Source organism: Kitasatospora setae KM-6054, assembly GCF_000269985.1.
GTDB classification, from domain to species: domain Bacteria; phylum Actinomycetota; class Actinomycetes; order Streptomycetales; family Streptomycetaceae; genus Kitasatospora; species Kitasatospora setae.
Genome location: NC_016109.1, coordinates 287,126 through 516,975, shown reverse-complemented (window position 1 = coordinate 516,975; position 229,850 = coordinate 287,126). Strand labels below are relative to the sequence as shown.

Annotated in this window: 184 protein-coding genes, 8 pseudogenes and 3 riboswitches (2 of these 195 running past the window's edge); of the genes and pseudogenes, 86 read left to right on the top strand and 106 right to left on the bottom strand. The window is 74.7% G+C overall.

Going from position 1 to position 229,850, the window contains the following annotated elements; all coding sequences use genetic code 11:
- A protein-coding gene (locus KSE_RS02155) for an MFS transporter (protein WP_014133614.1) crosses the window boundary here: on the bottom strand, positions 1-534 show its beginning. 957 nt of this gene lie to the left of the window's left edge; only the first 534 of its 1,491 coding nucleotides appear in the window; it begins with the start codon at positions 532-534; its stop codon lies off the left edge, out of view.
- Between the two features lie 102 nt (positions 535-636).
- Here KSE_RS02155 and KSE_RS02150 point away from each other — a divergent pair, with 102 nt between their 5' ends.
- Positions 637-1,527, top strand: a complete 891-nt coding sequence (locus KSE_RS02150; RefSeq protein ID WP_014133613.1) for a helix-turn-helix transcriptional regulator — start codon at positions 637-639, stop codon at positions 1,525-1,527.
- A 615-nt stretch (positions 1,528-2,142) separates the two neighbouring features.
- Here the strand turns inward: KSE_RS02150 and KSE_RS02145 are convergent.
- Together KSE_RS02145 and KSE_RS02140 are read right to left on the bottom strand one after the other, a co-directional pair.
- Positions 2,143-2,532 carry a VOC family protein gene (locus KSE_RS02145; RefSeq protein WP_014133612.1) on the bottom strand — a complete coding sequence of 130 codons (390 nt, stop codon included), beginning with the start codon at positions 2,530-2,532 and terminating at the stop codon, positions 2,143-2,145.
- A gap of 78 nt (positions 2,533-2,610) precedes the next feature.
- Positions 2,611-3,201: a TetR/AcrR family transcriptional regulator gene (locus KSE_RS02140; protein ID WP_014133611.1), complete on the bottom strand. Its 591-nt coding sequence runs from the start codon at positions 3,199-3,201 to the stop codon at positions 2,611-2,613.
- 150 nt (positions 3,202-3,351) lie between these two features.
- Here KSE_RS02140 and KSE_RS02135 point away from each other — a divergent pair, with 150 nt between their 5' ends.
- On the top strand, positions 3,352-4,833 hold the full coding sequence (locus KSE_RS02135; protein ID WP_014133610.1) for an MFS transporter: 1,482 nt from the start codon (positions 3,352-3,354) through the stop codon (positions 4,831-4,833).
- 160 nt (positions 4,834-4,993) lie between these two features.
- Here the strand turns inward: KSE_RS02135 and KSE_RS02130 are convergent, their stop codons facing one another.
- Together KSE_RS02130 and KSE_RS39590 are read right to left on the bottom strand one after the other, a co-directional pair.
- Complete coding sequence (locus KSE_RS02130; protein ID WP_014133607.1) at positions 4,994-6,184, bottom strand: IS701 family transposase; 1,191 nt, start codon at positions 6,182-6,184, stop codon at positions 4,994-4,996.
- Positions 6,185-6,258: 74 nt separating this feature from the next.
- A pseudogene (locus KSE_RS39590) lies at positions 6,259-7,088 on the bottom strand (IS5 family transposase).
- 102 nt (positions 7,089-7,190) lie between these two features.
- Here KSE_RS39590 and KSE_RS02115 point away from each other — a divergent pair.
- Entirely contained in the window at positions 7,191-8,381 is a 1,191-nt protein-coding gene (locus KSE_RS02115) for an IS701 family transposase (RefSeq protein WP_014133607.1), read from the top strand.
- A gap of 236 nt (positions 8,382-8,617) precedes the next feature.
- On the opposite strand, the gene KSE_RS02110 is transcribed toward KSE_RS02115, so the two are convergent.
- Positions 8,618-9,619, bottom strand: a complete 1,002-nt coding sequence (locus tag KSE_RS02110) for a pirin family protein (protein WP_014133606.1) — start codon at positions 9,617-9,619, stop codon at positions 8,618-8,620.
- Between the two features lie 127 nt (positions 9,620-9,746).
- Between KSE_RS02110 and KSE_RS02105 the strand changes: the two genes are divergently transcribed.
- The gene (locus tag KSE_RS02105) at positions 9,747-10,232 is read left to right on the top strand and encodes a carboxymuconolactone decarboxylase family protein (RefSeq protein ID WP_014133605.1); all 486 of its coding nucleotides are present in this window, start codon (positions 9,747-9,749) and stop codon (positions 10,230-10,232) included.
- A 170-nt stretch (positions 10,233-10,402) separates the two neighbouring features.
- Positions 10,403-11,632: a serine hydrolase domain-containing protein gene (locus KSE_RS02100; RefSeq protein WP_014133604.1), complete on the top strand. Its 1,230-nt coding sequence runs from the start codon at positions 10,403-10,405 to the stop codon at positions 11,630-11,632.
- Positions 11,633-11,732: 100 nt separating this feature from the next.
- Here the strand turns inward: KSE_RS02100 and KSE_RS02095 are convergent, their stop codons facing one another.
- Both KSE_RS02095 and KSE_RS02090 read right to left on the bottom strand, forming a co-directional pair.
- Positions 11,733-12,275, bottom strand: a complete 543-nt coding sequence (locus tag KSE_RS02095) for a GNAT family N-acetyltransferase (protein WP_014133603.1) — start codon at positions 12,273-12,275, stop codon at positions 11,733-11,735.
- A 242-nt stretch (positions 12,276-12,517) separates the two neighbouring features.
- The gene (locus tag KSE_RS02090) at positions 12,518-13,276 is read right to left on the bottom strand and encodes an alpha/beta fold hydrolase (RefSeq protein WP_014133602.1); all 759 of its coding nucleotides are present in this window, start codon (positions 13,274-13,276) and stop codon (positions 12,518-12,520) included.
- A gap of 426 nt (positions 13,277-13,702) precedes the next feature.
- Here KSE_RS02090 and KSE_RS02085 point away from each other — a divergent pair, with 426 nt between their 5' ends.
- A complete protein-coding gene (locus KSE_RS02085; protein ID WP_014133601.1) occupies positions 13,703-14,563 on the top strand; it encodes an S-methyl-5'-thioadenosine phosphorylase in 861 nt (286 codons plus the stop codon).
- A 199-nt stretch (positions 14,564-14,762) separates the two neighbouring features.
- Here KSE_RS02085 and KSE_RS02080 read toward each other — a convergent pair whose 3' ends face one another.
- The 3 genes from KSE_RS02080 to KSE_RS02070 form a co-directional block, all read right to left on the bottom strand.
- Positions 14,763-15,089 (bottom strand): hypothetical protein, encoded by a 327-nt coding sequence (locus tag KSE_RS02080; protein ID WP_014133600.1) that lies wholly within the window; start codon positions 15,087-15,089, stop codon positions 14,763-14,765.
- A gap of 336 nt (positions 15,090-15,425) precedes the next feature.
- A complete protein-coding gene (locus KSE_RS02075; protein ID WP_014133599.1) occupies positions 15,426-16,310 on the bottom strand; it encodes a GNAT family N-acetyltransferase in 885 nt (294 codons plus the stop codon).
- A gap of 337 nt (positions 16,311-16,647) precedes the next feature.
- Entirely contained in the window at positions 16,648-17,409 is a 762-nt protein-coding gene (locus KSE_RS02070) for an alpha/beta fold hydrolase (RefSeq protein ID WP_014133598.1), read from the bottom strand.
- 175 nt (positions 17,410-17,584) lie between these two features.
- Here KSE_RS02070 and KSE_RS02065 point away from each other — a divergent pair, with 175 nt between their 5' ends.
- Positions 17,585-18,376 (top strand): Fpg/Nei family DNA glycosylase, encoded by a 792-nt coding sequence (locus KSE_RS02065; RefSeq protein WP_014133597.1) that lies wholly within the window; start codon positions 17,585-17,587, stop codon positions 18,374-18,376.
- A gap of 30 nt (positions 18,377-18,406) precedes the next feature.
- Here the strand turns inward: KSE_RS02065 and KSE_RS02060 are convergent, their stop codons facing one another.
- The gene (locus KSE_RS02060; RefSeq protein WP_014133596.1) at positions 18,407-19,039 is read right to left on the bottom strand and encodes a nucleoside/nucleotide kinase family protein; all 633 of its coding nucleotides are present in this window, start codon (positions 19,037-19,039) and stop codon (positions 18,407-18,409) included.
- Between the two features lie 180 nt (positions 19,040-19,219).
- Here KSE_RS02060 and KSE_RS02055 point away from each other — a divergent pair, with 180 nt between their 5' ends.
- From KSE_RS02055 to KSE_RS38030, 5 genes are all read left to right on the top strand, one after another.
- Positions 19,220-19,732, top strand: a complete 513-nt coding sequence (locus tag KSE_RS02055) for an HD domain-containing protein (protein WP_033258945.1) — start codon at positions 19,220-19,222, stop codon at positions 19,730-19,732.
- A gap of 58 nt (positions 19,733-19,790) precedes the next feature.
- The gene (locus KSE_RS42615) at positions 19,791-19,964 is read left to right on the top strand and encodes a hypothetical protein (RefSeq protein WP_014133594.1); all 174 of its coding nucleotides are present in this window, start codon (positions 19,791-19,793) and stop codon (positions 19,962-19,964) included.
- Complete coding sequence (locus KSE_RS02050; RefSeq protein WP_051738434.1) at positions 19,961-20,269, top strand: dsRBD fold-containing protein; 309 nt, start codon at positions 19,961-19,963, stop codon at positions 20,267-20,269. Before KSE_RS42615 ends, KSE_RS02050 begins: the two co-directional genes overlap by 4 nt.
- Before the next feature lie 264 nt (positions 20,270-20,533).
- Positions 20,534-22,213 (top strand): serine/threonine-protein kinase, encoded by a 1,680-nt coding sequence (locus KSE_RS02045; RefSeq protein WP_081539799.1) that lies wholly within the window; start codon positions 20,534-20,536, stop codon positions 22,211-22,213.
- Between the two features lie 13 nt (positions 22,214-22,226).
- Positions 22,227-22,949 carry a hypothetical protein gene (locus KSE_RS38030; RefSeq protein ID WP_014133591.1) on the top strand — a complete coding sequence of 241 codons (723 nt, stop codon included), beginning with the start codon at positions 22,227-22,229 and terminating at the stop codon, positions 22,947-22,949.
- A 155-nt stretch (positions 22,950-23,104) separates the two neighbouring features.
- On the opposite strand, the gene KSE_RS02035 is transcribed toward KSE_RS38030, so the two are convergent.
- Positions 23,105-23,383, bottom strand: coding sequence for a hypothetical protein (locus tag KSE_RS02035; protein WP_014133590.1), 279 nt, complete (start codon positions 23,381-23,383; stop codon positions 23,105-23,107).
- 145 nt (positions 23,384-23,528) lie between these two features.
- Here KSE_RS02035 and KSE_RS02030 point away from each other — a divergent pair, with 145 nt between their 5' ends.
- The 4 genes from KSE_RS02030 (at position 23,529) to KSE_RS02015 (ending at position 29,466) form a co-directional block, all read left to right on the top strand.
- Complete coding sequence (locus tag KSE_RS02030; protein WP_014133589.1) at positions 23,529-25,910, top strand: FHA domain-containing protein; 2,382 nt, start codon at positions 23,529-23,531, stop codon at positions 25,908-25,910.
- A gap of 3 nt (positions 25,911-25,913) precedes the next feature.
- Positions 25,914-26,456: a hypothetical protein gene (locus KSE_RS02025; RefSeq protein WP_014133588.1), complete on the top strand. Its 543-nt coding sequence runs from the start codon at positions 25,914-25,916 to the stop codon at positions 26,454-26,456.
- Positions 26,457-26,459: 3 nt separating this feature from the next.
- Positions 26,460-27,467, top strand: coding sequence for a serine/threonine-protein kinase (locus tag KSE_RS02020; protein WP_014133587.1), 1,008 nt, complete (start codon positions 26,460-26,462; stop codon positions 27,465-27,467).
- 136 nt (positions 27,468-27,603) lie between these two features.
- A complete protein-coding gene (locus tag KSE_RS02015) occupies positions 27,604-29,466 on the top strand; it encodes a M1 family aminopeptidase (protein ID WP_014133586.1) in 1,863 nt (620 codons plus the stop codon).
- A 70-nt stretch (positions 29,467-29,536) separates the two neighbouring features.
- Here the strand turns inward: KSE_RS02015 and KSE_RS02010 are convergent, their stop codons facing one another.
- On the bottom strand, positions 29,537-30,829 hold the full coding sequence (locus KSE_RS02010) for a streptophobe family protein (RefSeq protein WP_063747454.1): 1,293 nt from the start codon (positions 30,827-30,829) through the stop codon (positions 29,537-29,539).
- A 1,223-nt stretch (positions 30,830-32,052) separates the two neighbouring features.
- On the opposite strand from KSE_RS02010, the gene KSE_RS02005 reads away from it, so the two are divergent.
- On the top strand, positions 32,053-32,844 hold the full coding sequence (locus KSE_RS02005) for a DUF6777 domain-containing protein (protein WP_148283047.1): 792 nt from the start codon (positions 32,053-32,055) through the stop codon (positions 32,842-32,844).
- Positions 32,845-33,477: 633 nt separating this feature from the next.
- Complete coding sequence (locus KSE_RS02000; RefSeq protein ID WP_014133583.1) at positions 33,478-34,578, top strand: serine hydrolase domain-containing protein; 1,101 nt, start codon at positions 33,478-33,480, stop codon at positions 34,576-34,578.
- A gap of 98 nt (positions 34,579-34,676) precedes the next feature.
- Here KSE_RS02000 and KSE_RS01995 read toward each other — a convergent pair.
- From KSE_RS01995 to KSE_RS01985, 3 genes and pseudogenes are all read right to left on the bottom strand, one after another.
- A pseudogene (locus KSE_RS01995) lies at positions 34,677-34,937 on the bottom strand (DUF2087 domain-containing protein); the annotation flags it as partial.
- A gap of 189 nt (positions 34,938-35,126) precedes the next feature.
- Positions 35,127-36,329, bottom strand: coding sequence for an NRAMP family divalent metal transporter (locus KSE_RS01990; protein ID WP_014133581.1), 1,203 nt, complete (start codon positions 36,327-36,329; stop codon positions 35,127-35,129).
- A 203-nt stretch (positions 36,330-36,532) separates the two neighbouring features.
- Positions 36,533-37,900, bottom strand: a complete 1,368-nt coding sequence (locus tag KSE_RS01985; RefSeq protein WP_014133580.1) for a magnesium transporter MgtE N-terminal domain-containing protein — start codon at positions 37,898-37,900, stop codon at positions 36,533-36,535.
- Positions 37,901-38,518: 618 nt separating this feature from the next.
- A riboswitch (M-box (ykoK) riboswitch) is annotated at positions 38,519-38,691 on the bottom strand.
- A gap of 276 nt (positions 38,692-38,967) precedes the next feature.
- On the opposite strand from KSE_RS01985, the gene KSE_RS01980 reads away from it, so the two are divergent.
- A complete protein-coding gene (locus KSE_RS01980; RefSeq protein WP_014133579.1) occupies positions 38,968-39,654 on the top strand; it encodes a hypothetical protein in 687 nt (228 codons plus the stop codon).
- 40 nt (positions 39,655-39,694) lie between these two features.
- Here KSE_RS01980 and KSE_RS01975 read toward each other — a convergent pair whose 3' ends face one another.
- Complete coding sequence (locus KSE_RS01975; protein ID WP_014133578.1) at positions 39,695-40,603, bottom strand: GNAT family N-acetyltransferase; 909 nt, start codon at positions 40,601-40,603, stop codon at positions 39,695-39,697.
- Between the two features lie 302 nt (positions 40,604-40,905).
- Here KSE_RS01975 and KSE_RS01970 point away from each other — a divergent pair, with 302 nt between their 5' ends.
- Genes KSE_RS01970 through KSE_RS01960 form a run of 3 tightly spaced genes read left to right on the top strand, consistent with a single transcriptional unit; the run spans position 40,906 to position 44,455 of the window.
- Positions 40,906-42,264: a glutamine synthetase family protein gene (locus tag KSE_RS01970; RefSeq protein WP_014133577.1), complete on the top strand. Its 1,359-nt coding sequence runs from the start codon at positions 40,906-40,908 to the stop codon at positions 42,262-42,264.
- Between the two features lie 38 nt (positions 42,265-42,302).
- Positions 42,303-43,679, top strand: a complete 1,377-nt coding sequence (locus KSE_RS01965) for an aldehyde dehydrogenase family protein (RefSeq protein ID WP_014133576.1) — start codon at positions 42,303-42,305, stop codon at positions 43,677-43,679.
- Entirely contained in the window at positions 43,676-44,455 is a 780-nt protein-coding gene (locus tag KSE_RS01960) for a 3-oxoacyl-ACP reductase (protein ID WP_014133575.1), read from the top strand. Before KSE_RS01965 ends, KSE_RS01960 begins: the two co-directional genes overlap by 4 nt.
- Before the next feature lie 81 nt (positions 44,456-44,536).
- Here the strand turns inward: KSE_RS01960 and KSE_RS01955 are convergent, their stop codons facing one another.
- Together KSE_RS01955 and KSE_RS38025 are read right to left on the bottom strand one after the other, a co-directional pair.
- On the bottom strand, positions 44,537-44,938 hold the full coding sequence (locus KSE_RS01955; protein WP_033258942.1) for a hypothetical protein: 402 nt from the start codon (positions 44,936-44,938) through the stop codon (positions 44,537-44,539).
- Positions 44,939-45,162: 224 nt separating this feature from the next.
- Positions 45,163-48,261 (bottom strand): SpoIIE family protein phosphatase, encoded by a 3,099-nt coding sequence (locus tag KSE_RS38025; RefSeq protein WP_014133573.1) that lies wholly within the window; start codon positions 48,259-48,261, stop codon positions 45,163-45,165.
- Positions 48,262-48,396: 135 nt separating this feature from the next.
- Between KSE_RS38025 and KSE_RS01945 the strand changes: the two genes are divergently transcribed.
- The 3 genes from KSE_RS01945 to KSE_RS01935 all read left to right on the top strand — a co-directional run bounded on the left by KSE_RS01945 (position 48,397) and on the right by KSE_RS01935 (position 51,788).
- Positions 48,397-49,353: a pseudouridine synthase gene (locus KSE_RS01945; protein WP_014133572.1), complete on the top strand. Its 957-nt coding sequence runs from the start codon at positions 48,397-48,399 to the stop codon at positions 49,351-49,353.
- Between the two features lie 156 nt (positions 49,354-49,509).
- Positions 49,510-50,409: an AurF N-oxygenase family protein gene (locus KSE_RS01940; RefSeq protein WP_014133571.1), complete on the top strand. Its 900-nt coding sequence runs from the start codon at positions 49,510-49,512 to the stop codon at positions 50,407-50,409.
- A 155-nt stretch (positions 50,410-50,564) separates the two neighbouring features.
- Complete coding sequence (locus tag KSE_RS01935; protein WP_014133570.1) at positions 50,565-51,788, top strand: CapA family protein; 1,224 nt, start codon at positions 50,565-50,567, stop codon at positions 51,786-51,788.
- Positions 51,789-51,810: 22 nt separating this feature from the next.
- On the opposite strand, the gene KSE_RS45570 is transcribed toward KSE_RS01935, so the two are convergent.
- Complete coding sequence (locus tag KSE_RS45570) at positions 51,811-53,028, bottom strand: LysM peptidoglycan-binding domain-containing protein (RefSeq protein WP_014133569.1); 1,218 nt, start codon at positions 53,026-53,028, stop codon at positions 51,811-51,813.
- A 3-nt stretch (positions 53,029-53,031) separates the two neighbouring features.
- A riboswitch (cyclic di-AMP (ydaO/yuaA leader) is annotated at positions 53,032-53,199 on the bottom strand.
- Between the two features lie 498 nt (positions 53,200-53,697).
- Between KSE_RS45570 and KSE_RS01925 the strand changes: the two genes are divergently transcribed.
- Positions 53,698-55,041, top strand: coding sequence for an MFS transporter (locus KSE_RS01925; protein WP_231873110.1), 1,344 nt, complete (start codon positions 53,698-53,700; stop codon positions 55,039-55,041).
- Positions 55,042-55,163: 122 nt separating this feature from the next.
- The gene (locus KSE_RS01920; RefSeq protein WP_014133567.1) at positions 55,164-56,519 is read left to right on the top strand and encodes an MFS transporter; all 1,356 of its coding nucleotides are present in this window, start codon (positions 55,164-55,166) and stop codon (positions 56,517-56,519) included.
- Positions 56,520-56,618: 99 nt separating this feature from the next.
- Here the strand turns inward: KSE_RS01920 and ppnP are convergent, their stop codons facing one another.
- The 4 genes from ppnP to KSE_RS01900 form a co-directional block, all read right to left on the bottom strand.
- Positions 56,619-56,900, bottom strand: coding sequence for a pyrimidine/purine nucleoside phosphorylase (gene ppnP / locus KSE_RS01915; protein WP_014133566.1), 282 nt, complete (start codon positions 56,898-56,900; stop codon positions 56,619-56,621).
- Between the two features lie 117 nt (positions 56,901-57,017).
- The gene (locus KSE_RS01910) at positions 57,018-57,764 is read right to left on the bottom strand and encodes a tyrosine-protein phosphatase (RefSeq protein ID WP_231873109.1); all 747 of its coding nucleotides are present in this window, start codon (positions 57,762-57,764) and stop codon (positions 57,018-57,020) included.
- A gap of 97 nt (positions 57,765-57,861) precedes the next feature.
- On the bottom strand, positions 57,862-58,368 hold the full coding sequence (locus KSE_RS01905) for a hypothetical protein (RefSeq protein ID WP_014133564.1): 507 nt from the start codon (positions 58,366-58,368) through the stop codon (positions 57,862-57,864).
- Between the two features lie 414 nt (positions 58,369-58,782).
- Positions 58,783-60,231, bottom strand: a complete 1,449-nt coding sequence (locus KSE_RS01900; RefSeq protein WP_014133563.1) for a glycine hydroxymethyltransferase — start codon at positions 60,229-60,231, stop codon at positions 58,783-58,785.
- A 32-nt stretch (positions 60,232-60,263) separates the two neighbouring features.
- A riboswitch (ZMP/ZTP riboswitch) is annotated at positions 60,264-60,371 on the bottom strand.
- Between the two features lie 128 nt (positions 60,372-60,499).
- Here KSE_RS01900 and KSE_RS01895 point away from each other — a divergent pair.
- Complete coding sequence (locus KSE_RS01895) at positions 60,500-61,015, top strand: DinB family protein (RefSeq protein ID WP_033258941.1); 516 nt, start codon at positions 60,500-60,502, stop codon at positions 61,013-61,015.
- A gap of 111 nt (positions 61,016-61,126) precedes the next feature.
- Positions 61,127-61,618: a F0F1 ATP synthase subunit B family protein gene (locus tag KSE_RS01890; RefSeq protein WP_014133561.1), complete on the top strand. Its 492-nt coding sequence runs from the start codon at positions 61,127-61,129 to the stop codon at positions 61,616-61,618.
- Positions 61,619-61,752: 134 nt separating this feature from the next.
- Here the strand turns inward: KSE_RS01890 and KSE_RS01885 are convergent, their stop codons facing one another.
- Together KSE_RS01885 and KSE_RS01880 are read right to left on the bottom strand one after the other, a co-directional pair.
- A complete protein-coding gene (locus tag KSE_RS01885; protein ID WP_014133560.1) occupies positions 61,753-63,036 on the bottom strand; it encodes a carbohydrate-binding protein in 1,284 nt (427 codons plus the stop codon).
- Positions 63,037-63,296: 260 nt separating this feature from the next.
- Complete coding sequence (locus KSE_RS01880) at positions 63,297-64,007, bottom strand: TetR/AcrR family transcriptional regulator (protein WP_106437573.1); 711 nt, start codon at positions 64,005-64,007, stop codon at positions 63,297-63,299.
- A 329-nt stretch (positions 64,008-64,336) separates the two neighbouring features.
- Between KSE_RS01880 and KSE_RS01875 the strand changes: the two genes are divergently transcribed.
- Positions 64,337-65,851, top strand: coding sequence for an MFS transporter (locus KSE_RS01875; protein WP_014133558.1), 1,515 nt, complete (start codon positions 64,337-64,339; stop codon positions 65,849-65,851).
- 93 nt (positions 65,852-65,944) lie between these two features.
- Here KSE_RS01875 and KSE_RS01870 read toward each other — a convergent pair whose 3' ends face one another.
- From KSE_RS01870 to KSE_RS39580, 3 genes are all read right to left on the bottom strand, one after another.
- Positions 65,945-67,564: a cellulose binding domain-containing protein gene (locus tag KSE_RS01870; RefSeq protein WP_014133557.1), complete on the bottom strand. Its 1,620-nt coding sequence runs from the start codon at positions 67,562-67,564 to the stop codon at positions 65,945-65,947.
- A 392-nt stretch (positions 67,565-67,956) separates the two neighbouring features.
- Positions 67,957-68,886 (bottom strand): lytic polysaccharide monooxygenase auxiliary activity family 9 protein, encoded by a 930-nt coding sequence (locus tag KSE_RS01865; protein ID WP_014133556.1) that lies wholly within the window; start codon positions 68,884-68,886, stop codon positions 67,957-67,959.
- A gap of 658 nt (positions 68,887-69,544) precedes the next feature.
- A complete protein-coding gene (locus KSE_RS39580; protein ID WP_193365911.1) occupies positions 69,545-69,685 on the bottom strand; it encodes a hypothetical protein in 141 nt (46 codons plus the stop codon).
- A 434-nt stretch (positions 69,686-70,119) separates the two neighbouring features.
- Between KSE_RS39580 and KSE_RS01860 the strand changes: the two are divergent.
- Positions 70,120-71,037: pseudogene (locus KSE_RS01860) on the top strand (hypothetical protein); the annotation flags it as partial.
- A 105-nt stretch (positions 71,038-71,142) separates the two neighbouring features.
- Here the strand turns inward: KSE_RS01860 and KSE_RS43510 are convergent.
- The 4 genes from KSE_RS43510 to KSE_RS01840 form a co-directional block, all read right to left on the bottom strand.
- The gene (locus tag KSE_RS43510) at positions 71,143-71,892 is read right to left on the bottom strand and encodes a hypothetical protein (RefSeq protein ID WP_193365910.1); all 750 of its coding nucleotides are present in this window, start codon (positions 71,890-71,892) and stop codon (positions 71,143-71,145) included.
- 121 nt (positions 71,893-72,013) lie between these two features.
- A complete protein-coding gene (locus KSE_RS01850) occupies positions 72,014-72,520 on the bottom strand; it encodes a hypothetical protein (protein WP_014133552.1) in 507 nt (168 codons plus the stop codon).
- A 404-nt stretch (positions 72,521-72,924) separates the two neighbouring features.
- Complete coding sequence (gdhA, locus tag KSE_RS01845) at positions 72,925-74,304, bottom strand: NADP-specific glutamate dehydrogenase (protein ID WP_014133551.1); 1,380 nt, start codon at positions 74,302-74,304, stop codon at positions 72,925-72,927.
- Between the two features lie 430 nt (positions 74,305-74,734).
- Positions 74,735-76,450, bottom strand: coding sequence for a glycoside hydrolase family 13 protein (locus KSE_RS01840; protein ID WP_014133550.1), 1,716 nt, complete (start codon positions 76,448-76,450; stop codon positions 74,735-74,737).
- Between the two features lie 303 nt (positions 76,451-76,753).
- On the opposite strand from KSE_RS01840, the gene KSE_RS01835 reads away from it, so the two are divergent.
- A complete protein-coding gene (locus KSE_RS01835) occupies positions 76,754-77,257 on the top strand; it encodes a PadR family transcriptional regulator (RefSeq protein ID WP_014133549.1) in 504 nt (167 codons plus the stop codon).
- A 53-nt stretch (positions 77,258-77,310) separates the two neighbouring features.
- On the opposite strand, the gene KSE_RS01830 is transcribed toward KSE_RS01835, so the two are convergent.
- From KSE_RS01830 to KSE_RS01750, 17 genes are all read right to left on the bottom strand, one after another.
- Positions 77,311-78,060 (bottom strand): TetR/AcrR family transcriptional regulator, encoded by a 750-nt coding sequence (locus tag KSE_RS01830; RefSeq protein WP_014133548.1) that lies wholly within the window; start codon positions 78,058-78,060, stop codon positions 77,311-77,313.
- A gap of 83 nt (positions 78,061-78,143) precedes the next feature.
- Positions 78,144-79,706, bottom strand: a complete 1,563-nt coding sequence (locus KSE_RS01825; RefSeq protein WP_014133547.1) for an MFS transporter — start codon at positions 79,704-79,706, stop codon at positions 78,144-78,146.
- 162 nt (positions 79,707-79,868) lie between these two features.
- Positions 79,869-80,642, bottom strand: a complete 774-nt coding sequence (locus KSE_RS01820) for an SDR family NAD(P)-dependent oxidoreductase (RefSeq protein ID WP_014133546.1) — start codon at positions 80,640-80,642, stop codon at positions 79,869-79,871.
- Positions 80,615-81,313, bottom strand: a complete 699-nt coding sequence (locus tag KSE_RS38020; protein WP_014133545.1) for a 4'-phosphopantetheinyl transferase family protein — start codon at positions 81,311-81,313, stop codon at positions 80,615-80,617. Before KSE_RS38020 ends, KSE_RS01820 begins: the two co-directional genes overlap by 28 nt.
- Positions 81,310-87,132: an SDR family oxidoreductase gene (locus KSE_RS01810; protein ID WP_014133544.1), complete on the bottom strand. Its 5,823-nt coding sequence runs from the start codon at positions 87,130-87,132 to the stop codon at positions 81,310-81,312. Before KSE_RS01810 ends, KSE_RS38020 begins: the two co-directional genes overlap by 4 nt.
- Positions 87,129-88,445 carry an acyltransferase domain-containing protein gene (locus tag KSE_RS01805; RefSeq protein WP_202523275.1) on the bottom strand — a complete coding sequence of 439 codons (1,317 nt, stop codon included), beginning with the start codon at positions 88,443-88,445 and terminating at the stop codon, positions 87,129-87,131. Before KSE_RS01805 ends, KSE_RS01810 begins: the two co-directional genes overlap by 4 nt.
- Positions 88,446-88,698: 253 nt before the next feature.
- On the bottom strand, positions 88,699-90,024 hold the full coding sequence (locus KSE_RS01800; protein WP_014133542.1) for an MFS transporter: 1,326 nt from the start codon (positions 90,022-90,024) through the stop codon (positions 88,699-88,701).
- A complete protein-coding gene (locus KSE_RS01795; RefSeq protein WP_014133541.1) occupies positions 90,015-90,548 on the bottom strand; it encodes a MarR family winged helix-turn-helix transcriptional regulator in 534 nt (177 codons plus the stop codon). The genes KSE_RS01800 and KSE_RS01795 overlap by 10 nt, the downstream gene beginning before the upstream one ends.
- 91 nt (positions 90,549-90,639) lie before the next feature.
- Entirely contained in the window at positions 90,640-91,401 is a 762-nt protein-coding gene (locus tag KSE_RS01790; RefSeq protein WP_014133540.1) for an isocitrate lyase/PEP mutase family protein, read from the bottom strand.
- A 55-nt stretch (positions 91,402-91,456) separates the two neighbouring features.
- The gene (locus tag KSE_RS01785) at positions 91,457-92,761 is read right to left on the bottom strand and encodes a GNAT family N-acetyltransferase (protein WP_014133539.1); all 1,305 of its coding nucleotides are present in this window, start codon (positions 92,759-92,761) and stop codon (positions 91,457-91,459) included.
- 62 nt (positions 92,762-92,823) lie between these two features.
- Complete coding sequence (locus KSE_RS01780; protein ID WP_014133538.1) at positions 92,824-93,258, bottom strand: hypothetical protein; 435 nt, start codon at positions 93,256-93,258, stop codon at positions 92,824-92,826.
- 51 nt (positions 93,259-93,309) lie between these two features.
- Positions 93,310-96,996 carry an SAV_2336 N-terminal domain-related protein gene (locus tag KSE_RS42605; RefSeq protein ID WP_014133537.1) on the bottom strand — a complete coding sequence of 1,229 codons (3,687 nt, stop codon included), beginning with the start codon at positions 96,994-96,996 and terminating at the stop codon, positions 93,310-93,312.
- On the bottom strand, positions 96,993-98,021 hold the full coding sequence (locus KSE_RS01770) for an AAA family ATPase (protein WP_014133536.1): 1,029 nt from the start codon (positions 98,019-98,021) through the stop codon (positions 96,993-96,995). The genes KSE_RS42605 and KSE_RS01770 overlap by 4 nt, the downstream gene beginning before the upstream one ends.
- On the bottom strand, positions 98,018-100,045 hold the full coding sequence (locus KSE_RS01765) for a VMAP-C domain-containing protein (RefSeq protein ID WP_014133535.1): 2,028 nt from the start codon (positions 100,043-100,045) through the stop codon (positions 98,018-98,020). Before KSE_RS01765 ends, KSE_RS01770 begins: the two co-directional genes overlap by 4 nt.
- Before the next feature lie 17 nt (positions 100,046-100,062).
- Positions 100,063-100,476 carry a CU044_2847 family protein gene (locus KSE_RS01760; protein WP_014133534.1) on the bottom strand — a complete coding sequence of 138 codons (414 nt, stop codon included), beginning with the start codon at positions 100,474-100,476 and terminating at the stop codon, positions 100,063-100,065.
- Positions 100,477-100,570: 94 nt separating this feature from the next.
- Complete coding sequence (locus KSE_RS01755; RefSeq protein WP_014133533.1) at positions 100,571-101,416, bottom strand: hypothetical protein; 846 nt, start codon at positions 101,414-101,416, stop codon at positions 100,571-100,573.
- A 122-nt stretch (positions 101,417-101,538) separates the two neighbouring features.
- Positions 101,539-109,992, bottom strand: coding sequence for a ricin-type beta-trefoil lectin domain protein (locus KSE_RS01750; protein ID WP_014133532.1), 8,454 nt, complete (start codon positions 109,990-109,992; stop codon positions 101,539-101,541).
- 169 nt (positions 109,993-110,161) lie between these two features.
- On the opposite strand from KSE_RS01750, the gene KSE_RS01745 reads away from it, so the two are divergent.
- Complete coding sequence (locus tag KSE_RS01745) at positions 110,162-110,476, top strand: hypothetical protein (protein ID WP_033258939.1); 315 nt, start codon at positions 110,162-110,164, stop codon at positions 110,474-110,476.
- Positions 110,477-110,569: 93 nt separating this feature from the next.
- Here the strand turns inward: KSE_RS01745 and KSE_RS01740 are convergent, their stop codons facing one another.
- The gene (locus KSE_RS01740; protein ID WP_014133530.1) at positions 110,570-112,048 is read right to left on the bottom strand and encodes an MFS transporter; all 1,479 of its coding nucleotides are present in this window, start codon (positions 112,046-112,048) and stop codon (positions 110,570-110,572) included.
- Between the two features lie 108 nt (positions 112,049-112,156).
- Between KSE_RS01740 and KSE_RS01735 the strand changes: the two genes are divergently transcribed.
- Positions 112,157-112,879 carry a TetR/AcrR family transcriptional regulator gene (locus KSE_RS01735; RefSeq protein WP_014133529.1) on the top strand — a complete coding sequence of 241 codons (723 nt, stop codon included), beginning with the start codon at positions 112,157-112,159 and terminating at the stop codon, positions 112,877-112,879.
- Between the two features lie 236 nt (positions 112,880-113,115).
- Here KSE_RS01735 and KSE_RS01730 read toward each other — a convergent pair whose 3' ends face one another.
- The 4 genes from KSE_RS01730 to KSE_RS01715 form a co-directional block, all read right to left on the bottom strand.
- Positions 113,116-113,619 (bottom strand): hypothetical protein, encoded by a 504-nt coding sequence (locus KSE_RS01730; protein ID WP_014133528.1) that lies wholly within the window; start codon positions 113,617-113,619, stop codon positions 113,116-113,118.
- 154 nt (positions 113,620-113,773) lie between these two features.
- Positions 113,774-115,171 (bottom strand): cytochrome P450, encoded by a 1,398-nt coding sequence (locus KSE_RS01725; RefSeq protein ID WP_014133527.1) that lies wholly within the window; start codon positions 115,169-115,171, stop codon positions 113,774-113,776.
- A gap of 145 nt (positions 115,172-115,316) precedes the next feature.
- Positions 115,317-115,538 (bottom strand): hypothetical protein, encoded by a 222-nt coding sequence (locus KSE_RS01720; protein WP_014133526.1) that lies wholly within the window; start codon positions 115,536-115,538, stop codon positions 115,317-115,319.
- A 288-nt stretch (positions 115,539-115,826) separates the two neighbouring features.
- A complete protein-coding gene (locus KSE_RS01715; protein WP_014133525.1) occupies positions 115,827-116,510 on the bottom strand; it encodes an MBL fold metallo-hydrolase in 684 nt (227 codons plus the stop codon).
- A 130-nt stretch (positions 116,511-116,640) separates the two neighbouring features.
- On the opposite strand from KSE_RS01715, the gene KSE_RS01710 reads away from it, so the two are divergent.
- Positions 116,641-117,498, top strand: coding sequence for a CHAD domain-containing protein (locus tag KSE_RS01710; RefSeq protein WP_014133524.1), 858 nt, complete (start codon positions 116,641-116,643; stop codon positions 117,496-117,498).
- A gap of 5 nt (positions 117,499-117,503) precedes the next feature.
- Here the strand turns inward: KSE_RS01710 and KSE_RS01705 are convergent, their stop codons facing one another.
- Entirely contained in the window at positions 117,504-118,313 is an 810-nt protein-coding gene (locus tag KSE_RS01705) for a uracil-DNA glycosylase (protein WP_014133523.1), read from the bottom strand.
- Between the two features lie 135 nt (positions 118,314-118,448).
- Here KSE_RS01705 and KSE_RS01700 point away from each other — a divergent pair, with 135 nt between their 5' ends.
- Both KSE_RS01700 and KSE_RS01695 read left to right on the top strand, forming a co-directional pair.
- Positions 118,449-119,366 (top strand): slipin family protein, encoded by a 918-nt coding sequence (locus KSE_RS01700; protein ID WP_081539291.1) that lies wholly within the window; start codon positions 118,449-118,451, stop codon positions 119,364-119,366.
- A 111-nt stretch (positions 119,367-119,477) separates the two neighbouring features.
- Complete coding sequence (locus tag KSE_RS01695) at positions 119,478-119,900, top strand: CBS domain-containing protein (protein WP_014133521.1); 423 nt, start codon at positions 119,478-119,480, stop codon at positions 119,898-119,900.
- A 32-nt stretch (positions 119,901-119,932) separates the two neighbouring features.
- On the opposite strand, the gene KSE_RS01690 is transcribed toward KSE_RS01695, so the two are convergent.
- Positions 119,933-120,448: a PaaI family thioesterase gene (locus KSE_RS01690; protein WP_014133520.1), complete on the bottom strand. Its 516-nt coding sequence runs from the start codon at positions 120,446-120,448 to the stop codon at positions 119,933-119,935.
- Positions 120,449-120,553: 105 nt separating this feature from the next.
- On the opposite strand from KSE_RS01690, the gene KSE_RS01685 reads away from it, so the two are divergent.
- Both KSE_RS01685 and KSE_RS01680 read left to right on the top strand, forming a co-directional pair.
- Positions 120,554-121,654: a PP2C family protein-serine/threonine phosphatase gene (locus KSE_RS01685; protein ID WP_014133519.1), complete on the top strand. Its 1,101-nt coding sequence runs from the start codon at positions 120,554-120,556 to the stop codon at positions 121,652-121,654.
- A gap of 135 nt (positions 121,655-121,789) precedes the next feature.
- The gene (locus KSE_RS01680; protein ID WP_014133518.1) at positions 121,790-122,788 is read left to right on the top strand and encodes a Gfo/Idh/MocA family protein; all 999 of its coding nucleotides are present in this window, start codon (positions 121,790-121,792) and stop codon (positions 122,786-122,788) included.
- Here KSE_RS01680 and KSE_RS01675 read toward each other — a convergent pair.
- A complete protein-coding gene (locus tag KSE_RS01675) occupies positions 122,773-125,691 on the bottom strand; it encodes an FAD-binding and (Fe-S)-binding domain-containing protein (RefSeq protein ID WP_014133517.1) in 2,919 nt (972 codons plus the stop codon). The two genes, KSE_RS01680 and KSE_RS01675, sit on opposite strands and share 16 nt — an antisense overlap.
- Positions 125,692-125,867: 176 nt before the next feature.
- Here KSE_RS01675 and KSE_RS01670 point away from each other — a divergent pair, with 176 nt between their 5' ends.
- Positions 125,868-126,395: a GNAT family N-acetyltransferase gene (locus tag KSE_RS01670; RefSeq protein WP_014133516.1), complete on the top strand. Its 528-nt coding sequence runs from the start codon at positions 125,868-125,870 to the stop codon at positions 126,393-126,395.
- A 211-nt stretch (positions 126,396-126,606) separates the two neighbouring features.
- Here the strand turns inward: KSE_RS01670 and KSE_RS01665 are convergent, their stop codons facing one another.
- Positions 126,607-127,317 carry a TetR/AcrR family transcriptional regulator gene (locus KSE_RS01665; RefSeq protein WP_014133515.1) on the bottom strand — a complete coding sequence of 237 codons (711 nt, stop codon included), beginning with the start codon at positions 127,315-127,317 and terminating at the stop codon, positions 126,607-126,609.
- 133 nt (positions 127,318-127,450) lie between these two features.
- On the opposite strand from KSE_RS01665, the gene KSE_RS01660 reads away from it, so the two are divergent.
- A complete protein-coding gene (locus KSE_RS01660; protein ID WP_014133514.1) occupies positions 127,451-128,152 on the top strand; it encodes an NAD(P)-dependent oxidoreductase in 702 nt (233 codons plus the stop codon).
- 169 nt (positions 128,153-128,321) lie between these two features.
- Here KSE_RS01660 and KSE_RS01655 read toward each other — a convergent pair whose 3' ends face one another.
- Entirely contained in the window at positions 128,322-128,735 is a 414-nt protein-coding gene (locus KSE_RS01655; RefSeq protein WP_033258964.1) for a hypothetical protein, read from the bottom strand.
- A gap of 113 nt (positions 128,736-128,848) precedes the next feature.
- Between KSE_RS01655 and KSE_RS01650 the strand changes: the two genes are divergently transcribed.
- Positions 128,849-129,097 carry a hypothetical protein gene (locus tag KSE_RS01650; RefSeq protein ID WP_033258938.1) on the top strand — a complete coding sequence of 83 codons (249 nt, stop codon included), beginning with the start codon at positions 128,849-128,851 and terminating at the stop codon, positions 129,095-129,097.
- 32 nt (positions 129,098-129,129) lie between these two features.
- Here KSE_RS01650 and KSE_RS43505 read toward each other — a convergent pair whose 3' ends face one another.
- The 3 genes from KSE_RS43505 to KSE_RS42600 form a co-directional block, all read right to left on the bottom strand.
- The gene (locus KSE_RS43505) at positions 129,130-129,915 is read right to left on the bottom strand and encodes a hypothetical protein (RefSeq protein WP_051055085.1); all 786 of its coding nucleotides are present in this window, start codon (positions 129,913-129,915) and stop codon (positions 129,130-129,132) included.
- A gap of 224 nt (positions 129,916-130,139) precedes the next feature.
- The gene (locus KSE_RS01640; RefSeq protein ID WP_014133510.1) at positions 130,140-131,135 is read right to left on the bottom strand and encodes a glycosyltransferase family 2 protein; all 996 of its coding nucleotides are present in this window, start codon (positions 131,133-131,135) and stop codon (positions 130,140-130,142) included.
- A gap of 233 nt (positions 131,136-131,368) precedes the next feature.
- Entirely contained in the window at positions 131,369-132,250 is an 882-nt protein-coding gene (locus KSE_RS42600) for an aggregation-promoting factor C-terminal-like domain-containing protein (protein WP_051055084.1), read from the bottom strand.
- 521 nt (positions 132,251-132,771) lie between these two features.
- Between KSE_RS42600 and KSE_RS01630 the strand changes: the two genes are divergently transcribed.
- Positions 132,772-134,055, top strand: coding sequence for a metallophosphoesterase (locus KSE_RS01630; RefSeq protein WP_014133508.1), 1,284 nt, complete (start codon positions 132,772-132,774; stop codon positions 134,053-134,055).
- A 66-nt stretch (positions 134,056-134,121) separates the two neighbouring features.
- Here KSE_RS01630 and KSE_RS01625 read toward each other — a convergent pair whose 3' ends face one another.
- Positions 134,122-134,523 carry a hypothetical protein gene (locus tag KSE_RS01625; protein WP_014133507.1) on the bottom strand — a complete coding sequence of 134 codons (402 nt, stop codon included), beginning with the start codon at positions 134,521-134,523 and terminating at the stop codon, positions 134,122-134,124.
- A gap of 67 nt (positions 134,524-134,590) precedes the next feature.
- The gene (locus KSE_RS01620; protein WP_014133506.1) at positions 134,591-135,730 is read right to left on the bottom strand and encodes a questin oxidase family protein; all 1,140 of its coding nucleotides are present in this window, start codon (positions 135,728-135,730) and stop codon (positions 134,591-134,593) included.
- Between the two features lie 310 nt (positions 135,731-136,040).
- Between KSE_RS01620 and KSE_RS01615 the strand changes: the two genes are divergently transcribed.
- Positions 136,041-137,285 (top strand): glycoside hydrolase family 6 protein, encoded by a 1,245-nt coding sequence (locus KSE_RS01615; protein WP_014133505.1) that lies wholly within the window; start codon positions 136,041-136,043, stop codon positions 137,283-137,285.
- A 168-nt stretch (positions 137,286-137,453) separates the two neighbouring features.
- On the opposite strand, the gene KSE_RS01610 is transcribed toward KSE_RS01615, so the two are convergent.
- Positions 137,454-137,921, bottom strand: a complete 468-nt coding sequence (locus KSE_RS01610; RefSeq protein ID WP_014133504.1) for a MarR family winged helix-turn-helix transcriptional regulator — start codon at positions 137,919-137,921, stop codon at positions 137,454-137,456.
- Positions 137,922-138,048: 127 nt separating this feature from the next.
- Between KSE_RS01610 and KSE_RS01605 the strand changes: the two genes are divergently transcribed.
- The 3 genes from KSE_RS01605 (at position 138,049) to KSE_RS01595 (ending at position 141,501) form a co-directional block, all read left to right on the top strand.
- A complete protein-coding gene (locus KSE_RS01605; protein ID WP_014133503.1) occupies positions 138,049-138,933 on the top strand; it encodes an alpha/beta hydrolase in 885 nt (294 codons plus the stop codon).
- Positions 138,934-138,994: 61 nt separating this feature from the next.
- Positions 138,995-139,723, top strand: coding sequence for an ATP-binding cassette domain-containing protein (locus KSE_RS01600; RefSeq protein ID WP_014133502.1), 729 nt, complete (start codon positions 138,995-138,997; stop codon positions 139,721-139,723).
- Positions 139,720-141,501 (top strand): hypothetical protein, encoded by a 1,782-nt coding sequence (locus KSE_RS01595; RefSeq protein ID WP_014133501.1) that lies wholly within the window; start codon positions 139,720-139,722, stop codon positions 141,499-141,501. Before KSE_RS01600 ends, KSE_RS01595 begins: the two co-directional genes overlap by 4 nt.
- Before the next feature lie 72 nt (positions 141,502-141,573).
- On the opposite strand, the gene KSE_RS01590 is transcribed toward KSE_RS01595, so the two are convergent.
- Positions 141,574-142,599: a hypothetical protein gene (locus tag KSE_RS01590; RefSeq protein ID WP_014133500.1), complete on the bottom strand. Its 1,026-nt coding sequence runs from the start codon at positions 142,597-142,599 to the stop codon at positions 141,574-141,576.
- A gap of 150 nt (positions 142,600-142,749) precedes the next feature.
- Here KSE_RS01590 and KSE_RS01585 point away from each other — a divergent pair.
- Positions 142,750-143,373 (top strand): annotated as a pseudogene (locus KSE_RS01585) (TetR/AcrR family transcriptional regulator); the annotation flags it as partial.
- A 60-nt stretch (positions 143,374-143,433) separates the two neighbouring features.
- Positions 143,434-143,784, top strand: coding sequence for a VOC family protein (locus KSE_RS39575; RefSeq protein WP_081539797.1), 351 nt, complete (start codon positions 143,434-143,436; stop codon positions 143,782-143,784).
- 51 nt (positions 143,785-143,835) lie between these two features.
- Here KSE_RS39575 and KSE_RS01580 read toward each other — a convergent pair whose 3' ends face one another.
- Positions 143,836-144,195 (bottom strand): 5-carboxymethyl-2-hydroxymuconate Delta-isomerase, encoded by a 360-nt coding sequence (locus KSE_RS01580; protein ID WP_014133498.1) that lies wholly within the window; start codon positions 144,193-144,195, stop codon positions 143,836-143,838.
- 152 nt (positions 144,196-144,347) lie between these two features.
- Entirely contained in the window at positions 144,348-144,506 is a 159-nt protein-coding gene (locus tag KSE_RS43285) for a hypothetical protein (RefSeq protein ID WP_014133497.1), read from the bottom strand.
- Positions 144,507-144,931: 425 nt separating this feature from the next.
- Between KSE_RS43285 and KSE_RS01575 the strand changes: the two genes are divergently transcribed.
- Entirely contained in the window at positions 144,932-146,941 is a 2,010-nt protein-coding gene (locus KSE_RS01575) for a SpoIIE family protein phosphatase (protein WP_014133496.1), read from the top strand.
- 96 nt (positions 146,942-147,037) lie between these two features.
- Here the strand turns inward: KSE_RS01575 and KSE_RS01570 are convergent, their stop codons facing one another.
- From KSE_RS01570 to KSE_RS01555, 4 genes are all read right to left on the bottom strand, one after another.
- Entirely contained in the window at positions 147,038-147,424 is a 387-nt protein-coding gene (locus KSE_RS01570) for a tetratricopeptide repeat protein (protein WP_014133495.1), read from the bottom strand.
- Between the two features lie 151 nt (positions 147,425-147,575).
- Positions 147,576-149,000 (bottom strand): hypothetical protein, encoded by a 1,425-nt coding sequence (locus KSE_RS45565; protein WP_158413046.1) that lies wholly within the window; start codon positions 148,998-149,000, stop codon positions 147,576-147,578.
- Positions 149,001-149,319: 319 nt separating this feature from the next.
- Entirely contained in the window at positions 149,320-149,817 is a 498-nt protein-coding gene (locus KSE_RS39570; protein ID WP_014133493.1) for a Zn-ribbon domain-containing OB-fold protein, read from the bottom strand.
- Between the two features lie 221 nt (positions 149,818-150,038).
- On the bottom strand, positions 150,039-150,767 hold the full coding sequence (locus tag KSE_RS01555; RefSeq protein WP_014133492.1) for a TetR family transcriptional regulator: 729 nt from the start codon (positions 150,765-150,767) through the stop codon (positions 150,039-150,041).
- A 98-nt stretch (positions 150,768-150,865) separates the two neighbouring features.
- On the opposite strand from KSE_RS01555, the gene KSE_RS01550 reads away from it, so the two are divergent.
- The 4 genes from KSE_RS01550 to efeU all read left to right on the top strand — a co-directional run bounded on the left by KSE_RS01550 (position 150,866) and on the right by efeU (position 155,907).
- Entirely contained in the window at positions 150,866-152,017 is a 1,152-nt protein-coding gene (locus KSE_RS01550; protein WP_014133491.1) for an acyl-CoA dehydrogenase family protein, read from the top strand.
- A gap of 342 nt (positions 152,018-152,359) precedes the next feature.
- Complete coding sequence (efeO, locus tag KSE_RS01545) at positions 152,360-153,517, top strand: iron uptake system protein EfeO (RefSeq protein WP_014133490.1); 1,158 nt, start codon at positions 152,360-152,362, stop codon at positions 153,515-153,517.
- Positions 153,518-153,724: 207 nt separating this feature from the next.
- The gene (efeB, locus tag KSE_RS01540; RefSeq protein WP_014133489.1) at positions 153,725-155,020 is read left to right on the top strand and encodes an iron uptake transporter deferrochelatase/peroxidase subunit; all 1,296 of its coding nucleotides are present in this window, start codon (positions 153,725-153,727) and stop codon (positions 155,018-155,020) included.
- A gap of 44 nt (positions 155,021-155,064) precedes the next feature.
- Entirely contained in the window at positions 155,065-155,907 is an 843-nt protein-coding gene (efeU, locus tag KSE_RS01535; RefSeq protein ID WP_014133488.1) for an iron uptake transporter permease EfeU, read from the top strand.
- Positions 155,908-156,061: 154 nt separating this feature from the next.
- Here efeU and KSE_RS01530 read toward each other — a convergent pair whose 3' ends face one another.
- Positions 156,062-156,646: a TetR/AcrR family transcriptional regulator gene (locus KSE_RS01530; protein ID WP_014133487.1), complete on the bottom strand. Its 585-nt coding sequence runs from the start codon at positions 156,644-156,646 to the stop codon at positions 156,062-156,064.
- Positions 156,647-156,768: 122 nt separating this feature from the next.
- Here KSE_RS01530 and KSE_RS01525 point away from each other — a divergent pair, with 122 nt between their 5' ends.
- The gene (locus KSE_RS01525) at positions 156,769-157,560 is read left to right on the top strand and encodes an SDR family NAD(P)-dependent oxidoreductase (RefSeq protein WP_014133486.1); all 792 of its coding nucleotides are present in this window, start codon (positions 156,769-156,771) and stop codon (positions 157,558-157,560) included.
- Between the two features lie 142 nt (positions 157,561-157,702).
- On the opposite strand, the gene KSE_RS01520 is transcribed toward KSE_RS01525, so the two are convergent.
- Positions 157,703-158,497: a class I SAM-dependent methyltransferase gene (locus KSE_RS01520; protein ID WP_014133485.1), complete on the bottom strand. Its 795-nt coding sequence runs from the start codon at positions 158,495-158,497 to the stop codon at positions 157,703-157,705.
- 263 nt (positions 158,498-158,760) lie between these two features.
- Here KSE_RS01520 and KSE_RS01515 point away from each other — a divergent pair, with 263 nt between their 5' ends.
- Positions 158,761-159,024 carry a hypothetical protein gene (locus KSE_RS01515; RefSeq protein ID WP_014133484.1) on the top strand — a complete coding sequence of 88 codons (264 nt, stop codon included), beginning with the start codon at positions 158,761-158,763 and terminating at the stop codon, positions 159,022-159,024.
- A 21-nt stretch (positions 159,025-159,045) separates the two neighbouring features.
- Here KSE_RS01515 and KSE_RS01510 read toward each other — a convergent pair whose 3' ends face one another.
- From KSE_RS01510 to KSE_RS01495, 4 genes are all read right to left on the bottom strand, one after another.
- Positions 159,046-160,023 carry a sigma-70 family RNA polymerase sigma factor gene (locus KSE_RS01510; protein WP_051055083.1) on the bottom strand — a complete coding sequence of 326 codons (978 nt, stop codon included), beginning with the start codon at positions 160,021-160,023 and terminating at the stop codon, positions 159,046-159,048.
- Between the two features lie 45 nt (positions 160,024-160,068).
- Positions 160,069-161,070: an ABC transporter ATP-binding protein gene (locus KSE_RS01505; protein ID WP_014133482.1), complete on the bottom strand. Its 1,002-nt coding sequence runs from the start codon at positions 161,068-161,070 to the stop codon at positions 160,069-160,071.
- A 26-nt stretch (positions 161,071-161,096) separates the two neighbouring features.
- Positions 161,097-163,862 (bottom strand): hypothetical protein, encoded by a 2,766-nt coding sequence (locus KSE_RS01500; protein ID WP_014133481.1) that lies wholly within the window; start codon positions 163,860-163,862, stop codon positions 161,097-161,099.
- An 89-nt stretch (positions 163,863-163,951) separates the two neighbouring features.
- Positions 163,952-167,266, bottom strand: coding sequence for an FtsX-like permease family protein (locus KSE_RS01495; RefSeq protein ID WP_014133480.1), 3,315 nt, complete (start codon positions 167,264-167,266; stop codon positions 163,952-163,954).
- A 127-nt stretch (positions 167,267-167,393) separates the two neighbouring features.
- Between KSE_RS01495 and KSE_RS01490 the strand changes: the two genes are divergently transcribed.
- Positions 167,394-168,317 carry an RNA polymerase subunit sigma-70 gene (locus KSE_RS01490; protein ID WP_033258951.1) on the top strand — a complete coding sequence of 308 codons (924 nt, stop codon included), beginning with the start codon at positions 167,394-167,396 and terminating at the stop codon, positions 168,315-168,317.
- Between the two features lie 65 nt (positions 168,318-168,382).
- On the opposite strand, the gene KSE_RS01485 is transcribed toward KSE_RS01490, so the two are convergent.
- Entirely contained in the window at positions 168,383-169,015 is a 633-nt protein-coding gene (locus KSE_RS01485; RefSeq protein ID WP_014133478.1) for a DJ-1/PfpI family protein, read from the bottom strand.
- Between the two features lie 182 nt (positions 169,016-169,197).
- Positions 169,198-169,578: pseudogene (locus tag KSE_RS01480) on the bottom strand (LacI family DNA-binding transcriptional regulator); the annotation flags it as partial.
- Positions 169,579-169,675: 97 nt separating this feature from the next.
- Between KSE_RS01480 and KSE_RS01475 the strand changes: the two are divergent.
- The gene (locus tag KSE_RS01475; protein ID WP_014133476.1) at positions 169,676-170,923 is read left to right on the top strand and encodes a cytochrome P450 family protein; all 1,248 of its coding nucleotides are present in this window, start codon (positions 169,676-169,678) and stop codon (positions 170,921-170,923) included.
- Positions 170,924-170,953: 30 nt separating this feature from the next.
- Here KSE_RS01475 and KSE_RS01470 read toward each other — a convergent pair whose 3' ends face one another.
- The gene (locus tag KSE_RS01470) at positions 170,954-171,397 is read right to left on the bottom strand and encodes a hypothetical protein (RefSeq protein WP_014133475.1); all 444 of its coding nucleotides are present in this window, start codon (positions 171,395-171,397) and stop codon (positions 170,954-170,956) included.
- Between the two features lie 134 nt (positions 171,398-171,531).
- Positions 171,532-171,774, bottom strand: a pseudogene (locus tag KSE_RS01465) (lysine transporter LysE); the annotation flags it as partial.
- Positions 171,775-171,996: 222 nt separating this feature from the next.
- Between KSE_RS01465 and KSE_RS01460 the strand changes: the two are divergent.
- Positions 171,997-173,757 (top strand): MFS transporter, encoded by a 1,761-nt coding sequence (locus KSE_RS01460; protein ID WP_014133473.1) that lies wholly within the window; start codon positions 171,997-171,999, stop codon positions 173,755-173,757.
- Positions 173,758-173,791: 34 nt separating this feature from the next.
- On the top strand, positions 173,792-174,238 hold the full coding sequence (locus KSE_RS01455) for a MarR family winged helix-turn-helix transcriptional regulator (RefSeq protein ID WP_014133472.1): 447 nt from the start codon (positions 173,792-173,794) through the stop codon (positions 174,236-174,238).
- Between the two features lie 39 nt (positions 174,239-174,277).
- On the opposite strand, the gene KSE_RS01450 is transcribed toward KSE_RS01455, so the two are convergent.
- A complete protein-coding gene (locus tag KSE_RS01450) occupies positions 174,278-174,880 on the bottom strand; it encodes a hypothetical protein (RefSeq protein WP_014133471.1) in 603 nt (200 codons plus the stop codon).
- A gap of 725 nt (positions 174,881-175,605) precedes the next feature.
- A pseudogene (locus tag KSE_RS01445) lies at positions 175,606-176,201 on the bottom strand (transposase).
- A 126-nt stretch (positions 176,202-176,327) separates the two neighbouring features.
- Between KSE_RS01445 and KSE_RS01440 the strand changes: the two are divergent.
- Positions 176,328-176,855, top strand: coding sequence for a GNAT family N-acetyltransferase (locus KSE_RS01440; protein WP_106437570.1), 528 nt, complete (start codon positions 176,328-176,330; stop codon positions 176,853-176,855).
- Here KSE_RS01440 and KSE_RS01435 read toward each other — a convergent pair.
- The 3 genes from KSE_RS01435 to KSE_RS01430 all read right to left on the bottom strand — a co-directional run bounded on the left by KSE_RS01435 (position 176,835) and on the right by KSE_RS01430 (position 179,748).
- Complete coding sequence (locus KSE_RS01435) at positions 176,835-177,785, bottom strand: alpha/beta fold hydrolase (protein ID WP_014133468.1); 951 nt, start codon at positions 177,783-177,785, stop codon at positions 176,835-176,837. The two genes, KSE_RS01440 and KSE_RS01435, sit on opposite strands and share 21 nt — an antisense overlap.
- Before the next feature lie 64 nt (positions 177,786-177,849).
- Positions 177,850-177,984, bottom strand: a complete 135-nt coding sequence (locus tag KSE_RS45560) for a hypothetical protein (RefSeq protein WP_014133467.1) — start codon at positions 177,982-177,984, stop codon at positions 177,850-177,852.
- Between the two features lie 123 nt (positions 177,985-178,107).
- A complete protein-coding gene (locus tag KSE_RS01430; protein ID WP_014133466.1) occupies positions 178,108-179,748 on the bottom strand; it encodes an alginate lyase family protein in 1,641 nt (546 codons plus the stop codon).
- A 432-nt stretch (positions 179,749-180,180) separates the two neighbouring features.
- Here KSE_RS01430 and KSE_RS01425 point away from each other — a divergent pair, with 432 nt between their 5' ends.
- Positions 180,181-181,608, top strand: a complete 1,428-nt coding sequence (locus KSE_RS01425) for a carbohydrate-binding protein (protein ID WP_051055082.1) — start codon at positions 180,181-180,183, stop codon at positions 181,606-181,608.
- 76 nt (positions 181,609-181,684) lie between these two features.
- The gene (locus KSE_RS45555) at positions 181,685-183,727 is read left to right on the top strand and encodes a glycosyl hydrolase family 8 (protein ID WP_014133464.1); all 2,043 of its coding nucleotides are present in this window, start codon (positions 181,685-181,687) and stop codon (positions 183,725-183,727) included.
- Between the two features lie 294 nt (positions 183,728-184,021).
- On the opposite strand, the gene KSE_RS01415 is transcribed toward KSE_RS45555, so the two are convergent.
- Positions 184,022-184,831, bottom strand: coding sequence for a TetR/AcrR family transcriptional regulator (locus tag KSE_RS01415; RefSeq protein ID WP_014133463.1), 810 nt, complete (start codon positions 184,829-184,831; stop codon positions 184,022-184,024).
- Positions 184,832-184,989: 158 nt separating this feature from the next.
- On the opposite strand from KSE_RS01415, the gene KSE_RS01410 reads away from it, so the two are divergent.
- On the top strand, positions 184,990-186,222 hold the full coding sequence (locus tag KSE_RS01410; protein ID WP_014133462.1) for an FAD-dependent oxidoreductase: 1,233 nt from the start codon (positions 184,990-184,992) through the stop codon (positions 186,220-186,222).
- A 27-nt stretch (positions 186,223-186,249) separates the two neighbouring features.
- On the opposite strand, the gene KSE_RS01405 is transcribed toward KSE_RS01410, so the two are convergent.
- The 6 genes from KSE_RS01405 to KSE_RS01380 all read right to left on the bottom strand — a co-directional run bounded on the left by KSE_RS01405 (position 186,250) and on the right by KSE_RS01380 (position 197,101).
- Entirely contained in the window at positions 186,250-187,620 is a 1,371-nt protein-coding gene (locus tag KSE_RS01405) for a serine hydrolase domain-containing protein (RefSeq protein ID WP_014133461.1), read from the bottom strand.
- Between the two features lie 93 nt (positions 187,621-187,713).
- Positions 187,714-189,150, bottom strand: coding sequence for a hypothetical protein (locus KSE_RS01400; protein ID WP_014133460.1), 1,437 nt, complete (start codon positions 189,148-189,150; stop codon positions 187,714-187,716).
- A complete protein-coding gene (locus KSE_RS01395; protein ID WP_014133459.1) occupies positions 189,143-193,078 on the bottom strand; it encodes a bifunctional glycosyltransferase/CDP-glycerol:glycerophosphate glycerophosphotransferase in 3,936 nt (1,311 codons plus the stop codon). The genes KSE_RS01400 and KSE_RS01395 overlap by 8 nt, the downstream gene beginning before the upstream one ends.
- Positions 193,079-193,091: 13 nt before the next feature.
- Positions 193,092-194,237 carry an LCP family protein gene (locus KSE_RS01390; RefSeq protein WP_014133458.1) on the bottom strand — a complete coding sequence of 382 codons (1,146 nt, stop codon included), beginning with the start codon at positions 194,235-194,237 and terminating at the stop codon, positions 193,092-193,094.
- A 190-nt stretch (positions 194,238-194,427) separates the two neighbouring features.
- A complete protein-coding gene (locus KSE_RS01385) occupies positions 194,428-195,504 on the bottom strand; it encodes a helix-turn-helix domain-containing protein (RefSeq protein WP_231873107.1) in 1,077 nt (358 codons plus the stop codon).
- A gap of 526 nt (positions 195,505-196,030) precedes the next feature.
- Entirely contained in the window at positions 196,031-197,101 is a 1,071-nt protein-coding gene (locus KSE_RS01380) for a 1-acyl-sn-glycerol-3-phosphate acyltransferase (RefSeq protein WP_014133456.1), read from the bottom strand.
- Between the two features lie 275 nt (positions 197,102-197,376).
- On the opposite strand from KSE_RS01380, the gene KSE_RS01375 reads away from it, so the two are divergent.
- From KSE_RS01375 to KSE_RS01355, 5 genes are all read left to right on the top strand, one after another.
- On the top strand, positions 197,377-198,348 hold the full coding sequence (locus tag KSE_RS01375; RefSeq protein ID WP_014133455.1) for a patatin-like phospholipase family protein: 972 nt from the start codon (positions 197,377-197,379) through the stop codon (positions 198,346-198,348).
- A 443-nt stretch (positions 198,349-198,791) separates the two neighbouring features.
- Positions 198,792-200,198: a family 2B encapsulin nanocompartment shell protein gene (locus tag KSE_RS01370; RefSeq protein ID WP_014133454.1), complete on the top strand. Its 1,407-nt coding sequence runs from the start codon at positions 198,792-198,794 to the stop codon at positions 200,196-200,198.
- A gap of 238 nt (positions 200,199-200,436) precedes the next feature.
- Positions 200,437-201,333, top strand: a complete 897-nt coding sequence (locus KSE_RS43500) for a hypothetical protein (protein WP_014133453.1) — start codon at positions 200,437-200,439, stop codon at positions 201,331-201,333.
- An 82-nt stretch (positions 201,334-201,415) separates the two neighbouring features.
- Complete coding sequence (locus KSE_RS01360; protein ID WP_014133452.1) at positions 201,416-202,180, top strand: bestrophin-like domain; 765 nt, start codon at positions 201,416-201,418, stop codon at positions 202,178-202,180.
- Positions 202,181-202,429: 249 nt separating this feature from the next.
- Positions 202,430-203,014, top strand: a complete 585-nt coding sequence (locus tag KSE_RS01355) for a CYTH domain-containing protein (RefSeq protein ID WP_051055622.1) — start codon at positions 202,430-202,432, stop codon at positions 203,012-203,014.
- A 36-nt stretch (positions 203,015-203,050) separates the two neighbouring features.
- Here KSE_RS01355 and KSE_RS01350 read toward each other — a convergent pair whose 3' ends face one another.
- Positions 203,051-203,845, bottom strand: coding sequence for a dienelactone hydrolase family protein (locus tag KSE_RS01350; protein ID WP_014133450.1), 795 nt, complete (start codon positions 203,843-203,845; stop codon positions 203,051-203,053).
- 219 nt (positions 203,846-204,064) lie between these two features.
- Between KSE_RS01350 and KSE_RS01345 the strand changes: the two genes are divergently transcribed.
- Genes KSE_RS01345 through KSE_RS01335 form a run of 3 tightly spaced genes read left to right on the top strand, consistent with a single transcriptional unit; the run spans position 204,065 to position 206,660 of the window.
- Positions 204,065-204,517 (top strand): MarR family winged helix-turn-helix transcriptional regulator, encoded by a 453-nt coding sequence (locus KSE_RS01345; protein ID WP_014133449.1) that lies wholly within the window; start codon positions 204,065-204,067, stop codon positions 204,515-204,517.
- A gap of 42 nt (positions 204,518-204,559) precedes the next feature.
- Positions 204,560-206,050, top strand: a complete 1,491-nt coding sequence (locus KSE_RS01340; protein ID WP_014133448.1) for an MFS transporter — start codon at positions 204,560-204,562, stop codon at positions 206,048-206,050.
- 58 nt (positions 206,051-206,108) lie between these two features.
- Positions 206,109-206,660 (top strand): GNAT family N-acetyltransferase, encoded by a 552-nt coding sequence (locus tag KSE_RS01335; protein WP_014133447.1) that lies wholly within the window; start codon positions 206,109-206,111, stop codon positions 206,658-206,660.
- Here the strand turns inward: KSE_RS01335 and KSE_RS01330 are convergent.
- From KSE_RS01330 to KSE_RS01325, 3 genes are all read right to left on the bottom strand, one after another.
- A complete protein-coding gene (locus KSE_RS01330; protein ID WP_014133446.1) occupies positions 206,643-207,362 on the bottom strand; it encodes a hypothetical protein in 720 nt (239 codons plus the stop codon). The genes KSE_RS01335 and KSE_RS01330 overlap by 18 nt on opposite strands.
- A gap of 49 nt (positions 207,363-207,411) precedes the next feature.
- Positions 207,412-207,813 carry a DUF4240 domain-containing protein gene (locus tag KSE_RS39560; protein ID WP_231873303.1) on the bottom strand — a complete coding sequence of 134 codons (402 nt, stop codon included), beginning with the start codon at positions 207,811-207,813 and terminating at the stop codon, positions 207,412-207,414.
- 128 nt (positions 207,814-207,941) lie between these two features.
- Positions 207,942-208,559 (bottom strand): TOPRIM nucleotidyl transferase/hydrolase domain-containing protein, encoded by a 618-nt coding sequence (locus tag KSE_RS01325; RefSeq protein ID WP_014133444.1) that lies wholly within the window; start codon positions 208,557-208,559, stop codon positions 207,942-207,944.
- A gap of 79 nt (positions 208,560-208,638) precedes the next feature.
- Here KSE_RS01325 and KSE_RS01320 point away from each other — a divergent pair, with 79 nt between their 5' ends.
- The 3 genes from KSE_RS01320 (at position 208,639) to KSE_RS01310 (ending at position 210,966) form a co-directional block, all read left to right on the top strand.
- Positions 208,639-209,076 (top strand): hypothetical protein, encoded by a 438-nt coding sequence (locus KSE_RS01320; protein ID WP_033260324.1) that lies wholly within the window; start codon positions 208,639-208,641, stop codon positions 209,074-209,076.
- Positions 209,077-209,224: 148 nt separating this feature from the next.
- Positions 209,225-209,911 (top strand): HAD family hydrolase, encoded by a 687-nt coding sequence (locus KSE_RS01315; RefSeq protein WP_014133442.1) that lies wholly within the window; start codon positions 209,225-209,227, stop codon positions 209,909-209,911.
- 98 nt (positions 209,912-210,009) lie between these two features.
- A complete protein-coding gene (locus KSE_RS01310) occupies positions 210,010-210,966 on the top strand; it encodes a GNAT family N-acetyltransferase (protein WP_014133441.1) in 957 nt (318 codons plus the stop codon).
- 259 nt (positions 210,967-211,225) lie between these two features.
- Here KSE_RS01310 and KSE_RS01305 read toward each other — a convergent pair whose 3' ends face one another.
- Positions 211,226-212,242: a 2-dehydropantoate 2-reductase gene (locus tag KSE_RS01305; RefSeq protein ID WP_014133440.1), complete on the bottom strand. Its 1,017-nt coding sequence runs from the start codon at positions 212,240-212,242 to the stop codon at positions 211,226-211,228.
- A 281-nt stretch (positions 212,243-212,523) separates the two neighbouring features.
- On the opposite strand from KSE_RS01305, the gene KSE_RS01300 reads away from it, so the two are divergent.
- Entirely contained in the window at positions 212,524-213,765 is a 1,242-nt protein-coding gene (locus KSE_RS01300; protein ID WP_014133439.1) for an IS4 family transposase, read from the top strand.
- A gap of 197 nt (positions 213,766-213,962) precedes the next feature.
- Here KSE_RS01300 and KSE_RS40755 read toward each other — a convergent pair whose 3' ends face one another.
- Together KSE_RS40755 and KSE_RS44055 are read right to left on the bottom strand one after the other, a co-directional pair.
- Positions 213,963-214,490 (bottom strand): AAA family ATPase, encoded by a 528-nt coding sequence (locus tag KSE_RS40755; RefSeq protein WP_033259829.1) that lies wholly within the window; start codon positions 214,488-214,490, stop codon positions 213,963-213,965.
- Between the two features lie 117 nt (positions 214,491-214,607).
- A pseudogene (locus KSE_RS44055) lies at positions 214,608-214,958 on the bottom strand (NUDIX domain-containing protein); the annotation flags it as partial.
- Between the two features lie 401 nt (positions 214,959-215,359).
- On the opposite strand from KSE_RS44055, the gene KSE_RS01285 reads away from it, so the two are divergent.
- The gene (locus KSE_RS01285; RefSeq protein WP_051055081.1) at positions 215,360-216,604 is read left to right on the top strand and encodes a tetratricopeptide repeat protein; all 1,245 of its coding nucleotides are present in this window, start codon (positions 215,360-215,362) and stop codon (positions 216,602-216,604) included.
- Positions 216,605-217,021: 417 nt separating this feature from the next.
- Here the strand turns inward: KSE_RS01285 and KSE_RS01280 are convergent, their stop codons facing one another.
- Positions 217,022-217,810 (bottom strand): bestrophin-like domain, encoded by a 789-nt coding sequence (locus KSE_RS01280; protein WP_014133436.1) that lies wholly within the window; start codon positions 217,808-217,810, stop codon positions 217,022-217,024.
- A gap of 245 nt (positions 217,811-218,055) precedes the next feature.
- Between KSE_RS01280 and KSE_RS01275 the strand changes: the two genes are divergently transcribed.
- Positions 218,056-219,954, top strand: a complete 1,899-nt coding sequence (locus tag KSE_RS01275) for an APC family permease (protein WP_014133435.1) — start codon at positions 218,056-218,058, stop codon at positions 219,952-219,954.
- Positions 219,951-220,103 carry a hypothetical protein gene (locus KSE_RS43495; RefSeq protein ID WP_014133434.1) on the top strand — a complete coding sequence of 51 codons (153 nt, stop codon included), beginning with the start codon at positions 219,951-219,953 and terminating at the stop codon, positions 220,101-220,103. Before KSE_RS01275 ends, KSE_RS43495 begins: the two co-directional genes overlap by 4 nt.
- Positions 220,104-220,161: 58 nt before the next feature.
- Here the strand turns inward: KSE_RS43495 and KSE_RS01270 are convergent, their stop codons facing one another.
- Positions 220,162-221,277: a PP2C family protein-serine/threonine phosphatase gene (locus KSE_RS01270; protein WP_014133433.1), complete on the bottom strand. Its 1,116-nt coding sequence runs from the start codon at positions 221,275-221,277 to the stop codon at positions 220,162-220,164.
- Between the two features lie 360 nt (positions 221,278-221,637).
- Between KSE_RS01270 and KSE_RS01265 the strand changes: the two genes are divergently transcribed.
- The 7 genes from KSE_RS01265 (at position 221,638) to KSE_RS01240 (ending at position 229,480) form a co-directional block, all read left to right on the top strand.
- Positions 221,638-223,134: an APC family permease gene (locus KSE_RS01265; RefSeq protein WP_157850090.1), complete on the top strand. Its 1,497-nt coding sequence runs from the start codon at positions 221,638-221,640 to the stop codon at positions 223,132-223,134.
- Positions 223,131-223,505, top strand: a complete 375-nt coding sequence (locus KSE_RS01260; RefSeq protein ID WP_014133431.1) for a cupin domain-containing protein — start codon at positions 223,131-223,133, stop codon at positions 223,503-223,505. Before KSE_RS01265 ends, KSE_RS01260 begins: the two co-directional genes overlap by 4 nt.
- Positions 223,506-223,591: 86 nt before the next feature.
- Positions 223,592-224,983 carry an NAD(P)/FAD-dependent oxidoreductase gene (locus KSE_RS01255; protein ID WP_014133430.1) on the top strand — a complete coding sequence of 464 codons (1,392 nt, stop codon included), beginning with the start codon at positions 223,592-223,594 and terminating at the stop codon, positions 224,981-224,983.
- A gap of 251 nt (positions 224,984-225,234) precedes the next feature.
- Entirely contained in the window at positions 225,235-225,387 is a 153-nt protein-coding gene (locus tag KSE_RS42585; protein ID WP_157850091.1) for a hypothetical protein, read from the top strand.
- 105 nt (positions 225,388-225,492) lie between these two features.
- Positions 225,493-227,388 carry a RiPP maturation radical SAM C-methyltransferase gene (locus KSE_RS01250; RefSeq protein WP_014133429.1) on the top strand — a complete coding sequence of 632 codons (1,896 nt, stop codon included), beginning with the start codon at positions 225,493-225,495 and terminating at the stop codon, positions 227,386-227,388.
- A complete protein-coding gene (locus KSE_RS01245; RefSeq protein WP_014133428.1) occupies positions 227,372-228,088 on the top strand; it encodes a DUF5825 family protein in 717 nt (238 codons plus the stop codon). The genes KSE_RS01250 and KSE_RS01245 overlap by 17 nt, the downstream gene beginning before the upstream one ends.
- Before the next feature lie 222 nt (positions 228,089-228,310).
- Positions 228,311-229,480, top strand: a complete 1,170-nt coding sequence (locus KSE_RS01240) for an MFS transporter (RefSeq protein ID WP_014133427.1) — start codon at positions 228,311-228,313, stop codon at positions 229,478-229,480.
- Positions 229,481-229,536: 56 nt separating this feature from the next.
- On the opposite strand, the gene KSE_RS01235 is transcribed toward KSE_RS01240, so the two are convergent.
- Positions 229,537-229,850: the 3' end of a DinB family protein gene (locus KSE_RS01235; RefSeq protein WP_014133426.1), read on the bottom strand. 328 nt of this gene lie beyond the right edge of the window; only the last 314 of its 642 coding nucleotides appear in the window; the start codon falls outside the window, past its right edge; it ends in the stop codon at positions 229,537-229,539.

Here is a 229,850-nt window from a genome sequence, read left to right as displayed (position 1 = left end):
CCAGTGCTCGCCGGCCGCCTGCGCCACCGCGCCCGCCAGGAGCTGGCCGGTGACGGTGGCGATGCCGCTGACGGCGGCGAACAGCGTGACGCCCAGCGCCCGCAGCCGCCCGGGCGCCGTGGACTGGATGGTGGACAGCACCTGCGGGGTGAACAGCCCGGCGGCGGCACCCAGCACGGCGCGCAGCACCACCAGGACGACGAGGTCCGGCGCGAGCGCGGCCAGTACCGAGGCCGCGCCGAACGCGCCGACCCCGGCCGCGAGCAGCCGGCGCCGCCCGAACCGGTCGCCCAGACGCCCCGCGACGACGAGCGTCGCGGCGAACGCGGTGGTGTACGCGGACAGCACGAGCTGCCCGCCCGACACGCCCACCCCGAGGTCCGCGGTGATCGCGGGTTCGAGCAGGTTGACCGACCCGAACGTCATGTTCACGGGCAGGTAGGCGAGCAGCAGGACGGCGAGGCCGCCGCCGGTGAGGGCGCGCGCCGGGCGCGGCACCACGGGACGGGTCAGGGAAACGGTCTGTGCGGTCATGGCCACGACCCTGCGCCCCGCGTCATCCTGGTACCAGGAGCCTGCCGATACGGGTACCGGCGCCACCTGGATCCACCCGCCGCGAGCCGCGACACTGGTGCGGTGACCTCCTCGACATCCGACCGCAGCGCCCTCGGCGCCTTCCTGCGCGCCCGCCGCGCCCGCCTCACCCCCGGCGACGTGGGCCTGCCCGCGGCCGGCCGCCGCCGCACACCCGGCCTGCGGCGCGAGGAGGTCGCGCAGCTCGCCGGCGTCGGGGTCACCTGGTACACCTGGCTCGAACAGGGCCGGGCCAAGAACGCGTCCGACCAGGTCCTGGACGCGGTCGCGCGCGTCCTGCGCCTGGACCCCGCCGAGCACCGGCACCTGATGGTGCTCGCGGGCCGCGGCGCGGCCACCGAACCGGGACCGCCGGTGGACCTGCGCCCCGAACAGACCGCCCTGCTGGCCAAACTGCTGCCGTACCCGGCCGCCGTGCAGACCGACTGCTACGACCTGGTCGCGGCCAACCGCACCTACCGCTACCTGTTCGCCGACCTGGACGCGTACCCGGTCGAGGAACGCAACTGCGCCTGGCTGATGTTCACCGAACCGAGCTGGCGCAACAGCCTGCTCGACGAGGACACCGTCCTGCGCGAGATCACCGCGAAGCTCCGCACCCGCCAGCCCGAACACCGCGACGACCCCCGCTGGAACGCCCTGATCACCCGGCTGCGCCAGGAGTCGCCGGACTTCGTGCGGCACTGGGAGTCGTACGAGGTCGTGGGCGACCGCACCCAGCTGCGCCGCTACCAGTCACCGCGCGTCGGCACCCTCGACGTCCAGTTCCAGAGCCTGTGGCTGGACCGGGCCCGGGACGCCCGGATCGTCGTCATGACGCCCACCGACACCGCCACCGCCCAACGCCTGGAACGCCTCGACTCCCTGGTCGGCGCCGCTCCGGCCTGGACCTCCCGCGACGACTCCGCCGACAGGGCTGCCACCGGCGCCTGACCCCACCGCCCCGAGTCCCGTCCCCCGCCCTCGGCCCGGTCGGCTCCGCGGGACACTTCGGCATCACCGATGATCATCACCTCCGGGTGCGCGGTCTTGCGCTCGTAGCCCTCGTGCACCGCGGCCCAGCCGATCAGGCCGGCGTCGACGACATCGAGGTAGCCGCCGTCGACCCAGCCCAGGCCGCCCCGCGGAAACTCCTCCCCGAGCCCTTCCGGGACCAGCTTCCCCTCGGCCCGGTCCTGGACGGATCTGCTGCACCAAGTGCCGAGCCCAGCGCGACTGGCTGCCGACCAGCTGCCGCCGGCACGTGTGGATCCACTGCCGCTACGGACACAAGCGGCTGGAACCCGAGATCACCCGCGCCGACCTCGACGCGATGACCACCGACCCGACCTGGACGCACTACCCGACCGTCCGCGAAGGCGAGATCGCACGCGGGTTCGACTGGCGCCGGCCTCCGGGGTTTCCTGTCCCGACCTGGAATCGGCAGCCTTCGAGGCGATGCTGGAGGCGGATCACCTGCTTCACCCGGTGGCCGACGAGGCAGCCGGCCACGTGTCGCAGCGGTCCCCGGGAATCGCCGGCCGGCGCTGTGGTCCTCGGTGCTCGTGGTTACGAGGGCCAGCCGCCGTACGGCACGGTGATGAGTTCCATGGCGTGGCCCGCCGGGTCCATGAAGTACACGCCGCGACCACCGTCGTTGTGGTTGACCGTGCCGGGCTGCTGCCGCCGGGGGTCGGCGTAGTGCTCCACGCCGCGCTGTTCGATCCGCGCGTACGCCGCGTCGAACTCCTCCTCGGAGACCAGGAAGGCGTAGTGCTGGGGGGTGATGCTGTCCGCGGGGACGGCGGCGAAGTCCAGCGTGACGCCGTTACCCAGGGCGACCGCGATGAACGGGCCCCACTCGGCGGTGATCTCGAGGTTCAGCAGGTCCGCGAAGAACTCAGCGGACTCCCGGTTGTCCCGGGCGTGGACGATCGTGTGGTTCAGGTCGACTGACAAGGAATGCCTCCGAAGGCATGTCCCGACACCTCCATGTCTCACCCAGCCGGTGACCGACACGCGATGCTGCCGTGGACCCTAGCCTTGATCCATTCCGTGGGTCAACAGCAGCCGGTCGACCAGTCCGTCGACGTACTCCGGGGCGAGCGGGACCATGCCGAACAGGACCCGGACGTACATCGGGGCCAGGACGTGGTCCAGCAGCTCGAGCACGTCGGGCGCGTCCTCGCCGCGTTCGCGGGCCCGGTCGAGGACGGACTGCAGTTGCCGGGTGCGCTCGGCGCGGAGCTCCTGGCCCGCCCGCACGCCCTGCTCGCCGCTGCCGGACAGGGCGATGGCCAGGTGCAGCACCGCCGGGCCGTCGGGTCCGGTGATCTCGCGGGCCACCTGGGCCGCGTAGGTGCGCAGGTCGCCGGCCAGCGTCCCGGTGTCGGGCATCGGTGACCGCGCGTTGAGGCGGGTGAGCGCCACGTCGGTGAGCAGGGCCTCCAGGCTTCCCCACCGGCGGTAGATGCTGCTGTCCGCCACGCCCGCGCGGGCCGCGACCTCGCCGACGGTGAAGTTCCCGTAGCCGCGCTCGCCGATCAGCTCGGTGACGGCCTGGTGCACCTGGGCACCGACGCGGGCGCTGCGCCCGCCGGGGCGCCGGGCTTGCTGTCGCTCGTTCACCCCGCCACCTTAACGCAGTCGTTGGTTGCTTTTGCGGCGCGGGCGCCCTAGGGTCCTCTAACGCAGCCACTGACTGCTTTAGTCAGCCGGGATGCACCGGCGCCCGCGTCGCATCCGGCCGGATGCGGGCAACGATCGAAAGGAGGACCCTTGACGGAAGCGCGTGCGAACACGAACAGGCGACCGAACCGGGCCGCGCTGCTCACGGTGACTTGCCTGGGCCAGTTCATGGTCCTGCTCGACAACACGGTCGTCGGAGCGGCGCTGCCCGACATGCAGCAACGGCTGCACACCCAGCTGACCGGTCTGCAGTGGATCGTCGACGCGTACGTCCTGCTGGTCGCCATGCTGCTGCTGTCCGGCGGCGTCTTCGTCGACCGGTTCGGCCGCAAGCGGGTGTACCTGATCGGCGTGGCGGTGTTCACCGCCGCCTCCGTACTGTGCAGCCTCGCGCCCTCGCTCGGCTGGCTGGTCGCCGGCCGAGTCCTCCAGGGTGCCGGGGCCGCAGCCCTGAGCCCTGCCTCGCTGGTCCTGCTCGTCTCCGCCCACCCCGTGCCGCAGGAGCGGATCAGAGCGATCGGGCTGTGGGCCGGCCTCAGCGGCATCGGCCTGGCCGTGGGCCCGGTGGCCGGCGGCGTGCTGACGGACACCTTCGGCTGGCCCGCGATCTTCCTGGTCAACCTGCCCGTCGGCGTGGTCCTCCTGCTGGTCGGCCTGCGCCACCTCGACGAGTCCCGCAACCCGGGTGCCCCCGCGATCGACGTTCCCGGCACGGTGCTCTCCGCGCTGGGCGTGGGGGCGCTGACCTACGGGCTGATCGAGGGCGGTGCCCGTGGCTGGCTGTCGCCGACGGTCCCGGGGAGCTTCGCCGCCGCGGCGGTCCTCCTCGCCGCCTTCGTCACCGTCGAGGCGCGCGCTTCCGCTCCGATGCTGCCGCTGCGGCTGTTCCGGCAACGGCTGTTCACCGTGTCCAACACCGCGATGGGCGTGGTGGGGTTCGCGCTCATGGGCTCGACGTTCTTCTTCTCCCAGTTCTTCGTGTCGGTCCAGGGCAGCTCGGTCCTGCACGCCGGCCTGCAGACCCTGCCCACCACCCTCGCCATGGTGCTGGTCAGCCCGTACGCGGGCCGGCTCGCCGCCCGGTACGGCTTCCGCGCCGTGGTCACCACCGGCCTTGCCCTGGCGGGCCCGGGACTGCTGGCGCTCGGCACGGTGCACGCCGACACCGGTTACGGGAACGTGTGGTGGCGGCTGGCAGTCGTCGGCATCGGCTTCGGCCTGACCCTGTCCCCGTTGACCGGAGCTGCCGTCCAATCGGTCAGCCCCCAGGAGGGCGGCCTCGCGTCGGGCATCAGCAGCACCACCCGGCAGATCGGCGCGGTACTCGGCGTGGCACTGCTCGGAGCCGTCGTCCGCACCCGGCAGTCCGGCGGCGCCTCCTTCGAGACCTGCCTCGACGACGCCTTCCTCGCCGCCGGCGCCGTCACCACGACCAGCGCCGTGCTCACCGGTCTGTGGCTGACCAGGTCCAAACCCGCGGAGCCCGGACCCGCGGCCCCGCAGCACTTCGCCGATCCCCGCCCCGACACGCTCACCGCCTCGAACGAGGCGTCAGCCGGCACCCCGACCTAGTACTGCAACAGTGCTTACCCTGACGAGGCTTCAGCTCTTGGGCTGTGGCCTCGTCTCTTGTAATGGCTGGTCCGGGCCTGTTGTTGGCGTCTGCGGCGCCATCGGGACCAGTGCAGGACGTGGCCTATGCTGCGGCGGACAGGCCGGGTGAGCTGCGTGATCAGCCGGCGGATCTCGGGGAGGGTGAGGGGTACCAGGTCTGGCGTTCGAGCGGGTCCGGCCCCTTTTCGAGCTGCTGGGCCCGCACGACGGTGAGGTAGGCGTGGGCGGCCATGGCCAGGGTGATGTGCCGGTACCAGCCCGGGTGGCGGCGGACCTGGTAGTCGTCGAGGCCGCACTGGCCTTTCGCGGTCTGGAAGCACTCCTCGATCGCCCAACGGGCGCCCGCGACGGCGATCAACTCGTTGAGTGTGGCCTCGGCCGGCGCGTAGGCGATGTAGTAGGCGACCTTCGTGGGATCGCTGATGCTGCGGCGGGCCAGGACCCAGTGCCTGCGGTCAGGACGGTGCCAGGGGCGGACCTCCACGCGAGCCCAGTCGTAGATCCGCAGGCCGTGGGCGCCCTCGCCGCAGGAGCGGCGCTTCCACCTCTGCCGGGGCAGGTCGGCGACCAGGTCGTGCAGCCGATGGTCCATGGCCTGCCAGGTGACGACGGTGTCGTGGCTGGTGGTGGCCATGACGTGGAAGACGTCGGCCTGCTCGAGTTCGTAGCGCCAGCCCTTGCTGTAGCCGTAGCCGGCATCCGCGGTCACCCAGCGGAACGGGATCTTGTCGTCGATCGCGCGGCGGACCATCGCCCGTGCGAGCTGGACCTTGGTGGCGAACTCGACCTCGTCGCCGATCCCGGCCGTTCGGCAGCGCACGCGGTCGTCGGTCCAGGACTTCGGCAGGTAGAGCGCCCGGTCGATCAACGTCCGGCCCAGCTCGCTGGAGTAGGCGAGGAAGACTCCGACCTGGCAGTTCTCGGTCCGCCCCGCGGTGCCGGAGTACTGCCGCTGGACGCCGGCTGACCGCACGCCCTTCTTCAGGAAGCCGGTGTCGTCCACGATCAGCACGCCGCAGGGATCCGCCAGGTGCTCGACGACGTACTCGCGCACGTCGTCGAGCACCCCGTCCGCGTCCCAGTCGATGCGGTTCAGCAGCCTCTGGATCCGGTCCGGCCCGCCATGGCCGGCCTCCTCCGCCACCGTCCAGCCGTTCTTGCGCTCCAACGGCGCCAGCAGGCCCCGCATGTAGGCCAGTGCCGACTCGCGCGACTCGCTCCGCGCGAACCGGTGAGCAAACCGCTCGTGCAGGTCGGCCAGCCCGTCCGACCAGCGACGAGCATCGACCTCGGATATGTCTCCACCCATGAACCGCCCAACGAGCGAACCCAACAACCGTCACGGTAAGCACCGTTGCAGTACTAGGAAGTGTCGTCAAAGGGTCAGGCCCACATGAGGAGTGAGGCGAGGGTGGCTGCGGCTTGGTAGGACACGGCGGTCTTGTCGTACCTGCTGGCGAGGCCTCGCCACTGCTTCAGGTGGTTGAAGCAGCGTTCGACGACGTTGCGGTGCTTGTAAAGCCGGCGGTTGAACGCGGTTGGGCGACCGCCACGGCTGCCGCGCCGCAGGCGGTTGGCGATCTGGTCGGCTCGCTCGGGGATGGTGTGGCCGATGCCGTGCTGTCGCAGCCAGGTTCGGATCGCCTTGGAGCTGTAGCCCTTGTCGCCCAGGACGTGGTCGGGACGGGTTCGGGGCCGTCCTGGTCCGATCCGGGGCACTCGTATCGCGTTCATGACGGCGGTGAACTGGGTGCAGTCGTTGGTGTTCCCGCCGGTCAGGACCATGGCCAGTGGTCGGCCGAGGGCGTCGACGGCCAGGTGGAGTTTGCTGGTCAGCCCGCCCCGGGAGCGGCCGAGCGCCTGGTTTCGGGTCCCCCTTTTCGCGCGCCGGCGGCGCTCTGGTGGGCCCGCACGACGGTGGAGTCGACCGACACGAGCCAGTCGATGTCGCCGGCCGCGTCCGCCTTCGCCCGCGCGGCCCGCAGCATCCGGTCGAAGGTTCCGTCCTCGGCCCAGCGCCGAAAGCGGGTGTGCAGGGTGGCCCAAGACCCGTATCGCGATGGCACATCCCGCCAGGCCACCCCGGTCCGGAACTTCCACACGATCCCGTTCAGTACCGTTCGGTCGTCCAGGCGTGGGCGACCTGTGCCGGGCCTGGGAAGCAGCGGCTCCACCAGACCCCACTCGGCATCGGAAAGTTCATGGCGACGTATCACCTCACCATGATCCATTACCCAAGATCACTTTGACGACACTGCCTAGTACTGCAACGGTGCTTACCGTGACGGTTGTTGGGTTCGCTCGTTGGGCGGTTCATGGGTGGAGACATATCCGAGGTCGATGCTCGTCGCTGGTCGGACGGGCTGGCCGACCTGCACGAGCGGTTTGCTCACCGGTTCGCGCGGAGCGAGTCGCGCGAGTCGGCACTGGCCTACATGCGGGGCCTGCTGGCGCCGTTGGAGCGCAAGAACGGCTGGACGGTGGCGGAGGAGGCCGGCCATGGCGGGCCGGACCGGATCCAGAGGCTGCTGAACCGCATCGACTGGGACGCGGACGGGGTGCTCGACGACGTGCGCGAGTACGTCGTCGAGCACCTGGCGGATCCCTGCGGCGTGCTGATCGTGGACGACACCGGCTTCCTGAAGAAGGGCGTGCGGTCAGCCGGCGTCCAGCGGCAGTACTCCGGCACCGCGGGGCGGACCGAGAACTGCCAGGTCGGAGTCTTCCTCGCCTACTCCAGCGAGCTGGGCCGGACGTTGATCGACCGGGCGCTCTACCTGCCGAAGTCCTGGACCGACGACCGCGTGCGCTGCCGAACGGCCGGGATCGGCGACGAGGTCGAGTTCGCCACCAAGGTCCAGCTCGCACGGGCGATGGTCCGCCGCGCGATCGACGACAAGATCCCGTTCCGCTGGGTGACCGCGGATGCCGGCTACGGCTACAGCAAGGGCTGGCGCTACGAACTCGAGCAGGCCGACGTCTTCCACGTCATGGCCACCACCAGCCACGACACCGTCGTCACCTGGCAGGCCATGGACCATCGGCTGCACGACCTGGTCGCCGACCTGCCCCGGCAGAGGTGGAAGCGCCGCTCCTGCGGCGAGGGCGCCCACGGCCTGCGGATCTACGACTGGGCTCGCGTGGAGGTCCGCCCCTGGCACCGTCCTGACCGCAGGCACTGGGTCCTGGCCCGCCGCAGCATCAGCGATCCCACGAAGGTCGCCTACTACATCGCCTACGCGCCGGCCGAGGCCACACTCAACGAGTTGATCGCCGTCGCGGGCGCCCGTTGGGCGATCGAGGAGTGCTTCCAGACCGCGAAAGGCCAGTGCGGCCTCGACGACTACCAGGTCCGCCGCCACCCGGGCTGGTACCGGCACATCACCCTGGCCATGGCCGCCCACGCCTACCTCACCGTCGTGCGGGCCCAGCAGCTCGAAAAGGGGCCGGACCCGCTCGAACGCCAGACCTGGTACCCCTCACCCTCCCCGAGATCCGCCGGCTGATCACGCAGCTCACCCGGCCTGTCCGCCGCAGCATAGGCCACGTCCTGCACTGGTCCCGATGGCGCCGCAGACGCCAACAACAGGCCCGGACCAGCCATTACAAGAGACGAGGCCACAGCCCAAGAGCTGAAGCCTCGTCAGGGTAAGCACTGTTGCAGTACTAGGGCCGAAGGCGGTCGCGGGCGATCTCGCCGAGGCTGCTCGCCGCGACCGCCGAGCGGTGGCGCATGTGCAGTTCAGTGGCGGTTTCCGCGCGCCTTGAGGGCGACGTTCGGTAGTTCCGGCGCGGGCAGGCGGTCGCCCGGGTAGCCCTGCACTTCGCCGAACCGGGTCCCCTTCTCCCAGTCGAGCCGGGCCTGGACGATCTCCTCGCCGGTGCGGCCGATGAAGTTCCACCACATGACGATGTCCTCGCCGAAGGGCGGTCCGCCGAGGAGGACGAGGCGGGCGGGGGCGGCGGAGGTGTTGGTGACGGTGAGGGTGGTGCGGCCGGGCGGGAGGTGGCCGAGGTCGGCGGAGTGCAGGGGGGTGTCGGCGAAGAGGACGTCGCCCTGGTCGACGAGGAGGCCGTGCTCGAAGGCGGGGTCGACGTCCAGGGTGGTGGTGGCGCCGGCGGGGAGGGTCAGTTCGGCGCCGAGCAGGGGGGTGAAGGTGGGGACGGGGGAGGTGTCGCCGGCCAGGGTGCCGAGGAAGACCCGGGCCTCGCCGCCGCCGGGCAGCGGGACGGGGGAGGGTACGTGGTGGTGGAAGTCGCGGGCGGTGTGCCGGTGGGCGTCGGGGAGGGCGACCCAGAGCTGGACGCCGTGCAGGACGGTGGTGGCGGCGGTGGAGGTCTCGGAGTGCGCGATGCCCTGCCCGGCCGTCATCAGGTTGAGCTCGCCGGGGCGGACGAAGGCGTGCACGCCGAGGCTGTCGCGGTGCTCGATCTCGCCGCTGAACAGCCAGCTGACGGTCTGCAGGCCGATGTGCGGGTGCGGGGCGACATCCATGCCGCCGGTGGTGGCGACGTCGTCCGGACCGTAGTGGTCGACGAAGCACCAGGCGCCGATCAGGGTGCGCTCGCGCTGGGGGAGGGTGCGGCGGACGGTCATCGCGCGCGGGCCGCCGAGCGGGACGTCCCGCGGGGGCAGGACCTCGGCCCCGCCGGTCCGGGCGGCCGGGGCGCCCTCTACGGTGGGGGTGTTCGCGGTGGCGGCGGGGTCGGTCGTGGGGACCGGCCCGTTCTCGGTGGTGCTCATCTGGTGCTCCCTCCCGTGCCGCCGGGGCCGGCGGACACGTCCAGCAGATCGTTACATCTTCAACTATCATGGACCGGAGCGTCCGACCAACACCAGCGCGCACCACGCGCGTGCGAGGAGAGTCCAGGTGACCGAGGTGACCGAGGTGGCGACCACGACCGGCCGGGTCTACGTCGACAAGCAGACCCCGCAGGCCTTCCGGGCCATGGTGGGCACCGCCGAGGCCGTCCGGCAGGCCGCTGCCGACGCCGGGCTCGACCGCCGCCTGGTCGAGCTGGTCAACCTGCGGGTCTCGCAGCTCAACGGCTGCGCCTACTGCCTGGACGTGCACACCAAGGCCGCGCTCAAGGAGGGCGAGAGCGTGCAGCGGCTCGGCGTGCTGGCCGCCTGGCGGGACGCCGCGGTGTTCGACGCGCGCGAGCGCGCCGCCCTCGCGCTGGCCGAGGCGACCACCCACCCCGCCGACGCCGCCGCCCAGGAGGCGGCGTACGCGCAGGCCCGGGAGGTGTTCGGCGACCCGGAGATCTCGGCGGTGATCTGGGTGGCGATCGCCATCAACGCGTTCAACCGGGTGTCGATCCTGAGCAAGCACCCGGTCCGTCCGGCCCGTTGAGCGGCCGCCGGCCGAACGTCCGGGTGGCGGCGGTCTGCTGACGTGCTGTCAGCAGACGGGCCGGTGGCCCGCCGCACGGGTGGAATCGCGCGGCGCGGGCGGGCGGCGGGGCGCGCCGGGGTCGCCCGGATGGTGACCTGTGCGGAAACGTCCGCACCCCCTCGGGAGAGATGCCCGTCATGCGCCGTCCCCGCGCCCGCCGACTCGCCGTAGCCCTGCTCGCCCTGAGCACCCTCGTCCCCGCCGCCCCGGCCGCCGCCGACTCCGGCGCCCCGTTCGCCCGCCCCGCGCTGAAGCCCGCGCACCGCCCCGTGCACCCGCCGGCGGACGAGGACTGCCCGCTCGACCCCGCCCTCGCGGCCCGGCTGGACGCGGCGATCGCCGACGTCCGGGAACGCACCGGCACGCCCGGTGTGATCGTCGGACTCTGGCTGCCGGGACGCGGCACGTACGTCCACGCCGACGGCGTCGCCGACCGCGCCACCGGACAGCCGATGACCCCCAACCTGAACCTGCGGATCGGCAGCGAGACCAAGACCTTCACCGTCACCGCGGTGCTCGAACTCGTCGACCGCGGCCTGCTCGGCCTCGACGACCCGATCGGCAAGTACCTCGACGGCGTCCCCGACGGCGCGCACATCACCATCCGCCAACTCGCCGAGATGCGCAGCGGACTGTACTCGTACACCTTCGACGACGACTTCGTGCAGGCCCTGCTCACCGACCCCGAACGGCCGTTCAGCCCGCAGGAACTGCTCTCGTACGCCTTCAAGCACGACAACGTCTTCCCGCCCGGCACCGACTACCAGTACTCGAACACCAACACCGTGCTGCTCGGCCTGCTGGTCGAGAAGCTCGGCCGGATGCCGCTGCGCGACTTCATCCACCGCAACGTCACCGGGCCCGCCCGCCTGAACCACACGCTCTTCCCGCGCGCCGCCGAACTGCCCCGCCCCTACGCGCACGGCTACACCGACCAGACCCTGGACGGCTCCACCACCGACTCCACCCACTGGAACCCCTCCTGGGGCTGGGCGGCCGGCGCGATGATCTCCGACCTGCACGACCTGCACCGCTGGGCGAAGACCCTGGCCACCGGCACCCTGCTCAGCCCCGCCACCCAGGCCGAACGCGAGAAGTTCCGGCCCGTCCCCGGCTTCGGCGACGGCGCGGGCTACGGCCTCGGCCTGTTCCGGGTCGGCGGCTGGGTCGGCCACAACGGCTCCCTGCCCGGCTACGAGAGCGTCACCCTCTACCTGCCCGAACAGGACGCCACCCTGGTCGTCCTGCTGAACACCGACATCATCCACGAGGGCAGCGAACCCTCCACCCTGTTCGCCGAGGCCGTCACCTCCCTCGCCACCCCCGGCCACGTGTACGAGCTGCCCGCCGAGAAGTGACCCGTCGGCGGGCCGGCTCCGGCCCGGGCCGGCCTGTTCGGACGACACCCCGACCGGATCCGGCACCGGGCCAGGTCCGGTCGGGGGCGATCAGGGGCGATCAGGGGCGGTTGTCGGGCAGGTCGGCCGGGCGGATCCGGTACACCTGGAGGTTCAGGTCGTAGTACTTGGTGGTCTCGCCGACCCAGCGCATCCCCAGCCGCTTCGCCACCGCGTGCGCCCGGTCGTTCTTGGGCCGGGCCACCGCGAAGACCTCCTCGATGTCCTGGGTGAACACCCAGCGCAGCAGCGCCAGGCCCGCCTCCGTCGCGTAGCCCTGCCCCCAGGCCAGCGGGGAGAGCTGCCAGGTGATCTCCAGGTCCTCGTCGTACGGCGGCAGTGGACGGATCCCCAGGCCGCCGATCACCTTCCCGTCCTCGCGGCGCTCCACCGCCCACCGCCCGCGCGGCGGCAGCAGCGCGGACTGCTCCTCCACCCAGCCGCGCAGCACCGAGCGCATCGCCTCGGCGTCGACGACCTGGTCCATCACGGGCGTCAGCCAACGGGCGACGTCCGTGGAGCCGTACACGGCCAGCGCGTCGTCGGCGTCGTCCGGTGTCCAGTCCCGGACGACGAGCCGATCAGTGGTCAGGCTGATCCCCATGGGCGGGTCCTCCCTCAGTCGATTGGCGGACGTCTCCCTCCACCGGAGTGTGCGCTCCCTACCCGCCCGAGGCGACCCGGAAGCCTGATCCGCACCACCTGTCACCGGATGATCACCCACCCGTCGCCGGCCGTGCACCGAGCACCGACCGGGCGCCGGGCGCCCGGCGCCCGGCGCCCGGCGTTTGCGGGCCGGGGCCGGCTCTGGCGTCGGCGCCGGACGTGGTCGGCGGCCGGTCGGAGTCAGCGGCGGCCGGGCAGCGGGATGTGCAGGCCCTCCGGGTTCCGGCCGTGCAGGGCGAGGGCGGTGTCGACCTCCTCGGGGAGGGGGGCCAGGCCGAGCAGGGCCAGGGAGAGAGCGGCGGCGGCGCGGTGCCAGTCGCCGGCCCGCCGCATCAGGGTGTGACCGCTGCCCAGCACCCGGTAGCCGGCCACCCGCGCGCCGTCGCCCCGGGCCCGCAGCGCGAACAGGTCGGTGTCGTCGGGTGGGGTGATCTTGTCCCGGTCGCCGTGCAGCATCAGTACCGAGCGGTCCCGCAGGTGCGCGGTCGGCTCGTCCCGGGGGCACCACGGCGCCAGCGCCACCACGCCCCGCACGCAGGGGTGGGCCGCTGCCCGCAGCGCCGCCCGGCCGCCCATCGAGTGACCGATCAGCACCGTCGGCACCGGCCCCAGCCGCTCGACCAGGTCGGACAGCGCCGCTTCCGCGTCCCGGGCCGCGTCCGCGCGGTCGCCGTTCCAGCCCCGACACCGGTAGCGCACCGTGCCCACCGCCAGTGACCGCCCGTCCGCCGCCACCGCGCCGCGTCGCACCGCCTTCGCGAACGGCAGCATCCGCAGCCCCGGCAGGTTCAGGGCCGACGGCGGCGCGGCGCCGAACTCCTTGCCACCGTGCAGCACCAACACCGCCGCGTCCGGCGCCTCCGGCAACGCCCGCCAGACCAGCGACCGATGCGCCTCCGCCACCGCGCCGCCGGAGTGCACCGCCGCCCGCCCGCTCATCACACCGTCCCTGGCCGTAGTCGTTCGCCGTCACCCGGCGCGGTCGTCCACCCCAACCGTTCGGCTCCGCGCCCGGGGCTGCCCACTGTACGCGGACCCCGTGCCGGGGCGGCCCGGCCCGGGACGCGCGGGCCGGGACCGGCTCCGGCGGGGCGCGGGCGCCGGAAGGGCGGCGCACCGCGATCGCCGGTACGGGACGCTGGAGCTGACTGCTCGTAGGGTGGGAGCGTGCCCGCGGCGCGCGGCCGGGCCCTTCCGCTCGCGCGCCGATCCCGCGCACCGCGGACCCGACCGGGCCGGACCCGACCGGACCACACCGGATCGGGCCCACCCGGACCCGCTCCGCCCGGCGCAGTCCGGCCCAGTCCGGGCCGGGCCGGGTGCCCGGGACCGCGACCGACCGAAAGACAGAGCCGAGGGAGAGCCATGGCCGACGTCCACCCGCCCCGCACCGACGGCACCCCGAACGCCGACCTCGGCGTCATCGGCGGATCCGGTCTCTACGCCCTGCTCGACGACGTCACCGAAGTGCACGTCGAGACTCCCTACGGACCGCCTTCCGACGCCCTGTTCGTCGGCGAGGTGGCCGGACGGCGGGTCGCCTTCCTACCTCGGCACGGCCGGGGCCACCGACTGCCGCCGCACCGCATCAACTACCGCGCCAACGTGTGGGCCCTGCACGCACTCGGCGTCCGCCAGGTGTTCGGACCGTGCGCCGTCGGCGGCCTGCGCCCCGAGTACGGGCCCGGGACACTGCTGGTGCCCGACCAGTTCGTCGACCGCACCTCCGGACGGGCGCAGACCTACTACGACGGCCGGATCCTGCCCGACGGGTCGCTGCCCGAGGTGGTCCACATCTCCATGGCCGACCCCTACTGCCCGGACGGCCGCGCCGCCGCCCTGGCGGCCGCCCGCGACCTCGCCTGGGAGCCCGTCGACGGCGGCACCCTGGTGGTGGTCGAGGGCCCGCGCTTCTCCACCCGGGCGGAGTCGCGCTGGTTCACCGCCAACGGCTGGTCCGTGGTCGGCATGACCGGCCACCCGGAGGCCGTCCTGGCCCGCGAACTCGGCCTCTGCTACACCTCGTTGGCCCTGGTGACCGACCTGGACGCCGGCGTCGAGACCGGCGAGGGCGTCACCCACGCCGAGGTGCTGGAGGTCTTCGCCCGCAACGTCGACCGCCTGCGCACCGTCCTGTTCAAGGCCCTGGAGTCGCTGCCCGCCGCCCGCGACTGCATCTGCTCGCACGCCCTGGACGACCTGGAGACCGGCCTGCCCGGCGTATGACCCCGCTGCTCCACCCGTCGCCCGCCCCGTCCTCCCATCCGTCGTTCCAGCCGCTCGCGCCGCCCGCCTCCTCGCCGTTCCGTCCTTCCGCGTTGCCTGCGTCGTCCACGTCCACGTTCGTGTTCGTGTCGTCCACCGTTCAGATGCCCGGCCCGGGGTCCTGCCAGCAGAGCCCCCCGGGCTCGGCCGCGGGCCGGTCCTAGCGGATCCGCCCGCGCCGGCGCAGGTGGGTCGCGACCACCGTCAGCATCACCAGTACCACCGCCCAGCCGATCACCACGGCCAGCAGCAGGACCGGTTGGTTCAACACCACCGCCAGTGCCAGCAGCCCGAACGAGACGGCCAGGCAGCACGAGATCACCGCGACCACGATCCACGGACGCGCCACCAGCGTCCGTCGTAGTCGTGCCAGCCTCGCCGGCCGCATCGTGCGCAGCTCGCGCTCCAGCTCCTGATCGCTCCCCAGCTCGCTCTCGATCTGCTGGAGGATCAGTAGCTCACGCGGGGAGAGTGCGGGTCCGTCCATCAACCACCTCCGCGCCGCAAGGCAGGCACGCCCCGGCCTTCCCCGCCGGTGCGACCCTGCTCCCAGGTAGCAACACATGTGCCCGCTGGACGCCGGTTCTAACACCAGAACGCGTGCTCGACCTCCTCGATGTCCATTGGTGCTCCTGCCAGTTGACGCCCTTCCGTCCCCGACGCGTCACCGGGGCCCGGGCCCGGTTCGCCGGGGTCGGTGCTTGAAGGGACCGCCGATCCACGATCCTCCTGGCCAGGCAGCGGGTCCGGCCGGGCGGCGGTGCGGTCCGGCCGGGCGGCGGTGCGGTCCGGCCGGTCGGCCGGCCGGTTTGAGGTTGGCCGGTCAGTCGGCGGCGGGCGGTTCGGCGATCAGGGCGGTGGCTATTCGGCGGAAGCCCACGCTCTCGTAGATCCGGGCCACCGCGTCGTCGCTGGCGGAGAGGAACACCGTCCGCACTCCGGAGGTGCGGGCGTGTTCGACCAGGTGCGTGGTGACCCGGCGGGCCAGGCCCCGGCGGCGCAGGGCCGGCAGGGTGGCCACCGCGACGATCTCGCTGACCTCGCCGACCGGTTGGTGGCAGCCGGAGGCGACGGGGGATCCGTCCGGGCCGACGGCCGCGGTGAGGACCGTGCGCCCGGCCGTTATTCGTCCGGCCATCCGGGACACCGCGGCGTCCGTCCCCGGATCCTTCAGTGCCTCGACGAGCTGTTCGGGCCCGGCCGCGCCGATCCCGGTGCCGGCCTCGGCGAAGGCCAGGTGCGGGAGCGTGACGGCGCCGGCCAGCAGGGGGTCGTCGGCGCCGAGCACCCGGACCTCGGGGTCGCCGTCCGCCGCGGCCGGGGTGGTGGCCGAGGCGGTGGTGGTCGGCGGGGCGTCGAGGTCGAGCACCAGCAGTGGGTGCTCGTGCACCTTGAGACCGGCGGCTTCGACGGCGGTGCGCAGGCCCGGCGTGGTCTCGTGCACCCACTCGAAGCTCTCGGGAGCGCCGAGTTCGCGCTGGCGGGCGCGGACGCGCTCGACGTCCTCCGCCGTGAAGGTGCCGGGGCCGTTCAGCGCGGGCCGCCCGTAGTAGTGCCAGCCCTGCCCGGTGCGGACGAAGAGGGTGAAGGGGCCGTGCTCCTCGGTCGTCGCGGAGAACCGGGGAACCGCGTCGTAGTAGGTTTCGAGCCGGGCCAGGACGGCCTCCGGCCCGGAGTCGGGAGTGTTGTTGCTGTTCGTGTCGCGCATGGTGCCGTCCAGAAGGTCGCTGCGGCCTCTCGGGAGAGGTTGATCAGGCGGCATCACATCAGAGTGGTCGATCGTGTGCACGGGCTTTTTCGAACCACGCGCACCGTCCGTTCGAAGAGGAGTGCGTGGTGGCCCGTTGATGGCGAACCGTTTCTCCTCGCTGCGGATCGGTCTGCGCGCACCGGAAAACGGTCTGGCCGGCCGGGTGCCGAGTTCTCGCGGCAGCCCGACCGGCCAGCCGGATTCACCCGGGAGAGTGAACCCAGGGCGAGCGTGGAGAGACCTGAAGAGACGCGCAGGGAAGCGCAGGGAAGCGGGAGGGCAGCGCAGGCGGCCCCTACCGCCCGGCGACCTCGGCGAGCCGGGTCAGCAGCAGCTCGGCGGTCTCCGCGGGGCGCTCCAGCGGGGGCAGGTGGCCGGCCCAGGGGAGTTCGCGGTGCTCGGCGTCCGGCAGCAGGGCGGCCAGGTCGGCCGCGATCCGCCGGAAGTCGTCCAGGTCGTGCGCGCCGGAGTACACCAGGGTGGGTGCCACGGCCGCTCGCAGGTCGACCTCGACCCGGGTCGGGGAGATCTCGGTCTCGGGCGCGAGCTGCACCTCGTACGCGTTGCGCTGCATCACCCGGACCTTCGCCCGGGTCGCCTCGTCCGCGTCCGGTCCGAGCCAGGTCCGCACCATCAGCTCGACCGCCTCGTCCAGCCGGCCGGACTCGACCAGGTCGACCTCCAGGTCGTCCAGCGCCTCCAGTTCGGCGCTCGGCCGGTGGTCGGGGCTGCCGGGGCAGAACAGGGTCAGCGAGCCGACCCGGCCGGGGTGCAGGGCGGCGAACTGCAGGGCGATCCGGCCGCCGAAGGAGGAGCCGACCAGGGCGGCCCGTTCGATGCCGAGCCCGTCCAGCAGCTCCGCCAGGTCGGTCAGGTTGTCGTACGGGCGGTCCGCGCAGGGGGTCTCCCCGAAACCGCGGAAATCGCACCGCAGTACGCGGTACCCGGCCTCGCGCAGGGCGTCCCACTGCCCGTCCCACATCCGCCGGTCGCAGACGGAGGAGTGCAGCAGGACTACCGCGGGGCCGCTTCCAGCCACCTCGTGAGTGATCGTCATTCCGCCGACCGTAGAGCACGAAAACGCTTCTGACCAGGGATTTCCGCTCCGAGCGGAGCGCGACGGCAGAGCGCGGGGGCAGTGGCGGGGCAACTGCCGGAGCAGCGCGTGACGGCGGCAACCGGGCGGGAGGGTGCTCGGAGCGGTGTCGGCGGCGGGCGGCATGATGGAGGGCGTGCCCGAAGGAGACAGCATCTACCTCGTCGCCACCCAGCTGAACCGGGCCCTCTCCGGTCACCCGCTGACGGCGTCGGACTTCCGCGTCCCGGCCCACGCCACCGCCGACCTGACGGGGCGCCGGGTGCTGGAGACGGTGCCGCGCGGCAAGCACCTGCTGACCAGGTTCGAGGGCGGCGTGACGCTCCACACCCATCTGCGGATGGACGGTCGCTGGCAGACCTTCCAGCCCGGCGAGCGCTGGCGCAGCGGCCCCGCGTTCCAGATCCGGGTGGTCCTCGGCACCGGGAACGGCACCGCCGTCGGCTACCGGCTGCCGGTGGTCCAGTTGCTGCGCACCGCCGAGGAGCACCGGGTGGTCGGCCACCTCGGCCCCGACCTGCTCGGCCCGGACTGGGACGCCGCGGAGGCGCGCCGCCGGCTGCTCGCCGACCCGCGGCGCCCGCTCGGCGCGGCCCTGCTCGACCAGCACGTCCTGGCCGGGATCGGCAACGTGTACGCCAACGAACTGCCCTTCCTGGCCGGCGTCACCCCCTGGCTGCCGGTCGGTGACCTGCCGGACCCGGACGAACTGCTGGACGGCGCCCGGCAGCTGCTGGACGCCAACCGGCTGCGGCCCGGCCACGTCACCACCGGCGACCCCCGACCCGGCCACCGGAACTGGGTGTACGGCCGGGCCCGCCGCCCCTGCCTGCGCTGCGGCACGCCGATCCGCACCGCCAAGCACGACCGGGAGCGCGCCGCGTACTGGTGCCCGCGCTGCCAGCACGGCCCGGCGCCGACCGGTTGACCGGCCCGCGCCCCTCCCCGTTCCCCGAGGTCAGTCCCGCTCGACCAAGGCCGGGTGCCGGGGGTCCTCGACCCGCACCGTCAGGTCGGCCAGCGCGCCCGGTTCGGTCTCGGCGCGGTAGCGCTCGAACGCGGGCAGCGTCCAGTGCTCGGCCTCCGGGGTGCGGCGGGCCAGTGCGGCGGCGGACTGGTCGAGGTGCACCGCCAGTTCGAACGGCAGCCAGCGGCCGAGCAGGAGCGGGCCGTCCAGCAGCAGCACGCCGCGCGGCGGGAGTTCCACGTACCGGGCCCGGGTCGCGCGGTCGGCCGTCCGGTCCCAGAAGGTGGGCAGGACGCGGCCGTCACCGCCCGGTTCGAGCGGGTCGAGGACCTCGCGGAGCAGCGCGCCCTGGTCCAGCCACAGGTCGTGGAAGGCGTCGGCGTCCTGCTTGCCGTACTCGAAGCGCACCGACGCCGGGCGCAGGAAGTCGTCCGCCGACACCCGCCGCACCGGCCGGCCCAGCAGCCGCAACGGCTCCACCAGGGCGTCAGCCAGCTCGCCGGGCCGGGTGGCGGCCGCGCCGTCGAACGCGACCCGCAGCCGCCGGTCGTCGTCGGCCAGTTCGTGGATCCGCCCCGCGAGCAACTCGACCAGCCGCTCCGGGGAGATCGGGGTCACCCGCACCGGACGATCCCTCCCTTCGGTCAACCGGACTATACGTCGCGACGCCCCGGGAGCCGCCCCGCCGGAACGGGAGGGGCACGTCGCGTGGAACACTCCGGGCGAAGCACTACGGGCAAGGTGCCACGAGCAGAGCACTACGGACGGAGCACTCCGGGCGGAGTGGAGAAGGGGAGACACCGGATGAGCAGCACGCCGTTCCTGACCCTCGACGAGGTGGACGCCCTCGCGGCCCGCGCGCACGCCGGCCAGTACGACCGGATCGGCGTCCCGTACGTGGAGCACGTGCGCGCGGTCGCCGCCGGGGTCGCGCCGTTCGGCACCGGCCTGCGGATGGCCGCGCTGCTGCACGACGTGCTGGAGGACACCCCGCTCACCGCCGGGGAACTGCTGGCCGCCGGCATCCCCGCCGCGGTGGTGGCGACCGTCCGGCGGGTGACCCGGCGGCCGGGGACCGACTACCGGACGATGCTGCTGGACGTGGCCACCGACCACGCCGCCACGCTGGTCAAGATCGCCGACAACGCGCACAACTCCCGCGCCGACCGCGCCGCGCTGCTCCCCGCCGCGGACCGGGAACGGCTGGCCGAGCGCTACCGGGCGGCCCGCGCCGTGCTGTGGCCCGCCGTCGCGGCGGCGGACGTCCGGACGGTCGTCGGGCTGGTCAACCCCGACCTGCTGGCCGAACTCGACTGAGACCGCGCGCGGGGGCACGCTGGAAGGAGAGAACGGGGGCCAGAGCGAGGAGCCCGGGATGTCCGAGATGAGCGACAGGCTCGACGAGAAGGCCCGGCGGGACGAGGACGACGTCCGCGCCGCCGACCCGGAGGAGGGCATCACCTCCTACCAGACCATGCACGCGTGGGAGGAGTCCCAGGCGGAGGGCGACCGGATCGCGGACCCCCCGCAGCAGGAGGAGTGGCGGTGAGCGGGCACGCGGCGGCCCCCGAACCGCACAGCAGCGAGTGGTCGGTCCGGCTCCGGGTGGTCGAGGTCGGCGACCTCACCCAGGCGCACGCCGTCCTCGACACCGGCCTGAACCTGATCGAGGTCGAGGCCGAGGCGCACCGCAGCCGCCAGGACCCGGCCGACCCGGCGATCGGCGACGAACTCGCCGTCGGACGCGCCCTCACCGCCCTCGGCCAGCAGCTGATCCACCACGGCTCCGCCGCCGCCGAGGCCGCCGATTCGGCCCGCCGGCGCGGCGCGCCGCCGCCCGACAGCGCCTGGTGACGAACCCGGGCCCGGCGGTGCCCCGGGCGTGCTGACGATCAGTGCCCGCTGACGACCCGGGCCCGCTGGCGACCCGCCCCGGCGGGTTTCCGGGGAACCCCGACGATCAGTGTGCGAAACAGCCGAATCGTGACCTTTCCCCGCCCCCGTACCGGAACCCGCCCGGTCGGGGGCGCGTCACTCCCGGTGGCCGCGCACCCGCGCCGGCCCGCAGGCGACGGACGGGGCGCCCCGCGCAGCACGGGGACGCCGGGGGTGGACAAGGTGACGAACGACCGACAACCGGACGGCGGACCGGCCGACCGACCCGCGCGGGACGCCCGCTGGGAACTCCCCGACTACGCGCACGGACGCGAACTGGGCGCCGGAGCGTCCGGCCGCGTCGTCCTCGCCCGCCACCTCGCCACCGGCACCCCCGTCGCCGTCAAGTACCTGCTCGGTGACCACCCCGACCAGGCCGCCTTCCGGGGCGAGGCCGAACTGCTCGCCGCCCTCGACAGCCCGCACGTCACCCGCCTCTACGAGTACGTCGAGAGCCCGCACGGCGCCGCCATCGTGATGGAGCTCGTCGAGGGCGTCTCGCTCCGCGACCTGCTGCGCGCCGAGGGCGGCACCGGTCCAGAGGCGGCCCTGGCCGTCCTCAAGGGGTCGCTGCTCGGCCTGGCCGCCGCGCACCGGGCCGGTGTCGTGCACCGCGACTACAAGCCGGGGAACGTGCTGGTCACGGCGGACGGCGAGTCGAAACTCGTCGACTTCGGCATCGCGGTCCGCGACGGCGCGGGCGGCACCGTCGCCGGCACGCCCGCCTACATGGCCCCCGAGCAGTGGGCCGGCCGCCCCGCCTCCCCGGCCACCGACGTGTACGCCGCCACCGCGACCTTCTTCGAGTGCCTCACCGGCGCCAAGCCCTACGCCGGCACCACGCTGATGGAACTCGCCGTCCAGCACACCGAAGCCGAGATCCCCGACACCCAGGCGCCCGAGGCCCTCCGCCCGCTTATCCGCGCCGGACTCGCCAAGACCCCCGAACAGCGGCCCCCGGGCGCGGAAGCCCTGGTCGGCGAACTGGAGGCGGCGGCCGGCGCCGCCTACGGAGCGGACTGGGAGGAACGCGGACGCAAGCGGCTGGCCGCCCTCGTCGCCCTGCTGCCGCTGCTGCTGCCGTCCGCCCTCGGCGAGGGCGCGCTGCCCGGCGCGACCTCGTACGCGACGACGGTGCTCGCCGCCCCCCGACCCGCCCCGCGCGTCCCGTACCGGGGCAGGTTGATCGCCACCGCCGGCGCGGTCGTCCTCGTCGCGGGCGCGCTCGCGACGGTCGCCTCCGCCGGGCAGAACGCCGCCGTGGCCGACCCGCGCCCGGCCACCGCCCCACCCGCGACCACCAGCGTCCGGCCCGCCGCCGCCCCGACGGCCGAGGCCCCGCCGAGCCCACCGCCGTCGGCCCCGCCCACCGACGACCCCGGCCCGAGCACGTCACCCGACCCGACCCCCAGCCCGAGCCCGAGTCTCAGCCCCAGCCCGACGGCGAAGCCCAGCCCCACCCCGAAGCCGAGCCCCACCCAGACGGCCACGCCCACCCCCAGCCCCACGCCGCCCCCGACGCCCAGCACCGCGCCGCCGGTCACCGTTCGAACGGGACAGCCCACCGGCAGCCTCGACGGGTACACCCTGACGGTCAGGGTCCCGGTCTCGGTGCAGCCCGCCGGGAGCAGCGGAGTGACGATGACGTTCACCTGGACCGACATCGCGGGCGCCGCCAAGTCCGACGCCCCCGTGCAGGTCCAGGCCGGCCCGCGAGGGACGGTGACCGTGACGCAGCAGCACACGTTCAGCTGCCCGGGCCGGGGCGGCTTCTACGACGTGAGCGCGAGCGTGACCACCACGCCGGCTGCCGCCGGCGGGCCGGTGACCCTCACCAAGACCCTCATGTGCCCGGTGGGCTAGGAGGAGAGACACGATGACAGAGCTGCCTCCCGACCCCGGCTTCCGACTCGGCCCCGTTCGCAGGCCCGCCCCGCCCGCTCTGCCCGACCCGACCGTCGAGCTGCGGCCCGCCGCTCCGCGGGGCGACCTGCGCACCGTCCAGCTCCGCCCGGCCGTTCCGTCGCCCGATGCCGAGCAGACCGTCCGGCTCGATCCGGTGGAGACGCTGCCCGCGCCCGCGCCCGTGCCCCCGTCCGCACCCGCTTCCGCGCCGGAGGGCGGGCTGCGGCGGTTCGGGCCCGGGGTGCCGCCCGGGGCGGCGGCGGTGTGGCGCGGGGAGGCGGTCGCGGTGGCGCCGTCGCGGCGGTGGGACCGGTGGCTGCTGGTGCCGTTGGCGCTGCTGCTCGCGCTGCTCGGCTACCTGCTCTGGGACCGGTACGGGCGTCCCGTCGGGGTGGTCGGCGTGACGGTGGGGACCTCTGCGGCCGGGCCCGGGTGCGACGGGACCGCCGTGGTCGCCGGGACGCTGGAGACCGACGGCGGCGAGGGCGAGGTGCGCTACCGGTGGGTGCGCAGCGACGGCACCGACTCGGGGCCGGTCGTCCAGCACGTGGCGGCCGGGCACCGGCGTACCGGAGTGACGCTGGAGTGGACGTTCCAGGGGCGCGGCGAGTTCGCGGCGACCGCCCGGCTGGAGGTGCTGGAACCCGTCGGGGTCCGCCCTGCCGAGGCGGTGTTCGGCTACTCCTGCCCGTGAACCGTCCGCGAACCGCCCGTGAACCGTCCGTGAGCCGGGCGGTCGGGGGACGGCGGTCGGGAGATGGGGGACGGGGACGGGGACGGGGACGGGGCGCACGAAACCCGGGTCGCGGCCGACGGGGTGTCGGCGGCGGCCCGGGCGGGCTGACCGGTTCAGACCTGTGGAGCGGTCGCACCTCCGCCCGTCTTCACGGCCTCCACCATGCGCTGGTGCACCTCGCGCGCCGCCGCCTCGTCCGCGGCGGCCACGGGACTGCCCTCGACGGTGAACCAGTCGAGCGCGCCGCTGTACTGCACGGTCAGCCGCGCCTCGCCCTCGATCCACATGGTGTGCACCGTCAGGTCCCCGGTGATGACGCTGATCTCGACGGTCTTCACACCGCCGTGGCCGGAGAGAATGCCCTGAGTGGTCCAGGTTGCCCAGGTGTTCACAAGCCCGCTCCCATCCGCCGCCCAACGGGCCGCTCGGTCCCGACCCCACAGGTACCCGATCCGTGGCGACCGCTTCCCACTGTCACCCGAAGGGCCGAAAACCGCCCCCCGGGCGGGTGCTCGCCGCGCGGTCTAGCATCGACGTATGGGAGAGCGAGAGGGTGCGCTCACCGCGCCGAAACTGATCCTGGAAACCGGTGGCGACTCGACGGTCATCACCCCGAGCCGCAGGTACGCCCTCGGACGCGACCCCACCGGCGACATCGTGCTGACCGACCCGCGGGTCTCCTGGCACCACGCGGAACTGCACGCCGGCGGCGGCCACTGGATCGTCGACGACACCGGCTCCACCAACGGCACCTACGCCGCCGACGGCCACCGGGTCGTCCACCTGGAGATCGAACCCGGCACCGTGCTCTGCCTGGGAAGCCCGGGCGACGGGCCGCGCTGCACGTTCAGCGCGCTGCCCGAGCCGACCGCCGTGCACCCGCTGCCCGGCCGCCGCCCGTCCGCGCTGACCGCGATCACCGGCTCCCACCGGCCGCCGTCCAGCGTGATGCCGCTGCCGGCCAGGGTGGTGCGGATCGGCCGCGCGACCGACAACGACCTGGTGGTCGGCGACCTGTCGGTCTCCCGGCACCACGCCGAACTGCGCGCCACGCCCGACGGCCGCTACGAGATCGCCGACCTGGGCAGCCACAACGGCACCTACCTGAACGGCCAGGCCGTCCGGCGGGCCCCGGTCGGGCCCGGCGACCTGGTCGGAATCGGCCATTCGGTGTTCTGCCTGGTCGGCGACGAGCTGCAGGAGTTCGTCGACACCGGCGACATCGACCTCGACGTGGAGGACCTCACCGTCCAGGTCGACGGCGGACGCACCCTGCTCGACCAGGTCACCTTCCCGGTCGGCCAGAAGTGCCTGCTCGCCGTCGCCGGACCGAGCGGCGCCGGCAAGTCCACCCTGCTCAACGCGCTCACCGGCCTGCGCCCCGCCGACCGCGGCACCGTCCGCTACGACGGCCGCGACCTCTACCGCGACTACGCCGAGCTGCGCCGCCGGATCGGCCTCGTCCCGCAGGACGACATCCTGCACACCCAGCTGCCCGTCCGGAAGGCCCTGTCGTACGCCGCCGAACTGCGCTTCCCCGACGACACCGCGCCCGAGGAGCGGTCCGCCCGGGTCGAGGAGGTGATCGACGAACTCGGCCTCGGCAAACGCGCCGACCAGGTCATCTCCAGCCTCTCCGGCGGCCAGCGCAAACGGGTCAGCGTCGCCCTCGAACTGCTCACCAAGCCGTCCCTGCTGTTCCTCGACGAACCCACCAGCGGACTCGACCCCGGCATGGACCGGTCCGTGATGCAGATGCTGCGCGGCCTCGCCGACGACGGGCGGACCGTCATCGTGGTCACCCACAGCGTGCTCAGCCTCGACCTGTGCGACCGGCTGCTGCTGCTCGCCCCCGGCGGGCGGATCGCCTGGTACGGGCCGCCCGGCGAGACACTGGGGCACTTCGGGTTCGCGCACTGGCCGGAGGCGTTCGAGGCGTTCGAGAACCAGGCCGACCGGGACTGGGCCGGCGAGTTCCGGGACTCCGCCCCCTACCGCACCTACGTCGCCGGCCCGGCCGGTCGGCCCGGCGACCGGCCCGGCGCGCTCGCCCCCGCCGAACGCGCGCTGCCCGCGGACGCCACCCCCGCGCCCCCGCCCGAACCCCGGCGCTGGCGCGGCCAGGTCGGCACGCTCTGCCGCCGGTACGCCAGCGCGCTCGCCGCCGACCGGACCTTCCTCGCCGTGATGATCGCGCTGCCGTTCGTGATGGGCGCGATGGCGCACGCGCTGGCCGGCAGCCGGCTGAACCAGGACACCGCGCTGAACGCGCTGCTGATCCTGTGCGTCGGCGGCGTGCTCACCGGCGCGGCCAACGCCGTCCGCGAACTGGTCAAGGAACGGACGATCTACCAGCGCGAACGCGCCGTCGGCCTGTCCAGATCGGCGTACCTGTGCTCGAAGGTCGTCGTGCTGGGCACCGTCACCGTCGTCCAGTCGGTGGTGCTGACCATGGTCGCGCTGATCGGCGTGCAGCTCAGACCGCAGGGCGGCGGCGGGGTCTTCCTGCCGCCGCTGCTGGAGATCACCCTCGCCGTGGCGCTGCTCTCGCTCACCGCGATGATGCTCGGCCTGCTGATCTCCGCGCTGGTCAAGAAGGAGGAGGTGACCATGCCGCTGCTGGTGCTGGTCGCCATCGTCCAGGTGGTGTTCTGCGGGGCGCTGCTGCAACTCGACCACGTCCCGGTGCTCAACCAGCTGTCCTGGCTGGTCCCCTCCCGCTGGGCGCTCGGCGCCATGGCCGCCACCATCGACCTGCACACGACCGTGCCCGGTGCGCTCACCGACGACCCGCTGTTCGCGCACCGGCAGGGCGTCTGGCTGCTCGACATGGGCATGCTGGTCGTGCTGGCCGTCGCCTACGGCCTGGTCGTCGCCCGGCTGCTGCGCCGGCACGAACCCGCCGTGATGCGGCGGTAGCGCATGGGCCCGCCCGACGGATTCCGGCCCACCCACGTCGTCCCTGCCGACGGCCTGCCGACCTGGACCGCGCCCGACCCGGCCGCCGCCGGGGTGCCGCTCGACCCGCTGCTGCCGGTCGCGCTCGCCGAGGCCGACGGCAACTGGGCCCGGATCGTCTGCTCCAACGGCTGGAGCGCCTGGGTCGACGGACGGCTGCTGGTCACCCTCCCGCAACGCCCCCCGAGCACCGGCGGCCCGCTCGCCACCACCGACGACCCGCGCCCGCTGCTCGCCGCCCTGGAACGCTCGCTGGCCACCTACCGGCGGCTGATCGACGACTGGGCGGCCGGCCGGATCGACCTGGAGGCGTTCCGCGACGGCACCCGCGACCTGCGGCTCGGCGCGGTCCTCGACGGCTCGGACGCCTGGCTCCTCGACCTCGACCGGGGCCGCTGGTACTACTGCGACGCCGCCCAGCTGCAGGGCTACGCGGCCGCCGGCCGCGACGGCCCCGAGGGCCGTGCCGTCCGCGCCGGTCGCGACAGCCGCGACGGCCGGAGTTGACCGGTGCCCGGTGAGCCGCCCGAGCAGCCGTCCCTGGCCGCCGCCGAACCCGGCGAGCTGGACGGGCGGACCCTGGCCGGCTACCGGCTGGAGCACGTGCTCGGGCGCGGCGGCATGGCGGTGGTCTACCGCGCCGAGGACCTGCGGCTCGGCCGCACCGTCGCGGTCAAGCTGCTGGCCCCCGAGCTGGCCCGCAACGAGACCTTCCGGCAGCGCTTCGTCCGGGAGTCGCACATCGCCGCGTCGCTCGACCACCCGAACATCGTCCCGGTGTACGACGCGGGCGAGGTCGAGGGCGTGCTGTACCTGGCCATGCGGTACGTGCGCGGCCGCGACCTGCGGGCCCTGCTCGACCGGGAGGGGCCGCTGGGCCACGCCCAGACCGTGCGGATCGCCGTCCAGGTGGCCAGCGCGCTGGACGCCGCGCACGCCCACGACCTGGTCCACCGGGACGTCAAGCCCGGCAACGTGCTGATCGCCGAGGGCACCGACCCGGACCACCCCGAACACGCCTACCTGACCGACTTCGGACTCACCAAGAAGTCGCTCTCGCTGACCGGCCTCACCACCGTCGGCCAGTTCGTCGGCACGCTCGACTACGTCGCCCCCGAGCAGATCTCCGGCAAGCCGGTGGACGGGCGGTGCGACGTCTACAGCCTCGGCTGCGTCGTGTTCGAGATGCTCACCGGCGGCCCGCCCTACCGCCGCGACGACGACCTGGCGCTGCTCTGGGCCCACCTCAACGACCCGCCGCCGGACCTCCGGGAGCAGCGCGCGGACCTGCCCGCCGGGGTCGGCGCGGCGCTGGAGCGGGCGATGGCGAAGCGGCCCGAGGCGCGGTACGGGAGCTGCCTGGAGTTCGTCGCGGCGCTGCGGGCGGCGGGTGACGCGGGTGTGGTGGGGGCAGCGGAGGGTGCGGGGGGAGTCAAGGGTGCGGGGGACGCGGGCGGGGCCCGGGCGGGGAGTCCACCGCGGCCGCCGGAGTGGGCGCGGCCGGTGTTCGAGCCCTGAGCGGGGCGCCGTTCTTGTTCCGGTCGGGTTTCCGGGCGTAACGATCAGTGGCATGCACCTTTCAAAGTCGGATGTTTGCTGGCAGTCTGCCCCTCGGCCAGGGCCCCCACAGACCCTGGCGACCGAGAGGAGCACCATGAGCGACAGACTCCGCGCCCTCGCCACCCGCGCCGCCGCCGTCCTGGGCACCACCGTGCTCGTCGCCGCCGGTGCCGCGAACGCCAGCCCGACCGCCACCGCCGCGCAGGCCGCCGCCTGCACGCCGGCCCAGGTACTGGCCAACGGCGGGTTCGAGTCCGGCAGCACGCCCTGGACCTCGTCCAGCGGCGTCATCACCAGCGGCGGCAGCCAGAGCCCGCACGGCGGCACGTCCTACGCCTGGCTGGACGGCTACGGATCGGCGCACACCGACACCCTCGCACAGACCGTCACCCTCCCGGCGGGCTGCACCAACGCCACCCTGAGCTTCTGGCTGCACGTCGACACCGCCGAGACCAGCACGACCAGCGCGTACGACAAACTGACCGCGAAGGTCGGCAGCACCGTCCTCGCCGCCTACTCCAACCTGGACGCCGCCGCCGGGTACCAGAAGAAGACGCTCGACCTGTCCGCGTACGCCGGACAGACCGTCAGCCTCTCCTTCGGCGGCGTCGAGGACTCCGGGCTGCAGACCAGCTTCGTGCTCGACGACCTCGCGCTCGACACCTCCGGCGGTACCACCACCCCGCCGCCCGGCACCGACGCCACCCGTACCCCCGCACCCGCCGGATACACCGTCAGCCTCAGCAGCGACGCGAGCGGCGCCACCTGGACCGGACACCAGAGCATCGCCTTCGGGAACCCCTCGGCAACCCCGCTGACCGAGGTGTACCTGCGGCTCTGGGACAACGCCCACGGCAGCTGCCCCAGCACGCCCGTCACCGTCGCCAACCTCACCGGCGGCACCGCCGGCCCGCTCAGCGCCGACTGCACCTCGCTCAAGGTCACCCTGCCCGCGCCGCTGACCCAGGGCCAGAGCGGCAGCCTCGGCTTCGACCTGTCCATCTCCGTCCCCTCCGGCGCCGACCGGTTCGGCCGCGACGGGGCGTTCGCCTTCGTCGGCAACGCGCTGCCCGTCCTCGCCGTGCGCGACGCCGCCGGCTGGCACCTCGACCCGTACACCAACAACGGCGAGTCCTTCTACACGCTGGCCTCCGACTACACCGTGACCCTCGACCACCCCAGCGGCCTGCTCGTCCCCGCCACCGGCACCTCCGTCGACACCCCCGGCAGCGGCGGACGGACCGTCACGACCGCCACCGCCAAGAAGGTCCGCGAGTTCGCCTGGGCCGCCGGGCCGTTCAGCAAGGTCTCCGGCACCTCCGCGGCCGGCACCGCGATCAACGTCTACTCGGTCAGCGGGATCAGCACCGGCGACGCGCAGTCCATGCTGAGCACCGCGAAGAGCGCCGTCGACGCGCACGCCGGCCGGTTCGGCGCCTACCCCTACGGCGAGCTCGACGCCGTGATCGACAACAACTTCTGGTTCGGCGGCATGGAGTACCCCGGCTTCGTCCTCGACCTGGTCTCCACCACCGCGCTCACCCACGAGATCGGCCACCAGTGGTGGTACGGCATCGTCGGCGACGACGAGTACAACAGCCCCTGGATCGACGAGGCCTTCACCGACTACGCCACCGACCTCGCCCTCGGCAAGACCGGCACCAACTGCTGGAACAGCACCTCCTGGGCGTCCTCCGCAGAGAAGATCAGCAACTCGATGGCCTACTGGGACGCCAACTCCTCCCGCTACTCGACAGTCGTCTACGGCTACGGCAAGTGCGCCCTGCACGACCTGCGCCGCACCATCGGCGACACCGCGATGACCAAGCTGCTGCACGACTACGCGGCGGCGCACTGGTACGGGATCTCCACCACCGCCGAGTTCAAGACCGCCGCGCAGGCCGCGACCACCGTCGACCTGACGTCCTTCTGGACGCAGCACCGCATCGACGGCTGACCGCTGGTGCCCTGAGGGGGCTCTGGCGGTCGGCGGACCGTCAGAGCCCCGTCCGCCGACCCGGGCCTTCTCAGCCGGGGGCGGAGCCGGAGCCGGGGCCTGGGTCCGGGTCTGGGCTTGGGCCTGGAGGTGGGGGCGAGCCTGGGCCCGGGCCGGTGCCGGGGTGGGTGGCGGCGGCGCGGCGGTTGCGGGCCAGCAGCGCGCCCAGCAGGCCGGCCAGGGCGCCCCAGCCGGCGGCGATCGGGACGGCGGTGAGCAGATCCGGCTCCAGCACCGTCCGGCCCCCGCCGCCCATGCCCAGCATCGACAGCCCGAACACCGCCGACACCCGGGTCACCACCCCGACCGACAGCACCGCCAGCGCCAGGACGACCGCCGACTGCACCGCCGACCGCCACAACGGCAGCGGCGGACGCGTCCGGAGCGCCGCCGCCGCGCCCGCCGCCAGCACCAGTAGCGCCGCCAGCGGCAGCAGCAGCCAGGCCCAGCCGTTCTGCTCCGCCAGCGCGCCCAGATCCAGCGTCACGTCCCGTCCCGAGCGCAGCACCGCCGCCAGCGGATGGGGGAAGGGCAGGCCCAGGCTGTCCGTGACGTGGCCGTGCCAGGACGCACCCAGGCCCACCCCGAACCCCAGCCAGGCCAGGTTCGGCAGACCCAGGAGGACCACCGCCAGGGTCTCGCGCGGTTCGTTCCCCGCCACCGCCGCCACCAGGCCGCCCACCAGCGCCAGCCCCACGTACACCAGCAGCAGTGACAGCACCGCGTGCACCGTCGGCCGCAGCGTGCCGTGCCAGCGCACCAGGGCGGTCGGCAGCGGAGCCCGGCGCGAGGCCGCCAGAGCCAGCAGCACCACCACCGCCAACCACAGCAGGCCGAAACCGACCGCCGGGCCCGGATCCACCCGGAACCCCACCGTGGGCGCGGCGCCGAACGCCCCGCCCAGCTCGTCGAGCAGCGGATCGCCCGTCGACACCGTGAACGAGTGCCGCGCCGCCGTGGACAGCAGGAGCACCGCCACCGTCCAGCAGCTCGCCAGCGCGAGGACCCGGGCCGACAGCAGCCGCCCGCTCACCACCGCGTGCCGCCGCAGCGGCCGCACGAACAAGTACGCCGTCACCAGCGCTCCCACCAGCGTCACGGACAGCGGCATCGCCGCTATCCCGCCCTGAGTCGTCGCCACGAAGGCGGCGTCACCGCCGAGCTGCGCCGGCGCGCCCAGCGCCATCAGCAGCGTGGCGGCCAGCACCGCGCCGAAACCGCCGCCCGGCAGTTCGTCCGCGCCCGCCAGCCACAGGCCGACCCCACCCACCAGCGCCATCGCCGCCAGCGCGCCCACCACCGTCACCAGCGCGGAGAGCAGCACGGTGACGGGCGCCGGAGCCCGGCCGAGCGCGGAACCCGGGGGCGCCGGGGACGGTGAGCGGGGGTTCGCGGGGGTGGCGGCACCAGACACACGTCTCACCGGCCCTTCGAGCACGGCCCCCCGGGCGCCGACCCGGACCGGCCGACCCCTCCAGCTTCCGACAGGCCGCAGCGGACGGCGAGTCGCCACGGGCGGGGCTGCCGGTCGCCGGTGCGCGCCGTGGGGCGGCGGGTTCGGCAGGCCGGGCGGACAATGGGGGATGCGCACGTGGACTCGGGGGAGTCCGACCGGGAGGCAGTCCCGTGACCGAGCAGCCGGCACCCAGGCAACCCGAAGAACCGGACGACGAGAACGGCAGTGCCCAGACCCCGCCGCCGCACCGCCCCACCGAAGTGGCGGGCGGAACGGCCGGCCCGCCGACAGAGGTGGTCTGGCCCGGTGCGGCCGGAGCGGCGGACACCAGTGCGCAGGGGGTACCGGAACAGCAGCCGACCGAGCTGGTGCAACGCTCCGATGACGCGGGCCCGGGCCCGGCAACGGGTACGGGCGGGATGTCAGCGGCGGAGGCGCGGCCCACGGAGGTGGTGCGGCCGCCGAGCGGAAGCGCGCCGGGGAGCACGGCCGGAAGCGTCGCGGGAGGTGCGCCCGCGGCCGCGTTCGGGGCCGGTGGCGCTGCGGCTGCCGCAGGGGGAACAGGGGCGTCATCATCGGCTCCTCCTGGAGGTGGGGACGGGGGCGGGACAGGTCCGGCGGGGCCGCCTTCCGGACCGCTGTCAGCCGGGGGAATACGGTCGTCGGACGGGGTGGGTGCGGGGGTGGGGGTGCCGCTGGGCGGCAGCGGGGTCGGTGGCGGTTCGATGGCTGGCGGCAGCGGTGGTGGAGTGCCGCCGGGTGGTGGGCGGCCCACCGCCGGGGGTGGCGCGTCCTCCTCCGACGGCGGCGGGGATGGCGGGAGGCCGTGGTGGCGGCGGGGACCGGTACTCGCCGGAGCGGTCCTCGTCGCGGGGCTGGGCATCGCGCTCGGTGTGGTCGCCACCGGTGGATCCGGTGGCGGCGGCAGCGCCCAGGCCGTCGAGATGCAACCGGTGTCCGCCTCCGGGCAGGAACCGTTCACCGACTCGGTCGCCAACGGCGGCCCGCCCGCCTCGGCCTCGCCCAGCGGCGGCACCGCGTCCGGCGCGACCCCGTCCACGGCCGGGAGCCCGAGCGCTCCCGGCGGCACCGTGGACGGCAGCCAGCCCGGTCTGTACGGCGGAACCCGCGAAGTGGCCAGCTGTGACGTACCGAAACTCTCCGGATACCTCGACGCCAACCCCGACAAGGCCCACGCCTGGGCCGGCGTCGAAGGCATCGACAGCTCGCAGATCGACGGCTACCTGCACGGGCTGACCCCCGTGGTACTGCGCCAGGACACCAGGGTCACCAACCACGGCTACCAGAACGGACAGGCCACCCCCTACCAGGCCGTCCTGCAGTCCGGGACGGCCGTGCTGATCGACAGCCAGGGCGTGCCGCGGGTGCGCTGCGCCTGCGGCAACCCGCTGACACCGCCGACCGGTACGGGCGGCACCTACACGGGCACGGCGTGGTCCTCCTTCCATCCTGACGGGGTGGTGACGGTGCAGCTCGCGGCTGCGCCGGTGACCCAGATCGTGCTGGTGGACCAGACGACGGGCGGTCAGTTCGGACGCCCCGTGGGCGGGACGGGCGGAAGCGACGGATCGGCCTCGCCGAGCGCGTCCGGTTCTGGTTCGTCCGGCAGCCACTCGGGGACGGGCGCGCCGTCCGGTGCCTCCTCCTCGGCACCGTCCTCCGGTGCTTCCTCCGGGCCGTCGTCCGGTTCGCCCGGCTCACCCGGCCACTCGGGTTCGTCCGGTTCGTCCGGCCCGTCCGGGTCGCCCAAGTCCCCCGGTGCTGGCTCAGGTTCCGGCTCGGCGCCCGGGGTTCCCTCCGGTGGGGCATCGGGACCGGCGAGTTCCGCCGGGGCCGCCGGCGTGTCCGCTGGTACCCCGTGACGGGGTTCGGTGATCGTTGCTCGCCTCCCGGGGGCGGGGTGGCCCGTGCGGTCCGTACGGACTGAACGGTCGGTGTGGATCGTGCGGCGGGTACGGCTGACCGGGACGGGCGGTCAGCGGTAGGGAGGCGGTGCGTGGCGATGCGGCTGTCGGGGGAGCCGCTCGTCAGTACCGACTCTCGGTTGCGGCGTTCTGGTGTGGTCGGTCGTCGACCGGCACGGACATCATCGGCGCCGGGTCTGACAACGGCACCTCCGGCCCCTTGGCGGTCGAAGGTGCTGGCCACGGTACCTCCGCGTGGCATCCGGGTGGCGGATTTTGGCGGCAGGATGCGCCCGTACCGCGGAAAAGCAACCGGTGGTTGATGGCAGGGTCAACCGATCGGCTGATGGGACGTCAACTGATTGGCGCGCCAACGGCATCCGATCGTCTGATGGGCGGGCTCCGAAAGCGGGGCACACTTCACTCAGCAGGAGACAGAAGGTACGGACGGTGCGGATCGGGCACCGCGGTCGAAAGGGGATCACCATGCGTGAGATGCGTGAGATGCGCGGGACGAGTGGGGCGGGCGGGTGGCGGGAGGCGCGCTCGACAGGGGCGCCGAACGGTACCGGTGCGCGTGGTCTGCGAGCGATGCTGGAGCGCTGGTTCGCGGACGGCGTGGTGCCCGGGGCAGTCGCCCTGGTCGCCAGAGAGGGGCAGATCGAGGCGGCCGCCGTGGGCGAGTTGGACCGGGAGTCGCCGGTGCGGATCGCCTCGGTCGGAAAGCCCGTCACGGCTGCCCTGGTCCTGCAGTTGGTCGATGACGGGGTGCTGGCGCTGGACGATCCGGTCGAACGCTGGCTGCCGGAGCTGGCCGACCGACGCGTGGTGCGGACGCCAGGCGCCCCGGTCACGGACACCGTTCCGGCGGTCCGACCCTTCACGGTGCGGGACGTCCTGGAGTCGCGGGCCGGCTACGGCTTCCCGGCGGACTTCACCCTGCCCGCGTTGGCCCCGCTCGTCGCGGAGTTGGGGCAGGGGCCACCGCAACCCCAGAGAGTGGCACCGCCCGACGAGTGGACGGCCACCCTGGCGGGCATCCCGATGCTCCACCAACCCGGTGAGGCATGGCTCTACAACACCTGCTCCGACCTCCAGGGCGTCCTGGCCGCCCGGGCCACCGGCCAGCCGCTCGAACACCTGCTGGCAGAGCGACTGTTCGAACCACTGGGCATGCCCGACACCGGTTTCCACGCGCCGCCCGGCAGCCTCAGCCCGCTGTACCGTCCTGGCCCGGACGGCACGCTGATGGTGGCAGACCCGCCGGACGGCCAGTGGAGCACTCCACCCCCGTTCCCGTCCGGGGCCGGTGGCTTGGTCTCCACGCTCGACGACGTGTTCACCTTCCTACGGATGCTGCGCTCCGGAGGACGCGTCAAGGACGGGCGGCGAGTGCTCTCTCCGCACGCGGTAAGGCTGATGACCACCGATCACCTGTCGGATCGCCAGCGAGCTGACAGCAAGCTCTTTCTCGCGGGGCAGGGCTGGGGCTACGGCGGCTCGGTGGACGTGGCCCGCCGCGAGCCGTGGAACGTGCCGGGCCGCTACGGCTGGGTCGGCGGCACCGGCACCGCGGCCCACGTGGTGCGGTCCACCGGGCTGGTGACGGTGCTGCTCACCCAGCGGGAGATGACGGACCCCACCCCGCCACCGCTGATGCGGGAATTCTGGCGCTACGCGGCGGGCGGGTGAGCGTCGGTCGGGCCGATCGGGTTGATCGGGCCGACCGGGGCGGTCCGGGTAGCCGGCCCGGTGCGGTCGGTCGGGGCACCGAGGTCGGCGGCGGCGGTTCTGCGGTAGCTCGACCCGTCCCGGGTCCGGGTCAGTAGCAGGGCCTCGACCAGGTAACGGCGGAGCATGGAGGTGTCGGAGTGGACGGTGAGCAGTGCCTCGTTGACCTCCTGCTCGGTGTAGGAGCGAGCGGGGTCGAAGAGTGAACCAGCGAGGTGTTCGAGCAGGGCGGTGCGGCGGGCCGGCTTGCGCGGGATCGACGTCAGGTGGCCATCGGTGAAGAACGCGGCAAGGGTGGCCGGTGGTTCGTGAGCGGACATGACAGGCAGCCTGCCAGGGCGGTTGCAGGCAGACAACCGGATTACCAGGTGGGGCGTCGGCCGGGCGGGCCGGGACGACGCCCCACGGAAGGGAGGGAACGCGTGGGAGCGTGGAAGAGGGCCGCGAGCCGGTTCCGGCGGGCGGCGGCGCGGGCACTGCCGATGCTCCGCCCCCGACGGGGCACGGGATCAGGCCAGGCCGAACCAGCCGAGAACGGTCTGCCCCAGCAGGACGGTGGACATCAGGGCCACCCCGACGACCACCGCGGTCGCGGCGATCCGGTAACGCGGGCCGTTGGCGGCGGCGCCGAGCAGGGAGCGCCGGTTGGTCAGCACCAGCAGGTAGACCAGGACGATCGGGCTGATCAGCCCTTGGAGCACCTGGGTGCCGATCAGCAGGCGGATGACGTCGACCGGGGTCAGCGCCACGATCGCGCCCAGGGCCATCTGCGCGGTGAACACGCCGAGGAACAGCGGGGCGTCCCGGAAGCGCCGGGAGACCGAGCGCTCCACCCCGGCGGCCTCGCCGATCGCGTAGCTCGCCGACAGCGGGACCACGGCTCCGGCGAGGGCCGAAGCGCCGAGCAGTCCGAAGGCGAACAGCAGTTCCGCCCCCGGCCCAGCCACCGGTTCCAGCGCCCGGGCGGCCTCGGCGGCGGACTGCAGCGGCCCCGTGCCGCCGATCGCCGAGGCGGTGGCGATGATGATGGTCAGGCTGATCACGCAGGCGAACACCGCGCCGAGTACGGCGTCCGCCCTGATCAGTTTGTAGTCCTCCGGCTTCGCACCCCGGTCCACGACGCCGGCCGCCGCGTAGAACTGCATGTACGGGCTGACGGTGGTGCCGATCAGCGCGACCGCCAGCAGTACGAAGTCGCTGGAGGGCTGGAGGTGCGGCACCGCGAGGTTCCGCCCGACCTCGCCCCAGTGCGGGTGCCCGAGGACCATGGCGATCGGATAGGAGAAGAACGCCAGCGACATCACCAGGAAGATCCGCTCGGCCCACCGGTAGGAGCCGAACAGCACCAGCGCCCACAGCAGCACGGCGGCCGGCGGCACCACCGCCCACTTCGGGACGCCCAGCAGCTCGAACGCCGCGCCGATCCCGGCGAACTCGCTGACCACCAGACCGGTGTTCGCCAACAGCAGGCAGCCGACCGCCAGCGCGGTCAGCCGAAGACTGAACTGTTCGCGGATCAGGGCCCCGAGGCCCTTGCCGGTGTGCGCGCCGAGCCGGACGGCCATCTCCTGGACCATCACCAGGGCGATGGTCACCAGCACCATGAAGAACAGCGTGCCGTAGGCGTACTGGGAGCCGGCCGAGGCGTAGGTGGCGATGCCCGCCGCGTCGTTGCCCGCGTTCGCCGCGACCAGGCCGGGGCCGGCCACCATCGCCACCGCGGCGATCCGGCGCAGCCCGCGCCGACGGCTCGGGGCGGACGCGGGGGCCGGAAGACCCTGACCACTGTGGGGAGTTGTGGAGTCAGCCCGGGAAGGAAGGGGGGCGACGGGAAGTCCGGAGGCGGGCGGGGGCACGGCGGAGGCCGTGGTGGGGCTGGCTGCGGGATCGGTCGGGCCGAGGCCGGTGCGGGCGTTCACTGGAGGAACCTCCGGAAGTGCAGGCGCCCGCGTTCGGGCAGCAGGGCGTCGATGATGTCGTCGGCGAGGATCCGGCCCAGCGGCCTGTCGTCCTCGTCCACCACCAGGAGGGAGGACTTGCGGGCGGCCACCAACCTGTCGGCGGCCTTGGCCAGCCGGGTGTCGGGAGAGAGCGTCACGGGCGGGCCGAACTGGGCCAGCCAGGCCACCAGATCGGTGACCGGCGTGCTGTCCTCGGCCACCGCCAGGTCGAACAGTGGCAGGTCGGCGACCAGTCGGCCGGCCGGGTCCAGCACCACGACGGCGTCGATCTCGGTGCGGTGCTCGGCCTGGGCGGCCAGCTCGGCCCGGACCTCGGCCACGGTCTGCTCCAACCGGACGGTGACCAACCGGGTCGTCATGGCACCACCCGCGGTTCCCTCCCGGTGCGCGAGCAGGCCGCGCAGCTCGGCTGCCTCCTCACGGGGCATCCGGTCCAGCAGGGTCTCCCGCTCGCGCGGGTGGAGGTCGCGCAGCGCGTCGGCGGCCTCGTCCGGCTCCATCTCGTCGACCAGCCGTGCGGCGTGCTCCGGCCTGGCCTCGCGCAGCAGGTTCTCCAACTCGGCGGGCTCCATCTCCTCCAGCGCGTCAGCCGCCTGCTCGGGCTCCAACCAGCCCAGCAACTGCTGCCGTTCGCTGCGGCCGAGGTCCTCCAGGATGTCGGCCAGGTCCGCCGGGCGGAGTCGGTGCAGGGCCGAGCGAGAGGCCCGCAAGCGGACTTCGGCCGGCCCTTCGGTGGCCTGCTCGCCGAACGGGGCGACCGCCTGCCAGTCCAGGACGCGCTCCGGGGTGGGCCGGACCTGCCAGCGGCGCGGCCCGAGCCTGCGCAGCAGGGTCGGCAGCGACACATCCACCCCGACCAGCACCACCCGGCCGACCAGCGGCGCGAGGTACAGGTCGGCGGCCCGGGTGACCTGCACGCCGTCCACATCGACGAGTTGGTGGTCCAGCACGTCACGGGCCAGCAGCACCTCGCCGGGCCGGCGCTGGAAGTCCCGCAGGTCGACCCTGGACGCCCGGAGCCGGACGTGTCCGGCTTCGAGCCGTCCGATCGCGTCGGCGGGCAGGAAGGCCCGGCGCCGCCCGATCCGCAGGATCAGGCCGGTCACCGGAGGGTACGGGTCCGGGCCGTACAGCCGGGCGACCACGTCGGCCAGCCGGCCGACCTCCGCGCCGGCCTGGTTGGTGACCGGTCCGCCGATCAGCCCGGCCAACGAGACGAGGGAGGAGCGCACCGCGCGGCTGGTGGTGGCCCGGTGGTCGAGGTTGACCCGGCGGTCGCGCAGCCGGGCGGTGGTCGAACCGAAGAGTGTGCTGGTGGTCATGGGGAAACACCTCCGCTGCCCCGGCAGGGCGGGGCCGACGAGCGGTTCGCAACAGTTCCTCTCCGCGCACCCGCCACCGGGGCACCCGTGGACGGTCACCCATCGGCGGGCACGCGTGGCGGGAGGCCCCGGTCCCGCACCGGCGGCGCGCCGGTCGGTACCGGCCGGTCAGCCGCGTCCCGTCGTGCCCCGTCCGCCGTGGTGGGTCGCCGCCCAGGCGCGGAAGCGGGTACGGCCGAGTGGAGGGAAGGCAGGACGGGATGGGTCCGCGAGGTGACGGCTGGTTCCGGGCAGCGGACGACCGCAGCTGCTGCCGGACAACGGCTCCGGTACCGCTCCGGTGTCGCGGGGCGGCGGTAGTCCGACGAGCCGGTCGCGGTGCGGCGGCCGACACGACGGACGACCGGCGGCACCCGGCCGTGAGGGTCGGCGGGGTCTGCGGAAACCCGGTGGAATCAGGGAAGGAGGAACTGCCTCGAACCGCGGAACAACGGCGAGGAAGAACGTGGGAGGGGCTGACTGTGCCCCGGACTACTGCTGTCCATCTCGCCTCCTCCCGGTACGGCCCGGCGAGTTCGACTCGCGGGCGCGCGGCAGGCGACCGGGCCGCGGCGGCCCGGCACACCCCAACTCGTCAGAGCTTTGGCACTCCACGGCGTGTCCCCGACGGTGGGGAAGCCACTTGGGATCACCCCTTGGGCCGGGGAGACCTGTCCTGATCCGGAGCGTCTCTCGACGGGTGGGATCAGTGGCCTGTGTCCGTGAAGACGCCTCACCGAACGAGGTGTCTTGTCGTTGCGTCCTCAGGATAGGCCCCCACCACCCCCCATCACCTCATCCTTGACCAGGGTTTGACCGCCCGATCACGTTCCGTGCCAGGAGGAACCCGGTACCGGGCGGTCCGCGGCGGAACGACACCGGACGGGGGAGACGCGGGTCCGGGGCGTGCGGCAGGGCGCGGGCCGGGGGAGGGGTTGTGGCCGAACCGCAACGCGCCGGGTGACGTGATCGTGAAGGGCGGCTGGCGATGATGACCGGCACGGGGAAGACGGGGGCGGGGAGGAAAGATGGACGGCGGGTCGGGGCGCAGCGGGTACGTGGATCTGCTGCGGGCGGGGGCGATCGTGCTGGCGATGCTGGCCTGGCTGCTCGCCCAGTGCGGCCTGTGCCTGCTGCTCGCGCCCCACGCCCAACGGGCCCTGCGGGCCGGGCGATCCAGACAGTCCGGGCAGACCAGGCGGTCCGAACGGGGGCCGGCACGGCTGGTCGAACCGCTGGGCCGGGCCAGCATGTCGCTGTACCTCTGGCACATGGTGCCGGTGCTCGCCGCCGGCGGAGTGTTCTACCTCACCGACCTGGCTCCCGAGCCGGAGGTCGGTTCGCTCACCTGGTGGGCTTGGCGCCCGGTGTGGGTGCTGGTGCTGGGAGTACTGCTCGGGGCGCTGCTGGCCCTGCTCCGCCCGGTCGACGGTCTGTTGCTGCGCCTGGCCGGGCGAATACGCCCGCAGGACCGGACAACCGGAGCGGCCCGGGTCGCCGTGCTGTGCCTGGGACTGGCCGGGGCGGGCTGGGCACTGGCCCGCTGGGCGGTCCAGGGACTGGCCCGGGACGGAGCACCCGACTGGCGGATCCTGCTCGCCTTTGTCGTCGGTACTGCCCTGGTCTGCGGTGCCGCGGGCCGTCGGGAGGCCGCTGCGGAGACCGCCGGGGAGATCGGCGCCGCCCGGGAGGGCGCGCTGGAGGAAGCGGGGTGAGCGGCAGCCGGAGAACGGCGGCCGGAAGGCCGCCGGGCGGTCACAACGGGAGGCGGAACGCGATGGAGCGGTGGGTACGGCGGTAGCCCAGGGCGCGGTTGACCGCCAGCATGCCGGTGTTGTGGTCGGCGGTGTCGGTGAGCAGACCGGTGATCCCGGGGTGCTCGGTCCGCACCCAGCGGATCGTCTCGGCCTTCATCGCCCGGGCCAGGCCGCGCCTGCGGTGGGCGGGCTGCACGGCGGTGCCGTAGTGCTGGGCGTCGCCGGTCCGGCCGGCCGGAAGCACCAGTTCGCTGAAGCCCACCAGGTCACCGCCGGCGGTCTCCACCACGGCGACGGTGTGCAGCAGTTCGCCCCGGTCGGCGACGGCCCGCGCCGCGGACAGCACCCGCTCCTCGTCCCAGGCGACCGTCCCGAACCCGGTCTCGCCCATCGGCATGTCGTCCATGGCGGTGCGCGCACGGGCGAAGGCCGACAACCACTCCTCGGGGCAGCTGCCGATCCAGGAGGCCAGTCGGTAGCCGGGCGGCAGCCCGTTGCCGGAGCCGGTGCTGCCGTCGGCGGGGGGAGCCGCTGCCGGCTTCGAGCCCGAGCCCGAGCCCAAGTCGAGGCGGGCGAAATCGAGGACGAGGGCCCGTTCGAAGCCGCGGGCCGAGAGGAAGGCGTCGCCCGCGGACCCTTCGACGGCCTGGGCCAGCAGCGAACGGCGGCCGTCCGCCCGGGCAGCGGCCGTCGCGGCCGCGAGCAGGGCCGAACCGGCGCCGCGCCGCCGCTCGGCGGGGTGCACGTCCAGGGCCAGTTCGCACAGGTGGGACTGCCCGGGTGAGGTGAACAGCCGCAGGAAGGCGCTGCCGAGCGGGGTGCCGTCGGGAGCGGCCGCCAGCCAGGCGAGACGGTGGGAGTAGGGGCCGACGGCAGGGTCGGTGAGGGCGGTCAGGCGGAAGGTCACGGGTGGTGGGCTCCGGGGTGGGTGGGACGGGTGGGCACGCGCCACCGAAGCAGCTGGAGGCGCCCAGGGCAATCGGATTTCGGGCCGCGGTCCGGCGGCGGGCGGGAGGGGAAAGCAGGGAGAAGGCGGGAAGGGAGAGTCGAGGTGAAGTCATCTCTCATGCAGGAACGATCTTCTGACGATTGGTCAGATGACACGGCTGCCCGCGCGGCCACTGGTGTGCTCGGGCCGGCGGCGGGATCATCGTCGCTGTGGCGGACCGGACCGCGTGCGGCGGGCCGGGTGGCGGAGGTGGTGGGCGGATGACCGAGGCGCGGCTCACGGTGGAACGGCTGCGGGAACTGGTGGCCGAGGGGGCCGTGGAGACGGTCGTGCTGGCCGTCACCGACATGCAGGGACGCCTGCAGGGCAAACGCCTGGACGCCGGGTACTTCCTCACCGAGGTGCTGACCGGCGGCGCCGAGGGCTGCGGCTACCTGCTCGCGGTGGACGTGGAGATGAACACCGTCGACGGCTACGCCGTCTCCTCCTGGGAGAGCGGCTACGGCGACCTGGTCTTCGCCCCCGACCTCGACACCCTGCGGATGGTGCCCTGGCACCCGGCCACCGCGATGGTCCAGTGCGACCTCGCCCAGCACGACGGCACCCCGGTCGCGGTCTCGCCCCGCCAGGTGCTGCGCCGCCAGCTGGAGCGGCTGGCCGGCTACGGCTGGCGCGCGTACGTGGGCACCGAGCTGGAGTTCATGGTGTTCCGGGACAGCTACGAGCGGGCCTGGGAGCGGCACTACCAGGACCTCACGCCCGTCAACCAGTACAACGTCGACTACTCGATCCTCGGTACCGGCCGGGTCGAGCCGCTGCTGCGCCGCCTGCGCACCGGCATGGCCGGGGCCGGGTTGACGGTGGAGTCCGCGAAGGGCGAGTGCAACCTCGGGCAGCACGAGATCGCCTTCCGCTACGCCGACGCGCTGACCACCTGCGACGACCACGCGGTCTACAAGACCGGTGCGAAGGAGATCGCCGCGCAGGAGGGCGTCAGCCTCACCTTCATGGCCAAGTACGACCAGCGCGAGGGCAACTCCTGCCACGTGCACCTGAGCCTGCGCGACGAGCTGGGCCACCCGGTGTTCCCCGGTGCGGGCGCGCACGGCTTCTCCCGGACGATGGAGCACTTCCTGGCCGGGCAGCTCGCCTGCCTCGACCAGTTCGCGCTGCTGCTCGCCCCGACCGTCAACTCGTACAAGCGCTACGTGCCGGGCAGCTTCGCGCCCACCGCGATCGCCTGGGGGCGCGACAACCGGACGTGCGCGCTGCGGGTGGTCGGGCACGGGGCCTCGCTGCGGTTCGAGAACCGGGTGCCCGGGGGTGACGTCAACCCGTACCTGGCGGTGGCCGCGCTGATCGCCGCCGGGCTGCACGGGGTGGAGCGGCAGTTGCCGCTGGAGGGCGAGTTCACCGGCAACGCGTACGCCTCCGACGCGCCCAGGGTGCCGGCGACGCTGCGCGAGGCGGTCGAGCGCTTCGACCGCAGCGAGGCCGCCACCGCGGCCTTCGGCAAGGACGTCGTCCGGCACTACGCCCACGCCGGGCGGGTCGAACTCGCCGCCTACGACGCCGCGGTGACCGACTGGGAGCGCCGCCGCGGCTTCGAGCGGCTGTGAGGCGAGCAGGACGCGGACCCGAGAACGAGGAGGAGCAGGTGTCCCAGGAGCACGACCCGTACCAGGTGGTCAACCCCGCCACCGAGGAGGTGATCGCCACCGTCGACCTGGCCGGCCCGGCCGCCGCCGACGCGGCGATCGCCCGCGCCAGGAGGGCGTTCGAGAGCTGGCGGAACGTGGCGCCCGGGGACCGGGCCCGGCTGCTGCGCCGCTTCGCCGCCGAGGTGGACGCCGAACGCGAGTCGCTGGCCGCGCTGGAGGTCGCCAACGCCGGGCACACCATCGGCAACGCCCGCTGGGAGGCCGGCAACGCCCGCGACGTCATCGAGTACTACGCGGGCGCCCCCGAGCGGCTGTTCGGCCGGCAGATCCCGGTGGCCGGCGGCCTCGACGTGACCTTCCAGGAACCGCTCGGCGTGGTCGGCGTGATCGTCCCGTGGAACTTCCCGCTGCCGATCGCCGCCTGGGCGCTCGCCCCCGCGCTGGCCGCGGGCAACACCGTCATCGTCAAACCCGCCGAGCTCACCCCGCTCACCGCGCTCCGGCTGGCCGAACTCGCCCTGCGCGCCGGCCTGCCGGAGGGCGTGCTGCAGGTGCTGCCCGGCCGCGGCCCGGTGGTCGGGCAGCGCTTCGTCACCCACCCCGACGTCCGCAAGGTGGTGTTCACCGGCTCGACCGCCGTCGGCAGGTCCGTGATGGCCGGCTGCGCCGCCCGGGTCAAGCCGGTCACGCTCGAACTCGGCGGCAAGAGCGCCAACATCGTCTTCGCCGACGCCGACCTGGAGAAGGCCGCGGCCACCGCCCCGTACGCCGTCTTCGACAACGCCGGGCAGGACTGCTGCGCCCGCTCCCGGATCCTGGTCGAGGCGAGCGCCTACGACGAGTTCATGGATCGCTTCGAACGTGCCGTCCGGGGTGTCCGGGTCGGCGACCCGGCGGACGAGAAGACCGAGATGGGGCCGCTGATCTCGGCCGCGCACCGGGCCCGGGTGGCGTCCTACGTGGACGGCGACACCGAGGTGGCGTTCCGCGGCGGCGCGCCCGAGGGGCCGGGCTTCTGGTACCCGCCGACGGTGCTCGCACCGATCGCCCCCGACCACCGGGCGTTCACCGAGGAGGTGTTCGGCCCGGTCGTCACCGTGGTCCCGTTCCGCGGCGAGAGCGACGCGGTGCGGATCGCCAACGCCACCGAGTACGGCCTGTCCGGGTCGATCTGGACCAGGGACGTGGGCCGGGCGCTGCGCGTCGCCCGGGCCGTGGAGGCGGGCAACCTGTCGGTCAACTCGCACTCCTCGGTGCGCTACTGGACGCCGTTCGGCGGCTACAAGCAGTCCGGCCTGGGCCGCGAGCTCGGGCCGGACGCCCTGCACGCCTTCACCGAGACCAAGAACGTCTTCATCGCCACGGAGGAATGAGCGACATGAGCAAGCGACTCGACGGCCGGGTGGCCGTCGTCACCGGCGCGGGCAGCGGCATCGGTCTGGCCACGGTGCGCCGCTTCGCCGCCGAGGGGGCGAAGGTGGTGTGCGCCGACATCGACGAGGAGAGCGGCGCCAAGGCCGCCAACGAGGCGGGCGGCCTGTTCGTCCGCACCGACGTGACCGACGAGGAGCAGGTCAGGGCGCTGTTCGACACCGCCGTCGCGCACTACGGCAGCCTCGACGTGGCGTTCAACAACGCGGGCATCTCCCCGCCGGACGACGACTCGATCCTGGTCACCGGCCTGGAGGCGTGGAAGCGCGTCCAGGAGGTCAACCTGACCTCGGTGTACCTGTGCTGCAAGTACGCGATCGGCCACATGCGGCGGCAGGGCAAGGGCTCGATCATCAACACCGCGTCCTTCGTGGCGGTGATGGGCGCGGCGACCTCGCAGATCTCCTACAGCGCCTCCAAGGGCGGCGTGCTGGCGATGAGCCGGGAGCTGGGCGTCGAGTTCGCCCGCGAGGGCATCCGGGTCAACGCGCTGTGCCCCGGGCCGGTCAACACCCCGCTGCTGCGCGAGCTGTTCGCCAAGGACCCGGAGCGCGCCGCCCGCCGGCTGGTGCACATCCCGCTCGGCCGGTTCGCCGAACCGGAGGAGATCGCCGCCGCGGTGGCCTTCCTGGCCAGCGACGACTCCTCCTTCATGACCGCCAACACCTTCCTGGTGGACGGCGGCATCTCCGGCGCGTACGTCACCCCGCTCTCCTGACAGACAGCGGACGGCGGGCAGCGGGCAGCGAGCGGCGCCCGGTGGGGAGCTGACCGCCGCCGCGCCGGAGGGGGAGGGGTGTCAGTGCGAGGAGAAGGCGTCGCCGCCGACCGCGAGGGCGTCGCCGCCGTTGCCCAGCGCGTTGCCGCCGACCGCCAGCGCGGAGCCGCACAGCGCCTCGGCGTCGCCGCCGATCGCGCCCGCGTCGCCGCCCTCGGCCCAGGCGCTGCCGCCCACGGCGCCGGCGCTGCCGCCGATCGCGCCCGCGTCGCCGCCGACACCGAGCGCGTCGCCGCCCTCGGCCCAGGCGTCGCCGCCGATCGCGCCCGCGTCGCCGCCCTGGGCCGCCGAGTCGCCGCCGACGGCCAGCGCGCCGTGCGGGTGGACGTGGTGGCAGTGGGCGGAGGCGGTGCCCGCGCTGCCGAGCAGGGCGAGGCCGGTGAGGAGGGTGGCGGTGGTGACCTTGGCAAGGCTGGAACGCATCGAGTTCTCCAAGCTTGGCGCCGATCGCCGGGGCGTCGAGCGCGGGTTGGTGCCGGACGCGACGATCATCGGCGTCCGCGGGCCCGCACCGCACGCTGCGGGCCGACCGGTCACCCGGCCGGGGCACACGCACCGCCGCGACGGGTGAGCGTCGTACCGCCGGATGCCGTACGGGGTGACGCGCGCGGTTGACGGGCTTGCGGGGGAAGGGAGTTGACGCCGAATCAGTGTGACGATCGGACCGGCAGTTCCATCTCGAACCAGACCACCTTGCCGTCCTTGGTCGCCCGGCTGCCCCAGCGGTGCGCCAGCTCGTTGATCAGCAGCATCCCCCGGCCGCTCTCGTCCTGCTCGCCCACCGGCCGCAGCCGCGGCTCCCGGCTGTCCGCGTCCGACACCTCCACGGTCAGCAGCGCGCCCCGGAACACCCGCAGCTGCATCGGCGACCCGGCGTGCAGGACCGCGTTGGCCAGCAGCTCCCCGGTCAGCAGCACCACCGGCTCCACCAGCGAGGCCAGCCCCCAGTCGGTCAGCGTCCGCCGGGTGAACTCCCGGGCGTGCCGCAGCAGCGCCGGGTCGCCGGTCAGCGGCAGGGTGGCCAGCCGGTCCGCGCCGACCGGCCCGGCGTGCGCCATGATCACCGCGACGTCGTCCTGCCCCATCGTCGCCCCGAGCGCCCCCAGCACCGCGTCGCAGCCGCGCTCCAGGGTCGGCTGGCGGTGCGTCACCGTCTCGCGCAGCAGCTCCAGGCCCTCGTCCAGGTCCTGCCCGCGCCGCTCGACGAGGCCGTCCGTGTACAGCACCAGCAGCCCGTCCGCGCGCAGCGGGAAGCGCACCGACTCGAACGGCACCCCGCCCACGCCCAGCGGCGCGCCCGGCGGCGGCGTCACCAGCCGGGCCTGGCCGTCCCGCTCCGACACCACCGGCGGCAGGTGGCCCGCCGAGGCCAGGATGCACTCCTCGTCCACCGGGTCGAACACCGCGCACACGCAGGTCGCGAACTGCCCCTCGCCGAGCTGCGCGGTCGCCTCGTCCAGCCGGCGCAGCACCCGGGCCGGCTCCAGGTCCAGGGTCACCAGCGTCCGCGCCACCGTCCGCAGCTGGCCCATCGTGGCCGCCGCCCGGATGCCGTGGCCCATCACGTCGCCGACGATCAGCGCCACCCGGCCGCCGGTCAGCGGCACCACGTCGAACCAGTCGCCGCCGATCTCGTCGCCCACCGTCGACGGCAGGTACCGGTGCGCGATCTCCAGCCCCGGCGTGCGGTGCACGTCCTGCGGCAGCAGGCTGCGCTGCAGGGTCAGCGCGGTGTCCCGCTCCCGCCGGTACAGCCGGGCGTTGTCGATGCAGACCGCGGCCCGCGCCGCCAGCTCCTCGCCCAGCGCCAGGTCCGCCGGGGTGAACGGCTCCGGGTTCGCCAGCCGGACGAACTCCACCCCGCCGAGCACCTGGCCGCGGGCCAGCAGCGGCACCATCAGGTACGAGTGGATCCCGGCGTCCAGCCCCGGCTGGACCCGGTCCGGGTGCGCGACGATCCGGCGCAGCTCGTACTCGTCCACGTGCGGCACCAGGATCGGCCGGCCGGTGCGCATCGCCCGGGCGTACAGCTTGGCCGAGCGCGAGGTCGAGCCGATCTGGTCCGCCGCCCCGGTCAGCAGCGAGCCGCCGGCCCGCTCGCCCACCGCGACCGCCCGCAGCGCCACCGAACCGGACTCCGGGACGGGCTCCGGGTCCTCGCCGGTCAGCACCGCCTCGCGGATGTCCACCGTCGCGAAGTCCGCGAACCGCGGGATCACCACGTCCACCAGCTCCTGCGCGGTGATCGCCAGGTCCAGCGTGGTGCCGATCCGGGTCGAGGCCTCGTTCAGCAGCGCCAGCCGCTGCTGCGCGGCCTCCGCCGCCTCCAGCGCCCGCTGCCGCTGCTCGGCCGCGTCCCGCTCCCGGGTGTACAGCAGCGCGTTGTCGATCGACACCGCCGCCCGCGCCGCCAGCTCGCTGGCCAGCGCCAGGTCCGTGCGGTCGTACGGCGCCTCGGTCCGGGAGCGGAAGAACGTCGCCGTGCCGATCGCCGCGCCCCGGGCGATCAGCGGCACCACCATCAGCGAACGCACCCCCTGCGCCCGGATCGCCCCGCCGCGCACCGGGTCGTCGGCGAACCAGCTCATCGCCGCCCCGTCGGTGCGCGGCACCAGCACCGGCTTGCCGTGCGACAGCGCCCAGGCGTGCGGCGTGCTCGGGTGCAGCCGCTGCACCGCGCCGACCGGGGCGATCGAGGCCATCCCGCTGTCCGGGACGGCGTGGAACGCCAGCCGGCGCAGCACGGCGGACCGGTCCGCCCGGTCCGGCAGCGCGGCCGGCTCGCCCCGCACCAGGCCGTCCAGCACCTCCACCGCCACGGCGTCGGCCAGCCGCGGCGCGGCCGTCTCGGCCAGTTCCCGGGCCGTGGTCGCGAGGTCCAGCGTGGTGCCGATCCGGGCGGAGGCCTCGTTCAGCAGCGCCAGCCGCTGCTGGGCGGCGTCGGCGGCGGTCTCCGCCTCGAAGCGGTCGGTGATGTCGACGACCGTGGTGCTCACCCCGAGCACGGTGCCGTCCGGCTGCTCCAGCCGGAAGCTCGACACCGACCAGGCGTGCTCGCGCTCCGGGTCGGCCGCCGTCCGGCCGTGCGTCCGGCTGTCCACCAGCGGTCGGCCGTCGGCCAGGATCCGGCGCATCGTCGCCTCGGCGGTCCGGCTGTCGATCCCCGGCAGCACCTCGGACAGCCGCCGTCCCAGGTGCCGGGCCACCGGCAGGCCGTTGATCCGGGCCAGTGCCTCGTTCAGCCGGACGAAGCGCAGCTCGGTGTCGAACACCGCCATGCCGACCGGCGACTGCGTGAAGAAGCCGTCCAGCACCGCCAGGTCCGCCGCCAGCCGGCGGACCTCGCTGACGTCCGAGGCCACCGCCAGCACCATCGGCGAGCCGCCGCGGTCGAGCACCGGGAAGGTCCGGAAGTCCAGCCGCACCAGGTGCCCGTCCCGGTGCCGGACCGGGAACACCCCCGCCCAGGCGCGGCCGCCGAGGATCCGGCCGAACAGCTCCAGCGCCGCCGGGCGCCGCTCCGGGCCGACCAGGATGTCCGCCGCGCGCCTGCCCACCGCGGCGGCGGGCGGGAAGCCGAGCAGCGCCTCCGCGTCCGGGCTCCAGTGCAGGATCCGGCCGTCCGACGCGATCAGCGCCGTGGCCACCGGGATCGCCAGCAGGCCGTCCGGTACCGGCACGCTGCCGGCGGCGAGCGGGGAGGCGGGGCGGGCACGGACGATCGTGCCCTGTTTGTCGGTGTCCATCTGGCCACCTGTCGTTCCGGGGACGGATACCGCCCTGCCATCGTCGCACGGCGGGGCGCCCGCGCCCAGACGGGTGACCTGCCGCTAGGGTGGACCGGATGGACACCCGTCGGACGAGACCCCCGGTGGCGCGCGGTGGTGCGTAGGAAACCCGCCCCGGTCAGCCCGCTGCCGCAGCGCGACGGCATCGACCCCGTACACGTCAAACTGCCGCTGGACGGCGCCTGGCCGACCGTCCGCGCCTACCTGGAGGAGCGCTACGGCGCCGCCGCCGGGGACGGGCGGATCGCCGCGATGCTCGCGGCCGGCGAGTTCGCCGCCGCCGACGGACCGGTCACCGCTGACACGCCCTACCGGCCCGGCGGCCACCTCTGGTTCCACCGCGAACCCGGGCCGCCCGAGCCCGTGGTGCCCTTCCCCGTCGAGGTGCTCCACCGCGACGAGCGGATCGTGGTCGCCGACAAGCCGCACTTCCTCGCCACCACCCCGCGCGGCAGCCACGCCACCGAGACCGCCCTCGCCCGGCTCCGCCGCGACCTCGACCTGCCCCGGCTCAGCCCCGCCCACCGGCTGGACCGGCTCACCGCCGGCGTGGTGCTGTTCGTCGCCGACCCCGCGCTGCGCGGTGCCTACCAGGGCCTGTTCGAGCGCCGCGAGGCTGTCAAGGAGTACGAGGCCGTCGCCCGGCACGAGCCGGACGCCGCGGCCCGGCTGCCCGTCGTGGTGTGCAGCCGGATCGTCAAGGACCGCGGCCGGCTCGACGCCTACGAGGTGCCCGGCGAGCCCAACGCGGAGAGCCTGGTCGAGCTGGCCGAGGAGCGCGGCGGCCTCGGCCGCTACCGGCTCGCCCCGCGCACCGGGCGCACCCACCAGCTGCGGGTGCACATGAACGGGCTGGGCCTGCCGATCCTGGGCGACCCGCTCTACCCCGAGGTGCTCGGCGAGGGCGACCCCGAGGACTACCGGCGCCCGCTGCAACTGCTGGCGCGCTCGCTGGAGTTCACCGACCCGGTGGACGGGCGGCGGCGGCGCTTCAGCAGCGGGCGGGAACTGGCCGCCTGGCGGGACCCGGCGGGCTGGACCACCGGCTGACGGCGGGGCCGAGGGGCCGGCTGCGGGGACGCGGCGGTGGCGGAGGCGGGTCGGCGGCGCGGTGCGCACAGTGTATTGACGGAAAGTCTAATAACTTCTACCTTCGCGGCAGTGCCACCACTCCACCCTCTCCGCCCCCACCGCGAAGGAGCCGGCATGTCGCCCCAGCCCGCCCGCACCGCCCCCGACCGCGAACGCACCGCCGAACGCCTGCTCGCCTCCTCCGCGAAGCTCTCGTTCAACCCCCTCACCGACGTCGACTGGGACGCCGACCCCGTTCCCGGCGCCTACTACTGCCCGCCCCGACACCTCTCCCTCTACGGCACCGACCTCTGGGAGCGGATGACCGACGAGCAGCGGATCGAACTCTCCAAGCACGAGGTCGCCTCCATCGCCAGCGTCGGCATCTGGTTCGAGGAGATCCTCATGCAGATGCTGCTGCGGCACGCCTTCGACCGGGACCCCACCAGCAACCACGTCCAGTACGCGCTCACCGAGATCGCCGACGAGTGCCGGCACTCGATCATGTTCGCCCGCATGATCGCCAAGATGGGCGTCCCCGCGTACGGCGCCGGGTTCGTCGCCCACAACCTCGGCCGGCTGTTCAAGGCGATCTCCACCCACAGCCAGACCTTCGGCGGCACCATGTACGTCGAGGAGATCCTGGACGCCTTCCAGCGCGAGGTGATGAACGACGACACCCTCCAGCCGCTCACCCGCCAGGTCTCCCGGATCCACGTCATCGAGGAGGCCCGGCACATCAGCTACGCCCGCGAGGAACTCGTCCGCAAGCGCCTCGGCCCGGTCCGCCGCCGGTACGAGCAGCTGTTCATCGGACTGATCGTCTACTACGCCACCACCGCGCTGATCCACCCCCGGCTCTACGCCGCCGTCGGCATCGCGCCGAAGACCGGCCGGGCCGTTGCCCGCGCCAACCCGCACTGGCGGACCACCAAGGTCGAGATGGCGCAGAAGGTCGTCTCGGTCCTCGACCGGGCCGGACTGGTCGGCCGGACCAACCGCTGGCTGCTGCGCGCCGCCGGCGTGGTGCGCTGAGCCGCCAGGCGGCCGCCCGGTTGCCGTACGGGCGTTCACGGGCGTTCACGGGCGTCCGGGCGGGAATCGTGACCATGTGGTGTCCGGGTGGACTTCCGGTGTTCGAACGGCGCGGATAAAGTGCGTCGTCACCGAACCATCCGGGGGGTCCGTTCATGCGTCGCGCCACGGTCGGCACCACAGCCGCCGCCACCGCAGTCCTGCTGCTCACCGCCGTCGCCGGCTGCGGCGGGCCGACGCCCGCCCAGGACCGGACCGCGGCCGGCGGCGGGGCGGCATCCGGCACGTCCGCCGCGTCCGGTACGTCGGGCGATCCCAGCGGGTCGGGCGCGCCGACCGCACCGGGCCAGGCCGAGGGCACGCCGGACGGGACCGCGAGCGGAACGGCCGGCGGAACGGCCCCGGCGGCGGGGGCGACGAAGGGCGGCGGGGCGGACGGCAGCATCACGGTGGCCTTCGCCGGGGACGTCCACTTCGAGGGACGCACCGCCTCCCGGCTCGGCGCGTCCAAGACCGAAACCGCGCTCGGCCCGATCGCCGCGACGCTGTCCGCCGCCGACCTCTCGGTGCTCAACCTGGAGACCGCGATCACCAGCCGCGGCAAGGCCGAGGCCAAGACCTACACCTTCCGCACCACCCCCAAGGCGCTCGACGCGCTCAAGGACGCCGGCGTCGACGTGGTCTCCCAGGCCAACAACCACGCCGTCGACTTCGGCCCCGACGGCCTCGCCGACACCCTCGCCGCGAAGGCCGCCTCCCCGATACCCGTGGTCGGCATCGGCAAGGACGCCGCCGAGGCGTACGCCCCGTACGTCACCACGGTGCGCGGCGTGAAGGTCGCCGTGCTGGGAGCCAGCCAGGTCAACGAGATCACCAACCAGAAGTGGCGGGCCGGCGCGCACAAGCCCGGCATCGCCTCCGCCCTCGACGAGCCCGCGCTGCTGCGCGCCGTCACCGCGGCGAAGGCCCAGGCGCCCGTGGTCCTGGTCTACCTGCACTGGGGCGACGAGGGGGTGGCCTGCCCGACCCGGGCGCAGACCTCGCTCGCCAAGAAGCTCGCCGACGCCGGAGCGACCGCCGTGGTCGGCACCCACGCCCACACCATGCTCGGCTCGGGCATGCTCGGGAAGACCTACGTCGCGTACGGCTTCGGCAACTTCCTCTGGTACGGCACCTCGAACTACGCCGCCTCCGACGAGACCGGCGTCACCACGCTCACCGTCACCGCCGACGGCCGGGTCACCGGCGAGGTCTTCACCCCCGCCCACATCGACGGCCGCGGCGTGCCCGTCCCGCAGAACGGGAACGCCGCGCGGACCGCCCAGCAGCGCCGCGACGGCCTGCGCGGCTGCACCGGGCTGGCCGCCGCCCCGAAGTGACGGCGGCCGGCCCGGGCCGGTGTCACTTCAGGTCCAGCACCTGGCCCGGGTGGATCAGGTCCGGGTTCCCGCCGACCACCTGCTGGTTCGACGCGTAGAGCTCGGACCAGCCGCCGTCCACCGCGTGGGTGCGGGCGATCGAGGCCAGGGTGTCGCCCGGGCCGACGGTGTACGGCTGCGCGGACCCGGCGGCCGGGCCTGCCGGGGTGGCGGCCGCAGCCGCGTCCGTGGGTGCGGCGGTGGAGGGGGCCGGGGTTGCGGGGGCGCTCGGCGTGGCCGTCGTTGCGGACGAGGCGGACGGGGTGGACGGGGTGGGCGAGGTCGGGGCGTCCGGGGTCGGGCTCACCGGGGCGGTGGGGAACAGGCCGCTGCCGTTTCCGCCGTTCCCGTTGTTGCCGTTTCCGTTGTTGCCCTCGGCGGGGGCGCCCGGGGTGGGCGTGGTGGTCGGGCCGGTGGGCACCAGCGGGGTGCCGGGGGAGGCCGGCGGGACGGTCGGCGTGGCCGAGGCGTCCGGGGCGGGCGTGGTCGGGGTGCCGGGAGCGGGGGTCGCCGAGTCGGTCGGGGCGGGCGGGGTGGGCGTGCTCGGCTGCGGCTGCGGGTGCGTCAACTGCAGGTAGCGCTCGTACAGGCTCTGGTGGCTGGTCCAGAACCAGGCGCCGTTCTTCTCGTACCAGTACACGTGCGCGACCGGGTCGTAGCCGGGCAGCCCGGAGAACACCGGTGCGGTGCTGCCGTCCGCCGGTGCGGTGCTGCCGTCCGGGGCCGCGTTGACCGCCGCGATGCCGCGGGCGCCGCGCAGCGAACCGGTCTCGCTCGCCGAGTCGTTGTCGTCGACGACGCCCGGCGCGCTGGCGGTGTTCAGGCCGGCGCCGTCCGCGCAGGCGGACCAGGGCGACGGGCCCTCGGTGGCCAGGATGCGCTCGGCGACGGCGATCTGCTGGCTGCGGGTGGCGCCGTCCGGCAGCGGGGCGTACTGGGTGCCGCCGTAGTCGGTCCAGCGCTGGGCGTTGATCTGCAGGCCGCCGTAGAGGCCGTTGCCCGCGTTGGAGCCCCAGTTCCCTCCGCTTTCGCACTCGGCGACCCGGTCCCAGACCGCGCTGGGCGCGGCGTGCGCGCCGCTCACGGTGAGCAGCGGCAGGGCGATGCCGAGGCCGGCCACACCGGCCGCCGCGATCGCGCGCTCGGCGGTCTTCTCCGCCTGGCTCTGCCGGCGATGACGTCCCGAACCCGTGAAGAGCATGCGAGATCCTCTCCGCACGCCTGCGAGGTGAGCTGTCGGGTTCGGACCGGGAGGGAGGCCCGGCCGCCGCACTCCGGTCGCCCGGCGCTGACGGCTTCACCCCTAGCCGTGGGGGACGGCAACAAACGTGGTTCCCCCGCCCCTGCCCAAGGGTTGTGGTGGTCGACCCGGCGACGCGGTGGACAGGGCTCGGCGTTGTCGCGCTGCGGGGCCCGGCGGTGCGGGCAGGGAGGAGCCTATTCACTCGAACGTGGCAATCACAAGCTCGTCGCGCCCGGATCACGCCTTCGTCACGCTGGTTGCCGCCTGGTGTGTGGGCGACCTGTTGACGATGTCTCGGGTGGTTGACCGAGTCGCCGGGCGGCGCCGTCGGTCGAGCCGTCCGGTCGTCCGGTCGTCCGGTCGGTTGGTCGGTCGATCGGCTGGAGAAGTGTGGCCGATCGGTGGGATTGGAACGGTCGCCTGCGGGGGAGAGAGGGGCCCCGGCGTGGGGCGGCGGATGGCTCGGGAGAGGCAAGTCGCCTGTAGGGGAGGCAAGTTGGGGCCAATACGGGCAATCTCCGTGTTGCGGATAAATGGCGCGACAGGGTGTCGACGGACTTCCTACGATCGCCCTGCTCGCTGTTCCCGCGGGCGTGTCACCGAGTCAGTGGAGGAGGTCCCGTGCGCGTGCTGGTTCCCGAAGTGCTCCGCACCGAGCGCCGGTTCGCCAGGCTGTTCGTCGGCCAGTCGTTGTCGGTCCTGGGCGACCGGGTGTCGTTCGTGGCGCTGCCCTTCGCGGTGCTGTCGATCAGCGACTCGGCCGCCGACGTCGGGCTGGTCGCGACGGCGGGCCTGCTCCCGCTGCTGGTGTTCACACTCGTCGGCGGCGTCTGGGCGGACCGCCTGCCCAGGCAGCGGATCATGCTGGCCTCCGACCTGGTGCGGTGCGCTGTCCAGGCGGCCATCGCGGTGCTGCTGCTCACCGGCACCGCCCGGGTCGGGCTGCTCGCTCTGCTGGCGGCGGTGTTCGGTGTCGCGGACGCGTTCTTCCTGCCGGCCTCCACCGGCCTGCTGCTCCTGCTCGTCCCCGCCGACCGACTGCGCGAGGCGAACGCCCTGCGCGGCTTCGTGCAGTCGGCGAGCCTGGTGGTCGGTCCGGCGCTGGCCAGCGTACTGATCGCACTGGCCGGCCCGGGCGGCGCGCTGGCGCTCGACGCGGTGAGCTTCGCGGCCAGCGCCGCCGTACTGGCCCGCCTGGGCGCGGTCGGTGCAGTGGGCGCGGGAGGAGGGGGCGTCGGCGGTGCGGTCGGCGGTGTCGCCGGGGCGGCGGCGGGCGGGCGGCAGGGGTTCCTGGCCGAGCTGCGGGTCGGCTGGCAGCACGTGCGCGGTCGGACGTGGGTGTGGTCGGGGATGCTGGCGATAGCGGTCTACCACGTGGTGGTGCTGCCCTCGGTGTTCGTCATCGGGCCGCTGTTGGCGAAGCGCGAGTGGGGCGGCGCGAGTGCGTGGGCCGTGGTGGTCGTCGCCTTCGGCGTCGGCGCGATCGTGGGTGACGTGTGCGCCTACCGCCTGAAGCCCGCCCGCCCGATGGCCGTCGCGGCGGTGGCGATGGCGGTCGCCTCCTGCCAGGCGGTGGTCATCGGCTCCGGCGCGCCGGTCTGGGTGATCGCGCTGCTGGAGGGGGTCACCGGCGTGGGCGTGTCCCTGTTCTTCGTGCTCTGGGAGACCTCGCTCCAGGTGCACATCCCGGAGCAGGTGCTCTCCCGGGTCAGCTCCTACGACCACCTGATATCCGTCGGCCTGATGCCGCTCGGGCTACTGCTGGCGGGCCCGCTCGCCGAGGGCCTCGGCGTTCGCCTCGCGCTGTTCGGGATGACCGCGATCGCCGTCCCGGTATCCCTGGCCCTGCTCCTGCTGCCGGCCATTCGCCGACTGCCCGCGAGCCCGTCGGCGGAGGCTGAGCCGGCGGCCGGGTCGGTCGCCGAGCCGGTGGGCGCTCGATCGGGGACCGCTCCGGAAGCGGCGGTGTGAGCATGCACCCACCCATCGATCCATTCATCCATGAAGTATTGGAATATGATGACCTGCGGAGGGGTCGATCCCCGCCCCGCCCGCGCGCCGTCGTACGCACGCATCAGCCAGGAGCACCACCCATGACCCTCGAAACCGGGCACCCGCCCCAGGTCTCCGTCCCGCCCGAGCCCCCCGAACCGCCTGAGTCCTCCGAGTCCTCCGCGCTCCCCGCGCGCCCGCTGTCGGCCGTACCCGCCGGCGGCCGGCCGATCACGTTCGGTCTGCGCGCCAACCTCGCCCAGTTCGGTCTGCTGGTCGCGGTGAACGCCCTGGTGGGTGGCATGCTCGGGCAGGAGCGGACGGTCCTGCCGCTGCTCGCGGACCGGGCCTTCCAGTTGTCCGCCTACACCGGCGCGCTGACGTACATCCTGGCGTTCGGCGCGACCAAGGCGGTCACCAACTTCTTCGCCGGTACGCTCTCCGACCGCCACGGCCGCAAGCCGGTGCTGATCGCGGGGTGGCTGATCGCCCTGCCGATCCCCGCCATGCTGGCCTGGGGGCCGAGTTGGGGATGGATCGTCGTGGCCAACGTGTTGCTCGGCGTCAACCAGGGGCTCACCTGGTCCACCACCGTGGTCATGAAGATCGACCTGGTCGGCCCGGCCCGCCGCGGCCTGGCCATGGGCCTCAACGAGGCGGCCGGCTACCTCGCGGTCGCGGTCACCGCGACGGCCACCGGCGCGATCGCCGCGCACTGGGGGCTGCGCCCGGCCCCCTTCCTGCTCGGCGCGGCCTACGTCGCGCTCGGCCTCGGCCTGGCCGCAGCCGCCGTCCGGGAGACCCGGGAGCACGCCCGGGCCGAGGCCGCCGCGCACCCGGTCGCGGTCGGTGGCCAGGCCGTCCTCGGCACCGCCCGGATCGCCCGCACCGTCAGCTTCGGCGACCGGGCGCTGTCCGCCGCCAGTTGGGCGGGCATGGTCAACAACCTGAACGACGCGCTGGCCTGGGGCGTCTTCCCCCTGCTCTACGCCGCCCACGGGCTCGACCTGGGGCGGATCGGCATCCTCGCCGCGCTCTACCCGGCGGTCTGGGGCGCCGGGCAGATGCTCACCGGCTGGTGGTCGGACCACGTCGGCCGCAAACACCTGATCACCGCCGGGATGTTGCTCCAGGCCGCCGCCCTCGGACTCGTCGCGGTCGGCGGCAGCTTCCCGGTGTGGGCGGCGGCCCAGGCCCTGCTCGGCGCGGGCACCGCACTGGTCTACCCGACCCTGCTCGCCGTCATCGGTGACGTCGCCCACCCGGCCTGGCGGGCCCGGGCCGTCGGCGTCTACCGGCTGTGGCGCGACGGCGGTTTCGCGGTCGGCGCGCTGGTCGCGGGCCTCCTCGCCGACGCCTACGGTTTGACCACCGCGATCTGGGCGGTCGCCGCCCTCACTGCGGCGGCCGGCCTCACCGTGGCGATACGGATGTACGAGACCCACCCCCGGAACTGACCACGCCGCCCGGACCGGCGGTGTCCTTGGAACCGCAGCCTGGTGTTTCCCCGAACCGACCGCGCCCCCGCGCGCCGAGGCGGGCGGGGGCGGGTGAGGTCAGCGGTATTCGCAGAGGTAGGCCGTGTCCACCGAGACCTGGAGCTGGAACTTGCTGTCACCCGGAACGGAGAAGCGCTCACCGGCGGAGAAGGTCTGCCACTCCTCGGCACCCGGGAGCCTGACGGTCAGTGCGCCGCTGACCACGTGCATGACCTCCGGTGCGGCGGTGCCGAACTCGTACTCGCCGGGGGCCATCACGCCGACGGTCGCCGGGCCGTCAGCCGAGGTGAAGGCGACCGACTTGACCGTGCCGTCGAAGTATTCGTTGACCTTGAGCATGCGCGTTCTCCTGCGGAAGGTGTGCGGAACGGCGGCCGGCGCTTCGCGCGCCCGGCCGCGGCGGGGGCGAGCCTATCCGCGTGGGTGGCCGGTCCGCCGTGGGCGTCCGCTGGTTGGTCATCCGTGGGCCGCGGCCCCCGACCGGGGCGGGAACGCGCCGCGCAGGGCGGCGAGTTCGGCGGCCCGGGCGCCGTGGGCGAGCAGGTGCCCGTCCAGGGTGCCGTGGTGGGAGCGGACGGAGAGCAGCGCCCGGCGCAGGTGGACGGCGGAGACCGGGAGGCCGGCGTGTCCGGGCGCGGCCGCTCCGGCGGCGGCCCGGTCGGCGCCGGTCAGGCCGAGCGCGGTGTTGGAGCGGAGGAAGTCGGCGGTGACCTCGGCCTCCGGCGCGCCCAGCAGCGACTGCAGCAGGGCGACCACCACCCCGGTGCGGTCCTTGCCGGAAGCACAGTGCACCAGCACCGCGCGGTGCTCCGGAAGCAGCAACTGCCGGACGGCCGCCGTCACGGGCCGTCCGGCCAGCTCGCCCATCAGCGGGTACAGCTCGGCCTGCTCCGCCGGCCAGCGCCGTTCGGCGAAGACCGGCACGTGCAGGTACCGGATCCCGCTGCCGCCGAGCGCGTCCGGCCGGTCGGCGACCTCCGGGGCGCTGCGCAGGTCCAGCACGGTGCGCACGCCCAGGCCGCGCAGCGTCCGGGCGCCGTCGGGCGTCAGCCGGTCCAGCGCCCCGGAGCGGTACAGCACCCCGCGCGGGAGCGCGCCGGTGCCGCCCGCGTCCCGGAAGTTGCGCACCCCGGGGACGGTCGGGGCGGCTGCCGTCGCGGCCGCTGTGGCCTCCGCCGTCGCCATCGGTTCGTCAACGATCATGGCGGCCATCCTAGGCGGCTTCCGAGGCGGCCCCCCTGGGTGGGGACGCCGCCGGGGAGGCGCCCGGTGCCGCGCCGGGGAGCGGCTCTCCGGTGGATCAGCCGGTCGAGGCGTGCAGCATCACGGTGGTGTTCGCGCGGATCGCATCGCCGTCGTCGAGCTCGGCCCCGGCCCCGCCGCCCGTGGGCAGGGGCAGGGCCAGCGGGAGCAGCACGGCGGGGGTCCGCAGCGGGTCGTCGCACAGGCCGAGTTCCATCCCGGCGTCGACATGCGAGTACCGGGGGTCGTCGAGCCTGCCGGGCCGGTCGACCGGGATGCCGTGGGCGGTCAGGTAGTCGGTCATCGCGGGGTGGGTGGTGTGCAGGACCAGCGAGAGCGAGACGCGACCGGTCGCGGGGTCCTCCCGTGCCAGGTGGTGGACGTCTTCCGCCCCGGCCGGCAGGTCGAGCCCGGTGGCGGCCAGCGTCTGCCGCAACGGGACGACGGCGCCCGCGCAGGCGCGCTCGCCGCCGACCGGCTGCCCCGCCTCCGCGGCCCAGCGCACCGCTCCCGCCCCGGCCGGCGCCAGCGCCGCCAGTACGGTCAGGCCGATGGCCCGGCGCACCAGGCGTTCCCGCCGCTCCGAGACCCCGCACGCCCCGTGTCCGCAGGCGATCGATCATGTGCGGACCGGACGCTGGGCCCTGTCCTGCCGATCTTGCCGGGCGCGCGACGCCGGATCTCCCCCAGCCCCAAGGGGGGCTGGGAGGTGCCCCCTTCGGCTGGAAGCACCGGCCCCAGACCCGAGTACATCCAGTACGAGGGCGTGCGGCCGGCACTCCCAGCCGGGCGCCCGACGCCGCGCGCTGATCCGACAAGACCGACCGGACAGGACCGGGCAGGAGCCGCCGCACGTCCTTCCAGTCGGCTCCGAGGGAACGTTGACGAGGGGTCGGCTGCGAGGTGGCCGGCCCGGCCCGCCGGGGTGGTGGCGGGCCGGGCCGGTCGGCGTCCGGACGGGGACGCGGGGAAGGGCGGATCAGTCGAGGGCGATGCCCGGGTAGAGCGGGAAGCCGGCCAACAGGTCGACCGCGCGCTTGGCGACGGCGTCGCGCACGGCGTCGTCCAGCGCGTACTGCGCCTTCGAGGAGCCGACCGGCACGGCGGCCGTCAGCACGGTGTGGATCAGCTCGGCGACCTCGTCCAGTTCGGCGGCGCCCAGCCCGCGGGTGGTCAGCGCGGGCGTGCCGAGCCGGATGCCCGAGGTGTACCAGGCGCCGTTCGGGTCCTGCGGGACGGCGTTGCGGTTGGTGACGATGCCGGAGTCCAGCAGCGCCGCCTCCGCCTGGCGGCCGGTCAGCCCGTAGGAGGTGACGTCCGCCAGCACCAGGTGGTTGTCGGTGCCGCCGGTCACCAGCTTGGCGCCGCGCTTCGCCAGGCCCTCGGCGAGCGCCCGCGCGTTGTCCACCACCTGCTGGGCGTACCCGCGGAACTCGGGGCGGCGGGCCTCCGCGAAGGCCACCGCCTTCGCCGCCATCACGTGCGACAGCGGGCCGCCGAGCACCAGCGGGCAGCCGCGGTCGACGTGCTCGGCCAGTTCCGAGTCGCACAGCACCATGCCGCCGCGCGGGCCGCGCAGCGACTTGTGCGTGGTGGTGGTGACGATCTGTGCGTGCGCCACCGGGTCGAAGTCCCCGGTCAGCACCTTGCCCGCGACCAGGCCCGCGAAGTGCGCCATGTCGACCATCAGGGTCGCGCCCACCTCGTCCGCGATCTCCCGCATCGTGCGGAAGTTCACCAGCCGCGGGTAGGCCGAGTAGCCGGCGACCAGGATCAGCGGCCTGAACTCCAGCGCGATCCGCCGGACTTCGGCGTAGTCGACCAGGCCGGTCACCGGGTCGGTCCCGTAGCTGCGCTGGTCGAACATCTTGCCCGAGATGTTCGGGCGGAAGCCGTGGGTGAGGTGGCCGCCGGTGTCCAGCGACATGCCCAGCATCCGCTGGTTGCCCAGCTCGCGGCGGAGCTCGGCCCAGTCCCGCTCGCTCAGGTCGTTGACGTTGCGCACCTCGGCGCGCCGCAGCGCCGGGCTCTCCACCCGCTGCGACAGCACCGCCCAGAACGCCACCAGGTTGGCGTCGATCCCGGAGTGCGGCTGCACGTACGCGTGCCGCGCGCCGAACAGCTCACGGGCGTGCTCGGCGGCCAGTTCCTCCACGGTGTCCACGTTGCGACAGCCCGCGTAGAAGCGGCGGCCCGGCGTGCCCTCCGCGTACTTGTCACTCAGCCAGTTGCCCATCGCCAGCAGCACCGCGGGCGAGGCGTAGTTCTCGCTGGCGATCAGCTTCAGCGAGGCGCGCTGGTCGGCCAGCTCCCCGGAGATCGCCGCGGCGACCCGGGGTTCGACGGCGCGCACCACGTCGAGGGCGCTGCGGAAGGCGGTGTCGGCGGCGGGGCTGCCGTGGGTGTGCGCGGGCAGGTGCTCGTTCATGGGCGGTCTCCTCGTGCGGTCACGACGACGATTCGGACGGCCCAGGCGCACGGCGACAGCACACGGTGCCCTCAGAGCACCCTACGGAGCCGCTCCCTGATGGTGAATTCCATCCCAGCGCGCCAGTCACGGCTCACCACGATGCTACCAACCGCCGGGACGGGCTCCGAAGAGGGCCTGCGCGGGGCGGCCGCGGAACGGGGGGAACCCGGTGGGGCGGGTGGGAAACCCCTGGTGCGCACCGACCCGGGTCGGCATGATCGGGCACATGACATGGACCCTCCCCGCCACCGTCCGTACCGGCGGCTCGCTCACCGCCCCCGAGACCGAGCTGCTCCCCGACTACCTCGCCTGGCACCGCGCCACCTTCCTGCACAAGTGCGCCGGCCTGACCGGCGAGCAGCTCGCGCTGCGCCCGCTGCCCGCGAGCTCGCTCTCGCTGCTCGGGCTGATGCGCCACCTGGCCAAGGTGGAGCGGACGTGGTTCCGGATCCGCTTCGCCGGGCAGGACGTTCCGCCGCTGCACTTCGTGGAGGGCCACAAGGACGCCGACTTCGACCTGCTGGAACCGGAACGGGCCGAGCGCGAGTACCTGGCGCTGCTGGAGGAGCAGCGGCTCGCCGACCTCGCGGCGGCCGGGGCCGGGCTGGACGAACTGCTGGCGGCGCACGGCGAGGAGCAGTCGCTGCGGATGACGTACCTGCACGTCATCACCGAGTACGCCCGCCACAACGGGCACGCCGACCTGCTGCGCGAGCACATCGACGGGGTGACCGGCAGCTAGCTGGAAGTGAGGAGGGCGGGGGTGGACGGGGATGAAGTCCCGGGCCGGGGAAGGGTGCTGGGGCCGATTCGGAGCAGACGGGTCGTCAGATGATCGGATAGCATACTGAGTATGGGACCTCTCGAACCGAACGTGCCCGAGCTGATCCTCGGACTGATCGTCTTCTTCGCCCTCTTCTGGGCCCTCGGCAAGGTGCTGCTGCCCCGCATCGAACGCACCCTGGCCGAACGCCACGACAAGACCGACGGCGGTCTCGCCCGCGCGGAGGCGGCCCGGGCCGAGGCGGAACGCATCCGCCAGGAGTTCCAGGCCGAACTCGCCGCCGCCCGGCACGAGGCCGCCGCGATCCGGCAGGCCGCCGCCGAGGAGGGCGCCGCCCTGGTCGCGACCCTGCGGGCCGAGGCCCAGCAGCAGCGTGAGCAGCTGGTGGCCGAGGCGCACGTCCAGCTGGCCGCCGACAAGGTGTTGGCCGAGGCCGAACTGCGCGAGGACGTCATCGCGTTGGCGTCCGAGCTGGCCTCCCGGGTGGTCGGCGAGCCGCTCGCCGACCTGCCCTCCACCCGTGCGATCGCGGAGGAGTTCCGCAACCGCGCCGAGGTCTGACCCCTCTGACGGGGGGAAGGCGGACGGGCCGCCCGGTCCACGAGCTCGAAGGCTCGGGGCCGGGCGGCCCGTCCGTTGCGCGCTTGCGTCAGGTCACCGGATCGGAGGGGCGCCGGGGCGCCGGGGCGGGGGCGTCAGACGCACGGGCCGTCGTCGGCCCACACGCCCCACTGGCCGGTGCTGCCGGGGACCTCGTTCGTGGTCCACCACTTGGCGTGGTAGTTGTGGCCCTTGTAGCTGACCGGGTTGCCGCCGGTGTAGACGGTGCCCGCGCCCCACGGCGGCGCGCAGGGGGTGCCGGGCGGGGTGCTGGTGCTCGTGCTGGTGGTCGGCGAGGGGGAGGGGCTGGTGGGCGGGGTCGCGCCGGCGAACTTCACCGTGAACTTCGTGAAGTCCCAGTCGCTCTGCGCCACGCTGGAGCAGGCGCCGGACAGGCCGGGGTCGACGGTGCCGGGGCACTGCCGGTCGCGGTTGACCGACCAGTAGGTGTAGCGGGCCAGCTTGTGCGCGGTGGCGAAGTCCAGCACGGTCTGGAAGTCGGCCTGCTTGAAGTACTCGGCGGCGTCGGTGCGGCCGTTCATCAGCGACACGCCCTCGTGGGCGTACGCGGTGGCCTCGTTCCAGCCGAAGGTGTTCTGCAGGATCTGGTTGAACTTCACCAGCGCGTCGGTCTGCGCCGCCGCCCCGTTGAAGCCGCCGTCGAACGGCATGATCGAGTAGTTGTTCGGCGTGAAGCCCTGGGACTTCGCCTCCAGCAGCATCTGGGTGCCGAACCAGCCGGTGCCGGCGTTGGTGCCCGCGGTGGTGATGGAGACGTAGATGCCCGGGTTGTTCTGCTGCAGGATGCGGGCCGCGCCGATCTCGTTGTGGATCGCGGCGGTGTTCTCGTACTCGGGCTCCTCGAGGTCGAAGTCGATCGCCTTGAGGTTGTACTTGGTCACGACCTTCTGGTACGCGGCGGCGGTCGCCTCCGGGGTGCCGCAGGTCTGGCCCAGCTTGGTGCCGCCGTAGCCGCCCACCGACACCGAGACGTCGCCGCCCTTGTTGCGGATGGTCTGGATGACGGCCGGCATGGTGGTGTCGGTGTCGATCGAGGACGTCCCGCCCCAGGACGGGCTGCAGGTGTTGCCCTGGGCCAGGATGAAGGCCAGTTGGAACGCCTTCTGGCCGGTGGCGTCCATCACGGCGGCGGCGTCCGGCGGGCTGTTGTCCTCCGGCATCAGGTACGGCGCGGAGGCGTACCAGTTGGAGCCGAGCCCGTCCGTGGTCGCGGCGTTCGCCGAACCGGACGCGGCGACCGCGGAGACGCCGCCGGCCAGCAGGCCGAACACGGACAGTGCGACCGCGACGGCGCGGCGCGGCCGGCGGGGCCTGGCCGGGGCGGTGGCGGGGGAGTGTGGGGGAAGTGCGCGTTCCATCGAGGACCTCTCCAGGAGGCGGCGAGGACGGCGGTCCGGACGCGCGCAGGTGGGGGTGCGCGCCCGGCCCAACGGTCGGGTGCCTAGCCGAGGTTGACGTGACTGCCCACTGGTATAGACCTGTGCCAGGGCCCCGTCAACCCTTGTCGCCACACCCCGGGCGCACCGGTTCAGCCCCTGGTCAAATGCCGGTAAAGCACAGGGCAAGGCGGAGGCAGGGGTCGGGGTGACGCTCCGTCAGGAGGATCGCGGCGGGCGGCTCAGCGGCCGGCCGGCAGGTAGGTCTCCAGGCCGCGCAGGAACACCTCGATCTTGAAGGCGTAGCGCTCGTCCCCGTCGCCCGTCACCATGGTGTCCGCCATCTCCTGCAGGTTCGGGAAGCGGTCCGTCGGGAGCGCCAGCAGGAAGGCGCGCAACTGGTCGAAGTACGCGCCGATGTCCGTCCCCCGGGCGATCCGCTCCGCGTAGACCGAGGCCTCGTACGCGTCGGTGTCGATCAGCTGGCCGAGCCCGTCCAGCGCCCAGGCCGCGACCTGGGGCGGCAGGCCGACCCGCAGCAGCAGGTCGAGCAGGAACTCGCTGATGGTCAGCTGGCTCTCGCCCAGCGGGATGCTGCCCAGCGACACCAGCGAGACGTCCCGGTGCGAGGTCAGCACCCGCTGCGCCTCGAAGCAGATCTCGGTGATCTGCTCCTTCCAGCGCGCGGGCTCCGGGCGCCGGGGCAGCCGGATCTCGGCGACCACCCGCTCCAGCACCAGCTCGAACAGCTCCTCCTTGTTGGAGACGTGCGCGTACAGCGAGGCGGGGCCGGTGCCCAGCTCCTGGGCGACCCGGCGCATCGTGACCCCGGACAGGCCCTCGGCGTCCAGCACCCGCACCGCGGTCTCCACGATCAGCGAGCGGCTGAGCGGCTGCCGCGGCTCGGCCTTGCGGGGCTTGTGCCACGGGTTCTCGGGCATCTGCGCGGACAACGGGTCACCTGCTTTCGCTGAACGTTCCATCCACGATCATCGTACTCCGGGCGAACGTCGTTCGACGGGTGGGCGAAGGGTCCGCGCTCCGGAGGGGCTCCGGAGGGGTTCCGGGTGGGCGCCGGAGTGGACCGGGGCCTGATCGTGCGCGGGTCGGGGCCGGGTCGGGGCCGGGTCGGGGCCGGGTCGGGGTCGGGGTGGGGGAGAAGTCAGGGTTAATCCGTTTGACGGGAACGGCGCTCGACTCGTAGAACAGTGTTCGTCCAGAGAAACACCGTTCATCGCGCGGCCCCCGTCCACCGCGCCTGGTAGCACTCACAGGAGCTGTCATGACCGACACGGTCGGCCCCACCACCGCGGCGCCGCCCTCCGGCGCCGCCGCCGAACCCTACCGCTGGCGGTGGGTCGCGCTGTTCGTCATCCTCGCCGCCGAGGTGATGGACCTGCTCGACTCGCTGGTCACCAACATCGCCGCGCCCGCGATCCGGGCGGACATCGGCGGCGGCGAGTCGACCATCCAGTGGCTCGGCGCGGCGTACACGCTGGCGATGGCCATCGGCCTGATCACCGGCGGCCGGCTCGGCGACATCTTCGGCCGCCGCCGGATGTTCATGATCGGCGCGGCCGGCTTCACCGTCGGCTCGCTCGCCTGCGGCCTGGCCCAGGAGCCCTGGCAGCTGATCGCCGCCCGGGTGCTGCAAGGCGTGCTCGGCGCGGTGATGCTGCCGCAGGGCCTGGGCATCATGAAGGAGATCTTCTCGCCGAAGGAGCAGGGCGCGGCGTTCGGCATGTTCGGTCCGGTGATGGGCCTGTCGACGGTCGGCGGCCCGATCCTGGCCGGCTGGCTGGTCGACGCCGACCTGGCCGGCACCGGCTGGCGGATGATCTTCCTGATCAACATCCCGCTGGGCCTGTTCGCGCTGGTCGGCGGCCGGGTCTTCCTGCCCGCCCAGGCGCAGGGCCCGACCGTCCGGCTCGACCTGGTCGGCGCGCTGCTGGCCGCCGTCGGCGCGGCCACGGTCATCTACCCGCTGGTCCAGGGCCGCGAGCACGACTGGCCGCTGTGGGCGTTCGCGCTGCTGGCGGTCGGCGTGGCGGTGTTCGGCCTGTTCGGCTGGTACGAGGCGCGCCGCAAGGCGTCCGGGGCCGACCCGCTGGTCGAGCCCAGCCTGTTCGCCAAGCGCGGCTTCAGCGGCGGCATGGTGCTCGGCCTGGTCTTCTTCACCGCGATGACCGGCTTCTGGCTGACGTTCAGCCTGTACACCCAGCTCGGCCTGCACTACAGCGCCTTCAAGTCCGGCCTGACGGGCGTCCCGTCCTCGGTCGGCATGGTGATCGCGTTCGTCGCCTCCCAGGCGCTGCAGAAGTACGGCCGCAAGGTGATGCACGTCGGCCTGCTGGTGATGCTGGCCGGCGTACTGGGCCTGATGTACACCCTGCACAGCCAGGGCCTGGCCGTCACGCCGTGGCAGATGGTGCCCGCGCTGGTGGTCAGCGGTCTGGGCATGGGCCTGGTGATGGCCCCGTTCTTCGGCATGGTGCTGGCCTCGGTGGAGCCGCACGAGACCGGTTCGGCCTCGGGCACGCTGACGTCGGTGCAGCAGCTCGGCGGGGCCCTGGGCAGCGCCATCCTGGGCACCGTCTTCTTCGAGCGGCTGAAGACGGCGGACTTCGCCGGCGCCGAGCGGGTCACCCTGTGGACCGAGGTCGGCCTGCTGGTGGTGGTCTTCGCGGCGATCTTCCTGCTGCCGATGCACGGCCGCCCCGAGCACGAAACGGGCGAGGGCGGCGCCCCCGAGGAGGAGGGCGCGCTCCGCAAGGAGGGCGAGCACCAGCCAGCCTGACCGCGGGTCGGCACCCGCGGGGGTGGCGACCCGCGGTCAGGCGGCCCGGAGCGGTGTGCTCCGGGCCGCCGGCCCGTTCGGGGCCGGGGCGGATCAGCCCTGGTAGGCCGCGAAGATCTTCGAGAACTGGTACGGCGTCTGCGGGACGTTGGTGCACTTGGGCAGCGAGCCGGTGCAGGCGTTGGCGTCCCGGGTCATCTCCCAGAAGGCCAGCTCGCCGAGGTGGTTCTGCTGGGCGAAGGCGAGCAGCTGCTGCGCGTCGGAGATGTTGAACACCTCGGAGGTGGTGTCGTTCTGGCCGAGCATCGGGGTGACGCCGACCATCGCGTACGCCTGCGCGTCGGTCAGGTTGGTCCACACCGAGCGGATCTGCGCCTGGGTGGACTGCGCGGACTGGATCGCGTAAGCGCCCATCTTGCCCGCCGGGCTCGGGGCGGCCCAGTCGCCGAAGTCCATCGCCATCACGTTGACCAGGTCGACGGCCAGCCCGGCGTTCTTCGCCGACTGCAGGATGTAGACGCCGTCCGCGGTGAGGCCGCTGGGCAGCACCGGCAGGGTCAGGCTGACCTTCAGGTCGCGGCCCTTGGCGCGCTGGGCGGCCTGGACCTGGGCGAGGGCGGCGGAGCGGCGGTCGACCGAGGCGTGGTCGGTGACGGCGGTGCCCTCGATGTCGAAGTCGACCCGGTCGAGCGCGTAGACGTCGACGACCTTCTGGTACTGGGCGGCCAGCGCGGCCACCGTGGTGCAGGACTGGGCCAGCTCGGTGCCGTTGGCGCCGCCGAAGGACGGGCGGACGTCACCGCCGGCGTCCCGGACGGCGTCCATGTCGGCCTTGTTCCAGCCGGTGGCCGGGTCGTAGGCGCCGAACCAGCTGGCGGTGCACGGCTGGCTGCCGTTGATGATGAACGCCAGCGAGAACTCCTTGATGCCGCTGGCGGCGGAGAGCGCGGGCAGGCTGGGGGTCGGGTACGCGCCCAGGTCCACGTAGGGGGCGGCGGTGCCCGCGCTGGTGCCGGTGCCCGCGGTGGCGGTGACGGCCGCCGAGTTCGCGGACTCGTTGCCCGCCGCGTCGAAGGCGCTGACCGTGAAGGTGTGGCTGCTGCCCTGCAGCAGGCCGCGCACGGTGGCCGAGGTGCCGGTCACGGTGGCGACCACGGTGGAGCCCTCGCGGACGTGGTAGCCGGCCACCGCGGTGTTGTCGGTGGAGGCCGTCCAGCCGAGGACGATGCTGCCGGGCCCGGTACCGGTCGAGCGCGGGCTGCCCGGGACGGACGGCGCCACGGTGTCGGCGGGCGCGCCGGCGCACGGCTGGTTGTTGATCGTGCAGTTGACCGGGGCGCTCTGCACCGCGCCGGTGGTCACGCCGAAGCCGACCGCCGGGGCGGCCGCGCCGGGGGCGAGCGGGGCGGCCCAGGACGGCGAGGTCACCGTGTAGTGGGTCCCGGTGGAGGTGCTGGTGGAGGTCAGCGTGCCGTTCCACAGGCTGGAGACGCTCTCGCCGGTCGGCAGGTCGAAGGAGAGCGACCAGCTGTTGACGGTGGCGTTGGTGTGGTTGGTCACGGTGTACGTGGCCTGGAAGCCGTTCGACCAGCTCTGGCTGACCGCGTAGTCGGCGGTCAGGCCGGAGACTCCGGCCGCACCGGCGGCGGTGGCGCCCAGCGGCGCCGCGATCAGGGCCGCGGCCGCGGCGAGGGAGAGGGTGACGCGCCTCATGGGCGGGTCCTCCTTGGCGGTGTGTGGGGGATGGGTGGGGGCCGTGCTCAGGTGCGTGGGGCGCACCGGCGCACTCAAGATGGTCCAGACCAATCCGGGCCGTCAAGGTGAAGTCCTGCGGTTTTGCAAGGAGTTGACGGTTCAAGTAGGCGCACTTAAGGCCCTTAAGGCGGCCGTAGGACGGCCGGTGCGACACCGCTGTGAGGGGTGGGGCCGAGGGGGCGGCCGGGGGCCGGGGGCGCGCGGACGCGGCGCGAGCGGCGGAAGGGGAGAGCGGCGGAAGGGGGGAGCGCGAGGGTGAGACGGGGGAGGGGCGACGGAGGGCGCGGCCCCCGAGCGTGGGGGATGGGGCCGCGCCACCCGCCTGACCCAGGTCAGGCGTTCGTGGGCCGTCAGGCGGAGACGGCGGTGCCGCGCATCCGGCGGGCCAGGTGCACGCCCGAGGCGGTGGCCGCCAGCAGGCCCGCGCCGGCCAGGCCGAGCAGCAGGTCGCTGTGGCTGGTCCGGTTCACCGTGGCGGTGCCGGACGCGGCCACGACGGCCTCGGCGGTGGTGAGGTCGCCGCCGTGCCCGGAGTGCGACACGGTCGAACGGGCCGCGCCCGCGTCGATCTGCGCCTGGGTCGGCGCGGACGGGGCGTTGGCGGAGAGCGGGACGGCTGCGGCTGCGGCCGCGGCGGTGGTGCCGCCGAAGTCGAGGTCCGAGCAGCCGTAGAACGCCTCCGGGCTGTCCGAGCGCTGCCACACCATGTAGACCAGCTGGCGGCCGGTGCGCTGCGGCAGGTTGACGTTGACGTGGTAGTAGCCGTTGTCCGAGCTGCGCGCGGTGTCGTAGACCGCGACCGGGCTGGCCAGGTCCAGGTCGGACCACTTCAGCGGCTTGGTGGGGTCGTAGCCGGCCTTGGTGATGTACAGCTTCATGGTGCCCTGGTGGGGCGCGGTGACCCGGAAGTCGAAGTTCTTCGCGCCGGCCGCCACCGAGGTGGCGGGCCAGTCGGTGCGCGCCCAGTCCAGGGCGCGGTACTTGTCGCGGTTGGCCGAGCAGAGGTGGCCGTCCGGGATGATCTGCTGGCTCTGGCCGTTGGCGCTGGCGATGTTGACCTCGTTCCAGTCGTACAGCGGCTGGGTGCCGCTGTCCGCGACGAGGTCCTTGCAGACCTGCGACTTGGGGGTCTCGGGGCCTTCCGCGTAACAGGCCGCGATGCGGCTGGGCGGGCCGAACATGGCGCCGTGCGCGCCGGCGGTGCCGGCGGCGAAGGTGGTGGCGACCAGGGCGCCCGCGCCCACCGCGGAGGCGGCGAGCAGACGGCGGGACCAGGACATGGTTCTCCTAGGGAAGGTTCGGGCCGGTCGTGGGGGAAAGGCGGGCACGTCTGCCTGCGGACCACGGGGAGCGACCCCGGGGCGGCGTGGTGTGGACCCGGCACACCGCGAGCCGTCCGAAGGCTACGATTGGCCTATACCAATTGACAAGTGTCGGCCAACGGCGAGCGGTTGGCCGGTGGCGACATCCAGCCACCGCCACCGCCCGTGCGGACGCACCGACCTGGTGCGACGTCAGGTTCCCGCCAACGGAAGGCCGGTGGGAAAACCCCAGGAAAACAGGCCCCGGCGACGCCCGCCCCCGACTCCCACCGGGCTCCACCCCTGGTGCGGGACACCGCGCCCGGGACGCCCGGGACCGCTGCGTCGCAGGTGGCGGGCGGGAGGATGAGGAGGAATCCAAGCCGCGGATAATGCCCCGATAAGCCGGACGACGGAAGTCCGCGGGAGTGCCGGACGCAATGCGGCCGCTCTCCCCGGGGGCGGGAACGGTGGCGTCGGGAAGGCCGGGGGCGCCGAACGGCCCGGAGAATCCTGCACGGCCGCTCCGAGTTCGCCGGGAATCCGCCGAACGCCCGGCACGCCGCAGCCCGGGCCGGGGTCGCCGGCCGGCCGGCGAGCGCCCTCGGCGAGATCGGCTTCCGCAACCGGCCGGCCGTCAGCCGAGCGAGGCGAGCAGCCGCGCGCTGTCCAGTCCGACGGACAGGTAATCGACGAAGAGGCCGTTGTTCAACGCCCACGGCGAACGCCGCTCCCGGACCGACCGCACCGCCTCGGCGCACTCCAGGCCCGACTCCACCACTCCTTTCCGCGGCCGCCAACGCGGTGGAGCGGACCGGGGGTTCCCGCCTCGGGCCGGTGGTCGGGGAGCGGGGAAATGACGGGTCGGCAGGTTTGCGGGGTGGGCGGGGCGGGGGTTCGTCAGGCGTTCATGGCGGGATCAGGTGGCGGTGGTGCCCTGTTGGGGCGGGGTCGGGAGGTTGGGCGGCGCCGTTTCGCGGCTTTACCCGCGCATTGCCGTGTCTGTTCGTTGCTCTGCCCGTTCGTTGCTGTGTCTGTTCGTTGTTGTGCCCGCCCGATGCTGTGCCCGCTCACCGACTTCGAGGGACGGAACCCGTGACCGTACTGCGCGCGCCCGAGTGGCGTCGTCGACTCTCCCTGCTGCTGGCCGCCGTCGCCCTGCCGTTCCTCGGGGGCGGGGTGCTGGCCGCGCCCCCGGTCGCCGCGGCCAGTGCCGTGGCCTGGCCCGGCGGGTCCGGCGTGGCCACGGCGGACGGGTCCAACGTGTTCGGCTCCGACCTGTCCGGCCTGTACCAGGAGGGCGGCGTGATGTGGGGCGTGCAGAACTCCGGGAAGCTGTGGCGGCTCGTCCCGAACGGCTCCGGCGGCTGGAAGCCCGACACCGCGAACGGCTGGGCCTCCGGCAAGTCGCTGCGCTTCCCCGGCGGCAGCGGCACCCCGGACGACGAGGGCGTCACGCTGACCGGGGCGGGTTCGGCCGGCGGCGTGTACGTCTCCAGCGAGCGCAACGCCTCGTCCTCCTCGACGAGCCGGCTCTCGGTGCTGCGCTACGACGTCTCCGGCACCGGCGGCACGCTGACCGCCACCCGGGAGTGGAACCTCACCGCCGACCTGCCGTCCACCGGTTCCAACGCCGGCCTGGAGGGCGTCACCTGGGTGCCCGACGCCTACCTGACCGGTGCGGGCTTCAAGGACGCGTCGACCGGCGCCGCGTACGACCCGAGCCGTTACGCGGCGCACACCGGCGGCGTGTTCTTCGTCGGCGTCGAGGGCAGCGGCACGGTCTACGGCTACGTCCTGCTGGAGGCCGGCGGCTTCACCAAGGTCGCCACCGTCAGCAGCGGCATGTCCGGCGTGATGGAGGTGACCTGGGAGCCGCAGGCCAACCGGCTGTGGGTGGTCTGCGACGACAACTGCTCCGGTCAGCTGCGCACCTTCCAGGTGAACGGCAGCGGGGCGTTCGCCCTCACCTCGATCTACAACCGCCCCTCGGGCATGCCGAACATCAACAACGAGGGCTTCACCCTGGCCGGCGCGGACGAGTGCGTCGGCGGCAGCAAGCCCGTCTACTGGGCGGACGACAGCAACACCAGCGGTCACGCGCTGCGCAAGGGCAGCATTACCTGCTGACGGACCGCGAGGTCGGTCGGGCCCCGGCTTCGGACGAGCCGGGGCCCGGCGCGTTCCGGCGGCGGTCACAGGTTCGCGGGTGGCGGCTGGCGAGCGGCGGGCCGGTCACAGGTCGGCGGGCGGCTCGATGTCCGCGGGCGGGCCGTAGCCGTGCAGCCCGAGGGTGGAGGTGGCCCGGTAGCCGTCGCCCTCGCAGACCAGCGACAGCTCGGCGAGCCGCCCCCGGTCGTCGACCCGCAGGTCGGCGGCGCAGTCCGCGATGCCGTGCTCGGCGACCTTCCGGCGGACCGCCACCCCGAGCGCGGCGGACACCTCCCCGACCGGCAGCCGGCCCGCCAGGTGGTAGGCCGACGCGCCGTCGGCGTCGCCCGGCAGCGGCACCCGCCCCCGGTACGAGGCCGGGTCGGCGGCCAGCAGCGTCCGCACCATCGGGCGGTGGTCGGCGAGCAGCACCTCCTCGCCGCGCGGGTGGCTGGTCCAGGGCTGGTCGTCGACCCGGCTGTACACCCGGCTCCGCGTGGTGGTGCTGACCTGCCCCTGAGCGTCCCCCGAGGACGCGGTCAGCCGCATCGAGCTGGTCTGGACCTCCCCTATGCTCACCCGACCCCGGCCGCGCGCGGACGTCCGCCCGTCGGCGGCCTCCACCGAGATCTCCGCCGAGAACGGCTCGGCCGGCGCGTCGACCGCGGCGCGCAGCCGCTGGATCTCGGCGGACCGGTCGGTGATGGCGGTGGCGGCGGTGGCTGAGGTGGGGGAGCCGGGCGGGGCGGCGGACCCGGGATCCGCGCAGCCGGTCAGGACGGCCGCCCACACGAGACCACAGGCCAGCGCGCCCCCGCGCGTCCGTACCGACACGACCCCTACCCCCACCGGACATCCACGAACGGAACACAGCGTTCCCACCGTCCCGCAGTCGACGGGTACAGCGCAAGCCGATTCGCGGACCGGGCCCCGGAGACGGGGCGGTTTCCGGGGGTCAGCCGAGCGCGTAGCAGAGGGCGGCGGTGAGGACGACCAGCAGCGCCGCCCCGGCGGCGGTCGCCAGCACCCGGACGGTGCGCGGTCGGCGCAGGGCCGCGGCGAGGCCCGGGGCGAAGGCGCCGAGCACGGTGGCGGCCAGCGCGGTCAGGGCGCCGCCGGCCAGCAGCAGGCCGCCTGCGACGAAGGCCAGCGCGAGCACGTGGTCGCCGACCCCGAGCCGGGCGCACTCGCCGTCCGGGGCGCACCGCACGGTGGCGACGGTGCCCGGCCGGTAGTCGAGCGGGGCGCCGTCGTAGGTCCAGGTGCCGGTGGCGACGTTCGTGCCGGCCGGGTCGCCGGTGCCCCGGCAGTGGTTGGCCAGGCTCCGGGAACGGCCGGTGGTGTGGCAGTCGGTGACCGTCATCCGCAGTTCGGGCTGGTGGTGCAGGGCCCGGACGTCGCCCAGCGCGGAGACGCCGCCGAGCGCCACCCCCACCCCGAGCGCCAGTCCGGCCAGCGCCATCAGGGCGCCCAGCAGCGCCGCGACGGCCGGCGGCAGCCGCCGCCGGGCCGGGCCGCGGGCCTCGCTACGCTTCGGCGTCGCCGCGTACTTGGTGCGGTCCGGCCCCCCGGCGCGCCGACGCTTCTCCGCGCGCCCTGTACGTCCTGCCCGCCCTGTACGTCCTGTCCGCCCCGTCTGTCCCGTGCGACCCGTTCCCCCGGACATGCCGCCCCTTCCCCGTTGCCCCCGTGCGCGTCCGCGGGTCGGGGCGCGACGGCACAACCTACCGCCCCGGCGCGGGAGGTGGCGGGGCGTCGGGCGGGCGGGCGGGCGGCGCACGGGGCGGGCGGTCGGGCGGGGTGCGACGCGCGGAGGGGCCCGGCCCGCACCCGCGCGGCCCGGGCCCCTCCGGGGCGGTCAGGGCGTCAGATCAGGCCCTGGGCGAGCATCGCGTCGGCGACCAGCTCGAAGCCGGCGATGTTCGCGCCGACCACGTAGTTGCCGGGGCTGCCGTACTTCTCCGCGGTGGTGTAGCAGGAGTCGTGGATGTGCTTCATGATCTCGCCGAGGCGGGCCTCGGTGTGCTCGAAGGTCCACGAGTCGCGGGAGGCGTTCTGCTGCATCTCCAGCGCCGAGGTGGCGACGCCGCCGGCGTTGGCGGCCTTGCCGGGGGCGAAGGCCACGCCGGCCTCCTGGAAGACCCGGACGGCCTCGGGGGTGGTGGGCATGTTGGCGCCCTCGGCGACGGCCTTGACGCCGCCGCGCACCAGCGCCAGCGCGTCCGCCTCGTGCAGCTCGTTCTGGGTGGCGCAGGGCAGCGCCACGTCGCAGGCGACGTTCCACACGCCGGTGCCGGCCACGTACTTCACGTGCGGGCCGCGCGCCTCGGCGTAGTCGGAGACGCGGCCGCGGCGGGTCTCCTTGATCTCCTTGAGCAGGGCCAGGTCGATGCCCTTCTCGTCGACCACGTAGCCGGTCGAGTCGGAGCAGGTGAGCACGGTCGCGCCGAGCTGCTGGGCCTTCTCGATCGCGTAGATCGCCACGTTGCCGGAGCCGGAGACCACCACGCGCTGCCCGGCCAGGCTCTCGCCGCGGGTGCGCAGCATCTCCTCGGTGAACATCACGCAGCCGTAGCCGGTGGCCTCGGTGCGGGCCTGCGCGCCGCCCCAGCCCAGGCCCTTGCCGGTGAGCACGCCCGACTCGTAGCGGTTGGTGATCCGCTTGTACTGGCCGAACAGGTAGCCGATCTCGCGGCCGCCGACGCCGATGTCACCGGCCGGGACGTCGGTGTACTCGCCGAGGTGGCGGTGCAGCTCGGTCATGAAGGACTGGCAGAAGCGCATGATCTCGGCGTCCGAGCGGCCCTTGGGGTCGAAGTCGGAGCCGCCCTTGCCGCCGCCGATCGGCATGCCGGTCAGGGCGTTCTTGAAGATCTGCTCGAAGCCGAGGAACTTCACGATGCCGAGGTTGACCGAGGGGTGGAAGCGCAGACCGCCCTTGTACGGGCCGAGGGCGCTGGAGAACTCCACCCGGAAACCGCGGTTGACGTGGATCCCGCCCTTGTCGTCGGACCACGGCACCCGGAAGATCAGCTGCCGCTCGGGCTCGCAGACGCGCTCGATGATCCGGGCGTCGACCAGCTCGGGCCGCTGCCGCAGCACCGGGCCGAGGGTTTCGAGGACCTCGCGGACCGCCTGGTGGAACTCGTTCTCGCCCTGGTTGCGGCGGAGGACTTCCTGGTACAGCGGCTCGATCAGACGGGCGCCGGCGTCGGTGGACGCGGCGGAGGTGGGGGTGGCCGGCATTCAGGCACAACCTTCCGTGGATTCGGATGGCGCACGAGGGCGTTCCCGTCCCGGGGACCGCCCCTGGTCCTCCTCGCCGTTGAGGACCGTCCGGGGCGCGCCTGACACGCGCCGGTGGACGGGGTGGGACCGATGGTCTGCACCATTGTCACAGGGCTGACCTGCGTCCATCGACCGATCGTCCACGATGTGGACGCCCGAATGGGGGTATTTCGGTCGACCGACAGGTAAAGCCGAGGTCATCGGCCGCCCAACTTCGGCCCAGGCCGCCCAAACTCGGAGAACGGTGGGAATTCGGTGGGACTTCCGGGCGTGTCCTGAGAGTTCCCCGGGAGCCGGACGGAGAGCGGGTCGGATGGTGCCGACCGGCCCCCGGGGAGGTGCGGGTGCGGGTGCGCGGCGACGGCGGCGGCGGAGCGGCGGCCGCCGTTCAGCGGCGCGGCAGGATCCACCAGGCGGTGGTCCCGGCCGGCAGCACCCCCGCCTGGCACGGGCCGGAGGACAGCAGCGGCTGGCCGGTGACCGGCGCCGGCGCCGGGACGGTGCCGAAGTTCGTCGCCACCAGCAGGCCGTCGCCCCGGGTGAAGGCCAGCACGTTCGGCGGCGTCTCGATCCAGCGCAGCGTGCCCTCGCCCAGCTGCGGCAGCAGCCGACGCAGGTGCAGCGCCTCCCGGTACAGGTGGTACGGCGAGGTGTGGTCGGCCAGCGCCCGCTCCGCGGTGTGCCCCGCGAACGAGGCCGGCTGCGGCAGCCAGGTCGGCGCCGACCCCTCCGGGCTGAACCCGTACGGCGCCCGGCTGCCCGCCCACGGCAGCGGGACGCGGCAGCCGTCCCGGATGCCCTTGCGGCTGCCCGTCCGGTGGAAGATCGGGTCGGTGATCACCTCGTCCGGCAGGTCGTCGACCTCCGGCAGGCCCAGCTCCTCGCCCTGGTACAGGTAGGCCGCGCCCGGCAGCGAGAGCATCAGCAGCGCCGCCGCCCGGGCCCGCTCCGGGCTGCCGAAGCGGGTCGTGGTGCGAACCTGGTCGTGGTTGTTCAACACCCAGGTCACCGTCGAACCGGTCGCCGTGATGTCCCGCACCGCCGCGTCGATCACCTGGTGGAAGTGCTCGGCGTCCCACGGCGCGTGCAGCAGGTGGAAGAAGAACGCCTGGTGCAGCTCGTCGCCGCGGACGTACTTGGCCTGCTCGGCCGGGGTCGGCACCGAAGCCTCGCCGACCAGCAGCCGCTGTCGCCCGTCCAGCGCCGTGTACTCCTCGCAGATCGCCCGCCAGGAGCGCCACACCTCGTGCACCTCCGGCTGGTTCCAGGCCAGCGGGTTCACCGAGTCGCGGGTCCGCTCGTCCGCCTCCGGGTCGGGCGAGTCGGGCAGCTCCGGGTGCTTGAACAGGCCCGCCGCGACGTCGATCCGGAAACCGTCCACGCCCCGGTCCAGCCAGAACCGGAGCACCTTCTCGAACTCGACCGGCACCTCCGGGTTGCGCCAGTTCAGGTCCGGCTGCTCCGGGGTGAACATGTGCAGGTACCACTGGCCCGGGGTGCCGTCCGGCTCGGTGATCCGGGACCACGCCGGGCCGCCGAACATCGCCCGCCAGTTGTTCGGCGGCAGCTCGCCCGCCGCGCCCCGGCCGTCCGCGAAGTGGAACCGGGCCCGGGACGCGCTGCCCGGGGCGGCGGCCAGTGCCTCCAGGAACCACGGGTGCTCGGCCGAGCAGTGGTTCGGCACGGTGTCCAGCACCAGGCGCAGGCCCAGCTTCCGGCAGTCCTCGACCAGCAGGTCGAAGTCCTCCAGGGTGCCGAACATCGGGTCGACACCCTTGTAGTCGGCCACGTCGTAGCCGTGGTCGTGCTGCGGCGACGGGTAGAACGGGTTCAGCCACACCCCGTCCACCCCCAGCCGCTTCAGGTACGGCAGCCGGGCCCGCACGCCCGGCAGGTCGCCGATGCCGTCGCCGTTGGAGTCCTGGAAACTGCGCACGTACACCTGGTAGATCACCGCGTCGCGCCACCAGAGCGCGTCCGGGGTGAGCGGGGCCGTCCGTTCCTCCGGGAGCAGGCCGTCGGCGGTGAGGACGGCGGAGGCCTCCACGGCCCCGAGGGCCTCGGCGGGGCGCGGCGGGTCGGCCGGGACGACGGGCGTGATCATGCGTCACCTTCACGGGAGCGCGCGAGGGAGGTCGCGCTGACAGGCACGGGCCCCGCGCCTGACAGTCCGTCAGTTCCCCGGGGATACCTAGATGTTAGGTATAGGCCAAACACCCTGTCCAGGAGACAGGAGATGAAGATGTCACTTCCTGAGCCGCCGAGTGCCATCAGACCGGGCGAACCAGGGCGAATAAGGGGGCGCACAACGGGGTAGGGCAAAGCCCAGGAGAGCCGCCCGGCGTACGACCGACGAAGTTCGGCCGCACGGCGCACTCCCCCACACACCTCGAAGGGAGGCACCCGGGTGCGGCTTCCGCTCCTCGCGCTGCTCGCCACCGGCCCCGCGCACGGCTACCAGCTCCGGCAGGCCCTGGAATCGACGTTCGGCCCGGCCTACTCGCGCACCAACGACGGCCAGGTGTACGTCACGCTCGGCCGGCTGGAGAAGTCCGGCCTGATCGAGGGGCAGGCCGTCAGCCAGGAGCGGCGCCCCGCCAAGCGGGTCTTCGTCCTCACCGACGACGGCCGCCGGGTCCTCAGCGACTGGTTCGCCCGGCCGTCCGACGGCGGCAAGGTCCGCGAGGAGTTCTTCCTCAAGCTCGTGCTCGCCCCGCGCACCCGCCTCGCCGACCCGCGCACCCTGATCGACCTGCAGCGCTCGCACTGCCTCGCCGCCATCCGCGGCCTGCACGCCACCGCCGACCAGACCCCCGAGCACGGCGTCTCCCGGCTGCTGATCGAGGGCGAGGTGCTGCACCTGCAGGCCGAACTCGACTGGCTGGAGCGCTGCCAGCAGGAACTCACCTGAGCCGGGCGGTCGGGCGGCCAGTTGGCTGATGGGGGAGGCGGAGGGGCGAGAGGTCAGGGCAGGCCGGCCCGCATGCCGGTGAGCAGCCAGTCCAGGGCGCGGTGGAACTCGCGTTCGCGCAGGACGGTCTCGGGCTCGCCGGCGCGGTCGACCAGGACGCCGGAGTCGGCGACGCCCGGGATCTCGCGGACGGCCTCGGTGATCTCCTCGATCAGCTCCTCGGTGCTGCTGCCGGCCTCCGCGGCCTTCTCGGCCCAGTTGACCTCGGTGGCCGTGAAGCCGTAGGTGTACTGGAAGATCGCCGACAGGGCCGCCATCGAATCGGCCTCGGAGAGCGGGGAGGCGCGGGCGATCTCCAGGGCGCGGGCCGAGAAGCGGATCGAGTTCGGGCCGATGTTCAGGTAGTCGCTGTAGATCCGGATCGCCCACGGGTGCGCCAGCATCGCGGCCCGCCAGGTCGCGGCCAGCGCGCGCAGGCCGGCCTCCCAGTCGCTGCCGTCGCCCGCCGGGGGGAGCACCATCTCGCCGCCCACCACGTCGAGGGCGAGCTCCAGCAGGTCGTCCTTGTCGGCGACGTACCAGTAGAGCGACATCGGCGTGACGTCCAGCCGGGCGGCCAGGCCGCGCATCGAGAAGCGCGCCTCGCCCTGCTCGTCCAGCAGGCGGACCGCCGCGGCGACGATCACCTCGCGGTCGAGGCTGCCCGGGCCGCCCTCGCCGGCCCGCGGCGAGCGGCGGCCGCGGACCGGCCCGGGGGTGAGCCAGACGCTCTTCTTGACCTGCGAGGCTCGTTTGGTGGCCACGCTGCTCCTTCGCTTCGTACGGGGTGGCACCACCGTACGGCCTGGGGGCGGAGGCGGGCGGGGAGGGCAGCGGGGGAGGGAGGTCAGTGGGTGGTGGGGACGGCCTCCGGGGTGTCGGTCGGGGTGTCGGCGGGTGCGGTGGCGGTGGCGGGGGCGGACGGGCGGTCGGCGCGGTACAGCAGGGCGGCGGAGAGCAGGCCGCCGAGCAGGACGGCGGTGGCGCCGATCAGCTGGCTGGACGTCAGGCCGTGGGCGAAGGCGTCGTGCACGGCGGTGCGCGCGGCGGCGTCGGGGGCGGCGGCCAGCGCCTCCGGCAGGGACTTCGCGGACGCCGCCGGGACGCTCCCCGGCAGGCCCGCGGCGAAGCGGGAGCCGAGGACGGCGCCGAGCACCGCCACGCCCAGGCCGCCGCCGAACTCGGTCACCGTGCCCTGCACGCCCGCGCCGGCCCCGGCCCGCTCCGGCGGGATCGCGCCCATCACGGCCGAGGCCATCGCCGGGCTGGCGATCGCGATGCCGCAGCCCATCAGCACCAGGCCGGCCAGCAGCCCTGGGTACCCGTGCCCGGAGCCGAGCGCGGCGACCAGCGCCAGGCCGCCCGCCAGCAGCCCCATGCCGACCGCGACGGCCCCGGCGAAGCCGATCCGCGGCAGCAGCCGGGCGCCGACGCCGGACAGGTTGAGCAGCACGATCAGCAGTGCCAGCGGCGACATCCGCAGCCCGGCCTCCAACGGCCGGTAGCCGAGCACCAGTTGCAGGTACTGGGTGAGCAGGAACAGCGAGCCGGCCATGCCGAACGCGACCAGCAGGCCGCCCGCCACCGCGCCGTTGAAGCGCCGGTTCCGGAAGAAGGACATGTCGAGCATCGGCGCGGGCGTGTGCGCCTCCCAGGCGACGAAGCCGGCCAGCGCGGCCAGGCCGACCGCCCCCGACAGCAGCACCTGGCCGGAGCCCCAGCCGTGCAGCGGGCCGGAGATGATCGCGTATACCAGGCCGACCATGCCGACGGTGGACAGCACGGCACCCGGTACGTCCGGCCGCCGGGCCGCCGGGTCCTTGCTCTCGGGGAGCAGTCTGGCCACCGCGAACAGGCCGAGCAGTGCCACCGGGACGTTGATCAGGAAGACCGAGCCCCACCAGAAGTGCGCCAGCAGCACGCCGCCGAGCAGCGGGCCGCCCGCGAAGCCGAGCGAGCTGACCGCCCCCCAGACGCCGATCGCCTTCGGCACCTCGGCGCCCTGGAAGACCTGCATCACCACCGCCAGCGTGGTGGTCATCAGCAGCGCGCCGCCGACGCCCATGCCGGCCCGGGCGGCGATCAACTGCCCGGAGGACTGGGCGAGCGCCGCCGCCGCCGAGCCCAGGCCGAACAGCGCGAGGCCGACCAGCAGCGCGCGCTTGCGCCCGTACCGGTCGGAGAGGCTGCCGGCGGTCAGCAGCAGGCCGGACTGGACCAGCGCGTACGCGTTGATCATCCACTGGATGTCGGCCGTGCCCGCGCCCAGGTCTTCGGTCAGGGAGGGGATCGCCACGTTGAGCACGGTGTTGTCGAGCAGCACCACCAGGGTGGCCAGGCAGACCACCGCCAGGATGACCCACCGCCGCGGGTGCGGGGCGGCGGGCGGGGGGACGGGGGCTTGGGACAAGGGGACTCCAGGGCAGGGCGGGGCGCGGCGAGGCGGCCGGGCGGCCGTTCGTTGTACACCGTAGAGGAGTCCTTCTACGGTGTACAACGGATTTCCCGGGAGGGCGGAGGGGAGGGCGGAGAGGAGGGGAAGGGGGAGGGGGGAGGGAGCTGAGCGGAGGGGTCAGCCGGTCATGCCGCCGTCGACCGGGAGGCAGGCGCCGGTGATCCCCGCGCCCGGGCCGGAGGCCAGCAGCAGCACCGCCGCGGCCACCTCGTCCGGGCGGGTCAGCCGGCCGGTCGCGGTCCGGCCGGTGAAGTGCCGCACCAGGCCCGGGTAGTCGGTGCCGAGCACGGCGGCCGCGCGCGGCCCCTGCTCGGTGAACCAGTCGGTCTCCACCGGCCCCGGGCAGACGCAGTTGGCGGTGACGCCGTGCGGGCCGACCTCCTTGGCGAGCACCCGGGTGAAGCCGATCAGCGCGTGCTTGGCGGCCGCGTACGCGGACAGCCCCGGGTCCGGGTCGCGGCCCTCGACCGAGGCGATGTTGACGATCCGCCCGGAGCGCTGCGGCAGCAGGTGGGCCAGCGCGCGGCGGGTGGTGAGCAGCGCGGAGTCGAGGTTGAGGGCGAGGGTGGCGCGCCAGAGGTCGTCGGTGGTGTCGGCGACGGTCGCGAAGCCGCTCGCGCCGCCGACGTTGTTCACCAGCACGTCCAGCCGCCCGTACCGCCGCACGGTCTCGTCGACCGCGTCCTCCGCCTCGGCCCGGACGGTGGCGTCGGACCGGTGGAAGGCGATGTCCGGGCCGCCGTCCAGCTGCCCCAGGGCGGCGCGGCCGGACGGTTCGGAGCGGCCGGTGAGGAGCAGCCGGGCGCCGTGCGCGTGCAGGGTGTGGGCGATGGCGAGGCCGATGCCGCGGGTGCCGCCGGTGATCAGGGCGACGCTTCCGGTGAGGTCCATGGGCGGTGCTCCCGTCGTGGGGGCGGAGGTGGGGTCGCGGGCGGTTGGTACAGGGCGAGGGTGGCGGTGTGCGGGCGGCCCGGCAGGCGCAGCGGCAGCAGCTGCCAGCCGGCCGGTGCCCGGTTCCGGCCCAGCCGGGCCACGGCCGGGCGGGGCCGCAGGACGAGTTCGACATCGGTCAGCGCGCGCAGCAGCGGCCAGCCGAGCGCCTTCGCGACCGCCTCCTTCGCCGTCCAGAGCGCGAGGAAGCGCGGCAGCCGCAGGGCGGGCGGCAGCTCGGCCAGCGCGGCCCGCTCGGCGGCGGTCAGCGCCAGGTCGAGCAACTGCGCGGACGGCGGCGCGGCCAGGTGTTCGACGTCGATCCCGAGCAGCGTGCCCGGACGCGGCGCCGCCAGCACCGCCGCCACGGTGACCGGACCGCTGTGCGCGGCGGACAGGCACAGCGGCGGGAACCGGTCGGGCGCCGGCACGGGGCGGCCCAGCGGGTCGCGCAGCACGGCCACCTCGGCCGCGGGCCGACCGCGGCGCGCCCCGACGGCGTGCTGCAACAGCGCCCGCCCGCGTACCGGCGCCGGACCCGGGCTGACGTGCCACCAGAGGTCGACCGGGCCCGCGGCGGTCGGCAGCCGGCGGCGGCGCGCCCCGGACAGCGCGGGGACGGGCGCGCTCATCGGGCGGGCGGGGGGCTGCCGGCCGGGAACGGGGCCGTGGTCTGGATCGGGGCCGGGGCCGGGGGCGTTTCGGTGGGGGAGAGGTGGGCGAGGACGGTCGCGTGCAGGCCGGTGACCTGGGCGACGACCCGGCCGTCCGGGGTGCTGGCGGTGCTGGTGCCGCTCGCGGCGGAGTGCCGCAGGTGCAGCCCGTTCGGATGGGCGAGCAGCAGGTCGTGGTCGTCGCCGGGCAGGTGCAGGGTGATCCGCTCGATGTGGTGCGGCACCGCGACGGGGTGCCGCCCGTCGGGGCCCGGGCTGAGGGCCGGGGTGCGGGCGAGGCTGTCCAGCAGGACTGCCGGGGTGCCGAGCCGGGGAAGTGAGCCCAGCGCGTCCGGGTCGGGCCGCCAGTGGGCGGCGGTTCCGGTGGGCGTGGCGCGGCAGTCGGTGGTGGCCCGGAAGACGCCGGTCAGCAGGACCGGGGACGCCGGGTCGTAGTACGGGTCGTAGGACGGGGCGTCGTGCGGGTCGTCGTACGAACCGTCGACCGGACGGGCTCCGGCGGCGGCCGGGCCGGGCGGGGCGGGCAGCGGGGCCGGGCCGCCGAGGCGGACGGTGGCGTGGAAGTGCTCCCGGTCGGCGGCCAGCACCTGCCCGTCCGGCGCGACGACGTCGGAGCGGACGCTCACCCGCACCGCGTAGCCCGGCCGGGTCGGGCGGAGGTGCGCTTCGACCCGGAAGCGGGCCGGGCGGCCGTCGGCGCGGGCCCGCACCCAGCTGCGAAAGGCCAGCCGCTCGACGCCGCGGAAGGGCGCGTCCGGGCGGAGGGTGCGGGCGGCCTGCACGGCGAGGTCGGCGAGCAGGACGCCCGGGACGGTCGGGCGGCCGTCCACCAGGTGGTGGCGGAGGAAGGGGTGGCTGTCCAGGCCGAACAGCACCTCCCAGACCGCGTGGTCGGGTCGGCGGAGGACGGGGGCACCGAGCAGGCCGGGGAGGAGAGTGGGGGCGGTGGGTGCCGGGACGGTGGGTGCCGGGGTGCGCAGGCCGGGGAAGCGAGTGTCGAAGGACTGGTACTCGGCCGCGCCGACGAAGGTGACCACCCGGTCCGCGCGGCCCTCCGGGCGGGTGCGGCGGCGCAGTTCGGCCAGGAAGTGGGCGACCCCCTCGGCGGTGCTCATCCGGGACAGCCGCGCGGTGCGGGCCGTGTAGGACTGGACGACCGGGCCGGAGCCCAGGCCGGTCTCGTCCCAGACCGTCCAGGCGATGGTGAACTCCCGCTCGTCGGCGGCGGATTGGGCGGCGGCGGAGAGGAAGTCGTTGGCCGGCGAGTAGTCGCTCTCGCCGGGCAGCCCGACCACGCCGGTGACCGAGCCGAAGTTGCACCACAGCCCCGGGGCCAGCGGCCCGGCGAACGCGGCGCGCAGGTGGTGGTAGCCGGCCAGCTTGACGTCGCGGATCCGGCGCATGCCCGGCAGCGTCTTGCGGGTGATGTCGCCCGGGTGGTGCAGCCCCGCGCCGTTCACCAGCAGGTCGACCCGCCCCTCCCGGGCGCCGACCGCGTCGGCGACGGCCCGGACGGCGTCCGGATCGGTCACGTCGCAGGTGTGGAAGTGCACGTGCTCGGCACCGCAGGCCGCCCGCAGCGCGCGCAGGGTCAGCGCGGACTCGCGGGCGTGCAGCAGCCGGTCGAAGTCGGCGCTGATCTCGCCCACCGGGCGCCCGGGGTGCCGGGCGTGCTCGGCGGCGATGTGGCGGGCGCGGGCGGCCGGCAGCTCGTCCGCCCCGGCCGCCAGCAGCTCGGGCGGCACCTCGGCCGGTCGGCTCGACCCCACCAGGTGCACCCGCAAGGGGAGTTGACGGGCCAGGCCGAGCAGGCAGGCGGCCGTGATGCCGCGCGCGCCGCCGGTCGCCACCACCACCGGGTGCGGCGGGAGGAGCGGGGCATCGGCGGGCACGGGGGCGGACTCCTGCGGAGTGAGGCGTTGGACCAGGCGAGTGCCCGCGTGCCGCCTGGCCAGCGGCAACCCGTCCGCCGGGTGGGCGAGTTCACCCTCCAGTGCGGCCAGGACGGCCAGCGGGTCGGCAGGGTCGGCCGGGTCGGCCGGGTTGGCCGGGTTGGCCGAGTCGGCCGAGTCGGCCACCAGAGCGCGGACGGTGCAGCCCTCCAGCTCCCATGCCAGCGACTTGACGAACCCGGTGAACAGGTGGGCGTGCGGCGCGGGTTCCCCCACCCGGAAGGGTGTGCGCACGCCGACCGCCAAGGTGTCGAGCGTGTCGCGGAGTCGGCGCACCGCCCAGAACGCCGCCTCCTGCACGGCCAGCAGCCCGGCCGTCGGCGGTGCGGGCCACGGCGGCGCGGCGTGCAGGTCGGCCAGCACCCGCAGGTGCCGGAACCCGCCCGGATGCTCGGCCAGCACCCGGTCGACGGCCGCCCCCGGATCCTCCGCCGGCCGGACGGCGAGCAGCCGGGCACCGGCGGCGGCGACCGGGCGGAGCACGTCCGCCTGGGCGGCTCCGGTGATCACCAGGGTTTCGGCGGGGGAGGCGAGCGAGCGGGGGTCGGGCGCTCCGGTGGGCGTCCAGCAGAGGGTGTGCCGCCAGGTGAGTCGGGTGATCGGTGCGGGCGGGGTCGGCGGTGCGGGCGGGGTGGGGTGGGTGGCGACCAGGTGGCGGACGGCGGCCAGCAGGTCGTCCGCGCCGAGGTAGCTCCAGCGGTCGGGCGCGGGGGGCTCTTCCGGGGCGGGCCGTTCCAGGCGTTCGAGGACGCCGGCGAGGGTGTCGAGCACCGGCCACTGCCGAGCGCGGGCGACGGACGCCCGGGTGAGGACGAGTGCGAACGCGCCTTCGGCGGTGGGCCGTTCGGGAACGGTCTGTTCGGGAGCGGTCTGTTCGGGGGTGGTCAGTTCGGGGGTGGAGCGTTCGGGGGTGGAGACGCCGTTCGCGCCGATGACCAGCGCCAACTCCAGTTCGCCGCGCCGCAGGTGGGACGCCGCCGCGCGCAGGGCGGTGCGGCCCGAGGTGAGCCCCGTGTCGAGCGTCATGGTCGGGCCGTGCAGGTCGTGCAGGGCGGCGACCCGGGCCGGGATCACGTTCGGCATCAGCCCGGCCAGGGTGTCCTCCCCCGGGTCGGTGCGCCCGCGCACCGCGTCCAGGAACGCCTCGGTGGCCTTGCGCAGCGCCGCCGGGTCGAGGCCGTGGTTGTCGTCGGGTGAGTCGGGCTGCGTTGCGGGCTGCCCGAGGGCGGCCGTCAGGGCGGTCGCGTGGCAGCGGACCGTGAGGTCGGGCGAGGCCGACGGGACGCCGGTGTGGGCGGCGAACACCCCGCAGCCGTCGCGCAGTTCCTCCCACCAGGGCGGGGCGTCCGGCCGGGTCAGGGCCGCCACCGCCTGGAGCGCCATCAGCTGCGCCCGGTCGACGCGGGCGGCCGTCGGGGCGGGCAGGCGTACCTCGGCGAACGGGGGGATCGGGTAGGCGGCACCGAACGAGCGCGCGGAGGATGGGTTGTGATGATGCGTCAACTGATGTGCCACGTCCGGGGATCCGGGGAGGTGGGCCGACCAGGCGACCACCACCACCGGGTCGTCCGGCACCGGTTCGGGCAGCGAGGGCGGGGCGGACTCGCCCGGGCGCGGGGCGTCCTGGAGCAGCAGGTGCCCGTTGGTGCCGCCGAATCCGAACGACGACACCCCGACCGTACGCGGCCGGTCCGCCGGGCGGGGCCAGGGCGCCGGGGTGGTCGGCACCCGCAGCGGGGGTGCGCCGTCCGGTGCGCGGTAGGGGAGTTGGGGCGGGACGGTGGAGTGGGCGAGGCCCTGTAGCGCGTGCACCACCGACACCGTGCCGGCCGCCCAACCGGTGTGCCCGAGAACGGACTTGTTCGAGGTGCACCAAGCCTGCGGCAACTGCTCGGCCAGCACCTCGCGTTCCACCCCGTCGCCGACCGGTGTCCCGGTGGCGTGGGCGACCACCCAGTCGATCCGTTCGGCCGGGATCCCGGCCGCCTTCCGGGCCCGGGCCAACGCCCGCCGCTGGCCGGACGGGTTGGGCGCGTGCACCGCCCGGCCGCGTCCGTCCGAGGCCGCGCCGAACCCGGCCAGCACGGCCAGTACCCGGTCGCCGTCGGCCAGGGCCGCGTCCAGCCGCTTGAGCGCGACGAACGCCGCCCCGTCCGCGAACAGCACGCCGTCCGCGTCCGCGTCGAAGGCCCGCACCGCGCCGGAGCGGCTCAGTCCGCGCAGCCGGGAGAACAGCACGCCGTAGCGCGCGCCGAGTGAGAACGCCCCGCCACAGAGCGCGAGTTCGCACTCGCCGTCGAGGATCGCCCGGGTGCCCAGGTCGATCGCGTACAGGGCCGACGAGCAGGCCGTGTCGACCACCTGCACGGGCACCGGGCCGGGCAGCAGTCCGGCCACGGCGGCGCGGACGGCGGCGGGCGGCAGGTGGTCGTCCGGGTCTCCCGCGTGCCGGTAGACGGCGCGCAGGCGCTGCTGCAGCCGGGTGCGCAGGGACTCCCGGCCGGCCGGGTCGGGCCAGTGGGCGGCGATGCCGGCGGCCGCCGCCTCGACCAGTACGCTCTCCTCCACGTGCTGCGAGCCCTCGGCCCACGCGCCGGCGAAGCACGCGGTGCGAACTCCCGGGCGGGCGGCCAGGATCGGCGCTTCGCACTGGAGCAGCGCGGCGCGGGTCCAGGCGGTGAGGTAGTCCTCGGCCGGGTCGGGCGCGGGGCGCAGGTAGCCGGCCACCCGGCTGTAGGTGCGGTCCGGCGCGTTCTCGGGCGACCAGAAGTGTTCGAGCGGGAAGCGCTCCCCGGGTTCGCCGAACTGCGGGACGCCCTCGACGAGTCGGCGCCAGAGCTCCTCCGGGTCGTCGACGCCCGGGGCGACCAGGCCCGCACCGACCACGGCGACGGTCCGGGCCGCGCCGCGGATCGGGGTGGACGGCGCGAGGAACGGAACGGCCTTGGGGGGAGGGGGTGTTGCTTCCTGGTGCCGCTGCGGGGGCTGTGGGAGCTGCGGGAGCTGTGGGGGCTGCGGGGTGAGCATGGCGCGGCCGACCGAGAGGCCGCCGTCGGCGAGCAGGCACTGCCCGGAGATCCAGCGGGACTGCGGGGAGGCCAGGAAGCCCACCAGCCGCGCCAGGTCGTCCTCGTGGCCCACTCCGCCCAGCGGGGCCGCCGCCGCGCAGGTCGCGCGCAGGGCGTCCGAGCCGGGGAAGAGCGCGGCGGTCGGGTTGTCCAGCAGGCCGGCCGAGGCGGTGTTCACCCGGATCCCGGACGGGCCCAGATCGGCGGCCAGGTAGCGGGTCAGCGCCTCCAGTGCGGCCTTGCAGACGCCCACCAGCAGGTAGTTGTCCATGGCCAGCCCCGCGCCGATCGACGACACGTTGACGATCGCCCCGCCGCCCCGGGCCGCCATCAGCGGCGCCGCCGCCAGCGCGCACCAGCGGGCGCCGTGCAGGTTGGTGTCCAGCGCCCGCTGCCACTCGGTGTCGGTGAGGTCGTCGTAGCGGGCGAACACGCCCCGGGCCGCGTTGTTCACCAGGACGTCCACCCCGCCGTGCCGTTCGGCCAGTGTCGCGAACATCGCCGCCACCTGGTCGCGCTTGGCGACGCTCCCGCGCAGGCCCTCCGCCCGCCCGCCGGCCGCCCGGATCGCCGCCACGGTCTCCTCGGCGGCCTGCGGCGAGTGGAAGTGGTTCACCACCACCAGTGCGCCCCGGGCGGCCAGTTCACGGCTGATCGCCGCGCCCACGCCCTTGCCGCCGCCGGTGACCAGCGCGACCTTCCCGGCCAGGTCCTGACCGGGGGCGGAAGCGGGGGAGGGGGCGGGACGCTCGTTCATGTACGGGCTCCCGATGCGGAGGGCAGGGTGGGCAGCAGGCCCGCGAGGGCGTCCAGGGTGGTGTAACTGGTCAGCCGGGAGCCCTCGGTGGGCAGGCTGCGGCCGAAGCGGGCGACGGCCTGGGCGAACAGTTCGGTCTGCTTGATCGAGTCGACGCCGAGGTCCGCCTCCAGGTCGGCGTCCGCCGTCAGCACTTCGGGCGGGTAGCCGAGTGCCGTCGCGTACAACTCGCGGAGGACGGCGACGACTTCGCCGCGATCGGGGACGATCGGTGCTGCTGCTGCCGGGGGCGGTGGAGGGGGTGGGGGTGAGGAAGGGAGCGGGGAGGGGGCCGGGGGCGGGGTGGTGCCGGTCAACCCCCTCAGCTCGGCGGCCAGTTCGGGGCCGCCCAGGCGGCGGCGCAGCGGTGCGAGGGTGCGTACGCCCGGGAGGGTGGCCGCCACCAGGCCGCTGAGCACGCCGCGCGGTCCGCACTCCACGAACAGCTCGACGCCCTCGGCGTGCAGCAGCCGGACCGCGTCGGTGAACCGGGTGGGGCGCACCAGGTGGGCGGCGACCAGTTCGCCGACCGCGTCGCCGTCGGTGATCCGGCGGCCGAGGATGGCCGAATGCAGCAGCCGGCCGACCGGAGCGGTCGGCAGGGCGTCGGCCCGGCGGGCGAACTCGCCTGCCACGGCGGCCAGGAGGCGGTGGTGGAAGGCGTACGGGACGTGCAGCGGGGTGCTTCGGACGCCCACCGCCTCGGCCTTTCCGCGTACCCGCTCCAGGGCGGCGCTCGGGCCGGAGACCACGCACTGGCGCGGGCCGTTGTCGGCCGCCAGCATGACCTCCCACTCGGCGAGCCCGGCGAGCAGGGCCTCGGTCCGGGCGGCGGACAGCTCCAGCGCCAGCATCCCGCCGGGCTCCGGCGGGCAGGCGGCGAAAGCCTCGTCCCGGGCCGCGACCAGGGCCAGTCCGTCCGTGAGCCGGAACGCCCCGGCGGCGGTGAGGGCCACCAACTCGCCGAAGCTGTGCCCCAGCAGGACGTCCGGCCGCAGGCGGTGCCGCTCGGTCAGCAGGCGGAACAGGGCCATCTCGGCGGCGAACAGCGCCACGTGCAGATCGGCCGGCGCGTCCCGCGCCAACTCCTCCAGGGCCGGGGCCCGTTCGTCCAGCAGCAGCCGGGACGGGGCGCCCCGGCCGAGGCGGACGGCGGCGGCGTCCAGGGTGCGCAGGGTGTCCGCCACCAGCGGCTCGTCCTCGGCCAGCCGGGCCAACCCGCCCGGCAGGTAGGCCCCTTGGCCGGGGAACACGAAAGCGCAGCGCTCGACCAAAGCAACTCCTCAGCACAGAGCGACATTTGGGAGATGGAGAAGCGCGCGGAGGCGCGCACCGGCCCGGACGACGGGGCGGCGGGAAAGGGGTGAGGGAGAGGGGGAACCGGGCGCGGGACGGGCGACTGCCCTGCCGCGCACACGCACATTGACGTTACTCGGGCGGGCGGGGGCGGTCATCACCCACACGGGTGGGTCGTGTCGGCCGGAGGTTCGGGGTGCGCTCAGGCGAACGGACGGCCGGCGGGGGCGCTCAGGCGAACGGACGGCCGGCGGGGCGGTCAGGGGAGCGGGTGGCCCGGTGCGGGGAGCGGGGGCGGCGCAGCGCGGGGGTGCCGGCCCCGATCACGGCGACGGCGGCGACGCAGAGCAGGCCGCCGCTGACCAGGGCGGTGGTGCCGGAGGTCGCGGCGGCGACCAGGCCGCCGCGCAGGTTGCCCAGGTCGGGACCGGCCGTGCCGACGATCTGCTCGGCCGCACCGACCCGGCCCAACAGGCCGTCCGGGGTGTGCAGTTGGACGACCGTGCCGCGGGCGACCACGGACACGGTGTCCGCCGCGCCGGCCACGGCCAGCAGCGCCAGGCCGAGCCACCCGCCGGACGCCAGGCCGAACAGCGCCAGCGCGCCGCCCCAGGTCGCGGCGGCGCAGAGCATCACCAGCGGCTGGTTCGGCCGCCGGGTGAACGTCCCGGACAGGGCGGAGGCGAGGAGGCCGCCCGCGGCGATCGCGGTCAGGAACAGGCCGAGGGTGCGCGGGCCGCCGCCGAAGCGCTCCGCGTTGACCAGCGGGAAGAGGCTGATCGGCATCGACAGCACGGTGGTCGCCAGGTCGGCGAGCAGCGCGGCCCGTACGGCGGGTGTCCGGGCCAGGAAGGCCAGCCCCTCGCGGACGTCCCGCAGGGGGCGGGCGGCCGGTGCCGGGTCCGGGTTGGCGCCCGGAGCGGTGGCGGGGGTCGGAGCAGTGGCGGGGGTCGGGCGCAGGCGCGGCAGGCGGAGTGCGGCGTACAGGGCGGCGGCGAAGCTCAGCGCGTCGAGCAGGTGGCAGCCGCCGACGCCCGCCGACGCGATCAGCAGGCCGCCCAGGGCCGGGCCGAGCAGCATCGACCCCTGGAACGCGACGCGTTGCAGGGCCAGCCCCGCCGCGAGCCGTTCCGGCGGGAGCAGCCGGGGCAGGAACGCCCGGGCGGCCGGGCCCGCGAACGCGGCGCACGCGGACTGGCCCGCCACCAGCGCGACCACCCCGGCCGGCGGCAGCGGCCGCAACGCCGCCTGCAGGGCGAGCAGCAGCGCGCACCCGGCCTGCCCGGCGGTGGCCAGCAGGTACACCGTCCGCCGGTCCGACCGGTCGACCAGCGCGCCCGCGAACAGTCCGAACGCCAGCAGCGGTACCGCCTGGGCCAGGCCCACCGTACCGGTCCACACCGTGCTGCCGGTCCCCTCCCAGACCTGGAACACCACCGCCACCACAGCGAGTTGGCCACCCAGGCCGGACACCGCCGTACCGAGCCACCAGCGGCGGAACGCCGATGATCCACGCAACGGCGAGACGTCCAGCACCAGGTGCCGGGTCAGTGCCACCGCGGGTCCTCGGCGAGCTTCGCGCTGAGGCGATCGTGGAAGCTCCGCCGGGCCAACGCCTGCTCGATGTCGGCGACCACCCGGCTGAGCGGGTACGGGAGTTCGGCCTCCAGCTCGGCGAGCGCGGCCTCGGTGGCCTCCCACTCGGCGGCCAGCCGGGCGACCACCGCGCGCGCCTTCGCGGTCAGCGTGACCTTCTTGCTCCGGGCGTCCGCCCCCGGCACGGTCTCCACCCAGCCGGCCCGCCGCATCGCGGCGACCTTCTGGCTGAGCGCCGAGTGCGTGCGATGCACGGACTCGGCGAGCTCGCCGATGGTCATCGGCCCCCGGGCGTGCAGCCGCAGCAGCTCCATCACGAAGCTCGACCGGAGCCCCTCGACGGGGGCTTCGGCGTACAGCCGGGCGATGTCCGCCTCCACCGCGTCCTGGAGCAGGCGGAGCGGGCGCCAGAGGCTCTGCTCGGTGGGGTCGGTGGGGTCGGTGGGGCCGGAGGGGCGAGTGGGGTCGGGCTGCTGCGAGGCCATGCGGCCATCGTAACAGTGCTTGTATAAGTGCTGTTGTATTTTTCGGCGGACGGCGGCCCGGACCGGCGGCCCGGACCGGCGGGCAGGGGCCTCAGGACTTCCAGGCGCCGAGCAGCCCCTTGACCGCGTCCGTCGCCGCGAGTTGCAGCAGCGGGCCGTTGGTGATCCGGCCGACGCCGAGGCGGCGGAAGCGCTCCAGGTCGTGCCGGACCGGGTGGGCGGTGGAGTTGACGGGGACGCGGACGGCGCCGACCACCGCCGTGAGCAGGGCGTCGTCGTCCTGGATCCGGACCGGGTAGACGCTGTCGGCGCCGGCCCGCTCCAGGGCGAGCAGCCGCTCGACCGCCTCGTCGAGGACGGCGGCGGGCTCCGGCGCGCGCAGGAACAGGTCGGTGCGGCCGTTGATCCAGACCGGGACGCCCGCGTCGTCCGCCGCCGCGCGCAGGCCCGCCACGTACCGCGCGTGCTCCTCGGTGCCGCGCAGCCGGCCGCCCTCCGAGTGGACGGTGTCCTCGACGTTGAGGCCGACGCCGCCGACCCCGACCAGTCCGGCGATCAGGTCGGCGGGCGACTGCCCGTACCCGGCCTCCAGGTCGACCGAGACGGGCACGTCGACGGCCGCGATGATCGGCCGGACGGCGGCCAGCACCTCCTCGAAGGTCTGCCCCTCGTTGTCCGCGGCGCCCCGGGACTCGGCCAGCGGGTGGCTGCCGACCGTCAGCGCCGGGAACCCGGCGGCGACGGCCGTCCGCGCGGACCAGACGTCCCAGACGGTGGGCAGCACGAGCGGCTTGTGGTCGGCGTGCAACTGCGCGAGGCGCCGGGCGCGCTCGACGGTGGTGGAGATGTCCATGCCGAGGACGCTACCCCGGTTCCCCGCCTGCGGGCGGGGAACCGGGCCAGGAGCCTCAGAAGCCGAAGGAGTTGTGCGGTTCGGTGTCGGTCCGGAACAGCCGGGCCGTCCGGGCGAGCGCGTCCGCGGTGTGCGGGGTGGCGCGGCCCGCGTACGCCAGGTCGTGCACCGAGGCGCCGCCGAAGTAGAGCGAGCCGAGCGCCGGAGTGGTCAGCGTCAGCTCCGCCGCCCGGTCGGTGGCGACGCAGACGGTCTCGACGCCGTCCGTCCGCAGCAGCCAAGTCCGGTTGTTCGCGGGGCACATCAGGTCGTCATCGATGCCGAACACCAGCTCGTCCGCCCCGCCGTACGCCCGCCGGGACAGCGCGGCGGGCACGTCCAGGAGGCGGGCCCACAGGTTGTCGGACTGGCGGGTGACGCGCATCGCCCGGGGGTCGGCCAGCATCCAGCGCAGCGGCTCGTCGCGCGGGCGGCCGGGCGCCACGACCGTCCTGGTCAGGTCGAAGTCGAGCAGCAGCGCCCACAGCGCCCGGTAGGCCGCCGGGTTCGCCGCCTCCAGCGCCTCGACCACCAGCGTGCCCGCGTGCGCCGCCGTCGGCGACCACGGCAGCCGGAAGCGGGCCGCGCCGTCCACGGCGCCGTGCCGGTCGCGGTGGACGAGGTGCCGCGGGGGCCCGTCGGTGCCGTTCGGCTCGTCGGACAGCCGCTCCCAGTGCCCCGGCAGCGGGGTCAGCTCACCGGCCCGCCCGGCCCGCCCGGCCCGTACCAGCGCGTGCACGATCGGCCAGGCCGCCTGCGCCCCGGCCGCGTCGACCAGCTCCAGCGAGCCCGGGTCGGGCGCGGCCGGCCGCAACCCGCCCTGGTGCCTGGCCAGTTCCCAGCGGGTGCGGTGGGTGGCCGGGGAGAACCCGAACCGGCCGTAGATGCCGCCCTCGCTCGCGCTGAGCATCGCCAGGAGTTCGCCCCGCTCCAGCGCCGCGTCGAACATCGCCCGCATCATCCGCCGCAGCAGGCCGCGCCGCCGGTGGGTGGCGACCACCGCGGTGGACGTGACACCGCCCATTCCGACCGTCCCGCCGCCCGGGACCGTCACCCGGTACGAGAGCATCGCCGAGCCGCCCACGCACACCCCGTCGGCGAACGCCGCGACCGGGTGGAACAACCCGCCCCCGACGTCCTTCCGCGCCCATTCGTCGAGCTGCTCGTCCGTGGCCGGCCGCCGCCGCGGCGGCCACGGTTCGGGCCCGCCGTGCCACGCGGCGTCGGTCGGCTCCCACTGCGGCAGTCCGTTCGCGAACGGCAGGACCCGGTAGTACGCGCGCATCTCGTCCCGCCCCGGCGGGCGCACCTCGGTGATCACGCCTCACATCGCAGCCGGTGAACCCGCCCGGAGGCAAACGGTTTTGCCGGATCGCCCGCCTGCTACGCCGGGCCCGGCTCCCCGTCCAGCACGCCGGCCAGCCACTGGGCGAGGGTGATCCCCTCCGGCTGGCAGTCGCCCTCCGCGTTGTACCACATCGCGCCGTCCGGATCGCGGAAGTCGACCATCCACCACATCGTGCACCCCAGGTCGTAGAGCGGCACCACGCCGGCCGGCACCGTCCCGGTGGGATCCGGCCCGTGCTCGTACGGCACGGTGAGCAGCTCCCGCCCCGACCCGGTGCCGAGCGGCGGGACCCCGTCGGCGGGGCCGAAGCCCCCGTCGGACACCTCGGTGTAGAGCCGCCGCAGCAGCACCGGGAACGCGAACCCGATGACGCGCTCCGCCTCGGCCACGGCCTCCGGCGGGGCGGGCGGCGGCGCCTGCCGCTCCCGGGCGACCCGCAGGCAGGCCGCAATGATCTCGTCGTCCGTCACCCGGCGATCGTACGGGTCGGCTCCGACAGGGCCCGGCGGGCCCAAGGCGCTTCAGGGGGAAGGGAGTTCGCCGGGAGCGGGGGCGCCGGTGCGGACCAGGACGGTGTTCGGGGCGACGGTGATCCGGGTGCCGGGCGGGCAGCGGAGCGGGGCGTCCGGGATCAGGTCCTGCCAGCGTGTCGACTCCGAGCCGGGCGGGCGGTAGGACGCGCCGATGTCGCCGGCCTGGACGGTGACGGCGCCGTCCCGGAAGGAGACGGTCAGCGGGACGCTGTAGGCGGTGGCGGAGAGGTTGTCCAGGGTGACGCTGGTGCCCTCCTCGACGGCGTACTGGCCCGTGCGGAACCGGTCGTCGTCGGCGACGGCCTTGAAGTGCGCGACGGCGGGACGCGGGCCGGAGGCGAGCAGCGGGCCGCGGTGTTCGGCGCAGACGGCGCTGCCGCCGTCGAGGCTGGGCAGCGGGGGCGGGGCGTCGAAGCGGGGCAGGTACCGGGTGCAGGTCGGGACCGGGCAGCGCCAGATGTGCAGCGCGAGACCGGTGTAGTGGGCGGCGTCGTACTTGCCGTGGAGCGGGTTGCGGAGGGCGAGCAGTTGTACGGAACGATCGTCCGCGGGGGTGACGACGAGGTAGGTGAGCCCGGAGTTGGGCACGCGGGTCGGTTCGGTGGAGACGACCGGAAGCCCCAGGAGCAAGGCGACTTCGAGTGCCCGGGCAGGGCCGCCGCTGACCTCGACCAGGCCGTTGTCGATCCAGTCGTGGACGGTGACCCGGTCCTTCCGGTCGAGCATGTCCAACTCCCCCCGGTCGACGACCGCGTGGAGGCCGGGGGCCGGCTCCCGGTCGGCCAGCGCGAGCAGGACCGCGTAGACCTGCTCCACCAGTTCGAACGGATCGGCGCGGATCAGGTCCGAGAGGTCGAGCACCGCGTCGGCCGCGCCGGGGACGGTGGTCAGTGCGGCCTGCACGCGGTCGAGCCGGGCCGGGTACGGGGTGGCGGCCCGCTCGTACAGCCGGATCAGCGCGGCCTGCCAGGCGGGGCTGCCGGAGACCGGGGTAGCCGCCAGCAGGCGGTGGTACTCGCGGGTGGCGTGCCCCGGTGAGATGTCGGCGAGGTCCTGGATCCGGGCGAGGTCCAGCAGGACCAGCTGCTCGGCCAGTTCCAGCCGGAGCTGTTCGGCGGGGGGCACGGTGAAGGAGTTGACCAGCAGCAGGAAGACCGGTGGGCCGGTGAGCGCGTGCAGAGTGCGGAGCAGAGCGGAGAGCCTGGCGCGGTCCGGCGGTGCCATCGGGTCGAACAGCAGCACCAGGAGGGTCCGTTCGCGGCGGGTCGGCCGTGTGGTCAAGTCGTCGATGACCGGCCGCACCCCGTCGAGGCCCACGGCGGCGACGTTCAGCACGCTCTGCCGGACGCGGCGGGACAGCAGCCGCAGGACGCCGAGGAACAGGTCCAACTGCCCGGCCCGGACGGCCCGCAGCTCCCGGTGGGCGGGATCCGGCTGCTCCGCGTTCACCCAGGCGGCCAACTGGTCCAGCAGGTAGGGCCCTTCGGGGCCCGGGTGGGTCCCGGGCCGGCCCTCCGGGACGAGGAACGGCCGCAGCGCCGACGCGGTCGCGGGCGGGGCGAGGCGGGTGAACTCCAGCAGTCGGGACGGGTCGGCGCCGGCGGCGACCTGCTGGACCCGGTCGGCGAGGAGGAGGGGGAAGTCGAGGCCGGGGACGTCGCCGCGGGTGAGCAGGGTGAGGGACGGGCGGGTGTGGACCGGGAGGGAGGGCGGGGTGCGCAGCGGCTGCTGGTCGACGATCAGCAGCAGCCGGCCGAGGCGGCCGAAGGTGCGGCCGAACTCCTCCAGGGTCAGTCGGTCGACGATCAACAAGCTTTCGCGGAGCAGGAGTTCGACCTGCTGGCCGAAGCCGGCCATCACCTGGCCCGCCAGGTAGACCGCCACCAGGTCGTCGGAGCCCAGCCGGGCGTCCTCGGCCCAGCCGTGCACCGCCTCGACGGTGCCGCGTCGGCTGTCGATGCCGGTCGGCCGGTAGCCGAGCCGCTCGAACGCCTCGGCGACCAGCTCGGCGCCCACCGCCAGCGCCGCCGCGTCGGGTTCGTCGGGGCCGGGGACGGCGACGCCGGTGAGGGCGAGGAAGAAGCGCCGGCCGGGCCCGGTGGCCGGGCCCGGGGCGGCGGCGTGGGCCCAGGCGGCGGCGCCGGGGAGGGGGAGCGGGCCGGCCGGGTCGGGGACGAGGGCGGTGAAGCGGTCGGCCAGGGCGGTGCTGCGGGTGGCGAGGTGGGCGGAGAGGGTGGCGACGACCTGCTCGGCCTCGTCGCGGCGCAGCGTGGCGCGCAGGCGCTGCCGGACGCCGGGGGCGAACTCGTAGGCGCGGCCGAGGGGTTCGGCTCCGGGGGCGCTCTCCCCGATGCGCAGGATGCCGCTGAAGACGATCTCGGCGAGGTCGGCGGGCGGGCTGTCGGGCAGCAGCGCGGACTGCACCAGCCGCATCACGCCCAGGCTGAGCTGGTCGACGGCGGCGAGCAGCGCGGCCAGCCGGAAGACCCGGGGCTGGGCCTGGGCCAGGAAGGAGTCGAAGTCGCCGGTGGGCGGCGGGAACTGCGCGGGAGGTGGTGCGCTGCCGGCGGATTGCCCGGGCGCGAGCAGCACGGCGGGCGCGTCGTAGGCGTGCGCTCCGGCGGTGGCCCGGGCCCAGGGGGCGAGCCACTCGGGGGTGAGGCCCAGCACCGGAACGGCCAGGGTGCCGGGCGGCTGCGGGGGCGGGACGAGCCCGTACGGGGTGAAGCGCGGGCGCGGATCGGCCCGGTGGGCGGTGCGGAAGCGGCCCGGTTCGGGGGCCAACGCGGTCTGCGACCACAGGTGTTCGGGCAGCGTGTGCAGGACGGCGGTCGGCCCGGCCAGCGCCCAGCGGCGCAGCGCGGCGCGCAGCCGCGGCCCGGCCCAGCCCGGGTGCACGCCGTCGGTGAGCAGCAGGGTGGCGGTGCGCCCGGGCGGCCGCGCGGCGCTGTCCTCGTCCGGGAGGACGGGGCCGGTGCCGGAGCCGGGGCCGGGGCGGGAGCCGGGTTCGAGGCCGGTCAGGTGGTGCAGCCGGACGTCCCGGAAGATGCCCGACTCGGCCAGCACGGCGAGCAGTTCGCGGGCCAGCGGTTCCCAGAGCGCCGCGCTGTCGCCGTGCGCGTCGACCACCAGCCGGACGCCGAGCCAGCGGTCGACGGCGGGCACCAGCACCGGCCACCAGCGCGGGTCGCGGGCGAGCCGCTCGGCGGTGGCGTCCTCGTCCAGCACGGTGCGGTCGCTGGACGGCACGCCGCGCTTCAACGGGCGCAGCGCGCGGACGAGTTCGCGGCGGCGCGGGAGGGCGCGGGCGGTGCCGACCCGGATCGGCGCGGCGGCCCGCGGGCCGTCCGCCGGGGGTGCGGCGGGGGCCGGGCCGGGCAGGTGGAGCGGGCGGCGCCCGGTGGCGGGGGCCTCGGGCGCGGCGGGCGGGCGGTGCGGCTCGGGGGAGGGGTCCGGCGGGGCGACCGGCCGATCCGGCAGGGTGGTGGACGGTACGTCGGGTTCGAGAGGGTGCGGTTCCGTCCCGCCCAGTCGGGCGCGCAGCCAGAGCAGGTCGGCGAGTTCGCGTCCGGTCGGGGCCGGCCCGTCCTCGCCCGCGAGGGCGGGGAGGGCGGCGAGCAGCGCCGCCAGCCGGCGGACGGCGTCGCGTTCCGGGTCGGGGGCCGCGCCGGTCACGGCCGGCCGGGCGCGGAGTCGTTGAGGTGCTGCATGACCAGGTCGAGCAGCCGCTCCCGGTCCGGCCCGCCGGAGCCGCTGTCCGGGGCCAACAGGTAGATGGCGTTCAGGAGTTGGTCGGTGGCCAGCTCGCCGGTCGCGGCCCGGGCGAGGAACGCCCCGATGGCGGCCTCGGCGGCCGCGCCCGCACCCGGCAGGTGGGCCTCGACGATCGCCCGCAGCCGCTCGCCGTCCTGGTGCACGGACGGCAGGCGCAGCCGGATGCAGCGGCGCAGGAACGCGGGCGGGAACTCCCGCTCGCCGTTGCTGGTCAGGATCACGAACGGGAACGCCCGGCACTGCACCGCCCCGCGCACCACCCGCACCGCCGCCCCGCCGTCGTACGGGCGCACCGCGACCACCGGCTGCTGGTCGGCGGCCCGGGTCAGCTCGGGGACCTCGAAGCCGCCCTCCTCGAACACGTCCAGCAGGTCGTTGGGCAGGTCCAGGTCGCCCTTGTCGATCTCGTCGACCAGCAGCACCCGGGGCAGCGCGTACGGGGCGAGCGCGGTGCCCAGCGGCCCGAGGCTGACGTACCGCCCGAGGTCGGACGGGGACGTCTCGGCGAACGGGCCCTGGTTGCGGGCCAGGCCGGCGTCCTCCAGTCGGCCCAGCGAGTCGTACCGGTACAGGCCGTCGCGCAGCGTGGTACGGCTGTTCACCGACCAGCGCAGCACCGGGCCCAGCCGCAGCTCGCGGGCGACCGCGTCGGCCAGCGTCGACTTGCCGACCCCCGGGTCGCCACTGACCAGCAGCGGACGGCGCAGGTACAGCGCGGTGTTGACCGCGTCGACGGTGCGCTCGTCGGCCCGGTACGCGGCCCGGCGGGGCAGGCGGCGGCGGCCGCCGCCGGCCGCGTCGCGGTCCACGGCGGCCAGCGTGCCGTCCGCGCCGCCGTCGAACTCCCGCCAGGGCGGCGGGGGCGGCAGCTCGGAGATCCGGTCGTGGGGTTCGTCCACGCCCTGGTAGATGCGCCGGAGGGTCATCGCGGGAGTCCTTCCAGAGGGTCGGGTGCCACCGGGCCGGCCGGCCCGGCCGGGGCGAGACGGGTGCGGGGCAGGCGGCGGGCCGGATCGTCCCAGAGCAGCACCACCCGGTCACCGAGCGGCGGTTCCGGCGCCGGGTCCGGGCCGTCCGCCGCCACCAGGAGTTCTGCCTCGTTGCGCAGCACCGACACCCGGTCCGGGGCGGCGTCCCGGTGCGTGTCCGCGAGCGCGGCGCGCGCCGCGCGCAGGAACCGGCCGCCCGCGCAGTCCCCCCGGCCCGGCGCGGCGCACCCGGTGGCGCAGGCGTCCGCGCCCAGCGAGTGCGGCTCGCCGCCGCGCTCCCACAGCATCACCGGCACCCCGGAGGCCACCGCGACCCGGAACGCCTGCGCCAACTCGCCCTCGCGCGGGGAGCCGGCCAGCGCCAGCGCGGCCACCCCCGGCGCGGTGTTGAACGCGGCGTTCAGCGCCCGCGGCTGCTGCAACCGGCCGCGCCCGCACACGCAGACCAGCGCCCCGCCGAGCGGCCGGTCGGCCAACCGCTCCCAGCGGACCTGCCAGGGGCGGTGCAGCCGCGGCTCCTGGTGGCGCTCCAGCGAGCGGACCACCAGGTGGTGGTCGCGGCCCAGCGTCGACCAGAACTGCTCCGGCCACAACTGCCAGTCCGCGTAGTCCTCGTCCAGCGCCTCGTGCGGCAGGATCAGCTCCACCAGCGCCGGGCGGCCGGCGTCGTCCAGCGCCTCCACCGTCTCGATCTGCGCGGGCAGCGACCCGGCCAGCAGGGCGAGCGCCCCGGGCAGCGGCAGCTCGGCGGACTCCGCCCCGGCCGGGACGATCTCCTCCGGGCCGTGGAAGCGCCACAGCATCACGTGGTAGCGGGTGCGGTCGCGCAGCGAGTGCCGGACCCGGGCGATCACCGAAGGGCGGACCGAGGCGGCCGGGCGGGGCGGCTCCGGTGCGTCGCCGTCGGTCAGCCGGCGGGCCGCCTCGCCCAGACCGGACTCCGCGGCCCGGATCAGCACCCGGTCGCGGAGCCTCCGGGCCAGCGGCCCGCCCGGCGGCAGGGAGCGCACCAGGTCGGCGCAGTAGGCGAGTTCGGGCGGCAGCTGCCCGTCGCCGGCCGGCAGCAGCGCGGCCAGTTCCAGGTAGACGTCGCGGCGGTCCAGCAGCGGCAGCTCCGGCTCGAAGGCCCCCGCCGGGGCGGCGCGCAGGAACGCGGCCCGCAGCTCGGCGCCGAGGCCCTGGCCCTGCTCCGGGCTCGCGGGCAGGTCGGCGAGCAGCTCCAGGAACGCCCGGTCCGCGTCCCGTTCGGCGAGCGGACGCCGCTCCCGGCCCGGCGCGTCCGCCAGCGGGTCGGCGAGCGCCCGCCAGCGGCCGTCCGCCGCGTGGAAGCGGTCGTGCGCGGCCAGCACCCGCCGGTACACCGCCGGGTCGAGCAGCCGCAGCGCCGACACCGGCACCCCGTAGCCGCCCATCGCGGTGTCCGCCTCCCGGGTGGCCTTCACCACCGCGACCACCCCGCCCGACCGGCTGCTGAGCACCGGCCCGCCGGACAGGCCCGGGTTGACCTCGCCCCCCACCAGCTCCAGCATCGCCTGCCCCGGCCGGCCGGTCCGCCCGCCGGCCTCCAGCTTGGCCAGCCGGGCGCCCATCAGCGGGGTGAAACCGGCGGCGGTCAGCTCGGTCCGGAACGGCGGCGCCTCCGGGTCCAGCCAGACGCACGGGTGCCCGGGCGGCGGATCGTCCAGCTCCAGCAGCGCCAAGTCCGGGAACGGGTACAGGGATTGACCGGAGGCGGCGGCCGCGGCCGCGTCCGGCGCGGCGGCCAGCACCCGCCCGGCGTACGCCCGGCCCTCGTGCTCGACCGACGCCGGCCCGCCCACCGTACCGCCCGCCACGTGCGCGCAGGACAGCACGACACCGGGCGCGACGAAGAAACCGCTGCCCGTCGTCCGGCCGTCCACCCGGACCCGGCAGTGCTCCAGCAGCCCCTGGAGGGCGGACAGTTGATCGGAGTGCCGCATCGCGCGCGGGCGCCCGCTCAGCTCTCGACGGCGGGAGCGCCGGCCCCCGGCTCGGACCCCGGCTCGGACCCCGCCTCGGCCGCGGCCTCCTCCGGCGGGGCCACGGCGGCGGACGGCGTGCCTCCCGAGGTCCACTTCAGCCCGACCTTGAAAGTGGCCTTCCCGCCGACACCGGTCAGCGCCGCCACCACCCCGCCGCGCCCGGCGGCCAGCTCCAGCCCGAACTCCACCGACACCTCGTCCGGCCGGGCCGCCGCCACCGCGTCCCGCACGTTCGACGCGACCGCCTGCAACGACTCCCGCAACCCCTCGACCCGGGTGGCCAGTTGATCGCCGAACCCGGTGTCGCGCGGCCCCGACGGGCCGTCCACCAGCGCCCAGACCGTCTGCCCGTCCGGCAGCTCCAACTCGACCAACTGCTGCTGTTGCATCTCCCCGCCCCTTCGCCATCCCGCCGCTCCCCACGGCGCCCCCATGCTAGAACGCCCGCCCCACCGCCCGGGCCGGAACCCGGCGGGCGGGCCGTCACCCCCGCCGGACTTCGGCGGGACGGTGGGAGTAGTGCTCGGCGCCGCGCTCCAGGGCGACGTACCGCAGCCCGGGGTGGTGCACCAGGGGGGAGAGGTCGCCGTCCTCGACGACGGTGCGGCCGGCCAGCACCACCTCGCGCAGCGCGGGGTGGTCCGCCAGGGGCGCGAGCGAGGGGATCGGTCCGCAGTTCTCCAGGACGAGCCGCTCCAGGCGGAGCAGGCCGGAGACGAACTCCACCCCGGCGGGCTTCGCACCGTACAACTCGACGGAGCCCAGGCCCGGGACGGCGGTGAGCGCGTCGGCGTCGAGCAGTCGGCCGTCGTAGACCCGGAGTTCACGCAGCGCCGGCAAGTCCTCCGCCCCGCTCATCGACACCTCGCCGGTGCGCGGGCACTCGATCCGCAGCTGGGTGAGGCGGGGTTTCGGGCCCAGGACCGACGCCAGGCTGCCACGGCGCCAGCCCGGGGCGGTGACCGACTCCAGGGCGGTGAGGGCGGCGACGGTCTCCAGGCCGACCCCCGCCGGTGCTTCGAGTCGGCGCAGACCGGTCAGGCCGGAGAAGTCGACCCGGCCCCGCTGGCCGAGCCCGATCCGCAGGTCGGTCAGTCCGGCGCAGTCGGACAGCGGGCTCGGGTCCCGGACACCGAGGCCGAGCCGGACCGAGCGGAGCCCGGGCAGGGTCCGGACGAAGGACAGGTCGATCGCGGCGTCCGGCCGGGGGCAGCCGACGAACAGGCCGTCGCAGCCACCAGCGGAGAAGTGTTCGGCGTACTCCGGCCGCCAGTCCTCGCAGGTGAGTTGTAGTTCCTGCGGCCCGGAGCGGAGCTTCTTGATCTTCATGGTCGGGGTACCCGGCGTTTCGTGGTGAGTGGTGAGTGGTGAGTGTCGGGCGGCGGCGCGCGGCGGACCGGGGAACGGCCCGCCGCGCGCCGCCGCGGCTCAGAGGGTCAGCAGACGGTGGATCAGCAGTGGGCGTACTTCCGGGACGCCCGGATCTTATTGGTCAGTTTCACCCCGGCGTAGCACTTGAAGCGGTTGATGTAGCCCTGTTCGAGCTTCCGCAGGCTGCCCTTGGGCCGCAGCTGGTACTGCACCGACGCCACGTTCCCGAGCTTCCCCTTCCGGTTGTGCTCGTGCAGGCGCCTGTGGATGTTCTTGGACTTGCCGATGTAGGCCTCGCCGTTCTTGTACCTGATGATGTAGATGCCGCGCGCCGAGGGGGCATTGCTCGCGGCTGTGGGCAGGGTGGTGCAACTGGCGTTGTGGACCAGGACGTCGTGTTCGCCGTCCGACACCACGTAGGTGTGGACGTCCCCGACGTTGAGGTTGTAGACGAGCTGGTCGGCCAGTTCGCCCCGGTCCGTGACGCCGGTGACCGTGGTGACGGTGCCGTCGGGGGCGAGCAGGCCGTCGCCCGGCCGGAGGTCGACGGCGTCGACCCAGCCGCGGTCGACCACCCAGAACGGGTGGGCGGCGGTGGCTTCGATCCCCTCGCCGTCCGTCGCCGAGCCGGTGCGGATCTCCACCAAGTGCTTGGTGGCGAAGGAGGTGAACACCGTGAGCACCGGGCGCTCGGTGGTCTCACCGGTCGCGGGGTCGGTCGCCGCGACCAGGTCGCCCTCCTCGACCAGGCCGATCGGCAGGTAGCTGCCGTCGGCCATCAGGACGAGGGTGCCGGCCGTGAACGAGTTGCACCGGCCGATGACCCGGCGTGCCGCGTTCGCCGTGGCCCGGTAGCCGGTCCTGGCGGCTCCGGCGGCCCGGCCGACGGCTTTCGCCGCCCGGGTGGCCTTCACCGCGGTGACGGCCGCCTTGACGGCGGTGTTGGCGCCGACCGTGGCGGCCACCGCGGTCACGGCCATCTCGGCGGCCTTGCCCCAGTTGCCGGTCGCCGCGTACGACACCGAGGAGACGGCGGCGGCGAAGCCGCCGATCGGGCCGGGGATGTAGGAGGCGACCTCGGCGACCTTGGCGACGACCTCGACCGTCTTCTTCAGCCACTTGGGCATGCCCCAGTTGCCGTCGAGGTCGGTGCAGTTGACCGGGTCGCCGGTGCAGTAGTCGTACGGGCCGGCGTTGCCGCCGGGGACGGGGTCGACCTGGAGGAAGCGGCCGAGGGCGGGGCTGTAGAGGCGGGCGCCCATCAGGATGTCGCCGTCGAGGGCCTCGGCGGAGCGCTGCTTGCCGCCGAGCCAGCCGTAGCGGACGCCGGCCTGGCCGTCCTGGGGGATGCCGAACTCGTCGTAGTCCAGCACCTTGGGCGTCGTCAGCGCGGTGTCGGTGGTGACGACGACGCTGCCGAACAGGTTGGTGAGTTGGAGTTGGACGTCACCGGTCCCGCTGGTGGTGGCGACCAGGTCGGTGTCGGGGCCGGAGACGTTGCGGGTGAGGGTGCCCTGGGTGGTGTCCTCGATGGTCCAGCGGACCTCGTCGCTGTCGTCGCCGTAGTGGTTGAGCTTGCTGGTGGCGTTGGCCCAGGAGCCGTCGGCCTGCTTCTTCTCGGTGGTGAAGGCGGTGGAGCGGTGTGCCGGGTCGAGCTGCCAGGTCTGCTTGTCGTCGCCCTTCTGCTGGGAGGCGGCCTTGTCGTTGGCCCAGTAGGTGTTGGTGGAGCCGGTGCCGGTGGTCACCGTGCGGCCGAAGGCGTCGTAGCTGAACCCGGCGTCGGTGAGGCGGTCGGCGCTGTCGTAGGTGTGGGTCTCGGTGGCGGGGTTGTCGGTGCCGCAGTCGCCGGTCGCCGTGGACGGCGAGGTGGACTTGGCGAGGCGGTTGGAGTGCGCGTCGAAGGCGTACTGCCGGGTGACGCAGCCCGCCGCGACGGTGCTCTGCCGGGCCTTGGTGAGGCGGCCGAGGCGGTCGTAGGCGTAGGAGCGGGTCGCGGTGGACGAGGTGTCGGTGGCGACGACGCCCTGGGTGGAGACGTCGACCGACTGCGCCCAGACGACCGCGCCGTCGGAGGCGCGGGTGTAGGTGCGGCCGGTGGCCTCGCCCACCGCGTTGAAGGTGTCCTTGCGGACGATGCCGCCGGGGTAGGTCTGTTCGACCAGCTGCCCGTCGGGGCCGTACTTGGCGGTGAACTCGCCCGCGACGCTGTCGTTGACGGAGGTGACCAGGCCGCGGGGTTCCTTGGCGCGGTCGTAGGCGTAGGTGGTGGAGCCGGTCGGGTCGGTGACCTTGGTCGGCTTGCCGTACGCGTCGAACTCGGTGGTGGTGGTGCCGCCGTCGGCGTCGGTGTACGAGATCAGCCGGCCGAGGGCGTCGATGACGCGGGTCAGCGACTTGCCGCCGGCGGTGGTCCTGACGATGTCGCCGGTGGCCGGGTCGTACTCGGTGGTGACCTGCGGGAGGGCCTGGCCCTGGTCGGAGGTGATCTGGGCGGAGACGATCCGGTCCGCGCCGTCGTAGACCGTCACCGAGGTGCGGGACTTGCCCGCGTTGGTCTCGGTGACCTCCTCGACGTCCCCGAACCGGGAGTAGCGGGTGACCCGCTTGACCGGCAGGGTGGTCGGCATCCGGGCCGCGTCGGCGCCGGTGATCGCGCCGCCGGGGCCGGTGGTGCACGGGCTGCCCGCCCACTCGGGGCGGTTGCCGCAGGCGGCGTCGTCCGGGTTGGCGCCGGCCGTGTAGAACACGGTCTTCACGGTGGACGCGTCGGTCCCGGTGGAGCCCGGCTTGCGGGACTCCACCGCGCGGCCGGAGGCGTCGTAGCGGACGGTGGCGGTGAGCGCCTGGCCCGTGGCGTCCGTGGTGACGGACGTCGCGACCCCGAGCGTCCAGCCGGAGGCGCCGCCGATCGGCGCGCCGTAGCCGTTCTTGGTGACCCGCTGCTCCGCGTCCTGCGCGTAGCCGTCGATCCGGGCGCCGTCGGTGGCCGTGGTGACCAGGTGGTAGGCCCGGCCGTCGGGCTTGCCCTCGTCGTAGGTGTTGGTGTTGTGGTCGCGGGCCAGGACCGGGGTGCCGGCGGCCAGCGACGGGTTGACGGTGGTCTTGGTCAGGGTGAGGGTGTCGATGCCCGCCTGGTAGAAGGGCGACACGGCGGACGGGTTGGTGCCGGTGACGACCAGGTCGAGCTGGTGGTCGCCGCGGGCCAGCCGGACCGGCGCGCCGGCCGACCAGGGCGAGGTGGTGACGCCGTTGTTGTAGCCGTCGAAGGTGCCGGTGACGTCGGTGCCGTCCAGGACGAACTTGACGGTGCCGTAGTCGACGGCCCGGGTCATCCGCGCGGAGAGCAGGTACGTGCCCTCCTCCGGGACGGTGACCCGGAACGAGGCGCTGTCGCCCGCCTTCGTGCCGACCAGCATCACCTGCGCGTTGCCGGACCAGCCGCCGCCGCCGACCCAGGCCGAGCTGCCGTTCTGGGTGATGACCTGCGCGGTGGTGCCGAGCCGCGGCAGCGCCTCGCCCTCGACCGTCACGGTCGCCGGGGTGGAGGAGCCGGCCACGTCCTCGGCGAGGGTGGCGCGGTAGAGCGGGCCGAGGGTCTCCAGCACGTCGAGGCCGTCGGCGCTGTAGGTGGTGCGGGAGTCGAGCAGCCGGGCCCGGTCGGCGGAGTTCGCCGGGAGGCCGAGCTCGGCGGCGAACCGGGCGGTGTCCGGGTGGGTGCCCAGCGCGATCGAACGGTTGGTGGCGCTCAGGGCGCGCACCGCGTGGCCGTAGCGGTCGTACTCGCTGGTGTCGATGTCGCCCTTGTCGACCACCGACGGGGTGGCGGTGTTGACCTCGTTGCCGGAGGCGTTGAGGTAGTGCACCACGGCCGGCCGGTAGCCGTTCGGGCCCGGGGCGGTGGCGGTCGCCGAGTGGGTGCCCGGCTCGTCCTCCGGCCCGAACACGGCGGTGGCGTCGGTCGGGGCGTCGGTCTGCGCCCACTGCGCGACGTCCGCGCCGGACAGGTCGTACGGGCCGCCCGCGCCGCGGGTCAGCGGCACGTTGTAGACCACCTTGGTGGCGATCTCGCCGTTCACCTGGCTCTTGCTGCCCGGGGCGAGGGCGCCCCGGCGGACCTTCAGCAGCCGCCCGGCGTCCGGGTCGCCGGCCGCCGCGCCGTAGTCGAAGTCCCACGGCAGCTCGCCCGCCGGGGAGATCCGGGTGACCCGGCCCGCCGCGTCGTACGCGTACGCGGTCTTCAGCGGCTGGGCCAGGCGCGGGTCCCAGACCTGCACCAGCCGGCCCTGCTCGTCGTACAGGTAGCGGGCGACCTCGACGGCCTCCTGCTTGGACGTCGCCGGGTTCCACGACCAGGACTTCACCGCGCGGATCCGGTCGGTGAAGTCACCGGGGGTCCCGGGCACCGCCGTGGTGCCGGTCGCGTACTCGTAGTCCATCGCGTCGCAGCCGCGCGGCAGCGGGTCCGCGGTGCACCTGTTGGTGTCGTCCACGCCCGGCTCGACGGCGGGCACCGCGCGCTTGGGCAGCACCCGGCCGTCCGTGACGTCGTAGACGTACCGGGTGGTGGACGCGGCCTCCGGGCCGCTCTCACTGCGGACCTGGAACTGGTCGGTGCCGGCGCCGCGGGCGAAGACGGTGGCGGAGCCGTCCAGGTCGGTCAGGGTGTAGGTGGTGCCGGTGTTGTCCGGGTTCCACTTCTGGTTCAGGCCGCCGTGGCACCAGTGCTGGGTGACCTGGGTGCCCTGGCCGCCGGAGTCCGGGGCGTCCAGGCACTTGCCCGAGTTGGCGTTCATCAGACTGCCGTCCGGGCGCAGCTCCCACTTCTGGTTGCCGCCGCCGTTGCAGTCCCAGATGGCCAGCTTGACGTAGTCGGCCGTGGAGGAGTTCGGCACGTCCAGGCACTTGCCGAGCGCCCGGAGCGAGCCGTCGTCGGCCAGCGTCCACTGCTGGGCGGTGGACGGGTTGCAGTCCCAGGTCTGGACGACGGTGCCGTTGGCGGTGCCGCTGTTGTTGACGTCCAGGCAGCGTCCGGTGGTCGGGGTGGTGATCCGGCCGGCCGCGGCGGGCTGGGCGGTCAGGGTGAGCGACTCGGCGCCGGGCTCGGGGAAGAACGTTCCGCCGGTGCCCTTGGCGAAGGTCAGCGCGGAGTCGTCGTTGAGCTTGATCTCCGCGAGGTCGGACTCCGGGAACGACAGCGAGCGGTAGTCGGAGCCCGCGCCCGCGTCCGGGCCGCCGGACCACTGCGGGCCGAACGGCGCGACGATCTCCTTCAGCGACAGGTCGTCGAAGAACACCTCCTTGCCGGCGGCCGAGAAGCCGTTGTAGAGCCGGAAGAACGCCTCGGTGGCGCCCGCCGGCACGGCCAGGTCGACGGTCAGCTGCTGCCAGCCGTCGGTGAAGGACGCCTTGTTCGAGGTGGTCTGGGCGTAGCCCGCCGAGGTGCGGACGAAGCCGGCCAGCCGCAGGCCGCGGTCGGTGTAGTCCGGGCTCAGGCCGGTGGCCGCCGGGACGTAGATCCAGCCGGTCAGCCGGTAGGTCCGGCCCGGCTTCAGGCCCATCGCGAGGGCGTTGTCGGCGCCGAGCGCGGCGTACGAGTCGGTGCCGGTGGGCACGATCCGCAGCGAGTCGGTCGAGTTGTCGTGGCCGCGCGCGGTGGAGCGCTCGACCGTGTTCTGGCCGGTCACGAAGCCGTTGGTGTCGTACGTGACCTGCCGCTGGTTGGGCGTCAGGCGCTCGCCCTGCGGCTGCCAGCCGCGCGCGAGGTCGCGGGAGGACGAGGAGCGGGCCACCGAGGAACCGGCCTCGTCGGCGTCGGTCACGCTCACCGAGTAGTCGCCGGTCAGCAGGTTGACCGAGCCGGCCCCGATCTCCGCGCCCGCCGCGCCGTCCGCGTTGCGGTCCACGGTGATGGTGTTCCAGGCGGTGGCGTAGCCGCTGCCCGAGCCGTCCTGCGGGAACAGCAGGGCGCGGACCTGCACCACGCCGCCGACGTTGCCGAGGGTGTCGACGACCGTCCAGTTGGCGTGCGGGCCGAGGTCGGACAGCAGCGGCTTCGGGTCGGTGACCGGCGTGTTGTCGGCCTTGGTGAGGTTGGCCGTCGGCACGTTGTACTCGGCGGCGCCCGGGCCCCGCCGGTACTGGTAGACCACCCGCTTGTACTGGGTCTGCGCGTCGACCTGCAGCTTCACCCGCCTGGCCGACTGGCTGCCGTCCACCGGCGAGGCCAGACCGGCCTGGCCGACCGAGAAGGCGTACGCGGTCGGGTCGGACAGGTTGCCCGCCCGGTCCTTCGACTGCACCTTCAGCGTGTGGTGCCCGTCCGCGGCCGGGGTGACGGTGGCGTTGGCGGTGCCCGTCGCGTCGACGGTCACCGCGGCGGCGCCGTCCAGGCTGTAGACGAAGGCGGTCTGGTCGGTGACGCCGCTCGCCGGGGTGAAGGTGAAGGCGCCCGCCTGCCCGGCCGCGCCGTGCCACAGCCCGTCGGACGGGTAGGTGGCGGAGGCGACCAGCGGCGCGCCCGGCTTCACGGTGTCCGCGACCACGGTGACGCTGGGCGTCCAGCCGGAGTTGACCTGGCCGTCCCACAGCCGCGCGCCGATCGCGTAGGACACCCCCTCGTCCAGCCGGCTCAGCCCGAAGTCGGTCGGCCGCACCTGGAGGTAACTGCCGTTCGGGCCCTCCTTGTAGACCCGCCGGACGTAGGTGCCGTCCCGGTAGAGGTCGAAGTCCGCGCCGACCGGGCCGCCGTCCGGGTCGCTGGCCAGCACCTGGAAGACCGGGTTCGCCGAGGAGGTGTAGCGCGGGTTGCCCTGCTGCGAGGGCAGCACGTCCACCGTCGACGGGGTCGGCGGCACGCTGTTGTAGGTGATCGACAGGAACGGCGAGTGCGCGCCCTCGGAGGACTCGAACCGCTTCCAGCCGTACGAGTCGTTCTCGTCCGCGGCCTTCAGGCCCAGCGCGTAGGTGCCCGCGCCCATCCCGGCCCAGTCGCGGACCAGGTTGGTGACGTCCGCGCCGACCCAGTAGGTGCCGCCGTTGCCGTAGCAGTCGTAGCCGTCGCCGTCGCCCGCGATGTCCCGGGTCTCGTCGGAGACCGCGTAGCGCGAGATCAGCCCGGGCTGGTTGCTCCACCGGCTGCCGGTCGAGGCGTACTGGGCCGCCCACACCTCCCACTGCCGGGGCGAGCACGAGTAGGAGTGGTAGTTCGCCAGGTACAGCTTGGCGTTCTGGATCTGCTTGCCGTTGAACCCGGCCCCCGCGAAGTGCAGGAACGAACGCGCCTTGACCGCACCGCCGTTGTAGGTGCCGATCTTCAACTCGGTGGCCGAGGACTGGTCGGAGGCGTAGTCGCTCTGCACGAAGGTGTCGAAGTTGGTGCCGACGTCCACCACCGGGTCCACGGTGACCGGGAACGCGGTCGCCGGGTCGGCCAGGAACGCGGCGTCCGGGGTGAACACCAGCTCGGCGTCCGCGCCCTCGTTCCGCAGCTCCATCGACACCGCGCCCCGGCGCAGGTGCTCGCCGGACCGCTCGTCCACCGAGGCGTCCCACATCACCGGGGCCGGGATCCGGACGGTCGGCTTGGCGCCCGCCGGGTCGGTCAGGTGGATCGAGCCGTCCTCCTGGCGCTCCACCCGGTAGCCGGTGGTGTCCAGCGGCAGGGTCAGCGTGCCGGCCTGCGAGACCGCGTCCCTGCTCTTGACGACCAGGTACTGCTCGAAGCCGGTCCGGGTCGCCTCCAGCACCAGGTCCACGCCCGGACGGGCGTCGGTGTAGGTCGCGGTCGAGCCGGAGAGCTTCGGCTTCGGCAGCCGGCCCAGCCAGCCCAGCTCGACCCGGCCCCCGTCGGAGCCGAGCTTCACCAACTCCCGCTCCGCCGGGGCCGCGTCGGCGGCGGCCAGCGCCGGGCGGGCCAGCGCGCGCGAGGCGTGCTCGGATGCAGAGGGAGAGGCGGAGGCGGAGGGAGCGGCGGAGGGAGAAGCGGACGGCGAGGCGGTGGCGGACGGTGTCGCGGACGCCGTCGCGGGCGGCGCGGCCGGAGCCGTGCTGCCCGGCAGGGCGTCGCCGACCTTCACCGAGGCGTCACCGCCGGAGAAGACCAGGCCCTCCGGGTGCGCCTTCGGGGCGACGGAGCCGTCGCCGGTCTCCACCAGCGTGGTGTCGACCGGCACCCAGGCGTCGCCGACCCGCATCCGGACCGGGCCGGCCGAGAGTTCCTGGGTGAGGCCGCCGTTCGGCTCGGCCCACAGCGTGGTGTTCTCGGTGCGGGCGCCGGTGACCTCGATCCGGCGGTTGTTCAGCCGCGCCGCCAGCAGCGCGGAGGACTGGTCGGGCGCCTCCGTGACCTGGGAGGCCGTCTGCTGGGCGGACGGTTTGGCGTCGGCGGCCGCCGCCGGGGAGGCGGAGAGGGCGTCCAGCGCCACTCCCGTCTCCACCAGCAGGCCGAGGGCGGCGAGGACGGCTATTCGCCGCGTCCTTCGTATGGTGAAGGCCCCACCCGCGAACGCGTGTGAGGCCGAGTACTTCCGTGGCAAAGCAACTCCATGGGATTCGGTGATTCCATGTGGTCAGGTCAAGACCAGTTCATGAAGATCCCATGAGAGTCTTTACGAATCTTCTTCTCCGAGTATCGATTTGATAACGCATTGGCTGACGAAGCATCAAAAGCGAGACGAAAAAGGACGATGCGCCGCAACTCGGAGGTTGCGGCGCATCGCGGTGAAGAGCGGGGCGAACGAACGCCCGGCTGCCGCTGGCCGAGCCCGGACCCGCTCCGAGGTCGACGCCGCGCAGGGGCAGGCCGCGCTGCGCTCGCTGTTCGACACGCTGGAGCCCGCCGACGGCGCCGACGCGGTCGACCTCCGGTTCGGCCCCGAGCGGCCGGCCGGCGCGGACGGCCGTTGGATCCAGACCGTCCCCGGTCGCGGCTGGTTCGCCTGCTTCCGGATCTGCGGGCCGGAGCGGGCCGCGTTCGACGGCGGCTGGCGGCCCGGCGACTTCGAACCCCGGGACGGCTGAGCGCCGGGACACGGCCGCACGCGCGAGCGGCGCCCCGCCGGGGAGGCGGGGCGCCGGTCACGGCACGGGGGCGGGGGAGGGGCTGGGCGGGGGCTACTCGGCGGCGTCCGGGTGCTCCTCGGTGCTGCGCGAGTCGGTGAGGGAGAGCGCGCCGACCGTGGTGACCAGGGCGACGACCACCGCCAGGACGGCGTAGGTGATCCGCTCGCCGTGGAAGAACGAGTCGACCAGGCCGCTGTCCCAGGTGCCGGCCGGCAGCTGGGTGGTGACCAGGGCGGCGATCAGGGTGCCGACGACGGCGGTGCCGACGCTGCTGCCGACCTCCTGCGCGGTGTCGTTCAGCGCGGTGCCGATCGAGGTGCGGTTCTCCGGCACCGCCTCGACCAGGGCGATCGCGCAGATCGTCATGACGGTGCGCAGGCCCACCGTCATCACGACCATGCAGACCGCGATGGCGGCGTACCCGTGGTAGACGCCCCAGGCGAGGCCGGCCAGCGAGCCGGCCAGGCAGGCGGCACCGATCAGGCAGGCGACGCGGTGGCCGAAGCGCCTGGCCAGCCACTCGGAGAGCGGCGTCGCGCCGAGCATGGTCAGGATGATCGGGAGGTTCGCCAGGCCGGCCTTGACCGGGCTCCAGCCGTAGGCGTACTGGAAGTGCAGGATCAGGCCGAACATGATGGCGGCCATCGCGATGGCGGTGCCGACCTGGGCGACGGCCGCGCCGCGGACGGTGCCGTTGGTGAAGAGCTTGAGGTCCAGCATCGGCGAGGGGGTGCGCCGCTCGTGCCAGACGAAGGCGGTGCCCGCGACGAGGGCGCCGACGACGGAGGCGACGGTGCCGGTGGAGAGCCAGCCGTGGTCCACGCCGCTGGTGAGCGAGTAGCAGGCCAGGCCGATCGCGGCGATGCTCAGCACCGCGCCGGGCAGGTCGAGCCGGTCCCGGGTGAGGTCCTCCGGCCGGTCGGCGGGCACGCCGAGCCGCACGCCGACCGCCGCGATCAGCGCGATCGGGGCGTTGACCAGCAGCAGCCACTGCCACTTCACGTGGGCCAGCGCGGTGCCGCCGAGCAGCGGGCCGAGGACGAAGCCGGACATGCCGACGACGATCATCACGGTCATCGCCCGCATCCGCAGCTTCTGGTCGTCGAAGAGCCGGAAGACCAGCGAGTTGGTGATCGGCGCCATGGCCGCGGCGGCGACGCCGAGGCCGGCCCGCAGGGCGATCAGCTGCCCCGCCCCGGTGACGGCGACCACGCACAGGCTGAGCACGCCGAAGACGGCCAGCCCGACCAGCAGGACGCGGCGGCGACCGAGCCGGTCCGCCATCGACCCGGCGGTCAGCAGCAGGCCGCCGAAGGTCAGCGAGTACGCGCTGGTGACCCACTGCAGGGCCGTGGTGCCGCTGCCGAGGTCGCGGCCGATGGTGGGCAGGGCGATCGACAGCAGCGTGTTGTCGACCATCTCGACGAAGAAGGCCAGGCAGAGCGCGGCCAGCGGGATCCACGCCGCGCGCAGCGACGGGTAGGTACGGGACGGCGGTGCCGCGGGTGCGGCGGTGGTGGTGCCGGCCATGGCGGCCTCCTCTCGGGACGGGGTGGTGTGGTGCGTCGTGCTTTATCGAACTGCGTTCTAGAATAGAACGAGGTTCGATAGTCATGCAAAGGTGATTGGATGCGAGTCATGACACGTCCGCGATCACGACCCGCCGACCGCCCCGACCGCGAGCGCCGCCGCGCCTCGCACTCGATCGATGCCGTCCTCACCGCTGCCGTGGCCCTCCTGGACGAGGCCGGCGAGCGCGCCCTGACCCTCCGGGCCCTGGCCGGCCGGCTCGGCACCGGCGTCGGCAGCATCTACTGGTACGTGTCGAGCCGGGACGACCTGCTGGACCGCGCCGTCGACCACGTGCTCGGCGGCGTGCTGGCCGAGGCCGCGAAACGCCCGCCCGCCGCCGACCCGGTCGACGACCTGCGGGCGACCGCCGTCACCCTCTACGACGCCGTCGTCGACCGCCCGTGGCTGGGCGCGCGCTTCATGCGCGGCCTGGACCTCCCCGGCAACTCGCTCCGGCTGTACGAGGAACTCGGCCGCCCCGCCCTCCGACTCGACCTCACCCCGCTGCAGCGCTTCCACGCGGTCTCCGCCGTCCTCGGCGTCGTCGCCAGTGCGGCGGCCGAGCTGGGCGGACAGGAGCCGCCGGAGGAGGTGACCGACGGCCTGGTCGACCGCGCGGAGTTCTTCGGCCGCTACGCCCGGACGTGGCGCGACCTGGACGCGGGCGAGTACCCGTTCCTGCACGACATCGTCGACGAGTTCGAGGCGCACGACGACAGGGAGCAGTTCCTGGCGGCCCTCGACCTGACCCTGTCCGGCCTGCGCGCCCAGGTCGAGCGGCGGGCCTAGCCAGCCGGTCCGGCGCACTCGGCCGGTCCGGTGCGGGCTGCTCCGTCCCGCTGGTCCGGTGCGGGCCGCGTTGGGGTGGGGTGGGGGTGCACGGCGGCTCCTCGGGACCGGGTGGCGGCGGCCGCCGAGTCTGCGGCCGCCCGTCTCCCGAAAGCGTGCGGGAGCCCGCCGTCAGGCCGCTGTCATCCCGCCGACAGCACGCCGACAGTCCACTGAGGGCCGGGACGGCGGCCGACTCACCAGGAGAACCGGCCGAGGAACCAGGCCAGCAGCCAGGCCAGCAGCAGGGCGGCCAGCAGGGCGGTGCGCGAGCGCCGGAAACGTGGGCCCGGCGCGGTCAGGGCGGCCGCGAGCGCGAACAGCGCGGCTGTGCCGACCGGCAGCACCGCCCACGGGGGACCCCAGGAGAGCAGGTCGAACCCCAGCACGGTGGCGGGCCGGGAGAGCAGGACGGCCACCGCGACGACCCACCAGGCCGGGCGGACGCCCGCCAGCCGCAGCGCCAGCCAGCTCGCCAGCAGGCTCACCAGGGCGACCAGCCCGAGGAACAGCAGGCCCACCCCCAGGCAGTCCCACTCCGCCTGGTGGTCGCAGGGCAGCAGGTCGTTCCAATCCACCAGGGTCAGCGCGATCCAGCAGAGCCCGAGGCCGGCCCCCACCGCCGCCGCCCGCCCCGCGCGCGACCCGCCCGCCGCCCGCCACCGGCCCGGCTCCCGGACGGCTCCCCAGATCGCCCCCACCGACCCACGTCCTCTCCGTGCCCCGCGCGCCCCCGCGCGCACGCGGTCCGGCGGCCGAGTCTGCCGCACGGGGAGCGGCGGCGGCATGAGTATCCGCACTCAGATCCGCGAGCCGCGAGCCGCAGGTCCGAACGCGCGGGCGCCGGGCGCCCGTTCAGCGTTCGGCGACCCGCAGCCGGAGCCGCCGCGGGCGCAGCACCGTCGCCAGCGGGACGGGGCGCAGGTCGGCGTCCGGCTCCGGGGTGAACCGCCAGCGGGACAGCAGGGTGGCCAGGGCGACGGCGCACTCGGTCCGGGCGAACAGGTCGCCGACGCACTTGCGGGCCCCGGTGCCGAACGGCAGGAACGCCTGCCGGGCGGCCGGGGTGACCCGCTCCGGGCGCCAGCGGTCCGGGTCGAAGACGGCGGGGGAGTCGTACGCGGCCGGGTGCCGGGAGACCGCCGCCGGGGAGAACACCAGCGTGGTGCCGGGCGGGAGTTCGCGGCCGGCGAGCTCGGTCGGCGCGGTGGTCAGCCGGGTGAACAGCCAGCCCGGCGGGTGCAGCCGCAGCGTCTCCGACAGCACCCGGTCGACGGCCGCCAGCCGCGGCAGGTCCTCCGGGGTCGGCGGCCGCCCGCCGGGCAGCACCCCGGCCAGCTCGGCCCGGACCTGCTCGGCCGCCGCCGGGTGCAGCGACAGCCGCCACAGCGCCCAGGTCAGGGTGGCGGCGACGGTCTCCGTCCCGGCCGCGAGCAGCGTGATCACCTGGTCGTGCACCTCGGCGTCGCTCAGCCCCGACCCGCCGCCCTCCTCGTCGACGGCGTCCAGCAGCGCCGAGAGCAGGTCGGTGGCGCCCTCGTCCCCGGGAGTCCGGTCGCCCCGGTCGCCTCGTTCGCTCCGGTACGAGGTGATCAACTGCCGGGTGGCGGCGTGCAGGTAGGCCAGCGAGCGGCGGTAGCGCAGGTTGGCGGGCAGCGGCAGGCGGCGGACCGGCGCGGGCAGGAACATCTGCCGGAACAGCCCGTTCAGCACGGTGTCGAAGGAGCGTTCCACGCCGGCCGCCAACTCGGCGCTGATCGCGGTCGAGTAGAGCGTCCGGGCCAGCGTGCGCAGCGCGATGCCGTAGAACAGCGGGAACGCGTCGACCACCAGGCCGGGCCGCCAGTCGGCCGCGGCGGCGTCCACCTCGGCCTGCGCGGCTCCCGCGTAGTGCGCCAACTGCGAGCGCCGGAAGGCCGATTGGACCAGTCGCCGCTGCCTCCGGTGGTCCCCGTACGGGCAGGTGACCAGCCCGTTGCCGGCCACGTCGCGGGCCCGGTCGTAGAACACCCCGCCCTTGTCGAAGAGCCGGTCGTCGCCCAACACCCTTGCCAGCAGCGCCGGGTGGCAGGGCACCTGGGCCGTCGTCGGCCCCAGCCGGACCGCCACCAGGTCGCCGTGCGCGTGCAGCGAGGACAGGAAGTCGACCGGCCCGCTCAGCAGTCGGTGCCCGTGCCCGAGCAGCGGCAGGGCACCGGGTGCGGTCGCGGCGGTGAAAGCGGGGACGGCGGGGACGGCGGCGGTCTGCGACATCCCGCCACCGTACGGGCGGACGGGTCGGGCCCGAACCACCGTGCGGCGGCGCGGGGTTCGGTGCCCGTTGCGGGTACCGGCGGCGGGTGCGGATGTTCGCCGGGTGGCGGGCGCGGCACCGGATTGACGCCGCGCCCGGCCGGGATCAGGCCCAGATGGACAGGCGGGCGGTGTTCGGGGCGACGTCGCAGAAGTAGTTGACGGTCTCGCCCCGGGCCACGTACGCCTTGCCGGCCGCCTCGCAGGCGGCGCCGCTCGGGTACATGCCGACGTAGACGAAGCCGGACGCCTGGGCGGTCGGGGCGGCCAGCAGGGCGGCGGCGGTCAGCAGGCCGGTCAGGCCGAGGGCCGAAATGGCTTTGCGCATGGGTGGGTTGTCGCCTTCCAGTTCCGGTGGGAGGGGCTCCGGTCGTGATGGTCCGGTGCCCGGGGAGCAGCTTCCTTCACCTCGGGCCGGGGCGGCAATGGTAGAGACCAATTGGGCCGGAAGCCGCCGGATGCGGGGGATGCGGACCGGGCGGCCCGGTGGCGTGCGTCGACGAAGGGGCGTTCTCCGCTCGGGGTCCTCCGCGTCGCACCCTTCCTGCGGCTGCCCGATGATCCGCCAGAATCGGCCAATGGTCCAGACCATATGTTTACGGCGGCCGAACGGGCGTCAGTACTCCGCCGCGGCCGCCCGCAGTGCCGCCGCCGCGTCCCCCACCAGCGGCGTCCCGTGCCCGAACACCGCGTTCGCGGCGCCGACTCCGGCCAGCCGGTGCAGCGACTCCACCGCCCGCGCCCGGTCGGTGTTGAACACGCCCAGCATCGCCCGGCCGACGTTCGCCACCGCGTCGCCCGTGAACAGCAGGTCCGGGCCCGGCAGGTGCAGCGCCAGCGAACCGTCCGTGTGCCCCGGCACCCCCAGCACCCGGGCCCCGCCGCCGAACGGCAGCACGTCCCCGTCCACCACCTCGACGTCCACCGGGCACGGCGGCGCGGGCGGCAGGGCCGGCACCGAGGCCCGGATCGGCCGCTCGAACTCCTCCAGCACCGGCGGCGCCCCCACCGCCTCGCCCCGGATCACCGGCGCCTCCAGCCGGTGCGCCACCACTGGCACACCGCCGAAGCGCGCCGCCAGCCGGGCCGCGCCGCCGGTGTGGTCCTCGTGCCAGTGGGTCAGCACGATCCGCGCCAACTCCCCGCCCGGCACCGACTCCACCAGCTCCGCGACCCGCTCCTCCGTCCCCACCGCCCCGCTGTCCACCAGCGTCAACTCCCGCCCGTCCGACCACAGGTAGGCCGCGCCGACCGGAAGCACCAGCATCCGCAGACCCGGCAGCACCTCGATGACATCCATGCCGACCAGTCTGCGCGCCCGCCCCGCCCGCCGTCCCCCCGATTAGCCCACGGCAGACACCCGGCGCGCCGCGCCGCCCGGGACGTTCGCGAGCGGCCTACCCTTGGACAGCACGGAAGGACGTGACGACGTGGCCCACCGGATCCAAGGCACCGCGGGAGACCTGATCACCGCCCGCCTGCGCGCCCAGACCGCCGAACTCGCCGCCCTCGAACCCGACGTCCGCGCCGGCCGCCCCGACGCCGTCCACCGGATGCGGGTCGCCGCCCGCCGCCTGCGCTCCACCCTCCGCACCCACCGCCGCCACCTGCGCGGCGACCACACCGCCACCGAGGACGAACTGCGCCGCCTCGGCCGCGCCCTCGGCCCCGCCCGCGACGCCGAAGTGCTCGGCCCCCGCCTGCTCGCCCACGCCCGCGAACTCCCGCCCGGCACCGACCGCGACCGCGTCCTCGCCGAACTCACCGCCTGGAGCGCCCGCGAGACCCGCGACGCCCGCCCCCGGGTCCTCGCCGCCCTCGACGACGAACGCTTCCGCCGCCTGCTCGCCACCCTCGCCGCGCTCGCCGCCGACCCGCCGCTCAACCGCCGCGCCCAACGCCCCGCCGGGCCCGAACTCACCCGGGTCCTGCGCCGCGAGCACCGCCGCACCGCCGAACGCCTCGCCGCCGCCCGGCACGCCCCCGCCGGACCCGCGCTCGAACACGCCCTGCACGACGCCCGCAAGGCCGCCAAGCGCGCCCGCTACGCCGGCGAGACGGCCGGCCGCCCCGCCCGCGCCTTCACCCGCCGGATGAAAGCCCTCCAGGACGTCCTCGGCCGCCACCAGGACGCCGCCGTCGCCCGCGACACCCTCCGCGCCCTCTCCGACGGCGGCTTCGGCTACGGCGCGCTCTACGGCCGGCAGAGCGCCGAACTCGCCTTCGCCCGCGAGCTGTTGCCGCAGATCTGGGAGCAGGCCGCCCGCCGGCCCGGGAAGCTCCGCTGAGCCTGTCAGCTCGGCTCCAGCCCCGCCGCCGTCGCCGCCGTGCGGAGCAGGTCGTCGACCATCGCCGGGGTGAGCCGCCCGGTGTAGGTGTTGCGCGGGCTGACGTGGAAGCAGCCGTACAGGTGCAGTTCGGCGCCGCCGTCCGCGGCCGGGAGGACCGCGTGCGCGCCGTGCCCGAAGACCGGCTTCGGGCGGGGCACCCGCCAGCCCGCGGCCGCCAGCACCGGCAGCGCGGCCTGCCAGGCGAAGCCGCCGAGGGCGACCACCGCCCGTACCGTGGGCCGCAGTTGCTCGAACTCGCGGACGATCCACGGCCGGCAGGTGTCGCGTTCGGTGTTGCTGGGCTTGTTCTCCGGCGGCGCGCAGCGCACCGGGTCGGTGATCCGGACGCCGCGCAGCCGCAGGCCGTCGTCGCGCCAGTGCGACTCGGGCCGGTTCGCCAGCCCGAGCCGGTGCAGCGAGGCGTACAGCAGGTCGCCGGACGGGTCACCGGTGAAGATCCGGCCGGTGCGGTTGCCGCCGTGCGCGGCGGGGGCGAGGCCGACCAGCACCAGCCGGGCGTCGTGCGGACCGAAGCCGGGGATCGGCCGGGCCCAGTACTCCTGCTCGCGGAACGCCCGGCGCTTGGTCAGCGCGGTCTCCTCGCGCCAGGCCACCAGCCGCGGGCAGGCCCGGCAGTCGACCACCAGCGCGTCCAGTGCGGCGAGGTCCCGGGTGCGCGGCGCGAGGGCGGCGGGGTACCCGGGGTCGTTGGGGTCGTTGGGGTCGTTGGGGTCGGGCCGAGTGGGCAGGGCGGGCGGAGCGGGCGGTTCCATGGGCGGAATCCTACGGTCGGTGACCGGTCCGGGCCGGGAGGCCGCGGAGTAGCGTGGAGGGTGGAGGCACGGGTCCGGGCGCGGTCCGGACACCGGGCGGGTCGAGGCCGGTCGAGGCGGGTCGAGGTGACGGCGATGATCGTGGTCGACGCGTTGGTCGCGCTGCTGGTGCTGCTGGCGGTGTACGCCGGGCTGAGCGTGCGGCTGGTGCAGCAGACCCAGCGCGGGGTGGTGTTCCGGTTCGGCCGGGTGCTGGACGGGGTGCGCGGCCCCGGGCTGGCCCGGATCCTGCCGGTGGCGGACCGGCTGCGGCGGGTGAACGTGCAGATCATCACCATGCCGATCCCCGCCCAGGAGGGCATCACCCGGGACAACGTGACCGTCCGGGTGGACGCGGTGGTGTACTTCAAGGTGGTCGACCCGGTGAAGGCGATCGTCAACGTCCAGGACTACGGCTTCGCGATGTCGCAGGTCGCGCAGACCTCGCTGCGGTCGATCATCGGCAAGAGCGAGCTGGACGACCTGCTGGCCAACCGGGAGCCGATCAACCAGGGGCTCGAACTGATGCTGGACAGCCCGGCGCTGGGCTGGGGCATCCAGATCGACCGGGTCGAGATCAAGGACGTCGCGCTGCCCGAGTCGATGAAGCGCTCGATGGCCCGGCAGGCCGAGGCCGACCGGGAGCGGCGGGCCCGGATCATCACCGCGGACGGCGAGTTCCAGGCGTCCGCCCGGCTCTCGGAGGCCGCGAAGGTGATGTCCGCGACCCCCGCCGCGCTCCAACTGCGGCTGCTGCAGACGGTGGTGGAGGTCGCCGCGGAGAAGAACTCCACCCTGGTGCTGCCGTTCCCGGTGGAACTGCTGCGCTTCCTGGAGAGCGCCACCGACCGCGCCACCGCGCAGGCGGCCCGGATCGAACCGGTGCCGGGGTCGCAGCCGGGGCCGGAAGCGGGGTCGGACGAGGACGCCCGGGGCGTCGAGCAGTTGGAACTCCCGGTCGAACTCACCGCCGGCCCGGGCCCGTTGCGGGTCGCACCGCCGCACGCGGCCTGACCGGCCGCCCCGCCAGCGGTGGCGCCCCACCCCGGCCCGGGGCGAGCATGGGAGGGACGGACGTACCGTGCACGGGTCCGCCGTGCGCCAGCCATCCCGGGAGGTCCGGCCATGACCACCGCGAAAGAGATCATGCACCCCGGAGCGGAGTGCGTCACCGGCGAGCAGACCCTCGCCGAAGCCGCCCGGATCATGCGCGACCGCGGCGTCGGCGCGCTGCCGATCTGCGGCGACGGGCAGCAGCTGCTCGGCATCCTCACCGACCGCGACATCGTCCTCAAGTGCGTCGCCGAGGGCCGCGACCCCGCCGCCGTCCGCTGCCGCGAACTCGCCGTCGGACGCCCGATGGTGATCGAGGAGGACGAGGAGGCGGAACTCGTCCTCGCGCTCATGGAGGAGCACCGGGTGCGCCGCCTGCCGGTGATCAACCACCCCGACCACAAGCTGGTCGGCATGATCAGCGAGGCCGACATCGCCCGCGGCCTCTCCCAGGACCGCCTCGCCGAGTTCGTCACCACGATCACCGCGCGCTGAGCCGCGCGCTGAGCCGCGCGCGGCCCCCGGTTTCAGCCGGGGAACGCGTAGACGGTGGTCGCGTGCGCGACCGGGTCGTCCGGCGCGTCCGGGGTGGCCAGCGTGATGTCGGCGAACGCCATCCGGCGCCCCAGCTTGGTCAGCCGGGCGGTCACCAGCAGGTCGGTGCCCCGGGCCGGACGCTGGAAGGTGGTCGACAGCTGGACGGTGGTCATCGGCGCGAAACCGCCGAGCGCCGCCGACACCGCGATCACGGTCGCGGTGTCGGCCGCCGCCATCGCCTGCCCGCACAGCCCGCCGCCCTCCCGGGCCAGCCGGTCCGACCAGGGCAGCCGGAGCACCGCGTGGCGCCCGCCGGTCTCCAGCACGGTCAGGCCCAGCTCGCGGACCCAGGGCGCGACGTACTCGGCGAGGATCGCGTCCCCCTCGGCGGGACTGAGCCCGGACGGCTCGGCGGACGCGGTCAGTTCGACGGGCGCGCTGGGCTGCGCGGGCTCGGAGGGCTCGGACGGTTCGGGGGCGCGGGTGCCGGTGCCGGTGCTGGTCATGCCGCCGATGGTAGGGCGCGCCGATCACGCAGCGCCATGGCCCGCACACGCAGCGTGCGACGGGTCGTGGCGGTGGCGCGCACGGTGCATGGTGGTGAGGTGGGAGTGCGGCGGAGACTGGCCGGCCTGCTGAGCGAGTGGCGCACCGGACACCTGATGGTGCTGCTGCCGCTCGGCCTGATCGTGCTGATCTCCGCGATCGACATCTCGATCTCGCCGAACATCCACCTGGGCCCGCTGCTGGTGGTCGCCCCCGCGATCACCCCCTCCTTCGCGGGCACCCGGCTGACCGTGCTGATCGGCGTCCTCGCGCTGACCGCCCAGGCCGTCATCGCCGTCCTGCACGGCGGCCTGTTCACCCCCAACCACCAGGCCCAGCTGGCCGCGCTCGCGGTCGTCACCGGCGTCATCGTCGCCTACACCCGGATCCACGAGCGGCACGGCCGCGAACTCACCCGGGTCCGGACCGTCTCCGACGCCGTCCAGCACGTCCTGATGCGGCCGCTGCCCGACCACGCCGGGCCGCTGCGGATCGCCACCCGCTACCTCGCCGCCGAGGACGAGGCCCACGTCGGCGGCGACCTGTACGCGGCCGTCCGCACCCCGCACGCCACCCGGCTGCTGATCGGCGACGTCCGGGGCAAGGGCCTGCCCGCCGTCGGCGACGCCGCCGCGCTGCTCGGCGCGTTCCGCGAACTCGCCCACCGGCACGACGACCCCGCCGAACTCGCCGACGCCCTCGAAACGTCCTACCGCCGCCACCTCGCCGAACTCGCCGACAGCGGACAGGACGTCCAGGAGAACTTCGTCACCGCCCTCGTCCTCGACCTCCCCGACGACCGCTCCACCGCCCGCGTCGCCGACTGCGGTCACCCCCCGCCGCTGCTGCTCACCCCGACCGGCGCCCACCCGCTGCCGCTGCGCCGCACCGCCCCGCCGCTCGGCATGAGCGCGCTGGGCCCGGTCGACCGCCGCACCGAGGAGTTCGACTTCCCGCCCGGCGCCACCCTGCTCCTGCACACCGACGGCGTCACCGAGGCCCGCGACGCCGCCGACGCCTTCTACCCGCTGGCCGAGCGCGCCGCCGCGCTGCCCGCCGACACCCCCGACGTCCTGCTCGACGCCCTCCGCCGGGACCTGCTCGACCACGTCGGCGGCCACCTGTCGGACGACGCCGCGCTGATCGCCGTCACCCGCCCGCGCTGAACACCCCCGCTCCCCGGCTGTCCTGCTCCCCGGCTTCCCGGCTTCCCGGCTTCCCGGCGGGGGCTGTTCCCGCAGGTGGGGCGCTGGATAGGCTGGCCCCGCCCGCAGTCGCCCCCGGACCGGAGGAGCACGCCCGTGCAGCCGATCACCGACCGCCCGATCCGCTGGGGCGTCCTCGCCACCGGCGGCATCGCCACCTCCTTCGTCGAGGACCTGGCGGCCGTCCCCGGCGCCGAGGCGCTCGCCGTCGCCTCCCGGCGCGAGGACTCCGCCCGGGCCTTCGCCGACCGGCACGGCCTCCCGCGCGCGTACGGCAGTTGGCAGGAACTGGCGGCCGACCCCGAGGTGGACGTGGTGTACGTGGCGACGCCGCACTCCGCGCACCACCGGGCGGCCGCGCTGCTGCTGGAGGCCGGAAAGGCGGTGCTGTGCGAGAAGCCGTTCACGCTCAACGCCGCGGAGGCGGCCGAGCTGGTCGCGCTGGCCCGCAAGCGCGAGGTCTTCCTGATGGAGGCGATGTGGACGTACCTCGACCCGACCGTGCGGCGGATCGCCGCCCTGGTCGCGGACGGCGCCATCGGTGAAGTGCGCTCCGTGCAGGCCGAGTTCGGCTTCGCCACGGCGGAGGACCCGACCCACCGGCTGTGGGACCCGGCGGCCGGCGGCGGCGCGCTGCTCGACCTCGGGGTCTACCCGGTCGCGTTCGCCCACCTGCTGCTCGGCGCACCGGAGTCGGTGCAGGCCTGGGCCCGGCTGACCGACCTCGGGGTGGACGCCAACACCGGCATCCTGCTCGGCCACCCGGGCGGCGCGACCGCGCTGCTCTCCTGCTCGCTCGACGTGCAGTGCGGCCAGCGGGCCGCCGTCCAGGGCAGCACCGGCCGGATCGAGATCGACCGGGACTTCTTCCACCCCGCCGGGTTCACCCTGCACCGCGACGGCGCCGAACCGGAGGTCTTCACCGCCCCCGTGAAGACCGGCCACGGCTACGGCCTGGAGGCCGCCGAGGTGATGCGCTGCCTGCGGGCCGGCGAGACCGAGTCGCCGCTCGTCCCGCTGGACTCCACGCTCTCCGTGATGCGCACCCTGGACGCCGTCCGGGAACGGATCGGGGTGCGTTACCCGGGCGAGTGACCGGGCGGCTCCTCCGCCTGCTCGAAGGCCCGCAGCAGCACCTCCGCCAGGTGCGACGGCCGGGCCGACGGCTCAAGTTGGGTGAGCTGGGTCCGGCAGCTCAGGCCGTCGGCGAGCAGCAGCGTCCCGGGGTCGGCGGCCCGGACGGCCGGCAGCAGGGCGCGCTCGGCGGCGGCCACCGACACCTCCCAGTGGCCCCGCTCGAAGCCGAACGCGCCCGCCAGTCCGCAGCAGCCGGCGTCCAGTTCGCGGTTGTCCAGGCCGAGCCGGCCGGTGATCCGCCGGTCGGCACCGGTGCCCAGGACGGCGTGCTGGTGACAGTGCACCTGGGTCATCGCCCGGCCGGTCAACTCAGGTAGCTCGACGTCCTGTTCGTCCAGGAACTCGGCCAGCGTGCGGACCCGGGACGGCAGTTCGCCCGCGCCGTCGGGGAGCAGCCGGGGCCAGTCCGAGCGCAGGGTCGCGGTGCAGGACGGCTCCAGGCCCACCACCGGTAGCCCGGGCGGGAGTTCGCCCAGCGTCCGGGCCGAGCGGGCGGCCACCCGGCGGGCCAGGCCGAGCTGGCCGCTGGCGATCAGGGTCAGCCCGCAGCACACCGGCCCGGACGGCAGCAGCACCCGGAAGCCGAGCCGCTCCAGCACCAGGACGGCGGCCCTGGCCGGCGCCGGGTCGAGCAGTTCGGACATCGAGTCCGGCCACAGCAGCACCGCCGGGGCGTCCGGGCCCGTGCCCGGACCCGCACCCGTGCCGGCCGGAACCTGGTTCGCGGCCCGGTGGGCGCGGAACCAGGCGGTGAACCGGCGCTCCGGCAGTGCGGGCAGCGCGCGCCGCGGATCGATCCCGCCGAGCCGCTTCAGCACCGGCGCGCTGAACCGGCCGCGCAGCGCCGCGTTGGCCGCGCGCGGCGCCAGGTGCGCCAGGCGCAGCCACAGCGGCAGCCAGCCGAACGACAGGTGCGCGGCCGGGCGCGGCCGGAACCGGTAGTGGTGGTACAGGAATTCGGACCGGTAGGTCGCCATGTCCACGTGCACCGGGCAGTCGCTCGCGCAGCCCTTGCAGCCCAGGCAGAGGTCGAGCGCCTCGCGCACCTCGGGCGAGCGCCAGCCGTCGGCGACCAGCTCGCCGCGCAGCATCTCGCCGAGCAGCCGGGCCCGGCCCCGGGTCGAGTGCCGCTCCTCCCCGGTCACCATGTAGCTCGGGCACATCACCCCCGACGAGGTGTCCACGCACGTGCCGACACCCACGCAGCGGTGCACCGCCGACAGCAGACTGCCACCGTCCTCCGGGTAGGCCAGGGCGAGCGGCAACTCCCGCCCGGGGAACCGCAGATCGGCGTCCAGCGGGCGCGGGTCGACCAGCAGGCCCGGGTTGAGCAGGCCGTCCGGGTCCCAGATCCGCTTGAACCGGGCGAACAGGTCGATCACCTCCGGCGGGAACATCCGGGGCAGCAGCTCGCCCCGGGCCTGCCCGTCGCCGTGCTCGCCGGACAGCGAACCCCCGTGCGCCACCACCAGGTCCGCCGCCTCCAGCATGAACTCCCGGAACGCGGACGGGCGTTCGCGCAACGGGAAGTCCAGCCGCAGGTGCACGCAGCCCTCGCCGAAATGCCCGAACGGCACCCCGCGCAGCCCGTGCCGCTTCAGCAGCATCCGCAACTGCCGCAAGTACGAACCGAGTTGATTGACCGGGACGGCCGAGTCCTCCCAACCCGGCCAGGCCGCGCCGCCCGGCCGCCCGTCCGGCCCCGGCGGCAGCCGGGTGACGATCCCCGCGCCCGCCTCCCGGATCGCCCACAACGCCCGCTGCTCGCCCGGATCGGTCACCAGGGCCACCGCCGCCGACCGCTCCCGCCGCACTGCCGCCGCCAACTCCCGCGCCCGGTCGGCCGCTTCGGCCGCCGTCGGACCGCCGACCTCCAGGAACAGCCAGCACGCGCCGTCCGGCAGCCGGTCCAGCACCGGCGGACGCGGACCGGAGGCCAGCAGCGCCGCCACCAGGTCCGCCGCCATCCCCTCGCAGGTCAGCGGCGCCAGCGGGAGCAGCGCCGGCACCGCGTCCGCCGCCGCCGTCTCGTCCGGATAGCCCGCCACCACCAGCGCCCGGACGGCCGGCTCGGGCACCAGCCGCACCGTCGCGCCCAGCACCAGCGCGCACGTCCCCTCGGTGCCGGTGACCGCCCGCACCAGGTCGTACCCGCGCTCGGGCAGCAGCGCGTCCAGCGGGTAGCCCGAACCGCGCCGGGGCAGCACCGGCATCGCCCGGCGCAGCAGCGCCAGGTTGTCCGCGGCCAGCGCCTGCAACTCCCGGTGCAGCCGGCCCACCCGGCCCGGGGCGGCGGCCAGCGCGGCCCGCTCGGCGGGCGGCAGCGGGCCGGTGACGGACAGTTCGGTGCCGTCGGCCAGCAGCAGGTCGAGACCGTGTACGTTGTCGGAGGTCCGGCCCCAGGCGAGCGAGTGCGAGCCGCAGGCGTCGTTGCCGATCATCCCGCCGACCGTGCACCGGCTGTGGGTCGACGGATCGGGACCGAACCGCAACCCGAACGGCCGCGCCGCCCGCTGCAGTTCGTCCAACACCGCGCCCGGCTCGACCCGGGCGGTCCGCCGCTCCGGATCCACCTCCAGCACCCGCCCGAAATGCCGCCGGAAGTCCAACACCACCGCCCCCGGCCCGATCGCCTGCCCGCCGATGCTCGTCCCCGACCCCCGCGCCACCACCGGCACTCCGAACTCCCGGCACACCCGCAACGCCTCCCGCACGTCCCCCCGATCCGCCGGCTTCACCACCCCGCGCGGCACCTGCCGGTAGTTCGACGCGTCCTGCCCGTACACGGCACGCTCAGCGGTGTCGAACCGCACCTCCCCACGGACGGCGGCAGCGAGGGCACGGGCGAGATCGGAAGCCATGCCCCGATCATCCCAGCCGGGGGCGCCCCGGCGCGCCGGACGGCGTGTGGAATGCTCTCCGACATGCCCGAACACCCGTGCGCGAACGCCGCCGCCTGACCGCCCGTCGCCCGCCGCCGTTCCGACCGAACGCGTCGACGAGCGCCGACCGCCACGCAGAACGAGGAGCCGCCCGCGTGCCCGCCGAGACCCGCATCCGCCTGATCGAACCCGCCGACGCCGCCCCGATCGCCGCGCACCGGGCCCGGGACGCCGCGGCCTTCCGCCGCTGGGAGCCGGCCCAGTCGGCCGCGCTGCTGACCCCCGAGGGGCAGGCCGCCCGGATCGACCGGCTGCTGGCCGGCCACCGGGCCGGGACGGCCTGGCCGGCGGTGGTGCTCGCGGACGGCGAGGTGGTCGGGCAGGCCACCGTCAGCGGGATCCTGCCGCAGCCGCACCTGCGCCGCGCCACCGTCGGCTACTGGATCGCCACCACCGCCCAGCAGCGCGGCCACGCCGGCCGCGCGCTCGCCCTGCTGCTGCGCCTGATGACGGACGACCTCGGCCTGCACCGGGCCGAGGCGTCCACCCACCTGGAGAACCTGCCGTCCCAACGGGTGCTGCGCCGCAACGGGTTCACCCCGTACGGCGTCGCGCACTCCGCGATCCTGCTCGACGGCGCCTGGCAGGACTCGCTGCTGTGGGAACGGATCCTCGCCGAGTAGCCGGCGCCCGGTGAGTACTCCGGTGTGACGTGGTGATCCATCCGCTTGAGGAGTCGGCGAGTCGTTGCCGGTGGGGTGGCTGCGGCGGGCGGTGGCCTGGTGGTGTCCGCAGTCCGCGCACCCCCTGATGACCGCGCGGTGGCCGTTGCTGTTCCGGCCCGGCCCGGCCCGGCCCGGTTCCGGCGCGAGGTCGCGAGGTCGTGTTGGAGTGCTAGGCGTCGAGACCCAACGACCTGACCAACTGGGTGAGTTCGGCGTGGAAGAGCTTGTCGGGCGAGAGCGTCTGGGCGCGCAGGTGGCCGTAGACCTCCAGTGCGACCAGGCCGTGCAGGTGCCCCCAGATCCGCAGCGCCAGGGCCACCCCGGCCGGCGGTAGCGCGGGGAACGCCGGGCGGACCTTGTCGAGCAGGCCGGGGTCGAAGTCGTCCCAGCCGAAGTCGCCGTCCCCGTGCGACCGTTCGGCGCTGCCCCAGGCCGTGTCCGCCAGTGCGGCGATGCCGACGCAGACCCGCCGGGCGGCGTCCGGCGCGGCGCCGCCGGCCGGGGCCTGGTAGCCGGGGACGGGGTCGCCGTAGATCAGCCGGAAGCCCTCGGGGTTGGCCAGCGTCCAGTCGCGGAAGGCGTGTGCCCAGGTCTGTATCCGCTGCGCCGGGGCGTCCTGCGCGGAGGCGGCCCAGGCGGCGTCGACGGCGTCGGCGAGCGCGGTGTAGACGTCCGCGATGAGGGCGGTGACCAGGTCGTCGCGGGTGGCGAAGTAGCCGTAGATGGCGTTGGCGGTCATGCCCATCTCGCGGGCGATCGCCCGCAGGGTGATCGCGTCGGGGCCGCCCGAGCCCATCAACTCCAGTGCTGTGCGCTTGATCTCGGCGGTCGTCTCGGCCCGCAGTCGCTCGCGTCGTCCGGTGCTTCGGGTGCCTGCCACGGGGTCACTTTACAGCGTCACGGCATTGATTGCCGTACGCGAACTTCACGCCGTATAGTTTTCGTACGGTGTGCAGCAGAGCGCTGTCGCGCCACCGTTCGGCATGACCACGGCATGAATCAAGGGGAGAACCATGCACATCGGCGTCATCGGAGCCACCGGCACCATCGGCAGCCGGGTCGTCACCGAGGCCCTGGGGCGCGGACACCGCGTCACGGCGTTCAGCCGGGACGCCTCCGCGATCACCGACCGGCGGGAGAACCTCGACTGGGAGAGCGTCGACGTGCTGGACGCCGCGAGCATCGCCGCCGTCCTGCCTGGCCTGGACGTCCTGATCAGCGGCTTCCAGCCCGGGAACGCGGCGAAGGACTTCGCGGACACCGTCCAGCGCTCGATCGCGGACCCGACCGTCTACGCGGCAGCTGCCCGGGCCCTGCTCAAGGCCCTGGAGAGCCACCCCCGCACCCGGCTGATCGTCATCGGCGGCGCCGGCAGCCTGGAGATCGAGCCGGGTGTCGTCCGCGCCGACCACGAAGACCTCATCCACGCGTCGCTCGACGAACTCGGCCTGCCCCGCCAGTACGCCGCCGCCGTACGCGGCCACCGAGAGGCGCTGAACGTCCTGCGCGCCTCGAACCGGCTCTGGACCTACTTCAGCCCCGCCGAGCAGATCGCCCCCGGCGAGCGCACCGGCCGCTTCCGCATCGGCGGCGACCAGCCCGTGACCGACGCCGACGGCCTGAGCCGGATCTCGGCGGAGGACGCCGCGGTCGCCCTGGTGGACGAGGCGGAACTGCCTCGCTTCGTCCAACGCCGGTTCACCGCCGGCTACTGACTCGGCTGCTGACCCGCTGTCCGCAGGCCGGATCGGACCGCCCGCAACGCCCCGGTCCGGAGCGCCCACCGCGCTGACCCGATCGACCTGACCGTCCCGGAGATCCGCCACTACCGGCAGCGAATCGCCAACCCTTCGAGCGGACGGATCACGAAGTCGCAGCGGAGTATCAGGCCGGTTCGTCGCAGTGCACCACCCGGCCGTCCAGCACCGACCAGTGGCGCTGGCGGGTGCGCAGCGCCCAGGGCTCGTCCGCCCGGCGGAGGGCCTCGGCGGTCCACTCCCGGAGGGCCGGGAGCGCCTGCTCGCGCAGCAGCTCCCGGGCCGCGGCCCGCTCGGCGCTGGGGAGGTTGCCGACGCCGACCAGCACCTTGCCCCACCAGTCGGGGGTCTCGCCGTACGCGTAGTTCGAGCGGACCGTGCGGTTCCAGGTGGCGGAGAGCAACACCCGGCTCTCGGAGGGGTGTTCGTGGAACGAGAGGATCACGCCGTCCATCATCGGGTCGCCGAGGGCGGTGCGGACGTCGGTCGCGGTGAGCGGCCACGACCTGTTCCGGGGCAGCAGCCTGTTGCGGGCGGGCATGCGCCGAGCCTGGCAGACGGCGCGGCCGCCGCGCACGCGGTTTTCGGCGACCGGGGTGCCGGTACCCTGCCCGGACGGCGAGGAAGAAGCAACGGCCCGGGCGCGCCCTCGACATGCCCGAGGGCCTCGTGCTCTACCGGACCCCCGACCGCTGGCGGTTCTCGATCTTCTTCGCGGGGCAGGTCGGCATCGCCTGCGGCGGCCTCGCCGGAGTCGCGCCCACCGCCGGGCCCGCCGTCGCGCAGGACGCCTGCCACCGGCTGGCCGAGGAGACCGCGGGCCGGCCGCTGACGGTCGACTGGAGCGCGTCCGAGCGGCCCGACCGGTGGTACGGAGACGTCACCGCGGCCCCGCAGGGGTAGCCCCGGCCGGGGAGGGACGTCTCGCGGGGGCTTCAGGTGCCGTCGGGGGCGGTGGAGGGCTGCTGCGGGATCACCAGCTGGGCCGGGTCCGCGGGCTCCGGCCGGGGGAGTGGGGCGGCCGCCGGGGCGGGGGCAGTCGGGGCGACGGGCTGGATCTTGTCGTCGCGTTCGTCGTCGCCCGCGCCGTCCTTGGTGGTCAGGACGGTGTCGAAGACCTCGCGGAGCTTGTCGGTGGCCTGCTTGGAGAACAGTCCGCACAGTCCGGCGATCCCGGCGAAGCCGTACGGGTTGGTGGCGGTGCCGTCGGTGCCGTTGGCGAACAGGCCGCCGCGCAGCAGGAAGTAGACCAGCAGGGCGAGCGCGCCGCCGATCGCGGTGCGCAGCAGGTACCAGGGCAGCCAGCTGGGCAGCAGTTGGCGGTTGCCGGCGTAGGTGGCGAAGGAGGTGGCGGCGTGCACGAAGCTGCCGAGGCCGCTGGCGGCGAGGACGGCCAGCAGCATCGCGGTGTTGGAGGTCAGGTGCCAGGGGCCGAGGCCGAGCACCGTCCACGCCATCGGGTCGCCGGTCGGGGCGTGTTCGGCGGTCAGCGTGGTGAGCGGAGTCCAGACGCTGATCAGGACGGCCATGCAGATGAACGCCTCGGCCAGCAGCAGCGCACCGAGCAGCAGCAGCGTCCAGCCGGAAAGCTGTTGCTGGGGCGGCAGTTGGGCGGCCGAACCGGGGGTCGGCTCGCCGGCGGTCGCGGACGCGTCGGTGCTCGACGGGTCCGCGGCCGGGTCCGGCGTCGGGGCCGCTGACGGGGAAGCGGGGGAGGACATCGGGGAGTTCGCCTTCCGGTCCGGTGGTGCGTGCACGGAACTGGGCGCGGTCCTGCGGGGCGCGGGCGGACTCCGCTGTCCGCGCTGACGGACTCTACCCCCCGGGCCGGACGGACGGTGCGTCAGACGCCGGCGGACGGTGTGGCGGGCGGCGTGGCGAACAGGCCGGGCGTGGCGGCGCGTTCGGTCCTACCCGGCCCTACTCTGCCCTGCCAGGCGGCCGCTCAGCGGCGCCCGCCCGCCAGCCGGGAGAACTTGGCGACCTCGAAGGTGGCGTACGAATTCGAGGCCAGCAGCGAGAACTTGATGCCCTCGCGGCCCTCCGGGCGCCGGTACCCGTTCGGCAGGAAGCGCTTGTAGTGCTCGGCGGCGCGCTGGAAGAACTGCGGGCGCTCGGTGCGGGTCAGGCACCCCGGCAGGTCGAAGACGAACAGGTAGTGCCGGATCATCCTGGTGAACAGGTGCGGCCGCACCGTGTCGGTGACCGGTTCGGCCTCGGTGGGCTGGGCGTCGAGCAGTTCGAAGGTGCTCTCGTAGCGCTCGAACACGTCGAAGTGGGTGGCGCCCTCGCTGCCCGCCGGGTGCAGGGTGTGGCGGCGCCGGATGGTCACGCACTCGCGCTCCAGCACGGCGACCCGGGTGGCGGCCAGCAGGGAGCGGTGCACCGCCGAGACCTCCTCGTAGAAGCCGTCCGGGAAGGTCGGGATCGTCCCGCTGCGCATCAGCCGGTCCCAGGCGAGCGGCGGGGCGCCGAACAGTTCGGGGCGTTCGGCGGGGGAGAACACGTCGGGTCCGACGGCGGCCAGCAGTTCGGCGGCGTTGCCGGGCCAGAGCTTGCCCCGGTGCTCCCGGTTGTGGCCGAACAGCAGCACGTCGACCTCGCCGGTCTCGGCGAGCCGCGCGTCCATCGCCTCGAACGCGTCCTCCGGCAGCAGGTGGTCGGCGTCCAGGAACAGCAGGTACTCACCGCGGGCGTGCGCCGCCCCGGCCATCCGGGCCCGGCCGATGCCGGTCTCGGCCTCCAGGCGCAGGACCCGCACCCGGGCGTCGCGCAGTTCGTACGCCTCGACCAGCCGCTCCGGGGAGTGCTCGGACGGGGTCTGCACCACGATGATCTCGAACTCGCGGAAGGTCTGCCCGAGCAGCGAGTCGAGACATTCCTTCAGTTGTCCTTGTTCGTCGTAAGCGGGCAGCACGACGGTGATCAGTGGTGGGGCCATGGCCGGGAGGCTAGGGGCGGGGACAGCCTCAGGCAAAGGTCTGAAGCCGCACCAAAGCGGTGATACCGGACATCAGCCACGGGACGTTCGCAGAATCTTCACCGAACGGACATGACTATGCGCGGAAATGTCCGGATAGGGGACGGAACGCCGTGACTTGCTGACGTATCATCAGATGTTCGCACGGTGGTGGAGCTGCGAAGACACCGTGCGAACCTCCCCACGGGAACCGGTCAGTACCAGTTGTGCGACTGCCAGAACGACCACGCCGCGCACGGGCTGCCGTACGTCTCGTTCATGTACTGCAGGCCCCACTTGATCTGCGTCACCGGGTTGTCCCGCCAGTCCGCGCCCACCGACGCCATCTTCGAACCCGGCAGCGCCTGCATCAGCCCGTACGCCCCCGAGGACGCGTTCGTCGCGTGCACGTTCCAACTGCTCTCCCGCTCCACGATGTTCGAGAAGCACGACAACTGGCCGGCCGGCACGATCTGCGCCGCGATCTGCTGCGGCGTACCGCTGGAGGACGACGAACCCGACGCCGACGCCGACGCCGATGCGAACGGGGACGCGGACGCGGACGGGGTCGCCGACAGCGACGGACGCTGCTGCGCGCGGGACGCCGCCGAGGCCGACGCCGACGCCCGGGCCTTCGCCTCGGCCGACGCCTTGGCCTTCGCGGCGGCGGCCGAGGCCGAGGCCGACGCGGACGCGGATGCGCTGGCTTCCGCCTCCGCCTCCGCATCGGCCTGGGCCTGCGCCTGCGCGGAAGCGGAGGCAGAGGCGGCAGCCGCCGCGCTGGCCTCGGCCTCGGCCTGTGCGGAGGCGGAGGCGGCCGCCTCGGACGCGGCGGCCGCGCTGGCCTCGGCCGCAGCCCGGTCGGCGGCGGAGGCGGTGGCGGACTGGGCGGCGGTGGCGGCGTCCGCGGAGAGTCGCGGGCCGCCCGCCAGGGTCGGGTCCGCGGTGGTGGCGGTGGCGGCCGCGCCGGTGTTCTGCGGCAGTGCGAGCGCCAGCGTGGCGGTGCCGGCGACCGCGAAGGTGGCGATGCCCGTGACCAGGGCGGTCCGGTGGCGGCGGAGCTTCTCCGAAAGGGTCAGGGTCCTGCGGTGCTGCACGGCGACCTCTCCTCGCGCGGGGGGCCGGACGGCCGGGTGGACACGGTGGCCGCCGACCGGGGCGCGGGGCGCACCCGGCACGCGCGATGGCGGGAGCCCGGTGGTCGAACCGGCCGGGGCCCTGGCGGACGGGACATTCTTGGCAGACCCCGGAGGGCCGGACAATGCCCGCCGAAACTACGCCCCGTAGTAATCGGCCCGGTCGCCGTCCCGCCGCCACCCGGCCCCGTCCGCCCCCGCCCGTCCCGTCCGGCCGCCCACCCCGGGCGTCCCGGAGGCCCGCCGTCCCGCCGCCGAACTGCGACTTCGCGACCCGGCCGCCCCGGTCACCCCGTCCGGGAGACGCCGGAGCGGGCCCGGCCGCGCCGCGCCGTACACCAACTATCCGGGGCCGTAGACGGCCGCCCCCATGTGCGCGGGCTCACAGGGGGTGACCGGGAACCGGACCGCCGCGGGCACCGAGCGCACCCGGCCGGACACCCGCCGTCCGGCCCGCCGGGGGCGGCACGGATACTGGCCCCATGAAGATCGCGGTGGTGGTGCTCGGAGCGCTCGCGGCCCTCGGGGTGCTGGGGGCGGCGCACTGGTACATCTGGCGCCGGATGGTCCGCGACGTCTCCCGCCCCGGCGGCCGGTACCGGCGGATCGGGACCGCCCTGGCGATCGCGCTGCCCGTCTGCATGCTGCTGGCGGCCGTCGGCGGACGGGCCTTCCCGCTCGCCGTCGAGCGCTGGTTCGCCTGGCCCGGCTACCTCTGGATGGCCGTCAGCATCTACCTGCTCTTCGCCCTGCTGGCCGGCGAGGCCGTACGCCCGCTGCTGCGCCGCCTCCGCCGGGCACCCGCGACCGCGACCGCGGCCGTCCCCGCCGCCGAGTCGGTGACCGTCCCGCCGTCCCTGTCCCCGTCCCCGTCGCCTTCTCCGTCCTCTTCTCCGTCTCCGCTCGCCCCCGCCGGGCCCGCCGCCCGCCCGGACGCCGACGCCGCGCGCCGGCTGTTCGTCTCCCGGGTGGTGGCGGGCGGCGCGGCGGCGGTGGCCGTCGGCGTGGTCGGCAACGGCATGTACGGGGTGCTGCGCGGGCCGCGGCTCAAGCAGGTGACGGTGCCGCTGGCCAAGCTGCCGCGCGCCGCGCACGGCTACCGGATCGCGGTGGTCAGCGACATCCACCTCGGGCCGATCCTCGGCACGGCGCACACCCGCCGGATCGTCGACACCATCAACGCCGCCCAGCCCGACCTGATCACCGTGGTCGGCGACCTGGTCGACGGCACCGTGCCCGAACTCGGCCCGGCCGCCCGCCCGCTGGCCGACCTGCGGGCCAAGGACGGGGCGTACTTCGTCACCGGCAACCACGAGTACTTCTCGGGTGCCGCGCCCTGGGTGGAGTTCGTCCGCGAGCTGGGCGTGCACCCGCTGGAGAACGACCGGGTCGAGCTGCCCTGGTTCGACCTGGCGGGCGTCAACGACATCGCCGGCACCGCGCAGGGCCAGGGCCCGGACTACGACCGGGCGCTCGGCGACCGCGACCGGGCCCGCGCCGCCGTGCTGATGGCCCACCAGCCGGTCACCGTCCACGACAGCGTCCGGCACGGCGTCGACCTCCAACTCTCCGGCCACACCCACGGCGGACAGCTCTGGCCCGGCAACTACCTCGCCGAACTCGCCAACCCGACCGTCGCCGGCCTGGAACGCTACGGCGACACCCAGCTCTACGTCACCCGCGGCGCGGGCGCCTGGGGCCCGCCGGTCCGGGTCGGCGCGCCGTCCGACATCACGATCGTCACCCTCGCCTCGCTCCAAGCCTGAACGCGGGCCCCGCCGCTCAGCGGTCTGCGTTCCGGGCTCCTGGCTCCTGGCTCCGGGAGCCGCGGATCAGGGACACAACGGCTCAGGGGCCCGGGTGCAGCGGGCCCAGTGAGGCGAGCAGGGCGTCGTCCAGGGGTGCTCCCAGGCGGCCAGGCTGAGGTGGGTGTGCTCCCAGTCGAAGGTGAGCAGGCCGATCCGGCGGTCCGGCCAGAGGTGCCGGACGCCCGGGCGGGGCAGACCGGTGACGGTGAGCGTGGTCTCCTCCCGCCGGGTCGGGCCGAGCAGGACGGCGCGCTCCGGCCGGCCCGGGTGGCCGAGCAGGTTGCGCAGCGCCGCCTCGCTCTGGTCGCGCACGGCGGACTGGGCGAAGACCAGGACGGGGGCGGAGCGGCGCCCGCCGGCGAGGTAGCTGTGCACCACCGAGCGGGCGGCCGCCCGATCCGCGCCGCTGCCGCCGGTGACGGTCATCCCCCGGCCGCCGCTCCAGCCGGGGATGCCGAGGACCTGAAGTCCGTCATCGCGCCTCCGTTCACCGCTACTTGCCACCCTGCCGCCGACCGTACCGGACCACTCGCCCCAGCGGCTCGCTCAGCTCGACGGCGCGCAGCGCGGCGGCGAGCGCGAGCGGATCGCCGACGTCCAGCGCGGTGTCGGTCAGCTTGACGACGTGCTCGTCACCGTGCGCCAGCGCCCGCTCCAGCACCTCCTCGGCCGAGCGGACGCCGGACGCGGCCCGGCGGGTCGCGGGCGGAGCGTCCGGAGCCTCCGGCCCGGTCGGCGCGTCCGGCCCGGTCGGCGCGTACATCGCGGTGACCGCGGCGGAGGCCGTCCAGGCGGCGCGCAGGCTCGGCCCCCAGAGTGGAGGGGGGAGCGCGGGTAGCACCCGCAGGACGGCGTTGGGCGCGGTGGCCGCGTGCACCAGCATGGTCGGCTCGCCGTGGCCGTGGGTCGCGTACCGGTGGGTCGCGGCCCGGACGAGTTCGGCCAGCCGCTGCCGGACCTCGTCCGGGCCGGTGCCGGCGGGCGTCCAGTCGGGCAGCGCCGTGACGCGCTCCAGCCGCTGCGGGAAGCCGCCGGTCCGCTCGGCGATCGGCGGCACGGCGTCGAGCGCGGCCGCCGCGCTCCCGGTGACCGGCGGGCCGAGCGGTGCGGCGCGCGGCACGGCGAGCGGGCGGTGCCGGGCGGCCCAGTAGCCCAGCCCGTGGGCGAGTTCGGCCAGCCTGGGCCCGCTCGCGGTACCGCTGGCGGTACCGTCCGCCGACCCGCCGGAGAGAGAGCGGACGGCGTGCCCGACCCGGATCACCGGGTGCGTCGAGCCGCCGTACAGGCCCGGCAGCAGCACCGGCCACCAGCGGGCCAGCACCGCGCGCCAGGGCTGTTCGGCCAGCTCCCGCCCGAAGTGGTCGATCCAGTCGGCGATCCGGCGCGGATCGCCCAGCGCGCGCCGCTGCTCCTCGGGGCCCGCGATCGGCTCGACCCGCGCCGGGAACTCCTCCAGCCGGTCCGCGTACCGGTCGAGCCAGCCGTGCACCGCGTCCGCCCGCCCCCGGGCGGCCAGCGCCTCGACCGCCATCGGCGCGTGGTTGGTGAGCCGCCCGAGCCGTTCGGGCCCGCAGGCGTGCAGGCGCTGGAGGGCCTCGTCGAGCGTTCCCGTGCTGTCCCCGACCGTGTCCATGGACAGGACGGTAGACGCGGTCGGTCGGGCCGGATAAGGGGCTGCGGGCGTAGGACCGGGGCCTACGCCCACCCGGCCGGCAGTGCTGCGCTGCCCCCTGGTGGTGTCGGTTCGCCCACCGGTGCCGTGCCGCCCGCGGTGGTGCCGGTTCGCCCGGTCGCCGGTGAAAGTTTCACCGCCGTGCGGCGCTCCGGCCGGGTTTCGCTGCGGGTTCGGCCGGGGCCGACGGGGTGGCCTTGACGGGGTGTCACCGGGCTGGCTGCATGGGCGGCCCCGACCGACCGCCGATCACCGCCCGGAGAGACCCGCCATGCGCCCACCCCGCCCCGTCCGAGCCGCGCTGTCGCTGGCCGTGCTGCTCGCCGCCGGCCTCGCCGCCGCCGTCCCGGTCCAGGCCGCGCCCGCCGCATCCGGCTCTGCGTCCGGCTCCGCGTCCGGCTCCGCCGCGCGGACCCTCGCGCCGGACACCCGGTTCTACGTCGACCCGGCCAGCAAGGCCGCCCAGCAGGCGCTGACCGACCTGAAGGCGCACGACCTGGACGGCGCGCTGGCGATGGCCCGGCTGGCGTCCTGGCCGGTCGCGCAGTGGTTCAACGGGACGGCGACCCCGCAGGAGACCACCGACGCGATGGCCGCGCTGCAGGCGAAGGCCGCCAAGGCCCACCAGGTGCCGGTCACCGTCGCCTACAACGTGCCGGGCCGGGACTGCTCGCAGTACTCGGCGGGCGGCGCCTCCAACAGCGCCGAGTACGCGGCCTGGATCGACGCGCTGGCCCGCGGCATCGGCGACCGCAGGACCGTCGTCATCCTGGAGCCGGACGGCCTCGCCCTGTCGCCCGCGTTCTGCGGCGGCACCGCCGCCCAGCAGCAGGACCGCCTCGCCGAGATCTCCGCCGCCGTCCGCCGCCTGGAGCAGCAGCCCGGCGCGGTCGTCTACCTGGACTCCGGCCACAGCAGCTGGCAGAACGTCGGCACCCAGGCCCAACTGCTGGTCGACGCCGGAGTCGCCGACGCGCAGGGCTTCTTCCTGAACGTGTCGAACTACCAGACGGACGCCGCGCTGGCCCGCTACGGCACCCTGGTCTCCCAGTGCGTCTGGTACCTGCGCAACACCCCCGGCGCCACCGCCGACTCCTGCGCCAACCAGTACTGGCCCGCCGCGGACGCCGACGCCTGGTACGCCGCCCGGGTCCCCGCCGACGCCAAGCTGCCCCACTTCGTGATCGACAGCAGCCGCAACGGCCAGGGCCCCTGGACGCCGGAACCCGGCAAGTACACCGGCGACCCGCAGACCTGGTGCAACCCGCCCGCCCGCGGCCTGGGCACCCGCCCCACCGCGGACACCGGCCGGCCGCTGCTCGACGCCTTCCTGTGGATCAAGGTCCCCGGCGAGTCCGACGGCAGCTGCACCCGCGGCACCGCCGGCCCGGCCGACCCCGAGTACGGCTCGGTCGACCCGATCGCGGGCGGCTGGTGGCCCGCCCAGGCGCACTCGCTGGCGGCGAACGCCGCGCCGAAGCTCGGCTTCAACACCGGCCTGCTCCCGCAGCACTGACACCGCAGCACTGACACCGCGCCGACCGCACCACGGACGCCCGGGCCCGCGCCATCGCGCGATCGGCCCGGGCGTTTGCGCATCCGCAGATTTGCGTGCCCGCAGGTTTGCGCGTTCCCGGGTTCACGTGCCCGCAGGTTTACGCATCCGCAGGTTTGCGTGTCCGGTTCACCCGTCCGCCGCCTGCTCCGCGTGCCGGGCGACGATCCCCGAGACGGAGGCCAGGAAGCCCTCCACGGTGGCCCGTTCGGCCGGGGAGAGCCCCTCCACCAGGGCGACCGTCTCGCCGATCAGCGGCCCGAAGAACCCCTGCCCGAGGGCGACCGCCCGCTCGGTGACCGCCAGCAGGACGCGCCGCCGGTCGTCCGGGTCGCGGTCGCGGCGGACCAGGCCCAGCCGCTCCAGCCGGTCCAGTACGGCGGTGGTACCCGCCGAGTTCAGGCGCAGCTCGCGGCCGAGCCGGCCGGGGGTGGCGGGCGTGCCCTCCCGGGCGGCGTCCAGCAGGGCGATCAGGGCCCGCAGGTCGGTCGGGTGCAGGCCGTTCCGGCGGGCGAACGCGGCCGCCAGCAGGTCGAGTTCGACGGTGAGCGCGCGCAGCCGGTGCACGGTGCGCAGGCCCGGGCCCGGATCGTCCATCTGCCCGTCCTCTCGTAGGGGGTGCCGTGGGGTGTTGCGGGGGTGGTTGTCGGCGGAGGCTACCGCGTGCATAGTATCTCGCTCGGCGAGAAGATTGCCGAGCGAGACACTCTGTACGGGAGCCCGCATGGGATTCGACCGGTCTGCCTTCCTGTCCGCCTACGACGCCCTGCTCGACCGCTGGCCCGTTCCGGTCGACACCCTCGACGTCGCCACCCCCTGGGGCACCACCCGGGTCAACGCCGCCGGACCGCCCGACGCCCCGCCCCTGCTGCTGCTCCACGGCGGTGGCGCGACCGCCGCCTCCTGGTGGGCCAACGTCGGCGAACTCGCCCGCACGGCAAGGGTGTTCGCCGTCGACCGGATCGGCGAGGCCGGCCGCTCCGCCCCCGCCGGTCACCCGGCCCCCGCCGGCCGCTCCGCCCCCGCCGGCGGCACGCCCCCGCGGACCGTCGACGAGCTGCACGACTGGCTGGACGCCGTCCTCGACGCGCTCGGCACCGGCCCCGCCGACCTGTGCGGCCACTCGTACGGCGGCTGGATCGCCCTCGGCTACGCGCTGCGCCGCCCGGACCGGGTCGGCCGGCTGGCCCTGCTCGACCCGACCGGCTGCCTCACCGGCTACCGCCCCTCCTACCTGCTGCACGCCGCCCCGATGCTGGCCCGCCCCAGCGAGCGCCGGGCCCGCGCCTTCCTCGCCTGGGAGACCGGCGGCGTCCCGCTCGACCCGGACTGGGCCCGCCTGTACGGACTCGCCGCGACCTACCCCGCTCCCCGTCCCGTCACCGGCCCCCGCCCCACCGCCCCGGCGCTGGCCGCGCTCCGGGCGCCCTGCCTGCTGCTCCCCGCCGCCGACAGCCGCCCCCACGACGCCCGCACCCTCGCCGCCCGCGCCGCCCGGCTGCTCCCGCGGGCCCGGGTCCGGACCCTGCCCGGCGTCTCCCACCACGGCCTCCCGTACCTGCGGCCCGCCGCGCTGAACGCCGAACTCACCGCCTTCCTGGCCCGCTGAACCCGACTGCCCGGCCGGGGGCCATACTTGGGCGATCCGCTCGTCGAGAGGCACTCCCCGCATGGCCGAGAACACCCCCGCCCCGCGCCGGGCCCTGCTGCAACTGACCGGCGTCAGCCGCTCGTACGGCGGCCGGGAGGTGCTGCACCCCGTCGACCTGGAACTGGCGGCCGGCGAGTGCGTCGCGCTGCTCGGGCACAACGGCTCCGGCAAGTCGACGCTGCTGCGGATCGCGGCCGGCCGCGACCTGCCGACCCGGGGCACCGTCCGCTTCGACGGCCTGCCGATGGACGAGAACGACCCGCGGATCCGGGCCCGGGTCGCCGTCGTCGGCGACACCGTCGCCCACTACCCCGACCTGACCGTCCGCGAGCACCTGATGCTGGTCGCCGTCGCGCACGGCGTCGCCGGCGCCGCGGCCTGGGTCGACAACGTGCTCGCCAACCGCTCGCTCACCGAACGGGCCGACGCGCTGCCCTCCGCGCTCTCCTCCGGACAGCTGCAGGCCCTGCTGCTGGCCTGCGCCCTGGTCCGCCCGCGCGACCTGCTGCTGCTCGACGAGCCCGAGCAGCGCCTCGACCCGGAGGCCCGCCGCCGCCTCGTCGAACTCCTCACCGTCGAACTCGCCGACGGCGTCGCCGTCCTGCTGGTCACCCACCACACCGACCTCGCCCTCCAGGTCGCCGACCGCGCCGTGCTCCTGGAGGACGGCCGGGTCATCCGGCAGGGCCCGCCCGCCGAGGTCCTCGCCGCGACCGCCCCGGGCGCCGGAACGGTCGGCCTCCGGTGAGCGGCGCGCGGACCGCCGCCGGAACCGGCACCGGGCAGCCGGACGAGGAGCACGACGCGCACGGGCCCGACGGTCCCAACCAAGCGGACGGCGCGGACGAGGCGGACGACCCGGGCACGCCCGCCGAGTGGACGGCCGACGACGACTGGACCGACGAGGCGCTCGCCCTGCTGCGCACCCTGCGCGCACCGCACCGGCGCAACCGGGCCAAGCAGATCGCCTTCGCCGCCTACTGCACGGTGCTGCTCCTGCTGGTCTGGGGCGGCGTCCCCAGCTTCGGCCTCTTCCTCCAGGCGTCGATGGGCGCCGACTACACCCGCTACGGCCCCGGCCTGCTGGCCGCCATGCCCGGCGGCATCGCCGCGGTCGGCCTGGCCGTCCTGCTGCTGGCCGTCCGCGACGGGCTGTGGCGCGGGCCGGTCGTCCCGCCGCGCGCCACCACCGACTGGCTGCTCGCCCACCCGGTCCGGCCCCGCCCGGTGCTGCGGCCCTGGTTCTGGCTCTCCTGCGGACTGGCCGCCTTCCCCGGCCTGATCGCCGCCCTCGGCGGCATGGTCGCGCTCGGCCTGACCGTCCGCACCGGCCTGCCCGCCGCCCTCGGCTGGAGCCTGACCGGTGCGCTCGGCCTGCCGCTGCTCGGCGTCTGCGCCGGCCTGCTGGTCCAGCGCGACCCGCGGGCCGCCCACTGGGCCCGGCTGCTCACCCCGTACGCGACGGTGCTCGTCCTGCTGTTCGCCACCCAGAGCGCGCTGGCCGCCGCCGGACACCCCGTGCCCTGGCTGGAGCGGATCGAACTCTGGTCCGGACCCTGGGGCTGGGCGGGCGTCGCCGCGCTGGCCCCCACCCCCGCCGCCGTCCCCGGCGGGACGCTCGCCGCCGTCCTGCTGGTGCTGTCGACCGCGCTCGCCCTGCTGTTCGCCGACCGGGCCGCCGGGACCGTCCCGCTGACCCTGCTGCGCGAACGGGCCCGCACCGCCGCCGGCGTCATGGCCGCGCTGCGCACCGTCGAACCGCGCGCCGCCAAACTGGCCGTCGCCGAGGCCACCGGCGGTACGCGCCGCCTGCGGGTCCGGCTCCCCGCGCCCCGGCGCCGCGCGCTGGTCATGTACTGGCGCGACACCCTCTCCCTGCTGCGGACACCCGCCCGCCCCGGCCGCGCCGTCCTGCTCACCGTCCCGGCCGTGCTCTGCGCCGCCCCCGCCCACGACACCCGCGGCGTGCTCTCCTGGGCGGTCGCCGCCCTCGCGCTGCTCTTCGGCTACCTGGCCGTCGCCCAACTCCTGGAGCCCGCCCGGATCGAGACCGACGACGTCCGCCGCTCCTCCTGGTCGCCCTACCCCTTCTCCGGCCTGATGCTCCGCCACGCGGTGGTCCCCGCGCTGCTCGCCCTCGTCCTCGCGACGGCCGCCGCCGCCACCCTCCTCCTGCTCGGCGCCGGACCGGTCGCCTGGCTGGCCCCCCTCGCCGTCCCGCCCCTGGCCGCCGCCGCCCTGGTCAACGCCTGCCGCGGCCCGGCCCGCCGCGACCTGCTCTACCGCTCCCCGAATCCGAGCGGCGGAAGCACCGGCGTCGCCTTCTTCCTGGCCTGGTACGCGGCCGGCCCCGGCGTCGCCCTCCCCCTGCTGGCCCTCCCGTTCTCGGCGGCCCTGCGCGACGCCACCGCCGACAACCTCACCTCCACCGCCACCTTCGGCACCACCCTGACCGTCCTGCTCCTCGCCTGGGCCCGCCACCGGGCCACCCTCCTCCCCGCCCGGGCCCGCCCCACCGGCGCCTGACCCGCCCGGTCCGGCTCGCACGAGGCGCCGCGCCGGCCGCTCAGCCACCCGGGTCGCCCGCCGCTACCGGCTCTACCGTCGGTAGCGGCGGGCGACCGCGGTGAAGGCTCGCTTGGGTTCCCAGGGGAGGCCGGGGTAGGCGGTGCCGTGGCCGGTCTCCAGGAGGCTGACCAGGCCGAGGCTCGCGCGGTCGAGGTCGTCGCGGGGGTCGCCGTCCGGGCGGTGCGGGTAGCCGGGGAGGGCGAAGAGGTAGACGAACGCGCTGTCGACGCCCTCGGTCTCGAAGACCTCCAGCAGCTCGTCGAGGTAGGCGGCCTGCCCGGCCTCGTCGCGCTCGTGGGCGGCGTCGAGGCGGAGCGGGGCGCCGGTCGCCGGGTCGTGCTCGACCACCTCCAGCACCCGGCCGCCGCGGTCGCCCGCGCCCCGGTAGGCGGCGGTGCCGAAACCGGTGACGGCGAGCGGCTTCGGGCCCCGGGCCAGCGTGCGCACCGCCTCGCGGAACACGTCGGCGATCTCGGCGGAGCGCAGCAGCTCGTAGGTGGTGAAGTCGAACGGGGCCCAGTCGACCTGCTCGAACTGGATGGCCGCGTACGTCAGCCGACCGCCGAAACGGGCCCGGACCTCGGCCGCGGCCTCGCCGAGGAAGGCGTTCATCCGCCCGCCCAGCGCGCGGATCTCCGCCGCCCGCCGCTCGGGCCGGGCCATCAGCCGCCCGACCCGCTCCTCCGGGGTCCCGCCGGGCAGGAAGCCGCGGTTCATCACGCTCAGCTCGACGCCCGCCACGAACACCACCTCGGCGCCCAGCAGCCGCACCCGCTCGGCCCGCTCGGCGCAGTCGCGCAGCAGGGCGAGGACCTCCGCCGGCTCCAGCTCCAGCGGGTAGGGCGAGAACCAGACCTCCAGCCCGAGCCCGGCCGCCGCCCGGGCGGCCAGCTCCAGCCGCTCCGGATCGCCGCCGATCAGCTGGACGGCGTCGCAGTGCAGGTCGTCGCGGATGACGGCGAGCTCGCGCCGCACCAGCTCGGGGTCGAAGCCGGGGTGGGAGGTCCGGCCGTGCAGGACGAACCCGGTGTCGTAGGCGATTCCCCTGGCGCGCATGGTCGCTCCTCGGTCGGTGGGGTGAGTGGATGAGGGGGTGGGGCGGGGACGAGGCTGGCAGGGAAAATGCGTGTGCGCAAGTTTGCGTGTGCGAAAATCTACTGGGCAGCAAGTTTGCGCGGGCGCAGCGTGGTGTGGAAGGCTGGTGGGGTGACGACACCTGGGCTGCGGGAGCGCAAGAAGCAGGCCACCCGGGCGGCCCTGCGCGAGGCGGCGCTGCGGCTGGCCCTGGAGCACGGCCCGGACGGGGTGCGGGTCGAGGACATCGCCGAGGCCGCCGGGGTCTCGCCGCGCACCTACAACAACTACTTCGCCAGCCGAGAGCAGGCGATCGCCGCCGCCGTCGCCGCCGACCGGGAGTCCCGGATCGCGGCGGCCGTCACGGCCCGGCCCGCGGGCACCCCGCTGGCCGAGGCCGTCACCGACGCGGTGGTCGAGAAGTACGCGGACACCGCCGCGCAGGACCCCCGGGCCCTGCTGCTGGTCGTCAGCCGGCCCGCGCTGCGCGAGGCGTTCCTCGACACCACCGCCGGGATCGAGCCCCCGCTCGCCGACGCGATCGCCGAACGCCTGGACGGTGCCGAGCCGTTGACGGCCCGCGTCCTCGCGGCGGCCACCGCCGCGGCGGTCCGCGTCGCCCTGGGGGAGTGGCTCCGCCCGGCGGCAGGCCCGGCGGGCGGCACCGGCGCCCTGGTCGTCCCGGCCGGCCCGCTGCCCGACCGGCTCCGCGCCGCGCTGGCCCCGCTCGCCCCCGCCTTCGCCGCCGCGGAACGCCCGGTTCACCAGCCGGTCCACCCGCCGGCCGGGCAGTCCGGCGCGGAGCCCGTCCGGCCGGTGCGGCGGGTGGTGCCGAACGTGAAGCTCGTCCGGGAGGCGGCCCGCCGGGAGAGCCGGGAGTTCTACGGGCGGCTCGGCCTGGAGGCCGCGATGGACCACGGCTGGATCATGACGCTGGCCGCCCCCGGCAACCCGACCGCCCAACTGGGCCTGGCGACCGGGGACGCCACCGCGCCCGTCGTCCCGGACCTCAGCGTGGAGGTCGACGACGTGGACGCGGCCTACGCGGCGATGCGCGCGGCGGGCGCCGAGATCGTCCACCCGCTGTGCGACGAGGAGTTGGGCGTGCGGCGGTTCTTCGTCCGCGACCCCAACGGCCGGGTGGTCAACGTCCTCGGCCACCGCTGACGGAGGGCGCGGGGGACGGGGGAGAGGCGGCGGCGGAGGCGACGGCCGCGGTCACCAGCCGGTGCGCAGCCGGTAGGAGGCGGTGAGGTCGCGCACCTCCGCCGAGCGGACCACCTCCCGGCCGAGGACCGGGCGCAGGTGCTTGTCGAGCAGGCGCAGCACCTCCTCGGAGAGGCGGGCCTTGAGGCCCTCCGGGCGGCCGGGCAGCAGGCCGATCGCGATGTGCACGAAGGCGACCAGCTGCCCGTCCGAGGCGTCGACCCAGGTCTCGGCGGCCGGGCGGAAGAACGTCTTGCAGACGCCCCGGGACGCCACCCACTCGCGCACCAGCGGATGCAGCTCGCGGACGAAACCAGGGCGGTCGAAGGCGTCGGCGAGCTGCGGCGAGTAGTCGACGGTGATGTGGGGCATGGCGGGGGACCTCTTCGCGCAGATGCTTGGCTTCTACATCCGCCTATCCTCTCCCCGGCCCGCCCCGGCCCCGCGCCCGGGGTCCCCCGAGCCGCCCGCTCAGCGGGACGCGGTGCCGCGCGGAGCGGTCACCGGCACCCCCGCCGACCCGGTCACCAGCGCCCCCACCAGCCCGGTGGCGGCGGGTCTGCCAGCACCGCCGACGGCTGCTCGGCGTGCAGGCCGAGCCGGCGCAGCGCCGCCGCGTCCACCGACAGCACGACCCGGCCCCACCACTGCCCGTCCGGCCCGATCCCGCACGCCAGGTCCATCCGCACCTCGTCGGCGGCGAGCGGGAACCAGCCGATGCCGTGGGCGCGCAGTCAAGCGCGCAGCCGCTCGTCCGCGCTCTGCCGCTTCGGCAGGTTCCGGTACGCCAGCACGGGCACCCACTTCTCCTCGTCCTCGTCCACCCGGCCCATCCTGCCCGCCTCCTGACGCCCTGTCAGGTGAATAAGGGCCCGTTAAAAGCAGCTCATCAACCGGGGAAATCCGGGCGCGGCCATTGGCCCGGTCCGACCGGGGAGTGTAGGAATGGGCGTATGACCCGGTTTCGGGCAGCACCCGGTGGACGCAGCGTGGCGGACCAGGCCCCTCCGCGACGGCTGTCCATCGCCCCGCGCCCCGCCCCCGCTGCCCGCCCGGCCCCCGCGGCCCACCCCGCCCACCCGGCCCCGGCCCCCGCCGGACGGCGCGGATGACCGCCGCCACGGACGGGACGGGCCGGCAGCGCGCACCCGAGCCGGCCGTCGTCCGCGAAGGCGTGCTGCTGCTCGACGCCGAACGGCGCCTGCGCTACGCCAACGACGAGGCCCGCCGCCTGCTCGGCCTGCCCGCCGACTGCGAGGGCCACCCGCTGGACGCCCTCGACCTGCCGCCCGCGCTCACCACCCTGCTGGACGCCCCCGGCGCACTCACCGGCGCCCCCGCGCTGGTCCGCGGCCGCACCCTCAGCGTCGACCTGCACCCCGCCGACCGGCTCGGCGGCCCGCCCTGCCGGCTCGCCACCCTGCGCGACACCGCCCCGCCAGTCGCCCCCGACACCGCCCGGCTGCGCCTGGAGCTGCTCTACCGGGCCGGTGCCTCGATCGGCACCACCCTCGACATCACCCGCACCTGCGAGGAGCTCGCCGCCGCCCTCGTCCCCGCCTTCGCCGACTTCGCCAGCGTCGACCTGTACGAGGGCGTGCTGGCCGGCGGCGAACCGCGCCCCGGCCGGCACCGCCCGCTGCGCCGCGCCGCGCTGGCCGGCGTCACCGAGCTGCCGCCGCTGCTGGCGCCCGGCGTGCCCGTCCCGGTCGTCCCCGGCACCCCCAGGGCCCGGGCCCTCGCCGGGCCGTGCTCGGTGGTCGAGCCCGACCTGTCGGCCGCGCTGGCCGCCTGGGACGACGTCAGCCCCGGCACCGTCGACGCGATGCGCGAGGAGGAGGTGCACACCCTGGTCGCGGTGCCGCTGACGGTCGGCGGGACGCTGCTGGGCGTGGCCACCTTCTGGCGGGCCCGCCCGCGCCCCGCCTTCGACGAGGAGGACCGCACCCTCGCCGAGGAGCTCACCGCCCGGGCCGCCGTCCTGGTCGAGAACGCCCGCCGCTACACCCGCGAGCACACCATGGCCGTCGCCCTCCAGCACAGCCTGCTGCCCGCCGGACTCCCCGAGCAGCACGCCCTGGACGTCGCCTCCCGCTACCTGCCCGCCCAGGCCGGCGTCGGCGGCGACTGGTTCGACGTCATCCCGCTCTCCGGCGCCCGGGTCGCCCTGGTGGTCGGCGACGTGGTCGGCCACGGCGTGCACGCGGTCGCCACCATGGGACGGCTGCGCACCGCCGTGCACACCTTCTCCTCGCTCGACCTCGCCGCCGACGAACTGCTCGGCCACCTCGACGCCCTGGTCAACCGCCTCGACCAGGAGCACCCCGCACCCGACGGCGCCGACCGCCCGATCACCGGCGCGACCTGCCTGTACGCCGTCTACGACCCGGTCACCCGCCGCTGCACCCTGGCCCGGGCCGGTCACCTGCCGCCCGCCGTGGCCTACCCCGACGGCCGGATCGAGATCGTCGACCTGCCGGCCGGCCCGCCGCTCGGCGTCACCGGCCTGCCCTACGAGAGCACCGAGGTGAAACTCCCCGAGGGCAGCCGGCTGGTGCTGTACACCGACGGGCTGCTCGCCTCTCGCGGCCAGGACGTCGACCACGGCCTGAAACTGCTCCGCGGCGCCCTCGCCCGCCCCGGCCGCGACCCCGGGCAGACCTGCGAGGACCTGCTGGCCGCGCTGCTGCCCAGCGACCCCGCCGACGACATCGCGCTGCTGGTCGCCCGGACCCGCGCGCTGCCCGCCGACCACGTCGCCGACTGGGACGTCCCCGCCGACCCGGCCGCCGTCGCCCGGATCCGGGCCGCCGTCACCCGCCGGCTCGACGACTGGGGCCTGTCCGAGCAGGCGTTCGCCGCCGAACTCGTGCTCAGCGAGCTGATCACCAACGCGATCCGGCACGCCGCCGAGCCGATCCGGGTCCGGCTGCTCCGCGACCGCGCGCTGATCTGCGAGGTCTGGGACGGCTCCGCCACCTCCCCGCACCTGCGGTACGCCACCGACACCGACGAGGGCGGCCGCGGCCTGTTCCTGGTCGCCCAGCTCGCCGAGCGCTGGGGCACCCGCTACCCCGCCAGCGGCAAGGTGATCTGGGCCGAGCTGCCGCTCGACTGACCCCGGCCCGCCCCGGACGGCACGCCGCCCCCGACCGTGGGAACGGCCGGGGGCGGCGTGGTGCGGTGCGGTGCGGCGCGGCGCGGTGTGCGGGGGTCAGGCGTCGGGGAACTCGCCGTCGAACGCGGAGGCCAGCCGCAGGTACGGGACGGCCTCGGCGTTCCGGCCCTGGCGCTCCAGGACCCGGCCCAGCACCAGGTGCGCGTAGTGCTCCACCGGGTCGCGCTCGATCACCGCGCGCAGCTGCTCCTCGGCGCGGCGCAGCTGGGCCGAGTGGTAGTACGCGCGGGCCAGCAGCAGGCGCGGGCCGACCTGCTCGGGCACCTCGTCGACGACCTCGGCGAGGAGCAGCGCGGCGTCCGCGTACGCCTTGGAGTCGAAGAACAGCTGGGCGCGGGCCCAGCGTTCGGCGGTGCCCTCGCCCGGGGTCACGACGGACGCGCCGCGGTGGCGGGGGTCGTTGTGGCGGAGGTCGGTGGTCATGCCTGCTCCTTCCCGTTTCCGGGTCCTGCCGGGCCGCGCTGGCCCGACAGGTGGTTGAACATTCACCCACCGGGTGCTATTCCACGCGCGCCCCGCGCGGTGCGGCCGCCCCGCCCGCCCCGCTCCGGAGCCGCCCCACTCCGGTGCCGCCTCACCCCGCGGCCGACAGCTCCAGCAGCCGGTGCATGAACGGCACCGGCAGGGCCGGGTTGCCCGCCGCCGCGGCCGGCTGCGCGTCCGGCTCCAGGGCCCCCAGCAGCGCCCGCAGCGGCAGCCGCGGATCGCCCGCCGCCGCCCGCGCCACCACGCCGTCCCCGTCCGCCGCCAGCGCGGCCAGCACCTCCGGGGCCGGGGCCGGGTCGCGCAGCGCCGCCAGCCGCAGGGCCGGCTCCGGGCGGTCCGCCCACGCGGCCAGGCCCGGCGCCGCGAACCGGGGGTCCGCCACCAGCGCGGCCGGACCGAGCAGCTGCTCGTACACCGAGCGCAGCAGCCCGCCCGGCGCGTCCGCGCAGTGCTCCGCCAGCGCCAGGCGCACCAGCAGCTCCGGGTCCGCCGCCAGCAGCGCCACCGCCTCGTCCGGCAGCCGCTCCAGCGAGGCCACCGCGCAGCGCACCAGCGGGTGCGCCGAGCGCGCCAGCCGCAGCAGCTCCGCCGGATCGCCCGCCCGCTCCGCCACCCACGGCAGCGGCGGCGGCACGTCCGGCAGCCGGTACGCCACCGTCGCGCGCTGGGCCTCCGTCAGGTCGGCGCGCAGCGACACCGCCAGCCGCACCGCCTCGTGCGGGTCGGCCGCCAGTGTCAGCGCCAGGTCGGTGGGCAGTCGCGGGTTGCCCGCCGCGGCCGCCCGGATCCGCGGGTCGTCGTCCAGCACCAGCCACTCGCCGAGCGACCGCTCCAGCCCGGCGCCGGCCGCCGTCCGCTCCCGGCGGGCCGGGTCGCTCTCGGCGATGTAGCCCGCCAGTGACACCGGCAGCTCCCGCTCCACCCGCAGCGCCCGCCGCACCGCCGCCCGCACCGCCGGGTCGCGGTCGGCCCGCAGGCCGGTGCGCACCGTCGGCGGCAGCTGCGGCCAGGAGTCGGCCCGGACCGCCGCCGCGCGCACCAGCGGCGAGGTGTCCTGGGCCAGCAGCACCAGCAGCTCCGGCGGCAGGCCCGTGCAGCCCGGCACCCGGCGGCGGGTGTCCGGGTCGCGGTCGGCGGCCAGCGCGGCCAGCACCTCCGGCGCCAGCGCGGTCCGGTGCGCCGCCGACGCGGCGGCCCGCCGCACCCGGCGCTCCCGGTCGGCGGCCAGCTCGGCCAGCGCCGGCGCCGGCAGACCCGGACGCTCGGCCAGCGCCGCCCGCACCGGCCACCTCGGGTGCCGCAGCGCGGCCTCCAGCACCCGCTCCGGCAGGGCGGGCCGCCGGGCCAGCCAGCCCGGCTCGCCCGGCTCGGCGCCCTCGTCCAGCAGCCGGAGCAGCACCTCGGCCGGCGCTCCCGGATTGGCCGCCAGCCCGTCCCGCCAGGCCCGCCCCGGCGGCGGGCCGGACAACGGACGCCAACGGGCGGCCGACTGATGTGCGCTCAGGTCGAGCACGTGTGGATACCTCCCCCGGAAAGACAAACGCCACCGACCCTACCCGCGTAGCGGTACCGCGTGCACCGGTTCCCGCCAGGGAGGCACAGGCGGGAGGAGGCATGTCGGAAGTGTGCGCACGGCAGGGACGTCCGAAGGAGGAACGCCCCCCGGCGGTGGCACCGAGTGCCAGCGCCGGGGGGCGCGGACCGGGCGCCGGTGGGGGACGGCGGCCCGGGGTCCCGGGGGTCGGTCGGAGGGGCCGGGAGCTGCGGGTACTGACCCGGGGTGAGGACGAGGACGGGGACGAGGACGGGGCGGGGAGGTGCGGGACGGGCCGTCAGGTGCGCGGTGCCAGTCGGAAGGTCAGCACCCGGCCGCCCTCCTCGCTGGTCACCAGGTGCACCCGGGCGCCGATCGGCACCGCGCCCGGCAGCCCGCCGAGCACCGCGGCCTGCACGGTGTGGCCCTCGTCCAGCACGATCAGGTACGGCCGCCCCGGCTGCGGCCCGCGGCGGGTCGGCCGCAGCAGCCGCTGCACCGTGCCCTGCCCGGACGCCCGCGCGGGCACCAGGTCGGCCGAGCCGCACACCGGGCAGAGCAGGCAGGCGGCCGCGCTGGCCGAGTGGCACCAGCGGCAGCGCCGGTAGTCCAGCTCCGCCTCGCCGGACGGGCCGGCGGTCCGGGGCTGCTGGTGCGGGAAGGGGCGGTCGCCGAAGGGGGCGAACGGGGAGTCCGGGGCGTGCGAGGACTGCGGCGGCTGCGCGGGCTGCTGGGGCTGCCGGACGTGGGGCGCCTGCGGGGTGTGCGGTGCGGACGGGGCGAGCGTGAGGGTCAAGGCCGTCTCCTTCCGGGACCTGGGTGCGCCGTCGTACCGCCGCCCGGGAGCGGGCGTGCGGTCGGGGCGGCTGCCAGAAGGAAGGTATGGCACTCAGTGCCTCGTGTAAAGGTACCGAGTGCCAAGTCGTATCGTCCGGCCATCGTGTGACCGCCGACCGATCACCGACCGATCACCGACCGATCACCGACCGGCCGTCGGGCTCGGGCGGCCGGCGCGGCTCAGCCCTCCAGGGCCGCCTCGACGCCCTGCACCACCCGCCACATCGGCGTCCCGCGCCGGGCCACCATCACCACCACCTCGTCGTCCTGCGAGGGTGCGCCCGCGCCGCCCTCGCCGCCGCCGCCCCAGGTGTCCGCCACCAGCTGCAGCGCCTCGTCCACCGCCGCGCCCACGTCGCCCTCGCCGCCCGAGCGGAGCCAGGCCCGCAGCGCGTAGTTGTGCGCGGCGACCACGGCGGCGGCGATCACGTCGGCCCGCAGGGCGCCGTCCGAGCGGGCCGCGTAGCGGGTGCGCAGGTGGCCGGCCAGGGTGCGCTCGTAGCGCCAGACCACCGAGAGCTCGTGGATCCGCAGGGTGGGCACCTGCTTGGTCAGCCGGTAGCGGCCGACCGAGAACGCCGGGTTGCCCGCGTACATCCGCAGCACCAGCCGGGCCGCGTCGCAGACCTGCTCCACCGGGTCGCCCGCCGGGTCGGCCGCCGCCAGGAAGGCCGTCATGTCGGCCAGGCAGCCGTCGTGGTCGGGGAAGACCACCGCCTCCTTCGACGGGAAGTACCGGAAGAACGACCGCCGGCCGACCCCGGCGAGCGTCACGATGTCGTCGATCGTGGTCTGCTCGAAGCCCCGCTCGGAGAACAGCTCGAAGGCGGCCTCCACCAGCGCGTCCCGCATCGTGGTCCGCGCTCCGCCGCTCCCGGCCGTCCGGTCCTGCCCCTGCACCTCGCTCATACCCGGACGGTAGCACCGACCGGCGCGCTCGGGCTGGGCCGGACGGCACTGAGTGTGCATAATCGGGGGTACTGAGTGCCACAGTGAGGAGATTTGCCATGAGCCAGGACTTCGACCTCTACCGGCTGGGTGAGGAGCACGAGATGCTCCGGGAGTCGGTGCGTTCGCTGGCGGAGGCGAAGATCGCCCCGTTCGCGGCGGTGGTGGACGAGGAGGGGCGTTTTCCGGCGGAGGCGTTGGAGGCGTTGCTGGCGGCGGATCTGCACGCGGTGCACGTGCCGGAGGAGTACGGGGGCGCGGGGGCGGACGCGTTGGCGACGGTGCTGGTGATCGAGGAGGTGGCGCGGGTGTGCGCGTCGTCGTCGTTGATCCCGGCGGTGAACAAGCTGGGGTCGCTGCCGGTGCAGTTGGCGGGTTCGGAGGCGTTGAAGGCGAAGTACCTGGGGGCGTTGGCGCGGGGTGAGGGGATGTTCTCGTACTGCCTGTCGGAGCCGGAGGCGGGTTCGGACGCGGCGGGGATGCGGACGCGGGCGGTGCGGGACGGGGATTTCTGGGTGTTGGACGGGGTGAAGCGCTGGATCACGAACGCGGGGGTGTCGGAGTTCTACACGGTGATGGCGGTGACGGATCCGTCGGCGCGGTCGCGGGGGATCTCGGCGTTCGTGGTGGAGAAGGGGGACGCGGGGGTGTCGTTCGGGGCGCCGGAGCGGAAGTTGGGGATCAAGGGGTCGCCGACGCGTGAGGTGTACTTCGACGGGGTGCGGATCCCGGCGGACCGGATGATCGGGGAGGAGGGGACGGGGTTCGCGACGGCGATGCGGACGCTGGACCACACCCGGGTGACGATCGCGGCGCAGGCGCTGGGGATCGCGCAGGGGGCGTTGGACTACGCGAAGGGGTACGTGCGGGAGCGCCGGCAGTTCGGGAAGGCGATCGCGGACTTCCAGGGGGTGCAGTTCATGCTGGCGGACATGGCGATGAAGCTGGAGGCGGCGCGGCAGTTGACGTACGCGGCGGCGGCGCGGTCGCAGCGGGGGGACGGTGACCTGACGTTCTTCGGGGCGGCGGCGAAGTGCTTCGCGTCGGACGTGGCGATGGAGGTGACGGTGGACGCGGTGCAGTTGCTGGGCGGGTACGGGTACACCCGGGACTACCCGGTGGAGCGGATGATGCGGGACGCGAAGATCACCCAGATCTACGAGGGCACCAACCAGGTCCAGCGGATCGTGATGTCCCGCAACCTCCCCTAGCGGAGCGGCCATTCGCCGGGGGCGTGGAGAGAGGGCGCGAGCCGCTCCCCACGCCCCCGGCGGCGTTCCCGGGGGCGTCGGCGGGCACGTGCTCGGGCACGTGCTTCCGGTCACACGCGGGGCGGGTGGGGCGTCCGGGGCTGCCGCGAACTCCCGGGCAGTGGCCGGTAGTTGGCTGAAAACAGCTGGTCGGAGCGGGCGGTTCGGGCGGGTTCGGGCGGCCCGGGGTGTCGACCCGGTGTGGCGGGGGATCTAAGGTATGCCTTAGCTTACTGGGCGGCCGCCGGGGAACACCCCGGGCGGCCGCCCGTACCGGTCCACCCCCTCGTCCCTGGAGTGAGCATGCCCGCCCGCCGTACGTCCGCCGCCGCGTTCCTCGTCCTCGCCGTGGCGGGTGCCGCGCTGGTGGGGTGCTCGAAGAAGGACGACGGGGGCAAGGGCTCGGCGGACGGTGCCGCCGGCTCGGTGCAGGTCACCGCGACGGACAGCAAGTGCGACCTGTCGAAGACCTCGTTCCCGGCCGGGCACGTCGAGCTGGCGGTGGCCAACAAGGGCAGCAAGGTCACCGAGCTGTACGTCTACGCCGACGGCGACAAGATCGTCACCGAGCGGGAGAACATCGGCCCCGGCACCAAGGTGACCATCAACGCCGAGATCAAGGCCGGCACCTACGAGGTGGCCTGCAAGCCGGGCATGACCGGTGACGGCATCCGGCAGAAGATCACCGTCACGGCCGGCTCCTCGGCCCCGGCGAAGGCGGACGACCGGCTGACCCGGGCGGTCGCCGACTACCGCACGTACGCCCAGGAGCAGGCCGACGCGACCATCCCGGTGGTCGAGCAGTTCGCCGCCGCGGTCACCGCCGGGGACGTGGAGAAGGCCAAGTCGCTGTTCGCCGCGTCGCGGGTGGGCTGGGAGCGCACCGAGCCGGTGGCGGAGAGCTTCGGTGACGTCGACCCGAAGACCGACACCCGCGAGGACGCGCTGGGGGAGGGCCAGAGCTGGACCGGCTGGCACCGGATCGAGAAGTCGCTCTGGGTCGACGGGAAGATCGGCGACGAGGAGAAGGCCCTCGCCGCCCAGCTGGTCACCGACCTGAAGGACTGGCAGAAGCGGATCCCCGAGGCCGAGATCACCCCGACCGGCATGGCCAACGGCGCCAAGGAACTGCTGGACGAGGTCTCCAAGAACAAGATCACCGGTGAGGAGGACCGCTACAGCCACACCGACCTCTCGGACTTCGCCGCCAACGTCGAGGGCGCCCGGCAGGCCTACGAGCTGCTGAAGCCGGTCGCCGCCGAGAACGAGCCCGGGCTCTCCAAGACCCTGGACGCCGAGTTCGAGAAGATCACCGGGCTGCTCGGCAAGTACCGCGCCGCCGACGGCACCTACACCTCGTACGACAAGGTCACCGAGGACGAGCGCAAGACCTTCTCGGACGCGGTCAACTCGCTCGGCGAGCCGCTCTCCAAGCTGGCCGCCGCGGTCGTCGTCAAGTAGCCGTCCCGGGGTCGCCGAACGGCGGCCGCCGACTCGCCGCAGGTCAAGGGCGGGTCAAGCGGGGCAGGTCGGGCGAGGGGTCAGGTAAGGGCAGCGTAAGCTAAGTCCTCGTCAGGGTGCCGTCGCGGCCGCGGCGGCACCCGGTTCCGGGCTCGACACGCCCGACAGGTCCGACAGGTCCGACACGTCCGAGAGGGAACGCCAGAGATGGACGCCGAGAACGAGCAGCAGGCGGCCCCCGCCGAGAGCGGTGGGCGGGAGCGGCAGGCCGGGCTCAGCCGACGGGCCGTCATAGGCTGGGCGGGCGCCGGCGTCGCGCTCGGCGCGGCCGCGGTCGGCACGGTGGCCGCCGCGACCATGTCGAGCGAGGACGACGGCGCCGCGCCGCAGCCGTCGCCCGAGATCCCGTTCTACGGGGAGAACCAGTCGGGCATCTCCACCCCCGTCCAGGACCGGCTGCACTTCGCCGCGTTCGACGTGATCACCGACGACCGGGACGCCCTGGTCAGGATGCTCAAGGAGTGGACCAAGGCCGCCGCGTCGATCACCGGCGGTCGCGAGGTCGGCGGCGGCGCCGTCGGCGTCGTGCCCGAGTCGCCGCCGGACGACACCGGCGAGGCGCTCGGCCTGCCCGCCTCCCGGCTGACGCTGACGATCGGCTTCGGGCGGACCCTGTTCGACAAGGACGGCGTGGACCGGTTCGGGCTGAAGGCGAAGCTGCCGGAGGCGCTGGTCGACCTGCCCAAGTTCAAGGGCGACCGGCTGGAGGCCGGCCGCAGCGGCGGCGACCTGTGCATCCAGGCGTGCGCCGACGACCCGCAGGTCGCCGTGCACGCGATCCGCAACCTGGCGAGGATCGGCATGGGCGTGGTCAACGTCCGCTGGTCGCAGCTCGGCTTCGGCAAGACCTCCTCCACCACGCCGGACAGCCAGACCCCGCGCAACCTGATGGGCTTCAAGGACGGCACCCACAACATCGCCGGGACGGACGCCGACGCGCTGGCGAAGCACGTCTGGGTCGCCCCCGGCGACGGCGCCGACTGGATGACCGGCGGCTCCTACCTGGTCGCCCGCCGGATCCGGATGACCATCGAGACCTGGGACCGCGCCTCGCTCAAGGACCAGGAGGACACCTTCGGCCGCACCAAGATCGAGGGCGCCCCCTACGGCGGGCAGAAGGAGCGCGACGCCCCCGACCTGGCGGCGATGCCGGCCGACTCGCACGTCCGCCTCGCCCACCCCGACAGCAACGGCGGCCTGATGATCCTGCGCCGCGGCTACTCCTTCACCGACGGCTCCGACGGCCTCGGCCGCCTGGACGCGGGCCTGTTCTTCCTGGCCTACCAGCGCGACACCCGCAAGGCGTTCGTCCCGCTGCAGACCAAGCTCGCGGCCAACGACAAGCTGAACGAGTACATCACCCACGTCGGCTCCGCCCACTTCGCCTGCCCGCCCGGTGTCCGCAAGCCCGGCGAGTGGTGGGGCCAGTCCCTCTTCGGCTGACCCCCGCCACCCACCCCCCTCTCACCCGAGGAAGGAGAACCGCCGTGTTCGCCAACTACCTGATCGGCCTGCGCGAGGGCCTCGAAGCCAGCCTCGTGGTCTGCATCCTGATCGCCTACCTGGTCAAGACCGGCCACCGGGACCGGCTCGGCCCGGTCTGGATCGGTGTCGGATCCGCCGTCGCGCTCGCGATGGCCTTCGGCGCGGTCCTCCAGTTCGGCTCCAGCCAGCTGTCCTTCGAGGCCCAGGAAGCCCTCGGCGGCAGCCTGTCGATCATCGCGGTCGGCCTGGTCACCTGGATGGTCTTCTGGATGCGCCGCACCGCCCGCCACCTCAAGAGCGAACTCCAGGGCAAGCTGGACGCCGCGCTCGCCATGGGCACCGGCGCCCTCGTCGCCACCGCGTTCCTCGCCGTCGGCCGCGAGGGCCTGGAGACCTCCCTGTTCATCTGGACCGCCGTCCAGTCCACCGGCGACGGCTGGAACCCGCTGGCCGGCGCCACCCTCGGCCTGCTCACCTCGGTCGTCCTGGGCTGGCTGTTCTACCGCGGCGCCCTCAAGATCAACCTCGCCAAGTTCTTCACCTGGACCGGCGGCATGCTCGTCGTCGTCGCCGCCGGCGTCCTCGCCTACGGCGTCCACGACCTCCAGGAAGCCGGCTGGATCCCCGGCCTGGGCGTCCACGCCTTCGACATCTCCTCCACCATCCCGGTCGACAGCTGGTACGGGACGCTGCTGAAGGGCGTCTTCAACTTCCAGCCCGACCCGACGAAGGTCCAGGTCTGGGTCTGGGCGCTCTACCTCGCCCCGACGCTGTACTTCTTCTTCCGGCCCGCGAAGTCGGCGGGCGCCCCGCCGAAGCGGGTGCCGGAGGCCAAGGCCGTCTGAGGACGGCCGGAGGAACGACCGCACGGGGAGCAGCGACCGCCCGGGCACCGCGAGAACCGCGGTGCCCGGGCGGTTCCGTTTCTCCGGGCGGTTCCGTCTTCCGGGCGGTTCCGTTCCCGGGGGGACGCCGCTCTCCGGGGCCCGGCCGGGGGCGTCAGGCGCTGGGCCAGTCGCGGAGCGCCTGGGCGGCGATCCGGTGCAGGCGGTCGGGCGGGGTGCCCTCGGTGGCCTGGACGGCGAGGCCGTAGGTGAGGGTGGTGAGGTAGTCGGCGAGCGCGGCCGGGTCGGTGTCCGGCGGGAACTCGCCCGCCAGCCGGGCCCGTTCGAAGCGGGCCCGGAGCGCCTCGCGGCGGTCCGCGCGCCGGGCCGCGCTCTCCGCGCGCACGGCCTCGGCGCCCGCGCCGGTGGCGAGCGCCCCGTGCACCAGCAGGCAGCCGGGGCCCTCCTCGCGGGTGACCACCTCGACGGTGGCGCGCAGCAGGTGCTCGGCGACGGCCCGGGCGGTGGGCTGGGCGAGGGCCTCGTGGGTGCGCCGGGCCGGGCCGGTCCGGTAGCGGTCGAGGCACTGGCGGAACAGCGACTCCTTGTTGCCGTACGCCGCGTACAGGCTGGGCCGGTTGATGCCCATCGCGGCGGTGAGGTCGGAGAGCGCGGTGCCCTCGTAGCCGTGCCGCCAGAAGACCCGCATGGCGCGGTCGAGTCCGTCGTCGAGGTCGAACGTGCGCGGACGGCCCGTCATGTCGTCCTGCCTTCCCGGGGTCAGGCCGGTGGGTGGGAGTGCTCCGGCGGATTCTGTACCGACCGATATGGTAACTTCCTCGATGTGTACCGAGCGGTACAGATCTCGAAGGGGAACCCGACATGACGCAGACGCAGGAACTGACCCGGACGTCCGCCGCCACCTTCGCGCCCGACGTGCTGGCCGGCCGCACCGCCCTGGTCACCGGTGGCTCGCGCGGCATCGGCGCCGCCACCGCGCTCGCCCTGGCGGCCGCCGGGGCGGACGTCGCGCTCAGCCACAGCGGCTCGGCGCCGCGCGCCGAGGAGGTCGTCCGGCAGATCGAGGCGCTCGGGCGGCGGGCCGCCGCGTACAAGGCCGACCAGGGCGACGCCGCGGAGGTCGAGGCGCTGGTGGCCGCCGTCGCGGCGGACTTCGGGAGGCTCGACATCCTGGTCAACAACGCGGGCGTGCTGGCCGGCGGCCTGGTCGACGGGGAGGCGGACCCGCGGGCGCTGGAGCGCCAGTACGCGATCAACGTGTCCGGCGTGACCGCCGCGATCCGGGCCGCCGCGCCCCGGCTCCCGGCCGGCGGACGGATCATCACCATCGGCTCCAACCTGGCCGCCCGCCCCGGCCTGCCCGGCCTCGCCGACTACTCCGCGACCAAGGCCGCCGTCACCGCGTACAGCCGCGGCGCCGCCGCCGAGCTCGCCGGGCGCGGCATCACCGTCAACGTCGTGCAGCCCGGTTCCACCGCCACCGAGATGAACGACGAGAGCGGCCCGCACTCCGACGCCCAGCGCGCCGCCAACGCGCTGGGCCGCTACGGCCGCCCCGAGGAGATCGCCGCCGCCGTGGTCTTCCTCGCCACCCCCGCCGCCGCGTTCGTCACCGGCAGCGTGTTCGCCGTCGACGGCGGCTACTTCGCCTGACGGGCGGCCCGGCGGCCGGGACCGCCCCCCTTCGTTCGAACGAGGAAGGGGAAGCGCGCGGGACGGGTGACCGGCGGTGGCCCGACGGGCGCGAGGGGTTCCGGGCTGGGCCGGCGGGGCCCTCGCGGGGGCCCGCTCCGGTTCACGGGTGGGCCGGGCGGCGGGCCAGGGTGTGGACCAGGCGGGCCGTCCCGCGGTACGGGTCGCGCGACGAGGCGGCCCACTCCAGTTCCAGGGCGGCCTGGTACTCGGCCGGGTCCGGCCGCCAGTCGTCCCGGTGGTCGTGGAAGACGCGCACGCCCTGCCAGGCGAGCGGGACCAGGCCGCCGGCCGCGGCCCAGGCGTCCAGCCGGGCCGGGTCGTCGCCCCGGGTGCCGAGCCCGAGGTTGCCCACGCTCTCGCCCGCGCCGGCCTCGATCAGCTCGCGGGCCCGCCGGTAGTCGCCGCGCAGTGCCTCGCGGACGCCGGTGGCCCCCCGGTTCCTGGTCAGGACGCTCAGCACGCCGCCGGGCGCGACCAGGCCGGCCAGCCGGAGGACCGCCGCCGCCGAATCGTCCAGGTGCATCAGGACGCCGTGGCAGCAGACCGCGTCGAACACGCCAAGGTCCGCGGGCAGGCTCGCGAGGTCCGCCTGCCGGAGGCGGACCCGGTCGGCGTGGTCGGAGCGCACGCCGAGGCCCGCGGCGAGGCGCTCGGCGGCGGCGGCGAGCATGTCGGCGGACGGGTCGACCCCGGTGACCCGGTGGCCCGCGCGGGCCAGCCGGAGCGTCATCTCGCCGTCGCCGCAGCCGACGTCCAGCACGCGGGCCGGAGCCCCGGGCAGCTCGGCCAGCAGCCGGCGGGCGACGAGGTCGTGCCGCAGCCGGCCGCGTGCGGAGGCGTTGTGGCGGGCGCAGGAGGCTCCCGCCGCGCCGAAGTCCGTGTTCGGTGATGCCATGTCCGGGGATCTCCTTCTCCGGGCCGGCCGGTGCGGCGTCCTGCGGTCCGCTGTCCGGGGCGGGTCGCCGACCGCGGTGCGGGCCGGGGGCGGTCGGGGAGTTCCGGCCGTGGCGGCCGCCCCGAGGGGCTCGACCGTACCGGGCGCGCGGGAGCCGACGCAGGGTCACATGTGACATGTTACGAATGTTTTAACCGGGGGCCCCGGTGGAGGCCGTGCCGCGCGGGCGATGAGTTCCGGGCCTCCGGACGGTCAGTACGGGCATGGAGACCCTGGAACTCGACCTGTCCCCCGGAGCGGAGGCGCGGCTCGACGCGCTGCTCGCCGGGCGGGCCGGCCACCCCGTCCGCGTCGCGCTGCTGGTGGGGGAGGTGGCCGGGCCCGGGCCCGGGGAGCTGCGGCGGGTCGGGGGGTTGGCGGTGCTGGTGCGGCGGGCGGGCCACCAGGTGGTGCTGCGCGGCGCGGGGGAGCGCTGGCGGCTGCTGCTGGAGCTGACCGGACTGGCGCAGGCGCTGCCGCTGGAGTGAGCGCGGCGGTGGGGGAGCGGATCAGGCGCGGGGCTCGGCGGGCAGCCGGGCTGGGAGGCCCCAGAGCGGGAAGAGCCGGTCGACGTCCATGTGGTTGGTCATGGTGGCGATCCGGCCGTCGACGATCTCCAACTGGGTGATGCCCCAGGGCGTCCAGCCGTCGCCGTCCTCGGCCGGGCGGTACTGGGCGAACGCCGGGGTGCCGTTGGCCTCGACCGGGACCAGGCGGGAGCCCGCGCAGCCGCAGCCCGCGCCCTGCCACCACTCGCCGAGCTCGACCACGCCCCGCACCCACATCTGGAACGGCGGCATGTTCAGCACCGCGTCCTCGTGCAGGAGGCGCTTCAGGGCCTCGATGTCGAAGGCTTCGAAAGCCTGCACGTACCGGGCCAGGAGGGAGCGCTGCGTCTCGTCCAGCGGATCGAAGACGTCACCGGCCGGGCGCTCGGCGGACATCGTCGCCCGGGCGCGCTGCAGGGCGCTGTTCACCGACGCCACCGTGGTCTCCAGCAGCTCCGCGGTCTCCGCCGCGGACCAGGCCAGCACCTCGCGCAGGATCAGCACCGCGCGCTGCCGGGCGGGCAGCTTCTGCAGGGCGGAGACGAACGCCAGCCGGATCGACTCCCGGCCGACCGCGACCTCCGCCGGATCGCCCGAGAGCACCCGGGAGTCCGGCACCGGGCCGACCCAGACGTTCTCCTCCGACTGCGCCAAGTCCGGTGCGCCGGCCGGGCAGGGCGAGGTCAGGTCCATCGGACGGGCCCGGCGCTGGGGGGCGGGCGCCATGTCCAGGCAGACGTTGGTGGCGATCCGGTACAGCCACGTCCGCAGCGCGGCCCGGCCCTCGAACCCGTCGAACTTCGACCAGGCGCGGACCAGCGTCTCCTGCACCGCGTCCTCCGCCTCGAAGGCGGAACCCAGCATCCGGTAGCAGTACGCCGTCAGCTCGCGCCGGAACGGCTCCAGCCGCTCCGCCACCCCGTCACGATCCATGATCATTGGCACGCTGCCCAGCCTACTGCGCGCCACCGACAGCCCGACCGCTCAGGGGGTGTGGTCGTCGGGGTGGAGGGCGATGTGGTCGGCGGCGAGGTCGGCGGCGACGCGGTGGCGCATGCCGAGGGCGGCCAGGAAGGCGGCGGGGAGCTGGACCCGGCCGGTGCGGTCGAGCATGACGTACTCGCGTTCGTGGACGGTCTCGGTGCCGTGCTCGTCGGTGTGGGTGCGGCGGATCACCTCGGTGCTGGTGCGGCCGTCGCGGATGGCGACGGTGCGGCGGACCTCGCCGGCCACCATGGGGTCGTGGGTGACGATGACGATGGTGGTCGCGAGCTCCCGGTTGACGGTGCGGAAGGCGTCGAAGATGGCGGCGGCGGTGTCGGAGTCGAGCTCGCCGGTGGGTTCGTCGGCGAGCAGGACGGCGGGGTCGTTGGCGAGGGCGACGGCGATCGCGACGCGCTGCTGCTGGCCGCCGGAGAGCTGGGCCGGGCGGCGGTGGGCGAGGTCGGTGATCCCGAGGGTCTCCAGGAGCTCGTCGACGCGGGACCGGTGGCGCCTGGCCGCGCGGTGGCCGGTGGCGAGCTGGAGCGGCAGGGCGATGTTCTGGGCGGCGGTCAGGAAGGGCAGCAGGTTGCGGGCGGTCTGCTGCCAGATGAAGCCGACGGTGTCCCGCCGGTAGTGGAGGCGCTGCTTCGCCGTCATGGTGAGCAGGTCGTGGCCGTCGACGGTGGCGGTGCCGGCGGTGGGGGCGTCGAGCCCGGCCAGGATGTTGAGGAGGGTGGACTTGCCGCTGCCGGAGGCGCCGACGAGGGCGATCAGGTCGCCCCGGTCGACGGTGAGGTCGAGGCCCTGGAGGGCCTGGACCTCGATGCCGTCGGTGCTGAAGATCCGGACGAGCCGTTCGCAGGTGATGGCGTGGTCGCCGTCGGCGGCGCGGGGCGCGGCGGCGGCGAGCGCGCGGCGGCGCAGCTCGTCCAGGCTGGGCTGCGGGCCGGGCTGCGGGCTGTCCTGGGGGGTGGGGTGCGGGCCGGGCTGCGGGGTGTTCATCAGGGGGTTGCCTCCGGGAGTCTGTATCACTGAGTGTCTCCCGCGCGGAGTTCGGTGGTGATCTGGCGGCGGGCGGTGACGGCGGCCTCGGCGACGACGGCGAGCGCGGCCAGCAGAGCGAGCAGGACCGCCTGCCGGGCGATCGGGGCGGCGAGGAGGTGGAGGCCGGTGGGGACGCCCGCGCCGACCAGGGGGGAGAGGTCGAGGGCGGGGCCCAGCAGCAGGACGCAGCCGACCGCGGTGAGGGCCCCGCCGAGCGCGGCGACCAGGGACTGCGGGAGGACCTCGGCCAGGATCAGGGCCAGGCCCTGCCGGGGCCGCAGGCCCATGGTGCGCAGCCGGGCCAGCGTCGCGGCGCGCTCCGGACCGGCCCGGAGCAGCGTCAGCAGCACGGCGAGCAGCGCGAACAGGGCCGTCGCGCCGACCGCCAGCCAGAACAGCCGGACGGCCGAAGCCTGCAGCGGGTCGTGGCCGAGCAGCGCGACCTCCTCGGCGGTGGTCCGCACCAGGTGTCCGGGCCGGCTGCCGGCGGCGGGCGGGCCGAGCAGTTCGACGGCCAGCGCGCGCAGCCGGGCGTCGTCCGGGCTGCCGTCGGCCAGCCACCTGGTCGGGCCGCCTATCCGCGGCAGCAGGTCGGCGGCCGCGCCGAGCGGCAGCAGGACGGTCTGCCCGGCCGTCCCGGTCAGCGCGGGCGTGCCGTCCACCGTCCCGGCGGTGCGGATCCGGACCGCGTCGCCGGCCTGCAGCCGCAGCTCGAACTCGCCCTCCGGCAGGTCGCCGCTGACCAGGGCCGGAAGCCGGCCGTCGCCCCCGCCCGCGCCGGTGCCTGCGCCCGGGCCGCCGGTCAGCAGCGCCGGGTCGAACCGCCCCCGGCCGGCCGCGTCGGCGAGCCGCGCGTACCCGACGGGGTCGGCGATCACCACGTTGACCCGGACGGAGGCGCCCGCGCCGAGCGACATCGTCACGTCGTCCACGATCCAGACCGGCAGCGAGCCGGTCACCCCGGGCAGTTGGCCGGCCCGGGTGACGAAGGCGTCCGGCAGCGTGCTGTTCAGGCTCGCGCTGACCACCGCGTCGCCGCCCAGGTTGTGCCGGGCCACGGTGGTCCGGTCGGCCGCGACCGAGGCCAGCACCGTCGCGCCCACCGCGCCGCAGGCCACCGCCAGCACCAGGGCCAGCAGCGGCAGCACCGAGGGCCGCGAGCGCGGACCGCCGCCGCCCCGGGCGGCCCGGGCCAGGCCCAGGAAGCCCACCGCGCCGGACCGCCGGGCCGCCCGGCGGGCCAGCAGCCCGATCAGCACCGGCTGCGCGCGGGCCAGCAGCAGCGCGCCCGACAGCGACAGCAGCAGCGGCGCCGCGACCAGCAGCGGGTCCACGCCCGCGTCCAGCGGCGACACGCCGCGCCGGGCCAGCTGGACCGCGGCCGCCGCCGTGACGGCCAGCACCGCCAGCTCGGCCACCAGCCGGCGGCGCCCGCCGCGGGCCCGGTCCGGCGCGACGCGCAACAGCAGCGCCGCGCGCACCGGCAAGGCCAGCAGCGCGAGCAGCGCCACCGACCCGGCGGCGACGGCGGCCGGCTGCCAGCGCGGCGTCGGCAGCAGCACGAACGCCGCCAGCGCGCCCAGGCCGGCGGCCGGCAGCACCGTCGCCAGGCCCTCGCCCAGCAGCCGGCCGAACACCCCGCGCAGCCCCGCGCCGCGGGCCCGCAGCAGCCGCAGCTCGGGGGTCCGCCGCTCGACGGTCAGCGCCGCCGCCAGGCAGAGCACCACCGCGGCCACGCCCGCCGCGCCGGCCGGGCCGACCGCGGTGATCGCGTCGATCGAAGCCTGCCGCTGCCGGGCGCCGTCGATCGCGGTGCGCAGCGCGGAGGCGATCCGCACGTCCGACCGGCCGCTGCCGGTGGTCACCTGGACGGCTACCGGCCCCGAGGTGACCGCGGCCAGCGCGTACGAGGTCTGCTCCAGCCGGTCGGCGCGCAGCGCGTCCACCCGCACCGGCAGCCGCCAGTAGTCCTCGGCGCCGCTGCCCCAGGCGCCCAGCCGGGGCAGCTCCCCGGTACCGACCAGGCCCACCGCGTACCAGTACGGGTGCGGCGGGTCGGCCGGGCCGGAGGACGGCGAGATGTTCAGGCACGCCTTCAGCGCGCAGCCGATCTCGGCCCAGAACGGGTCGGCCGGGTCGGTGACCTCGTACAGGCCGGCCACCCGGAGCGGCATCGGCTTCAGCGGGTAGCCGCGGTCCAGCACCGAGCGGTCGCTGCGGAACACGTCGCCGACCTTGATCCCGAGCGTCCGGGCGGCCGCCGCGGACAGCGCGACCTCGGCGGGCTCCCCGGCCGCCCCGGCGCCGGCCGGCCACCGGCCCTCGGTGAACCGGACGCGCTCCCGCGCGCCGTGCTGGTACTGCAGGGCGACCTCGGGCGGGACGCCGTCCGGCTCGGTCAGGCCCTGCTGCGGCAGCGAGCGCGGCAGCTTGGCCCGGCGCCCGTACACCGGGCCGCTCGGATCGAGCGGGAGCACGGCGCCGACCACGCCGGTGAGCTGCTCCGAGGTCTCGTCCAGCCGCCCCGACGGGTCGTCGGTGACGGGCAGCCCGGAGGTCACCCCCACGCTGGTCGCCACCGGGCCCGACCCGCGCAGGAAGTCGCGCAGCGCGCCGTCCGCGCCCCGGTCCAGCGCCCGGGGCAGCGCCGCCGCCAGGAAGACCAGCGCCAGCGCCAGGACGGCGGTCAGCGCGGCGGCCGTCGGCGCGGTCCGCAGCCGGGTGCGGACCCAGGGGGCCGGGGTGCTCATCTCTCCTCCACGGAGCGGAGCCGGGGCCGGAGCCGGGGCGGGGTCAGGAACGGGGCCGGGGGCGGGGTCAGGAACGGGGGCCGGGACGGTCACCGGTCCTCCGCGGCGCGCAGGTGGGTGGTGAGGTTGCGGCGGTGCGCGGTGAAGAGGAACGCGGAGAGCAGCGGGAGGGCCGCGGTGCCGGCGGCCAGCGCCAGGACCGGCCCCAGCGGGAGCGAGACCCGGACGGCGGGCAGCGGCGGGAGCGCGGCCGGGGTCAGCACCACCAGCGGCACCACCAGGTGGACCAGGGCGGCCCCCAGTAGCAGGCCGACCGCGGTGCCCAACCCGACCAGGACGAACCGCTCGGCGGCCGCGGCCCGGTTCAGCAGCCGGCGGGGCGCGCCCAGGGCGAGCAGCACCGCGGACTCGCCGGCCCGCTCGCTCGCCGACGCCGCCGACGCGGCGGTGAAGCCGATCGCGGCGAGCACGGCGGCGGCCAGCGCCAGCGCGGCCAGCGCGCTCTGCGGGGCGGCGCTGAGCGGATCGCCGGAGCGGGCCGCGGTGTCCTCCTCGCGCAGGGTCAGCTGCTGGGCGGTCGGTCCGGCGCGCAGCGCGGCGGCGGCCTCGGCCGGGACGCGGTCGTCGGGGCCGGCGGCGGGCAGCCACCACTCGGAGACGTCCGGCACGTCGAAGCCCCGCTCGGTCAGCCAGCGGTCGGTGCCCGCCAGGTCGAGCAGCAGCACGGTGCTGCCGTGCACCGGCAGCGCCGGGACGGTGCCGGTGATCCGGACCGGCACGCTCGCGCTGCCGAACTGGACCTTCGCCAGGTCGCCGACCGAGGCGCCGACCGCCGCCAGGTAGTCGCGGGTGGCCAGCGCCGGCACCTCCGGGCCGGTCGGCGCGCCGCCGGGGGCGAACACGGCGGCGCGCCCCCCGTCGTGGTGGTCGCCCGCCGGGGAGTAGACGGCGGTCAGCAGCCCGGCGCCGTCCGCCGGGGCGGACACCTCGAACGGGAGGCCGCCGGCCGGCGCGGTCCAGCGGCCCGCCGGGGCCGGGACGGGCACCCCGGGGCCGGCGGCGGTCCCCGCGACGGCGATCCGGCGGACGGTCAGGGTGCTCGCGCTCTCCGTCCAGCCCGCCGGGTAGGTCAGGCCGAAGCCGGTCACGGTCAGCGGCGCGGCGACCGAGCCGAGCGGGGCGGCGGTCAGCGCGTCCAGGTTCAGCGGGACGGTCGTCTCGCCCCGGGCGGGCAGCTGCGGCACCAGCAGCCGGTGGGTCGCGCCGAAGCCGTCGCGCAGTTGCAGCCACAGGTCGGGCGGCTGCAGCGCGGTGCCGTCGCCGAGCGGGCGGTCGGCGGTGTCGACCGCCACGGTCAGGTCGATCCGGGCCGGCCGGCCCGGCAGCGGCATCCCGGGCGCGGGCTGCCCGGCCAGCGGGCCGAACAGCTCCCCGAGCGGACGGCCGCCCAGCAGGTCCGGCCGGACCCGCAGCTCGGCGGCGGCCCGCGCGGTGTCGGTCAGCACCACCTGGCCCCGCCGCTCACCCGGCAGCGACTGCTCGGCCCGGGCCACCGGCAGCAGCCGGTCGCCGCCGGGCAGCGCCCCGTACCGGCCGCCCTGGCCCAGCGACGGCAGCGCCGAACCCCGGATCAGCAGGCCGCCCGCCGTGGCGAAGTCGGCCTGGTCGCGCTGCGAGTCGCGCCACGCGGTGTGCTGGCCGACCGCCAGCACCCCGGCGGCCACCGCCAGCACCAGCAGCAGCACCGGACCGTTCGCCCGGCCCGGGCGGCGGGCCAACTGCCAGCCGCCCAGCGCCGCGCCGAGCCCGCGGCCGCGGGCGGCCAGCCGGGCACCGAACCGGGCCACGAACGGCAGCAGCCGCAGCACCAGCAGGGTGCCCGCGCACAGCGCCAGGGTCGGCGCGGCGACCAGCACCGGATCGACGCCCAGCACCCCGTCCGCGTCCACCGACAGGCCGCCGGTGCGGGCGCCCAACTGCCGGTAGGCGACCACGGCCAGCGCCAGCAGGGTGAGGTCCGCGCCGGAGCGCACCACCGTGCCGACCACCGCCTGGTGGCGGGTCACCACCCGCTCGCCGCCGCGCCGCAGCAGCGCGGGCAGCGCGCACAGCACGGCGCAGGCCAGCGCGCACAGCGCCGCGACCAGCCAGCGGACGCCGGTGTCGGCGCCCGCCAGCGGCAGCCCGGCCAGCGGGCCGCGGTCGGTGAGCAGCCGCAGCAGCGGGCCGGCCAGCGGCGGGGCCAGCAGCGCGGCGGGCAGCACCAGCAGCAGCGCCTCGACGACCGTCCAGCCGGCCAGTCGCCGCCGGGTCGCGCCGCGCGCGGTGAGCAGGCCGTTCTCCCGCTGCTGCCGCTCGGAGACCAGGTGCACCACCAGCAGCAGCGCCGCCGCGGCGAGCACGCCCAACTGCAGCGCGCCGATCGTCAGGGTCGACTCGGCGACCAGCGTCGCCGAACGCAACTCGCCCAGCAGCACCGGGAGCTCGGTCTGCGACTGGGCGTCCGGGACATGCCGCTTGAGCAGCTCGGGCAGCCGCCCGGCCCGCGCGGCGACCCGCTCCACCCGGGCCCGGTCGGCACCGGAGAAGTCCGCGGTCAGCATCATCGAGCGCCCGCCCTGCGGCAGCGCGCCGGAGCCGAACAGGCCGTCGTCGACCAGCATCGGCCCGTACGTGGTGAAACCCCGGACCTGGATCTCCCGGCCGCCCAGCGGGTCGAGCCGCCAGTACGGCGCGTCCCGGTCGACGGGCTGGTAGACGCCGGTCACCTCGACGGTCAGCGGCCTGCCGCCGTACCGGTCGGAGAGCACCACCCGGGCGGGCAGCGCGCCCTCGGCCAGGCCCAGCCGGGTCAGCGTGCTGCCCGGCACCGCGACCCGGACCGCGCGGTCGCCGCTCCCGGCCGCCCCGGTGCTTGCGCTGCTGCCGCTGCTTTCGCCGCTCCCGGTGCTCTCGCCGCCCGGCCACCGGCCGGCGGTCAGTCGGACCCGGTCGTGCTCCAGCGCGGCCAGCACCGTCAGGTCCACCTCGCGGGCCGACGCCCCGGACGGGCCGCCGGACGGGCCGCCGGACGGGCCGCCGGACGGGGAGGCCGGGGCCGGCAGGCCGTACGCGCGGCTGTGCGCGAGGGAGCGGACGGCCACCGGCAGGCCGTCGAACAGCTCGGCGCCGAGCGCCGCGGCCCCCGCGTCCTCGGCCGCCCGGCTGTCCGCGCCGCGGTCGCCGGACAGCACCACGGCGGCCCGGGGAGCCCCGTCCAGGTTCCGGCGCAGGCCCGCGTCGGCCACGGTGCGGTCGAAGGCCACCAGCGTGGTCAGCACCGTGGTGGCGGTCAGCACCGTGAACAGCAGCGCGGCCGCCAGCGGCAGCCGGCCGCGCAGTCGGCGCAGCACGAAGCCCAACATGTCGTCTTCTCCCCCGTTCCGGCCCGGTGCACCGGATAGCGGACGACTCTGTCAGAACCCGACCGGAATCGGAAGGGTCGGGAGGGCAACGATGTGGGGTGCACGCACCGTCCGCGGGTCCGGCATGATGGCCGCCGTGGAATTCGAGGCGCACCGCGCGGAGTTGACGGCCCACTGCTACCGGATGACCGGCTCCTTCCACGACGCCGAGGACCTCGTCCAGGAGACCCTGCTGCGCGCCTGGAACGCCCGCGAACGCCACGACCCGGCCCGGTCCGCCGTCCGGACCTGGCTCTACCGGATCGCCACCAACGTCTGCCTGACCGCCCTGGAGGGCCGGGCCCGCCGCCCGCTGCCCGCCGGACTCGGCGCCCCCGGCCAGGACACCGCCGCCCCGCTCACCCCGGCCCTCGACGTGCCCTGGCTGGAGCCCTTCCCCGATGCCCGGCTGGACGCCGCCGCCCGCACCGACCTGCGGCTGGCCTGGGTCGCCGCCGTCCAACTGCTGCCCGCCCGGCAGCGCGCCGTGCTGGTGCTGCGCGAGGTGCTGGCGTTCAGCGCCGCCGAGGTCGCCGAACAGCTCGACACCACCGTCGCCGCCGTCAACAGCGCCCTGCAACGGGCCCGCGCCGCCCTCGCCGCCGCCGAGGCCGACCGGGTCAGGGAGCCGGACGGGCCGGAGGCCAGGGCCGCCGTCGACCGCTACCTGGCCGCGTTCGAGGCCGCCGACGTGCCCGCCCTGGTCGCGCTGCTCAGCCGCGACGCGATCCTGGAGATGCCGCCGCTGCCGCTCTGGTACCGGGGCGCCGCGCCCTACGGCCGCTTCATGGAGCGGGTCCACGCGATGCGCGGCACCGACTGGCGCACCCGCCCGGTCGGCGCCAACGGCCAGCCCGCCTTCGCCGCCTACGCCCGCACCCTGGACGGCGCCGGGTACGTCCTGCACAGCATCCAACTGCTGGAACCGGCCGGCGGGTTGATCGCCCGCAACACCGTCTACACCGACCCGGGAGTGCTCGCCGCCTTCGGCCTGCCGCAGCGGTGGGGGTAGCACGCCCGGACGGCCCGGAGCACCGCCGGCGCGGACGAGGCCGCGGCGCGGGCCCCGGCCGGGCGCTACCGGACGATCAGGTCGTTCGCGCGCAGGGCGGCCACCACGGCGGGCGGGGCGGTGGCCACCGAGCCCGCCCGGTACGGGGGCTGCGGGTCGTACTCGGTGACCAGCTGGATCGACTGGGCCACCGCGTCGCCGTGGATCCGCCCCGCCAGGTGCAGGGCCAGGTCGATGCCGGCCGAAACCCCGGCCGCCGTCGCGTACTTGCCGTCGAAGACCACCCGCTCGGCGGCCGGCAGCGCGCCGAGCGCGGCCAGCTCCCCGTCGACGAACCAGTGCGTGGTGGCGCGCCGCCCGGTGAGCAGGCCGGCCGCCGCCAGCAGGAGCGAACCCGAGCAGACCGACGTCGTCCAGGTGCTGGTCGTGTCCACCGCGCGCAGCCACTCCAGCACGGCCGGGTTCCCGTGCTGCCGGGCCGAGCCCGGGCCGCCCGGCACCAGCAGCAGACCGGCCGCGCCGACCTCGTCCAGCGCCGCGTCCGCCGTCAGCGCGAGACTGCCCAGGTCGCTGCGGACCGGGCCGCGCCGCTCGGCCGCGAACACCACTTCGGCGCCCGGCATCCGGCCCAGCACCTCGTACGGGCCGACGGCGTCCAGGGCGGTGAACTCCGGGTACAGCAGGATGGCGATCTTCATGGCGGGGCCCTCTCGGTCGGTGGCGGAAGCGTCCGCCACCAGCCTGGCCGGGCCCGGCGGGCGGCGGCCAGGGCGGGAGCGGACGCTTTTCGCACGGATCAGGACACCCGGCCCGTGCGCGGCGGGCCCGCACACCGGCCGGGGCCCGCACACCGGCCGGGGCCCGCGCGCGGGCCGGGGCCTCACGCGGAGCGGCGGACCACCAGTTCGGTCGGCAGGATCACCGTCGGGGCGTCCTCGCCGGCGATCCGGGCCAGCAGCAGCCGGACCATCTCGGCGGAGATCCGGTCCCACGGCTGCCGGATCGTGGCCAGCGGCGGGCGGGTGCCCGCCGCCACCGGCGAGTCGTCGAAGCCGCCCACCGCGACGTCCGCCGGAACGCCGCGCCCGGCGTGCTCCAGGACGGACAGCGCGCCGTCCGCCATCAGGTCGGAGGCCACGAAGACCGCGTCCAACTCCGTTACGCGGGCGAGCAGTTCGCGCATCGCGGCCTCGCCTCCGGCCCGGCTGTAGTCGCCCTCGGCGACGTACGGCACCCGGCCCGGGCCGGCCCTCCGTTCCGGAGGCGGGAGCGGTGTCCGAACAAAGAGAGGTAGAGTACGAACCGATCGGCCGGGCGGACGCCGTCCAGCCGGACAATCCCGATGCAGGAGAGGCAACTTGATTGACATTCAGCGCTGCCCGCACCGGCTCGACCTGGACGGTTCCGACCTGCACGCCGAGAGCGCCGCCCTGCGCGCCGCCGGACCGGCCGCGCGGATCGAACTACCGGGCGGCGTGACCGGCTGGTCCCTCACCGACCCCGCCCTGATCAAGCGGCTGCTCACCGACCCCCGGATCTCCCGGGACGCCTCCCGGCACTGGACCGCCGACCTGGCCGGCGAGGTGCCCGCCGACTGGCCGCTGCGGATGTGGACCGACGTCCGCAACGCCCTCACCGCGTACGGCCCCGACCACGCCCGGCTGCGCCGCCTGATCGGCCCGGCCTTCAGCGCCCGCCGGGTCCGCGCGCTCGCCCCCGAGATCGAGCGGATCACCGCCGGACTGCTGGACCGCCTCGCCGCCCACCCGGAGGGCGAAGTGGTCGACCTGCGGGCCGAGTTCATCTGGGTACTGCCGCTGATGGTGGCCAACACCCTGCTCGGCGTGCCGGAGGAGATACACGACGCCTTCCGCTCCACCATCGGCCGCACCTTCGAGACCGGCGCCACCCCCGAGGAGGCCGTCCGCAACGCCGAGGCCGTCTACGTCCAACTCGCCCTGCTCGCCAAGGCCAAGCGCGAGGAGCCCGGCGACGACGTCACCACCGCGCTGGTCCAGGCCCGCGACGAGGAGACCGGCGGCGGGCTGGACGAGCGCGAACTCCTCGACAACCTGCTGCTGCTGGTCGGCGCTGGGCACGAGACCACCGTCAACCTGATCGGCAGCACCATCGCCCAACTCGCCGCCGATCCGCAGCAGTTGGACCAACTGAAGGCCGACCCGGCGCGCTGGCCCGACGCCGTCGAGGAGACCCTGCGGCACCAGCCGCCGGTCGCCAACATCCTCGCCCGCTTCCCCGTCGAGGACGTCCACGACGAGCCCACCGGCCTCACCTTCGTCCGCGGCGACCTGCTGGTCGTCAACTTCCTCGCCGCCGGCCGCGACCCCGCCCTGCACGGCGAGGACGCCGCCCGCTACGACCACACCCGGCCCACCCGCCGCGACCACCTCTCCTTCGGCCACGGCGTCCACTACTGCCTCGGCGCCGAACTCGCCCGCCTCGAATCCCGGATCGCCCTCGCCGCCCTCTTCGAGCGCTTCCCCTGCCTCACCCTCGCCGTCCCCGCCGACGAACTGCGCCCGCTGCCGTCCTTCATCTCCAACGGCCCGCGCGAACTCCCCGTCCTGCTGCACGGCCGCGCCTGAGCCCCCGGCCCCGACTGTCGGCCCCGGCCGTCAGCCCCGGCCGTCCAGCACCCGCCGCAGGCCGCCGCGCAGGCGGGCGGAGGCGCCGGGGAGGCGGCCGAGCGCGCGCAGTTCCTCCGGCGGCAGCTCAGGACGATCCGCCAGGGCCAGGACGGCGGCGTACGGGCGGGTGCCGGCGGCGAGGCGCACCGTGGCGGCCGCCACGGCGGCCGCCACGGCGGCCGCCAGGACCCTCCGGTCGGCGGCGGGGTGGCGGGCCAGCAGCAGGAGCAGGCGGTTGTCGTTCCACGGGCTGCGGTCGTGCGGGACGAGGCCGCAGAGTTCGGCCAGTTCGCGCAGTGCGGCGGGCGGGGTGCACGGGTTCGCGGCCACCGCGTGCTGGACGAACGGGTACGGGCAGGCGGCCAGTTCGTGCAGCACGGCAGGGTCGGACGAGTCGTTCGCCAGATCGCGGTAGTAGCCGGGTTCGCGCACGGGTCGGTCCTGTTCCTGCGACGGGACGGCGGTGGTCGGACGCCATCCTGCTGCGGGTTCCGGGTCGGGCGCGAGCGGATTTCGCCCGGGGCGGCCCGGGGCGGTTCAGGGTGGTCCGGGGCGGCCCGGGACGGTCAGTCCTTGCGGCCGGTCGCCGCGACGGTGACGCCCAGGCCGATCATGGCCAGCCCGCCGACCCCGCCGACCAGGGAGAGCCGCCGCGGCGACCGGGCGAACCAGTCCCGGGCGGTGGCCGCGACCGGGCCCCAGGCCATGTCGGACAGCACGGCGATCAGGTTGAAGACCAGGCCCAGCGGCAGCATCTGCGCCGTGACGTGCCCCCGGTCGCGGTCGACGAACTGCGGCAGCACCGAAGCACGGGCCGGGCGCACCCGGCCAGTGGTATTCCGACGGCGTCCCGCAGGTGTTCCGCGCTCCGGGCTTTGCCAAAACTTTACTGACTGTCCGTCAACTTCCTTCCATCGCACCACCTCCGCCCCCGTCCGGTATCCGGGACGACTGGCCGGGGCGGGGGTCCGCGCAGTAATTTAGTTCACATCAGCTAACTATCATCACGGTTCCCCCGGGGGCGGCAGGAGATGGCGGACGTGGACACGCAGAAACGGTGGATCGGCGCGGAGCACCCGCGCTACAAGTGGGTGGCGCTCTCCAACACCACCCTCGGCATGCTGATCGCCACGATCAACTCCTCGATCGTGCTGATCTCGCTGCCGGCGATCTTCAACGGCATCCACCTCAACCCGCTGGAGCCCGGCAACGTCAGCTACCTGCTGTGGATGCTGATGGGCTACATGCTGGTCACCGCCGTCCTGGTGGTCACCCTCGGACGGCTCGGCGACATCTGGGGCCGGGTGCGGATCTACAACGCCGGCTTCCTGATCTTCACCGTCACCTCGGTGGTCCTCTCGCTCGACCCGATGGACGGCGGCGGCGGCGCGCTCTGGCTGATCGGCTGGCGGGTCGTCCAGGCGGTCGGCGGCGCGATGCTGATGGCGAACTCCGCGGCCATCATCACCGACGCCTTCCCCGCCCGGCAGCGCGGCATGGCGCTCGGCGTCAACATGGTCGCCGCGATCGCCGGCTCGTTCGTCGGCCTGGTCCTCGGCGGCGTCCTCGCCGAGTGGAACTGGCGCTCGATCTTCTGGGTCAACGTCCCGATCGGCGTCATCGGCACCGTCTGGGCCTACCGCTCGCTGCACGAGACCGGCGTCCGCCGCCCCGGCCGGATCGACTGGTGGGGCAACGTCACCTTCGCCGCCGGCCTCACCGCGCTGCTGGCCGGCATCACCTACGGCATCCAGCCGTACGGCGGCCACACCATGGGCTGGACCAACCCCTGGGTGCTGGCCGGCCTGATCGGCGGCAGCGCCGTCCTGATCGCCTTCTGCGTGATCGAGACCAGGGTCGCCGAACCGATGTTCCCGCTCCGGCTGTTCCGCGACCCGGTGTTCGCCGGCGGCAACCTGGCCACCCTGCTCGGCTCGATCGCCCGCGGCGGCCTCCAGTTCATGCTGATCGTCTGGCTGCAGGGCATCTGGCTGCCGCTGCACGGCTACGACTACGAGCGGACCCCGCTCTGGGCCGGCATCTACCTCGTCCCGCTGACCGTCGGCTTCCTCGCCGCCGGCCCGGTCGCCGGCCACCTCTCGGACCGCTTCAGCGCCCGGATGTTCGCGGCCGGCGGCCTGGTCGTGATGGCCGGCTCGTTCGCCGGACTCCTGCTGCTGCCAACGGACTTCGAGTACGTGTGGTTCGCGCTGCTGGTGTTCCTGAACGGCCTCGGCGGCGGCCTGTTCGCCGCGCCGAACACCGCGCTGGTGATGTCCAGCGTCCCGCCCGCCGACCGGGGCGCCGCCTCCGGCATGCGGGCGACCTTCCAGAACGCCGGCATGGTGCTCTCCATCGGCGTGTTCTTCTCCCTGATGGTGGCCGGCCTGGCCGGCTCGCTCCCGCAGACCCTCAACGACGGCCTCACCGGCCAGGGCGTCTCCCCGGCGGACGCCCACGCCGTCGCCCAACTCCCGCCCGTCGGCACGCTGTTCGCCGCCTTCCTGGGCTACAACCCGATCCACGAACTGCTCGGCCCGCAGGTGCTCTCCGGCCTGCCCGCCGCCAACGCGCAGACCCTCACCGGACGCGAGTTCTTCCCCCACCTGATCTCCGGCCCGTTCCACGACGGCCTGATGGTGGTCTTCGCGCTCGCCATCGCGATGTCACTGGTCGCCGCCGCCGCGTCGCTGCTCCGCCGCCGCGGAGCGGGTACGGTCGGTGACGGCCCCGAGAGCGGGACGGCCACCGTCCCGGACGGGGACACCGCGGCCTCCCGGGGCCCGGCATGATGTGAACCAGACGGCGGAGCGAGGGAGTTCGACGGTGGGACAGCAGCACGAGGGCGGGCTCGACCCGGCGGAACTGGCACGGCTGCGGCTGGTCATCGCCCGGCTGAACCGGCACCTGATGCGGGCCTCCGACCGGCAGGAGTTCACCTTCGCCCAGCAGTCCGCGCTGGCCCGGATCGAGCAGCACGGCCCGATCCGGCTCGGCGAACTCGCCGCACTGGAACGGGTCACCGCACCCTCGATCACCCGCACCGTCGCCTCCCTGGTCGACGCCCGGCTGATCAGCCGCGTCCCCGACCCGAACGACGGCCGCTCCGCCCTGGTCGAACTCGCCCCCGGCGGCGTCGACCTGCTCGCCCACATCCGCCGCCGGCGCTCCGAACTACTCGCCCGCCGCACCGCCGAACTCACCGCACCCGAACGGCAGGCACTGATGGCCGCGCTGCCCGTCCTCGAACGCCTGGTGGCCTTCGAGGACTGACGGAGGGCCGGCCGGACCGCTGCCGCTGCTCCCGGCCGGTCAGTCGGCGAACTGCGGCCGGCCCGAACGGTCGGCAGGGCCGGTGCGGGCGGCGCGGGCGGCACGGTCGGCGCGGTGACGGCGGAGGCGGCGGACGGCCAGGACGGACCAGAACAGCAGCATGGCGCCGCCGAAAGCGGTGGCCGCCGCCCCGTACGCCCAGAGCCTGCTGTCCGGCGAGTAGACCTCGCCGTCGTAGTAGAGCACCCGGGCGCGCTCGCCGACGCGGGTCGCCGGGATCCCTCCCCACGACATCACCCCGCTGACCGTCTCCGGCCGGGGAACCGTCCAGCCCGGACCGGGCGGCTTCGGGGCATCCGGGGTGAAGTCCCCCATCGGCTCCTGACAGCGGCCGCAGGGATGCTCCTCGGTGACGACGAACTCGCCCGGCACACCCGCCCCGTGGGCCAAGGCCAGACTGTCCCGCAGGAGGCCGATCCCCACGAACAGGATCAGCAGCGAGACCACCAGGCAGCCCGCCCAGGACGCGAAGCTCCGCCCCCGCGAGCCGGGCTCCGGCGGCGCGGACGGCCGCAGCGCGGACCGCGCCCGTTCGGCCCGGCCCGCCGCCAGTCGTTCGCGCTTCGGCCGTGCTCTGCCCATGCCGTTCCGTCCCCCGCGTGGTCCCGTGCCCGGCACAACCGGGTACGGACGAACAGCATGGCACCCGGCGGGCGCCGCGCGCGAGGGGGGCGACCTTTCGTCCGGTTCTCCTCGTTCGTGCGTCACCACGTCAACCGACATTCCGCTCTCCAAGGGCTCCGCCAGTAGGGGATCGGTGAGATCCGGCTGCTGACCACACCTACTCGAAGAGGCAATTGGCGGGGGCGGGCTTCACACCGCTGGGGCCGGCCGGATAGCGTGCGTTCGCTGTTGCAGTCTGCAAGCTGAAAAAAGAAGAACATGCACATCCTGGAGGACAGTTCGGAGCTGTCCCCACGTGCCCGCCGCCTACTCGACCGCACCGGACGCCGGCAGGAGCAGACGGAGCCCAGGGCCCCCACGGAGCTGCTGCGGGTCCGCGACCGCAAGGGTCGGCTGATCCCCGCCCCGCTGGAACCGGTCATCCGGCGCGAGGCCTTCGCGCGGAGGTACGGCGGACTGCGCTACGCCGTACGAAAGAGTCTCGCGGACGCAAATGGCGGGCGCTCGGGGCACAGCCTTGAGTGGAGCCACGAGCGAGCCACTGCGGGGCGCCACCTGCCGCTATGCCGCCGCCCTGTCGGAAGCCGCCCGCGGCGAGGAGCGTGAGCACGCACCAGGGACTTTCCCGTAATCGATCTTCTTTGAGGGGTCGGGAAGGGGCTGGCGGGCCGTCGACTGCCCCGCTACGCGGCCTGGACGAGGTTGTGGAGCCGGGCGGTGCCGAGCATGGCGTGGTGGACTCCGTCGCCCTTGGGGCGGCAGTCGCGCAGGATCTTCCAGGTCTCCATTTGAGCGAATGCGCGTTCGACTCGGGCGCGGACCTGCTTGTGCGCACGGTTGCGCCCGGTCTGTCACTCGGTCGGTTCCCTGCCGGGCGATCTCCGGTGCGGGATGACGAGACCGGTGCCCGGATAGCCGCCGTCGGCGATGGTCGTCGTCCTGCCGACGGCGGCCTTCGTGCCGGATTCCCCCCATGCCTTGCGGTCGTTCCGGTCGCCCGGCGGGGGTCAGCCGATCGCCATGACCAGGCGGGGGGTGGGCGTCGATGACGACCTGGTGGTTGGTGGAGTACCGGTAGTTCTTGGACTGCTCGGCGATGCTGTGGTCGCGAGTGGGGACCAGGGCGCCATCGACAGTCAGCACGGCGTCCCTGCGGAAGCGCCGCCGGGGTTCGAGTGCCAGCAGTGGGCCGATGTGGTCGATGATCCGGTCGGCTGCCGACTGGGACAGCCATCAGCTTGCGGAAGTCGCGCGGGCTCAGACCGGTGAACGGGGCCATCCGGGACGGCTCCGACGCCGTGATCACACCAGCCGCGCCAGGATCGTCTCCTGCGGCGGGTGCCTTCGCGTGACGCCCCGCGGAAATCCGATGGTGCGACGCGGCTCTGACGTCAAGAATCGGCGGATGCATGAAGTGAGGCTGTCCGATGGGGTCGTCACCCTGTCCCCACTGAGCTTGGACGATGTCCAGGCGCACCTTGCGGGCGAGGATGAGCTGCTCGTTCGCTGGCTCAACGGCGGCCCCGGCACCCGGGAGGGCGTCGAAGCGTACTTCCAGCACTGCCGGGAACAGTGGGAGGCTGCCGGACCACTCCGCGCGTTCGGCATCCGGGTGGGCGCCGACGAGGTGCTCGCGGGGACGATCGACTTGCGGTTCCCCGGGGAAGGCCTGCTTCCCGGCCAGGTGAATATCGCATACGGACTCTACCCGTCCCGGAGAGGGCGCGGCCTGGCAACCCGCGCGGTCCTCCTGGCCTGCCGGTACGCGGCCAGTGAGGGCGGGGCGGAGGCGGTGATCCAGGTGGAGCCGGAGAACCCCGCATCCGCTGCAGTGGCACGGCGGGCAGGGTTCACCCCCGGCCGGCAGGCGCAGGGCAAGGACGGCAGACGGTTCGACTGGTACACCGGGGACCTACGCGCCGCCATCCAGTGACGGCCGGCAGTTACGGGACAACCCTTGGGCAATGTGCTCGCGAATGATTTCGCCGATCTGCCGAGGAAGTCCAGGCGAGAACAGTGAGTGCCCCATTCCCGGAATCGGCCGGAATCGGGAATGAGGGACCTCCTCGGCGAGGGCGCGGCCATGCGGGAGCGGGCGGAGGGGGTCTTCGGTGCCGTGGATGACCAGGGTCGGGGCCTTGATCGAGGACAGCGGCACCAGACGGTCTTCGGTCAGGTGACGTCCGGCCAGGTCATGGTTGAGGGCCGCAGCGGGGTTGCCGGACCGGTCGAAGGAGGCTTGCGCGAAACGTCGAGCGGCCGGCTCGTCGAACGGGAGGACGTCGCCGTTGAGCACGCGCCACGTCTCCAGGTTCGCCGTGACGTACTCGTCGCGGGTCCCCTGCGGGAGGGCGGCGCGCCGGGCGAGGTGCGCCAGGAAGCGTGCTGCGGGCGGCGGCAAGTCGCTTGGGTCGGGTGCCTGACCGGCCATGGCACGCACCCAGGCCGGGCCCGCGCTGTGGCCCATCGGGCCGGTCATGATCGCGGTCAGGGTCAGTACGCGTTCAGGGCGGTGCACGGCCAGCCATTGGCCGATGGCGCCGCCCAGGGACACTCCGACGATGTGCGCGGCAGCCACCCCGTGCCCGTCGAGTACCGCCGTCGCGTCGGCGGCCATGTCCGCCAGCGCGTAGGGGCGCGTGGTGAAGTCCACGCAACTGGACCGGCCGGTGTCCCGGTGGTCGTAGCGGATGACCTGGCGACCACCCGCGACCAGCACGTCCACCAGCTCGTCCGGCCATCCGATACCCGGCGAGGCGGTACCCATCACCAGCAGGACCGCTGGGTCGTCGGAGGCGCCGACCCGTTCGGTCCACAGCCGCAATTCACCGGATTCGACAATCAATTCAGCGCGCGCAGTCATGGCTGCCAACATAACGAACGGGTGGGCAATTTTCCATTGCCTTGGCGGATATGACTTTCCCTCACTATTCTGGTACAATAGCTAATGCGAATCCGCGCGTGTCGTCACCGCGCTTGACGGTGACCAAGGCCAGGGCGAGGACGGTGAGGCCGTACTCGACCAGGCTGTTGGCGCAGCCGTCGTCGGCCCAGACCAGCACCAGCCGAAGGGGCGGGGCGTCTGCCCCGGCCCTCCGGCCTACCCCGGGATCGTCCCTGCCTCGAACCGGACGACCCTCGGGGAGATCAGTGGTTCACCGGCCGTTGCCGGGTCTGCGGTGGTGTCAGCAGGTGCCGTTGTCCTGCCAGATGTTCCAGGCGATGGCGCTGCCGGGGGTGACGTCGGTGCTCCAGTAGAGGGCGGTGTAGTTGTGGCCGTTGTAGGAGACCTGGTCGTTGGGGACGTAGGCGGTGGCGGGGTTCCAGGCGGGTTGGCAGGTGCCGGTGGAGGTGGTGGTGACGGTCAGGGTGTAGGTGGCGCTGTGGGTGCCGCTGGCCGCGGTGCCCTTCACGGTGATCGGGTAGGTGCCGGCGGGGGTGGAGGCGGTGGTGGTGACGGTGAGGGTGCTGCCGCTGCCGGAGTTGACGGACGCCGGGCTGAACGAGGCGCTCGCACCCGCCGGCAGGCCGGTGGCGGTCAGCGTTACGGACTGGGCGGTGCCGGAGGTGGTCGCGGTGGAGACGGCGGCGGTGGCCGGGGACCCGGCGCTCACGCTGCCCGAGGCCGGCGAGAGGGCGAGGGAGAAGTCGTTGGCGGCCGCCGGCGTTCCGGTGTCGCCGTGGGTGAGGGTCTCCCAGGCGATCCAGTGGTCGTCGGTGCCCTCGGGGCGGTGGGCCAGGGTGTACTTCTGGGTGTTGGCCAGGCTGAGTCCGAGCCGGTTGTGGAGCGCGCTGTACGCGATCTCGGTGACGGGCCCGACGCCGAGGCTCACGCTGCCGCCGCAGAGCGAGGACGGGACGGAGGCGCCGTTGTCGTAGCCGGCGTGGAACTCGTAGGTGGAGCGCATCCGGGTCGCCAGCTGCGACCACAGGTCGGTGCCCTGGAGGCGTGCGGTCTCGGCGACGTGCGAGATGGCGTCCAGGCCCCAGCCGGTGTGGCCGAAGTCGCGGCAGGTCTCCTGCGCGAGGCCGTTGACGAAGGTGCTCTGCCCGAACCAGTAGCTGACCAGTTCGCTGGTGGTGTTGATGCTGGAGCGCGGCGGGTAGGCGGGCTGGCTGCCGTCTGAGGTGGTGTAGACGTACGCCGGGACCCGGCCCGTGAAGATGGACATCGCCTTGTTGTAGCTGGTGGCGTCGTCGAGGTGGACCGCGATGCCGACGGCCGCGTCCATCATGATCAGCTCCCAGTTGCCGTTCTTGTCCGGGGCGCCCTGGATCACGACGGGGAGGTAGACGTTGCGCAGCATGGTGTCGAAGCGGGCGGAGTTCGACCAGCCGCCGCTGTAGGTGTACTTGACGATCTCCGCGGACTCCGACCACACCGTGCCGGCCCAGCCGGTCTGCAGCGGGGCGTTGGTGTTGGTGTGCGTGGTGATGGTCCCGGACCAGGCGTCCATGATCTGGATCGCCTTCTTGGCGTAACTGCTGTTGCCGGTCACGTACCAGGCCAGCGCGTCGGTGTACGCGGCGATGGCGTCCTCCCGCTCGTCGCTGCACCCGTAGTCGGGGTTCGACGACGAGCCGCACTCGACGGTGGAGCGCGGGTGGGGGGTGTACGACGACGAGGCGTACGGGCTGGCCAGCAGCTGCGACCAGGCGCTCTTCTGCGGCTCGACGCCGCCGTTCACCCGGGTGCGGATCAGGTCCAGTTGGGACTTGCCGAGCAGTACGCCCGGGTGGGTGAAGGCGGCGGGGGCGGTCACGGCGGCGCTGACGGTCGCCGTACCCCCGCCGGACGGGGCGGCGACGGCGGTGGGGGTCGTCATGGCCGCCGCCACCGCCGCCAGGGCGAGGAGGGCGGCGCCCAGCGATCGGCGGGGTCGGTGATGGGCCGTGCGGCGACGGGGGGCTCGGGGGAAGAGCGTCACTGCGGCCACCTTTCGGTTAGTAAAGTTTACTTTCTGTTGTGGTCGGCGAGCGTAAGGCTGCACTGATGCGCCGTCAAGACCGCTTGAGGTGCCGCATTTCCGGTGGCGACGGGCCATTGACGCGCCGGGGTCAGGTCGCTAACTTCTGCTCGTTAGGAAACCTTCCTTACTATCTGGCGGCCTGCGGACCGGTCCGTCCCGACCGGCACGCCCGGGGCCCCGCGGTCCCCGCAGTCCCTGCGCCCGTGCGGCCCGCGCGGCCCGAGCCGCCCTGCGATGACGTCCCCCACCTCGCTCGTTCCTCATCCACAGTGAAGGAATCGACCCCCCATGTCCCGATCCGCCCCTGCCCGCAGACTGCTCACGGCAGCCGTGGCCGCCGCTCTCCCCGCCGCCGCGCTCGCCGTGGTCGCCGCCGGACCGGCGCACGCCGCCGGCGGCACCTTCCCCGCGCACTACTCGGCGCCGTACCTGGAGATCGACAGCTCCACGGCCGGCGACCTGGCCGCCGACCTGAGCGCCAGCGGCGACAAGTTCTACACGCTGGCCTTCCTGACGCCGAAGTCCGGCTGCACCCCGATGTGGGAGCGCGGCAACGACCCGGTCGGGGCGTTCAAGTCCCAGATCGGCTCCCTGCAGTCGGCCGGCGGCAACGTCATCATCTCCTTCGGCGGCGCCGCCGGCGGCGAACTCGCGCAGACCTGCACCTCGGTGTCCAGCCTCACCGCCGCGTACGCCAACATCGTCAACACCTACGGCGTGACCCGGCTGGACTTCGACATCGAAGGCTCCGTCCTGGACGACACCACCGCCAACGCCCGCCGCGACCAGGCCCTGGCCGCCCTCCAGGCGCAGAACCCGAACGTCCAGATCGACTTCACCCTGCCGGTGGACCCGGGCGGCCTGCCCGCCAACGCGATGAACATGCTCAAGGACGCCAAGTCCAAGGGCGTGAAGGTGAACCTGGTCAACATCATGACGATGGACTTCGGCAACGGGCAGAACGCCCTCAACGACGCCGAGTCCGCCGCGAACGGCACCGCTCCGCAACTGGCCTCGCTGTACGGCATCACCACCGCCCAGGCCTTCAACCGCCTGGGCCTGACCCCGATCGCCGGCCAGAACGACGACAACGAGTTCTTCAGCCAGGCCAACGCCCAGACCCTGGAGACCTTCGCGGCGTCCAAGGGCGTCCAGGAACTGGCGTTCTGGGAGGTCGACGGCTACGACAAGGCACTGAACTACGCCTACTCGAAGATCTTCCAGAAGATCACCGGGGGCACCACCGCCAGCGACTTCTCCGTCGCCGTCTCACCCAACTCGGGCAGCGTGAAGGCGGGTTCGCCGGCCACGGTCAGCGTCTCCACGGCGGTGACCTCCGGGGTGGCGGAGTCGGTCGCGCTGTCGGCCTCCGGCCTGCCGGCGGGTGCGAGTGCCTCGTTCAGTCCGGCGTCGGTGAACTCCGGCAGCGGCAGCACCCTCACCGTCACCACCACCGCCTCCACCCCCGCCGGCACCTACCCGATCACCGTGAAGGGCACCGCGGCCAGCGGCACCCACAGCGCCACCTACACCCTGACCGTCACCGCCACCTCCACCGGCACCTGCCAACCCGCCTGGAACCCCGCCACCGCCTACGTCCCCAACGACCAGGTCTCCTACAACGGCCACAACTACACCGCCCTCTACTGGAGCACCGACGTCACCCCCGGCAGCGCCATCGCCTGGAACATCTGGCAGGACAACGGCACCTGCTGACCCCCCCCACACACCGTCGGCAGTGAGCACATTCCCCGATGCCCTGCCGTCCGCACCGATCGAAAGGAACCACACAGTGGCCCCGCACACTCGCCGAGTCCTGGCGCTGGGCACGACGCTCAGCACCCTGACGCTCGGCCTCGTCGCGTTCGTCGGCGTGCCCGCCGCCCAAGCGGCGACCCCCGCGCACCCGTTCCCCTCCCACACGGCCTACAAGGTCGGCGTCATGCCGTCCGCCTCGCAGGCCACCCGCGACGCCGCCGTCACCAAGCAGTACGACTCGTGGAAGTCGAACTACCTGGTCCACGGCTGCGCCAGCAACGAGTACTACGTCTCGACCAAGGGCGACGGCGACGCGCCCAACAACGGCACCGTCTCCGAGGCCCAGGGCTACGGCATGAACATCGTGCCGCTGATGGCCGGTTACGACCCCGACGCGCAGACCGAGTTCAACGGCCTGTGGCAGCTGGTGAAGAACCACCAGGACCAGTACGGCCTGATGCAGTGGAAGCTCGACGGCAGCACCTGCAAGTACGCCGACAGCGGCACCCCCGACGCGGCCACCGACGGCGACCTCGACATCGGCTACGGCCTGATCCTCGCCGACAAGCAGTGGGGCGGCTACAAGACGGACGCCCTGGCCTGGCTGGGCAAGATCTACGCCCACGACGTCACCTCGGACGGCCACCTCAAGTGCGAGGACGACGGGGTCAGCACCGACACCCGCCCCTCCGACCACATGCTCGACCACCTGCGGGCCTTCGCCGCGTACGACACCGCGCACGACTGGAACAAGGTCATCTCCCGCACCGAGGCCATCGACCAGTCGCTGGTCAGCAACTACTCCAACGGCCACGGACTGCTGCCGGACTTCGTCGTCGGCGCCAACGGCACCCCGTCCCCGGCCCCCGCGAACTACCAGGAGAGCCAGCCGGACAACATCGTCGGCTACAACTCCGTCCGCGTCCCGTGGCACATGGGCACCGACGCGCTGCTGAACGGGCCGAGCACGGCGGCGTTCGCCTACAACGACGCCAAGCTGTGGTCAGCGTGCGCGAAGGCGATCTCCGGCGGCAACCCGAAGAACGTCCAGCCGCACATCAAGCTGAGCTGCGCCAACGCCAACGTCTCCGGTGACACCTCGGCCGAGGAGGCCGGCGACTCGGTGGGACCCTCGGCGATGGCCGCCGGCGACCAGGCCTGGACCGACGCCATCTGGAACCAGCTGGCGACCAACCCGTTCGGCGACCACTACTACGGCGAGACCATCAAGATGCTGGTCTACCTGGTGATGGCCGGCGACTACTGGAACCCCGCCGCCACGACCACGGCTCCGGCCAACGACTTCTCCCTCGCCCTCTCCCCAGCGTCGGGCAGCGTGAGCGCCGGAGCCTCGGCCACCGTTACCGTCTCCACCGCGACCACCTCCGGCACCGCCCAGTCCGTCGCGCTGTCGGCCTCCGGCCTGCCGGCGGGTGCGAGCGCCTCGTTCAGCCCGGCGTCCGTCAACTCCGACAGCGGCAGCACCCTCACCGTCACCACCACCGCCTCCACCCCCGCCGGCACCTACCCGATCACCGTGAAGGGCACCGCCGCCAGCGGCACCCACAGCGCCACCTACACCCTGACCGTCACCACCACCGCCCCCGCCAACGACTTCTCCCTCACCCTCTCCCCGGTCTCGGGCAGCGTGAGCGCCGGAGCCTCGGCCACCGCCGCCGTCTCCACCGCGACCACCTCCGGCACCGCCCAGTCCGTAACGCTGACCGCCACCGGCCTGCCGGCGGGTGCGAGCGCCTCGTTCAGCCCGGCGTCCGTCAACTCCGGCAGCGGCAGCACCCTCACCGTCACCACCACCGCCTCCACCCCAGCCGGTACGTACCCGATCACCGTGAAGGGCACCGCGGCCAGCGGCACCCACAGCGCCACCTACACCCTCACCGTCACCACCACCTCCACCGGCACCTGCCAACCCGCCTGGAACCCCGCCACCGCCTACGTCCCCAACGACCAGGTCTCCTACAACGGCCACAACTACACCGCCCTCTACTGGAGCACCGACGTCACCCCCGGCAGCGCCATCGCCTGGAACATCTGGCAGGACAACGGCACCTGCTGACCCCCCACACACACCACCCCGCCCCGGCCCCCACACCGGGGCGGGAACCCCCACACGCCACCCGCCGACACCGAACGACTGTCGCCATTCCGACCTCAAGACACGCCCATCGAACGGAAACCCCGAGCGGGCGAGCCCGGCCACCGCCGTGCATGAAAACACGGCCTCCCGGCAGCCCGAAGGGTGCCTACGCCATGCCGGAGGGCACCGACGCAGAGTCACGATCCACTGGCGGCAACGACGAGTGCGCGTCTCCTGAACGTGCGGGCCTACCGGTCTCGAACCCCGGTCCGGTCAGGGTGACTGGGCGGCGATCCCGTCGAGCACCAGCTCCAGGCCCGCCGCGAACTGCTCGCCGGGCGCGAGGTGTTCGGCTTCCGCCATCACCCGCGCCACGGTCGGGTGCCGGCCCGCCGCCAGGGTCCGGACCAGGTACGGGCCCATGGCCGCCTGCCAGTCGTGGTCCGAACGGCCCTCCGAGCGTTCGGCCTGGCGCTGCCCGACCTCGACCCGCAGCGTCCCGGTCAAGTAGGCGTGGAACACGCCGGCTGCCCGCTGCACTCCGGTCGGGTCGTCGGCGAGGCCGGGCACGCGCTGGACGGCGGCCAGTACCGCCTCCATCACGGCCAGCGCGTTCGGTCCCAAGTGCGGGCGCCCGCCGAGCAGTTCGGTGAACCACTCGTGTCGCAGCGCGGTCAGCCTGGTCCGCTCCGCGATCGCCCGCAACTCCTCCCGCCACCCCGGCTCTCCGGCCCGCCCGGCCGCGCGGGAGGCTCCGGCCGCGGTGCTCCGGCTGCCCCGGCCGCTCGCGGTGCGCGGGGCGATCTCCCCGTATGCCGCGTCCACCATCAGCTCCAGCAGCTCGGCCTTGGTCTCCACGTACCCGTACAGCCGCATCGGCCCGACCTCCAGCGCCGCTGCGACCCGCCGGAACGAGACCCCCTCCAGCCCGTCCGCGTCCGCCAGTTCGAGGGCCGCCGTCACGATCAGCGCCCGGCTCAACGGCCCCGGTGACCGTCGGGCCGGCGGCTCCGGGCGCTCCCAGATCAGGCCGGAGGAGGCGGCCGTCGAGGAGTCGGCGGGGGAGTCGTGACGGGGAGTCATGGGCGGTCTCCGTTCGGCGGGGCCGGCGGGGCGGTGCCGGGCGGTGCTGGTGGTGCGGGATCACGATACGGCGACTCCTTCCGATGCATCGTATCGGGCGATACGGTGTATCGGAAGGAGGGTCGGACGGCCGGCCGGGGCAGGGGAGAGGACAGCACATGGCGGACAGCACGCACGTGGCGATCGTCGGCGGCGGACCGGGCGGGCTGACCCTGGCCCGGCTGCTCACCATGCGCGGAGACCCAGCCCTCCGGGTCACCGTCCACGAGCGCGACACCGGACGGACCGCCCGCACCCAGGGCGGCACGCTCGACCTGCACGCGGACACCGGACAGCGCGCGCTGCGCGCGGCCGGGCTGACCGGGGCGTTCCGCCGGTACGCCCGGCCCGAAGGGGAGGACATGCTGCTGCTCGACCACACCGGCACCGTCCTGCACCGCGACGACACGCCTGCGGACTCGCCCGCGCTGCGCCCCGAGATCGACCGCACCGACCTGCGCGACCTGCTCCTCGACTCGCTCCCGCCCGGCACCGTCGCCTGGGGCCGCACCCTGCGCACCGCCACCCCGGTGGCCGGCGAAGCGGCGGCCGGCGCGGGCTGGCGGCTGGAGTTCACCGACGGCGGCCGGGCCGACTGCGACGTCCTGATCGGCGCGGACGGCGCCCACTCCCGCCTCCGCCCGCTGCTCACCCCGGCGGAGCCGCGGCACCTCGGCGTCAACGCGGTCGAGGGCACCATCCCCGACGTCGACCGCACCCGCCCCGACCTGGCCGCCGTCGTCGGCCGGGGCAGCTACTGGGTGATCGGCGAGGGCCGCTCACTCGCCGCCCAGCGCTGCGGCGACGGCTCCGTCCGGGTCGGTCTGACCTTCTACGGCCGCACCGACGGGGCCGCCGACTGGCTCACCAGCTGCGGCATCCCGTTCACCGAGCCGGACGCCGCCCGGGCCGCGCTGCTCCCGCTGTTCGCCGACTGGACGCCCGAGTGCCGCGCCCTGATCGCCGCCTGCACCGGCCCGGTCACCCCGCGCCCGCTGACCGGCCTCCCGGTCGGCCTCCGCTGGCCGCACCGCCCCGGCCTCACCCTGCTCGGCGACGCCGCCCACCTGATGCCCCCCGTCGGCCACGGCGCCAACGCCGCGATGCGCGACGCCCTCGAACTCGCCACCGCCCTCGCCGCCGCCCCCGCCGACCCCGACGCCGCCCTGCGGGCCTACGAGGAGGAGATGTTCGCCCGGACGGCCGGGGTCGCCGCCGACTCGGCCCGGATCCTGGCCATGATCACGGCCCCGGCGGGCGCCCGCGGCGTCGCCGCGTTCTTCCGCGGTGAGGGGACGGGCGCAGGGCCGGGCGAAGGACCGGAGCCGGAGCCGGAGCCGGCGCGGCGCTGAGCCGCGGGCCCGTCCCGGGTGTGCGGCTCAGCCCTGGCGGCGCAGCTCGCAGGGGTGCGGGAGGTACGGGCCGAGCAGGCCCTCGCGGTCGCCGTTCCGGAAGGCGATCGCCCGGCCGGTCAGGTCGCCGTCGCGCAGGCGCAGTTCGAGACCGAAGGAGGGGCTGTTGAGCAGCGCGTCGGGGGTGGGGAGCTGGAGCGGCGCGACGAGTCGGACGTCCCAGCGGGCGGAGGCGGCGGCGGGGACGGTCACCGGCGGGTGGTCGGCGAGGCGGACCTCCACCCGGCCGTCCGGCAGCGCGGTGACGGCCAGCGGCACGGTGTCGCCGTCGGGGGTGGCGACCTGCCCGGACCAGCTGCCGGGGGCCAGCGTGCAGGGGAGGCCGGGTTCGGCGCTCGGGGCGAGGTGGCGGGGGTCGCACTCGGGGGCCAGTGCCGCCGTCAGGTACCGGAACACCGCGTCGCGGGCGGTCTTGTCGGTCGAGTTGGCGAGGACGGCCAGCGAGAGGCCGCGCGCGGGCACGTCCAGCATCATCGAGGCGACGCCGCCCATGCCGCCGCCGTGGCTGCTGAGCACGGCCCCGTCGGCCGTCCGCTGGAAGACCCGTCCGAGTCCGTAGCCGAGGCCCCCGGAGTCGAGGCCGTCGGCGTCGAAGATGGCGGGCCCAACGTGGACGGCCGCGGCGGTCTCCGGCTTCAGCAGGCCCAGCGAGCGGCGGGCGAACCGGGCGACGTCCCCGGCGGTCGCCCAGCCGGAGGTCGCCGCCGGGTGCCCGTTGCGGACCGGCGGGTACGGCCGGCCGTCCGGCGTGTAGCGGGTCGCGGCCGGTCCGGGCCCGGGGTGGACGTGCGCGTAGGCGAAGTCCGCCAGCCCGAGCGGCTCGGCGATCCACTCCCGCAGCAGGTCGGCCGTCGCCCGGCCGGTGACGGCCTCCAGCAGTCGGCCGAGCTCCTGGTAGCCGAGGTTGGCGTACTCGAACTCGCCACCCGGCTCGTGCAGTTGGCGGCGGTAGCGGTCGATGTCGACCGGCCGGTAGGCGGATTCGTAGCTGAAGTCGTAGTAGCCGGGGAACCCGCCCCGGTGGCAGAGCAGTTGGCGCGGTGTCGGCGCCGTCCGGCCGAACCCGGCGGCCAGCGGCGCGTCCAGGTCGAGCAGGCCGCGGTCCGCCGCCAGGCAGACCGCCAGCGCGACGAACGCCTTGGTGGTCGACGCCAGCCCGTACGCCGTCCCGGGCGTCGCCGCCCGCCCGGCCGCGACGTCCGCCAGCCCGTACGCCCGGGCCAGCACCAGCTCCTCGCCCGCCGCGACGGCCACGCTCACCGACGGGCAGCCGGTCTCGGCCAGCACCCGCTCGCACACCTCGTCCAGCCCGCTCAGCCCGTCGACCGCGTCCGGCATGCCCGCCCCCTTCGTCCCACCGCCGGTACCCCGCCGGTGATCAGGAGCCTAACGCGCCGACCACCGAGGCCGGCCGGCGCACCGGGGGCCGGCTCAGTAGCCGTACTTGGCCTGCAACCGCGCGTCGCGGGCCAGCGCGCCGGCCACCGTGAAGGTGACCCGGGCCGGGGCGGAGGGGCGCACCCCGGGCAGTTGGGCGACCACGTCCACGGTGTGCTCGCCGCCGCGCCACTCCCAGGCGGGCTGCCAGCTCCAGTTGCCCTCCGGGGTGACCGGGGTGGAGCCCAACGAGTGCTCCCCGATCACGAGTTCGACCCGCTCGGCGCCCGGCGCGGAGCCGCTCAGCCGGACGGTCGGCCCGGGCACCAGGGACAGGTCCGCGGGCTCGGTGACCAGGGGCGTGGGCAGTCCCGGGGCGGGCTCGACGACGGTGAAGGTGTGCAGGGTGCGCGGGCTCTGCTCGCCGTCCGGGGCCACGCCGAACAGCTTGAGGGTGTACTCGCCGGCCTCCCACGGCCGGGTGAACTGCCGGACCCAGCTGCCGTCCTCGGCGGTCTGCGCCGAGCCCATGTACTTGCCGCTCAGCCAGATGCTGACCCGCTCCGCGCCCGGGGCCCGCCCGCCCACCGCGACGACGTCGCCGGGGACGGGCACCGCCGGGTCGGGGAAGGCCACCTGCGGGCGGGGGAAGCGCTCGGTGGCGGCCAGCAGCGCGTCCAGGGCGGAGGTGTCCCGGTCGGGCTGCTCGCCGCCGGTGCGGGCCAGGCCCAGGCGCGGGGTGATGCCCGCGACCAGCAGGTTGAGCAGGCCCAGCACGGCGGGCAGGGTGCGGGCGGTGACGCTGGTGTGGCCGGTGATCAGTGGCGAGTCGTTGACCAGCAGGTGGAAGTCCGGGTAGCCGGCGAACAGCGGCAGGAACGGTTCGACCTGCTCCGCGTAGAGCTCGTCCTGCGGCGAGGTCACCAGGTAGACGCGGGTGTTCCGGTGCGGGGTGGAGGCGACCAGGTCGGGCAGCAGGGCGTCCAGCGCGGCGACCTTCTCGGGCGTGGCCCCGCCCATCATCAGCTCGGCGGCGGCCGGCCGGCGGGCGGCCAGGGAGGTGCCGATCCGGAACACCGGGATGAGCGCCAGCACGTTGCCGTAGCCGTGCCGCAGGCCGAACCACAGCGCGGCGCTGCCGCCCTTGGAACCGCCGAACACGGTGACCTGGTCGTGGGTCAGGTCGAGGGCGTGCACGAAGCGGGCGATGACGGCGGCCACCGCGCGCTCGGTCGCGAAGTCCATGTCCTGGCACAGGTAGAAGGCGTTGCCGCCGTCGAACCGGTCGCGGATCCACAGCACGTTGGCCCGCACCTGGTCCAGCACGCCGTTGGAGAAGCCGTAGTCCTCCGGGGCGGAGAAGTTGGCGAACACCACCACCAGGTGGCGGGTGCCGTTGCGGGTCGGGCTGAACCGGAAGTCGACCGGGACGGGCCCGCTGCTGTCGGTGCCCTCGACGGTCGGGCGGCTCGGGCGGTCCTGGTCAGACATGGTCGTGCTCCGTTGATCGGCGGGCGCCGACGCGCTCCCGCAGCCGGAGGGCGTCGGGGTCGGCGGGGGTGGTCAGGTGCGCGGGCAGCGGCCAGGGCACGCCCTCGAAGGTGTCGCCCGGCATCGGCACACCGGCCCGGGGCCTGTCCGGCGCGGGAGCGGCCGTCCGCGCGGCCGTGCGCACGGGCGCGGGAACGGCTCCGGGAACGGCCGCGGGAACGGCTCCGGCAACGGCCGCCGGAACGGCTCCGGCAACGGCCTCGGCACCGCGAGCGGGCGCGGAAACCGGTGTCGGCGCCGTCCCCGGGTCGAGGTCGCCGCCCACGGTGAGCATCCGGTCGACCAGCCGGGCGGCGGCCCGGCCGTCGTCGAGGTCGCAGAAGTCCTGCTGGAAGCGCCGGTAGCGCTCGGCGTGCCGCCGCCGCACCCCGTCGGCGTCCCGGACGGCGTCGACCAGCTCCGCCGAGTCGAAGAGCAGCGGGCCGGGTGCGCTGCTCTCGAAGTCGAAGTAGAAGCCGCGCAGGGTGTCCCGGTAGTGCTCCAGGTCGTAGGTGTAGAAGAGGATCGGCCGGCCGGTGTTGACGAAGTCGAACATCAGCGAGGAGTAGTCGGTGATCATGACGTCGGTGATCAGGGACAGGTCGGCCATGTCGGGGTAGTCGGAGACGTCGTGGACGAAGCCGTCGCCCGCGCCGGGCACCGGGTCGACCACGTTGGGGTGGCGGCGGACCAGCAGCACGTGGTCCGCGCCGAGCCGGGCCCGGGCGTCGGCGAGGTCGATCCGGAAGTCGAACTTGTAGCGGCCGGGGGAGTAGTACTGGTCGTCGCGCCAGGTCGGGGCGTACAGCACCACCCGCTTGCCCTCCGGGATGCCGATCCGGCGGCGCACCTGTTCGGCCCGGCGCTCGGTGTCGGGGCGGCACAGCACGTCGTTGCGCGGGTAGCCGGACTCCACCAGCTCGCCGGGGAAGGCGAAGGCGCGGCGCAGGATCGGGGTGGAGAAGCTGTTGGGGGAGACCAGCAGGTCCCAGTTCTCCACCTCGACGGCGAGCCGTTCGAGGTAGCGCTTGTCGGCGAAGTGGACGGCCTCGATGTCGTGGCCGATCTTCTTCAGCGGGGTGCCGTGCCAGGTCTGGACGACGGTCTGGCCGGGGCGCTTGCGGAACCAGTCCGGGAGGTGGTTGTTGGCCACCACGTAGCGGCTGGTGGCCAGGGCCTCGTACCACTCGGGCGACCACATGCGGACGGCGCGGGCCGTCTCCGGCACGTCGACCTGGTCGTCCTTGACGACCCAGAGGTGCTCCAACCGGGCGCCGCGGCGCACGAGTTCCTCGTGGACGGCGCGCGGGCTGTCGGAGTACTGGGTGCCCTTGAAGGCGTCGAACAGGACGGCGGGGCGGACGGGCCGCTGGCGGGCGGCGGGGTAGGTCTTGGTGCGCAGCAGCTTCTGCCGGTAGGGGCCGCGGGCGTGGTCGGGCATGGCGGAGTGGACCTGGAGGGAGAGCCGGTCGTACGCCTCGGCCTGGAGGTCGTAGCGGCGCTCGTCGGCTTCCCGGGGCAGCGGGAGGCCGGGTATCGCGTCCTGTTCGAGCTTGAGCATCAGGTCGGGCAGGAGTTCGGCGGGCGGGGTGCGGGAGGGGTCCTGGCGGCGCAGGAAGAGGTCCCAGCGGCCGGCGGCCAGCGGGATGGTGCCGGCCAGGGTGCGCAGCCGGGCCGGGTCGAAGCGGGCCCGGAAGTACTCGCCGCGCCATTCGAGGGAGATGGCGCGCTCGGTGCCCTGGGCGCGCGAGCGCAGCACCAGGTGGGCGGTGCGGCGCTCTGCGGGCGGCACCCGGTCCAGGGCGGGGTAGCGGCCGACGATCTCCAGCGGCCCGTCGGCCAGCCACTCGTAGCGGATGACCCGGGGCAGGGTGGCCCGTTCGAACAGGACGAGGTAGCCGGCGCCGTTGCGGTGCACGACCAGTTCGCGGTCGCCCTCCGGGGTCTGCAGGGCGGCCGGGAGGCGGTGGTGGCCGTCGGGGGTGTCCTCGGCCATCACCGGGTACATGGTCATGGCCCGCCCGGCGACGTGGAAGGTGGTCTTCCAGCCGTTGCCGCCGCGCTCCCAGGAGACCGGCCGGGTCTCGTCCGCCGCCGGCTGCGCGGGGACGACCGAGCGCAGCGGGACGCGGCCGGTGAAGGTGCACCAGCCCTCGCCGCCGGGGGTGAAGCGGACCGGCACCTGCACCCGTCCGGCCCCGCCGAGGCTGACCAGTCGCAGCTGCCCGCCGGTCGGCACGGTCGGGCCGAGGTACACGCCGCGCAGCACCAGGTGGTCGCCGTCGATCCGGTGCCCGGTGATCCGGCAGCGGACGATCTCGACCCGCAGCTTGAGCCGGTTCTGGACGAACAGCGGCAGCACCCGGGTGTTCTTGTCGACGTACCGGTAGGGCGGGTTGGCGGCGCTGCCGACGCTGCCGCGGTCCAGGCCGCGGTAGCGGAACAGGCCGCGGCTGAGCACGCCCGCCGCCACGTCCCAGGTGCCTTCGGCCCACTTGCCCTTGAGCTTGAGCCGGTTGGTGTCGAAGGAGGTGCTGAAGCCCGCCCAGTCGTAGCAGTAACGGTTCTGCCCGGAGTGCTCGGTGGCCTGCGGCGCGTAGACGGTGCGGGCGGGGACCAGCAGCATCCGGTCCTGCTTGCGGTTGCGCAGCGCGAAGCCCTTGACCGACATGTGCCGCTTGTGGACGTTCAGGAAGCGGATGTACGCGTGCCCGCCGATCACCAGCCGCTCGTCCTCCCAGCGCACCTCGCCGACCGAGCCGTGCAGCGCCAGCTCCTTGTCGAGACGGTACGCCTTGCGGTCGATGCCGAGGCTGCGGTCGCCCAGGTGCGGGTACTTCAGGTAGCGGCGGAAGCGGCGCTGGACCGGCATCGGCCCGCCGCGCCGCTCGAACTCCAGCACCTCCAGCAGTTCGGCCAGCTTGCGGCCGCGCACCAGCAGCCACTTCACCCGGGCCTCGGCGGGCAGTTCGCCGATCAGGTCGGGGTCGGCCTCGTCCAGGAACTCGTTGGTCCACTCCAGGAAGGCGTGCTGGTACTCCTCCTCCGCGTCCGGCAGCACCTTCAGGTGCAGCATCAGGTCGGAGGTCAGGCAGGCCAGGTCGTACTTGCGCTTGGACTCGGCGAAGCGCTGCGAGCGGTGCCCGGCCAGGAAGCGGCTCACCGACTGGACGGCGGCGACCCGGTCGCGCAGGTTGTCCAGCTCGTGGTGGCGCTGGGTGATGGAGGGGGCGGCGGCCCCGTCCCGGCGGCGCCAGTAGTAGACGACGTCGGTGATCACGTCGACCTTGGCGGCCCGGAAGTGGGCGAACATGTTGACCCAGGAGTCCTCGTACAGGACGCCCTCGGGGAACTCGATGAAGTAGTAGTCCCAGAAGCTGCGGCGGAACACCTTGTTCCAGACCGTCCGGTCGTAGATCAGCTTGTCGAACTTCGTGATGTGGGTGCCCCGCCGCTCGGCCTGCATCGGGGCCTTGTGCAGCGGCGACTGCCAGGTGCTGGTGGAGTTCATCATCTGGACGTTGCCCGAGACGAAGTCCGACCCGGACTCCTCCAGGGTGCGCAGCAGCGTCTCGTACGCGTGCTCGGGCACCACGTCGTCGCCGTCCGCGAAGACCAGGAACTCGCCGTCCGGGTGCATCGCCCGCAGCCCGGTGTTCCGGGCGTGGCCCGGCCCGTGCGGCTCCTGCCGGATCAGCCGGAACCGCCGGTCGCGGTCGCACACCGCCCGGGCGATGTCGGTGGAGGAGTCGGTCGAGCCGTCGTCGACCAGGATGACCTCGAAGTCCCGGAACGACTGCCGGGCGACGGACTCCAGACACTCCGCCAGGTAAGCCTCGACGTTCTGGAACGGGACGACGACACTCAGCCGGGGACGGTGGGCAACCACGGTGCGATACCTGTCAGTTGTGGGCGGAGGCGCTCGCCGAGGACCTCGCGGAGGCGGACGGGGAGGCACTCGCGGAGGCGGCCGGGGAACCGGACGGGACGGGGCGGTTCTCGCGCAGCGACGCCCACAGCGCGGCGGCCTTCGCCTCGTCGGCGACCACCCGGTTGTGGTCGATCCGGTCGGTGACCACGGGCAGCATCACGGTCTTCATCCGCTCGGGCTGCAGGCCCTTCATGCTCTGCGCGAAGTCGAGCAGGCCGTTGAGCGAGCCCAGCGAGGTGTCGGTGGTCAGCGCCTTGGTGGCCGCGTTCGCCACGCCGTACGCCTTGGTCGGGCTGGTGAGCGTGCCCTTGCGCTGGAGCTGGGAGAGCACCGAGAGCAGGAACTTCTGCTGCAGGCCGATCCGCCCGAGGTCGCTGCCGTCGCCGACGCCGTGCCGGGTGCGGACGAACGCCAGCGCCTGGGTGCCGTCCAGCAGGTGGGTGCCGGCGGGCAGGTGCAGGCCGCTGTACTTGTCGTCGATCGCGGTGTCGGTGGTGACCTCCACCCCGCCCATCGCGTCCACCAGGTCCTTGAACCCGGCGAAGTCGATCTCCACGTAGTGGTTCATCCGCAGGCCGGTCATCGACTCGACGGTCTTCACCACGCAGGCCGGACCCGCCGTGGTGTAGATCGAGTTGAACATCACCCGGGGCGTGCCGGCCACCTGCTTGCCGTCGGCGGTGGTGCACGCCGGACGGGCCACCATGGTGTCGCGCGGGATGCTCACCACGGTGGCGTTGGACCGCCCCTCGGGTATGTGCACCACCATCGCCGTGTCCGAGCGCGCCGTGCCGCCCACGTCGCCGCCCGCCAGGTCGCCGTTGTCGCCGCTGCGGGAGTCCGAACCGAGCACCAGGATGTCCTGCGCGCCGTCCGGCAGCGGAGCCGGCCGGTCCTCGCCGAGCGCCTTGTCGATGTCGACGGTGTCGAGGTTCCCCTCCAGGTGGCGGTACATCCAGAACCCGGTGCCGCCCGCGGCCAGCACCAGCGCCAGCACGGTGCCGCCGGTGATCAGCAGGATCCGCCGGGCCCGCCGCCGGGGCTTCGCGGGGGCCGCCGCGTCCTTGGCGGCCGCCGCCGACGTCTCGCCGGTCGACAGCTCGTCGGTCTGTACCATGCTCGTGCGTCCTCCTGTTCCGTGACGCACGGAGGGTCGATGTGCGCGCAGAACATGATCGCACGTGGTCTTCACCAGCCTTTAACCGGACAGATCACATCCCTATACCAAATCTTTGCGCGGTCGGCCGATTACGCAGCGCACACGACCGCCTCCGCCCGGCTCACCCGGCTCGCCCGGTTCGCCTGGTTCACCACGCCGACCGCCCGGCGGAGGTCGCGCGCAGGGCGACCTCGAGTTCGAGGCGGGTGTCCGGGGAGGTGAGCGCCGGGCCGAACAACTGCTGGACGCGGTGCAGCCGCTGGCGGGCGGTCTGCGGGTGGATCCCGAGCCTGGCGGCGACCTCGGGGGCGCTGCCGCGGCCGGTCTGCAACCAGGCGAGCAGGGTGGCGGCGAGGCGGTCGCGCTGCTTGGGGGTGAGCGGCGCCAGCGGGGCCAGCCGGCGCTCGGCGATCAGCCGGACCAGCGCCGGGTCGGTGAGCAGCAGCAGGTCCGCGTACCGCTCGCGGCAGTCGACCGGGCGCGGCGGCGGCTCCGGCAGCGAGGCCCGCACCAGCCGGGCCCAGCGCAGCGACTGCGCGGCCAGCCCGACCGGCACCACCGGCCCGATCACCGCGCCCCGCCCCTGCAACGCGGCGCCGACCCGCGGGTCGCCGAGCAGGACGGCCGGCTCCGGCAGCAGCAGGTGCGGCTGCCGGACGTCCAGGCTGGCCAGCACCTGATCGGGCAGCGCTCCGGACGGGGCCACCGGCGCGGACGGGGGCGCGAACGGGGGCGCGGGCGCGGACGGTGGGGCCGGGGCGGGCGGTCCGGACGGCGCCGGGCGCGGGTCCAGCGAGACCGCGGCGACCCGCTCGGGCAGCGGCCAGTCCGCGAGGCGGGCGGCGGCGGCGAGCTCGGCCGGCTCCGCCCCCGCCAGCAGCAGCTCGTGCAGCCGGTGCCGGGCCCGGCCGAGCGCGCCGGCCCGGTCGGTGCGGGCGTCCACGTAGCCCCGCACGCTGGCCGCCGCGACCTCGTCGATGTGCGCGAACACCGCCTCGGCCAGCGTCACCAACTGCTCGGCGGCCAGCCCGCGCCGCCGCGCCACCCGGGCGTACCGCCGCCAGGCCAGCCGGGCGCCGAGCCGGAACGCGGCCTGCAGCGCGTCCAGGCTGCGCCCCTCGGCGAGTTCGCCGCGGCCCAGCGAGCGGTACACCCGCAGTTGGCGCGGCCCCGGCGCGGGCAGCCCCGCGACCCGGTCGGTGAACTCGGCGAGCGCCGTCTCCACGCCCTGCTGGATTCCGGCCCCGAATGGCCCGGAGAGCGGTCGGGAGAATTCCGGGACGGCGGATCTGATCTCCCGGACGATCTCGGCCGCGAGGGATTGCTGCTCGGCTCTGAGATCGGTGCATAAATCACGGGGGAGCCCGTCCCACGGTCCGCCCAATTCCGCTCCTCCGGGTAGCGATAATCCGTTCAGCCGGCACCCGGCACGGCGGCCGCGAGGGCAGCCGGAACGCGCCGGGGCAAAGGGGAGTATCCGTCCGGGCTACCCGCCGGTCAATGGGTTCGGCACCGGGTTTCGCCCCCGCGCGGCACCCGCCGGAGGCGGAAACGCCGACCTCGGTGACAGTTCCGCCGGAGGGGGGACGGAATTCCTGGCACGTCCGGAAGTGCTTTCCGGGGCCGCATTCGGGCGGCGGCCAACAGATTTCCGGCGGACCGCGGGCAGGGAATCCCGGGTACGGTGCGTACGGCGCGTACGGCGCGGCGGAAGGCGGGCGGAGGGCCGACCCGGGGCGGGGCGGCGCGGTTCAGGCCGGGTCGAGGTCGCCGGCGGGGTGGGGCGGGGCGGCGGGGGCGGTGGCGGGGCCGGCGATCCAGGTGTCGAGCTGCTGCCAGCGGTCGTACAGCCAGTCGGCGAACTGCTGCTGCTCGGTGGGGACCTGGTCGGCCCGGAAGCTCCACCAGCGGAGCCGGACCAGGTCGCCGGGGCCGGGGGTGTAGCCGGGGCCGAGCATCCAGGGCAGCAGGCGTTCGGGGCCGGTGTGGCCGCAGACCAGCACCAGGGCGGACGGGTCGACGGCGCTCAGCACGGCCAGCGCGCCGGGCAGGTGCGGCGGGAGGAGGTGGGGCATGGCCGCGGCGCGGTCGGCCAGCGCGTCCTGGCCGCGGGCGCGCAGCCGGGCGATCGAGGCGGCGCGGCGGGCGGCGCTGTAGTTGGTGCCCTCGGGGTACAGCCAGAGCGCCTCGCCTGGGCCCAGGTTCCGGGCCTGGTCGGTGAGTTCGGCGAGGGCGGCGGCCCGCCCGGCGCGGTTCCAGCGGAACAGGACGAGCGGCACGCCGCGCAGCAGCGCCCGCAGGCCGGGCTCCAGGGCGACGCAGCGCTTGGCGATGCCGCGCGGGCCGCGGCCGAGCACGGCGGTGACCGCGGTGATCGCCAGCTGGGTGTTGAGGATGCCCGCGTGCCGGGCCAGCACCACCACCGGACGGCCTGGGTCGGGCAGCGGCTCTGGCGGGTCGACCTGGAAGCGCAGGCCGGTCCAGCCCTCGGTGAGCAGCCGGAAACGGCGGCCGGCCCGGACGCCGAGCAGCCGCCAGGCGTCCGGGCCGGCCCGGCGGGCCCGCAGCCGCAGCGAGCCGGCCAGCGCGGTCAGCGAGAACCCGGTCAGGTAGGCGGCCCAGACCAGCGGCAGCCGGGCCGGGGCGGTGGCGCGGGCGGGCAGCAGCGGCCGGAGCAGGCCGAGCAGGAGCAGCAGCGGGGAGAGGAGGAGCAGAAACACCGTCAGGGCGCCGAGGGCGAGGGCGTCCCCGGCCGCGGCGAACGCGCCGCCGCGCAGCCGGGCAGCCCGGGAGAGCCCCGGGGAGGGCGGAGTCCTGTGCATGGCTCCAGACCTCTCACGCCGCCGGGCCCCGGGCCAGCCGAAGATCCACTGGGCTGACCCGATCGGGGCGCGGGTGCGGCGGACGGGCGAAACCGCAGGTGGGATGGGTTGCGACGGCCGGGTACCCGAACGGACGATGCGGTTGCGGCGGCCGGAAAACCGGTCGGACGATGGGCCGTACGGGTCCGCCGGGCCCGGGCGGGGGGACGGGTCCGCAGGGACGCGTACGCGGGGGCGAGGCCGGAGGGGTCCTCCGGAGAACAGGTGGCGCATCGATGGACGGTCTGCTGGGCGACAGTGGTCTGCCGGGCGACGGCGGTCTGCCGGGCGGCGGGGCGCGGCCGGGCGGCGGTTCGCCGGACGTCGGCGGCTCGTGGCCGGACGGCCGGGGCAAGGTCGCGTTCGTGCTCGGCGGCGGCGGTGAGCGGGGCGGCAACCAGGTCGGGATGGTCCGGGCGCTGCTGGAGGCCGGGATCACCCCGGACATCGTGGTCGGGACCTCGATCGGCTCGGTGCAGGGCGCCATCCTGGCGAAGAACCCCACGATCTCGGTGGTCGCCGAACTCACCGAGCTGTGGATGGAGTTCGTCAGCATGAAGGTGATGAAGCCGTCGCTGCGGGCGTTCGCCTCCAACGTCCGGCACGTCCGGGCCGGGCTGACCTCGGTGGACGCCGCGCACCGGATGCTGCTGAACCACTTCGCGCCGCACACCCGGATCGAGGACCTCAAGCTCCCGTTCGTCTGCCCGGCGTCCTCGATCGAGCGGGCCGAGGCGCACTACTTCGACCACGGGCCGTTGATCCCGGCGCTGCTGGCGTCCTGCTGCGTGCCGGGGCTGTTCCCGCCGGTGGAGATCGACGGCGAGCACTACCTGGACGGCGGGCTGATCGACTCGCTGCCGATCGGCGTCGCGGCCTCGCTGGGGGCGACCACCGTGTACGCGCTGCGGATCCGGCAGACCGGGGAGCGGCTGGCGCCGCCCCGGATGCCCTGGCAGCTCGCGCACGTCGCCTTCGAGGTGACCCGGCGGGCGGCGGTGGAGGCCGAGATCGGCCGGCACCGGCCCGGCGTCACCGTGCACGTGCTGCCCAGCGGCGAGGACGAGTTGGTGAAGGCGGGACGCGGACCGGTGTCCTCCGGTCGTGCCGAACTGGAGACCGTCCGGCGGCGGATCGCGCTCGGCTACGACGCCGCCTCCGCATTCCTGGAGGCCCGGCAGCGGACCCGGCAGGTCGCGCCGGGCTGACCGCCCCGGGCGCGCCGGGCCCGCCGCACCACCCCCGCGCGCGCCCGGCCGGCGCCGCCCCCGCCGCCCACCGGCGCGCGCCCCTCGCGTGATCCCGAACGCCCCCGTCCGCCGGGGGCGTTCGCGTGACCGGCCCGCGCGGCGGCAGCGGCCCAGGCCACAATCGCTTCCAGGGGGTGGCGGCGCCGCATGACCAGTAATCAGCCCCGCCAATCCTCCACGGGCCAAGGTTCACCTAATCGGGTGCACGAGGGGCGGTGCGGGCGATCCCGGAGCCGGAACGATCTAGTGTTCCGGAGGCGGCGGAGGGGCACGGCGACAGTGCCCTCCGCGCTCCCGTCGAAACTTTGACTTCTCTTTACCCGTTCGCACCAAAGCCCTAACACGCTCACGGATCTGACGATGTGTCAGGTTCCGTGCGAGACGAAGGAGAGCCCGGCCCGATGTCCGTGGACAGCAGCCCGGAGACTCAGCAGGCGCAGCGCCAGCAGACCAGCCTCACCACCGCCGCGGCCCGCAACCTGGCGACCACGACCAAGTCCGCCCCGCAGATGCAGGAGATCACCTCCCGGTGGCTGCTGCGGATGCTGCCCTGGACGCAGACCTCCGGCGGCACCTACCGGGTCAACCGCCGACTGACCTACACGGTCGGCGACGGCCGGATCGAGTTCATCCAGACCGGCGGCGACGTCCGGGTCATCCCGCAGGAGCTCGGCGAACTCGCCCTGCTGCGCGGCTACGAGGACGACGAGGTGCTGACCGCCCTCGCCGACCGCTGCCGGCAGCGCGACTTCCGGGTCGGCGAGGTCCTGGTCGAGCGCGGCACCCCGTCCGACAAGATCCACCTGGTCGCGCACGGCAAGATCGACCAGGTCTCCACCGGCAAGTACGGCGACGACGCGGTGGTCGGCGTCCTCGGCGACGGCGACCGCTTCGGCGAGAACGCGCTGCTCGACGCCGACGCCACCTGGGACTACACCGCCACCGCCAAGACCGCCGGCACCCTGCTGACCCTCAGCCGGGCCGACTTCGAGGCCGTGCTCGCCCAGGCCGACAGCCTGCGGGCGCACATCCGGGACTTCGCCACCCTGCCGCTGCAGCGGCAGAACGAGCTCGGCGAGGCCGAGATCGCGATGTCGGCCGGCCACGAGGGCGAGCACCTGCTGCCCACCGCGTTCGTCGACTACGAGCTCAAGCCGCGCGAGTACGAGCTCTCCATCGCGCAGACCGTGCTCCGGGTGCACTCCCGGGTCGCCGACCTGTACAACCAGCCGATGAACCAGATCGAGCAGCAGCTCAAGCTCACCGTGGAGGCGCTGCGCGAGCGCCAGGAGCACGAGCTGATCAACAACCGCGAGTTCGGCCTGCTCGCCAACTGCTCCTTCGACCAGCGCATCCAGACCCACTCCGGCCCGGCCACCCCCGACGACCTGGACGAGCTGCTCAGCCGCCGCCGCGACTCCGAGTTCTTCCTCGCCCACCCGAAGGCGATCGCCGCGCTCGGCCGCGAGTTCAACTCCCGGGGCCTGTACCCCGACACCGTCGACCTCCAGGGCCACAAGGTCCCGGCCTGGCGCGGCGTCCCGATCCTGCCCTGCAGCAAGATCCCGATCACCCCGGAGAACACCAGCTCGATCCTGGTGCTGCGCACCGGCGAGGACAACCAGGGCGTCATCGGCCTGCACCAGACCGGCATCCCGGACGAGTACCAGCCCAGCCTGTCGGTCCGCTTCATGGGCATCGACGACAAGGCCGTGATCAACTATCTGGTCACCGCGTACTACTCGGCCGCGATCCTGGTCCCCGACGCGCTCGGCGTGCTGGAGAACGTGGAGATCGCGCACCGCTGACCGGCGGGGCGCGGCAGCGGCCGCCGCCGGCCGTAACCAAACGGCGGCACACCACGTTGAGGGTGCGTCGGATTGATCATGCCGATCCGTTTCTGCAGCTCGCCGGTCGAGCCGCGGACGGAACCGGACCGGATCCTCCGACGCGCCCTCGACTGCGCTCCGGCCACCTCGGCCGTACCCGAAGCGGACGCGGCGCAGCACCGCCACACCCACCCCCACCGGAAGGTTGGACCACGCCATGCAGCGCAACGACCGTCCGCGGGCGGACGGTGGAACGGAGCCGGCCGCCTTACCCGCCCCCGCGTCCGGAGCCCCGGCCGGGGCCGCCCGCGCCGGGCAGCTGCGGCGGGGCGCCCGGGCCGCGACCGCCCTGGCGGGCGTCGCCGTGGTCTGCGGGGTGCTCACCGGTGCGACCCAGGCCGCGTCGTCCGCCGCGCACGACCGCGACGACCACCGGCTCGACCTCTGCGTCACGGTGCACACCTCGGTCGACGCGGCCGGGGTGCACATCGGGGTCGACGCCGGCGCCGGGGTGAGCGTCCCGCTCCGGCCGCAGGACGTCGGGGACGGCCGGGGGCACGACAGCCACGGCAACGGCCACGGCTACGGGCACGACCACCACTGCCACCCCACGCCGACACCCACCCCCACGCCGACACCCACCCCCACGCCGACACCCACCCCCACGCCGACCCCGAAGCCCACCCCCACGCCCACGCCCACGCCGAAACCGACGCCGACGCCGACGCCGACCCCCACCCCGACGCCGACCCCCACCCCGACGCCGGCACCGGAGTCCGTGCCGCCGGCCCCGGCGCGCCCCGCGCCCACCCCGACGCCCACGCCGAAACCGACGCCGCCACCGGCCCCGACCCCCACCCCGGAGCCGGTGCCGGAACCGGTGCCCAGCCCCGCGCCGACGACGCCGAGCCCCAGCCCGAGCCCCGTACCCGGTCGGCCCGCGCCCCCGGTGACCGTCCACCTGCCGCCCCCGCCGCACGCCCAGGAGGCCAAGCACCGCGGCAGCACGACCACCACCAGGATGCTGGTGGTCACCGTCCCCGCCGTGCTCGCGGCCGCCGCGCTGCGCCCGCGCGGGAAGTCCGGCGGCGCCGGGCGCCGCAGTCGTTCCTGACCCGCCGCCAGGCGGGTGCGGCGCACCGCCGCGAAGCCCGTTCCACGCTTTCCACGCTGGACAGTTCAGGAGAGGAACCGCCATGTCCGAATGGCTGGCACTAGCCCTCGCGATGGCCGGGGCGTGCCTGGTCGTCGTCGCGGTCGTGCTGGTGAGGCACCGCAAGGCAGACGAGGACGAGGACACCTCGGAGACGCCCGACGTCATCGAGTACATCACCATGATGATCGGCGTGGTCTACGCGATCGTGCTGGGCCTGGCGATCGCCGGCGTCTGGGAGTCCCGTTCCGCCGCGCAGGACGACGTGCAGACCGAGGCCCAGTCGCTGTACGAGGTCAGCTCGCGGGCCGAGGTGTTCCCCGCCGACTACCGCGCCGTGGTCGACAAGGACGTCGACGCGTACGTCTCGTTCGTGGTGGACACCGAGTGGCACTACATGCGCACCGAGGGCGGGATCAGCCCCGACGGCACCGCGCTGCTCGGCAGGCTGCGCACCGACGTCGCCTCGCGGGCCCCGCAGAACGACATCGAGGCGCAGGCGTACCAGGCGATGATGGACAAGATCGCGGTCGCCGACGAGGCCCGCAACTCCCGTGGCGGCAACGTCGGTCCGACCATGCCCGGAGTGGTCTGGTTCGGCCTCGGCATCGGCGCGGTGGTCACCATCGGCATGATGTTCGCCCTGCAGATCCGCCGCACCCGGCGCGAACTGGTCCTGGCGGGCACGTTCAGCGCGCTGATCGGGTTCCTGCTCTTCCTGATCTGGGACTTCGACGACCCGTTCGGGCGCGGCATGTCGGTCACCACCGAGCCGTTCCTCAACCTGTTCCCCTTCCTCGGCGGCTGAACCCGTTCGTGACGGTACGTCAACTGTCCTTCCGCCGAACGGAACCGACCGGAGCGAGGGAACATTCGGCGGCATCGTCCGTACGGGAGCGGTTCGCCCACTACGCTGGGAGCAGCCGCCCGCGGCACCGACGGGGGTCCCTGGTGCGGGCGGCTGACGGGGAGCCCGCGCGGGCCGCCACCCCGGGCGGCGACGCGGGCGCGACGGGGGAAGAAAGGCACGGAGGGGAAGCACGGCATGCAGCACGGCATGGGGGAACACAGCAGGAAGGACGCCCGCCGGGGGGCCGCGGCCGACCTGGCGGAGGGACGGTACGCGCGGGTCGAACGGGAGCGCCGCTTCCTGCTCGCCCGGGTGCCCGCGCCCGGCGCCGTCACCGTCGCCCGCCGGATCACCGACCGCTACGTCGAGGGCACCCGGCTGCGGCTGCGCCGGGTCGAACGGCTCGACACCGGCGAGTGCACCTACAAGCTCACCCAGAAGGTGCCCGCCCCGCCGGGCACCCCCGCCGCGACCCAGGGCCTGGTCACCAACCTGTACCTCTCCGAGCAGGAGTACACCCGCCTGCTCGCCGCCCTGCCCGGCCCCGAGCTCACCAAGACCCGGCTCAGCGTCCCCCCGCTCGGGGTGGACGTCTTCGAGGGGCCGCTGCACGGACTCGTACTGGCCGAAGCCGAGTTCGAGACCGCCGAGGACGCAGAAACGTTCGTCCCGCCGCCCGGCTACGTCGCGGAGCTCACCGACGACCGGCACTTCACCGGCGGGCACCTGGTCCGCACCGCGCGCGAGGAGCTCCGCGACGACCTGGCGGGGTACGGGGTGGCGCTGCCCTGACGGCGGGCCGCGCCACCCCGGACCCCGGCCCCCGGGCTACTTCAGGTGGCGCCGGAAGAAGCCGGCCGCCGCCTCCGCCGCGTGGGCCGGGACGCCGGTGTGGCCGCCCATGTTGGCGCTGAGCGACTTCTCGGTGGAGGCGAAGGCGTCGAACAGGTCGAGCGCGGCCTGCCGGTCGTTGCCCTCGTCGTCCCACTGGAGCAGGACGTGCAGCGGGATCGTGATGCCGCGGGCCTCCGCGAAGGTGCGGCGCGGGATCAGGCTGCCGGCGAACAGGCCGGCGGCGGCGAGCCGGGGCTCGACGGCGGCCAGCCGGACGCCGACGGCGATCACGCCGCCCGAGTAGCCGACCGGGCCGGTCAGTTCGGGCAGCGCGAGCAGCGCGTCGAGGGCGGCGCGCAGCTCGGGCACCGCCCGGTCGACGAGCGGGAGGACCAGGGCGTCGACCGTCTCCGGGGCGACGGCCTCGCCGGCCCCCAGGGCGCGGCGCAGTTCGGCGCGGGCCAGGTCGAGCTCGGGGATGCCGGGCCGCTCGCCGCTGCCCGGCAGTTCGAGGGCGGCCGAGGCGAAGCCGTCCGCGGCGGCGTGCCGGGCCCGGTCGAGCAGCCGGGGGTGCATCCGGCGCAGCCCGAGCGGGGGGTGGCCGAGCAGGATCAGCGGGGCCGGGGCGTCGGCGGTCGCGGGCGTCCACAGGACGCCGGGGACGCCGTCGAGGGTGAACCCGCGCTCGCGGACGGCGGCGGTGCCGTTGTGGGTTCCGGTACGGGCGCCGGAGTCGCCGTCCCGGTCGTCGAGCAGCAGGTCGGCGGACGGGTCGAAGGTGAAGTGCACGGTGGTGCCTTTCGGGAGTGCTGGTGAACGGCGCTCCCGGACGCGCCTACCGTCCGACCGTGGCCTCGGAGGGGAGCACCCACGTCGATACTGCGTTCACGGGTACCACCTCCTCGATCTCTCGCACGGCCGGGGCCGAAGGTAGCAGGGCGGGCGTCGGCCCGCCAAAAACTACAGGCAAACTGTACATCGGGCGGGCGGAAACCTAGGCTGGACCGCATGAGCGAAGACGCCGAGCCCGCGCCGTCCGCCGTGCGCGCCTCGCAGCAGGTCCGGTCGGTGATCGGCAAGCTGCGCCGCCGGATCCGGGCCGCCGCCGGGACGGGGGACTTCACCCTCACCCAGGCGTCCACCGTCGGACGGCTGCTCGACAACGGCGGGCAGGGCCTGACCACCAGCGACCTCGCCGTCGCCGAGGGGATGCGGCACCAGTCGATGGCCACCACCATCGCCGCCCTCGCCGCCCAGGGCCTGGTCGAGCGCAGCCGCGACCCCGAGGACGGGCGCCGGGTGCTGATCGGCCTCACCGAGGAGGGCCGGCGGCGCGGCGAGGAGGGCCGCCGGGCCCGCGGCGAGTGGCTGGCCGCCGAACTCCAGCGCACCTGCACCGAGGAGGAGCGGCAGACCGTGATCGCGGCGATGGCCGTCCTCGAACGGCTCGTCCAGGACTGACCCCCCACCGCAGCCACGCACCACCGAACGACGGAAGCCCCCATGACCGAGCGCACGACCACCGCCCCGACCGGCGCCCGGCGGGCCGGACCGCCCGCGCTGGACCGCCGGCTGGTGCCCCCGATGGTGCTCGGCTCCGTCCTCAACCCGATCAACTCGACGGTCATCGCCGTCGCGCTCGTCCCGATCGGCGCCGCCCTCGGGGCCTCGCCCGCGCAGACCGCCTGGCTGGTCTCCGCGCTCTACCTGGCCACCGCGCTCGGACAGCCCGTGGTCGGGCGGCTGATCGACCTGTTCGGCCCGCGCCGGCTGTTCCTGGCGAGCACCTCGCTGGTCGGCGTGGCCGGGGTGGTCGGCACCCTCGCCCCGAACCTCGGGACGCTGATCGCCGCCCGGGTCGTCCTCGGCTTCGGCACCTGCGCCGGCTACCCCGCCGCGATGGCCCTGCTGCGCGCCGAATCCCGGCGCACCGGACAGGAGAGCCCCGCCGGGGTGCTCACCCTGCTCGCCGTCGCCAACCAGACCGTCGCCGTGGTCGGCCCGCTGCTCGGCGGACTGCTCACCGGCCTCGGCGGCTGGCGCAGCACCTTCGCGCTCAACATCCCGCTGTCGCTGCTCGCCGTCACCCTCGGCGCGCTCCGGCTGCCCCGACCGGAAGCCGAGCCCGCCAAGCCGGACCAGGCAGGCCACCCGGACGAGGCGGACCAGGCGGGCCGGGCGGACCAGCCGGACGAGGCGGGCCAGGCGGACGGTGGCCCCGGCCCGCTGCGCCGGATCGACCTGCCCGGGATGGCGCTGTTCGCCGTCCTGCTGCTCTCACTGCTGCTGTTCCTGATGCACCCGCACGCGGACCGCTGGTACCTGCCGCCGCTCACCCTCGCCGCCGCCGCGGCCTTCACCCGCCGCGAACGCCGCACCGCGCAGCCGTTCATCGACGTCCGGGTGCTCGGCGGCAACACCCCGCTGCTGCTCACCTACGCCCGCGCGCTCGCCGCGTACGTCGTCGCCTACGCCTTCCTGTACGGCTTCGCCCAGTGGACCGAGGAGGGCTTCGGCCTGACCCCGCTGCAGGCCGGACTGGTGCAGGCGCCGACCTTCCTGGTCGGCATCGGCGTCTCGGTGCTGGCCGGGCGGCGCGGCGGCGTCCGGACCACCCTGCTGGTCGGCGCGGCCGGCCAGATCGCCGCCTGCCTGCTGATGCTCGCGCTCGGCGCGCACAGCCCGCTGTGGGCGCTGGTGGTGCTCGCCGTGGTGTTCGGGATCCCGCAGGGCGCCAACGGGCTGGCCCTGCAGAACTCGGTCTTCCGGCAGTCCGACCCGGCCCGCACCGGCTCCTCCGCCGGGCTGCTGCGCACCTTCGCCTACCTCGGCTCGATGGTCGCCGCCGCCGCGACCGCCGCCGCGTACGGCCCGCACGCGGGCACCGCCGGCATGCACCACCTGGCCTGGGTCATGCTCGCCGCCGCCGTGCTGTTCCTGCTGCTCACCGCCTTCGACCGGACGCTGCGCGCGCTCCCGGCCGCGGCCGGCTGACGTGCGACCGCCCCGGACGCCGCGCCCGCTCCCGGCCGCCGCGCGACCGCCCCGGACGGTGCCCGAACTCGCCGCCGCGCGCGGCTACCGGCTGCGCGGCTGGACCGAGCCGGACGCCGAACTGCTCCGGGCGGCCGCCGCCGACCCGTACATCCCGCTGACCACCACCGTGCCGTCCCCGTACAGCGACGCCGCCGCGGCCGCCTACCTGGCCCGGCAGCGGCGCCGGACCGCGATCGGCACCGGCTACCCGTTCGTGATCGTCGACCCGGACGGGCGGGCGGTCGGCGGCCTCGGCCTGTGGACCGGCGAGGTGCCGCTGCGCGGCTGGGCGACCGTCGGCTACTGGGTCGCCCCCGCCTTCCGCCGCCGCGGCGCGGCCGGAGCCGCGCTGGCCGCCGCAGCCGACTGGGCGCTCGGCGAACTCGCGCTGCCCCGGCTGGAGTTGTACGTCGAACCGTGGAACACCGGCTCGATCCGGACCGCCGAACGGGCCGGCTTCCGGCGCACCGGCCTGCGGCCCGCCCACCAGCTGGTGGACGGGCGGCCGCGCGACATGTGGCACTACGCCAGGGAGGGCGACCCCGGGGCGTCAGAGCACGACGAGTGAGGCGAAGCCCAGGTGGCCCGCGCCCGCCCGGGTCACGGCCAGCCAGCCGTGGCCGCGCACCGGCGTGTCCGGACCGAGCAGCGACGGGTCGACCGACAGGCCGCGCGCCGCCGCCGGGACGTCGCGCGCCTCCGAGGCGTTCGGCTCCGGGTAGGCGTCCTCGTACTCCGCCTCGTCCGCGAAGTCGGCCACCGTCAGGACCTCCTCCCACGGCATCGGCTCGCCCTCCCACTCCGGCTCGCCGTCGCGCCAGTACGAGCGCACCACCGCGCCGCGCTCGGCGGCCAGCCAGAACACCGAGTCGGCGAACGGGTCCTGGTAGAACAGCTGCGCCCGGCCGCAGGCCGCGCTCAGCGCCTCCGCCACCGTGGACGGCCACCACGCGCAGCGGCCGATCGGCGACTCCGCGTGGACCAGCCGCCAGCCCGCGTACTCCGGCGTCACGAAGACCCGGTGCACCGCCTCCCCGCCCTCGTACCGGGTGTCGTCGACCTGGGCGGCCTCGCCGCCGCGCACCGTCACCGGGATCCGGTCGTGCAGGCCCAGCGCGTCGAACGCCGCCAGGTAGCTCTCCCCGGGCACCGCCGGCCACCAGGCGGCCGCCAGCGGACGCGGCCGCTCCGCCGCGAACGCGGCCCGGGCCGCCGCCGTCAGCTCCGCCCGGTCGGCACCGGGCCCGGCCCCGGCCGGCAGCACGTCCACCAGCGCCGCCGCTCCGCGGGCGCGGGCACGGCGCCCGCCGCGTCCTCGTTCACGGGTTCCCCTCCTCGGTGCGGAGCCGGGCCAGCCGGGGCAGCTCGTCGTGGTCGTCGAAGTCGACGTTCCAGTCCGGATCCGGATCCGGCAGCTCCGCCGGCAGCTCCGCCGGCAGCTCCGCCGACAGGTCCGGATCGGCGACCACCCGCTCGCACACCTCCCGGCCCTGCGCGACCAGCCGGCCCCGGAAGTAGTCGAACCCGTCGTCCGCGCACCCGCTGTCGAGCAGGTGCGCCGCCGCCCACAGCGGGGTCCGGTACGACTCCGCCAGCGGCCGACCGGGCGCCGCGTCCGCCGCGACGATCCGGGCCGCCGGCCGGGCCGCTGGCAGCGCGACCGCCCGCGCGGCGACCGCCCCGGCGTCGCGCGGGTCGGTGTCGTCGGCGTCGTCGGCCAGTCCGGGGCCCTCCTCGGTCAGCGCCCGGAACGCGTCGGTGTCCAGGACGGGCCGTCATGCCGGCCGCCACCGACACCGCCCGGCGCGGGCCGGGCAGTTCGGCCCGAACCGCTCGGCCCGAAGCGCCCCTACAGGTGCCGGAAGAACGCGTCGAGCGGCGCCGGGAGGCCGTCCGGGGCGAGGGCCTCGGCGAGCAGCCGGCCGTAGCGGATCTTGCGGCCCGAGCGGGTGCCGAGGAAGCGGCGCAGCCGCCGCTCCGGCGGGCGGTCCCGCTGGGCGGGCTGGCGGACGAAGGTGTGCCAGGCGGGCAGGTCGCCCTCGGCGGCCAGGACCTCCTCGATCCGGGGGAGGCCCAGGGTGCGGATCAGCTCGTCCTCCAGGTCCGCCACGCAGACGAAGAACGCCGCGCGGCCCGCCCCGGCCCGGTCGAACCCGCGCCGGTAGAAGCCCTGTTCGTGCTCGTCGCACAGCCCGGTCAGCCGCAGCCCCAGGCCGGGCGGCCCGAGCAGCGCGGCGAACCGGCCGACGCTCATCGCCCCGCCCATCGGCACGACGCACACCCCCTCCGCCGCCAGGTCCCGCCCCAGCCGGCCCGCCAGCACCTCGACGGCCGCCAGGTCGCTCGGCCCCTCCACCAGCACCGCCGTCCGCACCCCCGCCGTCCGCGCGTCCGCCGCCGTGGGCTCCGCCGAGCCGCCCGCCGCCCGCTCGACCACCGCGTCCCGGAACGCCCGCATGTCCGTCATGCCCCGATTCTGCTCCCGGCCCGTCCCGCCGGGCACCGGATTTTCCGCCGCTGTCCGGCCCGTGCGGCACGATGCCCGGGTGAGCAGCATCGTGGAATTCTTCGCCGCCCCCGACGACACCTCGGCGGCCCCGGCCCTCCCGGCCGGCCCGGGGCGGGCGTTCGCCCCGCTCTCCTACGGCAACTTCGACCCGGAGGAGGCCGCGCTCACCTGGCAGGGCCTGCTGACCGGCCGCCGCTTCGAGGAACTCGCCGAGGCCGACGAGCCCCGCCTCGTCGCGGGCGAGGACGACGGCGGCGGCCCCGTCGTCCTCGCGCTCCCGCCCCGGCTGTCCGCCGCGCTCGCCGACGCCGGCCCCGCCGCGCTGGACGGCCTCGCGGCCGGGTGGGCGCGGCAGTCCGCGGCGGACGGCGAGGCGATCGGCGCCGGGATCGCGGCGGAGATCGTGCGCGGCGTGGCCGCCCTCGCCCGCGCCGCCCGGGAGCGGGGCGAGGGCGTCTACTGCTGGGTCGGGTAGCGGGACGCGTCGGCGGGGACGCCCCGGCCCCGGCTGGTGTCGATCAGCCCGGCCCAGCGCGCGGCCCGGCGGTGGGGCCCGGCAGTGCGGCCTCGCGCGCGGCGCAAACCCGGTGGGAGTGGCGGGCGGTGGCGGTTAGGCTGCCGGGATGACCACGCTGAGCAGTGCCCCGGAGCCCGTCGGACTGGTGATATTCGACTGCGACGGCGTCCTGGTCGACATCGAGCGGATCGCCGTCCGGGTGCAGGTCGAGACCGGGGCGGAGCTCGGCTGGCCGCTCGACGTCGCCGAGGTGGTGGAGCGGTTCATCGGCCGCCCCCCGGCCGCGATCCGGCAGCAGATCGAGGAGCGGCTGGGCACCGAGGCCGCCGCCGAGTGGGAGCGCCGGTTCGAGCGGCGGCACCGAGAACTGGTGGACGCCGAACTCACCGCCGTGGACGGCATCGTGGACGCGCTCGACGGGCTGGACGCGCGCGGGCTGCCGTACTGCGTCGCCTCCAGCGGCAGCCACGACAAGATGCGGCACACCCTCGGCCGCACCGGGCTGTACGAGCGCCTCGCCGGACGGATCTTCAGCGCGAGCGAGGTCGCCCGCGGCAAGCCCTTCCCCGACGTCTTCCTGCACGCCGCCGCCCGGATGGGGTACCGGCCCGAGGTCTGCGTCGTCGTCGAGGACAGCCCCGCCGGGCTCCGGGCCGCCCGCGCGGCCGGCATGCGCCGCCTCGGCTACACCGCCGGACCGACCGGACCCGCCCTCGCGGAGCGGGAGTTCGCGGACCAGGCCGACACCGTGCTGTTCTCGGACATGCGGCGGCTCCCCGAGCTGCTGGACTGACCGGCCGCCGACCCGCCCAGCCCGCCGGCCCGTCCGCCGGCCCGCCTGTCCACCCGTGAAGACGCCCGCCCGGCCACCCGCGAGGAAGGAGCCCGTCCATGGCCCAGATCCGGCTGCCCGCCGGCTACACCGCCCGGCCGCTCGACCCGGACGCCGACCTGCCCGACCTGCTCGACCTGCTGACCGCCTGCGAACGCGACCTGCACGGCCCGGCCGCCCCGGCGGCGGACCCGGGCGAACTCGCCGCCGTCCTGGCCCGGCCCGGCTTCGACCCGGCCGTCGACACCGTGCTGGTGCACGGCCCGGACGGGCGGCTCGCCGCCTGGGCGTGGAGCGAACGGCGCTGCGAGTGCCGGGTCCACCCCGCCCACCGCGGCCGCCGGCTCGGCACCGGGCTGCTCGGCTGGATCGAGGGCCGGGCCGTCGAACAGGGCGCCGAGAAGCTCGTCCAGGTCGTCGCCGACCTGGACGCCACCGGGCTCGCCATGCTCCGCACCTACGGCTACCGGCCGAAGGGCGCCAGCTGGCTGCTCGGGATCGCCCTCGACGACCTGCCCGAACCGCCGCCCCCGCCCGCGGGCATCACGATCCGCCCGTTCCGGAGCGGCGACCCGGACGACGAACGGGCGGCGCACCGGGTGGTCGAGGAGGCGTTCGCGGACTGGAAGGCCCGCCGACTCCCCTTCGAGGAGTGGGCCCAACACGCCGTCCACCGCGAGACCTTCGCCCCCGAGCGCTCCCCGCTCGCCATCGCTGACGGCGACGGGGAGACGGACGGGGGAACAGGCGGCCGGGTGGTCGGCGTCGCCCTCGCACTCGACCAGCCCGGCAGCGCCGACGGCTACGTCGAGAGCCTCGCCGTCGACCGCGCGCACCGCAACCGCGGCATCGCCCGCCTGCTGCTCCAGCACACCTTCCGGGCCTGCCGGGACGCCGGGCTCAGCCACTGCACGCTGTGGACGCACTCCGGCACCGGTGCGATCGACCTCTACCTGAAGGTCGGCATGACCGTCCGGTACACCTCCGTCGTGCTGGAGAAGACCCTGCCGCGCTGAGCCCGACCCGGCCGGTGATCACGCTGGTACGCCAGTCCCGCGGGTGCACGACGACCGCGAGATGCCGGCCCGTCCCCGCCCAGGCGCCGAAGCACCGGAGCCGACACCGCCGAGGCCGAGCGCGCGGCCCCGTCGGCGCCCGCCCGGAAGCGCTTGCGCACGGTGTGGGGCCGCAGGTCGACGGCGTGCGTGGTCCACTGCGGCGAGGCCGGGGGAGAGGTCATGGCGGGGCGTCGACTCCTCGAAGCGAAGGGGTGGTTCAGTCCAGGGCGGCCAGCAGGTCGGGGCCGGACCAGGCGGGCGGGACGGCCGCGCGCTCGGCCTGGTGGACGAGTTCGCGCAGGCGCCGGTTGGCGGGGGCGGGCAGCCGGTGGCGGTCGGCCAGGGCGACCACCTCGCCCTGCAACTCGTCGACCTCGGTGGGGCGGGCCCGCTGCAGGTCCTCCCACATCGACGAGCGGGCCCGGGCGTCCACCCGCAGGCTCGCCGCCGCGACCCGGCGGAACACCGGGTCGGGCAGGCCCAGCACGGACGGCATCCAGGCCGGCGGCACCGGCGTCAGCCGGGCCGGGACCAGGCCCGCCGCCGCGAACACCGCCAGCGCCTCACGCTGGCAGCGGGCCAGCACCAGCCGGTACGGGCGGCTGCCGAGCTGCTCGCGCAGCGGCAGGCCGGAGAGCGCGTTGACGGCGTTGTTGAGGTTCATCAGCAGCTTCGCGGCCTGCACCCGCGGCATGTCCGCCCGCAGCCCGACCGGCAGCCCGGCGGCCGCCGCCGCCCGCGCCAACCGCCCGGCGGCGGGCGCCCGTTCGAGCAGCAGCTCGCCCGAGGTGCCCTGGTGGAAGGAGGCCGGGCCGGTGCGTACCACGTTGTACGGCACCATCCCGGCCAGCACCGTCCGCCCGGGCAGTGCCTCGCGCAGCGTCCGCGCGTTGTGCAGGCCGTTCTGGAAGCTGACCACGGTGGTGCGCCCGTCCAGGTGCGTGGCGAGCAGCCGGGCGGCCTCGGCGGTGTCCGCGGACTTCACGGTGACCAGGACGTAGTCGGCGCCCGCCGCGGCGGAGGCGTCGACAGCGGTGCGCGGCCGGGCGTGCAGGCGGCGGTCGCCCGGACCGGTCAGGGTCAGGCCCGCCCGGTCGAGCTCGGCCATCGGGGCGGCCCGCCCGATCAGCGTCACGTCGGCGCCGGCGGCCAGCGCCCCGCCCAGCCGGCAGCCGATGCTGCCCGCCCCGAACACGGCGATCCGCAGCGGCAGCTGCGCAGGGATTCCGGACACCGGCGGCTCCTTTGACAACGGCGTCAACGACCAGTCCCAGAGGGTACCGTCCGCCGGTGGGCCCGCCGCCGAGCCCCCGCCCGACCGGGGCGGTGCCCGGGACACTGCCGTGAACGCGTTCGAATCGAGCGCCCCGCTGCCCGGGGAAGTCCTGCCCCGGGGGCGCCGCGAAAGCCCCGCACCGCGTACGCCGCCGCCCTGGCCGGGAGCGCCCCGGCCGGTCCGGGCGGGTCTAGACGCAATACCGGTGACTTTGGTCCAGTTGGGTCGTTGGGCTGGGTATGCCAAGGCCTGGACAGCTGAAGTCGTCGGTGGGTGACCGGTTCTCGGATCGGATCGCGTTGGGGGTGCTGACGCGCGCCTATCCGCCGGAGTTGATCGACGAGGTCGTTGCCGCGTGCGGTCGGACCGAGCAGCGGAGTCGACTGCTGCCCGCTCGGGTGGTGGTCTACTTCGTCCTGGCGATGTGCCTCTTCTTCGGCCAGGGATACGAGGAGGTGGCCCGGCTTCTCGTCCAGGGGCTGGAGCGGGAGAGCCGCTGGGCGAACGGTTGGCGGGTGCCGACGACGGCGGCGATCGGACGGGCCCGCCTGCGGCTGGGCCCGGAGCCGCTACGGGCCCTGTTCGCCCGGGTCTGCCGGCCGGTGGCGGCCGAGCATACGCAGGGCGCCTGGTACCGGCGGTGGCGGCTGGTCGCGGTGGACGGCACGACGTTCGATCTGCCGGACACGGCGGCGAACGCCGAGTTCTTCGGACGGCCCGGCACCAGCCGAGGGCAGGGCCGAAGCGCCTATCCGCAAGCGAGAGTCGCGGCGCTGGCCGAATGCGGCACCCACGCGATCTTCGCAGCGGAAGTCGCCTCGCTGTCCGTCCACGAGACCGCCCTGGCCGAGCGGCTGTTCCCCGCCCTGGCCGAGGACATGCTCGTGCTCGCCGACCGGGGCTTTTGCGGCCTGGACCTGTGGCGGTCCGCCCGGGCCGGCGGGGCCGACCTGCTGTGGCGGGTCAGGAGCGTCGCCGTGCTGCCGGTCATTGCCCCGCTCCACGACGGCTCCTACCTGTCCGAGATCGTCGCCGCCCGCGACAGGAACCGGCGGGAGGACCCGGAGCGGGTGCGGGTCATCGAGTACACGATCGGCTCGCGCGGTGGCGACGGCACCGTCTACCGGCTGATCACCAGCATCCTTGACCCGGCCGACGCCCCGGCGGGCGAGCTCGCCGCCCTCTACGCCCAGAGGTGGGAGATCGAGAACACCCTCGACGAGCTCAAGAACCACCAGGGCGCACCCGGGCTCGTGCTGCGTTCCCAGCACCCGCGCGGAGTCGAGCAGGAGATCTTCGCGTTCCTGCTCGTCCACCACGCCCTGCGCGACCTGATGCACCAGGCCGCCATGCGAGGCGGGCACGATCCCGACCGGATCTCCTTCGCCCGCACCCTTCGAGTCGTCCGCCGCCACGTCACCGGGCAGGCGGCCCTTTCCCCCCTCCCGACTGGCCCGGGCACTCACTCAGAGCCTGCGTGAGATCACCGAACGGCTGCTGCCCGCAAGGCGGTCACGTTCCAATCCCCGCGTCGTCAAACGCAAGATGTCGAACTGGGCACTCAAACGAGCCGAGCACTACAGCCCACCCCCACCCGCGGCCCCCACCGTCCGGCTTGTCGGGCCGACCAAGACCAGCCCAACCCGCCGGAAATCAACCTAAATCACCGGTATTGGGTCTAGACGTCCAGGGCGGGCAGTTCGGCGAGTCCGGTGTCGCGCAGGATCCGGTCGACCGTGTCCGGCAGCGCGCTGTCGGCGCCGATCACGGTCTCGAACCCGCCGGGGAGCAGGTCGCGCTCGTGGTACCAGTCGCGCAGGTCGTCCTCGGTGGCGCCGGTCGGCGGCTTGGTGGCGTGCCGGCGCAGGGTCTCCGCCAGTGGGACGTCGAGGTAGTAGCAGCGGGTCACGCCGAGGTGGTCGTCCACCAGGCGGCGGAGCGTCGGGCCGTAGTGGTCGGCGGCCAGGATGCCCTCGACGACCACGTGGTAGCCGGCGTCCAGCGCGTACCGGGCGGTGGCGTCGAGCAGGCCGATGTTCGCGGCGCCGGGCCGGTCGTGCTCGCGCAGCACGACGTGGCGCAGGTTGTCCTGCGCGACCAGGGCCAGGCCGCGCCCGAACCGCTCGCGCAGCCCGGCGGCCACCGAGGACTTGCCGGACGCCGAGTTCCCCCGGACCAGCACCAGCCGGCTCCCCGCCCCGCCCACCGCCGTCCGGGAGGGCGCCGCCCGGGAGGTCGCGGGCCAGCCGGAGACGGTCAGCGGGCGGCCGGCGGCGATGTCGGCGAGGGCGGCGGCCGCGTAGCCGACGATCGGCGTCGGCAGCGCGTCCAGCGGCCACCAGGCCAGTTCGGCGCACCGGTCGGGTTCCCGGTTGGTGAGCGGCCCGGTGTGCGCGCGGGCGGTGAAGAAGAGTCGCAGCCGGCCGACGCCGTCGTCGGCGTCCAGGTCGTGCAGGGTGTGGACGAGGTCGAGGTCCTGTTCGCGGATCCGGAGGCCGAGTTCCTCCTCGGCTTCCCTGGCCATGCCGCGCAGCACCGACTCGCCCGCTTCGAGGTGACCGGCGGGGAGGTGCCAGTGGCCTTCGGCGAACGGGGTGCCAGCGCGTCTGCCGAGCAGCACCTCGCCGTCCCGGATCAGGACCAGGTGCAATCCGGCGACCAGTTCGCGGGCCACGGGTTCCCTCCTCCCGCGCGCACCGGCCACCGTGCCGGAGCGCGCTCGCGGGCCCACCGTAGGGGGCGGGCCGGGCGCCCGGGGGCGTTTTCCGGGACGGTCCGCCCGATCCGGCCACCCGGCCCGGGCGCCGTCGTGCCCTACGCCTCGCCCCCGGCCTGCGACTCGCGGCCTGCGACCCGCGGCCTGCGACCCGCAGCCCGTGGGGGCGCGTGCGCGGTGCTTTCGCGCCCGGGGCGGCGCGCGGGGGGAGCGGAGTGCTTCTCTGCGCTCTGAACCGCGTCGTGGCCTGCGCTGAATATGGGAAGACGCCCCCGCTCGCGTGGAGCGTCGGATCCTTCGGCTGGGCCCCGAGCAGAGCGGAGGCACCTGTGGCCGTTCCCCCGCGGAGCAATCCGCAGTTGAGGCGCCTCATCGGCGAGACCGGCCTGAGTGGTGGGCAGTTCGCCGGCGAGGTGAACAAGGTGGCGTTCGAGAACGGGTTCCGGCTCCACTACCAGCGGGCGTCGGTGAGCCAGTGGTGCTCGGGCACCGTGCCGCGGCGGCCGGTACGGGAGTTCATCGCCGAGGCCCTGTCCCGCCGGCTCGGCCGACCGGTGAGTGCGAGCGACGCGGGGCTGGAGGCCGGGCCCGCGACCCCGGGCCAGGACCCGGTGACGGACGTACTGCGGCTCCTTGGCGACGAAGCCCCCTACCGGCCGACCGGACCCGGCCGGCCGGCCGCCGGGACGGACGGCGCCCGCAGGCCCTGGCCCCGCCCCGGCGGCAAGGTCGGCAAGGCCGAGCTGGCCCTGTGCGTGGAGCTGACCGCGCACCTGTCCCGCAGCGACCACCTCAGCGGCTCGCGCGACGCCCTGGCGACGCTCACCGGATTCACCACCACCGTCGCGCTCCCGTGGCTGAGCTGCCCGTCCTCACCCGCGACGCGCCGGAGGCTGCTGGTCGCCTGCGCGCACCTGGCGGCCCTGGGCGGCTTCCTGTACGTCGACCAGGGACGGCACGGGCAGGCGCAGCGCTGGTACGCGCTGGCGATGCGGTTGGCCGAGGAGGGGGCCGACCCGCCGACCAAGGCCATGGTCCTGCGCTCGCTCAGCGTCCAGGCGTACCGCCTGGGGCACTTCGGGCACGCCCTGGGCCTGGCCCGGGAGGCCGGGCGCGTCGCCGATCCGGCACAGGCCCGCCTGCGGGCCTCCGTGGAAGGGCAGCTCGCGCTGGCCCTCGCCGCCAACGGCGAGCCGCTGGCGGCCCGGCTGTCGCTGCGCGAGGCCGAACGCGCGCTGGAGCGCTCCAGCGGCCCGGTCCCGCCCCTCGGCGGCTACCACGCGGCCTCGTTGGCCTTCCAGCGGGCCGAGGTCCGCCAGCGGCTGGGCGACACCGGCGGCGCGCTGCGCGACCTGGAACTGGCGGTGCGCCTGCGCCCCCGGGAGGAACTCCGCAGCCAGGCCCTGGTCCTGGCGCGCGCGGGAGAGCTCAACCTCGCGGTGGGCCGGCTCGATGCCGCGTGCGCCTCCTGGAGCCGGTTCCTGGATCTCCGGCGCGGGCTGGGATCGCACCGGGTCGAGGAGGCCCACCGGATCATGCGGGCCGCACTGGCGCCCCACCGCAACCACGGATTCGCGCACCAGCTGCTCACCCGCGACAGATGAACACCCCGCCCCGCCCCGCCCAGTCCGGTCCCGCCCGGTCCCGCCCAGTCCGGTCCCGCCCGGTCCCGCCCGGCCCTACGCCCCCGCCGAGATGCTTTCCGGCGGGGGCCTTCCGGTGTCGTCCGCCGACGATTTCCCGACAGCGCGCGAACCCGCCGGACCCTGCGGGAGGAGGAATACGCGGAGACCTCCCCCTCCCGCATATCGGCCGTGATCCCGGGCCTTCGGCATCGGTCGATTTCCCGGGGCGGGACGCCGTGCGACGCCCCTTCCTCGACCGCATCCTCCTCGTCCTCCTCCCGCTCGCCGGCGGCCGCTCGCGAAAACGTCGGGGAGAGCCGGTGCGAGTCCGGGTGAAGTGGCCTTGCGGTCATGGCGGCAAGGCCACTGCACCGCGCCCGCGCCCGCGCTGTCCGGTCACTTCCAGAACTGCGAGAGGGCGCCTTCCTTGAAGGGTTTCGGGGAGACGCTGAGGTCGCCGGAGAACGGCCGGTCGAGGACCAGGGTGAGGAGCAGGCTGAATCCGATCAGGGCCGCGACCGACCCCACGAAGAGGGCCTGCATCCTCTTGCTGCGGACTCCGAACAGGAATGTCATCGGAATGAGCACCAGCGCGCCGCCGTAGACGAGGGTCTGGAGCAGGAGCGGCAGCTGCTGGGTGGCCATGGTGATCCGCGCGCGGCGCTGCTGGACGAGGTCGTCGAGGCTGCCGACGGCGGAGTCGTAGAAGCTCTGCTCGCTGCTGTTCCGGGGCTCGTAGGACTGCAGTGCCGCGTAGATCTCCCTGACCAGCGGTGCGGTGGCCTCGTAGTCGGGCGAACCGTCGTGCATGAGCGGCCACTGGACCTCCACGACGCCGTGCACGTACGCGCCGACCGCGGCCTTGACGCGCGCGCCCTCCGCCGGGGCGAAGCCGTCGGCGTCGCGGACGATGGAGGCGGCGGCCGTGGACTCGGAGGCGACGATCGTGTTCGCGGTGTCCAACTGCGTCCACAGGGCCACGATGACGAACGCCAGGATGATGCCGTAGATCGCGCCGAACATCCCCAGGACGTTGCCGATCATCTCGTTGTGTCCCCCCTCCGATATCTGCGGGAACTTCCGTCGTACCAGCATCGCGCCGGCCACCGCGACGATCATTATCCCCCCGACGATCACGATGGTCAGGGTGAGTGTGTCGAAGTTGTTCAACAGCCAGAGGATCATGGTCTCCGGCCCCCTTTCTGGAATCCGGACTCCGATTTTGCACGAGCGCCACGGCATGAGCATCCGGCTGGCCGAAAATCACCCGGCCGGAGGTATTCGAGGCAATACCGCGAGATGGTTCGAGTTGAATCAAACGCTTTTTTCAACGGTTTCTGTCAATAATCGGGTCCGCCTGGATAACGTCGCTTTACGGCGGTCTGCTACGTTCCCCCCAAACGTTGCGACGCTCTTTGTGGAGGCAGTGGATGTCGCCGCACGAACCTGTTTCTCCGGAGAAATCCGATCCGGAAGCCGCACCCCGGACCACGACCGGGCGCGGGGTACTGACACGGGTCCTGCGCTCGAGGCGGTCGGAGGACCGCGCGCACCTGAGCGCGCTGGCCGGGCTTCCCGCCCTGTCGCTCGACGCCCTCACCTCGGTCGCCTACGGACCCGAGGCCGCGCTGACGGTCCTCGCGGCCGCCGGGGCCCGCGCGGCCGGCGCGATGCTCCCGCTGACGGTCGCGGTCGCGCTGCTGCTCACCACCCTCGTCGTCTCCTACCGCCGGATCATCGCCACCCACCCGGAGGGCGGCGGTTCCTACGCGGTCGCCACCAGCGAGTTCGGGCCGCGGACAGGACTGCTGGCCGCGGCCGGCCTCATCGTCGACTACGTCCTCACCGCCGCGGTGAGCCTGTCCACCGGCGCGGCCAGCCTCGCCTCGGCGTTCCCCTTCCTCAACGACCACCTGCTGCTGGTGTCCCTGCTGGCGCTGGCCGTGCTGACGGCCGTGAACCTGCGGGGGCTCGCCGACAGTGCCCGGCTCCTGATGCCGGCGACCCTCCTGTTCGTCGCCCTGGTCGCGGCCGTCGCCGCGGTCGGTGTCCTGCGCCCCGTCCCGGCCGCCTCGGTCGGCGGGGCCCCCGGCGTCGCGGTGACCCAGGGCCTGGGCCTGCTCCTGGTGCTGAAGGCGTTCGCCGCCGGCTGCACGGCCATCAGCGGTGTCGAGGCCATCGCCAACGGCGTCCCGGCCTTCCGCCGGCCGCGGGTGCGCACCGCCCAGCGGGCCCAACTCCTGCTGGGCGCGCTGCTGACCGCGATGCTCGTCGGCCTGGGCTACCTGATGGCCCGTGACCTGATAGTCCCGCGCGAGGGCGTCACCACCCTCGCGCAACTGACCGCCCACTCCTTCGGCACGGGCTGGCTCTACCTGCTGACGAACACCACCGTCGCCGTGATGCTCGCGGCCGCCGCCAACACCAGCTTCGGCGCGCTGCCCGTCCTCCTCTCCCTGCTCGCCAAGGACGACCGCCTGCCGCACGTCTTCGCGCTGCGCTCCTCCCGGCTGGTCCACCAGGCCGGCGTCCTCGCGCTGGCGGCGATGACCGCCCTGCTCCTGCTGGCGACCGGCGCGGTCACCGACCGGCTGATCCCGCTCTTCGCCCTCGGCATCTTCATCGGCTTCAGCATCAGCCAGCTCGGCATGGTCCGGCACTGGTGGCGCGAGCGGGGGCCGCGTTGGCGGCGCCTGACGGCGCTCAACGGTTTCGGCGCCCTGCTGACCCTGACGGCCACCGCCGTGCTGCTCCTGTTCAAGTTCGTCCAGGGGGCCTGGGCCGTCGTCGTCGTGGTCCCGCTGCTGATGCTGCTGTGCGCCCGGGTCCAGCGCTACTACGCCGCCGTGGCGGCCGCGACCGGCACCGGCCGCATCCCGCCCAGGCCCGCCGGTGGCGACGCGCTGGTGGTCGTCCCGGTCGGAGAGCTGAGCGCTGTCACCGCCGCCACCCTCTCCCGGGCGCTCTCGCTGAGCGGCGACGTCGTCGCCGTCACCGTCTACAGCCGGGAAGTCCCGGCACGCGCATTGCAGGAGCGCTGGCGCGAGTGGGACCCCGGGGTCCCACTCGAACTCCTGCCCAGCCCCCGGCACTCGCTCCTGGGGCCGATCGTGCAGTACGTCCAGGACGCCGGCGCCGCCGGCCGCGAAGTCATCGTGCTCCTGCCCGAGAAGCTTCCCCGCCGCCGCTGGGAGCGGCTCCTCCAGGGGCGGCGCTCGGCCGTGCTCGCCGCCCTGCTCAGGCGGCGGACCGGCGCCCTGGTCTCCACGGTCCCCTTCCACCTCGGCGGCCGACCCGAACCCGGCCGCCCCCGGATCCAGCCGCCGTGATCGGCGACCGCAGCCGCGCCGAGGACCCGACCGCCCCGAGAGCAGACCGTGAGGTGCCGATGAGCGTCAAGAACGTGGTGGGCCTGATCGTGGACGCCATTGTGATCATCTACCTGATACTGGCGATCAAGTATCCGAACCGCTTCTGACGTCCGTCCTCCCGCCCCGGACCCGGCCCGCGAGGGCGGGCCGGCGGGCCGGCGGGCGTCAGGGGTTCTCCGGCGCCGGGAGCCGGGCGGCGAGCAGGGCGGCCACGTCGTCGTCGGCGGGCCCGCCCGCGTAGCGGCGCAGGTCGCGGCGGAGGCTCTCCAGCAGCCGGACGTCCGGTTCGGCGGACCAGCGGGCCAGCCGCTCGGTCAGGGGGTAGAACTCGCCGCGCCGGTCGCGGGTCTCGCTGACGCCGTCGGTGTAGAGCAGGACCCGGTCGCCGGGGCCGAACGGGACGGTCTGCGGGCGGTAGTCGCTGGCGACCAGCGCCGACAGGTTGAGCGGCGGCAGCGGCGCCTCGGGTTCCACCGGCCGCACCGAGCCGTCGGCCCCGAGCAGGACCGGCGGCGGGTGGCCGCAGTTCAGCAGGTAGGCCACCGCCGAGCCGTTCGGGATCTCCAGCAGCACGGCGGTGGCGAAGCGTTCGGCGGCGTCGGGAGAGGAGGCCCGCTCGGCGTACCGCTGCAGGCCGACCTCCAGCCGGGTGGCCAGCGCGGGCAGGTCCGGCGCGTCGTAGGCGGCCTCCCGGAACGAGCCGAGCAGCGCGGCCGCCAGTTCGACGGCGGGCAGGCCCTTGCCCTGGACGTCGCCCAGGATGATCCGCACCCCGAACGGGGTGCGCACCGCCTCGTACAGGTCGCCGCCGATCTGGGCCTGCTCGGCCGCCGCGCTGTAGTACAGCGCCAGCCCGACGTCGCCGATCCGGTCCGGCAGCGGCCGCAGCACCACCTGCTGCGCGGTGCGCGCCACCGAGCGGACCAGCGCCAGGTCGCGCTCGCGGCGCACCCGCATGCCGGAGGTGTACGAGGCGGCCAGCGTGACGGTCACGGTGGCGGCGATCACCGAGGCGCCCGCCGCGCCGACCCGCCCGTCCCGGATCACCGCCAGCACCACCTCGGTGGCCACCGCGATCGCGCCGATCACCAGCGTCCCGAACGAGCCCCAGGTCGCCGCGGCGAGGGCGGGCGCGGCGACCACGAAGCGGTCGTAGCGCTGCCCGGCCGGGGTCTCGGCGTCCGCGGCGGCGGACAGGGCGATCAGCAGGAAGGGCGAGAGCCGGACGACCCGGTTGAGCAGGGGCCGGGGGGAGTCGGAGGCGTCGGTGATGGTGGGCATGGCCCGGTGAACGCTACCGGGGCCGCCCGCCGGGGTGTGGGAGGCGCGGGCGGGCCGGTGATCATCGTCCGGCGCGGGGGGCGCGAACCGGGCATTTCGCTCGACCGGGCTCGGGGGCGGCGGCTCGTATGGGCTCTGACCTGGCACGATGTCGAACGGAGCGGGGCGGGGGCGGGCCCGGCACTCTGTCAGAGGGGCAACAAGACGTCTGACAGATTGAATGATTGTCCTATGTCAACGGGACGACAAGACTCGTGCCTCTCAACCGAGACACATCCGAGCCGAGACCCGATTGCCAAGGTGAAAATGACCGCCATCCCCGCGGCCCCGCCGGAGACCCGGTGGGCGACGCCCAAGCGCGTGAGCCTGGTTCCCCTGGTGGCCCTGATCTTCTTCAGCGTCTCCGGCGGCGCCTACGGGATCGAGCCGCTGTTCTCGACCTCCGGCCCCGGCATGGGCATCCTGCTGATCCTGGTCGCCCCGCTGATCTACAGCGTGCCGCACGCCCTGGTCTGCGCCGAGCTCGGCACCGCCATCCCCGTCGAGGGCGGCTACTACCACTGGGTCAAGCGCGGCCTCGGTCGGTTCTGGGCCTTCCAGCAGGGCCTGCTGCAGTGGGTGTGCAGCTTCGTCGACATGGCGCTGTACCCGGTGATGTTCACCTCGTACCTCTCCAGCCTGATCAGCGCGGTCGCCCCCGGCAAGCACGTGCTGTTCGAACTCGCGGGCATCCAGGTCGACCTGAACTGGGTGATCTGCGTCGGCGTCATCGTGGTCTTCACGCTGCTGAACCTGATGGGCGCGGGCTGGGTCGGCGACTCCTCGGTCGCCTTCGCGATCATCTGCCTGACCCCGATGCTGATCCTCACCGTGATCGGCTTCTACCAGCTGGTCACCGAGGGCACCAACCCGATCTCCTCGATGACCGCCGAACAGGGCCAGTCCACCTGGAACGCCTTCGGCTCCGGCCTGTTCATCGTGATGTGGAACTACTCCGGCTGGGACTCGGTCTCCACCGTGGCCGGCGAGATGGAGAACCCGAAGAAGCACCTGCCCAAGGCGCTGCTCTGGTCCGTCCTGCTGATCATCGCCGGCTACCTGCTGCCCTCGCTGGCCTCGCTGGCCGTCGGCCCGGACGGCGAGAACGGCTGGAAGAGCTGGCAGGACGGCGCGCTCCCCGACATCGCCGGCGAACTCGCCGGGCCCTGGCTCCAGTACGTCGTCACCATCGGCGGCCTGTTCGCCTCGGTCGCGATGTTCTCCGCGCTGCTCGCCTCGTACTCCCGGCTGCCCTCCTCGCTCTCGCACGACGGCTACCTGCCCAAGTGGGTCTCCAAGGAGAGCAAGCGCTACAAGATGCCGGTCGCCTCGATCGTCGGCTCCTCGGTGGTCTACGCGCTGTTCTGCTTCTCCAGCTTCCAGAGCCTGGTGATCTACGACGTCTTCCTCACCAACATCGGCATCCTGCTGGAGGTCGCCGCGCTGATCGCGCTGCGGATCCGCGAGCCCGAGCTGGAGCGCCCGTACAAGATCCCCGGCGGCTGGTGGAGCATCGGCCTGATCACCGCCAGCCTGACCGGCGTCAGCGTCTGGGCCGCCATCCAGCAGTACAGCGAGGAGGGCACCAAGGCCGTCGTCTACTGCCTGATCGTGGTCGGCGCCTCCCTCCTGCTCTACCCGCTGCTGGCCGCCCGCAAGGCCGCCCGGGCCTCCGCGGCGGCCGACCGGGCCGCCGCGAACGGCCGGGACGCCGAGGCCGGGGAGCGGTCGGCGTACGAGCTGTCAGGGCAGCGGCCGGACTCGGCACACAGTGACAGGGCCGCCGACGGCACCGCTGCCGATAGCGTCGAAGCATGATCGACAGCTTCGCCCTGCACGTCCCGGACGCCGAACTGGAGCCCGAGCCGCTCGACCCCGGGCAGATCGTCTCCGGCACGCCCGAGGTCACCGGCAAGGTGGTCTGGGAGTCCGCCGACGGCCGCCAGGTCCGCGGGATCTGGCAGATCACCCCCGGGGTGGTCACCGACACCGAGGCCGACGAGATGTTCGTCGTCCTCAGCGGCCGGGCCACCGTCGCCTTCGAGGGCGGGCCGGTCCTGGAGATCGGCCCCGGCGACCTCGCCGTCCTGCGCGAGGGCGACCGCACCACCTGGACCGTCCACGAGACGCTCCGCAAGGTCTACACCATCAACCTCGGCCCGGACGCGGCCGCGGACGAGGACCGATAACCACCCCTCCTGCGAAGCACCCACCGGCCCGGCCGCCCCGCCCGGGGAGGCCGGGCCGCACCCTCTCTAGGCAAGGAACCGAGAGCATGGACCCCGTACACGCACTGCGGGACGCCAAACCCACCCCGTTCTGGCTGGAGGACCCGGGCCGCCCGGACGCGAACTCCGCCCTCACCGGCGACGTCCGCTGCGACCTGCTGGTCGTCGGCGGCGGCTACAGCGGCCTGTGGACGGCCCTGGTCGCCAAGGAGCGGGACCCCGGGCGCGACGTGGTCCTGATCGAGGCCGAGCAGACCGGCTGGGCCGCCTCCGGCCGCAACGGCGGCTTCTGCGCCGCCAGCCTCACCCACGGCCTCGGCAACGGCCTGGAACGCTGGCCGGACGAGATGGCCGCGCTCGAACAGCTCGGCGCCCGCAACCTGCGGTCCATCGAGGACGCCGTCACCCGGCACGGCATCGACTGCGACTGGGAGCGCACCGGCGAACTCGACGTCGCCACCGAGCCGCACCAGGTCGAGGAACTCGCCGAACTGCACGAACTCGCCAAGCAGTACGGCGACTACGAGCTGCTCGACACCGACGCGATCCGGGCCCAGGTCGACTCGCCCACCTACCTCGGCGCGCTCTGGGACAAGGACGGCGTGGCGATGCTCCACCCCGCCAAGCTCGCCTGGGGCCTCAAGCGGGCCTGCGAACGGCTCGGCGTCCGGGTCTTCGAGCACACCAAGGCCCTCGACCTCGCCGAGTCCGGCTCCGGCATGGCCGTGCGCACCCCCTACGGCCGGGTCTTCGCCCGCCAGGTCGCGCTCGGCACCAACGTCTTCCCGTCGCTGGTCAAGCGGATCCGCCCGTACACCGTGCCGGTCTACGACTACGCGATGATGACCGAGCCGCTCAGCGCCGAACAGCTCGCCTCGATCGGCTGGGGCAACCGGCAGGGCGTCGGCGACAGCGCCAACCAGTTCCACTACTACCGGCTGTCCGCCGACAACCGGATCCTGTGGGGCGGCTACGACGCGATCTACCACTACGGGGCCAAGGTCCGCGCCGAGTACGACCAGCGGCCGCAGACCTACCAGACGCTCGCCCGGCACTTCTTCCAGACCTTCCCGCAGCTGGAGGGCCTGCGCTTCACCCACGCCTGGGGCGGCGCGATCGACACCTGCACCCGGTTCTCCGCCTTCTTCGACACCGCCTACCGCGGCAAGGTCGCCCTCGCCGCCGGCTACACCGGCCTCGGCGTCGGCGCCACCCGGTTCGGCGCCGAGGTGATGCTCGACCTGCTGGCCGGCGAGCGCACCGAGCGCACCGCGCTGGAGATGGTCCGCCGCAAGCCGCTGCCGTTCCCGCCCGAGCCGGTCCGCTGGGCCGGCATCGGCATCACCAAGTGGTCCCTGGACCGCGCCGACCGCAACGCCGGCCGTCGCAACCTCTGGCTCAAGACCATGGACAAGCTCGGCCTCGGCTTCGACAGCTGACACCAGGCCGCTGACACCGGCCCGTTGACCCCGGACCGCCCCGACGGCCGCCCGCGCACCCCCCGCGCGGGCGGCCGTCGCGCGTCCGGGGCCGGCGGGACGGATGGGCCCGGGTGGGGCCGGAGTGGTGGTCGTAGTGGCGGGTTTCGGCCAACTACCCGTATCGCGTACGGACGTTCTCGCTCCGGGCCTACAGTAGCTGCATCCGGCTTGTGCCATGTCACACGTCATATGAGAGGACGTGCAATCCCGTGAAGCGACGCAGCGTGCTGAACGACCCGCTCAACACCCCCGAGGCCGGCCGAGGCCGGGGCGTCATCGTGCCCGACTCCCGGCTGGCCGTGCCGCCGGCCGCCCCGGCCGCCGGCTCCGCGGACACCCGCGCGGCCGCGGCCGCGCGGTAACGCCACCCCGCGCGGGGGAACCGCCTCCCCGGCTCCGCGCGCGACGGACCGCGCCGCCCCGGGACCCCGTCCCGGGGCGGCACCCGACCCCACAGGACGAGAGCCATGAAGATCCTCCTGGTGCAGATGCCGTGGGGGGCGCTCGACACGCCCTCCCTGGCCCTCGGCATCCTGCGCGCCGTCGCCGAACGGGCCGGCCACCGGGTCGAGGTGCGGTACGCCAACCTGGAGTACGCCGACTGGGCGGCCGAGCAGCACGGCCTCGACCACGCCGACTACACCTACTTCTCCGACCGCTCCTACTTCCAGGGCGCCGGCGACTGGGCCTTCGCCGGCGCGCTGTACGGCGAACAGGACGCGGGCGACCCGCGGGAGCACGCGCCGTACCTGGAGCACCTGGCCGCGCACGGCGCCGACGAGCAGGAGGTCCGACTCGTCCTGGCCACCCGCGCCACCGCCCCCGCCTTCGTCGAACGGCTGGCCGCCTCGATCCTCGCCGACCCGCCCGACCTGGTCGGCTTCACCAGCACCTTCCAGCAGAACACCGCCGCGCTCGCCACCGCCCGGCTGCTCAAGCGGGCCGACCCGCGGATCACCACCGTCCTCGGCGGCGCCAACTGCGACGGCCCGCAGGGCGCCGCGCTGCACCGCAACTTCCCGTTCCTCGACCACGTGGTGCGCGGCGAGGGCGAGGCCGCCCTCCCCGCCCTGCTCGACCTGCTCGCGGCCGGCGCCGACGACTTCTCCGCCGTGCCCGGCCTGTGCTGGCGCGGCCCCGACGGCCGCTCCCGGGCCAACCCGACGGCCGCCCGCCCGCTGCCGCCCGCCGCGATCCCCGCCCCCCGCTACGACGGCTACTACGAGCGGTTCGACGCGTCCGTCGCGGCCCGCTGGGTCGAACCCAGGCTCGTCCTGGAGGGCTCCCGCGGCTGCTGGTGGGGCGAGAAGCACCACTGCACCTTCTGCGGGCTGAACGGCTCCGCCATGGCGTACCGCTCCAAGCGCCCCGAGGACTTCCTGGAGGAGATCCTCGCGCTCACCGAACGGCACCGCCTGCTCGACATCCAGGTGGTCGACAACATCCTCGACATGGGCTACTTCGAGACCGTGCTGCGCCCGCTCGCCGCCCTCCCGGTCGACCTGCGGCTGCACTTCGAGATCAAGGCCAACCTGCGCCGCGAACAGTTCCAACTGCTCGGCGACGCCGGGGCGGTGCAGGTGCAGCCCGGCATCGAGAGCCTCAGCAGCCGGATCCTGAAGCTCATGGACAAGGGCGTCACCGGCTGCCAGAACGTCCGCGCCCTGCGCGACGCCCAGAGCGCCGGGGTCTCCGTCGCCTGGAACCACCTCTACGGCTTCCCCGGCGAACACCCCGACGACTACCGCGAGATCCTCCGCCGACTGCCCGCCCTGCACCACCTCGACCCGCCGGTCGGCACCGGCCGGATCGCCATCGAACGGTTCAGCCCCTACTACGACGACCCGCGGCTCGGCTTCCCGATCACCCGCCCCGCCCCCCACTACCGCGCCACCTACCGGCTGCCCGAGAGCGAACTCGCCGACCTGGCCTACCTGTTCAGCACCGAACCGCGCGGCATCGACGACACCCTGGCCGCCGAACTCACCGCCGCCGTCGACACCTGGCGCGCGCACTTCCCCGACAGCCGGCTCGACCGGCTCGACACCGGCGACCGGATCGTGCTCGCCAACTCCCGCCCCGGCTACGCCTGGCGCACCCTCGAACTGACCGACCCCGCCGAACTCGCCCTGTTCCGGCTGCTCGACCAGCCCCGCTCGCCCGCCACCCTCGCCGCCCGCGTCCCCGGCGGCGCCGAGGCCGTCACCCCGCTGCTGCGGCACTGGGACGACCTCGGCCTGCTCTTCCACGACGGCGAACGCTGGCTGCAGGTGGCCGTCGAGTCCGACAACCAGGTGCTGATGCGGGTCGAGCACCGGCACACCACCCACCGCGAGGAGGACCGCCGTGCCGCCGTCCACTGAACGCCCGCTACTCGAACCGCTCTCACCCATCGACGTCGAACTCTGGCTCGACTACGACCCCGAGGTCCAACGCCTGCCCGGCATCGCGCTCGGCCCGCGCACCCTCGACCTCCCCGCCCCCGGGGCCGCCCCCGGGGCCGCTCCCGCGGCCGCCGACGCCGCCGCCGAGGCCGTCACCGAACTGCACCGCTCCGGCGTCCGCTGCCTGCGGCTGGCCGACCCCGTCCCGCTCTGCCACGACGCCCCCGCCACCGCCGTCCGCGCCCTGATGCTGGTCCGCGAGGCCACCGCCCGCGGCCTCGCCGTCCGGTGGAGCGCCCACTGCGCGGACGGCTGCGTCGACGACGGCCGCTTCCACCACCTGCACCCGCCGATCCGGGTCACCGGCGCCGCCCCCGGCCACCACCCCGCCGAACGGTGGCGCGCCACGTACTTCCCCGGCAAGTGCCTCTACCGGCGCGGCCCCGGCTTCGTCGAGGTCCGCGACCGGCGGCACGGCACGCTGGAACTGCTCACCATCGACGAACCCGACCACCTCGACGGCATCGACGTCCTGGCCGGCGGGACCCCCGCCGACCGGCTGCCCGCCGCCGTCCGCCGGGACTTCACCGACGCCGGACTCATCACCGAACAGGCCGGACTCGCCTGGTGGCTGCCCATGCGGGTGCGCCGCTGGCCGTTCCCGGCGATGAGCGTCTGACCCGCCGCGGGCGCCGACGCGCGCGTCCACCGCTTGCCGCAGCTGCTCTCCAACGGGGAAGGGGACCGGATGACCGACCGACTCGACGTCCGACGGCGATCGACGCGGCAGGGGGGAGGACGGAGCGGACGGAGCCGGTGGCGCGGCTGGCGCGGAACGGGCGGACGGATCGGGCGGCGAGGACGGATCGGGCGGCGCGGGTGGGCCGCGGGGCCGCTGCGGGTGCGCGGCTTCCGGCTGCTGGTGCTCGGCCAGGCCGCCTCCGAGTTCGGCAACGCCTTCCAGGCCGTCGCGCTGCCGATGCTGGTCTACTCCCTCGGCGGCGGCACCGGGCAACTGAGCGCCGTGGTCTCCGCGTTCGGGATCGGCCGGCTCGCCGCCGCACCGCTCGGCGGGATCTGCGCCGACCGCTGGGGCGCCCGGCGGGTGATGCTCGCCGCCGACCTCGGCCGACTGGCCGCCACCGCCGCGCTCGCCGTCGCCGCCCTGCGGCACCTGGACGACCTGCTGCTGATCGGCACGCTCACCTGCCTGGTCGGCCTCGGCGCCGGACTCTTCCTGCCCGCCTCCTGGGCGGTCGTCCCCGACCTGCTGCCCGCCGACGACCTCCAGGCCGGCAACGCGCTCAGCAGCACCGTCAACCACACCGCCGGACTGCTCGGACCGCCGCTCGCCGGAGCCGTCCTGCTCTGGCTCGACCCCGGCACCGGACTCGTGGTCGACGCCGCCACCTTCGCGGTCTCCGCGCTCACCCTGCTGCTGATCGGCCGGACCGGGGAACGGACGCGCGAGGACCCCGGCGCGGACCGGGCGACCGGATTCCTCGCCCTGCTGCGCGGCTCCCGGATGCTGCGCGGCCTGCTGGCCGTCACCGTCGTCACCAACCTCACCGTCGGCGGCATGACCCGGATCGGCCTGCCCGCCCTGGCCACCGGCGACTTCGCGGCCGGCGCGGTCGGATTCGGCGCGCTGCTCGCCGCGTTCACCGGCGGCTGCCTGCTCGGCGGCCCGATCGCCGCCGCCCTCGACGGAGTCCGCCACCGCGGCCGGACGGCCGGACTGGCCGCCCTGCTGATGGGCCTGGCGGTGGCGCTCGTCCCGTTCGCCGGACTCCCCGGGGCCCTGGTCGCGCTGCTGGTCGCCGGCGTCGCCTGCACCGTCAACAACGTGCTGCTGATCACCGGCGTCCAGCACCGCACCCCGCCCGCGCTGCTGGCCCGGGTGATGGCCGCGCTCACCTTCTGCGCGCTGTGCGCCTTCCCGCTGTCGGCGCTGGCCGTCGGCGCGGTCGTCACGGCCTTCGGCACCCCCGGCGTCTTCGTCGTCACCGGCCTCACCATGCTGGCCGCCACCGGCATCACCTTCACCGTCCGGGAGGTCCGCGAGATGTGACCACCCGGACGGGGACGCCGGACGGGGGTGCCGGCGCCGGGGACACCGGTCGGCGGTCAGTCCGGCAGCCGCTCGCCCGCGGCGCGGGCCGCCGCGCGGGCGGCCTCCTCGACCCGGCGGCGGTGCCCCGCCCACCAGGCGGCGTCGCCCTCCGGGAGGACCGAGCCGTCCGGGCGCAGGCCGGTCGCGCCGTCCACCAGTTCGCGGACCAGGTCGGCGTGGCCGGCGTGCCGGTGGGTCTCCGCGACCACGTGCAGCAGCACCCGGCCCAGCGTCAGCCGGTCGTGCGGCGGCCACGGCACCTCGCCGAGCGCCGACAGCGGCAGCGCGTCGATGGTGGCGTCCGCGTGCGCCCAGACCCGGCGGTAGT

Bases quoted from the DNA above. Each gene is read 5' to 3' on its own strand.
- KSE_RS01960 (WP_014133575.1), top strand. From the start codon at position 43,676: ATGAGCGACATGAGCAAGCGACTCGACGGCCGGGTGGCCGTCGTCACC.
- KSE_RS01705 (WP_014133523.1), bottom strand. From the start codon at position 118,313: ATGGAACCGCCCGCTCCGCCCGCCCTGCCCACTCGGCCCGACCCCAAC.
- KSE_RS43285 (WP_014133497.1), bottom strand. From the start codon at position 144,506: ATGGACCTGGCGTGCGGGATCGGGCCGGACGGGCAGTGGTGGGGCCGG.
- ppnP (WP_014133566.1), bottom strand. From the start codon at position 56,900: ATGCTCAAGGTCAACGAATACTTCGACGGCACGGTCAAGTCGGTCGCC.
- KSE_RS02110 (WP_014133606.1), bottom strand. From the start codon at position 9,619: ATGAGCACCACCGAGAACGGGCCGGTCCCCACGACCGACCCCGCCGCC.
- KSE_RS01550 (WP_014133491.1), top strand. From the start codon at position 150,866: ATGAGCCAGGACTTCGACCTCTACCGGCTGGGTGAGGAGCACGAGATG.
- KSE_RS01530 (WP_014133487.1), bottom strand. From the start codon at position 156,646: ATGACGGGCCGTCCGCGCACGTTCGACCTCGACGACGGACTCGACCGC.
- KSE_RS01380 (WP_014133456.1), bottom strand. From the start codon at position 197,101: ATGCACAGGACTCCGCCCTCCCCGGGGCTCTCCCGGGCTGCCCGGCTG.
- KSE_RS01310 (WP_014133441.1), top strand. From the start codon at position 210,010: ATGGCCCAGATCCGGCTGCCCGCCGGCTACACCGCCCGGCCGCTCGAC.
- KSE_RS01630 (WP_014133508.1), top strand. From the start codon at position 132,772: ATGAAGATCGCGGTGGTGGTGCTCGGAGCGCTCGCGGCCCTCGGGGTG.
- KSE_RS01935 (WP_014133570.1), top strand. From the start codon at position 50,565: ATGCGTCGCGCCACGGTCGGCACCACAGCCGCCGCCACCGCAGTCCTG.
- KSE_RS02000 (WP_014133583.1), top strand. From the start codon at position 33,478: ATGCTGGAGCGCTGGTTCGCGGACGGCGTGGTGCCCGGGGCAGTCGCC.
- KSE_RS02030 (WP_014133589.1), top strand. From the start codon at position 23,529: ATGGGAGAGCGAGAGGGTGCGCTCACCGCGCCGAAACTGATCCTGGAA.
- KSE_RS01415 (WP_014133463.1), bottom strand. From the start codon at position 184,831: ATGACTCCCCGTCACGACTCCCCCGCCGACTCCTCGACGGCCGCCTCC.
- KSE_RS01875 (WP_014133558.1), top strand. From the start codon at position 64,337: ATGACCGACACGGTCGGCCCCACCACCGCGGCGCCGCCCTCCGGCGCC.
- KSE_RS01410 (WP_014133462.1), top strand. From the start codon at position 184,990: ATGGCGGACAGCACGCACGTGGCGATCGTCGGCGGCGGACCGGGCGGG.
- KSE_RS01720 (WP_014133526.1), bottom strand. From the start codon at position 115,538: ATGCGCAAAGCCATTTCGGCCCTCGGCCTGACCGGCCTGCTGACCGCC.
- KSE_RS02015 (WP_014133586.1), top strand. From the start codon at position 27,604: ATGAGCGACAGACTCCGCGCCCTCGCCACCCGCGCCGCCGCCGTCCTG.
- KSE_RS01770 (WP_014133536.1), bottom strand. From the start codon at position 98,021: ATGACCCTCCGGCGCATCTACCAGGGCGTGGACGAACCCCACGACCGG.
- KSE_RS01725 (WP_014133527.1), bottom strand. From the start codon at position 115,171: ATGTCGCAGACCGCCGCCGTCCCCGCCGTCCCCGCTTTCACCGCCGCG.
- KSE_RS01555 (WP_014133492.1), bottom strand. From the start codon at position 150,767: ATGAGCGAGGTGCAGGGGCAGGACCGGACGGCCGGGAGCGGCGGAGCG.
- KSE_RS01300 (WP_014133439.1), top strand. From the start codon at position 212,524: ATGCCAAGGCCTGGACAGCTGAAGTCGTCGGTGGGTGACCGGTTCTCG.
- KSE_RS01765 (WP_014133535.1), bottom strand. From the start codon at position 100,045: ATGCGGCACTCCGATCAACTGTCCGCCCTCCAGGGGCTGCTGGAGCAC.
- KSE_RS01520 (WP_014133485.1), bottom strand. From the start codon at position 158,497: ATGGCATCACCGAACACGGACTTCGGCGCGGCGGGAGCCTCCTGCGCC.
- gdhA (WP_014133551.1), bottom strand. From the start codon at position 74,304: ATGCCGGCCACCCCCACCTCCGCCGCGTCCACCGACGCCGGCGCCCGT.
- KSE_RS01510 (WP_051055083.1), bottom strand. From the start codon at position 160,023: ATGATCATGGATCGTGACGGGGTGGCGGAGCGGCTGGAGCCGTTCCGG.
- KSE_RS02055 (WP_033258945.1), top strand. From the start codon at position 19,220: ATGAGCAGCACGCCGTTCCTGACCCTCGACGAGGTGGACGCCCTCGCG.
- KSE_RS01500 (WP_014133481.1), bottom strand. From the start codon at position 163,862: ATGAGCACCCCGGCCCCCTGGGTCCGCACCCGGCTGCGGACCGCGCCG.
- KSE_RS01605 (WP_014133503.1), top strand. From the start codon at position 138,049: ATGGGATTCGACCGGTCTGCCTTCCTGTCCGCCTACGACGCCCTGCTC.
- KSE_RS01275 (WP_014133435.1), top strand. From the start codon at position 218,056: ATGTCGCCGCACGAACCTGTTTCTCCGGAGAAATCCGATCCGGAAGCC.
- KSE_RS01985 (WP_014133580.1), bottom strand. From the start codon at position 37,900: ATGACCACCAGCACACTCTTCGGTTCGACCACCGCCCGGCTGCGCGAC.
- KSE_RS01355 (WP_051055622.1), top strand. From the start codon at position 202,430: ATGGGGGAACACAGCAGGAAGGACGCCCGCCGGGGGGCCGCGGCCGAC.
- KSE_RS01375 (WP_014133455.1), top strand. From the start codon at position 197,377: ATGGACGGTCTGCTGGGCGACAGTGGTCTGCCGGGCGACGGCGGTCTG.
- KSE_RS01790 (WP_014133540.1), bottom strand. From the start codon at position 91,401: ATGGACATCTCCACCACCGTCGAGCGCGCCCGGCGCCTCGCGCAGTTG.
- KSE_RS01940 (WP_014133571.1), top strand. From the start codon at position 49,510: ATGTCGCCCCAGCCCGCCCGCACCGCCCCCGACCGCGAACGCACCGCC.
- KSE_RS01990 (WP_014133581.1), bottom strand. From the start codon at position 36,329: ATGGTGGCCGGCCCCGGCCTGGTCGCGGCGAACGCGGGCAACGACGCG.
- efeO (WP_014133490.1), top strand. From the start codon at position 152,360: ATGCCCGCCCGCCGTACGTCCGCCGCCGCGTTCCTCGTCCTCGCCGTG.
- KSE_RS01495 (WP_014133480.1), bottom strand. From the start codon at position 167,266: ATGTTGGGCTTCGTGCTGCGCCGACTGCGCGGCCGGCTGCCGCTGGCG.
- KSE_RS43500 (WP_014133453.1), top strand. From the start codon at position 200,437: ATGCAGCGCAACGACCGTCCGCGGGCGGACGGTGGAACGGAGCCGGCC.
- KSE_RS01890 (WP_014133561.1), top strand. From the start codon at position 61,127: ATGGGACCTCTCGAACCGAACGTGCCCGAGCTGATCCTCGGACTGATC.
- KSE_RS01700 (WP_081539291.1), top strand. From the start codon at position 118,449: ATGATCGTGGTCGACGCGTTGGTCGCGCTGCTGGTGCTGCTGGCGGTG.
- KSE_RS01325 (WP_014133444.1), bottom strand. From the start codon at position 208,559: ATGACGGACATGCGGGCGTTCCGGGACGCGGTGGTCGAGCGGGCGGCG.
- KSE_RS01600 (WP_014133502.1), top strand. From the start codon at position 138,995: ATGGCCGAGAACACCCCCGCCCCGCGCCGGGCCCTGCTGCAACTGACC.
- KSE_RS02070 (WP_014133598.1), bottom strand. From the start codon at position 17,409: ATGACGATCACTCACGAGGTGGCTGGAAGCGGCCCCGCGGTAGTCCTG.
- KSE_RS01755 (WP_014133533.1), bottom strand. From the start codon at position 101,416: ATGAAGATCAAGAAGCTCCGCTCCGGGCCGCAGGAACTACAACTCACC.
- KSE_RS42615 (WP_014133594.1), top strand. From the start codon at position 19,791: ATGTCCGAGATGAGCGACAGGCTCGACGAGAAGGCCCGGCGGGACGAG.
- efeB (WP_014133489.1), top strand. From the start codon at position 153,725: ATGGACGCCGAGAACGAGCAGCAGGCGGCCCCCGCCGAGAGCGGTGGG.
- KSE_RS01450 (WP_014133471.1), bottom strand. From the start codon at position 174,880: ATGGGCAGAGCACGGCCGAAGCGCGAACGACTGGCGGCGGGCCGGGCC.
- KSE_RS02115 (WP_014133607.1), top strand. From the start codon at position 7,191: ATGGGTGGAGACATATCCGAGGTCGATGCTCGTCGCTGGTCGGACGGG.
- KSE_RS01735 (WP_014133529.1), top strand. From the start codon at position 112,157: ATGACACGTCCGCGATCACGACCCGCCGACCGCCCCGACCGCGAGCGC.
- KSE_RS01610 (WP_014133504.1), bottom strand. From the start codon at position 137,921: ATGGACGATCCGGGCCCGGGCCTGCGCACCGTGCACCGGCTGCGCGCG.
- KSE_RS01885 (WP_014133560.1), bottom strand. From the start codon at position 63,036: ATGGAACGCGCACTTCCCCCACACTCCCCCGCCACCGCCCCGGCCAGG.
- KSE_RS01900 (WP_014133563.1), bottom strand. From the start codon at position 60,231: ATGAACGAGCACCTGCCCGCGCACACCCACGGCAGCCCCGCCGCCGAC.
- KSE_RS02100 (WP_014133604.1), top strand. From the start codon at position 10,403: ATGCCCGTCATGCGCCGTCCCCGCGCCCGCCGACTCGCCGTAGCCCTG.
- KSE_RS01625 (WP_014133507.1), bottom strand. From the start codon at position 134,523: ATGACCGTCACCGGCGGCAGCGGCGCGGATCGGGCGGCCGCCCGCTCG.
- KSE_RS01795 (WP_014133541.1), bottom strand. From the start codon at position 90,548: ATGGCCTCGCAGCAGCCCGACCCCACTCGCCCCTCCGGCCCCACCGAC.
- KSE_RS01760 (WP_014133534.1), bottom strand. From the start codon at position 100,476: ATGCAACAGCAGCAGTTGGTCGAGTTGGAGCTGCCGGACGGGCAGACG.
- KSE_RS38025 (WP_014133573.1), bottom strand. From the start codon at position 48,261: ATGGACACCGACAAACAGGGCACGATCGTCCGTGCCCGCCCCGCCTCC.
- KSE_RS01640 (WP_014133510.1), bottom strand. From the start codon at position 131,135: ATGGCCCCACCACTGATCACCGTCGTGCTGCCCGCTTACGACGAACAA.
- KSE_RS01590 (WP_014133500.1), bottom strand. From the start codon at position 142,599: ATGCGCGCCAGGGGAATCGCCTACGACACCGGGTTCGTCCTGCACGGC.
- KSE_RS01870 (WP_014133557.1), bottom strand. From the start codon at position 67,564: ATGAGGCGCGTCACCCTCTCCCTCGCCGCGGCCGCGGCCCTGATCGCG.
- KSE_RS01620 (WP_014133506.1), bottom strand. From the start codon at position 135,730: ATGGACACGGTCGGGGACAGCACGGGAACGCTCGACGAGGCCCTCCAG.
- KSE_RS01570 (WP_014133495.1), bottom strand. From the start codon at position 147,424: ATGACCACCGACCTCCGCCACAACGACCCCCGCCACCGCGGCGCGTCC.
- KSE_RS01315 (WP_014133442.1), top strand. From the start codon at position 209,225: ATGACCACGCTGAGCAGTGCCCCGGAGCCCGTCGGACTGGTGATATTC.
- KSE_RS01895 (WP_033258941.1), top strand. From the start codon at position 60,500: ATGACATGGACCCTCCCCGCCACCGTCCGTACCGGCGGCTCGCTCACC.
- KSE_RS01970 (WP_014133577.1), top strand. From the start codon at position 40,906: ATGACCGAGGCGCGGCTCACGGTGGAACGGCTGCGGGAACTGGTGGCC.
- KSE_RS02095 (WP_014133603.1), bottom strand. From the start codon at position 12,275: ATGGGGATCAGCCTGACCACTGATCGGCTCGTCGTCCGGGACTGGACA.
- KSE_RS02130 (WP_014133607.1), bottom strand. From the start codon at position 6,184: ATGGGTGGAGACATATCCGAGGTCGATGCTCGTCGCTGGTCGGACGGG.
- KSE_RS01690 (WP_014133520.1), bottom strand. From the start codon at position 120,448: ATGACCAGCACCGGCACCGGCACCCGCGCCCCCGAACCGTCCGAGCCC.
- KSE_RS01460 (WP_014133473.1), top strand. From the start codon at position 171,997: ATGGCGGACGTGGACACGCAGAAACGGTGGATCGGCGCGGAGCACCCG.
- KSE_RS01250 (WP_014133429.1), top strand. From the start codon at position 225,493: ATGAAGATCCTCCTGGTGCAGATGCCGTGGGGGGCGCTCGACACGCCC.
- KSE_RS01255 (WP_014133430.1), top strand. From the start codon at position 223,592: ATGGACCCCGTACACGCACTGCGGGACGCCAAACCCACCCCGTTCTGG.
- KSE_RS01820 (WP_014133546.1), bottom strand. From the start codon at position 80,642: ATGGACCTCACCGGAAGCGTCGCCCTGATCACCGGCGGCACCCGCGGC.
- KSE_RS02090 (WP_014133602.1), bottom strand. From the start codon at position 13,276: ATGAGCGGGCGGGCGGCGGTGCACTCCGGCGGCGCGGTGGCGGAGGCG.
- KSE_RS01525 (WP_014133486.1), top strand. From the start codon at position 156,769: ATGACGCAGACGCAGGAACTGACCCGGACGTCCGCCGCCACCTTCGCG.
- KSE_RS02025 (WP_014133588.1), top strand. From the start codon at position 25,914: ATGGGCCCGCCCGACGGATTCCGGCCCACCCACGTCGTCCCTGCCGAC.
- KSE_RS01270 (WP_014133433.1), bottom strand. From the start codon at position 221,277: ATGCCCACCATCACCGACGCCTCCGACTCCCCCCGGCCCCTGCTCAAC.
- KSE_RS02085 (WP_014133601.1), top strand. From the start codon at position 13,703: ATGGCCGACGTCCACCCGCCCCGCACCGACGGCACCCCGAACGCCGAC.
- KSE_RS45570 (WP_014133569.1), bottom strand. From the start codon at position 53,028: ATGCTCTTCACGGGTTCGGGACGTCATCGCCGGCAGAGCCAGGCGGAG.
- KSE_RS01340 (WP_014133448.1), top strand. From the start codon at position 204,560: ATGACCGAGCGCACGACCACCGCCCCGACCGGCGCCCGGCGGGCCGGA.
- KSE_RS01650 (WP_033258938.1), top strand. From the start codon at position 128,849: ATGCCCGAGGGCCTCGTGCTCTACCGGACCCCCGACCGCTGGCGGTTC.
- KSE_RS01280 (WP_014133436.1), bottom strand. From the start codon at position 217,810: ATGATCCTCTGGCTGTTGAACAACTTCGACACACTCACCCTGACCATC.
- KSE_RS01390 (WP_014133458.1), bottom strand. From the start codon at position 194,237: ATGGTACAGACCGACGAGCTGTCGACCGGCGAGACGTCGGCGGCGGCC.
- KSE_RS01865 (WP_014133556.1), bottom strand. From the start codon at position 68,886: ATGTCCTGGTCCCGCCGTCTGCTCGCCGCCTCCGCGGTGGGCGCGGGC.
- KSE_RS38020 (WP_014133545.1), bottom strand. From the start codon at position 81,313: ATGAGCGCGCCCGTCCCCGCGCTGTCCGGGGCGCGCCGCCGCCGGCTG.
- KSE_RS01430 (WP_014133466.1), bottom strand. From the start codon at position 179,748: ATGACGACCCCCACCGCCGTCGCCGCCCCGTCCGGCGGGGGTACGGCG.
- KSE_RS01715 (WP_014133525.1), bottom strand. From the start codon at position 116,510: ATGGATGTCATCGAGGTGCTGCCGGGTCTGCGGATGCTGGTGCTTCCG.
- KSE_RS01505 (WP_014133482.1), bottom strand. From the start codon at position 161,070: ATGAACACCCCGCAGCCCGGCCCGCACCCCACCCCCCAGGACAGCCCG.
- KSE_RS01840 (WP_014133550.1), bottom strand. From the start codon at position 76,450: ATGATCACGCCCGTCGTCCCGGCCGACCCGCCGCGCCCCGCCGAGGCC.
- KSE_RS01345 (WP_014133449.1), top strand. From the start codon at position 204,065: ATGAGCGAAGACGCCGAGCCCGCGCCGTCCGCCGTGCGCGCCTCGCAG.
- KSE_RS01920 (WP_014133567.1), top strand. From the start codon at position 55,164: ATGACCCTCGAAACCGGGCACCCGCCCCAGGTCTCCGTCCCGCCCGAG.
- KSE_RS01260 (WP_014133431.1), top strand. From the start codon at position 223,131: ATGATCGACAGCTTCGCCCTGCACGTCCCGGACGCCGAACTGGAGCCC.
- KSE_RS01405 (WP_014133461.1), bottom strand. From the start codon at position 187,620: ATGCCGGACGCGGTCGACGGGCTGAGCGGGCTGGACGAGGTGTGCGAG.
- KSE_RS01910 (WP_231873109.1), bottom strand. From the start codon at position 57,764: ATGATCGTTGACGAACCGATGGCGACGGCGGAGGCCACAGCGGCCGCG.
- KSE_RS02080 (WP_014133600.1), bottom strand. From the start codon at position 15,089: ATGGACGGACCCGCACTCTCCCCGCGTGAGCTACTGATCCTCCAGCAG.
- KSE_RS01675 (WP_014133517.1), bottom strand. From the start codon at position 125,691: ATGGCTTCCGATCTCGCCCGTGCCCTCGCTGCCGCCGTCCGTGGGGAG.
- KSE_RS01425 (WP_051055082.1), top strand. From the start codon at position 180,181: ATGTCCCGATCCGCCCCTGCCCGCAGACTGCTCACGGCAGCCGTGGCC.
- KSE_RS01485 (WP_014133478.1), bottom strand. From the start codon at position 169,015: ATGAAGATCGCCATCCTGCTGTACCCGGAGTTCACCGCCCTGGACGCC.
- KSE_RS02075 (WP_014133599.1), bottom strand. From the start codon at position 16,310: ATGCGCGACACGAACAGCAACAACACTCCCGACTCCGGGCCGGAGGCC.
- KSE_RS43505 (WP_051055085.1), bottom strand. From the start codon at position 129,915: ATGTCCTCCCCCGCTTCCCCGTCAGCGGCCCCGACGCCGGACCCGGCC.
- KSE_RS01740 (WP_014133530.1), bottom strand. From the start codon at position 112,048: ATGGCCGGCACCACCACCGCCGCACCCGCGGCACCGCCGTCCCGTACC.
- KSE_RS01360 (WP_014133452.1), top strand. From the start codon at position 201,416: ATGTCCGAATGGCTGGCACTAGCCCTCGCGATGGCCGGGGCGTGCCTG.
- KSE_RS01810 (WP_014133544.1), bottom strand. From the start codon at position 87,132: ATGAACGAGCGTCCCGCCCCCTCCCCCGCTTCCGCCCCCGGTCAGGAC.
- KSE_RS01695 (WP_014133521.1), top strand. From the start codon at position 119,478: ATGACCACCGCGAAAGAGATCATGCACCCCGGAGCGGAGTGCGTCACC.
- KSE_RS01370 (WP_014133454.1), top strand. From the start codon at position 198,792: ATGTCCGTGGACAGCAGCCCGGAGACTCAGCAGGCGCAGCGCCAGCAG.
- KSE_RS01575 (WP_014133496.1), top strand. From the start codon at position 144,932: ATGACCGCCGCCACGGACGGGACGGGCCGGCAGCGCGCACCCGAGCCG.
- KSE_RS01660 (WP_014133514.1), top strand. From the start codon at position 127,451: ATGCACATCGGCGTCATCGGAGCCACCGGCACCATCGGCAGCCGGGTC.
- KSE_RS38030 (WP_014133591.1), top strand. From the start codon at position 22,227: ATGACAGAGCTGCCTCCCGACCCCGGCTTCCGACTCGGCCCCGTTCGC.
- KSE_RS01850 (WP_014133552.1), bottom strand. From the start codon at position 72,520: ATGGCGCTGGCCGGACTGGCGCTCGGGGTGGGGGTGGCGCTCGGCGGC.
- KSE_RS01490 (WP_033258951.1), top strand. From the start codon at position 167,394: ATGGCCGCCGTGGAATTCGAGGCGCACCGCGCGGAGTTGACGGCCCAC.
- KSE_RS01980 (WP_014133579.1), top strand. From the start codon at position 38,968: ATGGACGGCGGGTCGGGGCGCAGCGGGTACGTGGATCTGCTGCGGGCG.
- KSE_RS01955 (WP_033258942.1), bottom strand. From the start codon at position 44,938: ATGCGTTCCAGCCTTGCCAAGGTCACCACCGCCACCCTCCTCACCGGC.
- KSE_RS01435 (WP_014133468.1), bottom strand. From the start codon at position 177,785: ATGACTGCGCGCGCTGAATTGATTGTCGAATCCGGTGAATTGCGGCTG.
- KSE_RS01440 (WP_106437570.1), top strand. From the start codon at position 176,328: ATGCATGAAGTGAGGCTGTCCGATGGGGTCGTCACCCTGTCCCCACTG.
- KSE_RS01400 (WP_014133460.1), bottom strand. From the start codon at position 189,150: ATGTCTGACCAGGACCGCCCGAGCCGCCCGACCGTCGAGGGCACCGAC.
- KSE_RS01580 (WP_014133498.1), bottom strand. From the start codon at position 144,195: ATGCCCCACATCACCGTCGACTACTCGCCGCAGCTCGCCGACGCCTTC.
- KSE_RS01655 (WP_033258964.1), bottom strand. From the start codon at position 128,735: ATGCCCGCCCGCAACAGGCTGCTGCCCCGGAACAGGTCGTGGCCGCTC.
- KSE_RS01615 (WP_014133505.1), top strand. From the start codon at position 136,041: ATGCGCCCACCCCGCCCCGTCCGAGCCGCGCTGTCGCTGGCCGTGCTG.
- KSE_RS01515 (WP_014133484.1), top strand. From the start codon at position 158,761: ATGGAGACCCTGGAACTCGACCTGTCCCCCGGAGCGGAGGCGCGGCTC.